Below are 230,686 nucleotides of genomic sequence, written 5' to 3'. Positions count from 1 at the left end.
GAGCAGGAAGCGCAGCAGGTCGCGCGAGGACTGGTCCGCCCAGTGGAGGTCTTCGAGGATCAGCAGGAGGGGGGTGATGTCGGCGGCGTCGGAGAGCAGGGAGGCTATGCCCTCGAAGAGGCGGAGGCGGTTTCCGGTGTCGTGGGTGCCGTCGCCTCCGGTGCCCAGGAGGGGGTTGACCGCGGGGTGGGCCGCGAGCGCCTCGGTGAACCGGTCGTCCGCGGCCAGTACGCCAAGGATCTCCGTGAACGGGAGGTACGGCAGGCCGACGTCGCCGAGGTCCACGCAGTGGCCGGTGAGGACGGTCATGCCGGTTGCGGCGGCGTGGGTGGCGGCTTCTGCCACTGTGCGGGTTTTGCCGACGCCGGCGTCGCCCGCTACCAGTACGGCGTGCGGGTCGCCGTTCTTGGCGCGGGTCAGCACGCCGGTGAGCCGGGCGAGTTCGTCTGCCCGGCCGATGAACGGCGTACCGAATGTCTGTGCCACGGGACCATCCTGGCATGGGGGACCGACAGGGGGCTGTTGGCTTTTTCTCGCCCCCTCCGCCCCTACCCGTCCCGTACCTGGGGGCTGCCGCCCCCAGACCCCCGCTGTCGGCCTGAACGGCCTCGTCCTCAATCGCCGGACGGGCTGAAAACCCCCCTGGGGACGGGAATGGGCGAAAACAACCGCCTCAGGCGAGCGCCTTCTCCGCCTCCGCATCCTCGGTCTCCCGTACCCGCACCCTCCGTAGTGTCGCCGCGGCCAGCGCCGCCGCCCCCAGCAGGAGGACCGCCCCCGCGATCGCCGCCGCCTGCATGCCGCTGGTGAACGCCTCTCGGGCGGCGGTCGCCAGGGCCTGGCCCGTGTCGCCCGGCAGTTGCTGGGCGACTGCCAGCGCGCCGCCCAAGGTCTCGTGGGCCGCGACCGGTGCGTCGGAGGGGATCTCGTTGCGGTAGACCGCGGTGCCGATGGAGCCGAGGACGGCCATGCCGAGCGCGCCGCCGAACTCCGTGCCGGTCTCCAGAAGGGAGGAGGCGGCGCCCGCGTTGCCGACGGGGACCGTGCCGAGAGCGAGGTCCATCATCTGGGACATCACGGTGACGATCCCGGCGCCCACGACACCGGCTCCGGCGAGCACCAGCCACATCGAGTCCGTCCCGGTGAGGGCAAGCAGACCGTAGCCGCCCGCGGCGACGACGAAGCCGGCGGTGACGACGTATGCGCGGTTCACGCCCTGCTGCACAAGGTGGGTCGTGACCGGTGCCGCGACACCGATGAGCACCGAGGGGAGCAGCGCCCAGAGCGCGGCCTCCAGCGCGCTCTTGTCGAGCACCGACTGGATGTACTGGGTTGTGAAGTACGCCGACCCCATCACCCCGAACGCCGAGACGAGGTTGAGGACGACAGCGGGTGCGAATCCGTGCCCGCGGAACAGGGCCGGCGAGATCAGCGGGGACTTCGCGGTGCGCTGGCGCTGTACGAAGAGGTAGGCGAAGAAGAGGCCGACGGTGACCGAGAGGACGTATTCGGTGTGCCAGCCCTCGGCCGTGAGTTCCTTGAGGCCGTAGATCACGGGCAGCACGGCGGCCATCGAGAGAGGGACGCCGATGAGGTCGAAGCGGCCTGGCTCCGGGTTTTTGGACTCGGGGAGCAGGATCGGGCCGAGGACCAGCAGCAGCGCCATCGCGGGGAGGTTGACCAGGAAGACCGAGCCCCACCAGAAGTACTCGACGAGGACACCGCTCATCACCGAGCCCAGCGCGATACCGCCGGTCATGACGCCGGACCACAGGCCGACCGCCTTGGCGCGCTGGCCGGGGTCCGTGAACATCGTGCGGGTCAGCGCCATCGTCGACGGCATCAGCGTCGCGCCGCCGATGCCGAGGACCGCGCGGGCCGCGATCAGGGTCTCGGCACTGTTGGCGTACGCGGCCACGAGCGAGGCCGTGCCGAAGGCGGCGGCGCCGAACAGGAGGAGCTTGCGGCTGCCGATGCGGTCGCCGAGCGAGCCCATCGTCATCAGCAGGCCGGCCAGCACGAACGCGTAGATGTCGAAGATCCACAGTTGCTGGGTGCCGCTCGGCTCCAGGTCCGCGCTGATCGAGGGGATCGCGAAGTAGAGGACCGAGACGTCCATCGAGACCAGGAGCAGCGGCAGCATCAGCACGCCGAGGGCGGTCCATTCGCGACGGCCGGCACGGGCGGAGGGGGTGCCTGACGTGTTCGTCGTGCACTTCGGGTTCGTCATGCCAGGGACTGTACGAGCGTCTTAAACGCTTGTCTAGTACGGACGTGTAAGACGATTGTCTGGTACGGTTGTCTGGATCGGGGGTACGCTGGCTCGCATGGGACACCGTGAGGATCTGCTCGAAGGCGCCAAGCGCTGCCTGCTGGAGAAGGGGTTCGTGCGCACGACCGCGCGCGACATCGTGAAGGAGTCGGGGACGAACCTCGCCTCGATCGGCTACCACTACGGGTCGAAGGACAAGCTCCTCGCAGAGGCGTACGTCTCCCTGGTGGAGGGTCTGTCCGACGCCTTCGACCCTGGTGAGGGCGTCAGCAGCGGCGCCGCGCCGGGCTCCCTGGAGCGGTTTCAGGAGGTCTGGTCGAACATCATCCGCACCATGCGTGAGCCCCACTCGATGTGGCGGCTGAGCATGGAGATCGTGGCCATGGGGGACCAACTGCCCGAAGTTCGCGACCACTTGGCGCGCGCCCAGCGTGAGGGGTCGCGGGGGTTCGTCCCGCTGTTCATGGGCGGCCGGGAGGAGGACGTCACGGAGGAGGAGGTCGACACGGTCGGGCAGTTCTATACGACCCTGATGATGGGGCTCATCGCGCAGTGGACCTTCGACCCCGAGACGGCCACCGACGCCGAGCGGCTCACCAAGGGGCTGCGTCGCGTCATCGAGGCGTCGGAGAAGTCCGCGGGCTGAGCGGGCCGCCGTCCCGCTTCTCGATCGTGCGGTGCGCGAAGTGACCTGGCGGGGTCCGGAAACGGGCGCGCGGGCGATGCCGGTGCACCGCCCGCCGCGGACCTCTGGATCACGAGGTCCAGATGCGCTCCGCGTAGTCCGTGAAGTTCTTGCCGAGGATCTTCTCGATCCGTTCCGAGCGGTAGCCGCGCTGCTCCAGCAGCCGGATCAGCTCGCGGAACTGGTCGACACCGCGCAGGTCGACGACGAACGGATAGGCGTCGTCGCCCTCGCCCGTCGCGCTCACTCCGGCCTCGCGGCGCCGGGCGATCTGCTCGGCGAGGTCGGCCCGGTAGGCGTCCAGGTCGTCGGCGGCGGTGACCGGACCGTCGGTGCCGATGCCGACGTGGTCCTCGCCGCAGACGCTGACCGCGTGGTCGATGTGCTCGACGACGTCGGCGGCGCGGGCGTGCCCCGACGGGTTGAGGAACGGCATGAAGTAGATGCCGACGAACCCGCCGCGCGAGGCGACCAGGCGCAGTTCCTCGTCCGTCTTGTTGCGCGGGAGGTCGGTGAGCGCGCGGCAACCGGTGTGGTTGACGGACACCGGCTGCCGGGAGATCCGGGCGGCCTCCAGGCAGGTCCGCTCACCGCTGTGGGAGAGGTCGACCATGAGGTGGCGGTCGTTCAGGCGCTCGACCACCTCGCGGCCGAAGTGCGTCAGGCCGCGGTTGCGCGGCTCCATCGAGCCGTCGCCGAGTGCGTTCGCCTGGTTGTACGTCAACTGGACCACACGTACGCCGAGTTGGTCGAAGGTGTCGACGCGGGTGATGTCGTCGCCGATCGCGACGGCGTTCTGGAAGCCGTAGATGACGCCGATCCGGCCGTCCCGCCGGGCCTGGCGGAGGTCGGCCGCGCTGCGCACCTTGACGAGGTCGGCCGCGTTGTCCCGCAGGATCGTGTCCCAGACCGCTATCTCGTGCAGCGTGTGCTCGTAGGGCTCCATCTCGCCCATCACATAGCCGAGCGTGATGTTCACCGCGGTCAGTCCGGAGGCGCGGGCCTCGGCCAGTGTGCGCGCGTCGACGGTGAGGTCCTCGCTGGTCTGGCTGAGCTTGCCGGCCGCCGCGGCGGAATGGGGCGCGTTGGGGTTGTCGAGTACGCCCAGCGCGTTGACGATCATGTAGTCGTGGGTGGGAGTCGCACTGGTCATCGGCCGTCGTGTCCCTTCGGGGTGCCTGTCCCCTGATCGGCGTCGGGCGGCTGGTGGTAGTCGCTCCGGTCGTAGCGGTGACCGCGTTTGACGACGAACTCGATACTGCCGAGATGAGTCATGTCGTCGAGCGGATTCGCCGACAGGACGGCGAAGTTGGCGAGCTTGTCCGCCGCGACCGTTCCCATGACGTCCTGTGCGCCCATGCTCATCGCGCCGACCAGGGTGGCCGAGCGGATGACCTGCGCCGCGGGGATGCCGCACTCCCGTGCAAGGAAGGCCATTTCGTCGTGCAGTGCGGGGAAGGGGCGGTCGGGATCGGTCTCGTAGTCGGTGCCCGCGGAGATGGGGACGCCGGCACGGTAGGCGTGGGCCGTGATCGTGGCCGCCAGGCGGGAGTTGGCCCGGGCGAGTGCCAGGGAATCGGCGTCCGTCTCCTCGGGCGCGAAGTAGTGCGTCCACAGGCCGGCGGTCGCGTCGAGAATCGTGCCCTGCCGCAGCATGCGCTCGAACAGGGCCTGGAGGTGCGGGTCTTCGCCGTCGGTGAACCGGTCGTACTCGATCGGCGGCTTGTCCTTGTACGTGGTCAAGGGCTGCTTGGTGCCCTCCTGGGCGAGCGCGGTGGCGTGCGAGACCGAGTCGACGCCGGCGGCGACGACTTCACCAGGGCTCGCGGGATAGACCGTGCCGTGCGCCCAGGCGGCGAGTCCCTGCCGGTGAGCCTCGGCCGTGAGCGCGGCGACCGTCCCGGCGGGCAGGTCGGCGTAGATCTTGACCGCGTGTGCGCCGGTGCCGCGGGCCATGGCCACCGCCAGGGGCAGGTCGGTCTCGTCGGTGATCGCCTGCATCCACGGCACGGCGCCGGGCGTGGCGCCCTGTGCCGCCTCGTGGGTGCGCGGGTCGTCGAAGAAGCTCGGGCCGGCCATGAGCGCGGCGTAGCGGATGTCCGGACCGGGGATCTCGCCGACCAGCGCGGCGCGGGCGAGTTCGGCCACCTGACGGAGGTCGTCGGCCATGTCCCGGATCGCCGTGACACCGCCGTAGACCTGTCGGCGCAGCGCGGCCTCGGCGGTGGCGCGGTCGGGCGGTGTCGCGATGTGCTGGTGCGAGTCGATGAGGCCGGGGATGACGAAGCGGCCCGCGAGGTCGACGACCGGCGCGGCGGCATCGGCGATCTCGTCGGTGATCTCGGCGTCGGGAACGACCGCACGGATCATGGTGCCGTCGGTGACGATCGTCGTCGCCTGCCGTGCCGGGCCGCCCGTTCCGTCGATCAGCGTCGCGCCTCGGTAGACCACGACCGAGCCCGCTGTGGGCGCGGCGAAGGGAGTCGGCGTGCCGGGAATCTCATGACCCATCGAAATGACCCATCGAATCGGCCCCTCAGTGATGGGGGCGCAGGCGAGGTTGTTACAGTAGATGTAACATCTGTATCGTCATTGGTAACGTGGGAAATGTAGCACCGGGGTACCGGGGTACGGGAAGAGGGAGCCGCGCATGCCGAAGTCGTCGAGCTCCGCTGTCGACAAGGCACTGGATCTGATCGAGGCCCTCGCCCGGTCCGACCGCCCACAGCGGCTCAGTGAACTCGCGGACGAGGTCGGCCTGCACCGCGCGACCGCGTACCGCGTCCTGCTCGACCTGGTCCGCCGCGGCTGGGTGCTGCGCACCGACGACCACTACCTCCTCGGCGCCGCCGCGCTCCAGCTGTCGCACTCGGCGGCGCGCAACTCCCTGGTCGCGGTGGGCCGTCCGGTGCTGGAGGCCCTCTCGGAGCGCACGGACATGATGGTCAACCTCCAGGTGCTGGAAGCCGACCGCTCGCGGGTGATCGATGTCGTACGTCCGCGGCGGCTTGAGATGATCAATCACCTGCGGGACGAGATGCTGCCCGTGCACAGGTTCGCCGGTCCGGTGGCCCTGGTCGCCCAGCTCGACGAGGACACCCGGCGCCCCTATCTGCGCCCGGCCGAGGAGGCCGGTCATCCGCTCGCCGGTCCCGGCGGCCTGCTGGCGGACATCGAGCGGGCCGAGCGGACCGGTTACGCCTTCGAGCGCGGGCGGGCCGAGCAGCTCGTCGCCTCCGTGAGCCGCGCCGTGCTCTCCGCGAAGGGGTGGCCGGTCTGCGCGCTCACCCTGGTCGGACTCGACGCCGAGTTCGACGAACCTCAACTGGGCGATCTGAAGCGGCAGTTGCGCGACGCAACGGACGCGTTGCAGGACGCGCTGACGAGTCTGTCGGCCACCCCGGCACGGGCGGACTCCGCGTGACCGGCGGCGTACTGGTCCTCGACCGCTCGCAGACCCGGGCCGCGCTGGACCCGGGGAGGGTACTCGCGGCGGTCACGCGGGCGCTGGTCTCGATCAGCCGGGGTGAGGCGTCGGCCCCTCCCCGGATCGCCGCGCGGGCGCCCGCCGGACTCCTCGGCGCGATGCCGGGTTACGTTCCCGGCCTCGGCCTGGCCGCCAAGCTGGTGTCGGTCTTCGCCGTGCCCGGCCGGTCCGGCGGCAGCGCACACCGCGGTGTCGTGGCGCTGTTCGACGAACACGACGGCCGCCCGCTCGCGCTCATGGACGCCGAACCGCTCACCGCCGTGCGCACCGCCGCCGTTGCCACGATCGGCATGCGCGCGCTGGCCCGCCCCCGGCCCGCCCGGATCGCCGTACTGGGCACCGGAGTTCAGGCCCGAGCCCAGGTCGAGCTGCTCGCGACGCTCGACCCCGGCACGCCTGTCGTGGTGGGTGGGCGCGATCCCGGGCGTGCCCGGCAGCTCGCGGATCTGCATCCGAACGCCTCAGCGGGCTCCGTCGAGGCGGCGGCGCGGGGAGCCGACGTGGTGTTCTGCTGCACCGGCACCCGCGAACCGGTGCTCGACCCGTCGTGGCCGGCCGAGGGCGCCCACATCAGTTCCGTCGGCGGTTCGCACGGACCCGAACTCGACCCCCGCACGGTCCGCGCCGGATCCCTGTTCGCCGAATGGCCGGGTGCCGCGTCCTCGGCGCCGCCGGCCGGCGCCCATGAACTCCAGGGAATCCCGCCGCACCGGATCACCCTGCTCGGTTCGGTTCTCGACGGCCGCAGTCCCGGCCGTCGCGAACCGAACGAGCTGACGGTGTTCAAGTCGACGGGCCACGCCGCGCTGGACGTCGCCGCGGCGGCGGTGGTCCACGAGGTCGCCCGCGCCCACGGGATGGGCACGACCCTGGAGATGTGACGGCCGACCCGACAGGGCCTGGACGCTCCGCCGGAAGTGCCGCGTTGTGCCGCCGATCGTCTGCGGCACCCTCGTGATTGGTCGCTCCCACTTTCGGCTTCGCCCGAGCGGGGGACCCCCATCGCGGCGGAGCCGCAAGATGTCACAGCCCCGCGCCCATCGAGGGCGTCGGCGAACCGCAGCGGACTTCGCCGGACCTGCTCAGGCCGGGAACAGCTCCTCTTCGGCGACCGCGTCGAGTTCCGACCACGCGGCGGCCGTCAGGTCGTCGCCCGCCCACCGTGCGGCCGACACGACCTCCGCGGCGGAACGGAATCCCGCCACCACACCGGCCACGACGGGGTCGCGGAGCGGGAAGCGGACCGCGGCGTGCGGGAGGACCGTGTCGTGGCGGGCGCAGACCTGGGCGAGGCGCCGGGCGCGGCGCAGTATCGCCTCCGGGGCGGGGCCGTAGTCGAAGAAGGCGTCGTCGGGCGGGCTGGGGCGGCTGAGCAGGCCGGAGTTGAACGGCGCCGCGGCGACCACCGAGACCCCGCGCTCCGCGCACGCGTCCAGCAGCGGGCGGGCGGTGCGGTCGACCAGCGTCCACCGGCCGGCCACCATCACGGCGTCCACGTCCGCCTCGGCGACGACCCGCAGCAGCGGGGCGACCGCGTTCATGCCGACGCCGACCGCGCCGATGACGCCTTGGTCGCGCAGGGCGGACAAGGCGGGCAGCGCCTGGCCGAGGGCGGCGTCCAAGTGGTCGTCGGGGTCGTGGACGTACACGATGTCCACCCGGTCGAGGCCGAGCCGGCTCAGGCTGCCCTCCAGGCTTCGCAGCACGCCGTCGCGCGAGTAGTCGGGGCGGCGGATCAGCGTGTCCGGTACGGCGAAGCCCCCGGCGGTCAGGTCGGACCCGGTGGGCGCGGGGTGCGGTTCCAGGAGGCGGCCGACCTTGGTGGAGACCGTGAACTCCGTGCGCGGTCGGTGAGCGAGAGCCGCGCCGAGCCGTCGTTCGGAGAGGCCGAGGCCGTAGTGCGGGGCGGTGTCGTAGTAGCGCACACCGGCGTCCCAGGCGGCGTCGACCGCGGCCAGGGCCTGGTTCTCGTCGAGTGGGGTGTAGAGGTTGCCGATGGGGGCGGCGCCGAAACCCAGCGGGCTGATGCGGACACTCCTGCGACCGAGTCGGCCGGCGGCCGTCATGCGGTGGCCCCGGTCGCGGTTCCGGTACCGGCCGCGGTCTCGATTCCGTACCAGCGCGCCGCCGTCGTGCCGAAGACCGACTCCCGCTCGGCTGAGCTCAGTTGGTCAGTGAGTGTCTCGGCGACGGCCAGGACGTCGTCGTAGCCGGCCGCGAGCAGGCAGACCGGCCAGTCCGAGCCGTACATCAGGTGGTCGGGGCCGATGGTGTCGAGCAGGACGTCCGCGTACGGGCGCAGATCGCGGGCGGGGTCGGGGCCGGTACGGGTGACCAGGCCCGACAGTTTCACGGCCACATTGGGGCAGTCGGCCAGCTCGGTCAGCAGGGCGCTCCACGGCTCCAGGGTGTCCGCGGCGACGACCGGGTTGCCGGCGTGGTCCAGGACGAAGCGGACGTCCGGCAGTTCGCGTACGGTCCGGACGGCCGCGGCGAGTTGGTCCGGGCGTACGAGCAGGTCGTACACCAGGCCCGCGGCGCCGACCGCCTCGATGCCGCGACGGACCTCGGGACGCGCCGCCCAGTCCGGGTCGGCCTCGTCCTGGATGCCGTACCGGATGCCGACGAGCGCCGGGCCGCCGGGCCCCTCGCGCAGTTCCGCGAGACGGTCGGCGATCCCCGGGTCGGTGAGGCTCGTCCAGCCGACGACCGCCCGGACGTGCGGGTCCTGCGAGGCCAGGGCGAGGAGTTCCGGTGTCTCCTCCGGTACGGCGATGGTCTGTACGACGACGGTGGCGTCGATGGCGTTCCGGTCGAGCGCCGGGCGCAGGTCTGCGGCGGTGAAGGTCCGGCGCAGGGTGAGCAGGTCGCGGGTCCAGGGCTGGTCGCGTACCGCGAGGTCCCACAGGTGGTGATGGGCGTCGATGCGCACCGTTCGGTTCCTTGGGTCGGTGGACGGACGGAGGTGACGTGGGCCGAGGCCCTCAGTCGAGGTGGAAGATCTCCTCGGCGGGGGCCCACAACTGCCCCTCGGCCGCGCTGTCCAGCGGCTGTTGGCACGGGTCGGTGAACGTCCACCACTCGCGGGTGACCGGGTCGGCGGCGATCAGTGCGGTGTCGGCGGCGTAGTCGGTCCCCGTGTACTCCAGGTAGCTGAACAGCAGGCCGTCCCGCAGGAAGATGGAGTAGTTGCCGATGTTGGCCTCTTTGATGGCCGCGAGTACGGCCGGCCACGCGGCGGCGTGCAGGGCGCGGTACTCCGACTCCTTCTCGGGCCGCAGCCGGACCACGGCGGCGAAGCGCTGCATGGCGATCAGTCCTCCTTACGCGGCCGAAGCCGCAGTCCGTCCATACCGCCGTCCACGGCCAGCGAGGTGCCCGTGGTGGAGGCCGCTGCCGGGGAGGCCAAGTAGGCCACCGCGGCGGCGACTTCGTCGGCGCTGACCAGGCGGCCGTGCGGCTGCCTGGCCGCGAGCGCCGCGTGTTCCGCCGCCGGGTCGTCCGCCCGGTCCAGCAGGCGGTTGACCCAGGGTGTGTCGGCGGTGCCGGGGTTGACGGCGTTGACCCGGATGCCCTCCGGCAGCAGGTCGGCGGCCATCGCCCGGGTCAGCGAGAGCACCGCGCCCTTGCTCGCCGTGTACAGGGCCCGCTGGGGCAGGCCGGCCGTCGCCGCGATCGAGCTGACGTTGACGATCGCCGCGTGGGCTGAGGTGCGCAGCGCGGGCAGCGCGGCCCGGGTGACCCGCACCAGCCCGAGGACGTTGATGTTCAGCACGCGGTGCCACTCGTCGTCGGTGTTGTCCTCGATGCCGCCCTGCGCGCCGATCCCGGCGTTGTTGACCAGCACGTCCAGACCGCCGAGGACCGAAACGGCCTCCTCGACGGCGGCCACGACCGACGCGTCGTCGCCGATGTCGGCCCGGACGTGGGCGGCGAAGCGGGGTGCCGCCTCGGTCAGGTCGAGTACGGCCACCCGCGCGCCCTCGGCGGCGAGCAGGCGGGCGGTGGCCAGCCCGATACCGGAGGCACCGCCGGTGACCAGGGCACCGAGTCCGTGGAAAGCGCCCAATCTCATCGCGACCTCTCGTGCTGTCTTTAAAGAGCGATCCCAGCAAGGAAGGATCTGCTTCATCTGGCATCCAGGACCATAAGGATCTGATCCCTTGTTACGCAATAGTTCCAAAGAGATGCGGCAATTGATGCGTTAAGTCCGCTTTGTTTAGGACGATTGAACGAACTTCTTCCTCGCTCTTCTCAACACGTAACACCGATGTCATAGTTGCCCCCACCGATGAACCTGATTAATCAGAGCAGTGATCCGGCCTTGCATGAGGGGGACAACGCAGTGGGAGTTCCAACGCAGTTGCCTGGCGAAGGGAATGACGATTCGTCAGGCCGTTACCGGCCCGGTTACGAACTGGTCGCCGAGCAGCTGCTGAACTACATCGCCGAGCAGAACCTTCGCTCGGGGGACCGGCTGCCCACCGAACAGGGCCTGGCACAGATCCTGGGTGCCACCCGCAATGTCACCCGCGAGGCGGTGAAGGTCCTGGCCGCCATCGGCCGGCTGAGTGTGCGGCGTGGCGCGGGAATCTTCGTCGCCGACTCGGGCGGCGGGCTGGTGGACGACCAGCTCTCGCACTTCCGGCCGACGAGCATGGAAGACGTCCTGATGCTCCTGGACTACCGGACGGTGATCGAGTCGGAGACGGCGCGCCGTGCCGCCTCCCTCGCCACGCCGATCGAGGTCCGGACCATCCGGGAGTGCGCCGAGCAGTCGATGGTGGCGGGCAAGGCCGCCGACGGCTACGCCTTCGCCGAGGCCGACACCGCGTTCCACGACGCGGTGGGCGCCGCCGCGCACAACGTGTTCCTGAGATCGAGCGTCGCCGGCGTACGGCGCCTCGCCTCACAGTCCGACGTCCTGCTGTTCCACGGTGACGCACCAGGGTCGCTGGAAGTGGCAGCAGGACAGCACCTCGCCATAACTGAGGCGGTCGCCGCGGGGGAGGCCGATCTCGCGGCGGAGCTGATGGTGGCGCACATCGCCACCACGCAGAGCCAGTTCGAAAGAAAGATCCGCGACCGGCTGTTCAACCTGGACAGTCGAGGCGCTTCCGGCACGCCGGTGCAGCCGTCGAGGAGTACCGGTACCGCGGACGAACCGCGGTCGCCGGACGCGTCCGCGTCGTAAGGCCGCATCACGCCGTCACGGCTCGTGAACCAGGCGATGAGCCCTCGCGAGCCGCCAACGCCGGAGGAACCCGGAGGACGACCGGGCCCCCAGATGTCATGTCATTCAGGCGATTGGATTTCCGTGTCTGCACCGTCTGCACTGCCCGGGCAGCCTTCACCGGCTGCCCGCGGAAGAATAATTGTGCCGCTCCGAAGAGTGCTGGTAGCCGCCCTGTCCCTGGCCACGATCACGGCGCCGCTGGCCGCCGGGTCGGCCCAGGCAGCCCCTTCGAAGGGCCTGAACGTCTATGTCTCGCCGACCGGCAAGAACTCCGGCACCGGCACCTCCGCGCATCCGTTCAAGACGCTGGAATACGCGCGGGACTATGTGCGTGAGGCCAAGAAGAAGGTCAGCGGCGACGTCCATGTGCTGCTGAAGTCCGGCACGTACCAACTGAGCCGCACCTTCAGCCTCACCGCCCAGGACTCGGGCAAGGACGGCTCCCGGATCATCTACGAGGCCGCCCCCGGCGCCAAGCCCGTGATCAGCGGAGGCAAGCAGATCACCGGCTGGACCCCGGCCGACTCGACGGGCAAGGTCTACAAGGCCAAGGTGGGCGACCTCGACACCCGCCAGCTGTATGTGAACGGCGAGCTGGAGACCCGGGCGCGCAGCACGAAGGACCCCTCCGGCTTCAGCAAGACGTCCACCGGCTACACGTTCACCGACAGCGCCATCAGCGCCTACAAGCAGCCCAAGGACCTGGAGGTCGTGAGCAGCTGGGGCTGGAAGCTGCAGCGCTGCGGTGTGGAGTCGATCTCCGGCAACGCGATGACGATGGAGCAGCCCTGCTGGCACAACGCCAACCTTCAGCAAGGCCAGGAGATCCAGACCCCCACCTGGCTGGAGAACGCCCGCGAGCTGCTGGACACCCCGGGTGAGTGGTACCTGGACCAGAGCCAGGACGAGATCTACTACATGCCCAAGGACGGCCAGAACCTGAAGACGGCGGCCGTCACGGTGCCGGTCGTCCAGGACCTGGTCGACCTGAACGGCACCAGGGCCAAGCCCGTCAAGAACGTGTCCTTCGAGGGCATCACCTTCTCCTACTCCACCTGGCTCGCCCCCAGTTCCTCCGACGGCCTGATCGAGGGCCAGGCGGGCTTCCGGATGGTCGGTGAGGGCAACCCCGACTTCAACTCCACCCGTCTGAAGTGGCAGAAGACGCCCGGAGCCGTCAACGTGAGCTACGGCCACGACGTCAGCTTCGAGGGCAACACCTTCACCCACCTCGGCGCCGTCGGCCTGAACCTGAACACCGGCACCCAGGGCACCGACATCACCGGCAACGTCTTCCGCCAGATCGCCGCCACCGGCATCCAGATCGGCGGCGTCGAGGTGATCGACGCCCACCCCGACGACTCGCGGGACATCACCAAGAACACCCTGGTGGACAACAACGTCGTCACCAAGGTCGCCGACCAGTACAACGGCTCCCTCGGCATCCTGGCCGGCTACACCGACCACACGGTGATCACCCACAACAAGGTCTACGACCTGCCCTACAGCGGAATCTCCGTGGGCTGGGGCTGGGGCCTGACCGACGCGGGCGGCGACACCAACTACCCGGACGACAACCTGGGCGTACCGGTCTGGGACACCCCGACGACCAGCCGGGACAACATCGTCACCGACAACGAGATCTACGACATCATGAAGTCGCAGGCCGACGGTGGCGCCATCTACACCCTCAGCGCCAACCCCGGCGGCACGGTGTCCGGCAACTACATCCACGGCGTTCCGACGCACGCCTACGGTGCCGTCTACCACGACGAGGGCAGCCGCTACTGGCAGAACACGGGCAACGCCTTCTGTGACGTGTCGTACCAGTGGCTGTTGTTGAACCACGGCATCGACATCAACGCCACCGGCAACTTCACCACCCAGCCCAACTACAGCGCCCAGTTCAACAGCACGAACAGCAACATCAGCGGCAATGTCACCGTCGACTCCTGCGCCCAGCTCCCGGCCTCGATCGTGAACAACGCCGGTCTCCAGCCGGCCTACCGTCACCTCGACCCGGACCCGGCCGTCACCGACACCAAGGCGCCCACCGCCCCCGGCACCCCGGCCGCGACGACCGACTTCCCGACGGTTGCGGACCTCAGCTGGACGGCCTCCACCGACAACACGGGCGTCACGGGCTACTCCGTCTACCGCGACGGCAAGCTCGTCAGCGCCACCGGCAAGACCACGGTGCGGCTCTCCGGCCTGACCGCGGGACAGACCTACAAGTTCAAGATCACCGCCCGTGACGCGGCCGGCAACGAGTCCGCGACGAGCACGGAACTGACTGTCACCATGCCCTCCGGCAGCGACCTGGCGCTGAAGAAGCCGGTCACCGCTTCGTCGGACTCGGAGCAGAACTTCCCCGCGAAGGCGGTGGACGGCGACCTGTCCACCCGCTGGGCGCAGGGTCTCGGCCTGCCCGACCCGTCCTGGATCCAGGTGGACCTGGGCGCCCAGTACAACGTGAACGGCGCGATCACCACCTTCGAGAAGGCCAGCGGCTACAAGTACCGCATCGAGGTCTCCTCGGACGAGGTCAACTGGAAGACGCTGGAGGACCACACCTCCGCGAACACCACGGCGTCGACCAACTACTCCCACACCAACGAGCCGGTCACCGGTCGCTTCGTGCGGCTGACGGTCACCGGGACCAGCGGTAACGGCGGCAGCGTCTACGACTTCCAGGTCTACGGCACGCCCGCGTCCAGCTCGGACCACACGGCCCCCGCCGCCCCCGGACAGCCCGACGTCACGCCGGTGCTGCCCACCGTGGTGGACCTCAACTGGCCGACCGCGACCGATGACACCGGCGTGACCAGCTATGTCGTCTACCAGGACGGCCAGCGGATCGCCGTCACCGGTGACACCGGCCTGCGGGTCTCCGGCCTGACCGCGGAGAAGGAGTACTCCTTCACCGTGGTGGCCCGTGACGCCGTACTCAACGCCTCGGAGCCCAGTGAGGCGGCCGTCTTCACCACTCCGGCCGCAAACAATCTGGCGCTGAACAAGGCGGTCACCGCTTCGTCGGACTCGGAGCAGAACTTCCCCGCGAAGGCGGTGGACGGCGACCTGTCCACCCGCTGGGCGCAGGGTCTCGGCCTGCCCGACCCGTCCTGGATCCAGGTGGACCTGGGCAAGGACACCAGCGTCTCCGGCGTGGTGACCACCTTCGAGTTGCCCCGTGGCTACAAGTACCGCCTGGAGTACTCGACCGACGGCACCACGTGGTCGACGCTCGACGACCACACCTCCGAGAACACCGTCTCGGCGACCAACTACTCGCTCCCCGACCAGCCCGTCACCGCCCGCTACCTGCGGCTGACCGTCACCGGATCCAGCGGTAACGGCGGCTCCATCTACGAGATCCAGGCGTTCGGCGAGTTCTGACCGCACGCGTCCTCCCCGGGCCTGGCACGGTCCCACAGAAAACGAAAGCCACGATGAAGATCACCCATGTCGAAGTACACCGGATCGACGTTCCGGCGGCCAGCCCTCCATTCAAATGGCGGGACGGACTGAGCGGAAGCGCTCCGGTGGGCGACGGCGCGGTCCTGCACATCGGCACCGACGAGGGAGCCGAGGGGGTGGCCGTGTTCCAACGACCCGGCGCCTTCAACACCCTGCGGGACCTGGTCGATCTGGTCTTCCGCGACGAACTGGTCGGAGCCGACCCGTTCCAGCGGGAGTGGCTGTGGCACCGGGTGTGGGAGCTGGACCGTATCCACGAACTCCCGCTCCCCACCCTGGGCCTCATCGACACCGCTCTGTGGGACCTGGCCGGCCGGTACTACGGTCAGCCGGTCTGGCAACTGCTCGGCGGCTTCCGGGAGGCGATCCCCGCGTACGCCTCCACCTCGACGTTCGCCAGCATCGCGGAGTTCCTCGACGTGGCGGACCAGTGCCTGGAACTGGGTTACGTCGGCATCAAACTGCACGCCTGGGGCGACGCCCGCCGTGACGCCGAGCTGTGCCTGGCGCTGCGCGACCACGTCGGTCCTTCGATCCCCCTCATGTACGACGGGTCGGCCGGATTCGACCTGCCCGACGCGATCCGCCTGGGGCGGGCGCTCTCGGAAGCCGACTACCTCTGGTACGAGGAGCCGATGCGCGAGTTCAGCATCTCCGCGTACCAGGCGCTGGCGGCGGCCGTGGACGTACCGCTGCTGGTCGCCGAGACCTCCGACGGAGCGCATATGAACTCCGCGGACTTCATCAAGGCCGGTGCCGCCACCTTCGGCGTACGGGCCGGTACCACCCTCCGGGGCGGTATCACCGGTGCCATGCGCACCGCGCACCTCGCCGACGCCTACCGGCTGCGGGCCGAGGTGCACGGTTCGGACATCCCGAACCACCACCTGTGCATGGCCATCTCCAACACCACCTATTACGAGTCCCTGGTGACCGCGACGACAGTCGTCCGCGAGCGCCATGTGGATGATCAGGGCCTGGTGCACGCCCCCACGGGGCCCGGCATAGCCCTCCCGCTCGACTTCGGCTACGGCAGCGAACTACTGCCCTTCGTCGAGCAGCCGCGCTGACCGGGAGGTGGCGGTCCGTAAGACCGCCACCGCACCCGGCGCCCCCCATGAGGCGCGTTACCTGACCCACGCAAGAAACCAGAAAGGCAAGACAATGAGGTCTTCCGGATCTCCGAGAGTCGGCTCTTCGACAGCCGTCCCTTCGGTAGTCGGCTCGTCGACAGTCGGCCGACGCCGCACCGTGCTGCGCACCGCCGCCGCCGTGCTCTCCCTGGCCACCGCGGCCGTCCTGACCGGCTGCGCCAGCGCCGACACGTCCACCGGGTCCACCCCTTCGTCGGCCTCGGCCTTCAAGCCGGCCACCCAGAAGGAGGGCTCGCAGATCACGGTGTGGGCCGACTCGACCCGGCTGCCGTCGGTGGAGGCGTACCAGAAGGCGCACCCGGACGTGAAGATGGACATCGTCACGTACGACGGCGGCGCCGACGGCTCCACGTATCTCCAGTCGAAGGTGCAGCTCTTCGACCGGACCGGCAGCGGCTGGCCGGACGTGGTGTTCGGCTCACCCACCGACGTGACCTGGGCCTCCGAGCCCACGACGGCCGACGCGCAGCCGTTCGCCGCGCCCCTGGACAGCGACCTCGTCCCGCAGACCACGCTGGACGGCTTCGCCAAGGGCTCCCTCTCGCCCTGCCAGTTCAACGACCACACCTACTGCCTGCGCAACGACATCGCGCAGGTCGTCCTCTGGTACAACCAGGACCTCATGAACAAGTGGGGATACGACGTCCCCACCACCTGGGAGCAGTACGAGGCCCTCGGCAAGCAGGTCGCCAAGGACCACCCGGGCTACCTCATCGGCTCGGTCGGCGACACCAACTCCCATGAGTCGTACTTCTGGTCCGGCCAGTGCCCGGCGTTCGAGCTGACGAAGCCGGACACCCTGCGCACCGACCTCCAGGACCCGAACTGCACCAAGATGGCGAGCCTGCTCGACGGGCTGATCGACGCGAAGGCCGTCACGACCAAGGGCTTCTTCAGCCAGGGCTTCGCGAAGGACAGTGGCAGCAAGGTCCTGATGGCGTACGGACCGTCCTGGTACGGCCAGTACCTGTTCAAGACCGCTTTCGAGACCCCGGCCAAGCAGATCGCCGCGGCGGCTCCGCTGAAGTGGGAAGGCGAGACCACGGCCGCGACCGGCAATGTCGGCGGCGGCGTGTGGATGGTGTCCTCGCACAGCGGCAACCTCAAGGCGTCCACGGACCTGGTCACCTGGCTGACCACCTCCGACGAGAACCAGGCCGCCGCGCCCACCTACCCGGCCTACACCAAGGCCGCCGAAGCGTGGCTGGCCAACCCGACCAACAGTGACTACTTCGCCAACGACGTGAGCGGACCCTTCAAGGAGGCCGCGAACGAGGTGTGGACCGGCTGGTCGAACACCAAGTTCTCGGACGCCACCGCCTGGTCCAGCGTCGTCCTGCCGGCCCTGACCGCCGGCAAGAGCCTGACCTCGACGCTGGCGGCCTGGCAGAAGGAGATCAGTAACGAGGCGAAGGCCCAGGGATACAAGGTGACCAACCAATGACCTTGCTGGAGACCGAGCGTGTAGCCGTCTCCCCCCTCCGCCGCGGCGCCAAGCCGCGGCGGAGGGGCCCCGGCCTCACGGGTTACTTCTTCGTCGCCGGGTACGCGGTGCTGCTGCTCGCGTTCGGGGTCTTCCCGACCGGCTACTCGTTCTACCTGGCGCTCACCAACGACAAGGGCCAGTTCACCGGAATCAACCAGTTCGTGAAGGTCGCCCAGGACTACCGTTTCGTCCCGGCCTTCACGCACATGCTGATCTACCTGGTGATGTGGCTGGTGGTCCTCGTCGTCCTGGTCGTGCTGGTCGCGCTGATGCTGCGCAGCCGGGTGCGGCCGGGTACGTCGGCGCTCTTCCGCTTCCTCTACTACATCCCCGGCGCCCTCGCCGGGGTCGCCAGTGTCCTGGTCTGGCTGTTCATGCTGGACCCGGACGTCAGCCCGGTGTCCTGGCTGCTCAACAGCATGGGAATGCACAGCTTCGCGGCCGTGCTCACACCCGGCAACCTGCCGCTGATCCTCATGCTGATCGCCTTCTGGACCGGCGCCGGCGGCTGGATGGTCGTGATGTACGGGGCGCTCAACAACATCCCCGACGAGGTGCTGGAAGCCGCCCGGATGGACGGCGCGGGGCCCTGGCGCACCGCCTGGCACATCCAGATCCCGATGATCCGGCAGTGGATCGTCTACATGACCATCATGGCGTTCGCGACCGGCACCCAGCTGTTCGTCGAGCCCCAGCTGCTCCAGACCGCCAGCCTCGGCAGGGTGAGCCCGACCTGGTCGCCCAACCAACTGGCCTACGTCTACGCCTTCCAGCAGGGCGACTTCAACGGCGCCGCCGCTATCTCCGTCTTCCTGCTGGCGCTGGGACTCGTGGCCGCCGGACTGCTGGTCGCCCGCTCGAACCTGTTCAAGTTGGATGAGAAATGACGCAATCCACTCTCACCTCGCCGACAGCGGCGGGCCGACGCCTTCAGCCCTCCCGGATCCTCTCTTTCCTGATCGTGGGCGTCCTGCTGGCCCTGCTGCTGGTGTTCTTCGTGCTGCCGGTGATCTGGCTGCTGCTCGCTCCGTCGAAGACCGCCGGACAGGTGGTGCAGGACAACCCGCTCTCCTTCGGGTCGTTCCAGCAGATCGGCGAGGCCTGGCAGCACCTGTTCGCCTTCCAGGACGGCGCGATGCTCACCTGGCTGCGCAACTCGGCGATCTACTCCGGGGGTTCGCTGATCCTGACGCTGGCCGTCAGTATCCCGGCCGGCTACGCGCTGGCCCTGACGAACTTCCGGGGACGCAAGGCACTGCTGACCATCACCCTGGTCACGATGATCATGCCGCAGGCCACCCTGGTACTGCCGGTCTTCCTGGAGCTCAACAAGTTCCATCTGATCGGCACCATCTGGTCGGTGATCCTGCCCTTCTCCTTCTACCCGTTCGGCGTGTACCTGGTCTACATCTACTTCGGCAGCAGCCTGCCCAGGGACCTCCTGTCGGCCGCGCGCATCGACGGCTGCAACGAATGGCAGCTGTTCACCCGCATCGCGCTGCCGCTGGCGAAGCCGGTGGTCGGACTGGTCGCGTTCTTCAGCTTCGTGGGAAACTGGAACAACTTCTTCCTGCCGTACCTCGTGCTGCCGAAGAGCGAGCAGTTCCCGATCCAGGTCGGCCTGAACCAACTGCTCACCTCCACACCGTCGTTCAACCCGGTGGCCGGTGCGGGTCTGAACATCACCATCCCGGAACTGGCCCTGGCGATCGTGGTCGCGATCCTGCCCGTTCTGGTGCTGTTCCTCTTCTCCCAGCGCACGCTGGTCTCCGGGATGCTCGCCGGCTCGACCAAGGAATGACCGCCACGTGTCCTTGACGTGGGAGGCCGCGCGTCTGCTGCACGGTCACGAGGCGTCCTCCTCAGTCGGATCCCCCCTACGCGGGGAGATCGCGCCGCGTCAAGCACCGCCCGTCAGCAGCAGACCGGCGACCGTCAGGGCCGCGCCGAAGGCGAAGAAGAAGACGAGCAGCAGCAAGCCGCCGGCCACCAGCAGGCGGTCGCCGAGGAGGTCGAGCGCGAAGACGGAGGGGTCGGTCCGGGCGTAGTGAAGGGAGACCTCGCGACCCGCCCAGTAGTAGCGACTGGAGCTGCCGACCGGGCAGACAGCGGTGACCTGATGGCCCTCATGGGTGGTGAAGGTGACTACCGGGGTGAAGAGGACAGCCGACTTGGGGGACTCCTCGGGGCCGTAGCGGGAGGTGAGGACCGCGACGATCCGACCGGTTGCGGGAGCCCGGGAGGCGAGCAGCACCCGACGGCGGACGATCTCCGCCAGTCTGAACGCCAGGACGACCGCGCTGACGGCCATCCACAGCACTCCGAAGCCGATCAGCTCCTTATGGAAGCCGTCGTTGTCGGTGAAGTGGCCGACCAGTACGAGGAGCAGTAAGGACGTGGCGGTGGCGGACGCCCCCAGATCGCGGTCCAGGCGGCGCGGCCCGGACGTCACGCGGAACCGTTCCGGCCGCCCCGCCGGATAGCGCACCTCGATCGCCCGTCCGGGCCAGGCCGCGTCCAGCCCCCGGTCCTCGGCGCTCAGCACCATCTCCCGCCCGCTGTCCGGCGCGACGAAGGTGATCTCCGCGGGAATGCCGGACGACCGCCGGGCCCCCTCCTTCGGCGGGTCCCACACCCGCACCACCCGTGCCCGCGCCCGTATCCGCCGCCGCCCGCCGCCGTCAGCCAGATACCGTCCACCCCGCCACAGCGCGATCCCGACGGCCCCCGCGCACATCGCGACCAGCAGCCCGTCGAATCTCATCCCCGCCCCATTCGTCAACCACGAGGACGACCCACCCGCTGACGCGGTTGCCAGGAGCAGGGCATCGACCGGACGAAGTTCAGCCGATCGCCGATCCCTGAAGGGAACTCGGTCAGAGCCGCGCGCCCTTCAACGCCATGTGCAGCAACAGCCGGTCCTCACCGTCGTCCAGGTCGAGTCCGGTGAGCTGTTCGACGCGGGACAGGCGGTAGTACAGCGTCTGCCGGTGGATTCCCAACTCCGCCGCCGTGCGCCCGGCTTGGCCCGCGCAGTCGAGGAAGACCTCTGCGGTGCGGGCGAGTTCGCGGTGGGCGGGTGCCAACAGGGTTCGTACGACGGGATCGTGGGCCGCGTCCGGAGGAAGGGACGTCAGGAGCCGGAAGGGTCCGATCGACGCCCACTCGGCGACCGGGCCGAGGCGGGGCTCGGCCAGTACGGCACGCGCGGCGGCCGATGCCTCCTGCCAGGCGGCTCCCAGCTCGGCCAGACCACTGCGGGCTCCGGCGACGCCCGCCGCCGCGTCCGCCGCGGCCTCCCGCACGAACCGCGCCGCCGCCGTCAGCGCCGGAGTCATCACCTCGGGCGACCGGAGACGCACGAGCAGCGCCAGACTCTGCCCCGTCGCACCCCACGGCACCGTGCACAGCGCGGTCGCCCCCGGCACCGTACGCACCGATGGGGCCTCGTCCGGGTCCGCGGAGGGCCAGGGGGCCACGCACACCACTGTGTGCAGGCCGTCGCCGCGTGTGCCGAGGCCCGTGCGCAGTTCGGCGACGGCCATGTCGCGCTGCCAGCCGCGTTCGGCGGTGAGGACGGCGCGGAGTTCGCGGGTGAGGTCGGCGCCGGCCTGCGCCTCGTCGGTGAGCAGGGCGCCGATGCGGGAGGCGACCTCCATGGCGGCGGTCAGCTGGTCCGCCGTCGGTCCCGGATCGTCGTCGAGCAGCCAGACGTAGCCACGGACGACGCCCCGATGGCGTACGGGGAGACAGATCCGGCCTCGGTACACCCCCGCCTCCGGGGTGATCGGAATGCGGACCGGAGCGGTGGCCCGGGTGATGCCGAAGCCCTCGAACCAGGTGCGGACCGCCGCTGTGGAGCGACGCGTGAGGATCGAGCGGGCGCGCACGGGGTCGAGGGCCGAGGGGTCCAGTTCGCCCTCGCTGTCGTACGCGGCGAAGGCGATCAGCTCGAAGTCCCGGTTCTCCAGGGTCGCGGGCATGCCGAGGAGCGCCGAGATCTCGTCGACCAGCTCTTGGTAGTCACCCCTGTATTCAGCCGTCACCCGGGCATTCTCCCGCATTTCCCCGAGGGCTTCATACATCTGTCTGAGATCCAGGGCACGGATGCGTGACAGCTGTCGATGGCAGACGATCGGAGGGATCCTTAGGTTTCACGGTGGTTCCCCGTGCCGTACCCGAATCGTCGGGATTCGGCCTCCTGCTGGCTTTGTTGTGGAGGTGCCCCGTGCTGGGTCCCGTGATTCTCGCCGCGTCGCGCAGCGACAGGATGCGCCGCTTCGTGTCGGCGGCCCCCGGCACCAAGCAGGTGGTCGCCCGTTTCATCGCAGGCGAGTCGGTCGACCAGGTCGTTCCGGTCGTACAGGACGCCTGCGCGAAGGGCCTCGCGGTCACCCTCGACGTCGTCGGCGAGGACATCACCACGCGCGAGCAGGCGTCCGCCGCCCGGGACGCGTACCTGGAGCTCGTCGAGCACCTCAAGGCGCTGGACCTCGGCACCCAGGCCGAGATGTCCGTCAAGCTGTCGATGTTCGGGCAGGCGCTGGAGGGCGGGCACGAGCTGGCCCTCGCCAACGTCCGCGCGGTCGTCGAGGCCGCCGCCGCCATCGGCACCACCGTCACGCTGGACGCCGAGGACCACACCACCCTCGACTCGATGTTCGCCATCCACGAGGAGCTGCGGAAGGACTTCCCGGGGACCGGCTGCGTCATCCAGGCCTACCTGTTCCGCACCGAGGCCGACGCGCACCGCCTCGCGGAGAGCGGCAGCCGGGTACGGCTCGTGAAGGGCGCCTACAAGGAGCCCGCCGAGGTCGCCTACCAGCAGAAGGCCGAGGTCGACAAGGCGTACGTCCGGGTCCTGCGCATCCTGATGGAGGGCGACGGGTACCCGATGATCGGGTCCCACGACCCGCGCCTCATCTCCATCGCCCAGGAGCTGGCCCGCAAGGCCGGGCGCAAGCTCGACGAGTACGAGTTCCAGATGCTGTACGGCATCCGCGGCGAGGAGCACCTGCGGCTCGCCGCCGAGGGCCACCGCATGCGCGTGTACACCGCGTACGGCACCGACTGGTACGGCTACTTCATGCGGCGCCTCGCGGAGAAGCCGGCCAACCTCCTCTTCTTCGCCCGCAGCATTCTGACCAGGGGTTGAGAGATGACGACCACCCGCATTTTCGGCCGGGGGTCCGGCCCGCGGCGCAGCCGCAAGGGGACACCGTGTCCCCCGGGAAAGCACAGCGCTCGCTCGATCCTCACCAAGGGCTGACCCACCGCTCAGTTAAGGAGTCACGGAAACATGGACGCTGTAACCCAGGTCCCCACCCCCGTCAACGAGCCGGTGCACGGCTACGCCCCCGGTTCGCCCGAGCGCGTCCGCCTGGAGGCCAAGCTCAGGGAGCTGGCCGAGAACCCCATCGACCTCCCGATGACCATCGGCGGCGAGAAGCGCCTCGGCGGCGGCGAGGCCTTCCAGGTCGTCCAGCCGCACAACCACAAGGCCGTGCTCGGCACCGGCCGGGGCGCCACGCAGGCCGACGCCCAGGACGCGATCGACGCCGCCCTCGCCGCCGCCCCGGCCTGGCGCGCGATGTCCTTCGACGACCGCGCCGCGATCATCCTGCGCGCCGCCGAGCTGCTGTCGGGCCCCTGGCGCGAGACCCTCGCCGCCTCCACCATGCTCGGTCAGTCCAAGACCGCCCAGCAGGCCGAGATCGACTGTCCCTGCGAACTGGTCGACTTCTGGCGCTTCAACGTCAAGTACGCCCGTGACCTGCTCGCCGAGCAGCCCCCGGCGAACTCCCCGGGTGTCTGGAACCGCCTCGACCACCGCCCGCTCGAAGGCTTCGTCTACGCGATCACGCCGTTCAACTTCTCAGCGATCGCGGGCAACCTGCCCACCGCACCCGCGCTCATGGGCAATGTCGTGGTCTGGAAGCCGTCGCCGACCCAGACGCACGCCGCCGTGCTGCTGATGCAGCTCCTGGAGGAGGCCGGTCTCCCCAAGGGCGTCATCAACCTCGTCACCGGTGACGGCATCGCGGTCTCCGAGGTCGCCCTCAACCACCGCGACCTCGCCGGCATCCACTTCACCGGCTCGACGAAGACCTTCCAGCACCTGTGGAAGACGGTCGGCGAGAACATCGCGAAGTACCGCACGTATCCGCGGCTGGTCGGTGAGACGGGCGGCAAGGACTTCCTGGTCGCGCACCCGTCGGCGGACCGAGGGGTGCTCAAGACCGCGCTGACCCGCGGTGCCTTCGAGTACCAGGGCCAGAAGTGCTCCGCGACCTCCCGCGCCTACATCCCGGCCTCCATCTGGAACTCCGGCTTCAAGGAGGAGTTCGCGGCCGAGGTCGACTATCTGACCATGGGTGACGTCACCGACCTGGCGAACTTCGTCGGCGCGGTCATCGACGAGCGTGCCTTCGCCAAGAACAAGGCGGCCATCGAGCGCGCCAAGGCGGACCCGACCTGCACGATCGTCGCGGGCGGTTCCTACGACGACTCCGTCGGCTACTTCGTGCGCCCGACCGTCGTCGAGTGCTCGGACCCCGAGAACGAGGTCTTCAAGACGGAGTACTTCGGCCCGTTCCTGGGCGTGTACGTCTACGAGGACGATAGTTACGAGGAGATGCTGACCCAGATGGAGTCGGCTTCCGACTACGCGCTCACCGGCGCGGTCGTCGCCAACGACCGCGAGGCCGCGGCGTACACGATGGAGAAGCTCCGCTACGCGGCCGGCAACTTCTACATCAACGACAAGTCGACCGGCGCCGTGGTCGGCCAGCAGCCCTTCGGCGGCGGCCGTGCCTCCGGCACCAACGACAAGGCCGGCGCACCGCAGAACCTCCAGCGCTGGACGCTGACCCGCGCCATCAAGGAGACGTTGGTCGCGCCGACCGACTACGCGTACCCGCACATGGGCTGACGCCCAAGGGCGCAGTTTCCGGGCCGGGCAGCCGCCGTTCGGGGCGGCCGTCCGGCCCGCATGCGTGCTGGGAATACTGAGCCCATGACCCCCAGACTGCGCACCGCCCACACCGCGGACCTCACGCCCGCCGAACTCGATGCCGTTCGCACGCTCCTGGACGACGCCTTCGAGGGGAACTTCAGCGACGAGGACTGGGATCACGGCCTCGGCGGCGTCCATGTGCTCGTGCGGGACGAGCGGGGACTCGCCGCACACGGCTCGGTGATCCAGCGCCGGGTGCTGCACCGGGGGCGCTCGCTGCGGGTCGGGTACGTGGAGGCCGTGGGGGTGCGCTCCGATGTCCGGCGTACGGGGCTGGGGGGCCGGGTGATGGCGGAGCTGGAGCGGGTGGTCGACGCGGCGTACGGGCTCGGCGCGCTGTCCGCGAGCGACGAGGGGGTGGCGCTCTACGTCGCCCGTGGCTGGCAGCGCTGGCCCGGTCGCATCTGTGCCCTCGGGCCGGACGGTGTCGTGCGCCTGCCGGACGAGGAGGGTTCGACCTTCCTGCGACCTGGCGCCGCCGGCCTCGATCCCGCGCACGAGCTGGTCTTCGACTGGCGTGACGGAGAAGTGCTCTGACGGTGCGTCAGGCGGCGCGCACGATCATCTTGCCGGTGTTGCCGCCCCGCAGCATCGACAGGAACGCGTCCACGATCCGCTCGAAGCCGTCGAGGACGGTCTCGTCCAGCGCGAGCCGGCCGCTGCGCAGATGCGGTACGGCGAACTCGTACAACTCCTCTTGTACGTCAACGTAGTCGCGCACCAGGAAGCCCTCGATGCGCAGGCTCCTCTCCACGACGTCGGCGTGGTTGAAGTGGGCGGGCGGTGCGACCGGGCTGTTGTACTGGCCGATCGTGCCGACCCGTACGACCCGGCCGCGTTCGCGCAGCGCGCCGATCGCGGCGCCGAGGTGGTCGCCGCCGACGTTGTCGACGAACACGTCGATGCCGTCCGGGGCGGCCTTGGCGAGGAGGTCGCTCACGGGTCCCGAGTGATAGTCGAACGCCTCGTCGTAGCCGACGTGTTCCTTCAGGTACGCCACCTTCGCAGCCGTTCCCGCGCTGCCCACCAGCCGTCCGGCGCCCAGCAGTTGAGCGAACCGTCCGGTGGCCGTGCCCACCCCGCCGGCGGCCCCGGAGACGAACAGGTCTTCGCCTTGCCGGAGTTGGGCGATCCGCGTGAGTCCGACGTACGCGGTCAGGCCGGTGCCGCCGAGGACGCTCAGGTGTGCGGAGAGCGGCACCCCCTCGTGGTGCGGGAGGCGTCTGGTCTCCTCGGGATCGACGACGGAGTGAGTGCGCCAGCCGCGCCGGTGCAAGACGATCTCGCCCTCGGGGAGAGCCGGGTCCCGGGAGTCGACCACGCGGCCGATGGTGCGGCCCTCCAGCGGGGAGTCGAGCTCGAAATCGCCGTCCATCATCTCGCGGTGGTAGGGGTCGACGGACCAGTAGAGGTTCTCGACGAGGGCTTTGCCGGGCGCGGGCTCGGGGACGGGCGACTCGGCGAAACGGAAGTGCTCCGGGGTGGGGAAACCGGTCGGGCGGGAGGTCTGCTGGACGGTCAGCGCGATGTCGTTCATGAAGGGAACCGTAGGGAGGAATGCGGCCATCGGGCAGAGGGTTGCGCTCATGGAACGGCCGCTTCCATGAGCCGTTCTCATGGAAGCAGGTGGGACCCCTGATGACCGGCGAAGACCTTGCCCCGCAGGAGCTGCGGACCCTCGTGGCCATCGCCCATGAGGGTGGCTTCTCGGCGGCGGCCGGCACGCTCGGCATGACACAGTCCGCGGTCTCGCACGCGGTGCGCGGCATCGAACGCAAGGTGGGCGTCGTGCTGTTCGAACGCGGGCGGCGCGGGGCGCGGCCCACGGCCGCGGGGGAGCGGGCGGTGGCGCACGCGCGGCGGGTGCTGCGGATGCTGGACACGCTGGTCGCGGAGGCGCGGGGCGCGGGCGCCGGGCCCGGCGGCGCCGACACCGTCGCCGGGCCGCTGCGCATCGCCGCCTTCCGTAGCGCGGCACTGCACCTGCTGCCGCCCGCGCTTGAGCGGCTGGCGGCCCGGCATCCCGGGATCGAGCCGACCGTGCGGGTGGTCAGGGAGGTGGGGCCGGGCACGGCGGGGGAGGTGGCCGCGGGCCGGGCGGACCTCGGGATCGCCACGCTCGGCACGAGCGCCCCTGTACCGTCGGAGCTGATCGGCGACGTACTCCTTGAGGAGCCGTACGCCCTGGTGCACCCGGCCGGTCATCCGGACCCGCGCTCGCTGCCGCTGGTCGACTGGACCGAGAACTGCTCCTCCTACACCCGGACCTGGTGGGCCGCGCAGGACTGGATCCCGTGTGCGACGGTGCACGCCGAGGATGACGGAGCAGTGCTCTCGATGGTGAGCAGTGGTCTCGGAATGGCCATCATGCCCGCGCTCTCGCTCACGAGTGCACCGCTCACAACCGAGATCACTGATCTCGGTCCGGAGCGCCCGATGCGTTCGATCGGGTACGTCACCACTCCGGAGCTCGCCGCGACGGTCGCCGTTCGTGCGTTGATCAGGGAGCTGCGGGGGTCGCATCTCCGGCGGGCGTGACCCCGGCCGGTCCGTTGTCCCAGGTCAGGGCGGTGTGATCCAATCCGCCGTCTCAGATAGTAGGAAGTCCGAGTAATTGTAGAGACAGACGCGCGCTCCTCGCCTAGCTTTGTAGGAGCCGAACGTCTCGCTCGACCAAGCGAATGGCGGTCGTGAGCCGGAGCCTTTGGCAGGCAACCCCTGCGGCACCGCTCCCCGTCTCTTCCGGCGTCTCGAAACCCCACACCGCACTTCCGGCCGCCCCGCGTCCGGAGGCAAGGAGTCGATTCATCATGGCCGAGACGACCGTCCGCCGAGTCCGTCGTGTGTCTCGTACGAGTGCCTCTCGTACGAGCGAGTCCGACCGCAAGAACGCCGCCGCAGCCCTCCAGCGTGCCCTCGACCGCAGGGACAACGGCGGCGAGACGGGCCACTGAGGCCCGCCACTCGTACGACGGGCCACTGAGGCCCGCCACTCGTACCGGGAGCCGCGCCCGCACGGGGTGCGGTGCGGGGCCTGTGCCCCGCGCCGCATCCCGGAGTAGTCACGCCCCGCACCTTGGAGCACTCACACCCCGCGCCGCACCTCGAAGTAGTCGATGCGCTTGCCGCTCTGCGCCAGCGCCGACACCTTGAGCCGGGGCGCCGCACCCGACTCCGCCTCCACCGAGAGGAAGGAGTAGCCGGTGTAGCGCACGCGCGACCACTCCACGGTCTCGGCCTGCTGGTCCTGCGACTTCGTCCACTGGAAGGTGTCCACGGACTCGCGGTCGGCGACCTTCCCCTCGTAGCTGTCCTTGACCCCGACGGGGAAGCTGTAGAGGCTCCTGCCCGCCCCGCCCGCCGTGACGTACACGATCCCGTCCCGCGTCGGATCCGTCGACGCGCCGACCGGCACCGGCCTGCCCACCTTGCCGCCCTTGATGGCGTCGGTCCGCTCGTACACGTGGTTGTGCCCGTTGATCACCAGGTCCACCTGGTGCTTGGTGAACAGCGTCAGCCAGGCGTCCCGTACGCCCCCGTCGGAGGCGTGGGACGACGTCGAGTACGTGCAGTGGTGGAAGAAGACCACGACGAAGTCGACGCTCCTGCGCAGTTCACCGAGCCGCTTGTCGAGCCAGGCGGTCTGCCTGCCGGCGGTGTAGCCCTTGTTGGCGGGGATCTCGTACGAGACGTCGTTCGCGTCCAGCGCGACGATCCCGACGTTGCCGTAGGTGAAGGAGTAGGCGCCCGGCGCGTTCCGTGCGTCGAAGCCGTTGCCGGGGAGCGTCCAGCGGGCCGACTGTCCGCCGTAGCCGTTCGGTGAGTACCAGGCCTCCATGTCGTGGTTGCCGGTCGTCACCATCCACGGCACCGACTTCGCCACCGACTCGGTCTGCTTGAGGAACAGGTCCCAGGCGCCCGGGTCGTAGGAGTCCGACTTCTCGCCGTGGCCGGTGACATCCGCGTAGCAGATGTCACCCGCGTGCAGATGGAATGCCGGGTGGCGGCCGAGGATCAGCTTGTCGTTGGCGAGCGCGTCCGGGGTGACGCCCTGGTCGCCGAAGGCGGTGAACACGAACTTCGCAGGGGCGGTGGCAGGCGCCGTACGGAAGGAGCCGACCTTGGAACGGCGCTCCTTGGACGCGGGGTCGAGCCCCTCGTGACCCACGCCGTAGTAGTACGTCGTGCCGGGGCGCAGGCCGTCGAGCGCCGCGTGCAGGTAGTACTGGTCCAGCGCGAGCCGTACGCCGGTCAGTCCTGGTGTGTGCAGGTCGCGGAGCTCGGCGTCGATCTTCCTGCTCAGGTCCCAGGGCGCCGGACCCACCCGGATGTACGGCTTCTTGACCGCGAGCGGCACCTGCCACGAGATCCGCATCTGCGTCTTCGGGTCCGCGCCGAAGGCGAGATGACGGCCGAAGGGGGTGATGGCGGAACCGTGCACCAGCCCGGTGGCCGTGGCCGAGGGGCTCTTGGCGTCCGACGTGGTGCCGGACGCGCAGCCGGCCAGCAGCCCGCCGCCCGCCAGCGCGCCCGCGGTCACCAGCGCGCGGCGCCGCGTGAGCTTCGTCCGCAGGTACTCGTGCTGCTCCGCCATGCTCATCCGGCGGGCGAGCCGCGGCGGAATGCCGAAGTCGGGAAGGTGCGCGTCGGAGTCCATGCCGGGGTCCATGGTGGGGTCCATGATGCTGAACTTCCCATCACACCCCAACACCCGCCAAACATGCGGGTGAACGGAGGTCGACGGGTCGGTGCGGCACGGAGGCCGATGTCCGTATGGCGGACACGGCGTGTCATCCCATGGGACGAAGGAGTACGGTGCCGTCATGTCTCGCAGCATCAATCTCGCAGTGATTCCCGGTGACGGCATCGGCCAGGAGGTCGTGGTCCAGGGGCTCAAAGTCCTCTCTGCCGTCCTCCCGCAGGATGTGAAGCTGGAGACGAAGGAGTTCGACTTCGGCGCCAAGCGCTACCACGCCACCGGTGAGACCCTCACCGACGCCGATGCCGAGGCCCTCAAGCAGCACGACGCGATTCTGCTCGGCGCGATCGGCGACCCGTCGGTCCCTTCCGGCGTCCTGGAGCGCGGCTTCCTGCTGAAGCTCCGCTTCCTCTTCGACCACCACGTCAACCTGCGTCCGTCGAAGCTCCTTCCGGGTGTGGCCACCCCGCTCGCCGGCCAGCCGGAGATCGACTTCGTCGTGGTCCGTGAGGGCACCGAGGGCCCGTACACCGGCAATGGCGGCACCATCCGCAAGGGCACCCCGTACGAGGTCGCCACCGAGGTCTCCGTGAACACGGCCTTCGGCGTCGAGCGCGTCGTCCGCGACGCCTTCGCCCGCGCCCAGGCCCGCCCGCGCAAGAAGCTGACGCTGGTCCACAAGAACAACGTGCTGACCTTCGCGGGCCACCTCTGGACGAACGTCTTCAACAAGGTGGCCGAGGAGTTCCCCGAGGTCACCACGGACTACATCCACGTGGACGCCGCGACGATCTACCTCGTCACGGATCCCGCCCGCTTCGACGTGATCGTCACCGACAACCTCTTCGGCGACATCATCACCGACCTCGCCGCGGCCGTCTCCGGCGGCATCGGCGTCGCCGCCTCCGGCAACATCAACCCGAGCGGCGAGTTCCCCTCGATGTTCGAGCCCGTGCACGGCTCGGCACCCGACATCGCGGGCCAGGGCAAGGCCGACCCCAGCGCCACGGTCCTCTCCGTCGCCCTCCTGCTGCGCCACCTCGGCTACGAGTCCGAGGCCGCCCGCATCGAGGACGCCGTCGCCACCGACCTCGCCGAGCGCGTGGGCAAGCCCGCCCGCTCCACCGAGGAAATCGGCGACGCGCTCGCCGTACGAGTAGCCGGCTGACCCCGCCGCTCACTTACGTTTCGTAGTAGCCGCCGGGTCGCATCCGCACCCGGCGGCTTTCCCTATGCCCTCGCCGGGTGTCACCATCTATCCCTGGGCAATCCCCTGGGCCGCATTCACACCGTTTTCGTCCACGGCTCCACTCTTGCGATACTCGAACGCGGAGCCGCGGAATGAGGGAATGCTCGGACGTCCTAGCACTGGCCACTGGCAGTACTGGCGTGAGCGCGGCTCGTAAACACATCATCCGGTGAAGGACATCCACTCATGACGACGCCCACGATCGAGCTCAAGCCCTCTTCGCAGCCCCGCTCCGCTGCGGAGCGCGAGGCGATCCTCGCCAGCCCCGGGTTCGGCCGCTACTTCACCGATCACATGGTGACGATCAAGTGGACCGAGGGCCGCGGCTGGCACGACGGCCAGCTTGTCCCGTACGGCCCGCTCTCCCTCGACCCGGCGAACATGACCCTGCACTACGCGCAGGAGATCTTCGAGGGGCTCAAGGCGTACCGGCAGGCGGACGGCTCCGTCGCCACCTTCCGCCCCGACATGAACGCCAAGCGCTTCCAGTCCTCGGCCCGCCGCCTCGGCATGCCGGAGCTGCCGGTCGAGACGTTCATCGAGGCGTGCGACGTGCTCGTCCAGCAGGACAGGGCCTGGGTCCCGGCGCACGGTGGCGAGGAGTCCCTCTACCTCCGCCCGTTCATGATCGCGACCGAGGTCGGCCTGGGCGTGAAGCCCGCCAACGAGTACCTCTTCCTCGTCATCGCGTCTCCCGCGGGCGCCTACTTCCCGGGCGGCGTGCAGCCCGTGTCCATCTGGCTCTCCGAGGACCGCGTCCGCGCCGTCCCCGGCGGCGTGGGCGACGCCAAGACCGGCGGCAACTACGCCGCCTCCCTGCTCGCCCAGGCCGAGGCCGCCGCCAAGGGCTGCGCCCAGGTCGCCTACCTCGACGCCGTCGAGCACAAGTGGGTCGAGGAACTCGGCGGCATGAACCTGTACTTCGTGTACGGCGACAGGATCGTCACCCCCGAGCTGACCGGCTCGCTCCTCGCCGGCGTCACCCGCGATTCGCTTCTCACCGTCGCCCGCGACCTCGGCCACGAGTCCGAAGAGGGCCGCATCTCCATCGAACAGTGGCAGCGCGACTCCGAGAACGGCACCCTCACCGAGGTCTTCGCCTGCGGCACCGCCGCCGTCATCACCCCCGTCGGCACGGTCAAGCGCACCGGCGTCGAGTGGCAGCAGTCGGGCGGCGAGCCCGGCCCGGTCACGCTGAAGCTGCGCGAGGCGCTCCTCGACATCCAGCGCGGTGTCAGTGAGGACGCGCACGGCTGGATGCACCGGCTCGGCTGACGGTGTTGTCCTGAACCCCGGCCCCCTTGAAGAATGGGGGGCCGGAGAGCGCCCCAAAGAGGCGCGGGGAACTGCGCGACCGGCCACGACGGACCCGCAGGCAACGCACCGGCCTTCCAGCGGAGCGCATACGCGGAGCGCATACGCGGAGCGCATACGCGGAGCGCTCAGCGCCCGCCTTCGGCGCGGGCCAGTTCCTGCCCGGCCGTCCCCCGGTGCGCCGCCCGCTTCGGCGGCAGCGCCAGGTGCACAACACCGCCGACGCCCCCGACAGTAGGAAGCTACAGTCCACCCCTCCCGTCAGCGAGAGCAGCGGCCCCTCGTACGAGGGAAGCGACACCGCCAGGAGTCCGACGACCGTGCCGAGCGTCCACGCCAGCACGGCCTGGATGTTCCAGCCGCCCCGGTACCAGTAGATCCCGCCCCGCGAGCGGCGGTTGAAGACCTGGAGGGCGTCCGGGTCGTACACACCGCGGCAGTGGGCGAAGCCGATGAGGGTGATGACGGCCCACGGGGTGCCGATGGCGGTGAGGAGGAGGACGAAGGAGGTCATCGCGTCCTGCGCGCTGGAGGCGATGGGGGTCCCCCCGGCGCGAGCGAAGCCGACTGCTGGGGGAGCCCGACGAAGACACACACCGTGTCAGCGCGGTGTAGCCGAGCGCGAGCAGCAGGCCGACGACCGAGCCGACCAGCCGTCCGCGCACCCCGAACTGGGCGCCGGAGGAGGTGGACAGGTTTGTCGCCGTGCGCAGGGAGACCAGGGCGAGCGGAGCCGCGATCGCAGTGCCGGCCACCGTGCCCGCCACGATCGAGCCGACCGAGGCCCACCAGCCGAGCCCGAAGGACGCGGGCAGCCAGCCGACGATGATCACGCCGAGACAGAGGTTGGAGCCGAGCAGGATCGACACGAGGTCACACGGTCCGCTGGTGCGCTCCTCGTCGGGGATGGTGTCGACGCCGCGCTGATCTATCGGCACGGCTGGTCTCCTTCACCTTCGACGGCCGCCTGAAATTTGAGTGACGCTCAATGTGGCGTGTTCCAAGCCCACACGTCAATGTTTCCGTTTTATGAATCTCGCGGTTACAGTGATTTAGAGTGATGCTCTAAATCGTGCAAGGCAAGGAGGTGTCGGTTCGTGAGACTGACCCCCACCGAACGTGACCGGTTGCTGCTCTTCGGGGCCGCCGAACTGGCCCGCGCCCGGCGGTCCCGGGGCCTGCGGCTGAACGTGCCGGAGGCGACCGCGCTCATCGCCGACACCGTGTGCGAGGCGGCCCGCGACGGTCGGCGGCTCTCGGAGGCCATCGAAGCGGCCCGGTCGGTGCTCGGCCCGGACGACGTGCTGCCGGGCGTCGCCGACGTCGTCACCGAGGTGCACGTCGAGGCGGTCTTCGACGACGGTTCGCGGCTTGCGGTCGTCAGCGACCCCATCGGCGGCGGCCTCGGGGACCAGGCGCCGGGCGCGCTGCTGCCGGGGCCGTCGCACGCCGAGCCCGAGGCCGTCGTACGGCTCCTCGTCACGAACACCGCGACCGTGCCCGTCTCCGTCACCTCCCACTTCCACTTCTTCGAGGCCAACCCGCGGCTCGACTTCGAGCGGGCGGCGGCCTACGGGATGCGGCTGTCCGTCCCGGCCGGATCGTCCGTGCGTTTCGGGCCCGGCGAGAGCGTCGAGGTCGGGCTGTTGCCCATCGGCGGCGAGCGGATCGCGATCGGGTTCGCCGGTCTGGTCGACGGGCCGCTGGACGCGCCGGGGGCGCGGGAAGAGGCGCTGCGCAGGGCCGCCGCCTGCGGGTATCTCGGAACCGGGGGAGCTGGGCAACGATGAATCCGTACGAGTACGCCGCCACCCACGGCCCGCGTGCGGGCGACCGCGTTCGTCTGGGCGACTCGGGGCTCACGATCCGCGTCGAGTCCGACGCTCAGAAGTACGGCGACGAGTTCCTCGCCGGCTTCGGCAAGACCGCCCGCGACGGACTGCACCTCAAGGCCGCCGCCGTCCGCGACACCTGCGACGTCGTGATCAGCAACGTGGTGGTCATCGACGCGGTGCAGGGCATCCGGAAGGTCTCCATCGGCATCCGCGAGGGACGGATCTGCTCCATCGGACGGGCCGGGAACCCCGACACCCTCGACGGCGTCGACGTCGTGGTCGGTACGGGGACGTCCATCGTGTCCGGGGAGGGGCTCATCGCCACCGCCGGGGCCGTCGACACGCACGTCCACCTGCTGTCGCCGCGCATCATGGAGGCCTCGCTCGCCTCCGGGGTGACCACCATCATCGGCCAGGAGTTCGGCCCGGTGTGGGGCGTCGGTGTCAACTCGCCCTGGGCGCTGCGTCACGCCTTCAACGCCTTCGACGCCTGGCCGGTCAACATCGGCTTCCTGGGCCGGGGCTCGTCGTCCTGTGACGCGCCCCTCATCGAGGCGCTCGCCGAGGGCGGTGCGTCCGGCTTCAAGGTCCACGAGGACATGGGCGCCCACACCCGCGCGCTGGACACCGCGCTGCGCGTCGCCGAGGAGTACGACGTCCAAGTCGCTCTGCACAGCGACGGGCTGAACGAATGCCTGTCGGTAGAGGACACGCTGCGGGTGCTCGAAGGGCGCACCATCCACGCCTTCCACATCGAAGGGTGCGGTGGCGGGCATGTGCCAAATGTCTTGAAAATGGCGGGAGTTCCGAACGTCATCGGCTCATCCACCAACCCCACCCTGCCCTTCGGCCGGGACGCGGTCGCCGAGCACTACGGGATGATCGTCTCCGTCCACGACCTGAAGACCGACCTGCCCGGCGACGCGGCCATGGCCCGCGACCGGATCCGGGCGGGCACGATGGGCGCCGAGGACGTCCTGCACGACCTGGGCGCGATCGGCATCACGTCCTCGGACGCGCAGGGCATGGGCCGTGCGGGCGAGACCGTACGCCGGACGTTCGCCATGGCCGGGAAGATGAAGGCCGAGTTCGGCGCGCTCGACGGTTCTCCGGAGACGGACCACGACAACGAACGCGTCCTGCGCTACCTGGCCAAGCTCACCATCAATCCCGCCATCGCCCACGGTCTCGCACACGAGGTCGGCTCCATCGAGGTCGGCAAGCTCGCCGACATCGTGCTGTGGCGGCCCGAGTACTTCGGCGCCAAGCCGCAGCTGGTCCTGAAGTCCGGCTTCCCGGCGTACGGCGTCGTCGGCGACCCGAACGCGGCGACCGACACCTGTGAACCCCTCGTCCTGGGACCGCAGTTCGGGGCACACGGCTCGACCCCCGCCGACATCTCGGTGGCCTTCGTCGCACAGGCGGCTCTCGACCAGGGCAACGACCTGATGCCCACGCGCCGTCGGCGGGTCGCCGTCCGTGGCACGCGCGGCATCGGCCCCGCCGACCTGCGCCTCAACTCCCGTACCGGAGCGGTCGATGTCGACCAGCGCACCGGCCTGGTCACCCTCGACGGCGACCCGATCCGCTCGGAGCCCGCCGACTCGGTCTCCCTCAACCGCCTGTACTTCCTGTGAGGACCCCCGCTGTGAACACACCTGCCGCCGACGGTTTCCGGATGCCCGCCGAGTGGACCCCGCACGAGCGCACCTGGATGGCGTGGCCGGGCCCCAACCCCACCTTCGAGGACCCGGACGACCTCGCCGAGTCGCGTGCGGCGTGGGCGGCGGTGGCCCGTGCGATCCGCCGCTTCGAACCCGTGACCGTGGTGTGCGGTCCGGGGCAGTCCGCGGCGGCCCGGGAGCTTCTCGGCCCGGACATCGACACCGTCGAGCGCGACCTCGACGACGCCTGGATGCGCGACATCGGTCCCACCTTCCTCACCAACGGGAAGGGCGAACTCGCCGCCGTGGACTGGGCGTTCAACGGCTGGGGCGCCCAGCACTGGGCCCGCTGGGAGCACGATGCGAAGATCGGCGCGTACGTCTCGGACCTCGCGGGGGCACGGACGTACGCCTCGAAACTCGTCAACGAGGGCGGCGCGATCCATGTCGACGGCGAGGGGACCGTCCTGCTCACCGAGACCGTGCAGCTCGGTCCCGAGCGGAACCCGGACTGGACCCGCGCGCAGGTCGAGGCGGAGATCCACGCCCATCTCGGCACCCGCAAGGCGATCTGGCTGCCGCGCGGGCTGACCGGCGACTATCCTCCGCACGGTTTCGGCACGCTCGGCCATGTCGACATCGTCGCCGCGTTCGCGCGCCCGGGTGTCGTCGTCGCGCACTCCCAGCCGGACCCGGCGCACCCCGACCATGAGCTGAGCAAGGAGATCATCGGCCTGCTCCGGGCGGGGACCGACGCGCGGGGCCGGGGGCTGGAGGTCATCGAGATCCCCGCCCCGACGGTCCTGGAAGTGGGCGGACACTGGGCCGACTACTCCTATATCAACCACTACCTCTGCAACGACGGCGTGGTCCTCTGCGGCTTCGACGACCCGCGTGACGAGACCGCGGCCGGGATCTTCCGCAAGCTGTTCCCCGAGCGGACGGTCACGCTGGTGGACGCACGTACGATCTTTGCCGGGGGCGGAGGCATCCACTGCATCACCCAGCAGCAGCCGAAGATCTAGGGAGGCGGGCGATGGCCGGTGCGCGCAGGAACGCGCCCCCGCGTGAGGACGTACTCGCCGCTGCCATGGACATGATCGCCGAGCGCGGTCTGGAGAAGCTCACCATGGCGGCGCTCGGCCGCGAGGTCGGCATGAGCAGCGGCCATCTCCTCTACTACTTCCACTCCAAGGACGAGCTGCTGCTGCGGACCCTGGAGTGGAGCGAGGGCCGCCTCGGGGCCGAGCGGAGTCGACTGCTGACCCAGCCGGCCACGGCACGCGAACGTCTCGACGCATACGTCGACCTGTATGTCCCCGGCGGTCACCGCGACCCGCACTGGACCCTCTGGCTGGAGGTCTGGAACCGCTCACAGAACGCCGACGACGATGCCCGCGAACGGCAGGTCGCCATCGAGGGCGCCTGGCACCGGGACCTGGTGGCCCTGCTCGCCGAAGGCGTCTCGCACGGCGAGTTCTGCGCCGTCGACCCGGACCGCTTCGCCGCCCGGCTGCGGGCCCTCCTCGACGGGTTCTCCATCCATGTGGCGATCGGACTGCGCGGTACGGACCGAGGGCAGATTCTCGGCCACGTACGGGAGTTCCTGGACGAGGGACTCCTCCCGGACGACTGATCAACCGCCCGGGTTGTACGCAATACGGCGGATTGACCCTGTAGTGGGTGGTGCGTTTGCATCCAGGTGTGCCCTTGGCACGGGGCCGGGGGGCGACACGATTCCAGGGGGAAATCATGTTGAGAGCCGCAGGTGTGTCGGGCGTTGGCTTAGGGGTGACGCTGCTACTCGCACTCACCGCGCCGACCGCGTCCGCCACACCGCATGCACCGCATACGCCCACGGTGGAGAGGGTGAGCACGACCGCCGACGGTAGCCAGGCCGACGGAGAGTCGAACGGCGCCGCGATCAGCGCCGACGGTCGCCACATCGCGTTCACGTCCACCGCGCCGAGCTTCGGCTGCGCGAATTTCTCCATGTGCCTGCTCACGAAGGACCTGACCGACGGCGAGGTCACCACGATCGACATCGGCAGCGGCTACACATATGGCTCGCCCGTGCCGAGCGCCGACGGGAGCCGTATCGGCTACACCGCGGGCACTCGGTTCCTGGCCCCGTACCTGTACGACCGAGCCACCGGCAGTTCGGAGAAGCTGTGGCCCGAGAACCCGCCCGGTTTCAACGAGTTGGGTCGCGTGCAGTCGATCAGTCCGGACGGCACGCACGTCGCGTACACCATCGGCAACCGCAACGGCTCGGAGAACTTCAGGCTGTTGTACGTCCGCGACACGGCCACCGGCGCCGACGAGCTGATCTCACCGGCCGAGGAAGGCGACAAGGCCGGGGCCTCGGTGAGTGGCGACGGCGAGCGTGTCGCGTACGCCGTCCGCAGCGACTCCGAGGAGGACCCGGTCGACGTCTTCGTCGAGGACCGGGCGACGGGCGAGCGGACCCAGGTCGACAAGGACCTCGGCGTCGCCGGCCTGGTCCGCATCACCGCAGACGGCCGCCGTGTTCTCCTCAACGCCGAGGGCGGTGTGTACATCCACGACCTCCGCACGGGCGAGTCGCGGCGCGTTGCCGAGGGGACCGGCTTCTCGGCCACGGCGGACGGCCGGTACGCCGTAGTCGCGGGCGAGGACGGCGAGCGGGTGCGGGACCTGCGGACGGGGCTGCGCGGGGCCGCCCTCCCGCCGAGCGCCCAGTCAACAGACGACGTGCTGACCGCCAACGGGCGTGCGGTGGCGTTCAGTTCGACGGCGTCCCACTTGGTGCCGGGTGACACCAACAGGGAGTGGGACGTGTTCGTCTTCTCGGGCGCGCTCCGGGAGAACCCGGAACCGATGCCCTCAGTCACCGAACGGATCAGTGTGACGCCGGACGGGCAGCAGCTGCCCGGGGCGTCCTACGACCCGGCGATGGGGGAGGGCAAGGTCGTCGCCTTCACCTCGCAGCGGGCCGACGACCCGAAGGACACGAACGTGTTCGTCGTGGCGGGTGGCGCGGTCTCCTTGGTCAACTCCAGTGCACAGGGCCCGTCGCACGAGGGCACGCCCTGCTACAGCGGACGCATGGTCGGCTACGTGGCCCCGCTCGAATCCGACGGCGCCCCCGGCGTCCACATACGCAACCGCTCGGTCGGCAAGCTGACCAGCCTGGGCTCCTACCAGGGCGTCCGCTTCACCTGGATGGGACAGCCCAGCGTGGACCCCAGCTGCCAGTGGATCACCTACGCCGCCACGCTGCCCGCCACCGACGCCGACCCGCACCCGCAACCCCGCGTCTACCGTTTCAGGTTCAACGGCGGCACCACCGACGTGGTCAGCGCGTCCACGGGCGAGGCGGCGGGCAACCCGTCGATCAACGAAGGCGGCCGGTACATCGCCTTCGAGCAGGGCGGCGGCAGCTACGTCCGCGACCTGGACACCGGTGACTTGGAGAAGGTCAGCAACAGCTCCTCGGCTCCCTCGATCAGCGCGGACGGACGCAAGGTCGCCTTCCAGCAGGGCCGGAACGTCTACGTCCGTGACCTCGAAGCCGGGACCACGACCGGGGTCAAAGGCGCGGAGCCCTCGCTTTCCGGGGACGGCGCGCAGGTCGCGTACACCTCGGGCCGTTCCGTGTATCTGCTCGAACTCGCCACCGGTAAAAGTCAGTTGATCAGTGTCGACCGTTGGGGCGGCCGCAACGACCTACCGGCAAGGCACCCATCCGTCAACGCCGAAGGCACCGTCGTCGCGTTCGAGTCGGCGTCACCCGATCTGGTGGAAGGGGACACCAACGGGGTGCCGGACGTCTTCCTGAGGACAGTGCAGTGACAACGACCAACCACGGGGGAATGACCATGCACAGCAGCACAACTCACCGCCGCGTCGCTCTGGCGGCCACCGTTGTCGCGCTCGCCGCCACAACGGCGCTCACCGGACCCACGGCGAGCGCCGCACCCGGCGCTCCGCGCACCGAGAAGGCGAGCGTGGCCCCGGACGGCACGGACGGCAACGCCCCCTCCGGTGGGGGGAGCATCAGCGCGGACGGCCGCTACCTGGCCTTCGTCTCCTCCGCCGACAACCTTGTCGCGGGCGACACCAACGGGCTGGCCGACGCCTTCGTACGCGACCTGAAGACCGGCACCACCCGCCTGGCGAGCAACAGGGCGGACGGCAGCCCTGGGGACGGCCACGTCCTGGACGTCTCTTTGAGCGCCGACGGCCGGTATCTGGCGTTCACCTCCAATCCCACCTACGACACCGCCGACAACCATGTCTGGGTGAAGGACCTGAAGACCGGCGCCCTCCAGCGGGTCGACGACACCGTCGCCCCGGGCTACAGCGCGGCGAGCAGCCCCGCCCTCAGCGCCGATGGCCGCTATCTCGCCTTCCTCGCCCTGAACACGGGTGAGGCGCCGGCGGGAGACAACACCAACCGGGCCTACCGCGTCGACCTCGTCACCGGCAAGACCGTCCGGATCAGCCAGGTGCCCGGTGTGGGCGTCTGGAAGTCCGCTGCCGCCTATCCCTCCATCAGCGCGGACGGCAGCCGGGTCGGCTACATGTTCTTTGTCCCGCACCCCTTCCCGGGCGACTGGAGCGACGCCTACGTCCGTGATGTGCGAAGCGGCGAGCTGTTCCAGATCGACAAGGCGCCGGACGGCAAGGTGTCCGACGCGCAGACCGAGTCACCGCAGGTCAGCGCCGACGGGCGGTACGCGGTGTTCAACTCGCTGGACTCGCAGCTGACGCCGGGCGACACCAACAACGCCCACAACGTCTTCATCCGAGACCTGAAGACGGGGGAACTGCGCAGCATCGACGCCGCCGACCCGGCCGCCAGCTCCGGCGCCCCGTCGCTCAGTGCCGACAGCCGGTACCTCGCCTACCTTTCCGCCGACCTGCGTGATCCCGACCGCACCGGGCAGGTGTACGTGCGCGATCTGCGGACCGGGCACACGGTTGTGGTGAACCCCAACACCCAAGGCGGAAACAGCCAGGCGGCGGTGTTCGACCTGGCGATCGACCGGCACGGCCGCCAGGTGGCCTTCAGCAGCTGGGGCACCGACCTCGTGCCCGGTGACACCTACGACACCACCCACGTCTACGTCCGTCACCTGAGGTGATCGACCGCATCCTGAGACAACGGTGAGCGAGGCGCGGGGGCTGTGCCAGACTGCCCCCGTGCTCTCGTTCGCCACGATTATTGGCAGCAGGCGCGCCGGTCCGCAGTGACCGCCACGTACCACCACGTACGGGCGGGCACCGTCGTCTTCGACCCGCGCGCAGACCTCTCGCACCCGCGAGGGGTTTTTCGTTTTCCTGGCCCACCTCAAGCCGGGAAAGGAGCGCGAGGGATCATTGGAGGACGGTGGAGCCGGTCATTCCGGTACAGACCGAGATCCAAACCTCAGGAGCCAGACACATGACGGACACCAGCGAACTCGACGATTCGTTCCACGTCTTCGACACGACCCTGCGTGACGGCGCGCAGCGCGAGGGCATCAACCTCACCGTGGCGGACAAGCTGGCCATCACTCGGCACCTGGACGACTTCGGGGTGGGCTTCATCGAGGGCGGCTGGCCCGGTGCCAACCCGCGTGACACCGAGTTCTTCGCCCGCGCCCAGCAGGAGATCGACTTCAAGCACGCCCAGCTGGTCGCCTTCGGCGCGACGCGCCGCGCCGGTGCCAAGGCTTCGGAGGACCCGCAGGTCAAGGCGCTCCTCGACTCCGGCGCCCAGGTGATCACCCTGGTCGCGAAGTCCCACGACCGCCATGTCGAGCTCGCGCTCCGCACCACCCTCGACGAGAACCTGGAGATGGTCCGCGACACGGTCTCCTACCTCTGTTCCCAGGGCCGCCGGGTCTTCGTCGACTGCGAGCACTTCTTCGACGGCTACCGCGCGAACCCCGAGTACGCCAAGGCCGTCGTCCGCGCCGCCTCCGAGGCGGGCGCCGACGTGGTCGTCCTCTGCGACACCAACGGCGGCATGCTCCCGGCCCAGGTCCAGGCGGTCGTCGCCACCGTCCTCGCCGACACCGGCGCCCGGCTCGGCATGCACGCCCAGGACGACACGGGCTGCGCGGTCGCCAACACGCTGGCCGCCGTCGACGCGGGGGCCACGCACGTCCAGTGCACGGCGAACGGCTACGGCGAGCGGGTCGGCAACTCGAACCTGTTCCCGGTCGTGGCCGCCCTGGAGCTGAAGTACGGCATGAAGGTCCTCCCCGAAGGCGCCCTGCGTGAGATGACGCGCATCTCCCACGCCATCGCCGAGGTGGTGAACCTGACCCCCTCCACCCACCAGCCGTACGTCGGTGTCTCCGCGTTCGCCCACAAGGCCGGCCTGCACGCCTCCGCGATCAAGGTCGACCCGGACCTGTACCAGCACATCGACCCCGAACTGGTCGGCAACACCATGCGGATGCTGGTCTCCGACATGGCGGGGCGCGCCTCCATCGAGCTCAAGGGCAAGGAGCTCGGCGTCGACATCAGCGGTGACCGCGAACTGGTCGGCCGGGTCGTCGCCCGCGTCAAGGAGCGCGAGCTCCAGGGCTACACCTACGAGGCGGCTGACGCGTCCTTCGAGCTGCTGCTCCGCGAGGAGGCCGAGGGCCGTGCCCGCAAGTACTTCCGCGTCGAGTCCTGGCGAGCCATCGTCGAGGACCGCCCCGACGGCAGTCACGCCAACGAAGCCACCGTCAAGCTCTTCGCCAAGGGCGAGCGCATCGTCGCCACCGCGGAGGGCAACGGCCCGGTCAACGCCCTCGACCGCGCCCTGCGCGTAGCCCTCGAAAAGCTCTACCCCCAGCTCGCCAAGCTGGAGCTCGTCGACTACAAGGTCCGCATCCTGGAGGGCAAACACGGCACCCAGTCCACCACCCGCGTCCTCATCTCCACCTCCGACGGCGCGGGCGAGTGGTCGACGGTAGGAGTCGGCGAGAACGTGATCGCGGCCTCTTGGCAGGCACTGGAGGACGCATGCACCTACGGTCTGCTGCGGGCTGGGGTGGAGCCGGCGGAGTAGGTGACGGGGGATTTTTCTCGCCCCCTCCGCCCCTTCCCATTCCCGTCACTTGGGGGCTCCGCCCTCAAACCCCCGCTCCTCAAACGCCGGAGGGGCTGAAATTCTTCAGCCCCTCCGGCGTTTGAGGACGAGCGCGTTCAGCGCGATACGGGGGTCTGGGGGCGGAGCCCCCAGAAGCAAGGGACGGGTAGGGGCGGAGGGGGCGAAAAACCCCACCTCCACACCCGCCCGCCCCGCACCCCCTACTGCAGATGCCACTTCTGGTTGGCAGCCCCCGTGCAGGTCCAGATCTGCGCCCGAGCTCCGTTCGCCGACGAATTCCCGGTCACATCAAGGCACTTGTTGGCCCCGGTATTGACGACATCCCCGGTGGTGGAGTTGTACGTCCACCGCTGAGCCCCCGTCCCGTTGCAGTCGTAGAGCTGAAGCTGTGCCCCATCGGCAGTGGACGCCGACGTCACGTCAAGGCACTTCCCGAGGGCCTGAACCGACCCGTCAGCCTTGACCGTCCAGGTCTGCGCGGTCGAGCCGTTGCAGTCGTAGAGCTGCACGGCGGCCCCGTTGGCCGACGAACCCCCGGCCACATCAAGGCACTTACCGGCAAGCCCCACAAGGGCCCCGCTCTGGTCGCCGCCACCGGCCTGCGTCCCGGACCAGGTGAAGGTCGCAGAGGTCTTGCCGGGCAGCGAGTAAGTCGCGTGCTGCGAACCCCAGTTGATTGTCACCGTCTTCGCGGTGGACGCGTCGTTGTACGCGATCAGCGCCTTCGACCCGTCCGGGTTCCGCCACGCGACATTGGGCACGGACGTACTCGCCGTGGAGGCGATCCGCTGCGCGCCCGGCTTCACGAACTTCGTGAGGTGCCCCATCGTGTAGTACTCGATGGTGTAGTCGACCTGTCCGCTCTGCGCGTCACCGTTGTGGACGGTGACGAGCCCGGTGCAGGTGCCGCAACCACCGTTGTGCGGTCCCATGTTCTGGTCCACGGCCAGCGACCACTTCGTGATCGACTTCGCCCAGTTCCGGGTGTAGTCGACGATGTTGAGCATGTCCTCACGCTGCTGGTTGGCGATCCAGGTGCCACCGGAGTGCTCGGTTCCGAAGGCGTCGAGCGTGGGGTACTGGTTGTGGACGGTGGTCTGCTTGGTGACGTCGCCGCCGTAGCCGTGCCACGCGATCCCGCCGAAGTTCGGGTGCGTGCGGACCGCCGCGTCGTCGACCGTCGAGGCGGCGTACGAGTCGTACACGTCCCAGTTCCAGTCATGCGCGAGCACCTTGGTCGACAGCCCCGCCGCCTGGAGCTTCGGCAGCAGCTCGCTCTTGGTGAAGTAGGCGAGCCCGGAGGCGTTCCAGCTCATCGAGGGGTACCCGGAACAACACGTCGGCTCGTTCTGCACGGTGACGTACGAGACGGGCACACCCTGAGCCTGGTACGCCTGCAGGTACTTCACGAAGTACGAGGCGTACGCCCCGTAGTTCTCCGACTTCAGCCAGCCGCCGTTGAGCGACCCGCTGTCCTTCATCCAGGCGGGCGCCGTCCACGGCGAGGCCATCACGGTCAGTGAGGGATTGAGAGTGCGCGCCTGCTTGGTCAGCGGTACGACATCCGCCAGGTCGTGTGCGATGGAGAACTGGGCGAGGTTCGGATCTGTCTGGCCGGCCGGCACGTCGTCGTAGGAGTACCCGTACCGCGCGAGGTCCGACGCACCCATCGGATTGCGTACGAACGACAGCCCGATCCCGTCCGTCGGCGAGAACAGTTTCGTCATCGCGGCGTCGCGCTGGGCCTGCGTCAGTGCCCCGCTGCTGTTCATCAGCCAGGCGGCGGTGTCGGTGAAGGAGGCGCCGCCGCCGGTGAACGTCTGGTAACGGGTGTTCTCGTCCACGGTGATGTTGTCGCCGGTTCCGCCGCTGCCGGCCTGGAAGGCGAAGGGGGTTTGCGGCTGCAATCCACGGGTGACATGGCGGCCGCCGGTGTCGTCCGTCGTGGTCAGGTAGGCGGTGACCTGCTCGCCCGCCGCGTGGGCGGGAACGGTGCCCACGGCGCCGAGTCCGGCCGTCGTCAGCAGCCCGGCGACAAGCAGCCGGGCCGCCCGGCGGGTTCTTTTCGGGCTCCTCGGGGGTCTTGCCGTGCTCGTGGTGCTCATCGGTGCGCAGCCCTTCTGGGGGTGGGGGATGGGGGCGTGCGAGGCGTGAGTAAATGACGGCTGCGGGCGCGAGTCAAGGGGTCGCGCGTTCAGAGGCTGAAGGAACAACTCTCCTGATCCAGTGGGTTATTGCGCGTGTACCGGTTCTGACGTGAAGTCTTGACTGCTTGCCGGGACGCCAGTTAACTCACGGCGTGATCTAAGTCGTAAGAGTACTGAAGAGCACTTATGAGTACTCAGGAACACCGAAGAGGATTTGAAACACGAACCAAGAGGATCAACGAGAGTCGAGGGAAGGTCCATGCGAAGAACCGCCCTGCTCGTTTCCGCCGCCTTGCTCACCGGGCTGCTGCCCCTGGCCTCCGCGTCAGCCGCCGCGCAGGCCGACGACCCGCCTCCTGCCCCCGTCGACACCTTCGAGGGCGAGGTCCCGTTCGCGAATCCGCCCGCCGAAGGCATCTTCACATGGGGCGGCGACACCGACGATCCGCCCCAACTGGCCCTGACCGCCCGCGCGGACGCCCCCGAGGGTGCCAAGGTCCTCACCGGCACCTACGACATCAGCGGCTATGGCGGCTACAGTCACGACTTCGCCTCCGGCCAGCCGGCCCATGACTGGTCCGCGCACAAGGGCATCCGCTTCTGGTGGGACGGCCAGAACAACGGCAAGCAGATCCCCTTCGAGATCAAGGACGGCGGCGCGAACGGCGGGGCCTCCGAATTGTGGACGACGTCCTTCACGGACGACTTCACCGGCTGGAAACAGATCGAGATCCCTTTCGCCGACTTCATCTACCGCACGGACTACCAGCCCGTGGGCGGCATCGACCACGTCCTCGGCCTCACTGAGATGTGGGGCTACTCCCTCACGCTCCCCGTCGGCCTCAAGGCCCAGTTCGCCATCGACGGCGTGGAGTTGTACGGCACCGCCGACCAGTCACTGCGTGCGAGCGTCCTCACCAACTCCACGGTGTATCCGGTCAAGGAGGGCGGCAAGGCCAACGTCAAGGTCTCCGTCGCCACCACCGGTGCGATCCCGCTCGACGAGCCGGTGACCGTCGCGTACGAGACGGCCGGCGGCACCGCCGACTCCGGCAAGGACTACAAGCCCGTCACGGGCTCGATCACCTTCCCGGCGGGCACGGCCTCCGGCGCCTCGCGCACCGTCTCCGTGACCACCCTCAAGGACAGGTCCGGGGAATCCGCCGAGACGATCCCGCTGAAGCTGACGGTCACGGGAGCCAAGGCCCCGGTCGAGACCCCGCAGGTTGTCATCGACGCCCACGGACTCCCGTACCTGGACCCGAAGTTGTCGGTGAAGAAGCGCGTCGCCGACCTCGTGTCCCGGCTCTCCCTGGAGGAGAAGGCCGGTCAGATGACGCAGGCCGAGCGCAACGCGATCAGCTCGCAGAGCGACATCGCGACGTACGACCTCGGCTCGCTGCTCTCCGGCGGCGGCTCGACCCCCACGCCCAACACCGCCGAGGCGTGGGCGAAGATGATCGACTCCTTCCAACTCCAGGCGCAGGCAACGCGGTTCCAGATCCCGCTGATCTACGGCGTGGACGCGGTACACGGCCACAACAACCTCGTCGGCGCGACGGTCATGCCGCACAACATCGGCATCGGCGCCACTCGTGATCCCCAACTCGCCGAGGAGACCGGTGAGGTGACCGCCGCCGAGGTCCGCGCCACCGGCGTTCCGTGGACCTTCGCGCCCTGCCTGTGCGTGACCCGCGACGAACGCTGGGGCCGTAGTTACGAGTCCTTCGGTGAGGACCCGGCCCTCGTCGAGTCACTGGAGACGATCATCCAGGGTCTCCAAGGCCGCCCCAACGGCAAGGACTTGAGCGACAGCGACAAGGTCCTCGCCACCGCCAAGCACTTCGTCGGCGACGGCGGCACCGAGTACGGCTCGTCCACCTCGGGCTCGTACACCATCGACCAGGGCATCACCAAGGTCACGGAGCAGGAGCTGGAGGCGGTGCACCTGGCGCCGTACCAGGACGCCGTGGACCGCGGCGTGGGCTCGGTCATGCCTTCCTACTCGTCGGTCGACATCCTCGGCGACGACGCCGGCCCCGTGAAGATGCATGCCAACGCGGCGCTCATCAACGGGGTGTTGAAGGACGAGATGGACTTCGACGGCTTCGTCATCAGTGACTGGGACGGCATCAACCAGATCCCCGGTGACTACGCCTCCGACGTCCGTACGTCCATCAACGCGGGCCTCGACATGATCATGGTCCCGTACGCGTACAAGGACTTCCACACCACGCTCATCAGCGAGGTGAACGCGGGCCGGGTCAGCGAGGAGCGCGTGGACGACGCCGTATCGCGCATCCTCACGCAGAAGTTCAAGCTCGGCCTCTTCGAGGAGCCGTACGCCGACACCAGCGGCGCGTCCGACATCGGCTCGCCCGAACACCGGGCCGTGGCCCGCGAGGCGGCGGCCGAGTCGCAGGTCCTCCTCAAGAACGCGGGCAGCGTACTGCCGCTCAAGAAGTCCCAGAAGGTGTACGTCGCCGGGTCCAACGCCGACGACATCGGCAACCAGACCGGCGGCTGGACCATCACCTGGCAGGGTTCCTCCGGCGCGATCACGGAGGGCACGACGATCCTGGAGGGACTGCGGAAGGCCGGGGGCGGGGGCAACGTCACCTATTCCAAGGACGCGTCGGCTTCGACCGCCGGCTACGACGTGGGTGTGGTCGTGGTCGGTGAGACCCCGTACGCCGAGGGCGTCGGTGACGTGGGCAACGGCAACGACCTCGAACTGACCGCCGCGGACAAGGCCGCCGTCGACAAGGTCTGCGGCGCCATCAAGTGCGTGGTCCTGACCGTCTCCGGACGGCCGCAGCTCGTAGGCGACCGGCTCGGCGACATCGACGCCCTCGTAGCCTCCTGGCTGCCGGGCACCGAGGGCTCCGGCGTCGCGGACGTCCTCTACGGCAAGCGTCCCTTCACCGGCCAACTCCCCGTCACCTGGCCCAAGTCCGAGTCCCAGCTGCCGATCAACGTCGGCGACACGTCGTACGATCCGCAGTTCCCGTTCGGCTGGGGTCTGACGACGCTCACCAAGACACCGGAGGGTGGCACGGCGACCTTGAAGGCCCTCGCCCTGGCCGCCAAGGCCGCCGAAAGGACGGGATCGACCAAGGCAGGCAAAGCCGCCGTCACCAAGGCCCGCCTCCTGGTCCAACAGAAGATCGGCACCAACATCACAGCAGCCGTCTCCAAGCCCTTCGCCGACGCCGACCACCTGCTACTGACGGGGCGGTACGCGGACGCGGTGGCGAAACTCAAGGAGGCGTACGCGGCGACGTAAGCACTGCCAAACGCCGGACGGGCCGGAGATCTTTCAGCCCGTCCGGCGTTTGAGGACGAGCGCGTTCAGCGCGATACGGGGGTCTGGGGGAGGTCTGGGGGGCGGAGCCCCCAGGAACAAGGGACGGGTAGGGGCGGAGGGGCGAAAAACCCACCTCACCCAACCCCACCCGCACAGCCACATTCAGCCACCGTCAGGTACCGTCGAAGACATGAGGGCCGCACGCACCAGAGTGCTCCCCGGACTGCTGAGCGCACTGACGCTCGCCGCCCTGGCACTCCTCACCGCCCAGGCACCCACGGCCCACGCGGCCACCGACATAGGCACGGTAGCCGCAGCCCTCCGCGAGTCCCCGGTATACGTGGACCCCGCAGCCACCGCCCAGCTCTCCACCGCGGACGCCGACGCCCTCACCAAGAAGATCAAGACCGCGGACAAGCCCGTCTTCGTAGCGGTACTCCCCGCGGACTTCCCCACCCAGAACCTCTTCCAGAACCTCCGCACCTCCACCGGCATCACCGGCCTGTACGCGATCAGGCTCGGTGACCAGTTCGACGCCCGAGCCGACTCCGCGGTGATGTCCACCACCGCCGTGCAGAACCTCGTCACCAGCGTCCAGAACGAGGACACCAACACCCAGCTGAACGACTTCGCGGACCGCGCGCTAGCCAACATCGGCGGCGCGGCCCCCGCGAGCTGGGACTCCGGCGGCACCGACGGCGGCGTCTCCACAACCGCCCTGATCACGGTCGGCGCGGTGGCGGTACTCGGCGGTGCGGGCGCCTACACACTCGTACGACGGAACAAGCGCCGCAAGGCGGAGGAACAGCGCGCGGCCCTCGACAAGCTCCGCGTGGTGGTGGACGAGGACATCACGGCGTTCGGCGAGGAACTGGACCGTCTCGACTTCCACCCCGCGGAAGCGGGCGCGGACGACGCGATGCGCGCGGACTACGAGCGCGCGCTCGACGCGTACGAACAGGCGAAGTCGTCCATGGCCGCCGCCCAGCACCCAGAAGACGTACGCGTCGTCACCAAGGCCCTGGAGGACGGCCGCTTCTCCCTCGCCGAACTCGCCGCCCGCCGCGAGGGCCGCCCGGTCCCGGAGCGCCGCGCGCCGTGCTTCTTCGACCCGCGGCACGGCCCCTCGGTCGCCGACGCGACCTGGACCCCGGCCGGCGGCGCGACCCGCGAGGTCCCGGTCTGCGCGGCGGACCGGGCCCGCCTGGCGGACGGCGCCGACCCGGCGATCCGCGAGGTGGACACCGAGTACGGCCGCCGCCCCTACTGGGACGCGGGCCCGGCCTACGGCCCCTGGGCGGGCGGCTACTTCGGCGGCGGCCTGCTGCCCGGCCTCCTCGTCGGCACGATGCTCGGCAGCATGATGGCCAGTCCCGCGTACGCGGCCGACTACGGCTCCGGATACGGCGACTTCGGCTCCGGCGGATACGACGGCGGCGACGTCTCGGGCGCCGACTTCGACTCCGGCGACTTCAGCGGCGGGTTCGGCGGCGGAGGCGGCGACTTCGGTGGCGGGGGAGGGGACTTCGGCGGCGGCTTCTGACGATGGGGCGGCCGCCGAAGGACCTCAGGCCGCTCCCGTCACTTGAACGCGGCGACGTTGCGCTCCGCCCACTGAGCGAACGTACGCCCCGGACGCCCGAGAATCCGCTCCACATCCGGGCTGACCCGCTGTTCCTCGGCCGTGGGCGTCCCCAGGATCCCGAGCGTGCTCTCCACGACCAGCTCGGGCATGAACCCCAGCATCTGCTCCCGTGCTTCGTCGCGCGTCTGCTCGACGAACCGCACCGGCTCGCCCAGCACGTCCGCGATCGCCGCGACCTGCTGCTTGGGCGAGACGGGCGCAGGCCCGGTCAGTGTGTACGTGCTGCCGCCGTGACCGGACTCCCGCAGCGTGACGGCCGCGACCTCGGCGATGTCGGCCGGGTCGATGGTCGGCAGCGCGACGTCACCGAACGGCGCGGCGGCCACCCGCCGCGCGCGAACCGTCTCGGCCCACGGATACGCGTTGGAGTCGAAACCCCCCGGCCGGAGCACGGTCCACTCCAGCCCCGACCGCTTGACAGCCTCCTCCAGCTCCGGCGGATGCCGTAGCGTCCCGACGCCCTGCGACGAAAGAAGGACGATCCGTCGTACACCCCCGGCCCGAGCAGCGTCGAGGATCCCGCTCGGATCCCCGACGGTCGCGAACCATTCGCCGGAGATCAGTAGGAACAGCGCCTCGGCCCCGTCGAGCGCGGGCTCAAGGCCCTTGGGTTCACTCAGATCGGCCTGGACGTGATGCACCCCCGTGGGCACGTCCTCCGCTGAAGCCCCGCGCGAGACGGCTGTCACCTGTTCACCCGCTGCGGCCAGCGCCCGCACGAGCGGCCGCCCGACATTGCCCGTCGCTCCCGTTACCACGATCATGTTCGCTCCCCTGAGACCTGCTGAGGCCTGTTGTGACCTGTTGGCCGGGCCCTCTGTGGGCCTGATAGGAAGCTACTAGCGGTGGCATAGTAGGTACCTAGAGGAAAGTAATGGAGAGAGGGGGAGATTGTGACCGAAAGCACATCGCGGGCGATGGTGACGGACGTGCCGATCGACCCGGCAGTGGCCTGCCCCATCACCCCGGTCGTCGACATCGTCTTCAGCCGCTGGACGACCCCGATCCTGTGGTCGCTCAACGAGTACGGGCGGCAGCGCTTCGTGGAGCTGGAACGCGGCATCACCAAGATCACGCCCAAGGTGCTGACCCAGCGCCTGCGCCAACTGGAACGAGACGGTCTCGTCGTGCGCACCTATCACCCCGAGGTCCCGCCACGCGTCGAGTACGAGATCAGCCAACTGGGCCGCAGCCTGGCCCCGCTCTTCGCCACCCTCGCCGACTGGGCCACGGTCAACCTCGACAAGGTCGAGGACGCTCGCCAGGACTACGACGCCCGCTGAGTCCACGCGGTCCTCGCCGGACACTTGGCGGAACCTCTGCCACCGGCCCACGATGAGAGCGTGACGAGTCTCTACGAACACGCGGGCGGCGATGAAGCCCTGCACCGCCTGGAGGAGATCTTCTACGCGAAGGCGCTCGCGGACCCCGTCCTGCGCGAGGTCTTCCCACGCCGCGAACCGCACCACGTCGACCATCTGACCTGGTTCACCGCCGAGTCGTTCGGCGGCTCCGACCGCTTCACCCGGGAACTCGGCTTCGCGCACATCATCAAGGTGCACCGGGGCCTGCGGATCACCGACGAACAGCGCGACCGCTTCGTACAGGTCTATCTGGAGTCGCTCGACGAGGCGGACCTGCCGGACGACGAACCCTTCCGCGCCGCCGTCCGCTCCCACGTCGAGTTCGGCTCGCGCGTCGCCCAGCAGAACTCCCTCGCCGAGACGGACGAAGAACTCCACCCACTCCGCGAAGTCCCGCACTGGGACTGGTAGTTCACCAAGGTCCTGTGCGGCGGATCAGGTCGGAGGAGACAGCTGCACTGATCGGCCGGCCAGGCCGCCCTAGGGGGAGCTCGGGGGAGCTAGGGCGGGCCCAACGGCTCGGTGGCCGCACGCGGCACGACCAGCCCACTCTCGTACGCCGTCACGACTGCCTGCGTACGGTCGCGCAGGCCGAGCTTGGACAGAACGCGGCTGACGTGCGTCTTCACGGTCTCCTCGCCGACGTGCAGCCGCAGGGCGATCTCGGGGTTGGACAGGCCCTCCGCGATCAGCCGCAGCACCTCCGTCTCACGCGGCGTCAGCGCGCCGAGCGTCTTCCGCGCGGGCATCCGGGGCTTCAGCCGGGCGAACTCGGCGATCAGCCGGCGCGTGATGGCGGGCGCGAGCAGCGCCTCCCCGGCGGCGACGACCCGCACCGCCTCGAAGAGCCGCTCCGCGGTGACGTCCTTGAGGAGGAACCCGCTCGCCCCGGCAGCGAGAGCGTCGTACACATGCTCGTCGAGGTCGAAGGTGGTGAGGATGAGCACGCGTGGAGTGCTCTGAGCGGCGGCTTCGCCAAGGCCCCGGAACTCGCCCCGGCCCCGGAGTTCGCCCCTGCCCGTGACCTCGCCCCGGCGCGTGAGCTCGTGCTGGCCCGTGGCCTCGCCCCTGCCCGTGGGTTCGTGCTGGCTCGTGAGCTCGCCCCGGCCTGTCCGTTCGTCAGGGCCCGCGCGCTCGGCGGTCATCGCCTGCCCGGCCACTGCCTGCCCGGCCATTGCTTGTGCGGCCGTTGCTGCGGGCGCCATCAGTTCGGCAGTCGCCTGGATCCCGTCCATCACCGGCATACGGACGTCCATGAGGACCACGTCGGGTTGCTCCGCCCGGCAGATCCGCACCGCCTCGGCGCCGTCGCGCGCGGTGCCGACGACCGTGAAGTCCGCCTGGGTGGCGAGGAGCCCGGCGTATCCGGCACGCACGACCTCATGGTCGTCGGCGACGACGATACGGACCGGGGCGGTCGCTTCGGCATGGGTGTCGGTGCCCGTATGGGTCTCGGTCATACAAGGGCCTCCGCCCGTACGGGAAGCCGCGCCTCGACGAGAAACCCGCCGCCGGGTGCCGGGCCGGTGCGGAGGGTGCCGCCGACCGTGGCGGCGCGCTCCCGCATGCCGAGGAGCCCGTGGCCGGCGTCTGAGACTTGCGAGACGTCCGAGGCATCCGAGTTGCCTGTACTGGTGGGAGGCCCCGGGCCGTTGTCGCGGACGCGGATCGCCAAGTCATCCTCCGAATAACGGAGTTCGACATCGACGGCGGCCCCCCGCGCATGCCGACGGGCGTTCGTGAGGGCCTCCTGGACGATGCGGAACGCGGTGACCTCGATGCCCGGGTCGAGCGCGGCGACAGGGCCCGTGACGATCAACCGGGTGCGGCAGCCGGAGGCGTCCCGGGAGTCGTCGACCAGCTCCATCAGCTGGCGCAGCCCAGGCTGCGGGCGCCGTGTGACACCCACGTCGGCGTCCTCCCGCAGTACCCCCAGCAGTCGCCGCATCTCCGTCAGCGCGCTCCGCGCGGTGTCCCCGATGGCGAGCAGCCGGGTGGCGCCGTCCGCGGGGAGCCCTGCCGTGGTCAGCCGGGCGGTCTCGGCCTGGACGGCGATCATCGAGATGTGGTGGGCGACGACGTCATGCAACTCCCGCGCGATCCGCGCCCGTTCGCCGCGTGCGGCATGCGCGAGCAGTGTGTCCGCGAAGGCCCGCTCCGTCACGCTGTGCGCGAGTGCGGCACTGCGGACGTGATGCGCGATGCCGGTCGCGGCTGCGGCGGACGCGAGCGTGGTCACGAGCACGGCCATCACCCGGGTGGTGACGTCGTCCTGGCTGGCGAGGGCCAGGACGACGTACGGCAGGACGAGCGCGCCGCTGAGCCGGGGCGCCCCTGCTCTCCCGAGCCAGTACACAGAAGCCAGTTGGGCCACGACCCCCGCCAGGGTGAGCGCCCGGAACGGCGTCAGCGCCAGCACTCCCGCCGAGGTCACCGCGACAGCTGCCCCGGCCCGCACGGCCACGGCACGGTCGGCCCCGAGCACGAAGGTGAGCGGAAGGGTGGTGCAGACACCGAGCAGCAGGGCGAGCGCCAGATTCTCACGCAGGCTTCCGACCCGGAGGATGACCTCCGCGCAGGCGAGGAGAGCAAGGGCAACCGGGTACGTCACGGGGGCCGGGAAGCGCCGTACTCGCCCCCACACCCCCGCGACCCCATCGTCGCGTCGCGCAGTGTCCTCGCTCATGCACGCCATTGTGCCGTCGGCGGCGACGCAGCGCGTCACCCTGGGGTTTCTCCCCCGCGTGGGGGACTCGCCAGGCGATCCGTCCCTCATGCCAGGGGTGCCGAAGACGGCTCTCTGGCGGGACGACTCGAAGCCCGCCGATCCCTAATCTCGCTGAGCATGAGTGACGCAACGATCGAAGTCCAAGACCTGCGCAAGCGGTTCGGCCGGACCACCGCGGTGGACGGGCTGTCCTTCACGGTCGAGCCGGGCCAGATCACCGGATTCGTAGGGCCGAACGGGGCGGGCAAGTCCACCACGATGCGGGCCGTGCTCGGCCTGGACGCTCCCGACGAGGGGCGCGCGCTCATCGGCGGCCGCCCGTACCACGCCCTGCGCTCCCCTCTGTTGGAGGTCGGCGCCCTGCTCGACGCGGCCGCGCTGCACCCGAGCCGTCGCGGCCGCGACCACCTGCGCTGGCTCGCGCACTCGCACGGCCTGTCCCTGCGCCGCGTGGACGAGGTCCTCGAACAGGTCGGAATGGCCCAGGCCGCCCGACGCCGCGCGGGCGGCTACTCGCTCGGTATGCGTCAACGTCTGGGCATAGCGGCCGCGTTGCTCGGCGACCCCCCGGTTCTTCTTCTCGACGAACCGGTGAACGGGCTCGATCCCGAGGGCATCCAGTGGATCCGCGGCTTCCTGCGCCGGCTGGCCGCCGAGGGCCGAGCCGTCCTTGTCTCCAGCCATCTCATGAGCGAGTTGGAGGACACCGCCGACCACCTGGTCGTCATCGGCCGCGGCCGCCTCATCGCCGACACCGCCGTCGCCACCCTGCTCGCGGCCGCGTCCGGCGACCGGGTCGCTTTGCGCACGACCGCGCGCACGGAGGCGATGGAGCTGCTCGCCCGAGCGGGCGGCACGGTCGCCGTCACCGGCGCCGACACACTGACGGTCACCGACCTCCCCGCGGAGCGGATCGTGGAACTGCTCGGCGCGGCCCGGATCCCCTTCGCCGAAGTAGGCGCCCACCGGGCGACGTTGGAAGAGGCGTACATGGAGCTCACGCGACACGCGACCGAGTTCACCTCGACCTCCGAGGGAGAGGTCGCCCGATGACCTCCCCATCCCCCTCTCCGACAGTGACCCCCTACCGCTCACAACTCCCGGCCGGCCGGGACGGCTTCGCACGGCTGCTGCGCGCGGAGTGGACCAAGTTCTGGACCGTGCGTGTCTGGGTGCTGGTACTCGTCGTCGCGGCGGCGGTCACGGTCCTGATCTCGCAGCTCGCCGCGAGCGGCTCGTCCACCAGTTCCGGCGGGGCACCCGTCACCCTCGCCCCGGACGGCGCCCAGGTCACCGACACCTTCCGCTTCGTCCACCAGCCTTTGACCGGCGACGGCAGCGTTACGGTCCGGGTGTCCGACCTGAAGGGGCTCGGCGGCCGCGACCCGGAGCCCTGGGCGAAGGCCGGGATCATCATCAAGGCGAGCACGGAGGTCGGCAGTCAGTACGCGGCCCTGATGGTCACCCCGGACCACGGCGTCCGTCTGCAGTGGAACTTCACACAGGACAAGGCAGGCAGCGGCGCGTCCGGCGACCCGCGCTGGCTCCGTCTGACGCGGACGGGCGCACAGCTGACGGGCTATGAGTCGGCGGACGGCTCCGACTGGACGAAGGTGGGCTCGGTCACGCTGCCGGAGCTGGCGAAGTCGACCCAGGCGGGCCCGTTCGTCGCCACTCCTCAGCACAACGAACTGCGCCGCTCGTTCGGCGGCACCTCGGAAACGGCCGGCAGTACGAACATCACGGCGAGCTTCGACCACCTCGCCGTCATCGGCGGTGCCAAGGGAGCGCCCTGGACCAGTACGGACGTGGGCGCCCCCGATCCGAACGCCCCCGGCGCCCCGCAGTCCGGCCCGGCGCACCGGGAACCCGGCACCACTCAAGTATCTGGCGCCGGCGTCTACACCGTCACAGGCCAGGGCGACATCGCCCCGGACCAGACCGGTCCCGATGTCATCCAGATGAGCTTCCAAGGCGTCTTCGTGGCCGTGGTGTTCATGGTGGCGCTGGGAGCCCTCTTCATCACCACCGAGTACAAGCGCGGCATGATCCGTACGACGTTCGCGGCGACCCCGCGCCGCACCCGCGTCCTGACGGCCAAGGCCTTGGTGATCGGCGGCGTCACATTCGCCGTCGGCCTGGTGGCAACGGCCATCACCTTCCCCCTGGCCCAGAGCACCATGCGCTCCAACGGGTTCAAGCCCCCTGTGTATCCGGACCTCTCCCTCCTGGACACCACGGCCCTGCGAGCGGTCGTAGGCAGCGCGGCACTCCTGTCCCTGGTAGCGGTCCTCGCGCTCGCCACCGGGGCGATACTCCGCAACAGCGCGGCCGCGATCACCGTGGTCGTGGTCCTCGTGATACTCCCGCAGATCCTCGCCTTCGCCCTCCCGCTCCCGGTCGGGCAATGGCTGCTCAAGCTGACCCCGGCGGCAGCGTTCGCGGTCCAGCAGGGAGTGACGTATTACCCCCAGGTGGATCACAACTGCCTCCCGGAGAGCGGCTGTTACCCCCTCGCTCCCTGGAACGGCTTCGGGGTCCTGTGCGCATATGTGGCCGTGGCCCTGGCGCTGGCCGCCTGGCGCCTGCGCAGGAGGGACGTATGACGTGGTCGTTCCACGCGGAGTGGACGAAACTCCGCACGCTGCCGAGCAGTTGGCTTCTCCTGGCCGCGACCGTGGTCCTGACGATCGCGGTGGGCACGGCCTCGGTGTCGGCGGTCACCACCCGGGACTGCCTCACGGCGGCCGCATGCCACGAGGACACCGTGAAGCTCAGCCTCACGGGCGTCTGGCTCGGCCAGGCGACGATCCTGATCCTCGGAGCCCTGTCGATGGGAGCGGAGTACGGCACGGGCACGATCCGCACCACGCTCACGGCGATCCCTCGCCGTTCGCGAGTCCTGGCGTCAAAGGCGGCCGTACTGGCCACGGCCACAGCAGCGGCCGGCACCCTGGCGATCACCGCTTCCCTCTACGCGGCCCGCGTGATCCTCCCGGGCAACGGCTTCACTCCCGCCGAGGGCTACCCCCTCCTCACCCTCACCGACCCGACCACCCTCCGCGCGGCCCTAGGCTCAGTCCTCTGCCTGATCCTCATAGCCGTCCTGGGCCTGGGCCTGGCAGTCCTCCTACGGGACACCGCGGGCGCGATCACCCTGGGCCTCGGGCTCCTGTACGTCGTCCCACTCCTGGCCGACCTGCTCGGCTCCGCAACCTGGAAGGACCGCATTGAGCGCTGGGCCCCCATGCCGGCCGGCATGGCCATCCAGGCAACCCGAGACCTCGCCCGACTCCCTATAGGCCCGTGGCCAGGGTTGGGGGTACTGGCGGCGTACGTGCTGGGTCTGCTGCTGGTCGGTGCCGCGGTGTTCAGGTGGCGCGACGCTTAGGACTTGTCCTTGCCGATCAAGCCGGCAAGGCACCGCCGCTTTCCTTCGACTCGACCGGCCGGACAGGTCCCAGGTGGTGCCCCGGAGAGTCAGCCGGCGTCCGGCAGAGCCAGCCACTCCTGCCACGACAGATCCCGCCCGATGAACCGGGGCCGCTCGAAGGGCCAGTCCTCGGCGATCCACCGGGGTACGAGCGAGTCCAGGTCCCGCTCCAACTCGCTGCCCACGCGCTCGTCCACGACCCACCAGGAGACCTCGGCATCAGCACCGGCCTTCTCCGGAGGATCGATGTAGACACACCCGAACTCCTCGGTACCCGCGTCATTGAACAACACGTAGTTGAAGGACTCATGGGCCTCGATCTCGGCCGCGTGACGCTCCAGGTCCTTCTTGTTCGCGTCGTACGACATGGTCTCGGCGGGCCACCCCCACGCCTCACCGAAGATCGACCACAGCCGCTCGCGCGAACCCATCACGGTGGAGTAGTCGATGTCCGCGTCCGCCCCGGTGATCGGACGCAGGTGATACCCGCCCGGCAACTCGATGCGAAGGGGATGTACGAAGCCAGCGGGCAACCAAGTCATGGGCGGAGGTTAACTGCCATTTCCGGTTGACCGCACCGGGTTATTTCCTGGCACCGAGGCACCGAGGCACCGAGGCACCGAGGCACCGAGGCACCGGAGTTGCGGGGGAGCGGGACCCCTGCAAGTTGGCGATACGGTCGGAATTGTGTCTTCGCGTCCCGGCGTCGCTGCCGGACATGGCGAAGCGCCTGTCCTCTGGTTACCGGGGTATCAGAGGACAGGCGCTTTGAATGGTGTCGCGAGTGCCGGAGGCGCTGCCGCAGACTCAGGCGGCGTTCTTGATCGCCGAGATGTCGAAGACCAGCTTGATCTTGTCGGAGACGAGGACGCCGCCGGTCTCCAGGGCCGCGTTCCAGCTGAGGCCCCACTCGGAGCGCAGGATCTCGGCCTTGCCCTCGAAGCCGACGCGCTGGTTGCCGAACGGGTCCGTCGCGGCACCGTTGAACTCCAGGTCGATGGTGAGGGGCTTGGTGGTGCCCAGGAGCGACAGGTCGCCGGTGATCCGGTAGTCGTCGCCGCCCAGGGCCTCCGCCTTGGTGGAGCGGAAAGTCATCGTCGGGTACTCGTCGATCTTGAAGAAGTCGGCGCTCTTCAGGTGGCCGTCACGGTCCGGGGAACCGGTCTCGACGCTGTCCATCTTGACGTCGATCGAGGCGGTGGACTTGGACGGGTCCGCGCCGTCCAGGTGCAGGGTGCCCTCGGCGTCCTTGAAGCTCCCCTTGACGTTCGTCACCATCGCGTGACGGGCGACGAAGCCGATCGTCGAGTGCGCCGGGTCGATCGTGTAGTCGCCGGTCAGCGCGGCCAGGTCGGGGTTCACCTCGCCAGAGGTGGTGTCCGTGCCGGTGGCGGAGGTGTCTGTGCTGTCTGTCTTGCGGCCGAAGATGCCCATGATGTGCTCCTTGGGGGGACGGGTCGCGGTTTCGTCCGGAAGCCGCGACGTGAGGCTGTTGATCGAGGCTGTTTAAGTTTCAACGATGCCAACAAGAGGGAACGTAGACCTATTCCGTTCAAGTTTCAACATCATCCGCTACGTGTTCACGACGTTACGTTGCGTCCCGTCGCTCCGCTCTGCAAGTGGGGTCCCGAGGTGGGGTCCCGGCGCGGGGTCTCGACGCGGCGTCCCAAGGTGACCTTCCGGGCGGCCGTTCACTCCAGGGATGGCATGTGCTCCTCATGAATGTGAGGTGACTCTCAGTTGACGAGTTTGTCCGACTCCTACAAGCCAGGGGCCCCCTGAGCAGTCAGATCGCCTGCCTGAAGCTGTGGTTCTGTTCAGGGCTACCAGGAAAACGGCCCGGAGACTGTACGGAGTCGACGGCCCCCTTTCGGCGGTGGGCTTCGTAAGGTCGCTACATGACCGTTTTGGATGAGGCCGAATCCTCAGGATCCTCAGGCGAACCCACGGACGCGCGCGGGCGTGTGGCCGAGCTGCACGCGATCCGTGCGGAGGCGCTGCGGGGCCCCAGCGAGAAGGCGACCGCCGCACAGCATGCCAAGGGCAAGCTGACGGCGCGGGAGCGCATCGAGCTGCTGGTCGACGCGGGTTCGTTCCAGGAGGTCGAGCAGCTGCGCCGGCACCGGGCGACCGGGTTCGGCCTGGAGGCCAAGAAGCCGTACACGGACGGTGTGATCACCGGCTGGGGCACGGTCGAGGGCCGCACGGTCTTCGTGTACGCGCACGACTTCCGGATCTTCGGCGGCGCGCTGGGCGAGGCTCACGCCACGAAGATCCACAAGATCATGGACATGGCCATCGCGGCCGGGGCGCCGCTGGTCTCCCTCAACGACGGCGCGGGAGCCCGTATCCAGGAGGGCGTGTCCGCGCTCGCCGGGTACGGCGGCATCTTCCAGCGCAACACGAAAGCCTCCGGCGTCATCCCGCAGATCAGCGTGATGCTCGGCCCCTGCGCGGGCGGCGCGGCCTACAGCCCCGCCCTCACCGACTTCGTGTTCATGGTCCGCGAGACCTCGCAGATGTTCATCACCGGCCCGGACGTCGTCAAGGCGGTGACCGGTGAGGAGATCACTCAGAACGGCCTGGGCGGCGCCGACGTACACGCCGAGACCTCCGGCGTCGCGCACTTCGCCTACGACGACGAGGAGACCTGCATCGCCGAGGTCCGCTACCTCCTGTCGATGCTGCCGCAGAACAACCGCGAGAACCCGCCGCGCGTCGCGTCCGAGGACCCCTCGGACCGGCGCTCGGAGGTCCTGCTCGATCTGGTCCCCGCGGACGGCAACCGCCCGTACGACATGACGAAGGTGATCGAGGAGCTCGTCGACGACGGCGACTACCTTGAGGTGCACGAGCGTTGGGCCCGCAACATCATCTGCGCGATGGCCCGCCTCGACGGCCAGGTCGTCGGCATCGTGGCCAACCAGCCGCAGTCGCTCGCGGGTGTGCTGGACATCGAGGCCTCCGAAAAAGCTGCGCGCTTTGTCCAGATGTGTGACGCTTTTAACATTCCGATCGTCACTCTCCTGGATGTCCCCGGGTTCCTTCCCGGTGTCGACCAGGAGCACGGCGGAATCATTCGGCACGGCGCGAAGCTGTTGTACGCGTACTGCAACGCGACGGTGCCGAGGATCTCGCTGATCCTGCGCAAGGCGTACGGAGGTGCGTACATCGTCATGGACAGCCAGTCCATCGGCGCGGACCTCACGTTCGCCTGGCCGACGAACGAGATCGCCGTGATGGGTGCGGAAGGCGCGGCCAACGTCATCTTCCGCCGCCAGATCGCGGAGGCGGAAGACCCCGAGGCCATGCGCGTACGCATGGTCAAGGAGTACAAGGCCGAGCTGATGCACCCCTACTACGCGGCCGAGCGGGGCCTTGTCGACGATGTCATCGACCCCGCCGAGACCCGGGAAGTGCTCATCAGGTCCCTCGCGATGCTGCACACCAAGCACGCGGACCTGCCCTCCCGCAAGCACGGCAACCCCCCGCAGTAACCCTGCGGATCCTCCGCGGCAGCGCTGCGGAAACCTCTCTCACGGAGACTTGAACCTATGAACAACGCTGACATCCGCGTCGAGAAGGGCCACGCCGAGCCCGAGGAAGTCGCCGCCATCACGGCCATCCTGCTGGCTCGCGCGGCGGCTGCGCCCGCTTCCGCCACGTCCCACAACGCCGCCCGCCCCAAGGCCGGCTGGCGCCGCCTGGAGCGCGAGCCCGGCTTCCGGGCACCGCACAGCTGGCACTGACTCTTTCAGCGCGCACACGGCCCCGCTCTCCCTCCGGAGAGCGGGGCCGTGGCTGTTGTGTCGGTTCAGGCCGCCGGGGGAGTCCACGACAACGGCCCCCGCTCCTCCGTACGGAGAAGCGGGGGCCGTTGGGCGAAGAGTCGGGTCCCGGGGTAGACCGCTAGCGCAGCCGCGCCATCAGCGCGTGCTCCACGAGCGTGATCAGCGCCGACTTGGCGTCCGCGCGGTGGCGGGCGTCCGTCGTGATGATCGGAGCGTCCGGCCCGATCTGCAGGGCCTCGCGGACCTCTTCCGGGTTGTACGGCTGGTTGCCGTCGAAGCCGTTCAGCGCGATGACGAACGGGAGACCCGAGTTCTCGAAGTAGTCGACCGCGGGGAAGCAGTCGGCGAGTCGGCGGGTGTCGACCAAAACGATCGCTCCGATGGCGCCGCGGACCAGGTCGTCCCACATGAACCAGAAACGGTCCTGGCCGGGAGTGCCGAACAGGTACAGGATCAGGTCCTGGTCCAAGGTGATGCGTCCGAAGTCCATGGCGACGGTGGTCGTCGTCTTGTCTCCGGTGTGCGTGAGGTCGTCGATACCCGCGGACGCGGACGTCATGACGGCCTCGGTACGCAGCGGGTTGATCTCCGAGACGGCCCCGACGAACGTGGTCTTGCCCACGCCGAAGCCGCCCGCCACCACGATCTTCGCGGACGTGGTGGAGCGGGAAGGCCCTCCGCTAGAGCTTGCGAAGTCCACTGAGCACCCTTTCGAGCAATGTCACGGCTGGCTGGCCGCCGGCGCTCTCGTCGCCGCCGGGCTGATGAATGGCGACCAGGCCCGCTTCCGCCAAGTCGGCGACGAGAATCCTGGCCACACCGAGAGGGATCGTCAGCAGTGCCGAGATTTCGGCCACCGACTTGATCTCCCGGCAGAGGTTGCAGATCCGCTGATGCTCGGGCAACTGCCCCTGCATCTGGTGCGGTTGTGCGGTCGTGTGCACCAGCGCCTCGATGGCGAGCTGGTAGCGGGGCCTGGTACGGCCGCCCGTCATGGCGTACGGGCGTACCAGAGGGTTGTGCGTGGACCCGGCCGGTGACGGCTCGGGGTTGCGGCGCTGCGGCTGTACGGGCTGGATGCGCGGCGCCGACGGCTGGTCGTACGGAGAAGGCCCGGGACCCTGGGGTGCGTACGGCTGCTGACGCCGAGGGGTCGGCGCGGAGGGGAAGTTGTACCGGTTCGGGTTCTGTGAACCGTCACCCTGGTCGCCCTGCCCCTGGCCGGGGCCGTACGACCAGTTGCCCGAAGACGAACCGCCTGGGGGTGTTGCCACTTTCTCCTCCTCCGACCGTGCCGGGCACCCATCAATGTGGGACCGCGTCCCGAAACCTTATGGCCTCGGGACACCAAGACGCACCGTCTGTCTGTTAGTTGAGAAGGCTCCCCTGGAGCTCTGCTCGAAGGTCCGGGGTCAGGACCGTACCGGCACGATCCACCAGAAGCGCCATCTCGTACCCGACGAGGCCGATGTCTGCCTCCGGATGTGCGAGTACGGCGAGGGATGAACCATCGGAAACGGACATGATGAAGAGGAATCCCCGCTCCATCTCCACAACCGTCTGGTTCACATGGCCGCCCTCGAAGATGCGGGAGGCTCCCGCGGTCAACGAGGTCAGACCGGATGCGACGGCTGCCAACTGGTCGGCGCGGTCACGGGGAAAGCCTTCGGACATCGCCAGAAGGAGTCCGTCGGCGGAGACCACCACCGTGTGGGACACCCCAGGGGTGTTGTCCACGAAGTTGGTGATCAACCAGTTCAGGTTCTGCGCCGCCTGGCTCATCGGGCTCACACTAACGCTCCTGGTTGTAGGTGCTGTCAGGACCGAAGCCCTGGCCGTTCGTGTCACTACCTGCGTTGCGTCCCTGCTGCACGCCGCGGCGCAGGTTGCTCAGCCTGCCCCGGATGTCCTCAGGGGCGCGGGAGACCTGGGGGCCGCCCTGCGGGGTCGATTCCGCGGTTCCCTCGACCAGGTTGGCCTTGGGTACCCGCCGTGGCAGACCGGAGGGGGTGACCCCGCCTGCCTTGGGCTTCTTGAGCTGCTCGGCGCGCTGCCACCGGTCGTCGTTGGACGAGCGCCAGTCGTCGGGGCCCTTTGTGGTCGCCGGCGGAGTCTGGTCCCTCTGCTCCACGGACCGCTGGCCGTTGCCTGTCGCGGTGGCGCCGCGACGGGGGAGACCGGCGTCGGTCAGGGTGTGGGGGGCGGAGGGGGCAGGCCCCGGTCGGCCAAAGCCTACGCGGTCCGGCTCACCCGCGTCAGCGGTCTTCGCGGATTCCGCTTCCGGAGCGTACTCGGACCGGTACGGGTTCTGGCTCGCGTCCTGCTGCGGCCAGTCATCCTGGTGGGACGGCTGGGCGAAGGCCGAGAACGTCTCCGGGGCGGCGCTCCGGTTGCCCGTGTGCTCGTCCTGGACCGGCTCCGCATACGCGGGCTCCGGGTAGCCGCCGTTCGTCGGGAAGTACGTCTCGTCGTACGACCCCTGCTGCGGCTCCTCGTACGTCGTCTGCTGGTCGTACGTCGCCTGCTGCTCCTCGTACGGGGCCTGGCCGTTGTCGTACGGGGCCTGCCCGTTGTCGTAGGGCGCTTGTCCGCTGTCGTACGGGGCCTGTCCGTTGGCGTACGCGCCCGGCTGGGCCTCGAAGCCCTCCTGGTAGCTCTGAGCCTCCAGAGCCTCCGGCTGGCCCCCTGCCTGGGCCTCCAGGGCCGCACGGCGCTCCTCGCGCATCAGCGAGCGGCCCACGGGGTCCAACTCGCGTATGTCGTCCGGCACTTCGTAGCGGCTGTCGTCGAAGCCGAGCTCGGCGGCCGTAAGCAGCGGCTGCTGGCCGCCCTGGAACGGCTCGCCCTGGAAGGACGGCTGCGGCTGCTCCGGCATGATCTGCGAAACCGTGAACTCGTCGCGCTGGAGCTGCTGCTCGCCGCCGCCACCACCGTGGGTGATCGCGTCGGGGAGCATGACCAGGGAGGTCGTACCGGCCTGCTCGCCCGAGGGGCGGAGCTGGACGCGGATGCCGTGCCGGTCGGACAGCCGGCCGACCACGAACAGGCCCATGCGCTGCGAGATCGCGGCGTCCACGGTCGGCGGGTTGGCCAGCTTGTGGTTGATGTCCGCGAAGTCCTCGGCGGTGAGGCCGATGCCCTTGTCGTGGATCTCGACCATGATGCGGCCGTCCGGGAGACGCGTCGCGGTGACGCGGACCTTGGTCTGCGGGGAGGAGAACGTCGTCGCGTTCTCCAGGAGCTCGGCGAGCAGGTGCACGAGGTCGGTCACGGCGCGGCCGTGGATCTCGGCCTCCGGGACGCCGGAGAGCTCGACGCGCTCGTACTGCTCCACCTCGGAGGAGGCGGCGCGCAGCACGTCCACCAGCGGGACCGGCTGGTCCCAGCGGCGGCCCGGCTCCTCGCCGGCGAGGACCAGGAGGTTCTCGCCGTTGCGGCGCATACGGGTCGCGAGGTGGTCCAGGCGGAAGAGGTTCTCCAGCTGGTCCGGGTCGGCCTCGTTGTTCTCCAGGTCGGTGATCAGGGTCAGCTGGCCCTCGATCAGGGACTGGTTGCGGCGCGACAGGTTGGTGAAGATCGCGTTGATGTTGCCTCGCAGGAGGGCCTGCTCGGCGGCCAGTCGTACGGCCTCGCGGTGGACCTGGTCGAAGGCGCGGGCGACTTCGCCGATCTCGTCCGTGGTGGTGATCGGGATGGGCTGTACGCGGGTGTCGACGCGACCCGGGTCGGTGCGCGAGAGCTGGTCGACCAGCATCGGCAGGCGCTGCTCGGCCACGTTGAAGGCCGCGTTGCGCAGTTGGCGCATCGCGCGGCTCATCTGGCGGGCGACCATGCCGGCCAGGATGAACGCGGCGAGCAGGGCGATCACGACGGCGGCACCGGTGATGATGGCGTCGCGCTTGGCGCTGTCGGAGATGTCGGAGGCCTCGGCCACGGCCTTGTCGGTCAGATCCGACTCGAGCGTGCGGTAGGCGTTGTACTTGGCGGTGTTGACCGCCCAGTAGTTGTCCGCGGTGATGCCCTGCGAGGCGAGCGCGTCGCGGGCGCTCTGGTCCGTGGACGAGAGCGTCGCGAGGGCCGAGACCATCGCGGTGTCCCCGGACGGCGGGGGCACATAGGTCTGGCCCTGGGCCGCCGCGGCCTCGGCGGCGGCCTTGGCCTGGGCCTCGCCGTCGGACTTGAGTTTCTTCTGGGCGTCCTCGAGCTTGGCCGCGTCGGCCTCGGTGCCACCACCGATGTACTCCTCGACGGCGATGCCCTCGAGGTAGGCGTACGAGGAGAGGGCGACGCGCTGGCTGCCGAGGTCCTGGGCGGTGGGGCCGGGCTTGAGCAGCAGGTGCATGCCGATGGACCGCTGCAGTGACGCGGCGGCCTTGGAGAGCGAGACCGCGTAGACGGTACGGCCGTAGCTGGTGATGTTTCCGGTGCCCAGACCGAGTTCGTTGGAGAACTCCATCAGCGGGTGCTGGATCTGGGTGTAGCCCTCTTCGGTCTGCACGCCGGTGAGGGCGGAGGTGTAAGCGGCCTTGCGCAGCGTGGCGAGGCCGGGCTCGACCTTGCGGAAGATCTCCAGACGGCGTTGCAGGCCGGCCGTCTGCGGCATGTTCTGAGCGGCCTCGTCGAAGGCGTCGGCCGCCGCGTCCGTGTCCGCACGGGCCTTTACTACGGTCGCGTCCTTCTCGCCCTTGCCGGTCAGCAGCGGCGCGGCGGAGACGTCGCGCTCGACGTACAGCCTGTCGCCGTAGGTCAGCGCGGCCTGCACCAGACGTGCCGTCTTCTCGGCGTTCTCGGCCTCCTGCCAGGTGTCGATCGAACTCCTCACCTGGAAGCCGCCCATGACCAGGCCGACCACCACGGGGATGAGCAGAATCGCGTTCAGCCTGGTCGGCACGCGCCAGTTGCGCGGGGAGAAACGACTGCCGCTCGGTGCGGGTACCGGCGTGGGCTCCGGGGAGCCGGGCATCTGTGCGGTCGCCGCGACACGCGGCGGCGGGGTGAAGTTGCCCCGTGCCGACGGCTCGGGACCGTTCTTGCTTCGCCTCACTCGACCAAAACCTCTCGGCGTCGGCACCTACGTTGTGCCGCGGTGTCTCCGGCGCCCTTGACTACTGGGCAGGTCAGCGCATTCCAGCACGTCACTCGGCGCCCTTCCAAACACTCGGAACCCATGATTCCAGGTGAGGTAAGCCCCAGATAAAACGGTCATAAAGAACGAGCCCCGCCAAAAGGCGGGGCCTTTGTGAGCACAGCGGTACCGGGTGAACGCGATGCGTGTCGGTGCCCGTGAAATTCTCTGTCGAAACGTTATGAACACTGTTGCCGACCGTGTCAAACGACACAGCCGGCTCCAGGGTGTCTACGACAACTGCCTTATGGAACTGTCGACTTGTGGACCGGGATAAACGCACCATCCGTTGCCCCCGGCCCTGCCGCCCGCTACCGCAGACGGGCCATGAGCGCGTGCTCGACGAGCGTGATCAGTGCGCTCTTCGCGTCCGCGCGGTGCCGGGCGTCCGTGGTGATGATCGGAGCGTCCGGCCCGATCTGGAGGGCCTCACGGACCTCCTCGGGGTTGTACGGCTGGTGCCCGTCGAAGCCGTTGAGGGCGATGACGAACGGCAGCCCGGAGTTCTCGAAGTAGTCGACCGCGGGGAAGCAGTCGGCGAGCCGGCGGGTGTCGACCAGGACCACCGCGCCGATGGCGCCGCGGACCAGGTCGTCCCACATGAACCAGAAACGGTCCTGACCCGGCGTACCGAACAGGTACAGGATCAGGTCCTGGTCCAGGGTGATGCGTCCGAAGTCCATGGCCACCGTGGTGGTGGTCTTGTCCCCGGTGTGGGTGAGGTCGTCGATGCCCGCGGACGCGGACGTCATGACGGCCTCCGTGCGCAGCGGGTTGATCTCCGAGACGGCCCCCACGAACGTGGTTTTGCCGACGCCGAAGCCGCCCGCCACCACGATCTTCGCGGAGGTGGTCGCCCGGCCTCCGTCAGAGCTTGCGAAGTCCACTGAGCACCCTTTCGAGCAAAGTCACGTCCGGCGCGCCGCCGTTGCTCTCGTCGCCGCCCGGCTGATGGATGGCGACGAGTCCGGCCTCGGCGAGGTCCGCGACAAGGATCCGTGCCACACCCAGTGGCATGGACAGAAGTGCCGATACCTCGGCGACGGACTTCACCTCACGGCACAGGTGGCAGATCCGCTGGTGCTCAGGGAGCAGCCCCATCAGCTGCGCCGGGTCGGCCGTGGTGCTGATCAGTGCCTCGATGGCGAGCTGGTAGCGCGGCCGGGTCCGGCCGCCGGTCATCGCGTACGGACGTACCAGCGGCTGGTCGCCCTCTTCCTCGTACGTATGTGCGTACGGATCATGAGAGGCGTTGGGCGGGGTCATGAATCCTCCGGGCGGGACAGCAAGTGAGTCAGTCGTGCCGTCTGTTGAGGCCGGTGGGGGGAGATTGTGTCGGCCGGACGGTGATTTCGTGCTGTGGGTAGAACCCAGGGCCGTTAGTGGAGCAGACTTCCCTGTAGTTCGGCGCGCAAGTCCGGCGTGAGCACTGCGCCCGCGCGGTCGACGAGCAGCGCCATCTCGTAGCCGACAAGGCCGATGTCGCAGTCCGGGTGTGAGAGGACCGCCAGGGACGATCCGTCCGAGACGGACATCAGGAAAAGAAACCCGCGCTCCATCTCCACGACTGTCTGAGCCACCGTGCCGCCCTCGAAGATCCGGGATGCCCCGGCCGTCAGCGAGGTGAGCCCGGACGCGACCGCCGCGAGCTGGTCGGCGCGGTCGCGCGGAAAGCCTTCGGACATCGCCAGAAGGAGACCGTCGGAGGACACGACGACGGTGTGGGACACCCCCGGGGTGTTGTCCACGAAGTTGGTGATCAACCAGTTCAGGTTCTGTGCGGCCTGGCTCATCTGACTCAACTAGTGCTCCTGCTGGTGAGTGGGGCTGGGGAAGCTGCCGGTCTGGCCGGTGCCGGCCTGGCGACCCTGCTGAATGCCCCGACGGAGATTGGTCAGCCGGCCGCGTACGTCATCGGGCGCACGCGAGACCTGCGGACCGGTTTGGTGCGTTTGCTGCTGTGCCGTGCCCGCGACGAGGTTGGCTCGCGGTACGCGGCGCGGCAGGCCTGAGGTGGTGACCCCGCCCGCCGACGGCTGACGGACGCGTTCTGCCTGCCGGACGAGATCGTCGTTCGGCGAGGTGCGCCAGGACGCCTGGGGGGCGGCGGGCGCAGGTGCGGTGGCGGGCCGCGGGGGAACCGCGGGCGCCTGCGGCTGCGGGGTCTGGGGGGAGACCTGCGAGCCGTTGGTCTGATTCTGGGCTGCTGCTGCCGCCGCGGCCTGCTGACCGTGGAACCAGTTGGTCTCCAGCGTGTCGTACAGCGGCGTACGTCCGTCACCGGGGCCCGCCGGCGGCAGGGCCTCGGGCTCCGGCGGAGGCACGGGCCGCTGCGGTGCCTGTGGAGGCCCCGACGGCCGCTGCGGTACCTGCGGCCGCTCGAACTGGCCGGTGGAAGACGGGCCCTGGCCGTTGCCGTACCCGGAAGTCGAGAACTGGCCGGTGGACGACGGGTCCTGGGAGGCGCCGTAGCCCGGGGTGGCGAACTGGCCCGTGGTGGACGGGTTCTGGCCCGGGCCCGAGGAACCGAAGACATCCGGGCGGACGAACTGACCGGAGTTCTGACCGGGGTTCTGACCCGAGTACTGCCCCGTGCCCTGACCGGAGTACTGCCCGGGGTTCTGCTGCGGGACGGCACCGGGGCGCGGGGCGTCGTAGTCGGGGCGGGCGAACTCGGAGGTGGCGGCGGGACCTTGACGGTCGTCGATCCGCGGGAACTCAGAGGTGGCAGCGGTGGCAGCGGTGGCGGCCGGGCCCTGACGGTCGTCGAAGCGCGGCATGCGCGAGGTGGAGTCGGGCTCCTCGTGGCCACGCGGGGTGTCGAGGGACGCGCGCGGCACGGGCGGCTGGGCGTTGTCGTCGCTCCAGCTCGGCCGCGACTGCGCGCTGCCACCGGGGAGTTCGGCGCGTGCGCCACCACGGCCCGGAAGCTGCGGCCTGCGACGGCTGCCCTTGCCGGTCGGCGGCTGCTGCGGAGGTGCGGCCGCGGGGCCGCCCTGTCGCGCACCGGGTGCGTCGCCGAAACCGCCCTGCCGGTTGCCGGACGTGTCACCGAACCCGCCCTGACGGGCACCGGATCCGTCGCCGAAGCCCTGCACACCGGTTCCCGCGGCCTGGAGGCCCTGCGGGGCACCCGGCGCGCTCGCCCCGAAGGCGTTGGTACCGGCACCGGCCGGAGCCGGCCTGCCCTGCGGCGGATTGCCCGGACCCTGCGGTCCACGCGAACCACCCGGCGAACCCGGGCGACCGCCCTGGCTGCCGGGGAGCGCCGCACGCGGGCCCTGGCCCGCACCGACCTGGCCACGCTGCGGCGGGGCACCGACACGTCCGGGGTTACCGCCGCCACCGAGGGCCGGACCGCCCTGACCGTTGCCGCGGCGAGCCGCGGCGACACCGGCGGAGGCCTGCGAGGCGGCCGGACCGGCGCCCTGACCCGGCTTGTTCGGAACCTTCTTGCCGCCCTGGGCGACATCGACGGGAAGCATGACGAGCGCGGTAGTGCCACCCGAGTCGGACGGGCGCAGCTGGATCCGGATGCCGTGGCGCTGCGACAGACGGCCGACCACGAACAGACCCATGCGGCGCGACACCGAGACGTCCACGGTGGGCGGCGAGGCGAGCCGCTCGTTGATCGCCGCGAGGTCCTCGGGGGAGAGGCCGATACCGGTGTCGTGGATCTCGATCAGCACGCGGCCGTCGGGCAGCGCGTGACCGGTGACCTTGACCTTGGTCTGCGGCGAGGAGAAGGAGGTCGCGTTCTCCAGCAGCTCGGCGAGCAGGTGCACGAGGTCGTTGACCACACGGCCGGCCACTTCGGTGGTCGGCACGGAGGACAGCTCGATGCGCTCGTACTGCTCCACCTCGGAGGCGGCGGCGCGGAGCACGTCGACCAGCGGGACCGGGCGGGTCCAGCGTCGGCCGGGCTCTTCACCGGCGAGAACGAGGAGGTTCTCACCGTTACGGCGCATGCGGGTCGCGAGGTGGTCGAGCTTGAACAGCGAGGACAACTGGTCCGGGTCGGCCTCGCGGGACTCCAGTTCGGAGATGAGCGAGAGCTGACGCTGGATGAGGCCCTGGGAACGGCGCGAGAGGTTGGTGAACATCGCGTTGACGTTGCCTCGAAGGAGGGCCTGCTCGGCGGCCAGTCGTACGGCCTCGCGGTGCACGTCGTCGAAGGCCGCGGCCACCTTGCCGATCTCGTCCCGGGAGTGCACACCGACCGACTCGACGGAGGTGTCGACGTCCTGCGGGTCGGACTCGGAGAGCTGCTTGACCAGCTCGGGCAGCCGTTCCTGGGCGACCTTGGTCGCGGTGTCCTGGAGTCGGCGCAGCGAGCGGATCATGGAGCGGGCCACGACGAAGGCGCCGACCAGCGAGACACCGAGGACCAGGAGGATCAGCGCACCCGAGATGATCGCTTCACTCTCGGCCTCGTTGCGCAGCTCACGGGCCTTCTGCTCCATCTCGCCGAGCAGGGTGGTCTCGATGTTGGACATCTGCCCGATCTTGGTCGAGTCGTCGTCGACCCAGTCCAGATACGAGCGCTTGTCCCGCGTTGCCAGACCGTTCTTGCTGGCCAGCACACGCTTGGCGTAGTCGTCGGCCGCCTCGATGGTCGGGTTGCCGCTCTCGATGGGCTTGAGGAGCTCCGCGGAGCCTTCCCCGTAGATGCTCTCGAAGCTGCTGAGGTCGGACTCCTGGCTCTGCTGCGCCGAGAGCGCGTACTGCCGGTCGTTCTCGGACAGCGAGCCGAAGGTCGTGTTGCTCTCGGGCAGCGCGGCGGCGATGACCGCGCGCTGGACGGAGGCGTACTCCTTGGCCGAGGAGAAGGCGGCCAGCGCACGCGTGCGCTGGATCATCTCCGGGTTGCTGGTGGCCTCGGCCATGTCCTGCGAGAGGTCGAGGAGCTGGGTGATGACGCGGTGGTACGCCTCGACCGTCTGGGTGGAGTTCTCGGGCTCGTCGTAGGCGTCGCTGCGGATGCTGTTGAGCTTCTGCAACTCGCGGGTGAGGCCGACGAGGCTGTCCCGTACGCCGGTGAGCTGTCCGTCCGTGCTGGAGTCGTCGATCTCCTGGACGCCCTCGAGGAAGTTCTTCTTCGAGATGTCCGTGGCGTCGCGGGCGCCCTTGACCGTGGGGGAGGTGGCCGCGGCGCCGTGCACCAGTGGCCCCGCCGTCGTGTCGCGCTCCTTCTGGAGCGCGGCCGAGAGCTCGGTCGCCTGCTTGGTGATGTCGGTGAGCAGCTTCATGTTGTCGAGCTGCTGGATGTCGTCCATCGACTGGTTGATGCGGAGCGCGCCGAGTGAGGTCGCGGCGACCACGGGGAGCGCGAGCAGCGAGACCAGGCGCGTGGAGATGCGCCAGTTGCGCAGGGCTATTCGCGAGCCGGGGTGCGTTGCGCCCTTCGGAGTCCTCGCGGCCGGTTTGGCGGGAGCCGTCGCGCCGGGGCGCGCGGAACGTTCACCGCTGCCGCCGACCTCTGCCGGTCCCGGGTTCTGGGCGTGCTGGGGCGAGGAACCGCGGTCGGTCCCGCCGTGCGGCTCCGGCTCGGCCGGAGCGCTGCCATCCCTCTTGAAACGTCCCTGCACTAGCGTCGCAACCTCTGGACCAGGCGCCCCTCCGCAAAACGGTGGGACGGTGTCGGCGTCGTTCAGGAGCGCAGATGCGCCCCCTGGTGGTCGTCAGTGACCGGCGCTGGATCCCCCTTCCCGCCGCTGCTCGGCGCTGCGTTGCGCCCCCTGCGCGCCGGTTCGATCCCGCGGCGGTCCGTGGAATTCCAGCACAGTGCCGGATCTCCAACAAGGGCCGAGTACCAGGCTGTGACCTCCGTGACAGCTTGTGAGGGCTGCGTCACGAGACGTAGAAAGTGATCTCGTACATAACGGACTTATGCCTACGAGGTGTTGGGGTGCTCGGGGTGTCCCAGTCGCCATGATCAGGAGCGGAATGTCGGCTTCCGTGGCGCAATGTCGGTTTCGCCAGGTCGAGCCCGCGGCCTGAATTGACCGCTTTGCCTGCTAGTAAGTGAGGAAACTCACACCACGATCATGGCGTCTTCGCGGCTTCGCCCGGGAATTGCATGTTTAGCCTGACGCTTTACAGGGATGGCGAATCCGACAACCTGCGCCCGCGCGGGGGCCCTTGAGCCCGCCCGGCGCCCACGAGGACAAGGTCGAGTACAACAGTGAAGACGACGATGATGTTCCGCAACATAGCCAACCCGCGACGCACCACGCTGGCCCACCTCAAGGACGCCGACGAGCTGCAGACGCCGGAGCAGCCGGAGCACTCGGTCGACCTCCCCGCCCAGACCGCCAACCCCCGCCGCACCATTCTCATGGAAGCGCCGGTCGCCGCCGCTGTCCCGGAGTAGTCCGCCCGCCGGCGGCCCGTTGCCCGAGCCGCCGGCGTACGGATGCCGGGGCGCCCGCCGATATGCGCGAGGCGCCCGGCCCTTCCCGCGTTAGCCTGGAGCGTCCTACTCCAGCCAGCTCAGTGAGGGGCGCAACGATCCCGTGCGCATCGCCAGGTTCTCCATCGACGGCAACGTCGCCTTCGGCGCGGTCGAGGGCGACAAGCCGGACGAACTCGTCCTCGACATCATCAAGGGCATCCCGTTCGCGGACTTCGAGCTCTCCGGCACCAAGGTCCCGCTGAACAAGGTGCGGCTGCTGCCCCCGGTGCTCCCCAACAAGGTCGTGGCCTTCGGCCGCAACTACGCCGAGCACGCGCGAGAACTCGGCAACGAGGTGCCCGACGCCCCGTTCGCCTTCTTCAAGCCCTCGACCTCCGTGATCGGCTCCGGCGACGAGATCCAGTACCCGTCCTTCTCGAACGAGCTGCACTACGAGGCCGAGCTGGCCGTGGTCATCGGCCGCATGTGCCGCGAGGTCCCGCGCGAGCGCGTCAAGGACGTCATCCTCGGCTACACCTGCGCCAACGACGTCACCGCTCGCGACGTCCAGAAGCGCGAGAAGCAGTGGGCCCGGGCCAAGGGCTTCGACGGCGCCTGCCCGCTCGGCCCCTGGGTGGAGACGGACGTGGACCCCTCCGACCTCACCATCCAGTGCACGGTCAACGGGCAGCAACGCCAGCTCGGCCGCACCAGCGAGATGATCCACTCCATCGAGGATCTGATCGTGAACATCACCGAGGCCATGACGCTGCTCCCCGGCGACGTGATCCTCACGGGCACCCCCGCGGGGGTCGGCCCCCTGAACGTCGGCGACGAGGTCGCCGTCACCATCGAAGGCATCGGCACTCTCACCAACAAGGTGATCAAGCGTGGCTAACGGATCCGTCCGCGTACGTTTCTGTCCCTCCCCGACCGGCAACCCTCACGTGGGCCTGGTCCGCACCGCCCTGTTCAACTGGGCGTTCGCCCGGCACAACGAAGGCACCCTGGTCTTCCGCATCGAGGACACCGACGCGGCCCGCGACTCCGAGGAGTCGTACGACCAGCTGCTCGACTCGATGCGCTGGCTGGGCTTCGACTGGGACGAGGGCCCCGAGATCGGCGGCCCCCACGCGCCGTACCGCCAGTCGCAGCGGATGGACCTCTACAAGGACGTCGCCCAGAAGCTCCTGGCCGCGGGTCACGCGTACCACTGCTACTGCTCGACCGAGGAACTGGACGCCCGCCGCGACGCCGCCCGCGCCGCCGGCAAGCCGTCCGGCTACGACGGCCACTGCCGTGACCTCACCGCCGAGCAGACCGAGGCCTACCAGGCGGAGGGCCGCACGCCCATCGTCCGCTTCCGGATGCCCGACGAGACGATCACCTTCACGGACCTGGTCCGCGGCGAGATCACCTACCTCGCGGAGAACGTCCCGGACTTCGGGATCGTACGAGCCAACGGCGCGCCCCTGTACACGCTCGTCAACCCGGTCGACGACGCCCTGATGGAGATCACGCACGTCCTGCGCGGCGAGGACCTGCTCTCCTCCACCCCGCGCCAGATCGCCCTCTACAAGGCGCTGACCGAGCTGGGCATCGCCAAGGAGACCCCGGCCTTCGGCCACCTCCCGTACGTCATGGGCGAGGGCAACAAGAAGCTCTCCAAGCGCGACCCGGAGTCGTCGCTGAACCTCTACAGGGAGCGCGGTTTCCTCCCCGAGGGGCTGCTCAACTACCTCTCCCTGCTCGGCTGGTCGCTGTCGGCGGACCGCGACATCTTCTCGATCGAGGAGATGGTCGCCGCCTTCGACATCGCGGACGTGAACCCCAACCCGGCCCGCTTCGACCTCAAGAAGTGCGAAGCCATCAACGGCGACCACATCCGCCTGCTCGACGTGAAGGACTTCACGGAGCGCTGCGCCCCCTGGCTGAAGGCCCCGTTCGCCCCGTGGGCGCCGGAGGACTTCGACGAGGCGAAGTGGCAGGCGATCGCCCCGCACGCCCAGACCCGCCTCAAGGTCCTCTCCGAGATCACGGACAACGTCGACTTCCTGTTCCTTCCGGAGCCGGCCTTCGACGAGGCGTCCTGGACGAAGGCCATGAAGGAGGGCAGCGACGCGTTGCTGCGTACGGCGCGGGAGAAGCTGGACGCGGCCGACTGGTCCTCGCCGGACTCCCTCAAGGAGGCCGTCCTGGCCGCCGGCGAGGAGCACGGCCTCAAGCTCGGCAAGGCCCAGGCCCCGGTCCGCGTCGCCGTCACCGGCCGCACCATCGGCCTGCCGCTCTTCGAGTCCCTGGAAATCCTCGGCAAGGAGAAGGCGCTGGCACGCGTCGACGCGGCGCTGGCGAAGCTGTAGCCACAACTGCGCATGCACAGGGGGGCGGCGTCCGGTCCGGGCGCCGCCCCCTTTGTGCGCTGAGCGACAGACATGCGCCCCCACCCGGAGTTACCGTCGGATCATGAGCATCAAGGCCTTGGTCTGGGACGTGGACGACACGCTCTTCGACTACACGGGCGCGGACCGGGCCGGAATGCGCGGGCACTTGGCGGCCGAGGGCCTGCTCGACGCGTACGAGACCGTCGAGCAGGCCCTCGCGCGCTGGCGGGAGATCACCGACGCGCAGTGGGCGAGATTCGCGGCGGGGGAGTCGGACTGGCAGGGCCAGCGCCGGGACCGGGTCAGGGCGTTCCTGGGTGAGCCCCTCGGCGACGCCGAGGCCGACGGCTGGTTCGAGCGGTACGCCGGCCACTACGAAGCCGCCTGGGCCCTCTTCCCGGACACACTGCCCGCCCTGGACGCCCTCGCCGCCAGCCACCGGCACGCGATCCTGTCCAACTCCAGCTTCCACAACCAGGACCGCAAGCTCCGCGTCCTGGGCGTACGCGACCGCTTCGAGACCGTCCTGTGCGCGGCCGAACTGGGTGTCTCCAAGCCCGCCGTGGCGGCCTTCCACGCCGCCTGCGACGCCCTCGGCCTGCCTCCGCACCAGGTCGCGTACGTCGGCGACCACCCGGAGATCGACGGACTCGGCGCCGCCGACGCCGGGATGCTCTCGATCTGGATCGACCGTGGCGGTGCTCACGCCGCCCCCGAGAGCGGTCCGAGAGGCCCGCACCGGATCGCTTCGCTGGCCGAACTCCCCGTGATCCTCGGCGCGGATACCCGTTTTGGAGCGCCGTCCACCTTCAGGTAATGTTCTTCCTGCGCCGCCGGAGAGCGGGCCGAAAGGTCTGAAAACCGGAGGCGCTAGCTAGAACGGAATCCCCGTCGGGGGTTGTGTTTCAGTGGCCTATGGTGTAATTGGCAGCACGACGGTTTCTGGTTCCGTTAGTCTAGGTTCGAGTCCTGGTAGGCCAGCTCGCAGAGCTTATCTGCAACAGCAGAGATCAACTCTGCAAGGCCCCCGTTGTGTAGCGGCCTAGCACGCTGCCCTCTCACGGCAGTAGCGCCGGTTCGAATCCGGTCGGGGGTACAGATCCTTCTCAGGGAGACAGTCCGGGTCGCACCCGCTGGCTCTCATGCAGGATCGCTAGGGCCCCCGTTGTGTAGCGGCCTAGCACGCTGCCCTCTCACGGCAGTAGCGCCGGTTCGAATCCGGTCGGGGGTACTTGGACGGTCTGGTCTAGACCATTCATTGGGCTATGGTGTAATTGGCAACACGACGGTTTCTGGTTCCGTTGTTCTAGGTTCGAGTCCTGGTAGCCCAGCTGGATCACTTGTGGTCCTTGCCCCCGTTGTGTAGCGGCCTAGCACGCTGCCCTCTCACGGCAGTAGCGCCGGTTCGAATCCGGTCGGGGGTACTCGATTCGATGGCCCCCCACTTCGGTGGGGGGCCATCGGCGTTCTGTGCTTCAACTCCGCGTACGGCGCTGTGAGTTCGGCGCCCTGTTGCCGGTACTCCGTTGTCCGTCGTCCGGGGGGCCTGCCGCGGCGTTGAGGCCGGCCCTGTCCCGGGGTGCGGATCAGCCGGTGCGGCGCAGGGCCTCGGAGAGGCGGCCGGCGGCGTCGATGACGGCCTGGGCGTGCATGCGGCCCGGGTGGCGGGTCAGGCGCTCGATCGGCCCGGAGACCGAGACTGCGGCGACCACGCGGTTCGAGGGTCCGCGTACGGGAGCGGAGACGGACGCGACGCCCGGCTCGCGCTCGCCGATCGACTGGGCCCAGCCCCGGCGGCGTACGCCGGAAAGAGCCGTCGCGGTGAAGCGGGCGCCCTGTAGCCCCCGGTGCAGGCGCTCCGGCTCCTCCCAGGCCATCAGGATCTGGGCCGAGGAGCCCGCCTTCATGGTGAGCGTGGAGCCGACCGGAACGGTGTCCCTGAGGCCGGAGAGGCGCTCGGCCGCGGCGACGCAGATGCGCATGTCGCCCTGGCGGCGGTAGAGCTGCGCGCTCTCGCCGGTGAGGTCCCGCAGGTGCGTGAGCACCGGGCCCGCCGTCGCGAGGAGGCGGTCCTCGCCGGCGGCCGCGGCCAGCTCGGCGAGGCGGGGGCCGAGAATGAAGCGGCCCTGCATGTCGCGCGCCACCATGCGGTGGTGTTCAAGTGCCACGGCGAGGCGATGTGCCGTGGGTCGTGCCAGTCCGGTCGCCGCGACCAGTCCCGCGAGGGTGGCCGGACCGGACTCCAGAGCGCTCAGGACAAGGGCTGCCTTGTCCAGAACGCCGACGCCGCTACTGTTGTCCATGAAACGATACTCGCGTCTCACTCTGTGAAACGCAAGTTCAATTTCTCGTGGAACGCGCCACCCTTGTAGGCATGCGGCCCGCGGACCAACGGGCCCGGCGGAAGACGTCCGATACGAGGGGTACGAGCGTCGCCGCACCGGAAATCTCTAGTTGGGCCGGCGCCACACAGGCCGGCCGGAGGGAAAGCGATGGGTAGGACACTCGCGGAGAAGGTCTGGGACGACCATGTCGTCCGGCGCGCCGAGGGCGAGCCCGACCTCCTCTTCATCGATCTGCACCTGCTGCACGAGGTGACCAGCCCGCAGGCCTTCGACGGGCTCCGCGGGGCCGGGCGCCCCGTGCGCCGCCTCGACCTCACCATCGCCACCGAGGATCACAACACCCCGACCATCGACATCGACAAGCCCATCGCGGACCCGGTCTCCCGGATCCAGCTGGAGACGCTGCGGAAGAACGCCGCCGAGTTCGGCGTACGACTGCACTCGCTCGGTGACGTCGAGCAGGGCGTCGTCCATGTCGTGGGACCGCAGCTGGGCCTGACCCAGCCGGGCACCACCGTGGTCTGCGGCGACTCGCACACCTCCACGCACGGCGCCTTCGGCGCGCTGGCCTTCGGCATCGGCACCTCGCAGGTCGAGCATGTGCTGGCCACCCAGACACTGCCGCTGGCCCGCCCCAAGACCATGGCCATCACCGTCGACGGTGAACTGCCCGACGACGTCACGGCCAAGGACCTGATCCTGGCGATCATCACGAAGATCGGAACGGGTGGCGGCCAGGGCTACATCCTGGAGTACCGCGGCTCCGCCATCGAGAAGCTCTCGATGGAAGCCCGCATGACCATCTGCAACATGTCGATCGAGGCCGGCGCCCGCGCGGGCATGATCGCCCCCGACGAGACCACCTTCGCCTATCTCAAGGGCCGCGCCCACGCGCCCGAGGGCGAGGAGTGGGACGCCGCCGTCGCGTACTGGAAGACGCTGAAGACGGACGCGGACGCGGAATTCGACGAGGAGGTCGTCATCGACGCCGCCTCCCTCGCGCCGTTCGTCACCTGGGGCACCAACCCCGGCCAGGGAGCGCCGCTTTCGGCGGCCGTCCCCGATCCTGCTTCGTACGAAGACGCTTCGGAGCGCCTGGCCGCCGAAAAGGCCCTGGAATACATGGGGTTGACCGCCGGACAGCCGCTGCGCGACATCAAGGTCGACACCGTCTTCGTAGGTTCGTGCACCAACGGCCGTATCGAGGACCTGCGTGCGGCCGCCGCGCTCGTCGAGGGCCGCAAAGTCGCCGACGGCGTACGGATGCTGGTGGTCCCCGGCTCGGCGCGGGTCGGTCTGCAGGCCGTGTCCGAGGGTCTGGACGTGGTCTTCAAGGAGGCCGGCGCCGAATGGCGGCACGCGGGCTGCTCGATGTGTCTGGGCATGAACCCCGACCAGCTGGCCCCCGGTGAGCGCTCCGCGTCCACCTCCAACCGCAACTTCGAGGGCAGGCAGGGCAAGGGCGGCCGTACGCACCTGGTCTCGCCGCAGGTCGCCGCCGCCACCGCCGTGCTGGGCCACCTGGCCTCCCCGGCGGACCTGTCCGACGCCGACGTCCCTGCGCCCGCTGGAGTCTGAGAAGTCATGGAAGCATTCACCACGCACACCGGCCGGGCCGTCCCGCTGCGCCGCAGCAACGTCGACACGGACCAGATCATCCCTGCTCACTGGCTCAAGAAGGTGACCAGGGACGGTTTTGAGGACGGGCTCTTCGAGGCCTGGCGCAAGGACCCGTCCTTCATCCTCAACCAGCCCGAGCGGGTGGGCGCCACGGTCCTGGTCGCCGGTCCCGACTTCGGTACGGGCTCCTCGCGCGAGCACGCCGTCTGGGCGCTGCAGAACTACGGCTTCAAGGCCGTCATCTCCTCCCGCTTCGCCGATATCTTCCGCGGCAACTCGCTCAAGAACGGCCTGCTCACAGTGGTTCTGGAGCAGAAAATCGTGAACGCCCTGCAGGAGCTCACGGAGAACGACCCCGAGGCCGAGGTCACGGTCGACCTGGAGGCCCGCGAGGTGCGCGCCGAGGGCGTCACCGCCTCCTTCGACCTGGACGAGAACGCCCGCTGGCGGCTGCTGAACGGCCTGGACGACATCTCCATCACCCTCCAGAACGAGGGCGACATCACCGCGTACGAGGCCAAGCGGCCCTCGCACAAGCCGAAGACGGTTCAGGTCTGACCCGCGGGCCGGATCCACGGTCGGCTCACAGGCCGTTTCACCGCTGACGCAGGTCTGATTTCGGCCACCGCAACACCCCTCTGTACCCCCAATCGTGGACGGTTGGGGGTACAGCTGTGTCTGCCTCCAAAGTGCCTTCGGATGCGTTGGTGAAATGCCTCAACTCCCGTAGTTACAAAGGCGGTTGCCGGGGTAGCCGACCTATGGTGCCGGGTGCCGCTCGGGCGCTCAGGAACCCCTCTGGGGACGGCAGTTACCCCCTGCGCAGGCGACAACTCGCCCCAGATGGCACAATCTGTGCATGGGACACGACGGCCAACTCGAGCTCTATGCGGCAGTCGCGGCCCAACTCAAGGAAGCGCACACAAGAGTGCGTGCACTGCAAGTCCCGGAGGGCGTACGGATGGCGCTGACCCGGAAGCTGCTGGTCATTACGGCCGCGGCCAAGCACGATCTCGCCGATGCGACAAGGCGTCTGGAGCGGTTCACCACGGACCTCGACGAGGGCCGATTCCTCGAAGAGGAACGCTGAGTTACTCCACGACAGTCCGAGTTCGTTGCGGCACAAGGGTGATTAGCCCGTTTCGTGTTTGATTTGCGGTATATATCTGCCTAACGTGCGAAAAAGCTTGAACGCATTCGTTCGGGCTATGTCTCCGAAGGGGAAGACGTGAACAAGGCGCAGCTCGTAGAAGCGATTGCCGACAAGGTCGGCGGGCGTCAGCAGGCCGCCGACGCGGTCGACGCCGTACTGGACGCAGTCGTCCGCGCGGTTGTCGGCGGGGACCGGGTCTCGGTCACCGGCTTCGGTTCCTTCGAGAAGGTTGACCGTCCGGCCCGCTACGCCCGCAACCCGCAGACCGGGGAGCGCGTTCGGGTCAAGAAGACCTCTGTGCCGCGCTTCCGTGCGGGCCAGGGCTTCAAGGACCTGGTGAGCGGCTCGAAGAAGCTCCCGAAGAACGACGTCGCGGTCAAGAAGGCCCCGAAGGGCAGCCTCTCCGGCGGCGCTTCGGCCACGGTGAAGAAGGCCGCGGCCAAGAAGGCCACCACCGCCAAGAGGGCGACGGCCAAGAAGGTCACCGCCACCGCGAAGAAGGCGGTCGCCAAGAAGACCACCGCCACCGCCAAGAAGACCACGGCCAAGAAGGCGACCGCCAAGAAGACCACGGCGACCGCCAAGAAGGCCGCGGCCAAGAAGACCACCGCCAAGAAGGCGACGGCCAAGAAGGCCCCGGCGAAGAAGGCGACGGCCAAGAAGGCCCCCGCCAAGAAGTCGACGGCGCGCAAGACCACCGCCAAGAAGGCCACCGCCCGCTCGTAGCGAGGGCACGGAGGCAACTCACGCGCCGGGCCGGGCTCCCATCGGGAGCCCGGCCCGCGGCGTGTTCGGCCGCGCAGGTCCTGGGGCTCAGCCCCTAGAAGGTCTGCTTCTAGAAGGTCTGCAGGGTGATCAGTGTGATCCGGCGTTCCTCGCCGTCCCCCTCGGTCTCGACGCGCACGCGCTGACCGGGACGCAGCAGCCGCAGCCCGCCGGCGTCGAACGCCGGGCCGTCGAAGGGCACAGGGGTGCCGTCGTCGAGCAGCACCTGGCCGCTACGGGTCTCGGGGTCGTACGTGTACGCGGTCGCCTGCATGGCGGAAGCCTATCCAGCGCCGGGGTCCAAGTCGGCCGGTGCCGGGCGCGAGCTGGGCGGCGAATGGTGTCAGCCGCCCGGTTGGCCGGGGATGAGCAGGAGTGCGGCCAGTGCTGCCGTACGTGGGCCCACGCCAAGTGCCAGTGCCGCTCGCAGGTCGTCGCCGGTGTCCACGTCCTGACGTACGGAATCCACGCCGTGGAGGCGGAGTTCCACCGCGCCCGAGGCGTGATGACGGGCGCGGGAATCGGTGCCGAAAGTCGGGAGCAATTCCTGACCCGGCGCTGCGGCCAGCAGAGTGGTGCCGATTGCGGCCGCATCGGGGAGAAAAGCGCGGGGAAATTCGGCGGCAGCTTCGAGTACCCGCGCCAATTCCAGCGTCCGCAGCGCGGGCAGATCGGCGTTCAGGGCCGCCACGGCGCTTTCGGGAGTTCGGGAGCGTACGGCGGAGCTGCCGTGCGACAGGGCGGCGTTGAGGCCGCCTGCCGGCTCGCCGGTGACAATGCGGGCGCCCAGCGCGGCAAGCTCCCGCCCGGCCAGGGCGTCGTCCGTGACTACCGCCACATCGCGGACCGCTGCGCAGGCCAGCGCCGCTGCCACGGTGTCCTGCGCGAAGGCGAGGGCGAGCCCGGGGCGCAATCCGTCATCGGCGGTGTCCGCCAGCCTGCTCTTGGCCCGCGCCAGAGGTTTGAGCGGTATCACCAAGGTCCATTGCACGAGCGCTCCGTCTCTCCCTTGTCGGCCCCATTGTGACCCGGCCGCCCTGGCGGTTCGCACGCCGGGGCGTACGGTGTTCTCGACAGACAGGCGGCCTGGGGCGACACTTGTGCGGCCCCCCAGGCCCTGGAGGAAGGTGTTCGCGTGCCCCGCCGCAGAATCGGCTTCTGGTACCGCTTTGCAGCGGTCCTCTGCAAACCGCCGCTGATGGTTCTGATCAAGCGGGACTGGCGCGGGATCGAGAACATTCCGGCCGAGGGCGGATTTATCACCGCGGTGAACCACAATTCCCATGTGGATCCGTTCATGTATGGGCACTATCAGTACAACACCGGGCGTGTTCCGAGATTCCTGGCGAAGAGCAGCCTTTTCCGGAAGGGGTTCGTGGCCGCCGCGATGCGCGGCACCGGACAGATCCCGGTGTACCGCGAGACGACGGACGCGCTGAGCGCTTTCCGGGCCGCGATCGACGCTGTTGAGCGCGGCGAGTGCGTCGCGTTCTATCCCGAGGGCACCATCACCCGCGATCCCGGCCAGTGGCCGATGACCGGCAAGACGGGTGCCGCCCGCGTCGCCCTGCAGACCAAGTGCCCGGTGATTCCGGTCGCCCAGTGGGGCGCCAACGAACTCCTGCCGCCGTACGCCAAGAAGCTCCACGTTCTCCCGCGCAAGACCCACCACGTCCTCGCCGGCCCCCCGGTGGACCTCTCGCGCTTCTACGACAAGGAGATGTCCCCGGACGTCCTCAAGGAGGCGACCGAGGTCATCATGGCGGCCATCACCGCGCAGCTGGAGCAGATCCGCGGCGAGAAGGCACCCCGGACGCCCTACGACCCGCGCCAGGAGCGGATCGAACAGCGCCGGCGGAGCGCGGCCCAGGAAAGCGCCGCAAGGCAGATCGCCGCGCAGGAACAGGACCTCCACGAAAACGCGCAGGCGTTGCACAAGGCACAGGCGCGGCACAAAGCACAGCAGGAAGAGGGGCAGGGCACGTGAGCAAGCCGGTCAAGGCGGCTGTCTTCGGGACCGGATCGTGGGGTACGGCCTTCGGCATGGTGCTCGCCGACGCGGGATGCGACGTCACCCTGTGGGCGCGCCGCGCCGAACTCGCCGAAGCGGTCAACTCCACGCGCACGAACCCGGACTACCTGCCGGGCGTCGAACTCCCGGCGAACCTGCGGGCCACCACGGACGCCTCCGAGGCCGCGCACGAGGCCGACTTCACCGTGCTCGCCATTCCCTCGCAGACCCTGCGCAAGAACCTCGCGCAGTGGGTGCCGCTGCTCGCGCCCGACACCGTCCTCGTCTCGCTCATGAAGGGCGTCGAACTCGGCTCCACCATGCGGATGAGCGAGGTGATCGAGGACGTCGCCAAGGTCGGCCCGGACCGCGTCGCCGTGGTCACCGGACCCAACCTCGCACGGGAGATCGCCGCGCGGATGCCGGCCGCCGCCGTGGTCGCCTGCCGCTCCGAAGAGGTCGCCCAGCGCCTCCAGGCCGCGTGCCACACGCCGTACTTCCGCCCGTACACCAACACCGACGTGGTGGGCTGCGAACTCGGCGGCGCCGTCAAGAACGTGATCGGGCTCGCCGTCGGCATCGCGGACGGCATGGGACTCGGCGACAACGCCAAGGGCTCGCTCATCACGCGCGGGCTCGCCGAGACCTCGCGCCTCGGCCTCGCCATGGGCGCCGACCCGATGACGTTCGCCGGACTCGCGGGCCTGGGCGACCTGGTGGCCACCTGCTCCTCGCCGCTGTCCCGCAACCACACCTTCGGCATCAACCTCGGCAAGGGCATGACCCTTCAGGAGACGATCGCGATCACCAAGCAGACCGCCGAGGGCGTCAAGTCCTGTGAGTCGGTGCTGGATCTGGCCCGCGGGCACGGTGTCGACATGCCCATCACGGAAACGGTCGTCGGCATCGTCCACGAGGGCAAGTCGCCGGTGGTCGCCCTCAAAGAGATGATGTCGCGCAGCGCCAAGCCGGAACGACGCTGAGCGACAGGCGTCAACAGGCGCTGACTGAGGCGGGTACCAGCGGGTACGCTCAAGGCGATATGAGCACTGAGAACCTCCCCCAGAGCCCTGAGCAGCCGCCTCGCAAGCCGCGCGTGGCCGTCGTCTTCGGCGGCCGCAGCTCCGAACACGGGATCTCCGTGGTCACGGCCGGTGCGGTCCTGCGGGCGATCGACCGGACGAAGTACGACGTCCTGCCGATCGGCATCACCCAGGACGGCCGTTGGGCGCTCACCGCCGACGAGCCGGACCGCATGGCCATCGTCGACCGGCAGCAGCCGAGCGTGGACCGACTCGCCGAGTCCACCGAGGGCGGCGTGATCCTCTCCGTCGACCCGGCCAACCGTGAAGTCGTCTACAGCGAACCGGGTTCCGTCCCCAAGGCCCTTGGCGACGTCGACGTCGTCTTCCCCGTGCTGCACGGCCCGTACGGCGAGGACGGCACCCTGCAGGGCCTCCTGGAGCTCTCCGGAGTCCCGTATGTCGGTGCGGGTGTGCTCGCCTCGGCCGTCGGCCAGGACAAGGAGTACATGAAGCGGGTGTTCACCTCCTTCGGGCTGCCCGTCGGCCCGTATCTGGTGATCCGGCCGCGCGAGTGGACCGGCGACGAGCAGGGTGCCCGGCGGCGGATCGCCGACTTCGCGGGTGAGCACGGCTGGCCGCTGTTCATCAAGCCCGCGCGCGCGGGGTCCTCGATCGGCATCACCAAGGTCGACTCCTTCGAGGGACTCGACCAGGCGATCGCGGAGGCGCAGCGCCACGACCCGAAGATCATCGTGGAGGCGCTGCTGCGCGGCCGCGAGATCGAGTGCGGGGTCCTGGAGTTCGAGGACGGACCGCGCGCCAGCGTGCCCGCCGAGATCCCGCCCGTGCAGGCGCACGCCTACTACGACTTCGAGGCGAAGTACATCGACTCGACACCCGGCCTCGTACCGGCCCCGCTGACGCCCGAGCAGACCGCGGAGGTCCAGCGGCTCGCGGTCGAGGCATTCGAGGCGGCCTCCTGCGAGGGCCTGGTGCGCGCGGACTTCTTCCTCACCGAGGAGGGGGAGTTCGTGATCAACGAGATCAACACCATGCCGGGCTTCACGCCCATCTCGATGTACCCGAAGATGTGGGAGGCGAGCGGCGTGGGCTACCCGGAGCTGGTGGACCGCCTGGTGCAGGCGGCGCTGAACCGTCCGACAGGGCTCCGCTAGCAGCTTCCGTAGCACCCCGTACGTCAGCAGCTCCGACAGCACCCCGTACGTCAGTCAGCTCCGGATGGCACCTCAGTACGTCAGTCGGCGATCCCTTCGGGGATCGCCTTCTTGACGGGCGCGGCGAAGTCGGTGAGCGGCCCCGCGCCCAGGTCGGCACGCTCCTTGGGGAGCCTCACCTCGACGTATGCCGTGCGCAGGCTCGTGGTGAAGACGTACGACCCGTCGTCCTGCTTCTCGACCAGCCAGCCGACCCCGTTCACTTCGGCGCCGTCGGCGTTCGGGTCGTTCATCTTGGCGGGCCGTTCGACACCGCAGCGCAGTATGATCGCCGGGCTTCCCCAGCCCGCGGTCAGCGCGGACCGGGGCTCGGGATCGTTCCGGTCGAGGTCGTTCACTTTCTCCGGCAGCTCCTTGTCCAGGTTCTCGCACAGCTTCGTGACCTTCGCGTCCGGGCTGGGAACCACAGCCGAGGCGTCGTCGTCTGCCGAAGAGCAGCCCGTGGCGGCAATCAGCAGAACGAGAACGGGCAGCCCGAAGGCAGCGGTGTGCCGGTGACGGAAGAAGTTCACCGGCCAAGGGTAGACGGGGGCTACAGGTGCACGACCGGACAGGTCAGGGTGCGGGTGATGCCGTCCACTTGCTGGACTTTGGCGACCACCATGCGGCCGAGGTCGTCGACCGTGTCGGCCTGGGCACGCACGATCACGTCGTACGGTCCTGTCACGTCCTCGGCCTGGATCACCCCCGGGATCTTGCTGATCGTCTCGGCGACGGTCGACGCTTTGCCGACCTCCGTCTGGATCAGGATGTACGCCTGTACCACGGAACCTCCAGGGCGGCCACGAGGATCATGTGGGGAAAAGGAACGCCACGGTATCGCGTCGCCGCTCGCCGCGGGGAGACCCGCGGTGACTGGGGCTTGCGTGCCGGGGTGCACGGACTGCACAAGTTGACGGCCAATTCGACCGTACCGAGCACGGAGACGGCACGCGACCGCACCGAGGACGGTTCGCGTGGCGCGGCGCAGGCGGTACGCCACGCGGTTCGCACGAGACGTACCGTGGCGCAGACAGGAAGAGAAGGGGCAGTACGACTATGAAGGGCACCGTGGGCGAGTTGGGGGAGTTCGGGCTCATCAAGGAGCTCACCTCGCGTCTCACCACCACCCCGGCGGTCCGGGTCGGCCCCGGCGACGACGCCGCGGTGGTGGCCGCGCCCGACCGCAGGGTCGTGGCGAGCACCGACATCCTCCTGGAGGGGCGGCACTTCCGCCGTGACTGGTCGACGGCGTACGACGTCGGTCGCAAGGCCGCCGCGCAGAACCTCGCGGACATCGCCGCGATGGGCGCCGTACCGACCGCGCTGCTGCTCGGCCTGGTCGTACCGGCCGAACTCCCGGCCACCTGGCCGTCCGAGCTGATGGACGGGCTGCGCGACGAGTGCCAGGTCGCGGGCGCCTCCGTGGTCGGCGGCGATGTCGTACGCGGCGACACCATCATGGTCTCGATCACCGCGCTCGGCGATCTTCGCAACCACGAGCCGGTGACCCGGGGCGGGGCCCAGCCCGGTGACGTGGTCGCCGTGACGGGCTGGCTCGGCTGGTCGGCGGCCGGGTTCGCGGTGCTCTCCCGGGGCTTCCGCTCGCCCCGCGCCTTCGTGGAGGCGCACCGGCGCCCGGAGCCGCCGTATCACGCGGGTCCCGCGGCGGCCGGGCTCGGCGCGACCTCGATGACGGACGTCAGCGACGGGCTGATCGCCGACCTCGGGCACATCGCCGAGGCGAGCAAGGTGCGCATCGACATCCGTTCCGGCGCCATCGACATCCCGACCCAGATGAACGACATCGGGCAGGCCGTCGGCGTCGACCCCATCCAGTGGGTGCTCACCGGTGGCGAGGACCACGCGATCGTCGCCACCTTCCCGCCGGATGTGAAGCTGCCCGCCCGCTGGAAGATCATCGGCGAGGTGCTCAACCCGTCGGCGCTGCCGCAGGTCACGGTCGACGGGGCGCCGTGGACGAGCAAGGGCGGCTGGGACCACTTCGGGGACATCGAGTCGTGAGTGCCCCGCCGCGTGTGCTGACGGTCGCGGGCTCCGACTCCGGTGGCGGGGCAGGGATCCAGGCCGACCTGAAGACGATGCTCGCGCTCGGCGTGCACGGTATGAGCGTGATCACGGCCGTCACCGCGCAGAACTCCCTAGGCGTGCAAGGCACTTGGGAGTTGCCGGTGGAGGCCGTGCGCGCCCAGTACCGCAGCGTCGTCGACGACATCGGCGTCCAGGCGGTCAAGACCGGCATGCTCGCCTCCGCCGAACTCGTCGAAGCCGTCGCCGAGTTGATCGGCTCCACGGCCGCGCCGGCCGTCGTCGACCCGGTCGGCATCTCCAAGCACGGCGACTCGCTGCTCGCCGCTTCCGCGCTGGATTCCGTACGGACGAAGCTGCTGCCTGTCGCGACCGTGGCGACGCCGAACCTCGACGAGGTCGCCCAGCTGACGGGTGTGCGGGTCGATTCGGAGGAGGGGTTGCGCGAGGCCGCGGCGGCTGTGCTGACGTACGGCCCGAAGTGGGTGCTCATCAAAGGCGGCCATCTGCCGGGAGACGCCGTCGATCTGCTGACGGACGGAACGGAGGAGCACTGGCTGCGCGCCCCTCGTTACGACAACAGGCACACGCACGGCACCGGCTGCACGCTCGCCTCGGCCATCGCCTGCGGGCTGGCCAAAGGCGAGAGCGTGCCGGAGGCCGTCGCGGCGGCCAAGGAGTACGTCACGGGGGCGATCGCGGCCGGGTTCGCGCTGGGGGGCGGGATCGGGCCGGTGGATCATGGGTGGCGGTTCAGGGCGGGTGCGTAGGCGTCGTTCGTGGACGTGGTGCGTCGACGTCGTGCGTAAACGCTTACGTAAGCGTTTACGGTCGCTGTTTCGCTTCTCGCGCGGGCGCAGCAAAAAACCGGCCCACCGTGAGGTGGACCGGCTCAGTGCAAGCGAACCAGCAGTGGCCGCGCGCTAGCGGTTGTCAGCGCGTGACCTTGCCGGCCTTGATGCACGAGGTGCAAGCGTTCACGCGCTTCGGCGTCCCGCCCACCACGGTACGAACGCGCTGGATGTTGGGATTCCAGCGACGGGGCGTACGGCGGTGCGAGTGCGAGATGCTGTTGCCGAAGCCCGGCCCCTTGCCGCAGACGTCGCAGTTGGCAGCCACGGGCTCACTCCAAAAACTTCAGATGCACTTACGGTGGATCCCGGCATGCCGGGATCAAGATCTAGGATCTGAGTGGCGGTGCCAGGAGGAAGGCCCGATGAGATCGGGCAACCGGAGCAGCATACAACGACTGCGTCCAGACAACGAAACTACCATGGCTGCTCTGGGCCATGCCCCGGCCCTCCGTAGGCCCCCTACCGACAGTAACCCCTTCTGGGTCTACGCTGCGTCCACGTCCAGCAGCTCAAGGAGGCGCAGGTGCCGCAGGTGCCGCAGACGTTCGATGCTCTCGCGGTGCGCACCTGGTGTCGTCTCGCTCTGGAGGCGCTGGGGCGGGCGCGCGAGGAGATAGACGCGATCAACGTCTACCCGGTGGCCGACGGGGACACCGGCACCAACCTGTATCTGACGCTGGAGTCGGCGACCGCGGCGGTCGAGGCGGTCTTCGAGGGGCACGAGGTCGGCGCGGGGTACGGCGCCGGTGCGGGGTGGGAGGTCGGTGGGGGCAAGCCGACGCTCGCGGACGCGGTCCGGGCGATGGCGCACGGCGCGCTGATAGGCGCCCGGGGCAACTCCGGGACGATCCTCGCGCAGCTGTTGCGCGGCATGGCGCAGGTGCTCGCCGCCGACAGTGAGACCGCTCACACCGACGGGCCGGGCCTGCGGCTGGCCCTGCGGCGAGCAGCCGACTCCGCCCGCCAGGCCGTCGCCCACCCCGTCGAGGGCACGGTCCTCACGGTCGCCTCGGCCGCCGCAGACGCGGCCACCGGCGCCGAGGGGGACTGCGGCACGGTCGCGCGCGCGGCGTACGAGGGAGCGCGGGCAGCTCTCGCCGCGACGCCGGGGCAACTGGCCGCCCTGGAGCGCGCCGGCGTCGTCGACGCGGGCGGACGGGGGCTGGTGGCGGTGCTGGCGGCGCTGGTGGAGACGTTCACGGGGGAGGCGCCGAGGGCGTTCGCCGGACCTGCGGAGGTCCACGCGCGCGTGGCGGGTGTCTCGACTGACGTCGATGTCGACATCGTTGGCGTCGGCATCGGAGGAGTGCATCCCGACGTGTGCGGGGACCCGGTGCCGGAGGAGGGCGGGCCCGCCTTCGAGGTGATCTACCTCCTGGAAGCGGCGGACGCGGCCGTGGCCCGGTTGCGGGACCGGCTCGACCGGCTGGGCAACTCGCTCGTCGTCGTCGGCGGGGACGGGCTGTGGAACGTCCATGTGCACGTGGACGACGCGGGTGCCGCCGTGGAGGCGGGTGTCGAGGCCGGACGGCCGTACCGGATCAGGATCACGCATTTCGGGCTCGAAGACGTCCACACCGGGGGCCCGGGGCGGCCTCCCCGGGAGCGCGCACAGCGTGCCGTCGTGGCGGTCGTGCCTGGAGAGGGGCTGGCCGGGCTGTACGCGGAGGCCGGGGCGACCACTGTGCTCGCGCGGCCGGGGGAGCCGCCCGCGAGCGGAGAACTCGTCGAGGCCGTACGGCGTGCTCACGCGCGCGAGGTGGTGCTTCTGCCCAACGACGCCGAACTGCGCCACACCGCGGCTGCGGCCGCCGAGCAGGCGCGTGCGGAAGGTGTCCGGGTCGCGTTGATCCCGACCCGCTCCGCGGTCCAGGGCATCGCCGCGCTCGCCGTCCACGAGCCGGAACGCCGCTTCGACGAGGACGTCGTCGCCATGACCTCCGCGGCCGGTGCCACTCGCTACGCCGAGGTTGCCGTCGCCGAGCGCCAGTCCTGGACCATGGCCGGCATCTGCCAGGCCGGCGACGTCCTCGGCCTCATCGACGGCGATGTCGCCGTCATCGGCTCCGACATCGCCATCACGGCCGAAGCCGTCCTGGACCGCATGCTCTCCGCCGGCGGCGAGATGGTCACCCTCGTCCTGGGCGACGAGGCGCCCGACGCCATCGCGGACCGCCTTGAAACCCGGGTGCGGGAAGGGTATTTGGCGGTGGACACGGTGGTGTACCGGGGTGGGCGGCAGGGGGCGTTGTTGTTGATCGGGGTGGAGTAGGAGGGCGGGTGGGGGCGGGTTTTTCGCCCTCTCCGCCCCTACCCATCCCTGGGGTCTGCCGCCCCCAGACCCCCGTTCGGCCTGGACGGCCTCGTCCTCAAACGCCGGACGGGCTGAAACGGCGCGGAGGGGGCGGGAAAAGCCCACCCACCCCCCGTCAGCCCTCCGTATTCGCCGCCATCAGCTTCAGCATGTTCTCCGCCTCCGCGCGCCGCGCCTCCGCGGTCTCTCCATCCCACCCCGCGTACGCGGCAAGGACCGCACGCGCGCGTGCCGCGGCCGCGGCGGGCCGGCGGAGGTCGGCCTCTAGCCAGCCGGCGGCGAGTTCGGCGCCGGTACGGACGTCGAGGAGCTCGTCCCCGAGGGAAGCGAACGCGGAGATCGCTTGGGTGAGGTGGCCCAGGGCCTCCTCGAAGGAGGGCCTGGCCGAAGCCTCCTCCGCGTCGTCCGGCACGGAACGGGCCACCAGGTCACCGAACTGACGGTAGGTGTGCCCGAGTTCGGCGACGAGACGGAGACGCACGGCGTCGCTCTCGTCCCCGGCCGCATCCACGGCTGAGCCGGACGCGACCGGCGTGTCCTGGATCGCGGCCTCGCACTCCCGCACCGCCGCCGCCATCAACTCCCGCGCCCCGTCGAGCCCCGCGTCCGTACGGGCGGCCGCCCAGGCGCGGGCCCGCAGCGAGCGGACCAGCCCATGCACGTTGCCGAGGTCGCGCCAGAGATCGCCGGCGCGCGCGTACGCCTGGTCCGCCTGGGCATGCAGCCCGGCGTTTCCGAGGGCCTCGGCGGCGAGATGGGCGAGCATCGCGTGGTCGCGCTGCTCGGGCCAGTGGCGGGCGATGTCGGCGGCCTGCAACCAGCGTTCGGCGGCCTCGCGGTGATCGCCGAGTTCGGTGAGACAGTCGCCGAGCCACCAGTGGGTCTGCACGATCGCACCGTCGCCGTGCATGTCGGTGGTCAGATCGGGCAGCGCCGACTCCAGTATCTCTGCGGCCTCGGCCCACCGCCCCTGACGGACCAGGAAACCGCCGAGCTGATGCCGGGCCCAAGCGCCGAGCGTGGCACTCTGGCCCGCTTCGTCGGCCCAGTGCGCGGCCTCCAGGGCGTGTTCGGCAGCGGGCCCGAACTGGTGGGTGCCGCCGAGGATTTCAGCGAGCTGAAGGTGCAGCTGTGCATGGCCCGGCGCCTCCAGGTGGGGCCCGCCGTGCTCCAGTGCCGCGCGCGCCGCCCGCTCCGCCGCTTCCATGTCGCCGCGGTGCAGGGCGATCCCGGCGAGCCGCGCCTCATGCTCGACGGCGAACCACGGCAGCCCGGCCGACACATACGTCTCGACGGCCAGGCCGAGCAGCTCCGCGGCCTTCTCGGCGTCCTCCGCACGCGCGGCGAGCTCCCCGAGCATCGCCTGTGCCTCCGCGGCCCGTGAAGCCAGCCGCACGTCCTCGACGTGCGGCTCGGCAAGGGCCAGCAACTCCCGGGCCGCCACTTCGGCAGCGCCTGCGGCGTCACCTGGCTGCGGGCCCGCGCCCGCGTCGCCATCCAGCCGATGCATCAGAATCCGCGCCCGCCCCACCAGCACGGACGCCGCTTGAGACACCCCTGTGCCGCCCTCCGCGAAGAGCGCGAGCACCCGCTCGTACAGCTCCGATACGGCCGTCAGGGCCTCCTCGGTGTCGCCGGTCAGGGCGAGTACGTAGGCGGCGCGGGCGTGGGCGGCGAGGGCTTCGCCGGGGTCGTCGGCCTCGGCGTAGAGCTCGGCGGCGCGGTGGAAGAGTTCGATGCCCTCCGGGCCGCGCTCCATCGCCGCGTGGTCGGCGATCTCCGCGCGGTCGCGGACGTCCAGCTCGTGGCCCTCGGCGGCACGCGAGACCGCCGCCCAGGCCTCGACCGCGTCCGGGCTCCGGGAGTCCGACAGACGGCGGGCCTCGGTGAGCAGCGCGGGCAGGTCGGACTCGGCGGCCTGTTCCGCGCCGGTCTGCGGACGGGGGGCGTGCACCGTGGGTGCGGGGCGCGTGGAGCGCACGCCAAGCGGCAGGCGGTCGACAAGTGCCGGCTGGTTCATCCGCGCACGGGCACGCGTGCTGACGTACGACGTGCCGTTGCGCTCGTCGAAGCGCGCCGCCAGCGAAAGTGCCTCCCCGCGCGCGTGGGCGGCGAGATCGCTCGCTGTCCACACGCGGCCGACCGGCCCGGGAACCGTCTGGTCGCCGAGCCCGAGCGAGGCCAGGCGGTCCATCAGGAGGGCCACCACCGCCATGAAGTTCAGCTTGCTGCGCGGGTCCCCGGAGTCCGTGAAGTACGCGGGGCGCTCGGCGAGCAGCTCCAGGGCGCGCGCCTCGTTGCCGGAGAGCACGCAGAACTCCACATGGTCCGCGTATGCGCCACGCATGCTTTCCATGGCGCGGACGAGCCGGAAGCCCCGCAGATGATTGGCGCGCGCCTCGTCGACGCGCCCCAGGCGCAGCAAGGGGACCAGCGAGGACGCGAGGACGGTGTGCGGTTCGTGGGCGCAGGAGTACTCGCCCTCCAGGACCGGGCCCCACAGCCCCAGCGCCTCCGCGTCGGAGCCGCGCAGTGCCTGCCACCACCCCTGGCCGTGCAGCTCGCACGCGTGGCAGTCGGCCATGGTGTCCCGGTCGGCGGCCAGCCAGGCGGCGTACGCCCGCTCGGCGCGATCCAGGTCCCCGAGGTGGGCGGACACACTGAACTCGGCGCTGCGCACGGCCCGTTCGGAGTGGCCCGCCAGCCGGTAGCGGTGTTCCATCTCGCCGAGCCACTTCTCTATGGAGGCGAGCGGAATGTGCGGCTGGTCCAGCATTCCGGCCGACATCCACTTGAAGACCCAGTGCAGAGAGTGGATCTCGTACTCGTCGAAGTCCTCGGGGTGTTCGTCCCACATGCGCAGCAGGCGCGCGAAGGGGACGAACATCTTGGCCTTCTCGGAGCTGTAGTTGTAGACCTTCAGCTGGTGTGCGAGTGCCTCGATCACCGCGAGGGGGATGCCGAGCTTTTCGGCCTCGGCCAACAGCTGCTCCGCGCGCGCGTTGCGGGCGGGTCCCTCCGGCTGCTCGAAGTTTTCCGCCATCGCCTGGCGGAGAGCGTCGAAGTCCGTGATGGGGTCGATCCCGCTCATCGGTGGCCGTCCTCCCCGGAGTTGGTGTGTGTGGCCCACTCGAGAAGGCCGATGAAAGCGCGGTTCAGGAGCGCGGAGTCCGCCGGCCGCAGTGGGCGCTGGGCCATCAGCAGGGCCTGCCCGTAGAGGGACTCCGTGGCGGTGCCGATCAGCTCCGGGTCCTTGAGTGAACTGATCCTCCGGATCAGCGGGTTGAGGTGGTTGAGCACCAGACGCGCGCGTGGAGCGCTGCCGCGCAGCGAGCCTAGGATGCCCGCCCACAGGTCGTCGGCCTGGTCCTCGGCCTCCGCGCGGGCCTGTTCGTGACGGGCCGCCCGGTCGTCCAGATGCAGCGCCGGGACCGAGAGCGGGTGGAAGGCGCGCAGGACCACATCGCAACCCAGGGGGTCGAGTCTGGCCCGCGCGGCCCCCAGGAAGGCCGACAGCGCCAGTTCCTCGGCCGGGTCGACCGAGTCCAGGTGCGCCGTCACGGTGTCGGCGTCCAGCTCCGAGACGACCGTTCCGGGGCGCACCGACGGCAGCGCCTCGACCAGTTCGCTGTCGTACGTGTAGCCGCCGTTGACGACCCCGACGCCCTGTGCGGAGGCGATCGGCGCGACCTGGCGGTACTCCTCCACGGTCCGCGTGAAGTGCACCACGGGGTGCCGCTGGGCGAACTCCTCAAGGGAGAGCCGCCCGTCGGTCGTCTCGAAGGGCAGCCACGGCAGCATCGTGCGCAGCATCTCGGTGTCGTGCCGGGCCAGGGACTTCACGCCCAGGTAGTGGACCGAGAGGAAGGCCGCAAGCCGCTCCGGGTCGCCGGCCGCGAGCCCGGTCAGCCAGGACCGGATCCGCTCGCCGAGCGCCTCGCGTACGGCGGCGAGGGTCTCGTCCTCGTACAGCGACTCGCGCGACGCGGTGGGCCGCAGACTGTCCGTGTCCAGGACGCAGCGCACGAAGAACGCCCAGTCGGGCAGCAGTTGTTCGGCCCGCTCGGTGAGCAGCATGCCCTTCAGGTGCACCCGATGGCTCGCGCGCTGGGCCGGGCTGACCGAGGACGGCAGGACGTACGCGACGCCGCGGATACCGGCGAGCGGCACGGCCAGGTCGATCGAGTCCAGCGGCGTGAACCCGAACAGGTCGTGGCAGTGCCGCGCCAGGGCCACCCGTCGGGTGGCAGGGCTCGGGTACGCGCGGTCCCAGGGCGCCGGGAGATCGGTGATCGCCTCGTCGCCGACCCGCACGTCGTACGGCAGCAGCGCACCGAAGTCCCGTGCCAGCGACCGGACCTTCTCCTCCGTGAGCCACTCGCCGGCACCGGCGCGCGCCACCAGATGCACGGTGGTGCCCGGTTCGGTCCGCGCCTCGTGCGGCAGAGTGCGCACGGTGTACGAGCCGTCGTCGGCCGCCGTCCACTCCACGGGCGCCGCGTCGGGCGTACGCGCGCTTCGGCTGACGACCCGGATCCGCTCGGCGACCACGAAACACGCCAGCAACCCGATGCCGAACTGGCCCAGGAAGTCGGAACGCGCCGCCTCCAGACCGTCGTTCCGCTTGGAGCTGCGGCCGATGGTCGCAAGGAGGCTGTGCACATCGGACTCGGTGAGCCCGATGCCGGAGTCCTCCACGCGCAGAGTGCCGCCCTCGGCGTACAGGCGCACGGTGGCAGGAGCGTCCGGCTGTTCGGCGCGCCGGGCGGTGATCGCGTCCACGGCGTTCTGCAGCAGCTCGCGCAGATAGACCTTGGGACTGGAGTAGAGGTGATGGGAGAGCAGGTCCACCAAACCGCGCAGGTCGACCTGGAACGTATGAGGTGACTGGGATGCCGGGGAGGGCTGTGAGGTCTGGGATTCCATCGTCGCAGCGCCGGGTGGGGGGACGGGCGACGGCGCGGGGTCGGGCGGTCCCGGAAGACGGTGACCGCGAAGAGGGCCGGAGCGGGTCATCCTAGGCCCGGAACGACCCGCCTGACCAGCGGATTTCCAGGACGTATACGGCGATGTCAGTGCGGTGGTGTGCAATGGATCTCGTGTCCGTGCTCGAAGAACCACTGAAGAAGGTGCTCGGCCCCGCCACCGCGAAGGTGATGGCCGAGCATCTCGGCCTGCACACCGTGGGCGACCTGCTGCACCACTATCCCCGCAGATACGAGGAGCGTGGCCAGCTCACCCACCTCGCCGACCTGCCCATGGACGAGCACGTGACAGTGGTCGCCCAGGTCGCCGACGCCCGCCTGCACACGTTCTCCTCGTCGAAGGCCCCGCGCGGAAAAGGCCAGCGCCTCGAAGTCACCATCACGGACGGCAGCGGCCGCCTCCAGCTGGTCTTCTTCGGCCACGGCGTGCACAAGCCCCACAAGGACCTCCTGCCCGGCACGCGCGCGATGTTCTCCGGCAAGGTCTCCGTCTTCAACCACCGCCTCCAGCTGGCCCATCCGGCGTACGAGTTGCTGAGCGGCGACGACGACGAGGCGACCGAGACCGTCGGCTCCTGGGCCGGCGCCCTCATCCCGCTCTACCCGGCCACCGCCAAGCTGGAGTCCTGGAAGATCGCCAAGTCCGTGCAGACGGTGCTGCCGCACGCGCAGGAGGCCGTCGACCCGCTCCCGGACTCCCTGCGCGACGGCCGTGGTCTCCTCGCTCTCCCCGAGGCACTCCTGAAGATCCACCGCCCGCACACCAGGGCGGACGTCGACGACGCCCGCGCCCGCCTTAAGTGGGACGAGGCCTTCGTCCTCCAGGTCGCCCTGGCCCGCCGCCGGTACGCCGACGCCCAACTCCCCGCGGTGGCCCGCAAACCCAAGCCGGCCGGCCTCCTCACCGCCTTCGACGCCAAGCTCCCCTTCACCCTCACCGAAGGCCAGCAGAAGGTCTCCAAGGAGATCTTCGACGACCTCGCGACCGAGCATCCGATGCACCGACTGCTCCAGGGAGAAGTAGGTTCTGGGAAGGCTCAACCACTTGATTCGCTGGTGCTGACGCCCATGGGCTTCCGCCGGATGGGGGACCTGCAGAAGGGCGACGAAGTTGTCGTGCCCAACGCAGAAATTGCCCTGATCGATGGGGTCTTCCCCCAAGGAGAGCGTGATGTCTGGCGCGTTGTTCTCTCCGACGGCAGTTCCGTCGAGTGTGACGACGAGCACCTCTGGATCGTTGGTACGAGCTGCGGATGGCATCGGGGGCAGACGCCCAAGGTGATGACCGCTCGGGAGATTCGTCTCGACACGTTCAAGGCGAACGGATCGTCGAAGTGGTACATCCCCGCAGCAACGCCGGTCGACCTGGGAGGGGACACGGGGTTGCGACTCGATCCTTACCTCTTCGGGTTGCTGCTGGGTGACGGTTCGTTCCGACACAATCTGCGTCTGTCCACGGTCGATGACGAGATCCATGACGCTGCGGCGAGTGCTGTCGCGCCGGACTGTCGACTGGTACCGGTGACCGGTTCCCGCTGTGACTACACGATCCAGCTGACGCAGCGCTCCGGCGGTGTGCGGAATCCTGTCATCAAGGCTCTGCGCGCCCTGGACCTGTGGGGTAAGTCATCCCACAACAAGTTCATTCCCGAAGACTTCAAGAACACGTCGATCAAGAACCGACTCGCTCTCCTCCAGGGGCTCATGGACACTGACGGCACAGTCCACGCGGACGGGATGAGTGTCTCTTTCTGCTCGGCTTCGCTCAGGCTCGCTGAGGATGTCGCGTGGCTCGTGCGTTCGCTGGGTGGCCGGGCGCGAGTGCTGCCCAGGAGGGCCGCGTTCGACGTGTCGGTGGCACTCCCGGACGAGTACGCGCCCTTCAGGCTGTCCCGCAAGGCAGAACGAGTGTGCCCGCGCCCGAAATACAACACATTCCGACGAGGCATTCGGGCTGTGGAGTACGTGGGTCGTAAACCGGTCCAGTGCATCAGCGTCGCCCACCCGAGCCATGCTTACGTCACTGACAACTTCACAGTGACCCACAACACGATGGTGGCCCTGCGCGCCATGCTCGCCGTCGTCGACGCGGGAGGGCAGGCCGCGATGCTCGCGCCCACCGAAGTGCTTGCTCAGCAGCACCACCGTTCGATCACGGAGATGATGGGGGAGCTGGCCGAGGGCGGGATGCTCTCAGGGGTCGAGCACTCCACGAAGATCGTGCTGCTCACCGGGTCCATGGGGGCCGCCGCCCGGCGGCGGGCGCTGCTTGACCTCGTCACCGGTGAGGCCGGGATCGTCATCGGCACGCATGCGCTGATCGAGGACAAGGTGCAGTTCCACGACCTGGGCCTGGTCGTGGTCGACGAGCAGCACCGCTTCGGTGTCGAGCAGCGCGACGCCCTGCGCGGCAAGGGCAAGCAGCCCCCGCACCTGCTCGTCATGACCGCCACACCCATCCCGCGCACCGTCGCGATGACCGTCTTCGGTGATCTGGAGACCTCGGTCCTCGACCAACTCCCCGCCGGGCGCTCGCCGATCGCCAGCCATGTCGTCCCCGCCGCCGACAAGCCGCACTTCCTGTCGCGCGCGTGGGAGCGCGTGCGCGAGGAAGTGGAGAACGGCCATCAGGCGTACGTCGTCTGCCCCCGCATCGGCGACGACGAGGACGACCCGACCAAGGCCAAGAGCAAGAAGAAGTCGTCCGATGCCGACGCCGAGAAGCGGCCGCCGCTGGCCGTCCTCGACATCGCCGACCACATCGCCAACGGTCCTCTCCAGGGGCTCAAGGTCGAAGTCCTGCACGGCAGGATGCAGCCCGACGACAAGGACGCCGTCATGCGCCGCTTCTCCGCGGGCGAGACCGACGTCCTGGTCGCGACGACCGTGATCGAGGTCGGGGTGAACGTGCCGAACGCCACGGCGATGGTGATCATGGACGCCGACCGGTTCGGTGTGTCGCAGCTCCACCAGCTGCGCGGTCGCGTCGGCCGTGGCTCGGCCCCCGGCCTGTGTCTCCTGGTCACCGAGATGCCGGAGGCGAGCCCGGCCCGCCAGCGGCTGAACGCGGTGGCGTCCACCCTCGACGGCTTCGAGCTCTCCCGCATCGACCTCGAACAGCGCCGCGAGGGCGATGTCCTCGGCCAGGCCCAGTCCGGTGTCCGCTCCTCGCTGCGCATGCTGGCCGTCATCGAGGACGAGGAGATCATCGCCGAGGCCCGCGAGGAGGCCGCCGCGGTCGTCGCCGCAGACCCGGAGCTCGAGCGGCTCCCCGGCCTGCGTACGGCCCTGCAGGCGCTCCTGGACGAGGAGAGGGAGCAGTACTTGGACAAGGGGTGAGCGGAGGCCCCTGAACTTGGCCACGGGGTGGGCGGAGGTCCCTGAAAGGGGCGCGGGGAACCGCGCGAGCAACCACAGCGATGTCGCGGCCGTCCATCGCGCGAAGCACCCCCGACCTTCGCCTGCCAGACTGGATCCGTAACCGCCCCTCGAACAAGGACCCCAGATGACCCGCGTGATCGCCGGCGAAGCCGGCGGACGCCGCCTAGCCGTTCCGCCGGGCACCGGCACCCGGCCCACCTCCGACCGGGCGCGCGAGGGCCTCTTCTCCACCTGGCAGTCCCTGCTCGGCGGCCCCCTGGCGGGCGAGCGTGTCCTGGACCTGTACGCCGGGTCGGGCGCCGTCGGCCTGGAGGCGCTCAGCCGCGGCGCCGGACACGCCCTGCTCGTCGAGGCCGACGCCCGCGCGGCCCGCGTCATCCGCGAGAACGTGAAGGCACTGGGCCTGCCCGGCGCCGAGGTCAGGCCGGGCAAAGCGGAACAGATCACCCAGACATCGGCGCCCTCGGACCCGTACGACCTCGTCTTCCTGGACCCCCCGTACGCCGTCTCAGACGACGATCTTCGCGAGATTCTGCTCACACTCCGGACGGGGGGCTGGCTCGCGGCCGAAGCCCTCGTCACCGTGGAGCGCAGCACCAGAGGCGGTGAATTCGGGTGGCCGGTCGGTTTCGACGCGATCAGGGCCCGTCGTTACGGCGAGGGGACGTTTTGGTACGGTCGCGCCGCCGCTACGTGCGAAGACGCACGATGACCGGACTGGAGAGCGAGGGACCTCAGTTGCGCCGCGCCGTCTGTCCCGGGTCGTTCGACCCGATCACCAACGGACATCTCGACATCATCGCCAGAGCCTCCAAGCTGTACGACGTTGTGCACGTCGCGGTGATGATCAACCAGTCGAAGAAGGGCCTCTTCGAGATCGACGAGCGGATCGAGCTGATCCGCGAGGTCACCGCCGAGTTCGGCAACGTCGAGGTCGAGGCGTTCCACGGCCTCCTCGTCGACTTCTGCAAGCAGCGCGACATCCCCGCGATCGTCAAGGGTCTGCGCGCCGTCAGCGACTTCGACTACGAGCTGCAGATGGCCCAGATGAACATCGGCCTGTCGGGCGTGGAGACCCTCTTCGTTCCCACCAACCCCACCTACAGCTTCCTGTCCTCCTCGCTCGTCAAGGAGGTCGCGACCTGGGGCGGCGACGTCTCCCACCTGGTGCCGCCGGTCGTCCTGGAGGCGCTCAAGGAGCGCCTCGGCAAGGACTGAGCCCCCGACCCGAGAAACTGACAGTCCGTCACCCGGTGTCGGGCGAGGAGGCAGTGGTCGTACAGTCGACCCGTCCGTCTCCATAAACACCTTTAGAGAGTGGCGAGCACAGAGTGGACGTGCAGAAGAAGCTCGATGAGATCGTCGCGTCGGTCGGCAGCGCCCGTTCCATGCCCATGTCGGCCTCGTGCGTGGTCAACCGCGCCGAGCTGCTCGCCATGCTCGAAGAGGTGCGCCAGGCGCTGCCCGGCTCCCTCGCCCAGGCCGAGGAACTGATCGGCGGCCGCGAGCAGATGGTCGAGCACGCCCGCCAGGAGGCCGAGCGGATCATCGAGACCGCGCACGCCGAGCGCGGGTCGCTGATCTCCGACACGGAGGTCGCCCGGCGCTCCCAGGCCGAGGCTGAGCGCATCCTCGCCGAGGCCCGCCAGGAGGCCGAGGAGGTCCGCGCGGAGGCCGACGACTACGTCGACTCCAAGCTCGCCAACTTCGAGGTCGTCCTCACCAAGACCCTCGGCTCCGTCGGCCGTGGCCGCGAGAAGCTCCTCGGCACCGGCCCGGGCACCGACGAACAGGGGTACGAGGACGAGGACGCCCCCGAGCGCAGCCATGACCCTGAGACGCTGCGGCGGAGCGCCGACGAGTACGTCGACGTCAAGCTCGGCGCCTTCGAGGCCGTCCTCGCCAAGACCCTGGACGCCGTCGGCCGCGGCCGGCAGAAGCTGCACGGCCGCATCGCCAGCGACGACCTCGGCCTCCTCACGGACGAGGACGGGACGCCCGCGCACCACACGAACGACTCCGACTACCTGGCGGGCCTCGCGGGAATCACGGAGACCCCCGAGCAGCCCGTGGCGCCCCAGGCTCCGGACATCCCGGCCCAGCAGCAGGTGTACGCGCAGCAGGACGCGTACGCCTATCAGCAGCAAGCCCCCGATCCGTACGGATACCAGCAGCAGTACGCCCAGCAGGATCCGTACGCGTACCAGCAGCAGACCGCCGACCCGTACGCCGCCTACCCGCAGCAGCAGGGCTACGACCAGCAGCCGGCGTACGACCAGAGCCAGCAGCAGGCCTACGCGCAGCCCCAGGCGCACGCCATGGAGCCGCAGCAGCACGCCCTCGACGAGACCAGCCTCTTCGACACGAGCATGATCAGTGCGGAGCAGCTGCGGGCGTACGAACAGGGGCGCTGACACCGGATTGGGCCGAGAGCGAATGGTCCAGTATCCTGGCTCTTCGGTCGCGTGTACGTCCGCGATCACCGCTGCCCGGAACATCACGGGAAGCATCCTCTTGAGCTTCGAAGATCGAAAGCAGGAATGGCTCTGAACGCCCGCCTCGACCACCGCAACCCGCTCGTGTTCGACACACACGAGCTGGGGCGGCGTCCTGGCGCGCTCCAGCGGCTGTCCCGCACGATCGACGCTCCCAAGGATCTCGGGATCCAGGGAGTCATCGGAGTGCCGGAAGGCGCCCCGGTGGAGCTCGACCTCCGGCTTGAGTCGGTCATGGAAGGTGTGCTTGTCACAGGCACCGCCCGTGCACTGGCCAAGGGGGAGTGCGTAAGGTGTCTGGAGCCGCTCGAGCTGGAGCTCGAAGCGGAGTTCCAGGAGATGTTCTCGTACCCTGACGCCGACGACCGGGGCCGCCCCAAAGCGGAGCCGGCCGACGACGCCGAGGACGACGAGGACATGCTCCCTCTCGAGGACGGCTTGTTCGACCTCGAACCCGTGCTGCGTGATGCGGTGGTGCTCGCACTGCCGATGCAGCCGGTGTGCCAGGACGACTGCCCCGGCCTGTGCTCCGAATGTGGAGCGCGGCTGGCGGACGCCCCGGACCACCACCACGAGGCCGTCGACATCCGTTGGGCGGCACTGCAAGGACTCGCCGGTTCACTTGAAGATGGCGAGAAGGACGAGTTGGGCGACGGCGCGCTTCCATCAGCGCACGTCGACGAGAAGCAGGAGAAGTAGCCGTGGCTGTTCCGAAGCGGAAGATGTCGCGCAGCAACACGCGCCACCGCCGGTCGCAGTGGAAGGCTGCGGTCCCCAACCTGGTTGCGTGCGAGCGCTGCCACGAGCCCAAGCTGCAGCACATCGCGTGCCCCGCTTGCGGCACCTATAACAAGCGCCAGGTCCTCGAGGTCTGAGCGGCTGGTGAGAGGTCTGATGTCTGACGCCAAGGCGGAAGTAAGCGCCAAGAAAAAGGCGGACAACACAGCCTCGTCCCACACGCTTCTGGAAGGGCGGCTCGGCTACAAGCTCGAGTCCGCCCTTCTGGTGCGTGCACTGACCCACCGTTCGTACGCATACGAGAACGGCGGTCTGCCGACCAACGAACGCCTGGAGTTCCTCGGGGACTCCGTGCTCGGCCTCGTGGTCACGGACACGCTGTACACCACCCACCCCGACCTCCCAGAAGGCCAACTGGCCAAGCTGCGGGCCGCGGTGGTCAATTCTCGTGCGCTTGCGGAGGTGGGGCGTGGCCTCGAACTCGGCTCCTTCATCCGGCTCGGCCGGGGTGAAGAAGGCACGGGAGGCCGGGACAAGGCGTCCATCCTCGCCGACACCCTTGAAGCGGTGATCGGCGCTGTCTATCTCGACCAGGGTCTGGAAGCGGCGGGCGAACTAGTCCACCGGCTCTTCGACCCGCTGATCGAGAAGTCCTCGAATCTCGGTGCCGGCCTGGACTGGAAGACCAGTCTCCAGGAGCTCACCGCGACCGAAGGGCTCGGGGTTCCCGAGTACCTGGTCTCGGAGACCGGCCCGGACCATGAGAAGACCTTTACTGCTGCCGCCCGCGTCGGAGGCGTCTCGTACGGCACCGGCACCGGCCGCAGCAAGAAGGAGGCGGAACAGCAGGCCGCGGAATCCGCGTGGCGTGCTATCCGTTCCGACGCGGACGAACGCGCGAAGTCGGCCAGGGCGGCCGCCGCAGAACAAGCAGCACAAGCGGCAGCCCAGGTCACCGAGGGGAACGCCGACACCCCCTCGGCTCCGACGAGCGATTCGGCCACGGCTGATTCCTTCAAAACTGAAGCACCCGCAGTAACTGAGACACCTTCAGTAACTGAGACACCGCAGTAACTGAAACACCCGCAGTAACCGAAGCACCTGTAGCACCTGTAATAACGGAAGTGCCCGTAGTAACTGCCGTACCCGCAACACCCGCAGTATCCGAACCCCGTCGCAGCGCTCGCGCAGCGGCGGGGTTCGTATCGCATTCTCCAAAGGAGCGCCGTGCCCGAGTTGCCCGAGGTCGAAGTCGTGCGGCGCGGCCTGGAGCGCTGGGTCAGCGGACGGGTCGTGAAGACGGTGGAGGTCCGGCATCCACGAGCCGTACGGCGGCATCTCGCCGGGCCCGAGGGTTTCGCGAAGGCGCTCGCGGGCCACCGCGTGGGAGAAGCCAGGCGCCGGGGCAAGTACCTGTGGCTGCCCCTCGCCGACTCCCCGTTCTCCGTGCTCGCGCACCTCGGCATGAGCGGCCAGCTCCTGGTGCAGCCCGAGGACGCCACGGACGAGAAGCACCTGCGCGTCCGTATCCGCTTCGAGGACGGCCAAGGCACCGAGCTGCGCTTCGTCGACCAGCGCACCTTCGGCGGCCTCTCGCTGCACGAGAACACCGCGGACGGCCTCCCGGACGTCATCGCGCACATCGCCCGAGACCCGCTCGACCCCCTCTTCGACGACGCCGCGTTCCACACGGCGCTGCGCGCCCGCCGTACGACCATCAAGCGCGCCCTGCTCGACCAGTCGCTGATCAGCGGGGTCGGCAACATCTACGCGGACGAGGCGCTCTGGCGCTCCAAGCTGCACTACGAACGCCCCACCGGAACCTTCACCCGGCCGCGTACCACCGAGCTGCTCGGCCACATCCGCGACGTCATGAACGACGCCCTCGCAGCCGGCGGCACCAGCTTCGACAGCCTGTACGTCAACGTCAACGGGGAGTCGGGCTACTTCGACCGCTCGCTCGACGCGTACGGGCGTGAGGGCGAGCCCTGTGGGCGGTGCGGGACCCCGATGGCGCGCCGCGCGTGGATGAACCGGTCCAGCTACTTCTGCCCGCGCTGTCAGCGGCCGCCGCGCGCGGCCGCCTAGCCGCGGCGGGGGCGGTCTCGGCCGGCTAGCTCTTCTGGCGCGCCTCGTCGTAGCGCCCGCGGGACTCCAGCACGTCGTCCATGCGGCCCTCCATGAAGTGGATGAGGGTCAGGAGACGCTGGGTGACCTCGCGGCCGAGCGGTGTGAGCGTGTAGTCGACGCGTGGGGGATTGGTCGGCTGGGCGTCGCGGTGCACCAGGCCGTCGCGCTCCAGCGCCTGGAGGGTCTGGGAGAGCATCTTCTCGCTGACGCCGTCGACACGGCGGCGCAGCTCGTTGAAGCGGAACGTGCCGTCGTGCAGGGCTCCCAGGGTGAGCGCGCCCCAGCGTCCGGTGACATGCTCCAGCGTGCTCCGGGAGGGGCAGCTCCGGGCGAACACGCTGTACGCGTGGTCCTGACACTCACCGCTCGCGGCGGCGCTCTGCACAGCTGACTCCATGGTTTCAGCGTACGCCGACGCAGCGCCCACTGTGGGGTTGCGCTAACCTATTGACAGTGCACGCCCGCTCGGGTACCGGTCGACAACCGGTACCCGAATCCGGTCAGTAGCCGAAGTCCTGTGTCCACCAAGGGCCGCCCTCGCCGAGGTACACACCCACGCCCAGGGTCTTGAAGTCGCAGTTCAGGATGTTGGCGCGGTGGCCGGGGCTGTTCATCCAGGCTTCCATCACGGCCTCGGCGGTGGCCTGGCCGCGGGCTATGTTCTCGCCGCCCAGGTTGTCGATCCCGGCAGTCGCCGCGCGGTCCCAGGGGGTCGCGCCATCAGGGTCGGTGTGGTCGAAGAAGCCGCGCGCGGCCATGTCCGCGCTGAAGACGGAGGCCAGCTCGGAGAGCGAGCTGTTCGCCGCCACGGGGCTGCACCCCGCGGTGGCCCGCTCCGTGTTGACCAGTGCGAGCACCGCGTTCGCGGCCACGGTCTCGGCGGACACCGTCTCCGGGGCGGTGGCCTCCGGAGCCTTGGTGGGCTCCTCGGCGGGCTTCGTCGGCGTCTTCGTCTCGGTGGGTTCTGCCGTGGGCTTCTTCGCAGGTGCCGTCGTCGGAGCGGCCGAGGAGGTGGAGGGGGCGGCCGACGGCGTTGCGTCGCGCTCGGCGTCACGGCTCGTCCCGGTGTCGTCGCGGTCGTCCTCCGCGCTGCCCGAGGTGCCGCCCTGCTGGGTCTCGATGCTGGACGGGGAGCCGGCGGCCTGCACGTTGTCGGCGTTGCCGCCGCCGAGGGAGTAGTTCTCGGCGCCAGGCATGACACCGGCGGCGACGGCGACGGTGCCGAGGGCCACGGCGGCTGAGACGCCTAGCAGCCCCGTACGTACGGGGGTAGCGGCCTTCCTCTTACGGTGCGAGCGGGCGACGGCACCGCTCGGGAAGTCGGCGACAGCCGCGTAGCCATACAGGTTCTCCGGCCCGTAGGGACCGGTGGTGCCCGTGCGGTCCGTGCGGGTGTCCGTGCCCCCGGTGGCGCGACCTGTGGCGGCGCGGCCGGCGGCTGAGCGTCGGTGGCGTCCCATCTTTTGGCCTTCCTCGATCTTGCAGTCAGTGAACCTCACCCGAAAGAGTGAGTTTCATATGAGACTCATTGGGTCGGGACGGTACCGCATGGCGCAAGGGGAGGAAGTGCCCCGAGAGACATTGTCCGGTTAGCGTGCACCCATGAACGAGGTTGTACGGGTGGTCGTCTGGGTGCGTGGAAGGGTTCAGGGCGTGGGTTTCCGCTGGTTCACGCGGGCCAAGGCGCTGGAGATCGGAGAGCTGAGTGGTTTTGCTCTCAATCTGGACGACGGACGGGTCCAAGTGGTCGCGGAGGGCCCTCGGACCGGGTGCCAGAGTCTGCTCGACTGGCTCCACGGGGACGACACACCCGGGCGCGTGGACGGAGTCACTGAGATCTGGGACACGCCCCGCGGGATCTACGACGGCTTCGCCATCCGCTGACGGAGTCGGCGGATGGCGACCGACCGGAGCGGCTGGGCATGCCACCAGCACCTGCCGGAAGCGGAAAGGCCCAGGTGGTTGCCAAGAACGGTAGGTCGTGGCAGGCTCCGCGCAGACGGATGATCTCCACGCCCCCGGGCCCCGCAGGAGTCGCAGCGCCGCCCGGGAAGGGCCGCGCGCCCCAGCCTTGCCCGCCATTGCGAGCGTGATCGTGTTGACCGTCAAACTTTTTGGTGAGACGCTGAAAACCCCGCGCACCTTAGCTGTTTGGCATGTGGAACAGCAGCAAGAACTTAAAAGTGTCAAGCATCGCGGGTGCGATTCCCTCACGACCCATCGACCCACACCGTTTCGGTCGGTCACTCAGTGTGGAGGACCATCCATCATGGCAAAGGCGCTTCTCGGTTACGTCGGCGGTTCCGACCCGCGACTCATTGCCGAGATGCGACGGCTCCAGCAGCGCGTACAGGACCTCGAATCCGAGCTCGGACGGATCCAGGCCGAGAACGACGCGCTCGCGGCTGCCGCTTCTCACGACTCGCTTCTCGATCTCGACGTACCCCAGGCGGAGCCTGCGCTCACCTGATCACTGCATCGCACCACGACAGCAGTGGTTGGGAAGCTCACTTCAACCGCTAAGTTGTCAGAATTGCAAGGGACGCCTCTTCGGCGTCCCTTCTTCTTTCCCCCGCGTACTTTTCCCCTGTCTTCAACGTCTGGTGTGCCCTGCACGTTCATGGGTGAAACCGCGTGTTCGTGGAGTGAGACCGGCCCGAAAGGTAGAGTCCAGCGGCGTGCACCTCAAGGCCCTTACCCTGCGCGGGTTCAAATCGTTCGCCTCGGCGACCACGTTGCGGTTCGAGCCGGGCATCACCTGTGTCGTGGGCCCCAATGGTTCGGGCAAGTCCAATGTCGTGGACGCGCTGAGCTGGGTCATGGGCGAGCAGGGTGCCAAGTCGCTGCGCGGCGGCAAGATGGAGGACGTCATCTTCGCCGGCACCACCGGGCGTCCGCCGCTCGGCCGCGCCGAGGTGTCGCTCACCATCGACAACTCCGACGGCGCGCTGCCCATCGAGTACGCCGAAGTCACCATCACGCGGATCATGTTCCGCAACGGCGGCAGCGAGTACCAGCTCAATGGCGACACGTGTCGACTGCTGGACATCCAGGAGCTGCTGAGCGACTCCGGCATCGGCCGTGAGATGCACGTCATCGTCGGGCAGGGCCAGCTCGACTCCGTACTCCACGCCGATCCGATGGGCCGCCGCGCCTTCATCGAGGAGGCCGCGGGCGTTCTCAAGCACCGCAAGCGCAAGGAGAAGGCGCTGCGGAAACTGGACGCGATGCAGGCCAACCTGGCCCGCGTCCAGGACCTGACGGACGAACTGCGACGGCAGTTGAAGCCGCTGGGCCGGCAGGCCGCGGTCGCGCGCCGCGCCGCCGTCATCCAGGCCGATCTGCGCGACGCCCGGCTCCGCCTCCTCGCCGACGATCTCGTACGGCTGCGTCAGGCGCTCCAGAGCGAGATCGCCGACGAGGCCGCGCTGAAGGAACGCAAGGAGTCCGCCGAGGCCGAGCTGAAGAAGGCGCAGCAGCGGGAAGCGCTCCTGGAGGACGAGGTCCGCCGGCTCGCTCCGCGCCTGCAGCGCGCCCAGCAGACCTGGTACGAGCTGTCGCAGCTCGCGGAGCGGGTGCGCGGCACGATCTCGCTGGCCGACGCGCGCGTGAAGAGCGCGACTTCGGCACCTCCCGAGGAGCGGCGCGGGCGCGATCCCGAGGACATGGAGCGCGAGGCCGCGCGGATCCGCGAGCAGGAGGCCGAGCTCGAAGCGGCCCTGGAGGCCGCCGAGCACGCCCTTGAGGACACCGTCGCGCACCGAGCCGATCTGGAGCGCGAGCTCGCTGTCGAGGAACGCCGCCTCAAGGACGTCGCCCGTGCCATCGCCGACCGCCGTGAGGGCCTCGCGCGGCTGGGCGGCCAGGTCAACGCCGCCCGTTCCCGGGCCGCCTCCGCCCAGGCCGAGATCGACCGCCTCGCCGCATCCCGCGACGAGGCCCAGGAGCGCGCGGTCGTGGCCCAGGAGGAGTACGAGCAGCTGAAGGCCGAGGTCGACGGTCTCGACGAGGGCGACGCCACGCTCGCGGAGCAGCACGAGGCGGCCAAGCGTGCGCTGGCCGACGCGGAAGCCGCGCTGACAGTGGCCCGTGAAGCGGCCACGGCGGCGGAACGCAGGCGCGCCGCGACCCAGGCCCGTCGCGAGGCCCTCGCCCTCGGGCTGCGCCGCAAGGACGGCACAGGAGCGTTGCTCGGCGCGAAGGACCGCCTCACGGGCCTCCTCGGCCCCGCGGCCGAACTCCTCTCGGTCACCCCCGGCTTCGAGCTCCCGCTGGCCGCCGCCTTCGGCGCCGCGGCCGACGCCATCGCGGTCACCACCCCTGCCTCGGCGGCGGACGCCATCCGCATGCTCCGCAAGCAGGACGCGGGGCGGGCGGCGTTGCTGCTGGCGGGCGCGCCGGAGGAGCGGGGCACGAACGCGGTGGAGGGCGGCGTACCCCGTCAGGAGCGGAACGACGGGCCTCCGTACGCGGCCGAGCTGGTCCGCGGGCCCGCCGAGCTCATGCCTGCCGTACGGCGGCTGCTGCACGGGATCGTCGTGGTCGGCACCCTTGAGGACGCCGAGGAACTTGTCTACGGGCGGCCTGAGTTGACGGCCGTCACCGCTGAAGGGGACCTGCTGGGGGCGCACTTCGCGCACGGTGGGTCGGCCGGGGCGCCGAGCCTGCTGGAGGTGCAGGCGTCCGTCGACGAGGCGGCCGCGGAGCTCGAAGAACTGGCTGTGCGGTGTGAGGGGCTCGGCGAGGCTCAGCACGAGGCCACGGCGCGGCGGAAGGAATGTGCCGCGCTCGTCGAGGACCTGGGGGAGCGGCGGCGGGCCGCCGAGCGCGAGAAGTCGACTGTGGCACAGCAGTTGGGGCGGTTGGCCGGCCAGGCGCGGGGCGCGGCGGGGGAGGCGGAGCGGAGTACCGCCGCGGCGGCGCGGGCGCAGGACGCGCTCGACCGGTCCGTGGAGGAGGCGGAGGAGCTGGCCGAGCGGCTCGCCGTCGCCGAGGAGATGCCGGTGGAGGAGGAGCCCGATACCGGCGTACGGGATCGGCTGGCCGCCGACGGCGCCAACGCTCGGCAGACCGAGATGGAGGCCCGGCTCCAGGTGCGTACGCACGAGGAGCGGGTGAAGGGGCTCGCCGGGCGGGCCGACGGACTCGACCGGGCCGCGCGGGCCGAACGCGAGGCACGCGCGCGTGCCGAGCAGCGCCGGGCCCGGCTGCGGTACGAGGCCGAGGTCGCCGAGGCCGTCGCCTCCGGGGCGCGGCAGCTGCTCACGTACGTCGAGGTCTCGCTGACCAGGGCCGATGAGGAGCGGGCCGCCGCCGAGAGCGCCAAGGCCCACCGGGAGCAGGCTCTCGGCGTCGCCCGTGGCGAAGGACGTGACCTCAAGGGCGAGCTCGACAAGCTCACGGATTCGGTTCACCGCGGCGAGGTACTCGGCGCCGAGAAGCGGATGCGTATCGAGCAGCTGGAGTCGAAGGCGTTGGAGGAACTCGGTGTCGAACCGGCGGGGCTGGTGGCGGACTACGGCCCGCAGCAGCTCGTGCCGCCCTCGCTCGCCGCCGAGGGCGAGGAACTGCCCGAGGACCCGGAGCACCCGCGCAATCAGCCCCGCCCGTTCCACCGCGCCGAGCAGGAGAGGCGGCTCAAGTCAGCCGAACGGGCGTACCAGCAGCTCGGAAAGGTCAACCCGCTCGCGCTGGAGGAGTTCGCCGCGTTGGAGGAGCGCCACAAGTTCCTCAGTGAGCAGCTGGAGGACCTCAAGAAGACGCGTACCGACCTGCTTCAAGTGGTGAAGGAGGTCGACGAGCGCGTCGAGCAGGTGTTCACCGAGGCGTACCGGGACACGGCCCTGCAGTTCGAGGGCGTCTTCAGCCGGCTGTTCCCGGGAGGGGAGGGGCGGCTGATCCTGACCGATCCCGACAACATGCTCACCACGGGCGTGGACGTGGAGGCCCGCCCTCCGGGCAAGAGGGTCAAGCGGCTGAGTCTGCTCTCCGGCGGAGAGCGGTCCCTGACCGCCGTGGCGTTGCTCGTGTCGATCTTCAAAGCACGGCCCAGCCCGTTCTATGTGATGGACGAGGTCGAGGCCGCGCTCGACGACACCAACCTCCAGCGGCTGATCGGGATCATGCGGGAGCTGCAGGAGGCCTCGCAGCTGATCGTGATCACGCACCAGAAGCGCACGATGGAGGTCGCCGACGCGCTGTATGGAGTTTCCATGCAGGGTGACGGTGTGTCGAAGGTCATCAGCCAGCGGCTCCGCTAGATGCATGTAGCCCACACGGGTCGTGACCTGGGCTTCCGCTTGAGTTCAAGTGTTGAACATTTAGATGGCGTCTCGGTGCCGAAAATTCACAGCAGACCCGCCTGTTGACTTCGAAACTTGAAGGAATAGTCTCTGCAGCGTTGCTTTTGCCTTCAGGTGGTGGGTGACGTGATGTTGTGCGCCACTTGTATGACCACTTGAAGGGCTCGCCCCCACCCCCGGCAGTGAGGCCGGTGGCCCGAGGAGTTACACGTGACCAGCACAGTGCCCCCAACGTCAGGCGCCCGAGCGGCTCAACCCGAGCATCTCGGCCATGTCATCTTCATCGCGGCGGCGGCCGCGATGGGCGGGTTCCTCTTCGGCTACGACAGTGCCGTGATCAACGGCGCCGTCGAAGCCATCCGAAGCCGGTACGACATCGGCTCGGCGGCGCTGGCTCAGGTCATCGCCATCGCCCTGATCGGCTGTGCCATCGGCGCGGCGACCGCGGGACGCATAGCCGACCGCATCGGCCGCATCCGCTGCATGCAGATCTCGGCCGTCATGTTCACGGTCAGCGCCGTCGGTTCCGCGCTGCCCTTCTCCCTGTACGACCTGGCCTTCTGGCGCGTCATCGGCGGTTTCGCCATCGGTATGGCCTCCGTGATCGGCCCGGCCTACATCGCCGAGGTCGCCCCGCCCGCGTACCGCGGACGCCTCGGGTCCTTCCAGCAGGCCGCGATCGTCATCGGCATCGCCATCTCGCAGCTGGTCAACTGGGGCATCCTGAACGCCGCCGACGGCGACCAGCGCGGCAAGCTCATGGGCCTGGAGGCCTGGCAGGTCATGCTCGGCGTGATGGTCATCCCGGCCATCCTCTACGGTCTGCTCTCCTTCGCGATCCCCGAGTCGCCGCGCTTCCTGATCTCCGCGGGCCGGGACAAGCGCGCCCGTGAGGTGCTCAAGGAGGTCGAGGGCGACAAGATCGACCTCGACGTCCGCGTCGCCGAGATCGAGCACGCCATGAAGAGCGAGCACAAGTCGACCTTCAAGGACCTGCTGGGCAGCAGCTTCTTCTTCAAGCCGATCGTCTGGGTCGGTATCGGCCTCTCGGTCTTCCAGCAGTTCGTCGGCATCAACGTCGCGTTCTACTACTCCTCGACGCTGTGGCAGTCGGTCGGCGTCGACCCGTCGGAGTCGTTCTTCTACTCGTTCACGACGTCGATCGTCAACATCATCGGCACCGTGATCGCCATGATCTTCGTCGACCGCATCGGTCGTAGGCCGCTCGCCCTCATCGGTTCCGTGGGCATGGTCGTCGGTCTCGCCCTCGAAGCCTGGGCCTTCTCCTTCGACCTGGTGGACGGCAAGCTGCCGGCCGCGCAGGGCTGGGTCGCCCTGATCGCCGCCCACGTCTTCGTCCTCTTCTTCGCCCTCTCCTGGGGTGTCGTGGTCTGGGTCTTCCTCGGCGAGATGTTCCCGAACAGGATCCGCGCCGCCGCGCTCGGCGTCGCCGCCTCCGCGCAGTGGATCGCCAACTGGGCCATCACCGCGAGCTTCCCGTCCCTGGCCGACTGGAACCTCTCCGCGACCTACGTGATCTACACGGTCTTCGCCGCGCTCTCCATCCCCTTCGTGCTCAAGTACGTGAAGGAGACGAAGGGCAAGTCGCTGGAGGAGATGGGCTAGGCCTCTGCCTACGGCCCCCGAAACTCGGGGAGACGGGCCACATCCCCCGCTGCCCGTCTCCCCGTACTCGTCAGAAGACGACGTACGGCCCCCCGGCTCGGTCTTCGAGGTCTTGAGCCGGGGGGCCGTACGTCTTTCTCCGTCCCGTCAGTCGCTCTTCGCTGTCCCGTCAGTCCTTGAGGCGGGGCAGGACGTTTTCGCAGAACAGGTGCAGGCTGCGCCAGCCCTCGTCGAGGGGCATCCCGCCGGACAGCGGGTGCAGGACGTAGTTGTCGAGGCCGTGGGCCACGCACTCGTCGGGAGTGAGAATCCGGTAGACGCCCTCGGCACGCAGTTCGTCCACCGTCGTCGCCGCCGACTTCACCGCCGAGCGGATGTCGCCGGACTGCCAGGAGGCGTACGTCCGTGCCTCGTGCAGAAAGTGCGTGCCGTACTCGGCCCAGGCCCGGTCCGGGTCCTCGGCGATGTGCAGCAGCGGGGTTTCCGCCGACGGCATCATGGTCCAGCCCTCGGTGCCGTACTCGATGAGCCGCTCCTTGTAGTACGCCTCCAGGTCGGGAAGGTGGGCGCTGGGGAAGAACGGCAGGCCCAGGCGTGCCGCCCGCCGCGCCGCCGCCTTCGAGGAGCCGCCGACCAGCAGCAGGGGATGCGGGTCGGAGAACGGCCGCGGAGTGACCCGTACGGTCCTGCCCCGGTACTCGAACTCCTCGCCGGTCCACGCCTTCAGCACCGTTTCCAGCAGTTCGTCCTGGAGTTTGCCGCGCCGCTTCCAGTCGACGTCGAAGAGGGCGTACTCCTCGGGCCGGTAGCCGATCCCCGCGACGGTGATGAGGCGTCCGCCGCTGAGCAGATCGAGTACGGCGATGTCCTCGGCGAGGCGCAGCGGATCGTGCAGCGGGCCGATGACCGCCGACACGGTGACCGCGAGGTGCCTGGTCGCGCCGAACACCGCGCCCGCGAAGGCGAACGGCGACGGCAGCCAGTTGTTGGCGACGCCGTGGTGCTCCTCGGTCTGCACGGTGGTGATGCCGCGGTCGTCGGCGTACGCGGCCATCTCAACTGCCGCTTTGTAGCGGGCGCTCAGCGACGCGGGGGTGGCGTCGGGGTCAACGAGGTTGAAACGTACGACGGTTACGGGCATGGGGAGCCCCCTTCGTGTGTGGAGGGGGACGGTAGCTGACGGTGCATCAGGTCGCCAGAGCGGCGGAGAGCGGGTTGCGTCGATGTCGTACGTCAGTTCTATTTAGGCATGTGGGGTCCGGCTCCTCAGGGAGGAGGGGTGCCTGCCCGGGGAGGGATGGATACTGAGTGGGTTATGGAAATCATCCTTGCTGTAGTCATCGCCGTGATCGTGCTGGGCGCGTTCGGCGGGCTTGTCGTCGGCAGTCGCCGGAAGAGGCAGCTGCCCCCGCCGCCGCCCACGACGCCCGACATCACCGCCCCTCCGGCCGAACCGCACGTCGGCGACGAGGCCGAGACGCCGCGGGACGAACCGCGCCGCACGGTAGAAGAGGTGGACCTCCCGGGGGCCCCCTCGGCTCCCGTCGCGGTCGAGGAACCCCCGGCCCTCCCCGAGATCGAGGTCCCGGAGCCCGCCGCAGGGCGCCTGGTGCGGCTGCGCGCCCGGCTCTCCCGCTCGCAGGGCGCGCTCGGCCAGGGCCTGCTCACGCTGCTCTCGCGCGAGCACCTCGACGAGGACACCTGGGAGGAGATCGAGGACACGCTGCTCACCGCCGACGTCGGTGTGCAGCCCACCCAGGAGCTGGTCGACCGGCTGCGTGAGCGCGTGAAGGTGCTCGGTACCCGTACGCCTGACGAGCTGCGCGCGCTCCTGCGCGAGGAGCTGCTCCAGCTGCTCGTGCCCGAGTTCGACCGAGAGGTCAAGACCGACTCGAACCTCGACACCCCGGGCATCGTGATGGTCGTCGGGGTCAACGGCACCGGCAAGACCACCACGACCGGAAAGCTCGCGCGTGTGCTGGTCGCCGACGGCAAGCACGTCCTCCTGGGCGCCGCGGACACCTTCCGTGCCGCCGCCGCCGACCAGCTGCAGACCTGGGGCGAGCGCGTGGGCGCTCGCACCGTGCGCGGCCCCGAGGGCGGTGACCCCGCCTCGATCGCGTTCGACGCGGTCAAGGAGGGCATCGCGGAGGGCGCCGACGTCGTCCTCATCGACACCGCGGGCCGGCTGCACACCAAGACCGGGCTCATGGACGAACTCGGCAAGGTCAAGCGCGTCGTCGAGAAGCACGCCCCGCTGGACGAGATCCTGCTCGTCCTCGACGCCACCACCGGGCAGAACGGTCTGGTCCAGGCCCGGGTCTTCGCCGAGGTCGTCGACATCACCGGCATCGTGCTCACGAAGCTCGACGGCACGGCCAAGGGCGGCATCGTGATCGCGGTGCAGCGCGAGCTGGGGGTGCCGGTCAAGCTGGTGGGTCTGGGGGAGGGGGCGGACGATCTGGCGCCGTTCGAGCCGGAGGCGTTCGTGGATGCTCTTATCGGAGAGTAGGCGCACACCGGATTCAGGCAGAGTCACCAGGCGCTCGGAGAAGCGCCCGCCCCCAAGGTGCAGTCGGGAGCGGGCGCTTTGGCATGTGAGCCCTCGGTTCGCGAACGGTTACGCGCGCGACCGATGTGCCACATACGCCAGCGTCCCCAACAGCAGTCGCGCCTGCGGTGGTTTCGTCGCCGAGTCCAGTGCGGGGGAGCGCAGCCAGCGGACCGGGCCGAGGCCCGCGCGGTCGGAGGGCGGGGCCGTGATGTGCGTGCCCGAGCCCAGGCCGTGCAGGTCGAGGGAGGCGTCGTCCCAGCCCATCCGGTAGAGCAGCTCGGGCAGTTCGGGCGCGGAGCCGGGCGTGACGAAGAACTGGGCGCGGCCGTCCGGGGTCGCCGTCACGGGTCCCAAAGGGAGCCCCATGCGTTCGAGTCGGACGAGAGCGCGGCGTCCGGCAGCCTCGGCGACCTCGATCACGTCGAACGCGCGGCCGACCGGCAGCATCATGGCGGCACCCGGGAACTCGGCCCAGGCCTCGGTCACTTCGTCGAGCGTGGCGCCGGCCGGGATCGTCGGTGCGAAGTCCAGTGGATGCGTACCCGGCGCGGGACAGTCGGCGCTGCCGCACGAGCACGCCCCCGCGGCGGCCCGGGCGCCGGGGACCACGTCCCAGCTCCACAGTCCGGTGAACTCCGCCACCGCTGTGCACTCCGACGAGCGGCCGCGGCGCCGTGAGCCGGGCCGGAGTTCGCGCGTCCCCCGACTACTGCCGATCGTGAAGCCCATGCCCCCTCCAACGGGTCCGATCCACCGGTGGTTACGTGACGGAATGGGAACGTGACCCTGTGTTCCCGACTTCCCTTGTGTCGCCCGGTCCAGACGGCGCTCAGTGGTGCCCCGGGTGGTGCGCTCGGCATCGTGCGCCCCGGCGTACACCGCTCCGCCCACTCCCGGCCATGCTGTGTCAAGTGAATCGCGCGTGGGCGATGCGGAGTTCATTCGAAGGGGTGGCGAATGGTGGCGTTTCCGGGATCGCCATGGCTGGAGGGGTGATCGTAGGATTACTTTGAGTACACGAGTCCTGGGGACGTGTGCACTCGTGGGTATGCCAAGGGCAAGTCGACTTCCCGTTCGAAGGGTGAGAACTACCGGACGGGCGGCCTATTTACCGGCATTCTGATAGGGCTTGGCGCACGCAGCGTACAAGTGGTCTCAGGGATGGGGGCGTTCCAGTGGGCGGCAACGGCGGAAGCGGGACGAACGCTGAGAAGCGCCCCAACGAGCTGCTCGGCTCGTGGTTCGTGCGCAGCGGCTGGTCCAAGGGTGAGCTCGCACGTCAAGTGAACCGCAGGGCCCGCCAGTTGGGGGCCAGCCACATCTCCACGGACACCTCGCGGGTGCGTCGCTGGCTGGACGGGGAGAGTCCGCGCGAGCCGATCCCGCGCATCCTGTCCGAGCTGTTCTCCGAGCGGTTCGGCTGTGTCGTCGCCGTCGAGGACCTCGGTCTGCGCGCCGCCCACCAGTCACCGTCCGTGTCCGGCGTCGACCTGCCCTGGACTGGCCCGCAGACCGTGGCGCTGATCAGCGAGTATTCCCGCAGCGACCTGATGCTGGCGCGGCGCGGCTTCCTCGGCAGCTCGCTCGCCCTCTCCGCGGGCCCCGCACTCATCGAACCCATGCAGCGCTGGCTCGTGCCCTCGCCCACGTCGCCGCGTGAGGAGCCCGAGCCCTCCTCCGCGGTGCGCCGCGGGCGGCTCTCCAAGCCGGAGCTGGACCTCCTGGAGTCCACCACCGTGATGTTCCGGCAGTGGGACGCCCAGTGCGGCGGCGGCCTGCGTCGCAAAGCGGTTGTCGGGCAGCTGCACGAGGTGACCGACCTGCTCCAGGAGCCCCAGCCCGCCGCCACGAACAGGCGCCTGTTCAAGGTTGCCGCCGAACTGGCCGAGCTGGCCGGCTGGATGAGCTACGACGTGGGGCTCCAGCCCACCGCGCAGAAGTACTTCGTCCTCGCCCTGCACGCCGCCAAGGAAGCGGGCGACAAACCGCTCGGCTCGTACGTCCTCTCCAGCATGAGCCGCCAGATGATCCACCTGGGCCGGCCCGATGACGCGCTGGAACTGATCCACCTCGCGCAGTACGGAAGCCGTGACTGCGCCAGCCCGCGCACCCAGTCCATGCTGTATGCGATGGAGGCCCGCGCGTACGCCAACATGGGTCAGCCCGGAAAATGCAAGCGCGCCGTCCGGATGGCCGAGGACACCTTCGCCGACGTCCATGAGTGGGACGACCCGGACCCCGACTGGATCCGCTTCTTCTCCAAGGCCGAGCTGTACGGCGAGAACTCGCACTCCTACCGCGACCTCGCCTATGTCGCCGGACGCAGCCCCACCTACGCCTCCATGGCCGAGCCCGTGATGCAAATGGCCGTAGACCTCTTCGCCAAGGACACCGAACACCAGCGTTCGTACGCACTGAACCTCATCGGTATGGCCACCGTGCACCTCCTCCAGAAGGAGCCCGAGCAGAGTGCGGTCCGGGCCAAGGAAGCGATGTCGTACGCGAAGAAAGTGCGCTCGGAGCGCGTCAACACTCGTATCCGAAAGACGGTCGACACGGCGGCCCGGGACTTCGGGGACCTCGCCGAGGTCGTCGACCTGACAGCCCAGCTCGCCGTCGACCTGCCCGAGACCGCCGAGGCGGTCTGACCGAGGCCGCGAAAGCGGCTACTCCCCAGTACCCCGGCCGCGGCCGGCCGTCCCGAACTGCCCGACTCGGCTCCCCCATGCCAGGTCATCGGACGGCCCGCCGCGGCCGGCTTGTCTCCCCTCGGGGAAGGTTGCGCCACGATAACGATCGCGCGGCCCGGTCTCAGTCAGTTCATCGAGGCGTAACACGCGAGACGCCTTCGTCACTCCGGTGAAACATCGAGGGGCGCCGACCGAAACCGCGCTGCGCCAATCTCAGGGCGCATAACCGGCCCACCCCTCACGCCCACTTCAGGCTTCGCCCGCACGGGGCCGTACCAATCGACGAGGAGACGCCGATGGCACCAGCCATCACCCTGGCCGCAGATCCCACGCTGTCTGCCGCCAACACAGGGTTCATGCTCATCTGTTCCGCCCTGGTGCTGATCATGACGCCCGGCCTGGCCTTCTTCTACGGAGGCATGGTCCGCGTCAAGAGCACCTTGAACATGCTGATGATGAGCTTCATCAGCATGGGCATCGTCACCATCCTGTGGGTGGTGTACGGCTTCTCCCTCGCCTTCGGTACGGACAAGGGCTCGCTCATCGGCTGGACCTCCGACTACGTCGGGTTCGGCGGTGTAGGCATCACGGATCTGTGGGACGGCTACACCATCCCGATCACCGTCTTCGCCGCGTTCCAGCTGATGTTCGCCATCATCACGCCCGCCCTGATCAGCGGCGCGCTCGCGGACCGCGTGAAGTTCACCGCCTGGTCCCTCTTCATCGCCCTGTGGGTCACGGTCGTGTACTTCCCGGTCGCGCACTGGGTGTGGGGCACCGGCGGCTGGGCGTTCGAACTCGGCGTGATCGACTTCGCGGGTGGTACGGCGGTCCACATCAACGCCGGTGCGGCGGCGCTCGGCGTGATCCTCGTCATCGGCAAGCGCGTGGGCTTCAAGAAGGACCCGATGCGCCCGCACAGCCTCCCGCTGGTCATGCTCGGCGCCGGTCTCCTGTGGTTCGGCTGGTTCGGATTCAACGCGGGCTCGTGGCTCGGCAACGACGACGGTGTCGGCGCGCTGATGTTCCTCAACACGCAGATCGCCACCGCCGCTGCGATGCTCGCCTGGCTCGCCTACGAGAAGATCCGGCACGGCGCGTTCACCACGCTCGGTGCCGCCTCCGGTGCGGTCGCCGGTCTGGTCGCGATCACCCCGTCCGGCGGTGCGGTCTCCCCGCTCGGCGCGATCGCCGTCGGCGTCATCGCCGGTGTGCTGTGCGCCATGGCCGTCGGCCTGAAGTACAAGTTCGGCTACGACGACTCGCTCGACGTCGTCGGTGTCCACCTCGTCGGCGGTGTCGCCGGCTCCCTGCTCATCGGCTTCTTCGCCTCCGGCAAGGGCCAGTCCGATGTCGAGGGCCTCTTCTACGGCGGCGGCCTGACCCAGTTCTGGAAGCAGTGCGCTGGTGTCGGCGCCGTCCTCGCCTACTCCCTCATCGCCTCCGCGATCCTCGCCTTCCTGATCGACAAGACGATCGGGATGCGGGTCAGCGAGGACGAAGAGGTCGCGGGCATCGACCAGGCCGAGCACGCCGAGACCGCATACGACTTCAGCGGCACCGGCGGTGGTGCGGGCTTCACTTCCACCCCGACCCCCGCTGAGGGCACTGCCAAGAAGGTGGACGCATGAAGCTCATCACTGCCGTCGTGAAGCCTCACCGGCTCGACGAGATCAAGGAGGCCCTGCAGGCCTTCGGGGTACACGGTCTGACGGTCACCGAGGCCAGCGGCTACGGTCGGCAGCGGGGACACACCGAGGTCTACCGTGGTGCCGAGTACACGGTCGACCTGGTTCCCAAGATCCGCATCGAGGTGCTGGCCGAGGACGACGACGCCGAAGGCCTGATCGACGTCATCGTCAAGGCGGCTCGCACCGGCAAGATCGGTGACGGCAAGGTCTGGTCGATCCCGGTCGAGACCGCCGTCCGGGTCAGGACCGGCGAGCGCGGCCCGGACGCGCTCTAAAGAGACAAAGAAAGACAGGAGTCGCTGGGTGACGAGTACGGACACGCGTTCCGAAGCAGAGGACTCGGGACCCAGCGGCTATGCGGCGGCCCGGCTGCGCCTCCTCCAGGGGGAGGCACAGTCCGGGCCGCCGCGTCGTGCAGCCCTGGCCGAACTCACCGACGACTGGCTCACCGGCCTCTTCGACGCCGGCTCCGAGGCGCTGCGCGGCGTCTCGCTCGTCGCCGTCGGCGGCTACGGCAGAGGCGAGCTCTCCCCACGCAGCGACCTCGACCTGCTCCTCCTGCACGACGGCAGCGACTCCGGCGCCGTGGCCGCCCTGGCCGACCGCATCTGGTACCCCGTCTGGGACCTCGGCCTCGCCCTCGACCACTCCGTCCGTACGCCCACCGAGGCCCGCAAGACCGCGAGTGAGGACCTCAAGGTCCAGCTGGGCCTGCTCGACGCCCGGCACATCGCGGGCGACCTCGGCCTCACCGCCTCACTGCGTACGGCCGTCCTCGCCGACTGGCGCAACCAGGCACCGAAACGTCTCCCCGAACTCCAGGAGCTGTGCGCCGAACGGGCCGAGCGCCAGGGCGAACTCCAGTACCTCCTCGAACCGGACCTGAAGGAGGCGCGCGGCGGGCTGCGTGACGCGACCGCGCTGCGCGCCGTAGCCGCCTCCTGGCTCGCGGACGCACCCCGCGAAGGCCTCAGCGACGCACGCAGGCGCCTCCTGGACGTCCGCGACGCACTGCACCTCACCACCGGACGCGCCACCGACCGCCTCGCGCTCCAGGAACAGGACCAGGTCGCCGCGGAACTGGGCCTCCTTGACGCCGACACACTGCTGCGCCAGGTGTACGAGGCGGCGCGCGTCGTTTCGTATGCGAGCGATGTGACGTGGCGCGAAGTGGGGCGTGTACTGCGGTCGCGTGCCGTGCGTCCACGCCTGCGCGCCATGCTCAGCGGCGGCGCCAAGCCCGCCGCGGAGCGCTCACCGCTCGCCGAGGGCGTGGTCGAGCAGGACGGCGAGGTGGTGCTCGCACGCGCCGCGCGCCCCGAGCGCGACCCCGTGCTCCCGCTGCGCGCCGCCGCTGCGGCGGCGCAGTCAGGACTTCCGCTCTCCCTGCACGCCGTAAGGCGCATGGCCGCCGCCGCGCGCCCGTTGCCCACGCCCTGGCCCGCCGAGGCCCGCGAACAACTCGTCACGCTCCTCGGCTCCGGCCGCCCCACCATCGAGGTCTGGGAGGCGCTGGAGGCGGAGGGCCTGATCACCCGGCTGCTGCCCGACTGGGAGCGCGTGCGCTGCCGGCCGCAGCGCAACGCCGTCCACATCTGGACCGTCGACCGCCACCTCATCGAGACGGCCGTACGCGCCTCCGAACTGGCCCGCCGCGTGGGCCGCCCCGACCTGCTCCTCGTCGCCTCCCTGCTGCACGACATCGGCAAGGGCTGGCCCGGCGACCACTCCGTGGCGGGCGAGATCATCGCGCGGGACGTGGCCGCCCGGATCGGCTTCGACCGCGCGGACGTTGCCGTGCTCGCCACCCTCGTACGCCATCATCTGCTGCTCATCGACACCGCGACCCGGCGCGATCTGGAGGACCCGGCCACCGTCCGCTCGGTCGCCGAGGCGGTCGGCTCGCAGGGCACGCTCGAACTGCTGCACGCGCTCACCGAGGCGGACGCACTGGCCACTGGGCCCGCCGCCTGGTCCTCGTGGCGCAGCTCCCTGGTCACCGACCTGGTGAAGCGGGTCTCGGCGTCGCTCTCCGGGGACGCCCCCGAGGAGCCTGAGGCCGCGGCCCCCACGGCCGAACAGGAACGGCTCTCGATCGAGTCGTTCCGCACGGGCGGGCCCGTACTGTCGCTGCGCGCCCAGACCGAACCGGTCGACTCCGAGGCCGTCGCCACGTCCGCGTCGCACGACCCGGAGCCGCTGGGCGTGGAGCTCCTCATCGCCGTACCCGACCAGCCCGGTGTGCTCCCCGCCGTCGCGGGCGTCCTCGCCATGCACCGGCTGACCGTCCGCACGGCCGGACTCCGCGCCCTCGACCTGCCCGACGGCGTCGAGGGCTCGGTCCTGCTGCTCAACTGGCGGGTCGCCGCCGAGTACGGCTCGCTGCCCCAGGCCGCCCGCCTGCGCGCCGATCTCGTACGCGCCCTGGACGGCTCCCTCGACATCGCGGCCCGGCTCGCCGAGCGGGACGCCGCCTACCCCCGGCGCCGGGGCACGATCGCGCCGCCGCCCCGGGTGACGGTCGCCCCGGCGGCATCACGCCATGCCACCGTCATCGAGGTCCGCGCCCATGACGCCCCCGGCCTGCTGCACCGCATCGGGCGGGCTTTCGAGGAGGCGAACGTACGGGTGCGGAGCATGCATGTGTCGACGCTGGGCGCCAACGCCGTGGACGCCTTCTATGTGACGGGGGCGAAGGGCGCGCCCCTGCCGGGGGAGGAGGCGGCTTCGGTAGCCCGTGCGCTGGAGGAGATGCTGCGGGGGTGAGCCCGCGTGCGGTCGTCCGAGCGCGAGGTGAGCCCGGGTACGGGGGATGCCTCCGGCGTCGTACGAACGCGGTGTGAGTCCGAATACGAGGGGTGCCCGAGCCTCGTACGAACGCGGTGGAGTCCCTTCCGCGCGCGGCCAGATACCCTGGAGGGCGATTCCCATCGCCCCCGACCCCTGAGGACAGACGAGCGCCGTGTTCGATACTCTCTCCGATCGCCTCTCAGCGACGTTCAAGAACCTGCGGGGCAAGGGCCGGCTGTCCGAAGCTGACATCGACGCCACCGCACGCGAGATCCGTATCGCGCTCCTCGAAGCCGACGTGGCGCTGCCGGTCGTGCGGACCTTCATCAAGAACGTCAAGGAACGCGCCCTCGGCGCCGAGGTCTCCAAGGCGCTGAACCCGGCCCAGCAGGTCCTGAAGGTCGTGAACGAGGAGCTCGTCACGATCCTCGGCGGCGAGACCCGCCGTCTCCGGTTCGCCAAGAACCCGCCCACCGTGATCATGCTGGCGGGTCTCCAGGGTGCCGGTAAGACCACGCTCGCGGGCAAGCTCGGCAAGTGGCTGAAGGACCAGGGCCACTCCCCGATCCTCGTCGCCGCCGACCTCCAGCGCCCGAACGCCGTGACCCAGCTCAGCGTCGTCGCCGAGCGCGCGGGCGTCGCCGTCTACGCGCCCGAGCCGGGCAACGGCGTCGGTGACCCGGTCAAGGTCGCCAAGGACTCCATCGAGTTCGCCAAGACGAAGGTCCACGACATCGTGATCGTGGACACCGCGGGCCGCCTGGGTATCGACCAGGAGCTGATGCGGCAGGCAGCGGACATCAGGGACGCCGTCAGCCCGGACGAGATCCTCTTCGTCGTCGACGCGATGATCGGTCAGGACGCGGTCAACACCGCGGAGTCCTTCCGTGACGGCGTTGGCTTCGACGGTGTGGTGCTCTCGAAGCTCGACGGCGACGCCCGAGGCGGCGCGGCCCTCTCCATCGCGTCGGTCACCGGCAAGCCGATCATGTTCGCGTCGAACGGCGAGAAGCTCGACGACTTCGACGCGTTCCACCCGGACCGGATGGCCTCCCGCATCCTCGACATGGGTGACCTGCTCACCCTGATCGAGCAGGCGGAGAAGACGTTCAGCCAAGAAGAGGCCCAGGAAATGGCCTCCAAGCTGGCGTCGAAGAAGGGCCAGGACTTCACGCTCGACGACTTCCTGGCCCAGATGGAACAGGTCCGGAAGATGGGCAGCATCAGCAAGCTGCTCGGCATGCTCCCGGGCATGGGCCAGATCAAGGACCAGATCGCCAACCTCGACGAGCGCGATGTCGACCGCACGGCCGCGATCATCAAATCGATGACCCCGGGCGAGCGCCACGAGCCGACGATCATCAACGGCTCGCGCCGCGCCCGTATCGCCAAGGGCTCCGGCGTCGACGTCAGCGCGGTCAAGGGCCTGGTCGAGCGCTTCTTCGAGGCGCGCAAGATGATGTCCCGCATGGCCCAGGGCGGCGGAATGCCGGGTATGCCAGGTGTGCCGGGTATGGGCGGCGGTCCGGGCCGCACCAAGAAGAAGCAGAAGCAGGCCAAGGGCAAGCAGCGCTCCGGAAACCCGATGAAGCGCAAGCAGGAGGAGGCGGAGGCCGCGGCCCGCCGCGAGGCCGGCGCCCAGCCGGGCGGCGCCCTCGGACTGCCCCAGCAGGCGCCCCAGGACTTCGAGCTGCCGGACGAGTTCAAGAAGTTCATGGGCTGACGGTTCGTCGCGTACGGGGTTCTTTCTCGTACGAGGCTGGGGGCGCCCTCCTGTTCGGGGGCGCCCCCGGTGCGTTCTCTGCGGGTGCTGGCGCTCTTTTCCTGTCGTAACGTCCGGATATGAGCAACCCTGTGCCGCCACGCAAGACCCATGACCAGCCGTGGCGTACCGAGGGCACTCCGCCCGAGCCGACGCCGCCGCCTTCCGGCAGGAAGAAGATGCCGGGCGGCTGGGGCGGTCTGATCCTCACCGCCCTGGTCGTGTACCTGATCGCCAACCTGGTGCTGTCCTTCTTCAACGACGGTGACGAGCCGACGATCTCGTACACGGAGTTCAGCAAGCAGGTCGACGGCGGCAACGTCACCAAGATCTACGCCACGGGTGACGCGATCCAGGGCCAGCTGAAGAACGCCCTGGACAACCCGGAGGGCGACGGGAAGTACACCAAGTTCAAGACCCAGCGGCCGTCCTTCGCGGACGACCAGCTCTGGGAGAACCTGGAGAAGCACAACGTCACGGTGACCGCCGAGCCGGTGGTCCAGCAGCGCAGTTTCCTGTCCAACCTGCTGATCTCGCTCGCGCCGATGCTGCTGCTCGTCGTCCTGTGGATCTTCATCGCCCGGCGGATGAGAGCGGGCATGGGCGGCGCGGGCGGCATGCTCGGCCGCAAGGCGCCGCCGAAACCGGTCGAGCTGCAGCCCGGCGCCCAGCGCACGACGTTCGCCGACGTGGCCGGGATCGACGAGGTCGAGGGCGAACTGAACGACGTCGTGGACTTCCTCAAGAACCCCGACGAGTACCGGAAGATGGGCGCCAAGATGCCCCGCGGGGTGCTGCTGGCCGGCCCTCCCGGCACCGGCAAGACGCTGCTCGCGCGGGCGGTCGCGGGGGAGGCGGGTGTGCCGTTCTTCTCGGCCTCGGCGTCCGAGTTCATCGAGATGATCGTGGGCGTGGGTGCGTCCCGGGTCCGCGAACTGTTCGGGGAGGCCCGCAAGGTGGCCCCCTCCATCATCTTCATCGACGAGATCGACACGATCGGGCGGGCGCGGGCCGGCGGTTCGGGCATGGGCGGCCACGACGAGCGCGAGCAGACACTGAACCAGATCCTGACCGAGATGGACGGCTTCTCGGGCTCGGAGGGGGTCATCGTCATCGCGGCGACGAACCGTGCGGACATCCTGGACCCTGCACTCACCCGCCCCGGTCGCTTCGACCGCGTCGTCAACGTCTCGCCACCCGACCGTGGCGGCCGCGAGGCGATCCTGGAGATCCACACCCGGGGGATTCCGCTGGCCCCGGACGTGGATCTGGCCCAGGTGGCCCGTTCGACTCCGGGCATGACCGGCGCTGATCTGGCCAACCTCGCCAACGAGGCGGCGCTCCTCGCGGTCAAGCGCAAGCAGGACCAGGTGACGCAGCCGGACCTTTCCGAAGCGCTCGAAAAGGTGCAACTGGGCGCCGAACGGCCCTTGGTGATGCCCGACGAGGAACGTCGTCGCACCGCCTACCACGAGAGCGGCCACGCCCTTCTCGGCATGCTCCAGCCCGGCGCCGACCCGGTTCGCAAGATCACCATCGTCCCGCGCGGGCGTGCCCTGGGCGTCACGCTCTCCACCCCGGACGCGGACCGTTACGCGTACACGGAGGAGTACCTGCGCGGTCGCATCATCGGTGCCCTGGGAGGCATGGCCGCCGAACACGTCGTCTACGGAGTCGTCACGACGGGTTCGGAGAACGACCTGGAGCAGGTCACGAACCTCGCGCGCGGCATGGTCGCCCGCTGGGGCATGAGCGAACGGGTGGGCCGGCTCTCCGCCCTCCCGAACGACGCCCAGCAGGCCTACGGCCTCTCCGCCGCTCCGGCGACCCTCGACGTGATCGATCACGAGATGCGCCGCATCGTCGACGAATGCTACGAGGAGGCGTGCCAGAAGCTCCGCGATCACCGGGGGCAGTTGAACGCCCTGGCCGAGGCGTTGCTGGCGAACGAGACGCTGGAGGAGGCGGACGCGTATCGGATCGCGGGGGTGAAGCGGCTGGCGTAGGTGGGGTTTGTTCGCACCCTCCGCCCATTCCCGTTCCGTATTCCCGGGGCTACGCCCCGTTCCAGCCCGTCCGGCGTTTGAGGACGAGGCCGTCCAGGCCGAAGGGGGGTCTGGGGGCGCAGCCCCCAGGTACGGGACGGGAAGGGGCGGAGGGGGCGAAAAACGCCTGTCACCTCACCCCGTACGGGCGATCAGGTACCGGAAGACGTTCGGCATCCACACCGCGCCGTCCCGCCGCCGGTGGGGATGCAGCGCCTCCCGGAGCTCCTTGTCGACCTGTGCCTCGTCCGTCGCACCGACCGCCGCGTCGAACAGCCCGGTCGACAACAGCCCCCGCACCGCACTGTCCACATCGGCATACCCGAACGGACAGGCGACCCGCCCCGACCCGTCCGGCCTGAGCCCGGCACGCTGGGCGACGTCCTCGAGGTCGTCACGACGGGCGGCCCGCCAACTGCCCGCCCTCCGCAGGGGCTCGGCCAGCTTGGTGGCGACCCGCAACACGGACGAGGTGGCGCACCGCTCCGGCGGCCCCCACCCGGCGAGCACCACGGTCGCCCCCCGTTCGGCGAGCGGAGTCGCCGAGTCCAGGAGCTCGGCGAGCCCTTCGGAGTCGCCGGCCACACATCCGATGGGCTCGAACGCGGTGATCAGGTTGAACGGAGGTGCCGCCGCGTCGGCCACGTCTTCAGGGATGCCGTCGACGAGACGGGTGCCAGCACGCACGCGCGTGCCACACGTCTGGGGCAGGAACCGCTCCCGCGCGAGGGCCACTCGTTCGGGCGACCTGGAGTCGACACCGGTGACCGCGGCGCCCCGCGAGGCCGCCATCAGGAGGGATAGCCCGGAGCCGCAGCGCAGGCCGAGCAGCCGTGTTCCGGCGCCCACTTCAAGTCGCTCGTAGACGGCCTCGTGGAGCGGTACCAGCATCCGCTCCTGGATCTCGGCCCAGTCACGCGCGCGTGCACACGGGTCCACCCGGGGCGTCGGCCCCGCGTGAGGTAGGTGCTGCCGCACGAGCGTAGGTGTCATCGAAAGCTCCCCAATCCGCCGAGAGTTGTCGCTGCGCCCCGTCTCCCCTGGCCCCCGTAGCAGTGCGCCGCACTTCCCCCGTAAGCCAGGTAACTCCGCGCTCGACGTGTCGTCCAGGGGTTGCGGCGCCCGGTTTGTGCGCCGGCTGTGCCCTCGATAAGAATTCACGTCCCGGCAACATGTGCCCGTACCATCGCGCCATGGCTAAGGCACCTGTTCTCACGCCCCAGGCGGATGATTTCCCGCGCTGGTACCAGGACCTGATCAACAAGGCCGAGTTGGCAGACAACGGTCCGGTGCGCGGCACCATGGTCATCCGACCGTACGGGTACGGGCTGTGGGAGCGGATGCAGCAGGAGATGGACGCCCGGATCAAGGAAGCGGGTGCCCAGAACGCGTACTTCCCGCTCTTCATCCCGCAGTCGTACCTGACGAGGGAGGCCGAGCACGTCGAGGGCTTCGCCCCGGAGCTCGCGGTCGTCACGCACGGCGGCGGCAAGGAGCTGGAGGAGCCGATCGTCGTCCGACCCACCTCCGAGACGATCATCAACGACTACTTCTCCAAGTGGGTACAGAGCTACCGCGACCTGCCGCTGCTGATCAACCAGTGGGCGAACGTGGTCCGTTGGGAGATGCGCCCGCGGGTGTTCCTCCGTACGACCGAGTTCCTGTGGCAGGAAGGGCACACCGCCCACGCCACGTACGAGGAGGCCAGGGACTACGCCGCGTACATCCACGACAAGGTGTACGCCGACTTCATGGTCAACGTCCTCGGGATCGATGTCGTACTCGGGCGCAAGACGGCGAGCGAGCGGTTCGCCGGAGCCATCAACACCCTCACTCTCGAAGCCATGATGGGCGATGGCAAGGCCCTGCAGATGGGCACCAGTCACGAGCTCGGGCAGAACTTCGCGAAGGCCTTCCACACCCAGTTCCTGTCCAGGGACGGCAAGCAGGAGCTCGTCTGGCAGACCTCCTGGGGGTCGTCGACCCGCATGGTGGGTGGCCTGATCATGTCGCACGGTGACGACAACGGGTTGCGCGTGCCGCCGCGGCTCGCCGCCGTGCAGGCCGTCGTCCTCGCCATCAAGGGCGACGATGCGGTTCTGGCCAAGGTCCGCGAAATCGGCGATCAGTTGAAGGCGGCGGGTGTGCGGGTGCACGTGGACGACCGCACGGACACGCCTTTCGGGCGCCGCGCCGTCGACTGGGAGCTCAAGGGTGTGCCCGTACGTATCGAGGTCGGACCCCGTGACCTGGAGAACGGCACCGCGATGCTGGTCCGTCGTATCCGCGGCGGCAAGGAGCCGGTGGCGATCGACAGCCTCGTAAGCCTGCTTCCCGCCGCCCTCGAAGAGGACCAGGCGCTGCTTCTCGAGCAGTCGCGCGCGCGGCGTGAGTCCCGGACGGCGGAGGTCTCGACGGTCGAGGAGGCCGTCGAGGCGGCTGTGGCCGGCGGCTGGGCGCGTATTCCGTGGGCTGACCTCGGCGAAGAAGGCGAGGCCAGACTGGCCGAGCACTCCGTGACCGTACGGTGCCTGATCGCTGCGGACGGGTCGGTGCCCGACTCCGACGATTCACCCGGTAACGTCGCTCTCGTGGCGCGCGCGTACTAGGTTTGTCCAAGTGCGACCGAAACGCCTCTTGCGCATCTGATGACCGCAGGTGCCCCGGAGCGCGGACCTCGTCTACGCGCAGGGGCGTACGGGTGTCTACGTACCGGCTAGGTATGAACTGTGAGGCTTCTCCGCAGATCAGCGCACCCGCCCTCGTCCGGACGCATCAGCGGCAACTGACGGGTACGTGCAAATTATTTGGGATGCCCCGGAATAGGAACACTGGGGCACCCAGGCTCGTTGTGATTACGTGAGCACGACACCACCTGTTCTCGCCGCAGAGCTGGCAGAGGCGTGGGCCGATATTCAGCGGTACCACACCGAACTGCCCGATCTTGCCGCGCCAGAGTCCCTGATCGGAGAGTCGTCGTCCGCCTGCGGACACGAGCTCTCCTTCGAGCGACTGCTTCATGAGGCAGTCCATGGCATCGCAGCCGCGCGCGGAGTCCGCGACACCTCCCGCGCCGGCCGCTACCACAACCGCAGATTCCTCGCGATCGCCGAGGAGTTGGGCCTGGACCACCCCGAGGAGCCACACCCCAGTAGTGGCTTCTCGCTGGTCATGCTCAACCCCGAGGCGAAGCGACGCTACCGCCCGACCATCGAGCGGTTGCAGCGCTCCCTCAAGGCACACACCGTCGCGACCGCCGCGGACACGGCCCGCAGCTTCCGGGGACCGGCCGCCAGGCACGGCTCCTCCGGAGGAGGCGTACGCGTGAAGGCGGTGTGCGACTGCGGCCGCAACGTACGGGTCGTTCCGTCGGTGCTGGCGCAGGCGCCGATCGTGTGCGGGGGGTGCGGCAAACCGTTCCGGATTCCTGAGGTGGTCGGCGCGGCGGCGGGCTGAGGCGGGAGCCCGTATGCGCCGGGTCGCGGGGTGGGCCCGGTCGGCTTGAGTCGGTCTCGACGGTGAGATGCGGCACCTCGTGGGTGCCGGAACACGCGGTCGAGGCCCGGCTCGTCCGGGCGTCGGAGTCGTCGTGCCCAGGTAAGGGCGCCACCGAGGTCCTGCCGCACATCAGGGTGTGGCAGAATGGTCAGCTGTACTCGACAGTCGCATAGGACCCCTCTCTCCTCCGACTGACGCGTCCATCGGGCACTCGGGTACCGCAACCCCACGCGGCCATCTCGCCGTGCCCAACCACGTCAAGACCAGGAGAGACCACTTCCGTGGCAGTCAAGATCAAGCTGAAGCGTCTGGGCAAGATCCGTTCGCCGCACTACCGCATCGTCGTCGCCGACTCCCGTACCCGCCGTGACGGCAGGGCCATCGAGGAGATCGGCCTGTACCACCCGGTGCAGAACCCCTCGCGCATCGAGGTCGACGCCGAGCGTGCGCAGTACTGGCTGGGTGTCGGCGCGCAGCCGACCGAGCCGGTTCTCGCCATCCTCAAGCTGACCGGCGACTGGCAGAAGTTCAAGGGCCTGCCCGCCCCGGCTCCGCTGCTCGTGGCCGAGCCGAAGGCCGCGCGCCCGCTCTTCGACGCCCTCGGTGGCGAAGACGCGAGCAAGGGTGAGGCCATCACCCAGAAGAAGAAGGCTGAGAAGAAGGACGAGGCCTCCGCCGAGTCCGCGTCGACCGAGGCCTGAGCATGCTCGAGGAGGCTCTCGAGCACCTCGTGAAGGGCATTGTCGACAACCCCGACGATGTGCAGGTCGCCTCGCGCGACCTGCGCCGCGGACGCGTTCTCGAGGTCCGGGTCCATCCCGACGACCTCGGTAAGGTGATCGGCCGCAATGGCCGCACCGCGCGCGCTCTGCGTACCGTCGTGGGTGCCATCGGCGGCCGCGGGGTTCGCGTCGACCTTGTCGACGTGGATCACGTCCGCTGACGTACACGCAGCACCGGCTACGGGCCGGGGAGGGCCTGTCGGCCGTCCCCGGCCCGTAGTCGTACCGACAGGAGATCAAGCACAGTGCAGCTGGTAGTCGCTCGCGTCGGCCGTGCCCATGGCATCAAGGGCGAGGTCACCGTTGAGGTACGTACGGACGAGCCGGAACTCAGGCTCGGGCCCGGCGCCGTCCTGCTCACCGACCCGGCCTCCGCCGGACCGCTGACCATCGAGACGGGCCATGTCCACAGCGGCCGTCTCCTGCTGCGCTTCGAGGGGGTCCGCGACCGGAACGCCGCCGAGGCGCTGCGCAACACCCTGCTCATCGCCGAGGTCGACCCGGAGGACAAGCCCGAGGACCCGGACGAGTACTACGACCATCAGCTGATGGACCTGGATGTCGTCACGGTCGACGGCACCGAGATCGGGCGGATCACCGAGATCTCCCATCTGCCGTCACAGGACCTCTTCGTGGTCGAGCGGCCGGACGGGACCGAGGTGCTGATCCCGTTCGTCGAGGAGATCGTCACCGAGATCGACCTGGAGGAGCAGCGGGCGGTCATCGACCCGCCGCCGGGTCTCATCGACGAACACGCCGAGATCGTTGTTTCGTCGGAGGACGAGAACGGATGAGGCTCGACGTCGTCACGATCTTCCCCGAGTACCTGGAACCCCTGAACGTCTCGCTGGTCGGCAAGGCACGCGCGCGTGGACTGTTGAATGTGTACGTGCATGATCTTCGGGAGTGGGCGTACGACCGCCACAACACGGTCGACGACACCCCGTACGGCGGCGGCCCCGGCATGGTCATGAAGACCGATCCGTGGGGCGACGCCTTGGACTCCGTACTCGCGGACGGCTACGAGTCGGGCTCGCACGGGCCCGTGCTGGTGGTGCCCACCCCCAGCGGACGCCCCTTCACCCAGGAACTCGCCGTCGAGCTCTCCGAGCGCCCGTGGCTGGTCTTCACGCCCGCCCGCTACGAGGGCATCGACCGCCGGGTCATCGACGAGTACGCGACGCGGATGCCCGTCTACGAGGTGTCCATCGGGGACTATGTACTGGCCGGCGGTGAGGCGGCCGTACTCGTCGTCACGGAGGCAGTGGCCCGGCTGCTGCCGGGTGTCCTCGGCAACGCGGAGTCGCACCGGGACGACTCCTTCGCACCCGGGGCCATGGCCAACCTCCTGGAGGGGCCGATCTACACCAAGCCCCCTGAGTGGCGCGGCCGCGACATCCCCGGGGTGCTCCTCAGCGGTCACCACGGGAAGATCGCCCGCTGGCGCCGGGACGAGGCGCTGCGGCGTACGACGGCGAACCGGCCCGACCTCATCGAGCGCTGCGATCCATCGGCCTTCGACAAGAAGGACCGCGAAATGCTCTCGATCCTGGGCTGGCAGCCCGGGCCCGACGGCCGATTTTGGCGCAGGCCAGAGGCCGTGGAACAATAGGCAGCTGTTGTGCGTCGTCCGGCGTGCGCCCCTGCCACAGGGGGACACGACGCCCGCCCCGACGAAGACAGCACCTCTTCTGGGAAATCAACTTCCGTTGATGACCTGTGGCATCAACGAAGAAAGCAGACAAAATGACTCACCTGCTCGACTCCGTCGACGGCGCGTCGCTGCGCACCGACATCCCGGCCTTCCGCCCGGGTGACACCGTCAACGTCCACGTCCGCGTCATCGAGGGCAACCGCTCCCGTGTGCAGCAGTTCAAGGGCGTAGTCATCCGCCGCCAGGGCGCCGGTGTCCGTGAGACCTTCACGGTCCGCAAGGTCTCCTTCTCCGTGGGCGTCGAGCGCACCTTCCCGGTGCACACTCCGATCGTCGAGAAGATCGAGCTCGTCACCCGCGGTGACGTGCGTCGCGCCAAGCTCTACTACCTGCGCGACCTGCGCGGCAAGGCCGCGAAGATCAAGGAGAAGCGCTACAACTGAGCTCGCCCCACCGCGGTGAGCCGCAGGCGATCGAGCCAGTAGGAAGGTGTCACATGGGGGCCGGATAACATCTGGCTCCGATGAACACCGAAGCACAGCACACGGAGCGCGACCGCTCCTCCCGTCCTGGTGTGTCCGAGGAGATCTCGGACACAGAGGGGCGTGAGGGACGGTCGCGTTTCGCTTTGGTGGCCCGCGCAGCGGACTGGCTCCCGGGTGGGCGGATCACTCTCACCGCGTTGGTCTGCCTGCTCTTTCTGCTCCTTGTCAGCAGCTTCGTGATGCAGCCCTTTCAGATTCCCAGCGGCTCCATGGAGTTGGGATTGAGGGTTGGCGACCGCGTTCTCGTAAATAAGTTGGCGTACCGTTTCGGTGCTGAGCCGCAGCGAGGTGACGTCGTTGTGTTCGACGGAACCGGGTACTTCGGAAACGCCGACTACATCAAGCGCGTGGTCGGTGTGGGGGGAGACCATGTGGTCTGCTGCGACAAGGAGGGGAAGGTCGAGGTGAACGGGCGGTCGGTCGACGAGTCGACGTTTCTGTACCCGGGTGACAGCCCGTCCGACGTGCCCTTCGACGTCGTCGTGCCCGACGGCACCCTCTTCCTCCTCGGCGATCATCGCAGTGACTCCAGGGACTCCCGTGACCATCTGGGCTCACCCGGAGGCGGCATGATCCCCGTCGGCGAAGTCATCGGCAGGGCGGACTGGATCGCCTGGCCCTCGGACCACTGGACCCGGCTGACGCGCCCAGGCGCATACGCGCGCGTGCCCGCCGCGGACGGTGCCCATGGGTAACCGCGGTAAACAGCGCGGAGTTTCCAGTCATCCCGCCGACAATCTGCTGCCGACCGGGACCCGGCGCGCGTCCGGTGGCGCGGCCCGTCCCAGCCGTGTCGAACGGCGCAAGCTGGCCCGCAAGATCAAGCGGCGCAGGCGGCGTTCGTCGGTCAAGGAGATACCCCTCCTCGTCGGCGTCGCGGTGCTCATAGCCCTGGTCCTGAAGACCTTCCTCGTCCAGGCGTTCGTGATCCCGTCGGGCTCCATGGAGAGCACGATCCAGATCGGTGACCGAGTCCTGGTCGACAAGTTCACCCCGTGGTTCGGCTCCAAGCCCCAGCGCGGCGATGTCGTCGTCTTCCAGGACCCGGGCGGCTGGCTCACCGCGGAGGAGACCAAGAAGGCGGACGACCCCATCGTCGTCAAGCAGTTCAAGCAAGGCCTCACCTTCATCGGCCTGCTGCCTTCCGACAACGAGAAGGACCTCATCAAGCGGGTCGTCGGGGTCGGCGGCGACACGGTCAAGTGCTGTGACGCGCAAGGGCGGGTGACCGTCAACGGAACGCCGCTGAGTGAGCCGTACATCCTCGCCGGCGACAAGCCCTCCGACTTCGCGTTCGAAGTGAAGGTGCCCGAGGGGCGCCTGTGGGTCATGGGCGATCACCGGTCCAATTCCGCCGACTCCCGTTACCACCGCACCGACCAGTACAGCGGCACCGTCTCCGAGGACTCCGTCGTCGGCCGGGCCATGATCATCGCCTGGCCCATCGGGAACTGGACGCGGCTGGAGGAGCCAGGGACCTACGCGTCGGTGGCCGACGCGCCTGGAGCGGCGACTTCCGCTCTTCTCACGTCGCATATGGTGGCCCCTGCGGATCCAGACGGATTGATCCCGCTCCCGAGCCCTGCGGAACTCCCGCTCGTTATGGGAGTGGTGGGCCTGCGGCGAATCCGACGCAGGCTGCGGCACGGAGTGAGGAGTGGATGTGGGGGATGTGGCGGTCGGCGCACGGTCCGGACACGAAGGTCCCGAAGGGCGGCCGGAGCGGCCCGACGACTCGGCTGCCCCAGCTGTAGACGCCGAAGTCTCCGAGAGCGGATCCGCGGACGACAGCGCCGAGCAGGAGCGCGCCGAGCAGGACGAGCAGTCGAGGAAACAGAAGCAGCGCTCCTTCTGGAAGGAGCTGCCGATCCTGATCGGCATCGCCCTGGTACTCGCGCTGCTCATCAAGACCTTCCTGGTCCAGGCGTTCTCGATCCCCTCGGACTCGATGCAGAACACCCTCCAGCAGGGTGACCGTGTCCTCGTCGACAAGCTGACCCCGTGGTTCGGTTCCGAGCCGGAGCGCGGCGAGGTCGTCGTCTTCCACGATCCCGACGCCTGGCTGGCCGGCGAGCCCGCGGCCGATCCGAACGCCCTGCAGACGGTCCTCAGCTGGATCGGTCTCATGCCGTCCGCCCAGGAGAAGGACCTCATCAAGCGGGTCATCGGGGTCGGCGGCGACACCATCGAGTGCAAGGGCACCGGACCGCTGACGGTCAACGGCAAGGCGTTGAACGAGCCGTACGTGTACCCCGGGAACACCCCGTGCAGCGTCGACGAGGAGGGCGGCCAGTTCAAGGTCACCGTTCCCACCGGCAAAATCTGGGTAATGGGTGACCACCGCCAGAACTCGCGGGACTCGCGGTACAACCAGACGGACAAGAACCACGGCATGGTCCCGGTGAACGAGGTCGTCGGGCGCGCCATCGTGAAGGCGTGGCCCATCAACCGCTGGGACACCCTCCCGGTTCCGGACACCTTCGACCAGTCGGGCATCAACACCAAGGCGGCGGCCGCGATCACCTCGCCGGGCGCCTTGGCGCTCGTAGGGGCTGTGCCGCTGGTACTGGTGCGGCGGCGGCGCAAGACGTCCGAGTAACGCACTGCAGCGTCCTCCTGGGGCCGGTGCGCTCGGATTCGTCCGGGCGCACCGGCCCCAGCGGGTTGTACGGGTGTCCCGCGGCGCGGTGAGGAGTCGGTGAGGCCCGTGTGCGTGATCCCAACCATGGGCTGACCTCCGCCCGTACCCCCGGGTAAGGTGCCGATCCATGGGTGGCGAGAGCTCGACAAGTACGGCCGCGCGCGGCGGCACACGCAACACCCCGGCGGGCGGCCGGACCGGAGAGGTGCTGTCCGGGGTCGCTGTCGCACTGGGCCTTGTGCTGTTCCTCGGAGGGTTCGTCTGGGGGGCGGTGATCTACCGGCCGTACACCGTGCCCACCACTTCGATGACGCCGACGATCGACGGCGGGGATCGCGTGCTGGCACAGCGCGTCGACGGCGACGCCGTCCGGCGCGGCGATGTCGTCGTCTTCAAAGAGGCCAGCTGGGGCGATGTGCCGATGGTCAAGCGCGTGGTCGCCGTCGGCGGCGACGAGGTCGCCTGCTGCACGAACGGCAAGCTGACCGTCAACGGGAAGCAGATCGACGAACCATATCTCCCCAAGGGCTCGGCGGCCGAGAGCACGAGCATCCCGACCGTGACGGTCCCGGAAGGCAACCTGTTCCTGCTCGGTGACGAACGCAGCGGCTCCCTGGACTCCACCGCCCATCTGACGGACGCCGCCAGTGGAACCGTGCCGCGCAGCGCCGTCGAGGGGCGGGTCGACGCCGTCGTCTGGCCCGTGAACGGCATGCTCAAGCGGCCGACCGGCTTCGAGACGCTCGGCGGCCTCTCCGAGCCGGGACCGCTGCGCCTGATCGTCGGCGGGGTGGTGGCCGGCGCGGTGCTCGTCCTGGGCGGTGCGGCGTACGGTCCGGTCGCCAAGCGCGCGGGTCGACGCGGCCGGGCCCGGACGGAGCTCGCCGGTGCCCGCTGAGGTGTCGTACGACGGAGGTCCCTACGAGGGGAGTCCGCACGACGGGGCGACGGCGGCTCCGGACGAGTACGAGGGCGGGCTGCGCAGGGTGGCCCGTGTGGTGCTGCTCGACCCGGACGAACGGATTCTGCTGCTGCACGGGCATGAGCCGGACGACCCCTCGGACGACTGGTGGTTCACGCCCGGCGGCGGCCTGGAGGGCGACGAGACACGCGAGGAGGCCGCACTGCGGGAACTTGCGGAGGAGACCGGTATCACCGAGGTCGAGCTGGGCCCGGTGCTGTGGCGGCGGGTGTGTTCTTTTCCGTTCGCGGGGCGCCGCTGGGACCAGGACGAGTGGTACTACCTGGCCCGTACGGCCAATACGGCCCAGATGACGCCGGTCGCCGCCGGACTGACGGAGCTGGAACGGCGCAGCGTCGCCGGAGCGCGTTGGTGGACGTGCCAGGAACTTAACCAGGCACATGAGACGGTGTATCCGACCAGACTCGCCGAGCTGCTGCGCAGGGTGCTCGACGAAGGTCCCCCGGCCACACCCGAGGTCCTCGACACCGAAATCGTCTAGGGGCTCGCGGGGCTGGCGCACAATAGGGGGACGCACGGCTGAAGGGGAACATGCCATGAGCGCCGAGGACCTCGAGAAGTACGAGACCGAGATGGAGCTCAAGCTCTATCGGGAGTATCGCGATGTCGTCGGTCTGTTCAAATATGTGATCGAGACCGAACGGCGCTTTTACCTCACCAATGACTACGAGATGCAGGTGCACTCGGTCCAGGGTGAGGTGTTTTTCGAGGTATCCATGGCAGATGCCTGGGTGTGGGACATGTACAGGCCCGCTCGCTTCGTGAAGCAGGTAAGGGTACTCACGTTCAAGGACGTGAATATCGAGGAGCTGAACAAGAGCGATCTGGAGCTGCCGGGCGGTTGATGACACGGGGTGACTGCTCGTCGGGCGTCCGCTCGTGGGGCGGGCGCCCGCCTGTGTGGGTGACAGGGTTTTCCACAAGCGACGGCCCGTCCACCAAGATCCAATAGCAGGCTGCAGTGGCCGCAATGTTGGCGCCGGAGGTGGTGCCGACATGAACACACGCAACGCACAACGCAACGCACTCGGCAGGTACGGCGAGGATCTGGCCGCGCGGCGGCTGACCGAGACCGGGATGACGGTCCTGGCGCGCAACTGGCGCTCCGGCAGGACCGGCGAGATCGACATCGTGGCCCGTGACGGTGACGCGCTGGTCGTCTGTGAGGTCAAGACCCGCAAGGCGGGAGCCTTCGAGCACCCGATGGCGGCCGTCACGACGGCCAAGGTGCAACGCCTGCGGAGCCTGGCCGAACGCTGGCTCCAGGAACACGGCGGGGCCCCACCTGGCGGCGTCCGCATCGACCTGATCGGCGTTGTCCTCCCCGACCGCGGCGCACCCGTGGTCGAGCACGCGCGGGGGGTGGCCTGATGGGGTTCGCGCGTACGTGCTCAGTGGCCCTGGTCGGTGTCGAGGGCGTCGTCGTCGAGGTCCAGGCGGGCCTGGAACCCGGTGTCGCGGCGTTCACCCTCGTAGGACTGCCGGACAAGAGCCTGACGGAGAGCAAGGACCGGGTTCGGGCGGCCGTCGTGAATTCCGGGGCGTTGTGGCCACAGAAGAAGCTGACGGTCGGGCTGAGCCCGGCGTCGGTGCCGAAGAGCGGCAGCGGGTTTGATCTTGCCGTGGCGTCGGCGGTGCTCGGGGCTTCCGAGCGGATCGACCCACGCGTGCTCTGCGACATCGTGATGATCGGGGAGCTCGGCCTGGACGGGCGGGTCCGGCCGGTACGCGGAGTCCTGCCGGCGGTCCTGGCCGCCGCGAATGCGGGATACGAACAGGTGGTGGTGCCGGAGTGCGCGGCAGCGGAAGCCTCATTGGTGCCGGGGATCTCCGTGCTCGGCGTCCGCAGCCTGCGGCAGTTGATCGCCGTGCTCACGGACGAACCGGTGCCCGAGGAGGATCCGGACGAGCAGGGGCGGCCGGATCCGCTGCTGGCGGGGCTTCGTATGCCGGGCACGGGAGAGGCGACCGGCCTGTGCGGCATGGCTCTGCCGGAACACGACCAGGGGCACGACCTCGCCGACGTGGTCGGCCAGATGTCGGCGCGAACCGCCATGGAGGTCGCGGCCGCCGGAGGACACCATGTCTTCCTCCAGGGGCCGCCCGGCGCGGGCAAGACCATGCTCGCCGAGCGGATGCCTTCGCTGCTGCCTCGCCTCAGCAGGCAGGAATCGCTGGAGGTGACGGCGATTCACTCCGTGGCGGGACTACTGCCACCGGGCAAGCCGATGGTGGACATTCCGCCGTACTGTGCGCCCCACCATTCGGCGACGATGCAGTCGCTCGTCGGCGGCGGCAAGGGGCTTGCCCGGCCCGGTGCGGTGTCTCTTTCGCATAGGGGTGTTCTTTTTCTGGATGAAGCTCCAGAGTTCAGTAGTTTTGTCCTCGATGCCCTACGGCAGCCTTTGGAGGCGGGGCATGTCGTGATCGCGCGCAGCGCCGGTGTCGTGCGGTTTCCGGCGAAGTTCCTGATGGTCCTCGCGGCCAACCCCTGCCCCTGTGGGCGCTTCAGCGTGGCGAACGACATCTGTGAGTGCCCGCCCTCCTCGGTCCGCCGGTACCAGTCCAGGCTCTCCGGCCCGCTGATCGACCGGATCGATCTGCGGGTCGAGGTGGAGCCCGTCACCCGGTCCGAACTGACGGCGGCCGGAGCACTGGGCGAGTCGACACGGACGGTGGCCGACCGGGTGAGTGCCGCTCGCGAGCGTTCCGCCGCGCGGTTGACCGGCACTACCTGGCACACGAACAGCGAGGTGCCGGGACGCGAACTGCGCAGCCGCTGGCAGGCACTGCCGGGAGCGATGGACGAGGCGGAGCGTGGACTGGAGCGAGGAGTGCTGACCGCGCGTGGTCTGGACCGGGTCCTCCGCGTCGCCTGGACCGTGGCCGACCTCGCGGGACACGACCGACCGGACGCCGGGGATGTGGCCCTGGCCCTGCAACTGCGCACCGGGGTCCCCCGAGGGGTGCCGATGATGATCGGTTCACGGTGATGACGTACGACGAACGGATGGCCCGCGTCGCCCTCACGCGGGTCTTCGAACCCGGCGACGAGCTCGGAGGGCGGTGGCTGCGGGAGCTCGGGGCGGTGGAGGTGGCGCGGCGGCTCGTGGAGGGACGGGAACCGTTGCCCGGGGCGAGTGTGAAGCGGTGGGAGGGGCTGCGGGGACGGGCCGCCCGGATGCAGCCCGAGCGGGATCTGGCCCAGGCGCAGGACGCCGGCGTGAGATTCATCTGCCCCGGAGAGCCGCAGTGGCCCGCCCAGCTCGACGATCTGGGCGACACCAGGCCCATCGGACTCTGGGTACGAGGGCAGCCCAGTCTGCGGATATGGGCACTGCGCTCCGTCGCCGTCGTCGGAGCGCGGGCGTGCACCGAGTACGGCGCGCATATGGCGGCCACGCTGGGCGCGGGGCTCGCGGAGCGGGGCTGGGTGGTGGTGTCGGGCGGCGCCTACGGCGTGGACGGCGCCGCGCACCGGGGAGCCCTTGGAGCGGGCGGCGCCACCGTCGCCGTGCTGGCCTGCGGCGTCGACCAGCCCTACCCGCGCGGGCACTCCCAGTTGATCACCCGAATCGCCGAACAGGGTCTGGTGGTGGGGGAGTTGCCGCCCGGTGACCACCCCACACCGAGCAGATTCATCCTGCGGAACAGGGTCATCGCGGCGCTCACCCGGGGGACCGTGGTCGTCGAGGCCGCGTACCGCAGTGGCGCGCTGGTCACTGCACGCGCGGCGGCGCGGCTCGGGCGGTTCACGATAGGGGTGCCGGGTCCCGTCACCAGCGGGTTGTCAGCCGGAGTACACGAACTGTTGCGCGGGGACGCGGTCCTGGTCTCCGACGCCGCGGAAGTCGCCGAGCTGGTGGGCGACATAGGAGAACTGGCCCCCGACCGGCGAGGGCCCGTGCTTCCGCGCGATCTGCTCGACCCGGGCGCCGGGCGGGTGCTGGCCGCGCTGCCGGCCCGTGGCCTGGTGAGGGTCGAGGAGGTCGCCCGCGGCGCGGGGACCACGACGGACGAGGCGGTCGGGAGACTGTACGAACTCCGAGCACTTGGTTTCGTCGAACGACACGGCGACGGCTGGAAGTTGACACGCCAGGCAATGATCTCCGTCCGCGGTCCTCGAAGCGGGTGTTGACCGAGCGTGTTCGGCCGTCCGGGCGAACGCCGACAGCCTTGGCAATTCCCGCAGTTGGCGTCTCCCGGTGATCACTCAGGGCGATCACCGGGACCCCGGGCGGTGCCCAGCGGAACGTACCTGCGCAGGGGTGATCCCCCGACCTTCGCGCACTGCGACGCTCCAGTCACGCTACGCTCACGGGGTTTCCGGCGCAGACAGGCAACTCGACATCAGACCGACAGCTCACCCAGGCATCCCCAGTTCACAGCAGAACGGCACAAGGCGACGAATGCCCCAGCACACCTCCGGGTCCGACCGGGCGGCGGTCCCCCCGGCGGCCCGTGACGGCCGCAGCGTGCGCCCGCCCGCTCCCTCGACGCTCGACGAGCTGTGGCGGTCGTACAAGTCGACGGGCGACGAGCGGCTGCGGGAGCAGTTGATCCTGCACTACTCGCCGCTGGTGAAGTACGTCGCCGGGCGGGTGAGTGTCGGCCTGCCGGCCAATGTCGAGCAGGCGGACTTCGTCTCCTCGGGGGTGTTCGGGCTGATCGACGCGATCGAGAAGTTCGACATCGAACGGGAGATCAAGTTCGAGACGTACGCGATCACGCGCATCCGGGGCGCGATGATCGACGAACTGCGCGCGCTGGACTGGATTCCGCGGTCCGTGCGGCAGAAGGCGCGCAATGTGGAGCGGGCCTACGCGACGCTGGAGGCGCGACTGCGGCGTACCCCGTCCGAGGGCGAGGTGGCCTCCGAGATGGGGATCGGCGTTGACGAACTCCACGCGGTCTTCAGTCAGTTGTCGCTGGCGAATGTGGTGGCTCTGGAGGAGCTGCTGCACGTCGGAGGCGAGGGCGGTGACCGGCTGAGTCTGATGGACACCCTTGAGGACACCGCGGCCGACAATCCGGTGGAGGTCGCGGAGGACCGGGAGCTGCGGAGGTTTCTCGCGCGGGCGATCAACACGCTGCCCGACCGGGAGAAGACCGTGGTCACGCTGTACTACTACGAGGGGCTCACGCTCGCCGAGATCGGCAATGTGCTCGGGGTGACCGAGAGCCGGGTGAGCCAGATCCACACGAAGTCGGTGCTTCAGCTGCGGGCGAAGCTGGCCAGTTTCGGGCGCTGACCTCGATGGGGGCGCGGCGCTGAATCGTCTCTGTCGCTCTTTGTCCCGTCCTGGGGCGCCCTGGGTTCCCATTGGTGTCCCGCCTTCGGCCGGCGTTTTTCCGCTCTTGCCTCGGCTGTGGCCGGCCGCCGTCTTGTCCCTGTTTGGTGCGGCTTCCAATCGTGGGGTGATCGGGGTGGGTGCCGTTCGGGGCGGTCCGTCCGTAAAGTGGTGGCCGTGCCAAGGATTCGAGCGGCCTCCGTGGCCGAGCACCGGTCGATGCAGCGAGCCGCCCTGCTGGACGCGGCGCGGTCGCTGCTGTCCGAGGGCGGGACGGAGGCGCTGACCTTCCCGGCTCTCGCCGAGCGCACCGGGCTTGCGCGGTCCTCCGTCTATGAGTACTTCCGGTCGCGGGCCGCCGTTGTCGAAGAGCTGTGCGAGGTGGACTTCCCGGTCTGGGCGACGGAGGTGTCTGACGCGATGCAGCGGGCGGAGACCTCGGAGGCCAAGGTCGAGGCCTATGTCCGACAGCAGCTGGCTCTTGTCGGGGACCGGCGGCACCGGGCCGTGGTGGCCATCTCCGCGAGCGAGCTCGATGCCGGGGCTCGGGAGAAGATCCGTGCGGCTCATGGCGGGCTTGTGGCAATGATCGTTGAGGCGCTCGGGGAGCTTGGGCATGCCGAGCCGCGGTTGGCGGCGATGCTTCTTCAGGGTGTGGTGGACGCCGCTGTGCGCCGGATTGAGCTGGGGGCGGCTGAGGATCCCACGTCCATCACCGACGCTGCGGTCGCGATGGCTCTGCGGGGCGTTCGGGGCTGAGGCTCTGTTGCAGGGGCTCGGCGTTGGGGCTGGGCCTCTGCTTCTGCGCACCCGGCGTGGGGCTGAGGTCTGGGTGGGCCGCCTGGCCCGGCGCTTGCGGGATGCCGCTTTCGTTGGGACGGGAGCCGCCCCTATCGGCACGCATGCCCACAGCGAGGCCGGTTACAGCGGCAGGCATGCCCATCGCTAGGGCGGACGGACGGACGGACTGGCTGCTGCGGCAGGCATGCCCATCGCTGGGACGGACGGACCGGTTGTAGCGGCACCCATGCCCACCGCAGGGGTGGCTATCGCTGAAGCCCGGTCACCGGTAGCAAGCGGGACGGGCCTCCGCTCAGCAGCCAAGGTGGGAGCAGGGACAGCGGGTTCAGGTATGTCTTTCCTCTGAGCAGGCCCCAGTGCAGGCATGACGTCGGGCAGTGGGGACTTCCTGGTTCCACGGTGTCCACGGTGCCCAGAACCTCGCCCGTCGCGACCTCGGCGCCCTTCTCCACCGACGCCCGTACCGGCCCGTACGTCGTGCGTAGTGGCGGCGTCCCTGTGCCCGTCAGTTCCACCGAGACCACTCCGCGCCCCGCGACCCGGCCGGCGAAAGACACCCGGCCCGGTGCGACCGCCCGTACCGGTGTGCCCGGGGCCGCCGCGAGGTCCACGCCCCGGTGACCGCGGCCGTATGTCGTCGCCGGGGGATCCCAGCCCCGTACGACCGAGGGACGTACGCCCAAGGGCCATGCGCGGGCGACGGTCGGTACCGTCGGATCGGCTGCCGCGGGCGGTCCCGGGGATCGGGGCGGACCCGGTGGTGCCAGGCCGGTCGTCCGGGCCAGGGCGGACGGGGTCAGGGATCCCAGGACGGTCACCGTCAGTCCCAGCAGCAAACCCAGCCACGTACGCAGACATCGTTTCGCTCGCATGCGAGAACCGTCCCGCATCGGGCCGATCATGGCCGGGATCTGTGGAGTACCGGCCGGTTGTGGAAAGCGGCGTCACCCGGTGCCTCTCGGGTCCCGTACACTTCTGGTGGCGATCCGGGCGACCGGGTCGACTTCGCACGCCCCGACTCCAGGCCATCAAACAGCCGGTGTCAGCGCCTCTCGGTCCCTAGTGGCAAGGCGCAAGCGGGCGTCAGGCGCGAGTGCCGTCCGGCACGCGCGGCACAACCGAGAACACCAAGGAGAACGGCCATGGCCGTCGTCACGATGCGGGAGCTGCTGGAAAGCGGCGTCCACTTCGGTCACCAGACCCGTCGTTGGAACCCGAAGATGAAGCGTTTCATCTTCACGGAGCGCAACGGCATCTACATCATCGACCTGCTCCAGTCGCTGTCGTACATCGACCGCGCCTACGAGTTCGTCAAGGAGACCGTCGCCCACGGCGGCACGGTCATGTTCGTCGGCACGAAGAAGCAGGCGCAGGAGGCCATCGCCGAGCAGGCCACCCGCGTCGGCATGCCCTACGTCAACCAGCGCTGGCTGGGCGGCATGCTCACCAACTTCTCGACCGTCTACAAGCGTCTGCAGCGCCTCAAGGAGCTTGAGCAGATCGACTTCGACGACGTCGCCGCGTCGGGTCTCACCAAGAAGGAGCTTCTCGTGCTCTCGCGCGAGAAGGCCAAGCTGGAGAAGACCCTCGGTGGTATCCGCGAGATGTCCAAGGTTCCCAGCGCCGTCTGGATCGTGGATACCAAGAAGGAGCACATCGCGGTCGGTGAGGCCCGGAAGCTCAACATCCCGGTCGTCGCCATCCTCGACACCAACTGCGACCCCGACGAGGTCGACTACAAGATCCCGGGCAACGACGACGCGATCCGCTCCGTCACCCTGCTCACCCGCGTGATCGCCGACGCCGTCGCCGAGGGCCTCATCTCCCGCTCCGGCGTGGGCAAGGCCGCCGAGGGTGACAAGGCCGCGGCCGAGCCGCTCGCCGCGTGGGAGCGCGACCTGCTCGAGGGCGAGAAGAAGGCCGACGACGCCGAGGCTCCGGCCGCCGAGGTCCAGACCTCCGCCGAGACCGAGAAGGTCGCCGACGCCGAAGAGGCCGAGGCTCCCGCCGAGGCCGCTGCCGCTGAGGCTCCTGCCGCTGAGGCTCCTGCCGAGGTTGCTCCCGCCGAGGTTGTTGCCGCTGAGGCGCCCGCCGCCGAGGCCCCCGCCACGGACGCCGAGCAGGCCTGACCCCTCACCCCTTCGGGTTCTGAACGGCGGGGGCACACCAAGCCCCCGCCGTTCGGCCCGTAGATCTTCAGACTTCGAGAGAGATTCCAGGAATCATGGCGAACTACACCGCCGCCGACGTCAAGAAGCTCCGTGAGCTCACCGGCGCCGGCATGATGGACTGTAAGAAGGCGCTGGACGAGTCCGACGGCAACGTCGACAAGGCCGTCGAGGCGCTGCGGATCAAGGGCCAGAAGGGCGTCGCCAAGCGCGAGGGCCGCTCCGCCGAGAACGGCGCTGTGGTCTCCATCATCGCCGACGACAACTCCTCCGGTGTCCTGGTCGAGCTGAAGTGCGAGACGGACTTCGTCGCCAAGGGTGAGAAGTTCCAGGCCGTCGCCAACCAGATCGCCGAGCACGTCGTCGCGTCCTCCCCGGCCGACCTCGACGCCCTCCTGGGCTCCGAGATCGAGGCCGGCAAGACGGTTCAGGCGTTCGTCGACGAGGCCAACGCGAACCTGGGCGAGAAGATCGTCCTGGACCGCTTCGCCCAGTTCTCCGGCGGCTACGTCGCCGCGTACATGCACCGCACCATGCCCGACCTGCCCCCGCAGATCGGTGTTCTGGTCGAGCTGGACAAGCCGAACGCCGAGCTTGCCAAGGGCATCGCGCAGCACATCGCCGCCTTCGCGCCGAAGTACCTCTCCCGCGAGGACGTTCCGGCCGAGGTCGTCGAGTCCGAGCGTCGCGTCGCCGAGGAGACCACGCGCGCGGAGGGCAAGCCGGAGGCCGCGCTTCCGAAGATCGTCGAGGGTCGCGTCAACGGCTTCTTCAAGGAGGCCACCCTCCTCGGTCAGCCGTACGCGCTCGACAACAAGAAGTCCGTCCAGAAGATTCTGGACGAGGCCGGTGTCACCCTGAAGCGCTTCGTGCGTATCAAGGTCGGCATCTGAGTCCGTACCGCGATCGACGCCCGACCCCGCTAGGGTCGACAGCAGTCGTCCGCGTACGTGGGCACGCGCGCGTGCGTGTCGGACGACAGCAGATCTGACGAGGAGGCCATTGCCGAGCATGGGATGCGAACAACACCCCGGCGGCAATGGCCTTCTTCGTATGTGTGACACGTAAAGAGGCGAGAGATCCATGACCACCACCCAGGCCGGCAAGGGCGAGAAGACCGACGAGGGCAAAGGCGCGGGACGCTTCATGCTGAAGCTTTCCGGCGAGGCGTTCGCCGGCGGCGGCGGACTGGGCGTCGATCCCGATGTGGTGCACAAGATCGCCCGTGAGATCGCGGCCGTCGTGCGCGGCGGCGCCCAGATCGCGGTTGTCATCGGCGGCGGCAACTTCTTCCGCGGCGCGGAACTCCAGCAGCGCGGCATGGACCGGGCGCGCTCCGACTACATGGGCATGCTCGGCACGGTCATGAACTGCCTGGCCCTCCAGGACTTCCTGGAGAAGGAAGGCATCGACAGCCGTGTCCAGACCGCCATCACCATGGGGCAGGTCGCCGAGCCGTACATCCCGCTTCGCGCCGTACGGCACCTGGAGAAGGGCCGTGTGGTCATCTTCGGCGCCGGTATGGGCATGCCGTACTTCTCCACCGACACCACTGCCGCCCAGCGCGCCCTGGAGATCGACGCCGAGGCTCTGCTGATGGGCAAGAACGGTGTCGACGGTGTGTACGACTCCGACCCGAAGACCAACCCCGAGGCGGTCAAGTTCGACTCGCTCAGCTACGGCGAGGTCATCACCCGCGACCTCAAGGTCGCCGACATGACCGCCATCACGCTGTGCCGGGACAACAAGCTGCCCATCCTGGTCTTCGAGCTCCTGGCGGAGGGCAATATCGCGCGGGCGGTCAAGGGTGAGAAGATCGGCACACTCGTGGGTGAACACAGCAGCCGGGCCTGACGGGACCGGCCCCGACCGGGGTCGAGCTCTGACCGGACACGGACCCCGACCGGGGGATGGACAATGTCCTGCCGGTCCGGAACCGTGCAGGAACAAGACGCGACGCAGCCGGCTGCCACCTCCACGAGGAACAGCTGCCGGGCCTACTCAAGACGCAGGAGCAAGTGGTGATCGAAGAGACCCTCCTCGAGGCCGAGGAGAAGATGGAGAAGGCCGTCGTGGTCGCCAAGGAGGACTTCGCCGCGATCCGCACCGGTCGTGCGCACCCGGCGATGTTCAACAAGATCGTGGCGGACTACTACGGCGCACTGACGCCGATCAACCAGCTGGCCTCGTTCTCGGTGCCCGAGCCGCGCATGGCGGTGGTGACCCCGTTCGACAAGAGCGCGATGCGCAACATCGAGCAGGCGATCCGCGACTCCGACCTGGGTGTCAACCCGAGCAACGACGGCAACATCATCCGGGTGGTGTTCCCCGAGCTGACCCAGGAGCGCCGCAAGGAGTTCATCAAGGTCGCCAAGACCAAGGGTGAGGACGCCAAGATCTCGATCCGCTCCGTTCGCCGCAAGGCGAAGGAGACCATCGACAAGCTGATCAAGGACGGCGAGGTCGGCGAGGACGAGGGCCGCCGTGCGGAGAAGGAACTCGACGACACCACGGCGAAGTACGCCGCCCAGGTGGACGAGCTCCTCAAGCACAAGGAAGCGGAGCTGCTCGAGGTCTGATGAACGACTCTTCCTGGGCGCCGCCGCCACAAGCCGGGTACTGGGGGCCGTCCGAGCAGGGGCCTGTCCAGGGGGCTGCCCCGGCGGGTCCCGCATACGATGCGTATGACGCGCAGCACACTCGGCCCATGCCCATCGTGCCCGACGTACCCGAACATGGCGGAGACCAGGATGACGACCGGGGGGCCGCTCGGCTGAGCGGTCCCCTGTTCCGCGACGACACACCGGCGACGGCGCCGCCCTACGGGGGCCCGTCGCAGAAGCCGCAGGAGCCCATGCCCAGCGCCCCACAGCCCGCCCCCGCACCGCAGAAGAAGAGCGCGGGACGGGACTTGGGCGCGGCCATAGGAGTGGCTGTCGGGCTCGGTGTGGTGATCGTCGCGTCCTTGCTCATCGTCAAGGCCGTCTTCATCGGCGTGATAGCGGTCGCCGTGGTGGTGGGGCTGTGGGAGCTCACCTCGCGGCTGGAGGAGCGCAAGGGCATCAAGGCGCCTCTCGTGCCGCTGGCGCTCGGCGGTGCGGCGATGGTCGTCTCCGGTTACGTCCGGGGCGCCGAGGGTGCGTGGGTGGCGATGGCACTCACCGCACTGGCCGTCCTGGTCTGGCGCATGACGGAGCCCCCCGAGGGCTATCTGAGGGACGTCACGGCCGGTGTCTTCGCGGCCTTCTACATCCCGTTCCTGGCCACGTTCGTCGCGCTGATGCTCGCGGCCGACGACGGCTCACGGCGGGTACTCACGTTCCTGCTGCTCGCCGTGGTCAGTGACACGGGCGCGTACGCGATCGGCTGGCGCTTCGGCAAGCACAAGCTGGCGCCGCGCATCAGCCCCGGCAAGACCCGCGAGGGCCTGGTCGGAGCGGTCACCTTCGCGATGGCGGCGGGTGCGCTGTTGATGGAGTTCCTGATCGACGACGGCACCTGGTGGCAGGGCCTGCTCCTGGGCCTCGCGGTCGCGGCCAGCGCCACGCTCGGCGACCTCGGCGAGTCCATGATCAAGCGTGACCTGGGCATCAAGGACATGGGCACGTTGCTGCCGGGGCACGGCGGAATCATGGACCGGCTGGACTCGCTGTTGCCCACGGCTCCGGTGGTGTGGTTGCTGCTGGTGATCTTCGTCGGGTCCGGCTGACCTGCTGTTGTGAATGCGTCTGTACGTCGCTGACGTGCGGGTTTGTCGGTGAGGGGTTCGTTGTCCACAGGGCGGCGAGCCCCTCTCCGTATGTCTGCGACACTGGTACAGCCATGCCTAAGCCCGGAGAACTTACATTCGTCGCCCCGCGCGGAGCCAAGAAGCCGCCGCGGCATCTTGCCGATCTCACGCCCGCTGAGCGTAAAGAAGCGGTTGCCGCGATCGGTGAGAAGCCGTTTCGTGCCAAGCAGCTGTCGCAGCACTACTTCGCGCGGTACGCGCACGACCCCGCGGAGTGGACGGACATCCCGGCCGCCTCGCGCGGGAAGCTTCAGGAGGCGTTGCTTCCTGAGCTGATGACGGTGGTTCGGCATATGTCGACCGACCAGGAGACCACCCGCAAGACCTTGTGGCGGCTCTTCGACGGCACGCTCGTCGAGTCCGTGCTGATGCGGTACCCGGACCGGGTGACCATGTGCATCAGCTCGCAGGCCGGATGCGGGATGAACTGCCCGTTCTGTGCGACCGGGCAGGCCGGGCTCGACCGGAACCTCTCCACCGGCGAGATCGTGCACCAGATCGTCGATGGCATGCGGGCGCTTCGGGACGGGGAGATCCCGGGTGGTCCGGCGCGGCTCAGCAACATCGTGTTCATGGGCATGGGCGAGCCGCTGGCCAACTACAAGAGGGTGGTCGGGGCGATCCGCGCGCTGACCGACCCCGAGCCCGACGGGCTCGGTCTCTCGCAGCGTGGCATCACCGTCTCGACCGTCGGGCTCGTCCCGGCGATCAACCGGCTGTCCGACGAGGGCTTCAAGTGCCGCCTCGCCATCTCTCTCCACGCACCCGACGACGAGCTGCGCGACACCCTCGTACCGGTGAACACACGATGGCAGGTGCGGGAGGTGCTGGACGCCGGCTGGGAGTACGCGGCCAAGTCGGGGCGCCGGCTCTCCATCGAGTACGCGCTGATCAGGGACATCAACGACCAGGCCTGGCGTGGTGACCGGCTCGGGCGGATGCTCAAGGGCAAGCCCGTGCATGTCAATCTCATCCCGCTGAACCCGACGCCGGGTTCGAAGTGGACCGCCTCGCGGCCCGAGGACGAGAAGGCGTTCGTCGAAGCGATCGCGGCGCACGGGGTGCCGGTCACCGTTCGGGACACCCGTGGTCAGGAGATCGACGGGGCGTGCGGTCAGCTCGCGGCCACCGAGCGGTAGCCTGGCCACCGTGGTTGCGTACGTGCATCCTTAGTTCCTACATCTTCATATTCCGACAGGGGAGCGCCACAGCGCTGAGAGTGCGGTAGCCGGGTCACCGGCGGGCCGCAGACCCTCAGAACCTTGCCCAGGTCATTCTGGGTAGGAAGTTCGGTCAATACTCAAGCTGTTGCGCCCTGCCCGGGAACTGTCAGAGGTTCCCGGGCAGGGCCGCGTCTCTTCCTGGTCATCCCAGGAGGAATTCAGTGAGCAAGAAGAAGACGATCACGGCCGTCGTTGTCGGTCTCGGGCTCGTCACGCTTTCCGCGTGCGGCTCGACCGACTCCGGTTCCGGGAGCGGCGCCGACTCCAAGACCGTGACTCTCGTCAGCCATGACTCCTTCGCCTACTCCAAGGACGTGCTGAGCGCCTTCGAGAAGGAGTCCGGGTACACGGTCAAGGTCCTCAAGGACGGCGACGCCGGGCAGGCCGTCAACAAGGCGATCCTCACCAAGGACAACCCGCAGGGCGACGTCTTCTTCGGCGTCGACAACACCCTGCTGTCCCGCGCGCTCGACAACGGGCTCTTCCAGTCCTACGAGGCCAAGGGCTCGGACGAGATCCTCCCGGAGTACCGGGTCGACGAGGACAAGCACCGAGTGACGCCCATCGACACGGGCGACATCTGTGTCAACTACGACAAGGCCTACTTCACCGAACACAAGCTGACGCCGCCGCAGTCCTTCGATGATCTGATCAAGCCCGAGTACAAGAACCTGCTCGTCACCGAGAACGCCTCGACGTCCTCGCCCGGCCTCGGCTTCCTGCTCGGGACCGCCGCCAAGTACGGGGACGACGGCTGGCAGGACTACTGGACGAAGCTCAAGGCCAATGGCGTCGAGGTCGTCGACGGCTGGGAGCAGGCGTACAACGAGGACTTCTCCGGCTCCGCGGGCGGCAAGAAGGCCAAGGCGGACCGGCCGCTCGTCGTCTCGTACGCCTCCTCGCCGCCCGCCGAGGTCATCTACGCGGACCCGAAGCCGAAGACCGCGCCGACCGGCGTCGCGACCGGCACCTGCTTCCGGCAGGTCGAGTACGCGGGGCTGCTGAGCAACGCGAAGAACACCAAGGGCGGCGAGGCGCTCATCGACTTCCTGATCACCAAGCAGTTCCAGGACGACATGCCGCTGAACATGTTCGTCTACCCGGTGGTGGAGGGCGCGAAGGTGCCGGCCGAGTTCACGGAGTTCGGGCCGCAGGCCAAGGACCCCGAGACCATGGCCCCCGACAAGATCGCCGAGAACCGTGACCAGTGGATCAAGTCGTGGACCTCGCTCGTACTGAAGTGACGCCCCGGGCGGGTAAGAAGTCCCGTGAGCAGTCCCGCCGGGGAGGCGCGGCGCGGCTCGGGCTCATGGCCCTGCCCGTCGCGTTCTTCGGCGTCTTCTTCGCCTACCCCGTGGCGGCGATCGTGGCCCGCGGCCTCAAGGTCGACGGGGTCTGGCAGCTCGGTCGGATCTGGGACGTCCTCGCGCAGTCCGACATCCGGCACGTGCTGTGGTTCACCACCTGGCAGGCGCTCGCCTCGACCGCGCTCACGCTGCTGATCGCACTCCCCGGCGCGTACGTCTTCGCGCGCTTCGATTTCAGGGGCAAGCAGGTGCTGCGGGCGGTGGTGACCGTGCCGTTCGTGCTGCCGACAGTCGTCGTCGGTACGGCGTTCCTCGCCCTCGTCGGCCGGGGCGGACTCCTGGACGAGCTGTGGGGCGTACGGCTCGACACCACGGTCTGGGCGATCCTGCTCGCGCATGTCTTCTTCAACTACGCGGTCGTCGTCCGCACGGTCGGCGGGCTCTGGTCACAGCTCGACCCGCGTCAGGAGGAGGCCGCCCGGATGCTCGGCGCCTCCCGGCTCGCGGCCTGGCGGAAGGTGACGTTGCCGGCCCTGAGCCCGGCCGTGGCCGCCGCCGCGCTGATGGTGTTCCTCTTCACCTTCACCTCCTTCGGTGTGGTGCAGATCCTCGGCGGCCCCACCTTCTCGACCCTCGAGGTCGAGATCTACCGGCAGACCTCGGAGATCTTCGACCTCTCCACGGCGGCGGTGCTGACGATCATCCAGTTCGTCGCGGTGGGCGCGATCCTCGCCGTGCACGCCTGGACCGTACGGCGCCGCGAGACCGCCCTGCGTCTGGTGGCCCCGGAGACGACCGCACGTCGGCCGCGTGGGGCCGGGCAGTGGGCGCTGCTGGCCGGGGTCCTCGCGACCATCGCCGTACTGCTCGTGCTGCCGCTGGCCGTGCTGGTCCAGCGGTCCCTGGACGCCCCCGACTTCGGGTACTACAGGGCATTGACGACCGACGACAGCGGCATCTTCCTCGTCGCGCCGATCGAGGCGATCGGCAACTCCCTGGAGTACGCGCTCGCCGCCACCGCCATCGCCGTACTGATCGGTGGTCTGGCGGCCGCGGCCCTGACGAGGCGTGCCGGACGTCTCGTACGAGGCTTCGACGCGTTGCTGATGCTGCCGCTGGGGGTGTCGGCGGTGACCGTCGGGTTCGGGTTCCTGATCGCGCTGGACGAGCCGCCGCTGAATCTCAGAAGCAGTTGGATCCTGGTGCCGCTCGCGCAGGCACTGGTCGGCGTCCCCTTCGTCGTACGGACGATGCTGCCCGTGCTGCGGGCGGTGGACGGGCGGCTGCGGGAGGCCGCGGCGGTGCTCGGGGCGTCGCCGTGGCGGGTGTGGCGCGAGGTCGATCTGCCGATGGTGCGGCGGGCGCTGCTGGTCGCGGCCGGGTTCGCCTTCGCGGTGTCGCTGGGCGAGTTCGGGGCGACCGTCTTCATCGCACGGCCCGACAACCCGACGCTGCCGGTCGCCGTGGCCCGGCTGCTCGGGCGGGCCGGTGACCTCAACTACGGCCAGGCGATGGCCCTTTCGACGATCTTGATGGTGGTGTGCGCGGTGGCCTTGCTGCTGTTGGAGCGGGTACGGACCGACCGGACCGGGGAGTTCTAGATGCTGCTGAGCCTTGAGACCGCGACCGTGCGCTTCGGCGGGCGGGCGGTGCTCGACGCCGTCGACCTCGCGGTCGCCGAGCACGATCTCGTGTGTGTGCTGGGGCCGAGCGGCAGCGGCAAGTCGACGCTGCTGCGGGCGGTGGCCGGGCTCCAGACGCTCGACGCGGGCCGGGTGCTCCTCGACGACCGCGACCAGGCGCAGGTGCCCGCGCACCGACGGGGCGTCGGCCTGATGTTCCAGGACCACCAGCTCTTCCCACAGCGGGACGTGGGCGGCAATGTCGCCTTCGGGCTGAGGATGCACGGGGCGGGCAAGACCGAACAGGCGGTACGCGTACGGGAGTTGCTGGAGCTTGTCGGCATGCCGGGCGCCGGACACCGGGCCGTCGCCGCGCTCTCCGGTGGTGAGCAGCAGCGGGTCGCGCTGGCCCGTGCCCTCGCTCCGCGCCCCCGGCTGCTGATGCTCGACGAACCGCTCGGCCAGCTCGACCGCTCGCTGCGCGAACGCCTCGTCGTCGAACTCCGCGAGCTCTTCACTGAGTTGGGTACGACCGTGCTGGCCGTCACGCACGACCAGGGCGAGGCCTTCGCGCTGGCCGACCGGGTCGTGGTGATGCGCGACGGACGAATCGCCCAGTCGGGTACGCCACTTGAGGTCTGGCAGCACCCCGCGGACGAGTTCGTGGCGCGCTTCCTCGGCTTCGACAACGTGGTCGACGCCACGGTGAGCGGGGAGGCCGCGGATACCCCGTGGGGGAAGGTCCCGGTGCCAGAAGGCGCCCCGCAGGGGCCGGGCACGCTGCTGGTGCGGCCCGCGGGCGTACGGCTGGTGGACGCGGCGGAGGGGCTGCGCTGCACCGTGGTCGCACGGACCTTCCGGGGCACCCATGTCGCCGTACAGCTGCAACCGGAGGACGCGCCCCGGCTCGAAGCGGCGTGCACGCTCAGGGATGCGCCGGTCCCGGGGGACCAGGTGGGGGTCGAGTTCGACGCCGCCGAGATCGTCGTCCTCGACTGAGGCCGACCGCACCGGCGCCGCCGAAATGGTCGTACGCGAGGAACTTCCCGCCGCATAAAGTGCGGGTCATGACGCTACTCGGACTGCTCGGACATGATCGCTACTGTGACGCCATCGACTTACAGGTACGGCAGTTGAGGGATGTGGTGACCTCGGACGGCGTCGAGCTCTCCGCCACCGTGCCCACTTGCCCGGACTGGTCGCTGGAGCAGCTCGTCCGGCATACGGGCGGGGCGCTGCGCTGGGTCGAACTCATCGTGCGGACCAGGGCGCAGGAGAACATCCCTGACGAGGATGTGCCGTTGGCCGAGGGGCCGGAGGCCGAGGGTGATCCCGCGGCCTTGGACGCCTGGCTCGCGGAGACCGGCGAGATGCTCGTGCGCACGCTGCGCGAGGCGGGGCCCGACGCGAAGGTCTGGGCGTGGGCCGGGGTCCTCAACTCCGGTTTCTGGGCGCGCCGGATGACGCATGAACTGGCGATCCACCGCGCCGACGCGACACTCGCCGCGGGGCTGCCGTACGAGGTCGATCCCGATGTGGCTGCCGACGCGATCGACGAATGGCTGGGGATCGTGGAGTTCGTGCAGCGGACGCAGCCGCACGACGCGGCGAGGGAACTGCGCGGACCCGGCCGCAGCATCCACCTCCACGCCACCGACACGACCCCCGAGTTGAACGCCGAGTGGGTCGTCGAACTCACCGAGGAGGGCGTCGTCTGGCGCCGCGGCCACGAGAAGGCGACCGTCGCGCTGCGGGGCCCGCTGACCGACGTACTGCTGGCCTTCTACCGTCGACTGCCGCTGGACGCCGGAAAGTTGGAGGTTCTGGGGGAGCGGGAGCTGCTGGAGTTCTGGCTGGAGCGGGCGACGTTCGGGTAGGTCCTGCGCCGAGGCTGCCCACCAGGGTCATGTCCCGCAGTACGGCTGCCCGCCAGGGTCACACAGGCGTGTGGCCCGCCTCCTCGATGAGGGGGCGGGCCACACGTTCGTACGGTGTGAGGATCAGGCCTTCGTCGCGCCACGGCGGCGCATACCGAAGAAGACCGCTCCGCCACCGACCAGGACGAACGCCCCGGCGATGCCGGCGATCACCGGGGTGTTGGAGTTCGCACCGGTCTCGGCGAGGTTGGACTCACCGGCCGCGGGGGACGGGGCGTTGCTGCCCGTCGTGGCGGGGGCGGTGGTGCTCTCGGCGGGCGACGGGGTCGCCGAGTCCGAAGGCGTCTCCGACGGGGCGGGCGTCTCCGAGGGCGGAGGCGTCGTGGCCGGCGGAGTGGTCTCCGTGGACGTGCACGCCTTGTCCGGCGTGATCAGGTTCGGGGAGATGTCCTCGTCGACAGCGTTGTTCTCAGCCTTGATGTGGACGCGGTACTCGGCCTTGGGGGCCCAGTTCTCCGAGAACGTGACGGTGGCGCCCTCGCGGGTGCCCACCACGGTCTCCTCGCCGACGAGCTTCGCGTCGGCGCCGTTCGACTCGAGGTAGACCGACACGGTGGCCTTTACGCCCGAGGCGTCCACGTCCTTGACGGTGATGATGCCCTTCCCGTTGTCGTCGCAGTCGGCGACGGCGGAGAAGTCCTTAATGTTGCAGGCCATTGCGTTGCCGGCGACACCGAGCGCGAGCGCGGCCGTCGCTGAAGCAACACCGAGGATTCGCACAGAACGTGCGGTACGGCGAGATATGGACACGATTGCCCTTCACGGGATGCGCAACTGCGGGGGGTGAGAGGGGCGTTCTGCTGCTCTGCTGCGACAACAGCGCCCCCAGTAGCCTCACTGGTTTATAAGCGCCAGCTAAGTGCTGTCAATGCATATGCCCTGCCGAGGGGGTTGGCTTTACCTCCTCATTAACCACCGAGACGTTTGAGCGCGTCCGGAGCGTCCTCGATACGGTCAACTAGGGCGATTCGGGACTCCATCGCTCGCCCGCGGGCGAGCGACTGCAGGAGCGGCCAGGTGGGGTGTCTTTCGGTCCAGTGGGCGCGGTTCACGAGAATCATGGGGGTCGGCTCGCCACGGGACTCGTAGTAGTTCGGGGTCGCGTTGTCGAAGATCTCCTGTACGGTCCCGGCGGCGCCCGGCAGGAAGACGACGCCCGCGTTCGAGCGGGCCAAGAGGCCGTCCTCGCGGGTCGCGTTGGCGAAGTACTTGGCGATGTGCGCGGCGAAGGCGTTCGGCGGCTCGTGGCCATAGAACCAGGTGGGGATGCCGACCGAGGCGCCGCCGGAGGGCCAGCGCTCGCGTATGTCGAAGGCGGCGCGCGCCCAGTCGGTGATCGAGGGGGTGAACGACGGCGCCCGCGCGAGGAGTTCGAGCGCCTCGGCGAGCATCTCGTCGTCGAAGGGCGCCGCGTACGCGCCGAGGTTCGCCGCCTCCATCGCGCCCGGGCCGCCGCCGGTGGCGACCGTGTAACCGGCGCGCGCCAGCTCACGTCCGAGGCGCGCCGCCCCCTCGTACGCCTTCGTGCCGCGTGCCATCGCGTGGCCGCCCATCACGCCCACCACCCGGGCGCCGACGAGGAGTTCGTCGAGTGCGTCCGAGACCGAGTCGTCGTGGACGGCGCGCAGCATCGAGGCGAATATGTCGCCGTCGGCCTTGGTCTGCTGGAACCAGGCGTACGCGAGGGCGTCCGGCGTCGCCTCGTAGCCCGCGTCGAGCCGCTCGAAGAGTTCGTCGGGGGAGTAGAGCAGGCCACGGTAGGGGTCGAAGGGCAGGCCGGGGACGGGCGGGAAGACCAGCGCGCCCGCCGCGCGGAGCGTCGCCGCCGCGTCGGGGTCCATCGGGCAGCCGAGGAAGACGGCGCCCGCGGAGTCCAGGGACAGCAGATCCGTCGTACGGCCCGTCAGATCGACTGCCTGAACACGGAACTGGGCGAGTGAACCGTGCTTGGAGACGACCTCGTCGAACTCGGCGAGGGACTCGATCTCACGGTCGTGGGAAGCGTGTCGGGGGGTCGGCTGCACGCGGCCATGCTAGGCGCACGGGCGGCGGGGCTCGGGGGCGGCCCGGAGCTGGGGCCGTCCTGGGGACGCAGTCGCCCTGGGTGGGGCGTTGAGGTACCCGGCTCCCTGGGGGCCGCCCGGGGCCGCCGCCCTGCGGTGAGGCGGCCCTACGACTGCGCGCGGGGTCAGCCCTGGACCGCCGCCGGGTCCATCCACATGACCTCCCAGCTGTGGCCGTCCGGGTCGTCGAAGGAGCGGCCGTACATGAAACCGTGGTCCTGGGGCTCGCCCGAGGCCGAACCGCCCGCCGCGATGGCGTTGTCGACGAGCTCGTCGACCTTCTCGCGGCTCTCGGCGCTCAGACACAGCAGCACCTCGCTGGTCTTGGTGGAGTCCGCGATCTGCTTCTTCGTGAAGTCGGCGTAGCGCTGCTTGCTCAGCATCATCGCGACGATCGTGTCGCTGATCACGACGCAGGCGCAGTCGTCCGTCGAGAACTGCGGGTTGATCGTGTACCCGAGCTCGGTGAAGAACTTCTTCGAGGTGTCCACGTCGGCGACGGCCAGGTTCACGAAGATCATCTGCTGGTACATGTCCAGGTCTCCCATCGGTGCGGTACGGCGCTGTGGTGTCGTTCGCAGGGATAGACCGGGGGTCCGCGCGGAACTCATCGCTCGGCGCGGACTTTTCTCCTTCGGGCGGTCAACGCACCAGGGGCAGCGCGGCGAGTTCGGCGACCGCCCAGGTCAGCGGGCCGAACACGGCGAGCAGCGCGCCGACGCGCAGGGCGGCGGCGCTCCGGAGCATGGTCGCGGGCGCGCCCAGCCGCAGCAATGCCGCCGTGGTGTCCGCGCGCGCCTGCTTGGCCTCCAGGGCGGCCGTCGCCAGGGTCAGGACGGTGCACCCCGCGACCACCAGGGCGCCGAGGGTGGTCAGCGGACCGAAGTCGGGGCGCGCGCCGGTGTACAGCGTTGCCACCGCGTACCCGCCCGACGCCACCGCGCACACCACGCCGAGCGGCTGCCCGATCCGCCGCGCCTCCGCCTGGAGCACCCGCCCGGCGAGCAGCCGCACCGCGCCCGGACGTACGGCTTGCAGCAGCCGCCCGCAGGCGTAGGTGATCGCCGGCCCGGCCAGCGCCAGGCCGACCGCGGTCAGCGCCCAGCCGACCAGCACCCCGGCGGGGCCGCCCGCGAAACCGCCGGGCAGCGCGAGACCGGGGGTCGGGCCGGAACGGCTCGCGTACGTCTCCACGGCGAGGCCCGCCGCGAGCACGGCGGCGCCCCAGGGGAGGCCGCTCGGGGTGGTCTGTGAGGTGGGAGGGAGCTCGGGGACTTCGAGGAGACGCGGGTCCCAGGAAGGGTCGTCTTGGGTGCTGGTGCTGGTGCTGGTGCTGGCGCTGCCGTCCGGGCCCGCGTCGCCGCGGGGGCTGCCGGAGCGGTCGTACGCGGGTGCGTCGTCCCCCGATGCGCCGGTGAGGTCGTACGTGTCCGCGTTCCCGGCGGCGCCGGTGATGTCGTACGCCTCGACGTTCCCGGTGGCGCCGGACTGATCGTGCGCCCGCGTGCCCTTTCCAGCCTGCGGAAGGTCGGACGCACGGCCGTTCCCCGCATGTCGAGGCGCGCGCCGGGATGTGCGCGCCGGGGCGTTGCCCATCGCGCCGGCGCGTGCCGCGAGCCAGGCGCCCCCGCGGCGTACCGTCGCGTCCCGCGGACGCAGCACCACCGCGCTCGCCGCCGAGGCCGCCATCGGCACCAGCGCGAGCAGTGTCAGCGCGGCGGGCAGCGGGAGCGGCTGGTCGGAGGCGAGGAACTCCGCCGCCGCGCCGTCGAAGGGCATGCCCGTCAGGTCACCGCGCAGGTGCAGGAAGAGGAGCAGGGCGAGCATCGAGCCGAGGGTGGAGGACAGGGCGGTGGTGACCGCCGCGATGGCCATCAGACGGCCGGGGCCGAGGCCGATCGCCGAGAGCCCGGGGCGCGGTCGGGTGCCCGGGTCGGTGCGGGCGACCGCGACCGCGAAGTACACGTTGGCGGCCAGCGGAGCGACGCACCAGGTCAGGCGGAGCACCGAGGCGGCCGAGTCGTCCGGATGCGCCATCGCGTACCCCAGCGTGCACAGCAGCAGGAAGCCGGTGCCCGCCGACGCGGCGGTGACCAGGAGCCGGCGCAGCTGGACGAGGGGGTCGGCCCCGCGGGCTAGACGGAGAGCGAGCACGCGGCCCGGCCTTCCGACTCGGTGACCGGAGGCAGGTGGACGGTGTTCACGCGCCGTCCGTCGAGGAGTGAGACCGTGCGGTCGGCGAGCGCCGCGGTCTCCGCGTCGTGCGTGGCAAGGACGACCGTGATGCCGTGCGACCGGGCCGCCGTGGTGAGCGTACGCAGCACATGGGCGCGGTCGGCGCGGTGCAGCGGGGCGGTCGGCTCGTCGGCGAAGAGCACGGTGGGGGAGGGGACGAGCGCGCGGGCGACGGCGACGCGCTGGCGCTCGGCCTGGAGCAGGGCGTGCGGGCGCTTGCGGGCGCAGCCGCCGATGTCGAGGCGCTCCAGCCACTCCAGGGCGGCGGTCTTGGCGGCCCGGCGTCCGCATCCGCGGAGCATCAGCGGCAGCGCGGCGTTCTCCCAGGCGTTCAGCTCGGGGACGAGGACCGGAGTCGGGTCGATCCAGCCGAAGCGTTCGCGGCGCAGCCGTTCGCGGGTGAGCGGGCCCATGGTGTGCACGGGCGTGCTGTTGAACCAGATCTCGCCCTGGTCCGGCAGGAGCTGGCCCGCCAGGCACCGCAGCAGCGTCGTCTTGCCGCTGCCGCGCGGGCCGCCGACGGCGAGGATCTCGCCCTCCCGGACGCCGAGCGAGACACCGCTGAGCGCGGGCGAGCCGTTGTGCTTGACGTGCAGGGCGCGTGCCCAGATCACGTCGTTGTCAGGCGGGGCCACCATCGCGTACACCTCGTTCAGATCTGATTTGCGCTGCCTGAGCGGCTTCGAAGGAGTGCGTCCGCACTTCCCCGAGCTCGCTCGGTCCCCCGGTCGGGGGAACGAAGGCAGGGCCGATCGGTCACTGGGCACGCTAGGTAGTCGGGGCCGGGAGGCCGGACAGCACGCGGCCCCGGGCGGCCCATTCTCACTCGAACGGGCGGCACCGGGGCCGGTGTTGATCACAGATTCAGCTCATCGGAGCCGCTCGGCTCAGAGCTTCGTCCACGCCTCCGTCAGCACCTGACGGACGATCCCCTCGATCTCGTCGAAGGTCGACTGGTCGGCGATCAGCGGCGGCGACAGCTGGATGACCGGGTCTCCGCGGTCGTCGGCGCGGCAGTACAGGCCGTACTCGAAGAGCTTCTTGGAGACGAAGCCGTAGAGCACGCGCTCCGACTCCTCGTCCGTGAAGGTCTCCTTGGTGGCCTTGTCCTTCACGAGCTCGATGCCGTAGAAGAAGCCGTTGCCGCGGACGTCGCCGACGATCGGCAGGTCGTGCAGCTTCTGCAGGGTCTGCAGGAAGTTCGCCTCGTTGTCCAGCACGTGCTGGTTGAGCCCCTCGCGCTCGAAGATGTCGAGGTTGGTGAGCGCCACCGCCGCGGAGACGGGGTGGCCGCCGAAGGTGTAGCCGTGCAGGAAGGTGTTGTCGCCCTTGTAGAACGGCTCGGCGATGCGGTCCGAGATGATGGTGGCGCCGATCGGGGAGTAGCCCGAGGTCATGCCCTTGGCGCAGGTGATGATGTCCGGGATGTAGTCGAACTTGTCGCAGGCGAACATCGTGCCGAGGCGGCCGAAGGCGCAGATGACCTCGTCGGAGACGAGCAGCACGTCGTACTTGTCGCAGATCTCGCGCACGCGCTGGAAGTAGCCGGGGGGCGGCGGGAAGCAGCCGCCCGCGTTCTGTACCGGCTCCAGGAAGACCGCGGCGACGGTCTCCGGGCCCTCGAAGAGGATCTCCTGCTCGATCTGGTCGGCGGCCCAGCGGCCGAAGGCGACCGGGTCGTCGCCGTGGATCGAGGCGCGGTAGATGTTGGTGTTCGGCACCTTGTGCGCGCCCGGGACGAGCGGCTCGAAGGGGGCCTTCAGGGCCGGCAGGCCGGTGATGGACAGGGCGCCCTGCGGGGTGCCGTGGTAGGCGACCGCGCGCGAGATGACCTTGTACTTCGTGTGGTTGCCGGTGAGCTTGTGGTACTGCTTCGCCAGCTTCCACGCGGTCTCGACGGCCTCGCCGCCGCCTGTGGAGAAGAACACCTTGTTCAGGTCGCCCGGCGCGTAGTGCGCGAGCCGCTCGGCGAGCTCGACGGCCTTGGGGTGGGCGTAGGACCAGATCGGGAAGAAGGCCAGCTGCTGCGCCTGCTTGAACGCCGTCTCCGCGAGTTCCGTGCGGCCGTGGCCCGCCTGGACCACGAACAGGCCCGCGAGACCGTCGAGGTAGCGCTTGCCCTTGTCGTCGTAGATGTAGGTGCCCTCACCACGCACGATGGTGGGAACGGGCGCGTTCTCGTACGAGGACATGCGGGTGAAGTGCATCCACAGGTGGTCGTACGCGGTCTTGCTGAGGTCCTTGGTGCTCACGGCTATCGGGTTCCCCACATGTAGGTCTGTTTCTTGAGCTTCAGGTAGACGAAGCTCTCGGTGGAGCGCACTCCGGGGAGGGCCCGGATGCGTTTGTTGATGACGTCCAGCAGGTGGTCGTCGTCCTCGCAGACGACTTCTACGAGGAGGTCGAACGAGCCGGCGGTCATCACCACGTACTCGACTTCCGGCATCGCGGTCAGGGCGTCGGCGACCGGCTCCAGATCACCCTCCACGTTGATGCCCACCATCGCCTGCCTGCGGAAACCCACGGTGAGCGGGTCCGTGACGGCGACGATCTGCATCACGCCCTGGTCGAGGAGCTTCTGGACGCGCTGACGCACGGCCGCCTCGGAGAGGCCGACGGCCTTGCCGATCGCGGCGTACGGGCGGCGTCCGTCCTGCTGGAGCTGCTCGATGATGGCGAGGGAGACGGTGTCCAACGAGGGACTGCCGTTCCTGGACTCGCGGGAGTCCCTGGGGTCTGCGCTTCGACTGGCCACGGCTTCACTCTGCACGACGTCTCGACGGATCCGCAAGGTTGTTGCGATGAAATTCGTTGTTTAGGGGCCCAAGTCTTGCGGATTTCGCAGCTCTGGGGCGATCGGGGGTGTTGAAAACGTGGGGGCACGGATTAGGGTGGGTGTCTCAGTGAATGGACATCGAAGTCACCTGAGGTCATGGATGTCCGCAGTCATCTGAAGTCAATGGACACCTGAACCTGGAGGGCCGGAAGTGAGCACCGAGCTGCGTCGTCTGCGCAACTACATCGATGGTGAGTTCCGGGACGCCGCCGACGGGCGGACCACCGAGGTCATCAACCCCGTGATCGGCGCGGCGTACGCGACGGCGCCGCTGTCCGGTCAGGCGGACGTGGACGCCGCGATGGCGGCCGCCGCCGCGGCCTTCCCGGCCTGGCGCGACCGGACCCCGTCCGAGCGCCAGCGCGCGCTCCTCAAGATCGCGGACGCTTTCGAGGAGCGCGCCGAGGAGCTGATCGCGGCCGAGGTGGAGAACACCGGCAAGCCGATCGGGCTGACCCGCTCCGAGGAAATCCCGCCGATGGTCGACCAGATCCGTTTCTTCGCGGGCGCCGCCCGGTTGCTGGAGGGGCGCAGCGCCGGCGAGTACATGGAGGGTCTGACCTCCATCGTGCGCCGTGAGCCCATCGGGGTCTGCGCGCAGGTCGCGCCGTGGAACTACCCGATGATGATGGCGGTGTGGAAGTTCGCCCCCGCGCTCGCGGCCGGCAACACCGTCGTCCTGAAGCCGTCTGACACGACCCCCGCCTCCACTGTCCTGATCGCCGAAATCATCGGCGCGATCCTGCCCAAGGGCGTTTTCAACGTCGTCACCGGCGACCGCGACACCGGCCGCCTGATGGTCGAGCACCACACCCCGGCGATGGCCTCCATCACGGGCTCCGTGCGCGCGGGCATGTCGGTCGCCGAGTCGGCGTCCAAGGACCTCAAGCGGGTCCACCTGGAGCTGGGCGGCAAGGCTCCTGTCGTCGTCTTCGAGGACACCGATATCGCCAAGGCCGTCGAGGACATCTCGGTGGCGGGCTTCTTCAACGCGGGCCAGGACTGTACGGCCGCCACGCGCGTGCTGGTCCAGGAGACCATCCACGACGAGTTCGTGGCCGCGCTCGCCAAGGCCGCCGCCGACACGAAGACCGGGCAGCCGGACGACGAGGACGTGCTGTACGGCCCGCTGAACAACCCGAACCAGCTCAAGCAGGTCAGCGGCTTCATCGAGCGGCTCCCCGCCCACGCCAAGGTCGAGGCGGGCGGCCACCGGGTCGGCGAGGTCGGCTACTTCTACGCGCCGACCGTCGTGTCGGGCCTGAAGCAGGACGACGAGATCATCCAGAACGAGGTCTTCGGCCCGGTCATCACCGTCCAGTCCTTCACGGACGAGGCGCAGGCCATCGAGTGGGCCAACGGCGTCGAGTTCGCCCTCGCCTCCTCGGTGTGGACGAAGAACCACGGGCGGGCGATGCGGCTGTCGAAGGCCCTCGACTTCGGCTGCGTGTGGATCAACACCCACATCCCGCTGGTCGCCGAGATGCCGCACGGCGGCTTCAAGAAGTCCGGCTACGGCAAGGACCTTTCGGCATACGGGTTCGAGGACTACACGCGGATCAAGCATGTGATGACGTCGCTGGACGCGTAGTCGTTTGAGGCGGTTGTACGTCGCCTTTTGAGGGGTGGGTACGTCAATGGCGCGGCCCCGGACGGGAGTTGATCCGTCCGGGGCCGCGCCCTTTCCCCTCCGTGATGGTCAGGCGTTTATGGTCAGGCGTTTTTGGAGGCGTGGTCGCGTCCCGAGGGCGGGCTGAGTGTGCAGGTCGGGTTTCCACCGGGTGTGCCCGCTGAGCCGGCGCCCGCTGCCCGCTGCCCGCCGTACGCCGTACGAAGTGATCGACAGGGTGTCGGTTCGGTGCGTGAGTGCTCGACGCAGCGTCCATTGTCCCGGCCGAGACGATCGCGGCATGCTGCCCGGGTGCCCGCGATCCGGAAGACCTCGCCCCTGCCCCGCCGGTCCCTGCTGCGCGCCCTGGGCGGTGGCGCGGCGCTCGGCGCCCTGGCGGGGTGCGGGGTGCCCGCCGCGTACGTGTCGCCGGGTGACCGGACCGGCGCCGACCTCTCCGCCCGCGACAAGCGGCTGACGTGGGCGAACTGGCCGCTCTACATCGACACGGACGACGAGGACACGACGAGGCGGCCGACACTGGACGCCTTCGAGAAGAGCACCGGGATCTCGGTCGACTACGTCGAGGAGATCAACGACAACGACGAGTTCTTCGGCAAGATCAGCCCGTCCCTGATGAACCATCAGCAGACCGGCCGCGACCTGATCGTCATCAGCGACTGGATGTGCGCACGCTTCGTCCGGCTCGGCTGGGTCCAGGAGATGGACCGGGCCAAGCAGCCGAACGTCACCAAGTACCTTGACCCGCTGCTGCGTTCGCCCGCCTTCGACCCCGGCCGCAAGTCCACCGTGCCGTGGCAGTCGGGGATCACCGGCATCGCGTACAACCGCCGCAAGGTCGGCCGCGAGATCAAGCACGTCTCCGACCTGTGGGCGGACGACCTCAAGGGCCGGGTCACCCTCCTCTCCGGCCTCGACGAGGCGTTCGCGCTGCTGATGCAGGGCAACGGCGTCGACATCACCAAGTGGACGCCGGACGACTTCCACCAGGTCTGTGACCAGGTCGAGAAGTACGTTCACAGCGGCCAGATCCGGCGCTTCACCGGCAACGACTACATCAAGGACCTCTCCAGCGGCGACGTCCTGGCCTGCCAGGCGTACTCCGGCGACGTGATCCAGCTCCAGGCCGACGATCCCGACATCCGCTTCGTCGTCCCCGAGGAGGGCGCCGAACTGTGGGCCGAGTCCCTGATGATCCCCAACCTGGCCCGTCACAAGGCCAACGCGGAGAAGCTCGTCGACTTCTACTACCAGCCCGAGGTCGCCGCCGAACTGGCCGCCTGGGTCAACTACGTCTGCCCCGTCCCCGCGGCCCAGGACGTCCTCGCCTCCTCCAAGGACGAGGACACCGCCGCCCTCGCCGAGGACCCGCTGATCTTCCCGGATGCCACCATGCGCAAGCGGCTCGCCATCGCGCGTGACATCGAGTCCTCGGAACGTACGGAGTTCGCGAAGCGGTGGAACGCGATCGCGGGGTTGTAGCGCGAGCGGGCAGCAGCGGCTTCTCGGACACCATTTAAAGTCACCTAGTCATTTACTCATCAGGCATCCCGCGTCTATGGTGACCGCAGAGAGAGCGCGACGTTTGTTCCATCTGCCGACAAACGGTGCACGGCGAGGTGGCCCGAACGGAGTTTTCGCGCGGACGACGTGCCCGTTGTAGCCGTGCCCGCACGGCTGGCTCTCACCTGAAGAACGAGGGAGCAGCTCAATGAAGAGACGTTACGTCGTTACCGCCGCCGTGGCCCTGACAGGCCTGGTGCTGGCGGGCTGTGGCTCCAGCGAGTCCGACAGCTCAGGGTCGGGGTCATCCACCGCGACGGGAAGTACAAAGGTCACCGTCGGCGTGGGACCGGGCGTTTCCTCGCTCGGAGTGACGAACGACGCCTTTGCCAAGAACGGCCTGGACATCGTCAAGAGTCCTACGACGAGCCCGGCCCAGGTCACGCCGCTGTTGCTCAACGGCCAGCTGGACATCGCCCTCGGGGACCCGGTCGGAAGCATCATCGCCATCTCCCAGAACGTCCCGCTCGTGATCATCGCGGTGGCCACATCGAGTGGCACCAGTGCCGCCAATGACACGACGGGTCTCCTGGTCAAGGACGACGGCGCGATCACCTCCGCCGCCGACCTCAACGGCAAGAAGATCGGCGTCACCTCGATCGGCGGCAGCGCGCAGATGACGGCGTCGGCAACGATCGACAAGCTCGGCGGTGACTCGAAGACGGTCGACTTCGTCGAGGTTCCGGCGCAGAGCATGAACTCCGAGGTCGACAAGGGAACCGTCGACGCCGTTGTCAGTCAGGAACCCACCATCGCCCAAGGGAAGTCGATCGGCCTGAAGGAGCTGTTCGCACCGGCTGCCGAATCGACGCCTTCCTCGCCACTGATCGTCTACGTCACCACTCAGACGTACCTGAAGGACCACCGCGACGTCGTCGATTCCTTCACCAAGGCCCTGACGGAGTCGAGTGCCGCTCTGAACGGGAATCCCGATCTGGTTCGTTCGACGGCCAAGAGCACCTACAAGCTCACCGATGCACAGACGGCGGCCATGGTCCTGCCGTACTTCGTGCCGACCACGGTGAGCAAGAGCAAGCTGGAGGACATCATGGATCTGATGATCAAGTACGGGCTCATCAAATCCCCCGTCGATCTGGACACCACGATCTACAACGCGCCATGAGTCCGATGCTTCGGCCGCCGACCGCCTTCAAACGCGTGGGCGCCCGCCTGGGGTTCCTCGTGGCGGTGCTCCTGGTCTGGCAGATCGTCACGGTCACGAACACCATCTCGTCGGACGCCCTTGCGTCGGTGACGTCCATCGCGGCGGCGATGGTGCGGGTGGTGCCGACCAACGAGTTCTGGCACAGCCTCGGCGGGACCTTGCTCAACTGGGGAACGGGTACGGCGATCGCGTTCGGGATCGCCGTACCGGCAGGGCTGATCCTCGGCTCGAGCGACCTGCTCTACCGGATGTTCCGCATTCCGATCGAGTTCATGCGGACGATCCCCTCCATCGCCCTGCTCCCGCTCGCCCTCCTGCTCTACGGCGCGACGAGCCGCATGGCCGTCACGCTCATCGTTCTCGGCGCGGTGTGGCCGCTGCTGCTGCAGAGCATGTACGGCATGCGTCAGCTGGATCCGGTGATGCGCGAGGTCGCGGCGTCCTACCAGCTGCGGCTGCGCGACCGGATCACCCGCGTGATCCTCCCCGACGCCTCCCCGTTCATCGCCACCGGCGTCCGGATCGCGCTGACGATCGGGCTGCTGCTGTCCGTCGGCGCGGAGATGCTCGGTGGCGCGCCCGGGCTCGGACGCGAGATCGCGCTCACCCAACAGACCATGGCCATCCCGGACATGTACGCCTACATCGTGGTCGTGGCCGCCCTCGGGACCCTGCTCAACCTGAGCATGCTCGCCTTGGAGAGGAGCCTCCTGTCATGGCACTCGTCGCACCGGCCCGCAAGCTGAGAGCGGTGAAACCGCTCCTTGGGACACACCCCGTTCTCCGCGTCCTCGTCAGTCTCGTCGTGCCCGTGGCCATGGTCGTGATCTGGTGGCAGGCGAGTGCGAACAGCACGTCGCTGTACTTTCCGCCACTGTCGAAGATCATGTCGTCGTTCTCCGACGTGTGGCTGTCCTCCATGTTCATGAGCGAGGCCGTGCCGAGCCTCCAGCGCTTCGCTCTTGGGCTGCTGATCGCCGCGGTCGCGGGAATCGGGGGCGGGGTCCTCCTGGGACTGTGGCGGGGCCTCGGAGACGCGGCCACGCCGGTCCTGGAGTTCGCCAGGGCAACGCCCGGTGTCGCGCTTGCGCCGCTCGCCATCGTGTTGTTCGGCATCGACTCCAAGACGCAGGTGGCGATCATCGCCTTCGCCGCTGTCTGGCCCATCCTGCTCAACACGATCGACGGGGTGCGCTCGGTCGATCCGGTACTCATCGACGTCGGACGTGCCTACCAGATCAGCAGGCGGGATCGGCTTCTGCGCGTCACACTGCCCTCGACCGGCCCGCAGATCATGGCCGGCCTGAACACGGCCGTCGCGATCGGGCTCATCATGATCGTCGTCAGCGAGTTGCAGGGAGCGACGAACGGCATCGGCTACACGCTGCTGCAGCAGCAACGCAGCTACAACACACCGGCCATGTGGGCAAGCATCGTCCTGCTGGGACTGCTCGGTTGCGTGCTCAACGTCGGGTTCCGGGCAGCGGAGCGAGTGATCCTTCGATGGCACCGGCTGATGCGCGAAACATCGAGTAAGTGAGGAAGGGCATGACTTCGGTCGAGACCATGACGAATGAAAAGCCGGCGATGCTGGCATCTCCAATTCTGTCTGTCCGGGGGCTGTCCAAGAGCTTCCGGACGGGATCGACGACCCGGCTCGTCCTGGACGGGATCGATCTCGACGTTCAGCGCGGGGAGTTCCTGTGCATCGTCGGCCCGTCCGGCGCGGGCAAGACCACCTTGCTGCGCTGCCTGTCCGGCCTCATGCAGCCGACCTCCGGCGAGGTCTGCCTCGACGGCGAGATCGTCACGGGTCCGCCCAGTCGGCTCGCCGTGGTGTTCCAGGACTACAGCCGATCGCTCATGCCGTGGATGTCGGTATCCGCGAACGTCGAACTGCCCCTGCGCTCGAAGAAGCTGCCGAAGCGGCAGCGGCGCGAGACGGCGCGCAGCGCCCTGGAGGCGGTCGGCCTGTCGGCCGGCGTCCACGGTCAGTACCCCTGGCAGCTGTCCGGCGGCATGCAGCAGCGGGTCGCCATCGCCCGCGCTCTCGCCTTCGAACCCGAGGCGTTGCTCATGGACGAGCCGTTCGCGTCCGTCGACGCGCAGACCCGCACCGATCTCGAGGACCTCATCCTCGGTGTCCGCGAGCAGTTCGGGGTCACTGTCGTACTGGTGACCCACGACATCGACGAAGCCGTCTACCTGGGCGACGAGGTCGTGGTGTTGTCCGGCTCGCCGACGCGCGTACGCGAACGGCTCCCGATTCCGCTCGGCGAGCATCGCGACCAGGTCGAGACGAAGTCCCTGCCCAAGTTCGCGGAACTGCGGGCACACGTGCTCAACCTGATCCAGCGGGAGAAGTCCAACACGCAGGCCGACGCACCGATACGCCAAGGCTGATGGGCGGAGCCACCATGATCCAGCTTCGCCGATACGAAATCGTCCCGGGTGAACTCGACGCCTTCGTCGACTGGTGGCGGGCCACGATGCCCGCTCTGCGCACCAAGGCCGGGTTCACCATCGAGTTCGCCTACGTCGACAAGGACGCGGGCGAGTTCGTATGGGCCGTCAGCGTTCCGGGCACGGTGGAGGACTTCGCACGCGTCGACGCCGCCTACCGGACCTCGGAGGATCGCCGGAGTGTCTTCGCCGGCCTCCCCGAGCGTGTCGCGAAGGCGCATGTCGGGTTCGTGTGGCCCGTGCTCGAAGACTGAAGGCCGACCGCAACTACGACAGAGAAAGCGCGAGGGTTGAGCGTGGGCGAGACCATTGAATTGCACGGCGACGACGGGGCGTTCGAGGCCTACCTCGTACGCCCCGCGAGCGGAACCCCGGTCAAGGGCGGGCTCATCGTCATCCACGAGATCTGGGGACTCGCCGATCACATCAAGGACGTGAGCGAGCGCTTCGCCGCCGAGGGGTATCTCGTCCTGGCCCCCGACCTGCTGTCCCGGGTCGGCATCACCGCACACCTCGGCGCCGAGCTGCAGGCGATCATGCACAGCCCGGACGACAAGGTGCGTTCCGACGGACAGCCGATGCTGCGTGAAGCGATGGCGCCGAGTCGCTCGCCGGAATTCGCCACGTGGGCGGTGTCCGCCCTCATCAGCTGCGTCGACCATCTCGCCGCCCAAGAGGGCGTGGACGGTCATCTGGGGGTCACCGGGTTCTGCTTCGGCGGCAGCTTCAGTTTCGCGCTGTCGGCGGCGGACACCCGGCTGCGCGTCGTCGTCCCGTTCTACGGAACCCCGCCGCCCCCGACCGACTTCAGCAAGATCTCAGCCCCGATCCTCGCCTTCTACGGTGACCAGGACGAGCGGCTGATGTCCGCGCTCCCTGATGTCGTCGAACGGATGGCTGCGGCCGATGTCGACTTCACCCCGATCGTCTACAAGGGCGCGGGGCACGCCTTCTTCAATGACGCCAACGTGCATGCCTACGAACCCGATGCCGCCGCCGACTCGTGGCGGCGCGCACTGGAGTTCCTCAAGACGAACATCTGACTCGAACGAACAATGCGCAGCGCGGCCCGCGGGCCGCGCTGCGCATTGTTCGTGAGCCAACCTGCTGATGTGGCTGCACCCGAGGTCACTCGTGCTCGCGCAGCCAGCGGTAGGTGTCCTCCAGGAACGCCTCGACGAGTTCGGGCCGGTCCTCCGCCACGATCTCGTCGCCCTGGGGGACCTCGAGTCCCTTGCGGGCGAGGCGGTATGCCAAGAGCTGGTAGGGCGGTCGCAGGCGGCTCATCTCCTCCCGGTCGATCGGGATGACGTCGCCAGGGAACACCGGCGTCATGACGTCCTTCTGATAGATGCCCTCAAAGCTCGCCAGGCGCCAGCCGTCGGCCGTACGTACGACACGGGAGACGAACCGGCAGTACTGGATGGTGTCGATCGGGATGCCTTCGAGCGTGTCCCGGTTGTGAATCTCGCCGACGCTCTCCACGACGGCCCGGTCGCCGGCGATGCGGATCTCGACGGGAGAGATCAGGTGCTTGCTGGGGCGTCCGCCGCCCTGCCGGGTCAGCGCGCGAGCGTGCTCCGCGAACTCGCGCGCTGTGCCTGAGAACCACGTCGTGCGGATATGGGAGTCCTCGATGTAGGAGCCCGCAAGCTTGTCCCACGCGCCCGTGTCACGCCGGTGTCGCTCCAGCCGGACGAGCTCGGCAATCTCGAGCTTGTCGAGGTGTTCGGCGAGTCTTGTCTGGTCGATCGTCACGGTGTGTTCCCTGGTTCCGATCCTTGGGCGATGGTTCTGCCGGGCGAAGGGTGCCGGCGCGGGCGGGGAACGGAGGTCAAGAATCCGGCCCGAGCGGAAGGGCGGCGACCGATGAGCCGACGAGCAGACAGGGTTCGCTCGACCTGTTGCTCCAGGCGTGGTTGGTCCCTCGGATCACAACGGTGTCACCCGGGGTGAGCTTGACCTCGTCGACATCGGTCACGAGGAAGACCTCACCCCGTACGCACGTGATGCAGTCGAGGGTATCGGTGCGGTGCATGCTCGGGTGGCGGCTGCGTTCCTCGTCGCCGGCCTTGATGGTCTGCCCGGCCTGCTCACTGAGCTCGTCGAAGACCTGCGCGGCTCGCGCGGCGTCCGGGTCGTCCGGCTGCAGTTCGAGCGCACGGCACAGCAGGCCGTTGGGCAGCGGTTCGCGGCGCGGGCCGACAAGCGACCTGTCGCCTTCGATCGAGTTGTCGGCAGGCGTCTCCGCGGTGGCCCACAAGGTCGCCCGCCAGAAGTAGCCTTCCCGCTCCTGGACGTTGCCCAGCTTGTCGTCCAGCACGGCCGAGCGCCCGTTCTCGTCGCTGCCGATGACGTAGCGATTGATACGCGACATCGATCTGCCTTTCTGTCGGTTGAGGCCCAGCGGTTCTGTCGGTTGAGGCTCAGCGGGCGGGGAATCCGCTCGGCGGCGGAGTCGGACGCGAGAGCTTGGATTTCTGCGACGCCGTATAGAGGTCGTTGACCATTCCCTCGCAGGCACGCCGGAAGGCCATGATGTCGAGCCCGAGGGTGAAGACCTTGACGCCCATCTCGAGTGCGTCGAGGCAGGTCTCCGGGGTCGGATCGAGGTTGGGCCCACCGATCACCGGGACGTCGTACTTGGCCGCGGCATCCATCACCCGGCGGTACGCGGCCTGCACCTTGGGGCTGCGCAGCTGCTCGACCCCCTCGCCCATGGCGAAGGAGAGGTCGCCCACGCCGAAGATCACCATGCTCACTTCGGGCAGTGCGCAGATCTCCTCGATGTTCTCGACCGCGTCGGGGTGCTCGATCAGCGGGACCAGGATGGTCGACTCGTTGTTGCGCCGGGCGTACTCGTTGAAGTCGCTGAACGCATAGCCGGTCGCCCGCACGGCCGGACAGATGCCGCGCTTTCCCAGTGGCGGGAAGAACGCGGCGTCAGCGGCCGTCTTGATGTCCGCCGCCGACTTGACCATCGGCAGAAAAATGCCCTCGGCGCCGGCTTCGAGGGCACGGCGGATGGAAGCCTCGTCGTCGAAACTGGGCACCCGGACGACCGGAACCATATTCACGTGGTTGGCCGCCCGGATGCTGTCCTCGAGCGCTCGCGGATTGTTCGGCGAATGCTCTGTGTCGAGCATGACGAAGTCGTAGCCGGTCAGCCCGAGAACCTCGATCAACGCTCCGTTTCCGGTGAAGCACTGCATTCCCAGCGGAACGATTCCCTGGTCGACCATTTCCAGCAGTCGATTGCGGTATGCGCTCACGTCATCCCCTTTTCGTTGGCCAGTGCGAGCGTAGACCAAGGGCAACAAGTCAGCAAGTGACTTGGGGATCTGAAGTCTGCTCGCCTGTGGTCACTCGATGAGAGCGCCCGGATCCGGGGCTGCCGAGTACCGCCGCGTCGGGCGGGACCAGGTGGAACTGATGGCCGCGCTCGGGCGTGGAGTTGGCGATCCGCCCGGCCTCGCGGTCGATGTCATGGGGTACCTGTCTTGCGGTACCATCCACCGATGGAGACGTTTAGTCACCTGATGAGTTCGCGGCTGGCGGGCTCACCCAGTGATGTGTCGAACAATGACGAGGAAGGGCAGACGGTGACGGCGTTTGTTGCAGACGGTGGCTTCGACCGAAACCGTGCGAGTGTCGCCGATCGAGTCCTGCGCGACCTGGAATCGAGCATCCTGTCGGGCCGTCTGAAGCGCGGCTCCAAGCTCCCCTCCGAGAAGGAGCTGGCCTCCTACTACGGCGTCAGCTCGCCGACGATCCGCGAAGCCATCCGGGCGCTCAGCGCGATGCGCCTCGTGGAGGTGCGGCACGGCTCGGGGATGACCGTGGTCGCGGACTCCTCCACCCTGATGGCCTCGGCGATGCGGTCGGTGGTCGAGTTGGAGAACATCGACCTGCCGAGCATCTTGAAGCTGGCCGAGACGCTGAATCTCCAGGCGGTCGATCTCGCGATCGCGACCGCCAGCCCCGAAGAGATCGACGCCGTACTCGAGATCGCGAAGTCGTTCAACGACTCGATGTCCAGCGAGGAGTTCATCCAGACCCTGGAGGGGTTCCTCAGGGGACTCATCGCCCTGTCCCACAACAAGCTGCTCGAAGTGGTGGCGTCTTTCGTCATCACGTCACACCTGTCGATGGCTCGCAGGGTTCGGCAGGGCCCGGAATCGGAGTGGGCATCGGACGTCGCGCGACTGCGTGGCGTGCGTATCGCCATCGTGGAGGCGGTCGCCGCGCATGACCGACTGGCGGCGTTCAAGGCTGTGCGGGAGTACACCACGCAGACGCTTGCGATCTCCGGGGAGACCGGTGGCGATCAACGCGTCGGAATCGAAGACCGGGGCTGAACGGGGAAACGGCGGGGCGGCGGAGACGGTGTGGGGTGCGGTGGAGGCGGACGTCTGCACGGGTCTTGCTACTAAGTCACCTAGTGACCTAGGGTGACAGTCGCGTTGAGGGGCTGAGAGCACCCGAACGCGCCGACCTCCCCGTATTTCCGCTCGCGGCCGCACAGAGCAGTGCGGCCGAGAACCGAGGATGCGCTCCATGCCGGATCACATATACAAAAGGCAGGATTTTCACAGGGTTGAGCGCGGCCGGGTCGCCGACCGCATTTTCGACGATCTGAGGAATCAGATCCTGCGCGGAGCGCTGCCCGACGGATCGCGCCTCCCGTCGGAGCGGGATCTCGCCGAGCGGTACGGCGTCAGCGGCGCCACGGTGCGCGAATCGGTGCGTGCCCTGACGGCCATGGGCCTGGTCAGCGTCCGGCACGGCAGCGGAACGTACGTCACTGCTTCGACCGACACCATGATCGCTGTGTCGATCGCCTCGGTGATCCAGTTGAAGGATGTCGGCGCAGTCGAATTCCTTGGCCTCCAGGGAGTGTTGAACGCCTACGCGGTCGAGTTGGCTGCGCGCTGCGCCTCCGACGAGGAGATCGCCTCACTCAGAGCGGCTGCCGAGAAACTGGCTGTCATCCGGAGTGTGGACCAGGCCGCGGCCGATCTCAGGGGCTACCTCCACCGGCTCTCCGAGATCTCCCACAGCGCGCTCCTGGCGGCGCTGTGCGGATTCTTCGCCGACGTCCAGGTGCAGCTCGCGTTCGACTTGTCCGGCGGCCCCAAGCTCGCCGACTGGCAACGCATCGCGGGCGCTCTCCATCCGGAGCGCATTGCCGTCGTGGAAGCTCTTGAGGCCCGGGACGGCGAGCGGGCCGCAAAAATGGTCAGAATCCACCATGCCGGCGCACTCGAACTCATCACTTCCTCGCCGCGCGGCGAGGAGATCCGGGCATCGAGCCCCCTCTATTCACAGCTGATCGCATCGCTCCTGAACACTCGGATCGACTCCAATCCGAGTGACGGAGGCCCCGAGTCGCATCGACGCATTCATGAAGCGCCACCAAGCCCGGACGCAGGGAATTGAGCCGAATTCAGCGGAACGGAAAGAGATGATCCATGAGTACTGGTGCGAGCGACGAGGTCGACTCGGTTCTTGACACAGGACGTATGTCACGCCCCACCCTGGCCGTCATCCTCCTGTGCGCGGCGGTCGCACTGTTCGACGGGCTCGATACCCAGTTGATCTCCCTCGCGGCCCCTGCCATGGGGCCCGACCTGCACCTGGAGCCCTCGGGGTTCGGCACCGTGTTCGGCATCGGACTCTTCGGCGGACTGATCGGAGCCACGGTGGCCGGAATGATCGGCGACCGCGTGGGCCGCAAGCCGTTGGTGATCTTCGGGGTCCTGGTGTTCGGTGTCGTCACCCTCGTGACACCGTTCGTCGGCTCGGTCGGCGCCCTGGAGACCGTTCGGTTCTTCACCGGAATCGGTCTCGGCGCCGCCCTGCCGGGCATCATCTCGCTCGCCTCGGAGTACGCACCTGCGAAGTCCCGGGCGACGATCGTGGGGCTGATGTTCTGCGGCTTCCCGATGGGCGCGGTGATCGGCGGAGTCCTGGCGAACTGGCTGATCCCCGACCACGGTTGGCACAGCGTTTTCTACGTCGGTGGTGTCGTCCCCCTGGTGTTGCTGCCGCTGCTGGTGTTCCGTCTGCCCGAGTCCGCCCGGTTCCTGGCCGCACGCGGCGACGGCGTGGCCGCGGCCAGGACCCTGGAACGGCTGGGGATCCCGGCAGGCGGTGCCGGTGCGAGGGACGAGGGTTCCGCAGCGACCCGTTCTCCCGTGGTGGCCCTGTTCAAGGAGGGCAGGGGCCCGGGCACGGTCCTGCTGTGGGCCGCGATGTTCCTGACCCTGCTCATGACGTACTTCCTGGTCACGTGGTTGCCCACCGTCGCGGTCGCGGCCGGGGCGGACAGCGGCCTGCTCGCCGTGTCCACGTTGAATCTCGGAGGCATACTCGGGTGCCTGGTGATCGGCAGGCTCGCGGACCGGCGCCGCCCGCCCCTCGTGATCGGCGCCGCGTACACCCTGGGCGCCGTCGCCGTCGCTCTCATCGGCTGGGCCACCACGTCCGACAGCATGCTGCTCGTCGTCACCTTCGTTGCCGGTCTGCTCAGCGTGGGAGCGCAGATGTGCACGATTCCCTTGATCCCCCAGTTCTACGACACGGCACAGCGCGCCACCGGCGTCGGCTGGTCCATGGGCTGGGGGCGACTCGGCGGCATCACAGGGCCGGTGGTGGGCGGGTGGCTGATCGCCGCGAAGCTCAGCACCTCCTCGATCTTCGTCCTCGCCGGCGGCGTCTCCCTCTGCGCTGCAGCGGTGCTGTTCGGGTTCGGCATGCTCAAGCGGGGCGCCGCGGGTTCCGCCACGGTCGACGCTCCGCTCAAGGACGCCGCCAGCCCGGCCTGACCGGGGTTCACCTGCCCGACCGTCACCACATCAAGGAACGGAACCATGGAAGTTCTCCTGCTCAAGAGCGCATCGCGGATGGTCGACAGCGCACTGGAACACGGACGCGCCCTCGAGTGCCATCCGCTGACCGTCGCCGTCCTCGACCCAGGGGGTCACCTGCTCGCCCTCAAACGAGAGGACGACAGCGGGATCCTGCGGCCGGACATCGCACAGGCCAAGGCATGGGGAGCGCTTGGCATGGGCGCCGGAGGCCGCGATCTGGCGAGGCGGGCCGCCACGGCACCCGCCTTCTTCGAGGCCCTGAGCGCCATCTCCGGTGGACGTATCGCTCCGGTGCCCGGCGGCGTACTGATCCGCGACGCGGAGGGCCACGTCATCGGCGCGGTGGGGATCAGCGGGGATCACCCCGACAAGGACGAGGCGTGCGCGGTGTACGCCATCGAGAGCGCCGGCTTCACGGCCGACGGCGGCTGAGCGTGGCCGTCCGGCGGCCGGTCCACCACGAAGACGACACGATGCGCCCACGAACGCGAGCACAGCAGTCCAGGAATCAGGAGGCCCTCATGCGGACGGTGCGTACCGAGCAGGGATCGGTGAGAGGCAAGGAGAGCGGCGCGGTGCACGGCTTCCTGGGCCTGCCTTACGCGGCCCCACCGGTCGGCGCGCTGCGGTGGAGGCAGCCGGCCCCGCCCGTGCCGTGGTCCGGGGAGCGTGACGCGACGGAGTTCAGCGCGGCCGCGATCCAGACGACGGGTAACGGGCAAGGCGCCGGCCTGGGGGCCGAGCAGAGTGAGGACTGCCTGTACCTGAACGTCTGGACCCCCGAACCGGACGGCGCCGCACGCCTTCCCGTCATGGTGTGGATCCACGGCGGCGGATTCCTGGGCGGTTCGGCATCCGACCCGTCGTACGCGGGGGAGGCCCTGGCCCGGCGCGGCGTGGTCGTCGTTTCGATCAACTACCGGCTCGGTGCCTTCGGCTTCCTGACCCATCCGGAGATCGGCACCAATTTCGCGGTGGGCGACTGGGTTGCGGCCTTGACGTGGGTGGCGAACAACATCACCGCGTTCGGGGGCGACCCGGGCAACGTGACGGTCTTCGGCCAGTCCGCCGGCGCCCAAGCGGTACGCACTTTGCTGTCCACGCCCTCGGCGCGGGGCTTGTTCCACCGGGGAATCATCCAGAGCGCGGGCTTCGAGGACTACGCCGTGGTCGACTCGCCCTCCTACGAGCGTGCCGTGCGGGGGACCGAAGAAGTCTTCGGCATGCTGGGCAGCCGGGATCTCGACGAGCTGCGCCAGTTGCCGGCGGAGCGGGTGCGCGCGGCGTCCTGGGCGATGGCCGGCACCACGCCGCCTCCCGGCCAGGTACACACACCCGCGAATCTCGTCTGGTACCCGACAGTCGACGGCGACATCGTGACGCGGGACTTCTCCAACTGGCCCGCGGACATGCCCGCGATGTTCGGCTGCACCCAGGACGAGGCGCGGTTCTTCCACCGGCCGAACGGCCCGCTCGGCCGCCCTGGCGTTGATCCGGCCGAGATCTACACACCGCGTACGCTCGCCGCGATGGCCGGGAGGCTGGGCGGCCCTCGCGCCGACGACATTCTCACCCACTTCGCCGACAGCGGGCTGACGACGTACGAGGAACTGGCCGAACTGTCCACCAGCGCCATCTGGCACGAGCCGGAGAGGGCCACGTACGAGCGCTTCACCGCCCTGGGCCGACGCTGCTACTCGTACCGCTTCGCACGCGTGTCACCGTCCGCTCGCCGCTCGGGCATGCTCGCCTTCCACATGGCTGAGCTTCCGTACCTCTTCCGCTCGATCACTCCCGGCGAGGACTACGACGAGATCGATGCTGAGATCAGCGAGGTGATGCGGCACGCCTGGACGGAGTTCGCCCGCACCGGTGTTCCGCGCGGCCCGGACGGCGCGGCGTGGCCGGCCTGCGACTCGTCGGCTCCGCGGCGGATGCTGATCGCGGACTCCGCACACAGCGAGACGCTGAACGTCGGACCCGTCACCGAGATGATCCACTCGCTGCGGGCCACACCCGGCGAAACCATCTCCGCCGACTCCCTGGACGCGCATTCCGCTCCATGATCGATCGGCCGGTACAGCCAATGGGGCGCTGACCGCCGAACGCGGTCAGCGCCCCAAAGTGTGTGGCTCGGCAGGCCCACCCGCCTGTGCTCAGCCCAGGCCGTCCGCGCCGACGTGGACAGCGGACTCGTCGAGCAGCGTGTCGGTGACCGGCTGTGGTGAGCCGTCGAGGCCGAGGACGGGGCTGGCCTCCTTGTACCAGGACTCGATGACCGCGCTTCCCCAGAAGTCGCGGCGGCGGTCGTCGTGGACGTTCCACCGGTATGTCTCGTGGTCGGGGTCGCCGGTGTAGTAGTCGGAGGTGTAGATCTCGACCCGGTGCCCGTCGGGGTCGCGCAGGTAGAGATAGAAGGCGTTGGAGACGCCGTGGCGGCCGGGTCCGCGTTCGATGTGGTGCTCCTTGCGGAGCGCGCCGAAGATGTCCGCGGTGTGCAGCACCTGGTGGGACTCGTGCGTGGCCACGCCCACGTGGTGCAGGCGCGGACCGGCGCCACCGGTGAAGGCGACGTCGTGGACGGTCTGTTTGCGGTACATCCAGGCGGCGTACAGCTCGTGCTCGTCGCCCTCGATGGTCTCCGAGCAGCCGAAGCCGAGCGCGGTGTAGTGGGCGTACGCGGCCGGTATGTCGGGGGTGCAGATGTTGAAGTGGTCCAGACGCGCGACCTGGGCGCCGCGGTGCAGGTCGTAGCGCTGGATGAGCCGTTCCGCCTGCTCGATGTCGTGGAAGAACTCCACCGGGAAGCCCAGCGGGTCGATGACCCGCACGGCGTCGCCGACGCCCTGGGTTCCGGCGCCTTTGGGGACGCGGCGCACCGGGCAGCCGAGGCCGCTGAAGTACCTCTCGGCCTTGTCGACGTCCTCGGGGGTGCGGACGCGGTAGGAGAGGTGATCGAGTGCGGCGACCTCGCCCTGGCGCAGTACGAGTGAATGGTGGGTCAGTTCGTCCGTGCCGCGCAGGCAGAGGCTCTCGGCGTCCTCGTACTGCACGTGGAAGCCGAGCATGTCCACCCAGAACCAGCGGGATCGGGCGAGGTCGGTGACCACGAGCTGGGCGTAGGCGGAACGGACGACATCAGGCGCCGGGGTGTTCATGAGAGGGCTCCGAAGCGGGGGGTGTGCACCTCTCCGAGTGCCACGTGCACGATCTTCGACTCGGTGTAGAAGTCGATGCTGTGCGCGCCGCCCTCCCGGCCGAGACCGCTGGACTTGACGCCGCCGAAGGGGGTACGCAGGTCGCGTACGTTGTGGGAGTTGATCCACACCATGCCGGACTCGACGGCGTGCGCGATGCGGTGACCGCGTTTCAGGTCGGACGTCCAGATGTACGCGGCGAGGCCGTACTGCGTGGCGTTGGCCAGCTCGACCGCCTCGGCCTCGTTGTCGAAGGGGGCGACCGCGACGACCGGGCCGAAGATCTCCTCCTGGAAGATCCGGGCGTCCCGGGAGACGTCGGCGAAGACCGTCGGCTGAAGGTAGTTGCCCTCCGGGAGGTGATCCGGGCGCCGTCCGCCGGCGATCAGGCGGGCCTCCTTCTCACCGACCTCCACGTAGTCCAGCACCCGGGCGTAGTGCTCGGGGTGGACGAGGGCGCCGACCTCGGTGGCGGGATCCGACGGCAGGCCGACGGTCACGTTCGCGGCGCGTTCGGCGAGGCGGCGGGTGAACTCCTCGTACACCGGCCGTTCCACCAGCACCCGCGAACCGGCCGTGCAGCGCTCTCCGTTGAGGGAGAAGACGCCGAAGACCACCGAGTCCAGGGCGGCTTCCAGATCCGCGTCGGCGAACACGATCGCCGGGGACTTGCCGCCCAGCTCCATCGAGGTGGTCTTCAGATGCTGGGCGGAGCTGCGGACGATGTGCCGGCCGGTCTCGGTGGAGCCGGTGAAGGAGATCAGCGGTACGTCGGGGTGGTCGACCAGCGCCTGGCCGGCCTCTTCGCCGATGCCGTGCACGATGTTGACGACCCCGGCCGGAAGTCCTGCGGCGGTGAGGATCTGCGGCCACAGGCCGGCCGACAGCGGTGTCCACTCGGCCGGTTTGAGGACCAGGGTGCAGCCCGCGGCCAGCGCCGGGGCGAGCTTCCAGCTCTCCAGCATGAACGGCGTGTTCCACGGCGTGATCAGCCCGGCGACGCCGACCGGGGCACGCACCACATAACTGAACTGCTCCTCGCCCTGCCGGAACGCCTCCTCGCCGAGCCCCACGATCACGTCCGCGAAGTAGCGGAAGTTCTCGGCGGCGCGCCGGGCCTGGCCACGCGCCTGCGTGATCGGCAGCCCGGAGTCGTACGACTCGAACTGTGCCAGCTGCTCATGGCATGTCTCCACCTCGTCCGCGATGCGGTGGAGTGTGGTGGCCCGGGCCCGGTTCGACAGCCTGGACCAGGCGGGGAACGCCGACTTGGCAGCGGCCACCGCGCGGTCGACGTCCGGTGGGCCGCCCGCGGCGGCCTGGGCGTACACGGTGTTCGAGACGGGGTCGGACACGTCGAAGGTACGGCCGTCGGCGCTGTCGACGGCTTCGCCACCGATCCAGTGCCGGATGGTGCCGGGCAGTCCGGCCGGGCGCGTGCTGGGCATGGCTCCTCCGTTAGTTGTCGGACGGCTCAGACGTGCTGGAGCAGGTCGGTGCCCTCGGCGAGATACGCCCGGATGCGGGCCAGGCCGGGCTCGGTCGGGGTGATGAGCGGTGGCCGTACATGCGCGGAGGCGATGCGCCCCTGCTGGTGCAGCACCCACTTGGCCGGAGCCGGATTGGTCTCGACGAAGAGCAGGTCGACCAGCGGATGCAGACGGAAGTGCAGCTCGCGGGCGGCTGCCTGGCTCTCCGGGTCTCCCGTTTCCCACAACTCGTACATCCGCGCCACGGCGGCCGGTGCCAGGTTGGCCACGGCGCTGACGAAGCCCGCCCCGCCCAGTGCCATCAGCGGCAGGCACAGCAGCTCGATGCCCGACCACACCAGCAGTTCAGGGCCGCAGGTGTGCAGCACTCGCGAGAAGTGCTCGAAGTCCTTGGTGGTCTCCTTGACGCCGACGATGTTGTCGAAGTCGGCGAAGAGCCGCCCGACGGTTTCCGGCGCGATGTCGACCGCTGTGCGGGACGGCACGTTGTAGATGACCAGCGGCAGGTCGGGGAACTCCCGGGCCACCGTGGCGTACCACTGGTACAGCGCCTCCTGCGTCGGACGGGCGTAATAGGGGGTGATGATCAGGGCCGCGTCGGCGCCCAGGTCTTGGGCCGCGGCGGTGATTTCCAGGGTCTCGTCCAGCTTGTGCGATCCGGTGCCGGGCAGGAAGGGCACCCGGTCGGCGATCTCCTCCGTCGCGGTGCGCATGGCGGCGATCCGCTCTGCGGCACTCTGAGCGCTGGGTTCACCGGTGGAGCCGCCCAGCGAGATGCCGTGCGAGCCCGACTCCAGCTGCCAGCGGACCAGGCCGCGCAGGCTGTCGTGGTCGACGGCTCCGGCGTCGGTGAACGGGGTGACGACGGGGGCGATGGAACCCCGGATCGAGGCCGGGTCGCTGCGGAACTTCATGCGGTCTCTCCCTGCTGTGCGTGCCTGACACGCCACTGCTCGTACGGTCCCTGCCAGTCCGGGCCGAGCGGATACAGCCCGTCGATCGACTGGCCGGCCTGCACCTGCTCGGTGATGTAGCGCTCCTGCAACTCCTGCTCGGCGCTGTCGGCGATCAGTTCCGCGGCGAGCGAGGGATCGATGACGACCACACCGTCGGCGTCGCCGACCAGCAGGTCGCCGGGCTGAACGAGGGCTCCGCCGCAGGCGATCGGGATGCCGGTGTCCCAGGGGACGTGGCGGCGGCCCAGCACGGAGGGGTGCGTGCCGCCGCAGTACACCGGCAGTTCGAGCTCGGTGACCGCCGCGCTGTCGCGCAGCGCCCCGTCAGTGACGACCCCGGCCGCTCCGCGCCGCAGGGCGCGCAGGGCGAGGATGTCGCCGAGGGTGCCCGCGGTGGTGTCCCGGCGGGCGTCCATGACCAGGATCTGACCGGGCCGCAGTTCCTCGATGGCCCGCTTCTGGGCGTTCATGCCGTTGCCGTAGCGCGTGAACAGGTCCTCGCGCAGCGGCAGATAGCGCAGCGTGTGGGCGACGCCGACCATCTTGTCGCCGGGCCGGGTGGGGCGTACGCCGTCGATGCTGCTCTGTACCAGGCCGCGCTTGCGCAACTGTGCGCTGAGCGTGGCCACGGCGATGCCCCGCAGTCCCTGCTCGATCCGCTTGTCCAGCACCGGTTCGGGTTCGTACGCCGAACCCCAGGCCGCGGCGCGCTCGGCCTGACCGGCCCGTGGCATCGCGCCCCAGGCCTCCAGGTCGTGATCGGCCCCGGCGATCCGGTTGCGCAGCCGTCCGGTACTGACGGTGCCGTCGCCGACCTCCACCTCCACCGTGTCGCCGGGCGAGACGACGGACGCGCCGGCCGGGGTGCCGGTGAGGATGACGTCCCCTGGCTCCAGAGTGACCAGCCGCGACAGGTCGGCGATCAGATCCCCGAACGGGAACAGCAGGGTGTCGGTGGTGTCGTCCTGGACGAGCTCGTCATTGACCCACGTCCGCAACCGGAGTGCGGACGGGTCGAGTCGGCCTGCGTCCAGCAGTCGCGGGCCGATCGGGGTGAACCCGTCGGCGCCCTTGGACCGCAGGTTGGAGCCGCGGTCGGCCTGGCGCAGGTCGTACACTCCGGCGTCGTTGGCCGCGGTCACATAAGCCACGTGCTGCCAGCCGTCCTGCGGGGCGACCCGGTGCGCGCGACGGCCGATCACGAGGGCGATCTCGCCCTCGAATGCCATCAGTTCGCAGCCGCGCGGCCGGTGGACGGGGTCGCCGCTGCCGGACAGCGACGACGGTGGCTTGAGGAAGTACGACGGCTGGTCGGGCACGCGCCCGCGTTCCGCGGCCCTGCTGCGGTAGTTGAGGTGGACGGCGATGATCTTCGACGGTGTCGCGCCGAGCGGGTGGGCCATCAGCCGTGCTCCTGCCCGTGGTCCGGGTGGCGGACGCGTTCGCGCAGGGACAGCAGACCGCCGACCGCGTCCATGGCCGGGCTGGATACGCCGGTGCGCCGCGCGAGTTCCCGTACGGCGCCGAGAATGGCGTCCGTCTCCAGGGGTCGGCCGTGGTCGGAGTCCTGAAGCATCGAGGTGCGGAAGTTGCCGAGCCGGGCGGCGATGTCGAGCCGCTCCTGCGCCGACATCGCGGTGGGGATGCCCAGCCTTGTGCCGATGTCGGCCGCTTCGGTGAAGATGGCGGCGCACAGCTGCCGCAGATCGGGGCTCTCCAGGATCTCGAGCACCGTCCCGCCGGTCAGCGCGCTGACCGGGTTGAGATTCACGTTCCCGAGCAGCTTCTCCCAGATCGCCGTACGGATGTCCGCGCTGACCTCGGCATGGACCGGGCCTGCGGACAGCGCCTTGGCGCACCGGTCGACGCGGGCCGAGACCCCGCCGAGCGGGTCGCCGACGATCAGGCAGTCGCCGCCGGAATGCGTCACCTGGCCGGGCCCCGGGACAGAACTGCTGAAGTGCGCGACGCCGGCCATCACCCGGTTCGGCGGCAGCAGGTCCAGCAGGCCGCCGTCCGGGTCCACGGTCCTGATCACCGGCTCCCCGCCGCCGCCCGTGGCGGCCAACAACCACCATGGGACGCCGTTGGCCACGACCAGGACATCGGCACCGGCCTCGATCCACGGCCGTACGCGCGCGACAGCGGCGGCCAGGTCCTGGCCCTTCACGCAGATGACCACCAGCTCCGGCGCCGGGAGCCGCGCCGGGTCGTGGGAGGCGGCAAGGCGGTACGTGGCGGTGCCGTTGGCGCTGTTCACCAGCAGCCCGTGTTCGACGATGGCGTCCAGATGGGCGCCCGGCCTGCCCAGCAGGGACACCTGCGCGCCGGAGGCGGTGAAAGACGCGGCCAGGGTCGCCCCCACGGCACCCGGTCCGACAACCGTGATCTTCAAGGCGGTCCCCTCAGCTCTGGTAGGACGGATCGATACGGTCGATCTTGCGTCGCAGCGCCTCGAAGAGGGTCCGGCCCGCGTCGGTGCGGTCCCCGAGCTGGAAGGACTCCCTCGTCGACTGGACCGCGGCGGCGTGGCTGACCTTGGCCGACGGCCGGCCGGTGGATCCCGCGGCGAGCTGGATCTCGCAGGCCCGCTGAAGAGTCCACAGGGCGGAGAACGCCGCGGGCAGGGTCGGCCCCAGCGCCAGCAGGCCGTGGTTGCGCAGGATCATCAGATTGCGGTCGCCCAGGTCCTCGACCAGCCGTGACTGCTCCGCCGGATTGACGGTGATGCCCTCGAAGTCGTGGTAGGCGACCATCTCGAACAGCTGGGCCGAGTAGAAGTTGTCCGGGTCCAGACCGTCGGCGATGCAGGCGACACCGGTGCCGGCCGTGGTGTGGGTGTGCATGATGCAGTGGGCGTCGGAGCGGCTCGCGTGCAGGGTCGTGTGGATCAGCATCCCCGCCTCGTTCACCGGCCAGGGCGAGTCGGAGAGGATGTTCCCTCGGGTGTCGATCTTCACCAGGTTCGACGCGGTGACCTCGTGGTACATCAGGCCGAACGGGTTGATCAGCAGGCTGCCCTCTTCACCGGGCACCCGGAGGGTGATGTGGTTGAAGATCATTTCGACCCAGCCGAGATGATCGAAGATCCGGTAGCAGGCGGCCAGTTCGAGCCTCGCCTGCCACTCGGCATCGCTCATGGACGCCGGAGTCTGCTCGGTCGAGGGGTGCGTCAGAACGGTCATCGCCGGCTCCTTCGTATCGAGGCGGTCGAGGTGCCCTGAGCACGAGCATGGGACGCCGGACCATCGAGGGCAATGTCGAAACGTACACTCGGTGGCAGATGTGGATGTCGGATCGCACATCACCTGGGCGTCCGTGGACGTGTCGCCCGGGTGTCCGCGGATGTGTCGGTGTCCCGGGCGTCCGTGGATGCGTGGATGTGAGGAGGGCGAATGACGTCGCTGCCGTTGACACAGCTGGTCAGCGCGATGCCCGAGAGCGTGGTGACCGTGCTCGTGCACAGCGGAGACCAGGCACAGGCCATCGCAGGGGTCGAACTCCTCGACTGCCCGGAGGCCGACGGTGACCTGCCACCCGCGCAGTTGCTGCTCGCCGTCGGGCTCGATCCGGCCGATGAAACGGCAGGCGACGCCGCGCTGCGCACCGCGGCGGAGCACCGATGCGTTCTCGCCGTGAAGTGCCCGCTCCCGGCGCCCGCCCGGTTCGTGGAACGGGCCGCGGCGCAGGGAGTCACCGTGCTGGCAGTGGACCCGCGGGTGCCGTGGACCCGTATCCAGGACATGGTGGCCACGCTGCTCGCCGCACGCGCGGCCGGCCGGGGGGCCGACGGTCGCCGGTTCCCCGGGGGTGATCTGTTCGCCCTGGCGAACGCGGTCGCCGCGATCGTCGGCGGTGCCGTCGCGATCATGGACACCCGCCAGGCCCTCGTGGCCTACTCCAACCTGCCGGACCAGCCCATCGACGACACCCGCAGGCGCGGAATCCTGGGCAGGCAGGTGCCGAAGGACGCCGTCGCCGACCACTTGGACAAGGAACTGTGGAGCAGCGAAGGGGTGGTCCGGCGCAACAGGCCCGGCGACCTGCCGCGCCTGGCGGTGGTGATCAGGGTGGGCCAGGACGTACTGGGCTCGCTGTGGGTGGCGTTCGCCGACGCCGACGGGCGGGCGGTCGGCGACCACGAGGCGACGTTGCGCGAAGCGGCCGGGGTCGCGGCGCTGCACATGCTCGCACTGCGCAGGCTGGTCGACGACGACCAGGACAGCCGCAACCGCGCACTGCGGTCCGCCCTCGACACAGGCGAGGCGCCGGACCGCCGGACCGGTATCCGGCTCCCAGCCGTGCTGCTCGGCCTGAGCGAATCACCCCGGCCCCTGGACCGGGCAACCGCCGGCGAAGTGGACGACGACATGCGGCTGCGCGCCGACCAGCTGAGGATGCTCGACCTCATCCTGCTGGACGGAAGGTCGTTGGGGCACAAACCGGTCGCCACCGTCATCGGCGACCGCCTCTACACCCTGCTGCCGACCGGTTCCCCCGCCGCGGTACCGGTGGACCACCTGCTCGACCACCTCATGGACCGCGCACGCCGGTCGCTGGGCCGGGCGTACCTGCTGGTGCGCTCCGGCGACATCACCTCGCCGGCCGGACTGCACGAGGCACGCCGTGACATCGACGCCGCGCTCGACCATCTCCACGACGAACGCGCGGAATCCGGTACCTACCGCACCCAGGAGCTGCACGCCGACGTGGTGCTGCGACGCCTCCTCGCCACCGTGCGCGACAACGCCGACCTGCGCACCGGGACAGCCGAACGCATCGCGGCGCACGACGCGGAGCACGGCACCGACCACCTCGTCACACTCGGCGCGTACCTACGGCACTTCGGCGATGTCGGAGCGGCCAGCGCGGCGCTGCACATCCACCAGAACACCCTGCGGCAGCGGTTGCGCAGGGCCGAGCAGACCTTCGGGCTCTCGTTCCGCGACCCGGCACGGCGTCTCCTGCTGTCCGTGGAGATCGCCGCCCTGGGAAAGGGGCAGGGTAGGCAGGGCTCCGGGGAGCGCCGCTGAGGCGGATACTCGGCCGCCCGCCATGCGCGCGCCTCCTCACAGTGCTGTGAGAGCCCTTGCGCAGTAGGTCGGGCCGCCCAGCCCGGCGACGTTCAGGATGGAGTCCTCCGTCAACTGAATGTCGTCCTCACGCGGGCAGTTGTCGTCCAGGTCCGGTTGGCCGACGATCTTGACGTCGGGCAACTTCTCCCCTTCGCAGGGGACTTCCTCGTACCGGTCGACCGCCCGAAGTCCACAGGCAGTCACCGACGCGGATCTCCATACCGCCTCCGCCCGGGTCGCCGGGGTGCGGGGCCCTGAGGTTGCGTACACAGGCGTAACCGACACCGTTCACGTAGTCGAGGTGGTCACGCAAGCCGGCGATCTCCGGTCCGAGATCGCCGCGGATGCCCAGCACGTCGTCCGTGGAGTCGGGGCAGCACCGGCCCCGTACGTCCACGTGTACTCGGTCGACACCGAACGCGTACCGGAGCTGACGGTCCGCCAGGCCATCGCCACCGCGTACCCGGCAGTGGACGTCCTGGCTGCGAGCGGCGAGGACGGCGTCCCACGCACCACCTGATGCCGCTGGGCATCCGCGGTTCGCGCGACTTCGACCTGTACGGGGCCGGGGCGCACGGCGACCCCGACGGCGCCCGCGCGCTGCTCGCCGAGGCCGGCGAGACGGGCTACCCGCTCACCCTCGCCTATGCGACGACAGCCGACGAAGCACGGGGGAAAGCCGTGAAGAAGGCCCTGGACGGGGCCGGATTCCGGGTGATGCTGAAGAACGTCGACATCTCCGACCTCTACGAGAACGTCGGGGAGGGCGAGTACGACCTGGTCCGCCTGCCGATGAACACCAGCAGGCTCCCGCTGGCCTCGGCGTACCTGCCGGACTCCTTCGACGGCCGCTACACCTACCCGACCACCTCCAACTTCTCCCGGCTCAACGGCAATGCGGTCAACCCCGCGATCGACGAGGCCAACGCGACGGCCGACCTGTCGGCCGCGGGCGAGAAGTGGTCCACGGTCGACCGCCGGGTGATGGAGCAGGCGGCGGCCATTCCGGTGTACGTGCCGGTACGCACGTTCCTGTACAGCTCCAGGCTGAAGGGCGTCCAGGTGGACTTGGACGGGCTGTCGCCGGTCAACGCGTATGTGGCCGAGTGACGGCAATGCCCCCCACGGACGTCCGTAGGGGGCATTGCTCACCTTGTCCGTTTACGGCGCGTCCACCACCGTGCCCGTGACCACCGGGCGGCCGGGAAGTGGCACGCCGTCGTAGTCGGTCAGCGCGAGGCGTACCGACTCGGCCGGCTCGGCCACCTGGTCCTTCACCGTCGGCACGGTGAAGTCGGTGCTGGTGGTGCCGGCCGTGATGGTCGCCTCCACCCACAGGGCCTGGGAGAGGGGGCGCTCCGGGTCGGGGAGTTCACCGGCAAGATCCATCAGCCACTGCGGGTCCACGTCCTTGGTGGACAGCTCGGCGCCCTCGGTGACCGGGAACAGCCGGACCGGCTGCCAGATGTCCACATCGGCGGGCGCGGAGAGGGTGAGCCGCCAGGCCAGTGTGTCTCCCTCGGTCCCCTGGTCCTTGACCGGAGTCAGGCTGACCGTGGGCTCGGGGTCGTCGTTCTCCGCGTTGACCCCGCCCCGGTACGAGCCGATGACGGCGCCGCGCACGGCCTTCGCGAGGATGTCGTAATGCTCGCCGTAGCTGAAGCGCGTGTCGCCCTCCACCTCGATGGGCACGTCGATGGCGTTGCCGGGCACCACCGTGACCAGTTTGCTCGTGGACTCCCGGGTGTCGAGGTCGACGACAGCGATGCGGACCTTGCCGCTGCCGTGCCCGGAGACCTGCACCGGGACGTGGTAGGTCCGGGTGCCCGAGTCGCCCTCCTTGACGGTGAGCCGGCCGATGTCGACGCGCGGCAGCTCCGCCGCCTTGACCGCGGGGGTGCCTGGGGCCCAGCCCCAGGCGTCCATCAGCCAGGCCTGTCCGGACCCTGAACGCGGTGTCAGCTCAAGGGACTTGACGTGCTTCAGGTCCATTCCGGCGCGGGTGGCCGCGGTCAGCGGGACGCGCAGTTCGCGCGCCCAGTAGGAGGCGGTGCGTGCGCTGCCCGGCAGTCCGTCGACCCGGGCCTGGCCGAGTTCGGCACGGCGGCCGGAGGAGTCGGTGACGGTCACGTCCAGCTTGGTGCCGGTCGTGTTGGGCGGTACGAACACGCGCAGCGCCAGACTCTTGGCGCCGGAGAGGGACACCGGAGCGGCGGGGCGGATCTTGGTCGCGGTGCCCGGCGCCGACCACTTCAGCGCGACCGCGCCGCGGCCGGCCTCCTTGGTCGTGAACCACCACGGGAAGTGCGGCGACGAACCCTCGGCGTCCGGGGGCAGACAGGCCACGGCCGGGTCGGGGTCGAGCGCCGCGCACAGCCTGCCGCCGGTCACCTTCACTGGGGCGTCGGGCAGGAAGCCGCCCGTACGGCGGGCGCCGACCGCGTGGGTCAGCACGCGGGCCGGGTCGGCGGACGGGGCGCGTCGGCCCGTTCCGTCGAGCAGCGGGCGCACGCGGTCGTCGCCGGCGACGAACAGCCGGGCCGCGGCGGCGATGTAGGTGGAGCCCGCCCGGTGCTGCTGGTCGGCGGTCAGGCGGGTGGGGGCGCCCGTGGAGCACACCGGGTCGGGCTCGTCCTCCGGGAACTCCCAGAAGTCGTCCCAGGAGGGTGCCGCGGCCTTGCCCGGCGTCCACTCGGTGTTGAAGAAGTTGTGGTTGGCGCCGACCACGTAGACGGCGCTGTGCAGGGCGGTGCCCTGGCTGACCCCGCGCGTCCCGTCGACGTACACCTCGCCCTGGAGGTCGGAGACGTCGCCGTCGCAGCCGGGGAGGATCGTCGTGGACGGCACGTCGGCGACCGGATTCTGGCCGAAGATCGTCGGTCCGATGAGGACGGTCCCGCGAATGTTCCAGCTCACCGGGCCCCGGTAGCCGTCCTGCGCGGCGGGTGGCGGGTAGAGGCTGTCCAGGGCGGCCCGGTTGACGCCCTCGCCGCCGCGCGAGTGGCCGACGAGCAGGACCTGGGACAGGTCGGCCTTGGCCGCGTCGGGCACGGCCGCCGGGGCGGTGTCCGGGTGGGCGGCCCAGTCGGCCCACTTGGCGAGGTGCTGCCGCACCAGCGAGGAGCGCGCCTGCGCACCGCCGTCCTCGGCCTCCCCGTCCTGGGCGTTGATGCCGTTCGCGGAGATCGACACCGTCACATAGCCCTGGGAGGCCAGCAGCTCCTGGTCCTCCAGATAGCCCTTGTGGCTCGGGATCGGCTGCATGCCGGCCGAGCAGGGCCACTCAACGTCCCAGTCGTCCTCGGTCCCGCCCGGCTTGAAGCAGGTGGGGTGGCGGCCGTGCAGGAACAGCGCGAGGGGCCGCTTTCCGGTGGCACCCTCGGGCGCGACGACGACGGCCTGCATCTCGACCGGCTCGGCGAGGCCGGGCAGCTCCACCGGGTCGAGGTCGTACTCGCCGGTGACCGTGCCGTACGCGCCCGGCTTGCCGGGGTCCACGGAATTCGCCGGGAGTTGGGCCGGGGGCTGGGCGGCCGCCAGAGAATTCGTCGACTTCTTCTCGGTGTTGGCGGCGGGCGCGTCCAACCGGCGTCCGCTCGCCAGGACTTGGAGGTCATTGAGCGGGGTGGCCCGGTCGAGGGCGAGCCTGAATGTGCGGCCGTCTTTGGCCGGTTTCGGCACTCCGAGCAGTCGGCCGTCCGCGTGGAACTCGACACGGGCGTCACCCGCGGGCACGGGCCTGTCCGACCGCCAGACCAGCTCACGCGTGACACCCTCCCCGGTGACGCGCCAGCCCGGCGGCAGTCCGCTGTCGGCGTTCGCCATCAACGGCGTTGCCTGGGACGGCTGTTGGGCCTGAGCAAGTCCCGGTAAGCCCGCCAGGGCCGCGAGCGCGGCCACGGCGGTGACACCTATTCGCCGGGTACGGTTCAAGGGTCCCTCCTCACACTTGGAGCGCGGGAGTCCCGTCGGTCCCGGAAGCCCCTCGTGCCTCGTAAGGAAGGGAAACGGGGCCTGTGGGTTGCCTATGCCGGGGAAGTGGGTCGGGGCAGGGCAGGAATCCGGTCACCGAGACCGCCTGGTCGTCGGGCAGGAATCCGGTCACCGGAAGTTCCTAGCCTTCGAAGCGGTCGCCACCTCCGAATCCGCCGCCGTGTCCGTGTTCCTCGGATTCGGTGGGTGCCGTGGTGGGGGCGGTGGAGCCGTCGGCGGCGGTGAACCCGGCCTTGTCGAGGGCGGATTGGAGGGATGCGGCATAGCTCTGGCTGGTGATCGTCGCACCGCTGACCGAGTCGATCGCGGCGCTCTGCTTGGACAGCGCGCTCTCCCGCAGGGTCGGCACCGCGCCGTTGCTGATCTGCACGGACTGGGGTTCGTTTCCCGGGAGTTGGAGCGTTTCTACGTCGGTGATCTTCCCGCCCTTGATGGTGACCTGAACCTGGGTGTTGCCGAACTGGGTGCTGATGGCGGCGCCGGTGGCGGTGGTGGTGGAGCCGCTCTTCGAGACGGTCGCGTCCTGACTCGCCGTCGAGGAGGACGAGGAGGATGACGCGACGGTCGGGACGACCTCGTGGGGCTTGAACATCAGCACGCCGGTGGTGCCGACAACGGTCGCGACCAGGATGATCGGGGCACGTCGCATGGGGTTCTCCAGAGATGGCCGAGGCTGCCGCCGATGCGGGCGGTCAGTACGTCAGAACGCGAAGTCCTCGTGGTGGATGTGGAGGGCGGGCACCCCGGCGCCACGGGCGGCGGCGATGACCGTACGGGTGAACTCGTCGGGGCCGCAGACGAAGACGTCCCGGCCGGCGATGTCGGGGACGAGGGTGTGCAGGGCCGATGCGTCGAGATGAACGGCCTCTCGCGGCCCGGTCAACGCGTGCAGCAGGCCACGACGTTTGGCGACCAGACGCTCGAACTCGTCCAAGTGGGCGATGCCTTCGGAGTCCCTGCCTCGCAGCAGGACGACGACGTGGGTGTCCCGGGGCAGGTCGTCGAGGAGGGCGCGGATGGGCGTCGTACCCACACCGGCGCCGACGAGCAGGACGTTCCGGGACCGCCGTGCGTCAGCGGTGAACACCCCGTAGGGGCCCTCGAACGCCACCCTCGTGCCTGGGACAAGCCGGGACAGGGCGCTGCTGTGGTCGCCCAACTCCTTGACCGTGATGCGGAGATGACCGCCCTGGGGGGTGGCCGACAGTGAGTAGGGGTGGGCCTGCCACCACAGCTCACGGCGCAGGAAGCGCCACATCATGAACTGTCCGCCGGCCGTGGGCAGCCGCTCCAGATGCCGCCCGCTGAGCACGATGGACCAGGTGTTCGGCCCCACGGGAGACACCTGGGCGACACGCAGGTCGTGCCGGACGGATCGCCACAGCGGGAGCCCCACCCGGAAGACGAGTACGACGGTCAGCGCACCCACCCACAACGAGGTCCACCAGGCCGTGGCCAGGGAGTGCCCCACGAACGGCGCACCGGTGTCGACCTGGTGGACGAACGAGAGGCCCAGGCCCAGGTAGGTGTAGAGGTGGACGGCCCACCAGGTCTCGTACTTCATCCGGCGTCGCGCCCGCCGGTAGGAGGTGACCCCGGCGGCCAGCAGCAGGGCGCTGCCGATGGTGGCCGACAGGATGCCCGAGTAGGTCCACAGCAGTTGGCCGATCTCCGCCAGGATTCCCGTCTTCGCCGCGCGCGCGTATCCGACGGTGATCAGCACGGCGTGCGCCAGCAGCAGGTACAGACCCCAGGGAGCGATGCGCCGGTGCCAGACGATCAACCGGTCCTGGCCCAGGGCGCGTTCCAGCGGTGGGATGCGTGCGGAGAGCAGCACGGTGATGACCATCGCGTATCCGCTGAGCATCCCGGTGACGCGGCCGAGCGCGGTGGCGACGCCGCCCGGAGCGTGCACCGCGCTGATGGTCTGGGCGCCGACGCCCAGCGCGAATGAGATGCCGAGGCCGAGACCGGTGGCCGCGGCCAGCGCGTCGACGACGAACGGGCGGCGGGGAGCGGGCAGCTTGCGGCGCACCCGCCCGGCGCGCCGTGACGACGGAGGAACGGAAGGCGGGGGCCAGTTGCGCGGGCGGACGGGAGGCTTGGGAGGGGACGGTTGAGAGGTGCGGGGCGTGGTCATGGAGACTCCTCGGCTCTGTCGGCCAGGGGGAAGCCCGGAGTGAGATAAACGCGTTCGTCGTCCAGCACCGTCATGGCCTCGTATCCGTCGAGGCTCAGCGTCCAGTCGGCGGCCTTGCGTCCCATGGCGAAGGCCGCGGTCGCGTACGCGTCGGCGGTGCCCAGGTCGGGGCCGCACACGGTGACGGACAGCACCCCCGCGGGGTGGGCGCGGGTGTGCGGGTCGATGATGTGTTCGCCGCGCTCGTAGGTTCCCGAGGTCGCCACCGCGAGGTCGGTCGCGTGCACCACCCCGGCCAGGGAGCCGCGGTCGCCCGGGTGCTGTATCCCTATCCGCCAGGGCAGACCGGCCCCGCGGCCGCCCCGGCTCACGACATCGCCGCCGGCTGTCAGACAGAAGTCGGTGATGCCCCAGGCCACCAACGCGTCGGCGGCCCGCTGCACCGACCAGCCCTTCACCAGGGCGGACGGGTCCAAGGAACCCGTTGCCCATACGTCGAAGTACCCGGCGGTGTCCCGGCGCAGTTCCTCGCATCTCTCCAGTACCCACGCCACCTCGGCGCTCGCGTGCGTGGGCGTCAACTCCCCGCGGCCGATACGGGAGATGGCGCTGTCCGGCCGGTAGGTACTGAAGAGAGCGTCGACTTCATGCAGCCAGCGCACCACCCTGGCGGTACCCGAAGCGGCGTCCTCCTTGCCGCAGTTGCGCAGGTCGATGGAGATCACGGTGCCCATGACGTGTTCCACATGGACGTGCCGAGCAGGCGCGCGCTGAGCAGGTACCTGCTCAGCAGGCAGGTCGGTCGCAATGTCTGTATGGCTTTGAAGTCTGCTCATGGGGCTCCTCGGGAGCTGACGGTGGTCTGCTCTCACCTTCCCGAGCGGACCTCTCAGTTCTCTCTCAGTCAGGGCCGGAGAGCGGCCCTGCGGCGGGTTTTAAAGGGGAATCTCAGGCAGCAGCACGGTGAACACCGTCGAACCCGGGGTGCTCTCGAAGGTCAGAGAGCCCTCGTGGGCCTCCACGATGGCCGCCGCGATGGACAGACCGAGACCGGCTCCGGCACCGCCGGTCCCGGAGCCGGGGCCGTTCCCGGGGCCGTTCCGGGTGTCCGGGTGACGGCGGTCGGCGCGGGTGAAGCGCTCGAAGAGCGTCTGCCGGAGCTCCGGGGTGATTCCGGGGCCGTTGTCCGTGACGGACAAAGTGCAGGACAAGGTGCCCTGGTCCAGGCCGTGTTGCTCCAGCCGGACGGTCACCAGGGTGCCGGCCGGGGTGTGCAGGCGGGCGTTGGCCAGGAGGTTCGTCAGTACCTGTGCCAGGCGGTCGGCGTCGCCGGTGACGGTGACCGGCGTCTCGGGCAGGTCCAGGACCCAGCTGTGGCCGGGGCTCGCCGCCCGGGCATCGTCCGTGCAGTCGATGACCAGGCGGGTCACGTCGACCGGTTCACGCTGCAGTGGGCGACCGGCGTCGAGGCGGGCGAGCAGCAACAGGTCGTCGACCATGGCACTCATGCGTACCGCCTCGGCGGCCACCCGGTCGAGGGCCCGCTCGACCTTGGCGGGAACCGGGCCCGGGTGGCGCAGGGCGAGTTCGGCGTGGCCGCGGATCGAAGCGACCGGGGTGCGCAGTTCATGGCTGGCGTCGGCGGCGAAACTGCGTAGCCGCTCCTCACTGGTGTGGCGTTTGGCCAGGGCCTCCTGGACGTGGCCGAGCATGTGGTCGAGGGCCGCGGCCACCTGGCCGGCCTCGCTGTGCGGGTCGCCCGCCGCCGTCGGGCCCGGCAGGGTGACCGCGCCGCTGTCCAGTTTCAGGGCGGCGACGGCTGCCGCGGTGTCCGCCACTCGGCGCAGCGGGCGCAGTGAACGGCGTACCCACAGGGCACCGGCGACTCCGGTGATCACCAGCGCTCCGCCGAAGACCACGGACGAGGCCATGGCAAGGCGCTTCACCGTCTCCTGGAGCGGCGCCAGCGGCAGGCCGCTGACCAGGATGTCGTCGTCCTTTCCCGCGCAGGCGTAGACGCGGTAGTCGCCGAGGGTCGACAGGGTGACGCTGTGGGCGCTTCCGTCGGTGGGGATGCCGTTGAGCGTGGCTTCGTCGGCCGCGTCGAGGGTGACCCAGGTGCGCCGGTTGGCCCGGACGACGGCCGCGTCACTGATCTTCGCGTCGGTCAGTCGTGCGCCGAAGGTGCCGATCGCCTGCCCACGTGTGTCGGCGCGCCTGTCGACCATCGTGTGTTCCTGGTCGCTGTCCCCCACCGTCTGCTGCTGGGTGTCCGCGAGTTGTCGCAGCGAGGAGGGGAAGAGGCAGCCGGAGTCGGCGAGTTGATGGTCGAGTTGGCCGGTGAGGTAGCTGCGCAGAGCGAACACGCTCGTCAGACCGACGGTCGCGCAGCTCAGCGCGAGCAGGACGACCAGGCCCCAGGTGAGCTTGGCGCGCAGCGTGCGGGGGCGCAGTGCGCGAAGCCGCAACGTGCGTGGGCGCAGCCGGTTCAGCCGGGAGCGCGTCGTCGCCTTCATGACGTGGTGGGCTTGAGGACGTAGCCGACGCCGCGCACGGTATGGATCATCGGCGGTCGACCGGCGTCCACCTTCTTGCGCAGATACGAGATGTACAGCTCGACGACGTGTGCGTGGTGGCCGTAGTCGTACGACCAGATCCGCTCAAGGATCAGTGTCTTGCTGAGCACCTGGCGTGGATGGTGCATCAGCAGCCTCAGGAGCGCGTACTCGGTGGGGGAGAGGGCGATGACCTCGCCGTCCCGGGTGACTTCGTGGGCGTCCTCGTCGAGTACCAGATCGCCGACAGTCAGCGCCGTCTCTCCCGCACTCCGGCGTGCCATACCGGCCCGCCGCAGCAGGCCGTGCAGCCGGGCGGTGACCTCGTCGAGGCTGAACGGCTTGGTGACGTAGTCGTCGCCGCCCGCCCGGATCCCGGCGACCCGGTCCTCGACCGCGTCCCGCGCGGTGAGGAACAGCACGCAGACCACGGGGAGTTCGGCGCGGATCTCGCGCAGCACCGTGAATCCGTCGGCGTCGGGGAGCATCACGTCGAGGATCACCGCGTCCGGCCGGAACTCGGCCGTTGCCCGCACCGCCGTCGCCCGGTCCGCGGCGGGGCGTGCGTCGTAGCCCTCGTAGGCCAAGGCGCCGCACAACACCTCGGTGAGGTCCGGCTCGTCGTCGACCACCAGCACGCGGACACGGGTGCCGTCGGGGCGGACCAGCGGCGGCGCCGTGGCCGCGGGGTCGGCAGGGCTTGGAGTCACCGTGACATCACTACCGCCCGATTCTGAGATTCGCCTGAGATGTACGCGCCCGGGCCGCGGGTGCCGAGCAGGGCTCCGAGCCTCCGGTTCCACCGGTGACGCGCTCTCCTTCCTGGTCAGCGGTACTCCACGGCCCTGGCAGGACGTACTCGGGCGGCCGACTCGGCTCGGGCGCTGAGAGCGGGCTGAGAGGTCTGCCGTGCAGGGTGACGGCCAGGTCAAGGAGGCACTCCACGTTCAGGCCAAGGAGGCACTCCACGGCCGGGCCAAGACGGGACTCCACGGCCGGCCAAGGAGGCAGTCCAGGGCCGGGCCAAGACGGGACTCCACGGCCAGGCCCAACCAGGCATTCCACGGCCGGGCCAAGCAGGCACTCCTACATCCCGACGATCCCGACGATCCCCACGGTCACCCCCCACAAGGAGACACATGACCACGCTCAACCCCTCTGTTCTTGAGGGACCAGTGCCACCTCAGGCGGCTGAGGACGTCGGCCGCGCGGCCGGTCCCGCATGGGAACGGCCGGCCTTCTGGGCGCTGTTGTGTATCGCGGCGGTGGCCTTCTTCTGGGACCTGGGCGCGTCGGGCTTCGGGAACGAGTTCTACGCGGCGGCCGCTCAAGCGGGCGGCGAGAACTGGAAGGCCGCGTTCTTCGGGGCATCGGACGCGGGGAACTCCATCACCGTGGACAAGCCACCGGTCGCGCTGTGGCCCATGGACGTCTCCGTGCGCCTCTTCGGACTCGGGTCCTGGCAGATCCTCGCTCCCGAGGCGCTGATGGGCGTCGCCACCGTCGGAGTGCTGTACGCGGCCGTACGGCGACTGCACGGACCGGCCGCAGGGCTGCTGGCCGGCGCGCTGCTGGCACTGACCCCGGTCGCGGCCCTGATGTTCCGCTTCAACAATCCCGACGCGCTGCTGACCCTGCTCATGGTGTGCGCGCTGTACTGCTTCCAGCGCGCCCTGGAAGGGGACCGGGCTGTCCGCTGGATGGTGCTCACCGGGGTGTGTTTCGGTCTCGCGTTCCTGGTCAAGACCCTGCAGGCGTGGCTGATCCTGCCGGCGCTGACGCTGGTCTACCTGGTCTGCGCGGCCCTGCCGCTGACCAAGCGGATCGGCCATGTCCTGCTGGCCGGGGCCGCGATCGTGGTCAGCAGTGGCTGGTGGGTGGCCCTCGTCGAACTGTGGCCCGCGGACTCCCGCCCGTACGTGGGAGGGTCCACCAACAACAGCTTTCTCGACCTGACTCTCGGCTACAACGGGCTGGGGCGCATCACCGGTGAGGAGAGGGGCGGCGGCGTAGGAGGCGGCTCCTCATCGAGCAGCATGCCCGGCGGCGGGGGCGGCGCCGGAGGTGGGGACGAGGCGGGCGGCATCACCCGCATGTTCGACAGCGCGGTGGGCGGCCAGATCTCCTGGCTCCTGCCCGCTGCGCTGATCCTTCTGCTGGCCGCGTTGGTGGTCACCCGCAGGGCGGCCCGAACCGACCTGCATCGTGCGGGCTTTCTGGCCTGGGGCGGCGCCCTGGTGTGCACCGCGGTGACCTTCAGCTTCATGTCGGGGATCTTCCACGAGTACTACACCGTCGCGCTGGCTCCTTACGCCGCCGCGCTTGTCGCCATGGGCGCGATCTTCCTCTGGCGCCTGCGAGGCCGCGCCGCGGCGGCGGCCCTGGCGGCGACGGTCGCGGCAACGGCGGTGTGGGCGTTCGTTCTGCTCGGACGCGCGGAGGGCTGGTCCTCTCAACTGCGCTGGCCGGTAGTCGTCGTAGGGGTGCTGGCGGCATCCGGATTGGCGCTCGCGCACCTACTCCCGCGGCGCCTGGCCCTCGGGGCGACGGGGCTCGCGCTGGCAGCCGTACTGGCCGGACCGGCCTCCTACACGTGGGCCACGGTCACCACGGCACACACCGGCCAGGTCCCACTCGCCGGCCCCGCTTCGGGAGCCGACGCACAGGGACACGGCGGGCCCACTGGAGGAGGTACTGGCGGAGGCTCACCGAAGGGCGGCGGCAGCAACAGGCTGGGTGGCGTCGACGCGGTCACGCCTCAACTGCGAACCACGCTGGCCGAGGATGCCCAGGCCTACACCTGGGTGGCCGCGACCGTCGCCTCGGACAACCAGACCTGGCTGCAACTCGCCGTCGGCGAACCGGTCATGCCCATCGGCGGCTTCAGCGGCGGAGACCCGTCGCCGACCTTGGCCCAGTTCAAGCAGTACGTCGCCGACGGGAAGATCCACTACTTCGTGGCCCAGGGCGACGAAGGCGGCGGGTTCGCCCGCGACGGTGCCGACACCACCGGATCACAGATCTCCTCCTGGGTGACAACGACCTTCACCCCGCAGACCGTGGGCTCGACGACGCTGTACGACCTCACGGCCGCCACCGGCTGATCTCACCTCAACCGCCGAACCCGGAGCCCACGTTGCTCGCCGTGCCTACGGCGAGCAACGTGGGCTCCCGTTCGGCAGGCCGGCACCCGCCTTTGCCATCTCTTTACAACGCGCACCGCCGCTGCCTCGTCTCTCCTCCCGATCCGTACCCCAGCCCGCCGGTCAAGAGCGCGGGCGGACCGATGAAAGAGAGCGATTCATGCGCCGAACTGTCCTGAGCGCCATGGCACTCGCGTGCACCGCCGTGCTGGCGAGCACGGTGCCCGCGTTCGCCGACGGGACCTCCCCGAGCCCGGTCCCGACCCGCGTGGCCGAGAGCGTGTCCCCGACCCCGGTGCCGAGCGACGAACCGAGCAAGGCGCCTGCCCAGAGTGCCGAACCGACCAAGGCGCCTGCCCCGGGCGAGGTCGCCGAGGTACCGAAGGGAGCGCCCGACACCGGTGTGGCGCCGACGGCGGCACAGTCCGGAACGGACGGCGCGCTGATCGGCGGGGGTGCCGCCGCGGTGTTCGCCGCGGGCGGTGTGGCCTTCTATCTCGTACGGCGTCGGCAGGCGACCGGGGCATGACCTCGCCCTCCAGGCGCGCGTTCACCACCGCGGCGGTGGCCTCGTTGCTCGTGAGCTGCGGTGGCGGTGGCGGTGGTGGCCGGGCCGGGGGACAGCCCGCGACCGCACGCCCCAGCACGAGTGCGAGTACGGATGCGAGTACGCCACCGTCCTCGCGGTCCTCCGCGAAGGCGACGCATGCCCTCGGGCGTTCCGTTCCGGTCAGCTTGCAGATCCCGGCCATCCAGGTCGACACCCGGGTCATGCAGTTGGGGTTGGCCTCGGACGGCACCGTGCAGGTCCCCCCGATCACGGCGAACGACGAGGCGGGCTGGTACCGGCACTCGCCGACGCCGGGACAGACCGGCCCGTCGGTGATCCTCGGCCATGTCACGGTCGGCGACTACGGGGACGGGGTCTTCCGCCATCTCGCGGGGCTGCACCGGGGCGACAGGATCGTGGCGCGCCTGGAGAACGGCACAGCGGCGGTGTTCGGCGTCACCTCCGTACGTACGGTCGCGAAATCGGATTTCCCGACGGACGACGTCTACGGTGACGTGGGCCGGCCGGAGCTGCGGCTCATCACGTGCGGCGGAACGCTCACCGATGACGGGTACCTCGACAACGTGATCGTCTTCGCCGCCCTGAGCGCCGAAAGTCCCTGACCCACCCCCTCCGAACACGGATCCTGGGCCGTTGCACCGTACAACTGCGGCCCGGGATCCTTCCCCCACGAGTGCATCACGACCATGGAGAGCGTTGAAACGGTCCCGCGAGAAGGCAGCGTCCGAACTGTTCGCCGCCCTCTATCCGCGCCTCGCCGGCTGGTGCCGTCGCCTGGTCGACGACGACGAGACGGCCCATGAGATCGCCTCGGAGGCGTTCACCCGGCTCTGGGCCCGCTGGACGTCGGTGGAGGAGCCCCGCGGGTTCCTCTACGTCACCGCGGCCAACCTCGTCCGGGACCACTGGCGCAAGATCGAGCGCGAACGCAGAGCCGTGCACCGTGCGACGGTCGAGGCCGCTGTCCGCCCGGGGATCGAACAGGCCGACCCCTCGGTACGCCTGCTCGTGCAGTCGCTGCCGGAAAGACTGCGCGTCCCGATCCTGCTGCACTACTACGCTGACATGCCGATCCGGGAGGTTTCCGTGCTGACCGGGCGCAAGGAAGGAACTGTCAAGGCCGACCTCCACGCGGCCCGAGAACTGCTGCGCGCCCACCTGAGGAGAAGCCTTGATCACACACTCTGACCACGGTCCGGACTCCGACCCCGACGACCCACTCGCCGTCATCCTGCGGCCCGCCTCCGAGTACCTCGGCCCACCCGCGGGCCGGTACGAAGCGATCCGCCGCGGTGCGGCCCGCCGCCGGCTGCTCCGCGCCGCGGCCGGGGTCGGCCTGTCGTGCGCGGTCGCCGCCGTCATCTCGCTGCCCGTTCTCCTGGCGTCGCCCGAGACGCCCGTGTCCCCGACGGTCCCTCTCGCGCCGCCGCCCGCCGGCAGTCCTCCGGCCACGAGCAGTCCTCCGGTCACCGCTCCTCCGCCCAAGAGCAGCCCTTCGAGCGCGCCCACCCCGTCGGCTAAGCCCGATCCCGTCGACACCCGCCCCAGCAAGGGTGCCTTCACCAGCAGCCCCAGCACCCCGACCCGTGCGCCGTCGGAGGCACCGCCCTCGCCGGCCACCGAGGTGTCGACGGTTCCGAGCACGGACGAGCCCACACAAGCGGCCTCGAAGCGGTGACTACGGTCGCGTCGTCGCACGCGGTGGCGCGTCGAGTGCACGGCCGACAGCGGCCGCTGCCTCGCGTACGGCGGGGACGAGCCGGAGCCGCGGGGTGCCGGTTCCGCTGGTCACGGTGACTGCGGCAACCATGAGTCCGGCGCGTGACACCGGGGCGGCCAGGGAGAGTTCACCGAGCCGGTACTCCTCGTGGGCTTCGGCCAGGCCGGTCTCGCGGATCCGCGCCAGCTGGGCGCCTAGGGTGCCGCTTGCGGTCAGGGTGTACGGGGTGTGGCGTACGACGCCGGCGGGTGGGCCGTGTCCGTACGCCAGCAGTACCTTTCCCGCTGCCGTCGCGTGCAGCGGCAGCCGTTCGCCGGTCACCAGGCACAGTGCGGTGCCGTCCGCCGGGACGGCGACATCCGCGTGGCCGCCCGTACGGGCCGTCAGCGCGCGCAGCGCCGGGAGCGCGGCGTCGAGGAGCCCGCGCGGACAGGGAGCCGCGGCGCCGAGCGCCCGGATCCGTGTACCGAGCCGGTACGAGCCGTCGGTGGCGCGCTCCAGGCCGCCCCAGGCGACCAGTTCGCGGACCATGCGCAGCGCGGTCGGCAGCGGCAGCCCGGTGCGGCGCGCGATGTCAGTCAACCTCAGGGTGTCCGGCCCGCCTTGGAAGGCGTCCAGCACCGAGAAGACCCGCCCCGCGACGCTCTCACCCATGACGCTCACTCATGCCGCGTACCGCCTTTCGTCCGCTGTATCCCGACCGCCGTATCCCGCCGCCGAGTCCCGACCGTCACGTCACGTCTCAACCATCCATGAGGTCTCGACCGTTCACGCTTTCACTCACTGAAAGCGGTGCGTTGCCGGTTCACCGCGCCGCCCCCGATGGTCAACACATGAGCCTCGACCTCTCTTCCGACGAACTGCTCTCCACCACCCGCGCGGTACGCCACCGCCTCGACCTCACCCGCCCCGTACCCCGTGAACTCCTTGAAGAATGCGTGGACTTGGCCGTCCAGGCGCCCTCCGGACGCAACCGCCAGCGCTGGCACTTCGTGATCGTCACGGACGAGGAACGGCGGGCCGCGCTCGCCGAGGTCTGGCGCGCGGGTGTGTCCACGCCCGGCGTCTCCGACCCCGTCCCGACCCGCGACGTACGGCGGGCGAATGTCGCCCCGGGGGTCATGAACCGCGTCTTCTCCGGCGCGACGCACCTCTACGAGCACCTCCACGAGGTCCCGGCACTCGTGATCCCCTGCGTCGAGGGCCGCACGGACGACGCGCCGGTCATCCGCCAGGCCGGTACCTGGGGTTCGATCCTCCCGGCCGTGTGGAGCTTCATGCTGGCGGCCCGGGCCCGCGGCCTCGGCACCTGCTGGACGACCGGCAACCTCGTCCACGAGAAGGAGGCCGCCCGCATCCTCGGCATCCCCTACGGGGAGGTCATGCAGGCGGCCCTCATCCCGGTCGCGTACACCCTCGGAGCCGGCTTCCGCCCGGCCCGCCGGGTGCCCCGCGAGGAGGTGCTGCACTGGGACGCGTGGTGAGCCATGACCCGAGGGGGGCGGTTTTGAACGTGTTCAACTCTAGGCGTACGCTCCTGTCATGAGCGAGAGATCCGCCCTCCTGAAGGGCATTCGCGCGTGGTTGGTCCTCTTTATCGTCTGCCTGGTGCTGAGCGGCGCCACGGCCTTCCCCCTGGTGCACGAACTGCGCTGGACCGAGGACGTGTTGAGGGCGCTGTCCGTGCCCGAACACCTTCCCGGGCTGACGGACTGGATCGAGCGGGTGGGCCGGGGGCTCGACGCCACCGACGCCGAGTACCCCTTCGTGCTGTACGGCACGGACTGGCTGGCGTTCGCGCATCTGGTGATCGCGGTCGCCTTCTACGGGCCCTACCGCGACCCCGTACGCAACATCTGGGTCATCGAGTTCGGCATGATCGCCTGCGCCGGGATCATCCCGCTCGCGCTGATCTGCGGGCCGATCCGGGGAATCCCCTTCTGGTGGACGGTTATCGACATGTCGTTCGGGATCTTCGGGGTGATCCCGCTGTATGCCGTACGCAGGAAGATCAAGCGGTTGGAGGCGCTCACCGCCGCCGCGCCTGTGACGGCGGCCGCCGTCACAGCGTGAACGCCGCCCGTACGACCCGCTCGGCGACGGGATTCAACCCCTGCCCCTTCGCGTCGGTCGAGTTGACGGAGTAGACGAGAGTCCGGGACAGATCGCGGGTGCCGCCGAGGAACGTGTTGTAGCCCCAACGGCCTCCCGACTTCAGCCACAACACCGTGCCGTCGTCGGTGACATACCGCTGGAGACCCGCACTCATGGTGGCCCCGGGGACACCGGCCGCAACCGTGAACATCTCCTCCAACTGCCTTTGCGGTACCACCTGTCCACGGAAGAGGGCCTTCAGGAGCCGCTCCATGTCCACCGTCGTGGAGATCATGTCGCCCGCCGCCCAGGCGTCCGTCGCGCCCCACACGGTGACATCACGCAGCTCGGTCGTGCCGTCCGCGTGCGCGACGCTCTGGTAGCCGTGGTTGTGCGGCCCGTTGATGGTCGGGTCAGTGCCGGGGAAGTACGTGTGCCGCATCCCCAGCGGGTCGAAGATCCGGCGTGCCGCCTCCTGCTCGTACGAGTGGCCGGTGAGCCGTTCGACCAGCAGCCCGAGCACGGTGTAGTTGATGTTGAGGTAGTGCTGCTGGGTGCCCGGCCTGAACTCGCGCTCCTTCGCGGTGGCCGAGGCGAGCATCTCCTGGGGTGTGTGGAGGTCGAAGCGGTGCGCGTACACCTCCTCGAAGGTGTCGCCGGGGAGGTCGGCGGCCGGGATACCGCTGGTGTGGTTCAGCAACTGCCGGACGGTGACCTTCTTGTACGCCGCCGGGATCAGGTCCGGAAGGTAGTCCCGGACGGGCCGGCCGAGGTCCGCCTTTCCTTCCGCCGCGAGCTGGAGCACGAGCGCCGCCGTGACCACCTTCGTCGTCGAACCGGCCCGGAACAGCGCGTTCGGGTCCGCCGCCCGGCCGCTTTCGAGATCGTGCACCCCGGCACTCCCGCGCCAGCTCCCGTCGGTGCCTCCGACCCGTACGAGCGCGGCCGTCGCGTCGGAATCCGGCAGCCCGGCGAGCGCGGCGGTCAGGGCGTCCGAGTCCGGGCCCGCGACGGTGGACCGGGCGGCGACCCCGGCGGGGGACGCGAAGGCGGGGGCGGCCAGTGGACCGGCCGCCAAGCCCAGGACGAGGGTGGCGGCGATAGCCGTGACAGCGCGTGTGCGCATGGGCTGCTCCTGGTGGGCGGAGGTATTTGAGATCATCCTCCGGCCGTACGCACCCACCCGGATCCTCTCCGGGGAGGGTCCTGTCCCTGGTGTAAACCCTGAGCAACTCCCTTACTGGACAAGGGTGTTGTCAGGGATCACCCCTACGGCACCACAGCCGCTGGGTCGCGGGGGCCGGGTCATGCTGACGCGGGCCATCGGCCCCTTCGCCCGGTGTGAGTGAAAGGGCCGTGGGCGTCGCGCGGTCAGCGGGCGGACTGCGTGTCGTGGAGCAGAGCGGTGCCGCGCTCGCCGGGGAGGACGAGGTTTCCGTCCGTGATGATGGCGAAGCGCTCCATGCCGGGCACAAAGAGGTTCACCACGGCAAGGTCGTCGGTCACGTACTGCTCCCGGCGGTAGGCAGCGCAGCCTCGCTGGGTCAGTACGTCCAACAGGTGGTCCAGGTGCCCTTGCGGTGAGCCGGGAGCCTCGGTGTCCTGGAACGCGACGTACTCGGCCCGTTCCTTCAGCGGCTCGGCGAAGTCCGCGAGGTAGCAGGCGTGCAGCCGGGGATGGTCGCCTGTCTTGATTCGCCGTGTGGGCAACTGGTCGGCGAGGCGGTCCCTCAGGGGCGCGCCCAGGTACTGCTGGATCAGTTCGGTGAGCGACCGTTCGATCGCGTAACTGCGGGACAGGGACGCGCCGCAGCCCCGGACGTGGGAGGGCTCGCCCGGTGTGGGCTGTACGTAGGCCGTGTACGCGGGTACTTCCACATCCGTCGTCATGTCGATGATCCAGACGCGCTGTCCGGTCATCGCCTCCGCGGCTGCCAGCAGCTCGGCCAGATCCTGCGGCAGCGTGGCGGGGTCGACCACGTGCAGGGGCCCGGGCCGACGGGAGAGGAACTGGTCCACCAACAAGAGGGAGAGGGCGTCGCGTTCGATGATCTCGTTCAGTCCGTGGACGGATGCTTCCGTGACGTCGGAGCCTCCTGCCCACCCGCTGTTCACGGAGTACCGCCCCACTGACACATAGGGGTAGTCGTCGCCGACCGCGGTGCGCAGAGCGGCGGAGTGATCCTCCAGGTAGTCGGGTACCGAGAGGAACAGCGGTATCCAGATGCTCGGGCCGCCTGTCAGGGCGTCGTACGACAGGCATGCCAGCGGCTCGTCCGGCCCTTCGGTCAGCAGGGCGACCGCCTTGTCCCGCGCCGCTTCTCCGGTCGCCACTTCGTACGCCGAGCGCAGCGTCAGGTCGTCGACCGTCAGTCGGTCGACTCCGCTGAGGTGGTGTTCCAGCGCCTCGAAGACGGCGCCCACGCGTGACGCTTCGGTGTGGCCCTTGCCCATGCCCATGGCGCCGCGCGCGATGTCCTGTCCGCGGTGCAGTGTGCAGAGCCACGCCCCCGGATCCGCGTTGGTGACGGCCTCAAGGCGAGCGGTCAGGCCCAGGCCGGAGACGGCGCGCATGCCGGCGTCGAAAGCCTCGGCAAGGGCGAGGCCGCGTTCGCCGCACTGTCGCTCAGCAGCAGAAATGGAAGAGCTCTTTCCCATGTGGATTTCTCTCCTCGTTCGGAAACGGAGACGAAACCGCGGCCCGGAAGAATTGTCCCGGGCCGCGGCGTTCATTCGACTGCTACCGGGCGGAGGCGTCAGGCGTTCTCGACGTCCTCCACTCCGTCCGGCGTCTCGTCGGCGAGCTCGGCAAGAGCCTTGGTCTCGCTGGCGGCCAGAACGGTCTCCTCCGGGCTGAATCCGTACTTTTCACCGATGAAGCCCATGATGTTCTCCATTCTTTTGGCAGCTCACCGGCCCACAGGCCGGCGCGCCGATCTCGGGTGCCTCGCAGTGAGTGGCGATAAGTCGCTCGCTGCGATGAATGAAGTCTTGCCGACCCGTCACCGCTTCGCCGCCTGAATGCCGGCCAACTCCCCTTTTCATTAAAGGAGTTGCTCCGCACATGGTCCGCCCATGCGAAAGGAATGGTTGCACCAAGTTCCTTTCGGCGTGCCCCGATTTGCGCCCGCGTCGACTCGGGCGGATGAGACTGGGCTCATCCGTTCATTAATTCTGATTCATCGATTCGTGTCCGAAATTGGCCCTACCTCCTGCGGATGGCCGGATCGCTGCCGGGAACAGTGGCGGGTTGGATCGGTGCGGGCATGCCGGAGGCAGCGGCGCGCTGCTGATCGGGCTGTGCGTGGGGGAGGAGCGGACGTTCAGGAGATCGCACCGCTAAGGGAGTTGGGCGGAGAGCAGGGGCGGTGCTCTACACCTTGCGCAGGGCGCACAACGTGTCGATCCGGTTCGTAGTGATCGAGTCGACGCCGAGGTCGAGGAGCCGGCGCATGGAGCGCCGGGTGTCGGGCGTCCAGACCGACAGCAGATACCCGTCGCGGTGGACACGGGCGGCGAGGCCGCGGTCGACCAGACTGAAGCGGTAGTTGAGCCAGCGGGGACGCACCGCTTCGAGGAGCGCCGGCCGCGGCGGCGCCAACGTCGTCCAGGTCATCGCGATCTCCGCGCCGGAGTCGGCGGCACGCACGGCAAGCATCGCCGCGGCGCCCGCGCAGTAGTACACCCGCTCCTCCGCTCCGCAGTCACGGATGACGCCCACGATCCGGCGTACGGCCTCGGCGTCGGACGCGCCGGGCAGGTCGACCATCATCCGGCCGTCCCCGGTCGCGGCCAGCGCGTCCGCCAGCGTCGGCACCCCGCCATCCGTGAGCCCGCGCACCTCGTCCGAGGAGAGCGAGCCGAGCGGCCGGTCATGGCCCCACAGCCGCTTCAGCGTCGAATCGTGCAGGAGGACGGGGACGCCGTCACGGGTGAGCCGTACGTCGATCTCGACCGCGTCCGCGCCCAGCCGGAGCGCGGAACGCAGCGAGCCGATCGTGTTCTCGCGGACGCGATAGGGGTCGCCACGATGGGCCACGGCAGTCACGGTGCGCATGGCCCCATTGTGGTGGTCGGTCAGGGCGCGAGCCACGCCGAGGCGTACGTGTCGATCTCCTCGGCGAGCTTCGCCTTGCCGGGCGCGTCGAGGAACGACGCCTCGACGGCGTTCTTGGCGAGTGCTGCGAGGCCGAGTTCGTCGAGGTCGAGGAGGCGGGCGGCGACCGCGTACTCGTTGTTGAGGTCGGTGCCGAACATCGGCGGGTCGTCGGAGTTGATGGTCACCAGGACCCCGGCCCGGGTGAACTCCTTGATGGGGTGCTCGTCGAGGGTGCGGACCGCGCGGGTCGCGATGTTGGAGGTCGGGCAGACCTCCAGGGCGACACGGTGCTCGGCGAGGTACGCGAGCAGCTTCGGGTCCTGGACGGAGCTGGTGCCGTGTCCGATGCGTTCGGCGCGCAGGTCGTGCAGCGCGTCCCAGACCGTCTCCGGGCCGGTCGTCTCGCCGGCGTGCGGCACGGAGTGCAGGCCGGCCGCGATCGCACGGTCGAAGTACGGCTTGAACTGCGGTCGCGGTACGCCGATCTCCGGCCCGCCGAGCCCGAAGGAGACAAGCCCCTCGGGGCGCAGCCGGTCATCGGTGGCGAGCCGTACCGTCTCCTCGGCGGCTTCGAGCCCCGCCTCACCGGGAATGTCGAAGCACCAGCGCAGTACGACGCCGAGCTCGGCCTCCGCCGCCTTACGGGCGTCCTCGATCGCGTCCATGAAGGCGCGCTCGTCGATGCCACGGTGGGTGGAGGAGAACGGGGTGATGGTCAGCTCGGCGTAACGGACCTGCTGCCGGGCCATGTCCCGCGCGACCTCGTACGTCAGCAGCCGTACGTCCTCCGGGGTGCGGATGAGGTCGACGACGGACAGGTACACCTCGATGAAGTGGGCGAAGTCCGTGAAGGTGAAGTAGTCCGCGAGGGCCTCGGGGTCGGTCGGCACCCTGGAGTCGGGATGGCGGGCGGCCAGCGTGGACACGATACGGGGGGAGGCTGAGCCGACGTGGTGCACGTGCAGTTCGGCCTTGGGAAGTCCGGCGATGAAGGCGTGCGGATGGTGGGCGGCATCGCGAGGGGTGTGGTGGTCGGTCAAGGTTCCTCCCCGGAACGGCGTCCCCGCAACGCGGTCGGTGGGACGCGGGTGATCGGCTGATCGGTGGCTCATGGATCATCGTAGGCGGCGGCCCCTGCGACGCAGGCTCGGGCCGTAGCATGACGGAACGTACAACAGAGGGGGGCTCGTGCATGTCCGACGACGCGCAGACGCCGAGAGCACCGCAGGACGCGGGCGCATGGGCTTCTGGGGGAGAGACAACCCCGCCGCCGCGATCCGACGCGACATCACCGGCAGACCAGCCAACGGCTTCCGCGCCTGAGCCTGCCGCCCCTGCCCCGAAGGCCTCGTCGGTCGGGTCGGCGGAGGAGACCCGTCTGCTGTCCGACGCGACACCGCCGGGGGACGGCGCGCCCGGTTCCGCGCCTGAGGCTGCGGCCCCTGCGTCGGGGGTCCCGTCGGTCGGGTCGGCGGAGGTGACTCCACTGTTGTCCGACGCGACACCGCCGGGGGACGGCGCGCCCGGTTCCGCGCCCGAGCCTGCCGCCCCTGCCCCGAAGGCCCCGTCGGTCGGGTCGGCGGAGGAGACCCGTCTGCTGTCCGATGCGACACCGCCGGGGGACGGCGCGCCCGGTTCCGCGCCTGAGTCTGCCGCTCCCGCGCCGAAGGTCCCCTTGGGCAAACCCGCCGCCGACCCGCGCCCCGAGCCGAACCCCTGGGCAGCCCCGGAGGAAAAGGCTGCTTCCCCGGGGAACAGTGCCACGGCCGGGCCCGTGTACGACCAGCGGACCGTCACGTCGTTCCCCGGCGCGGGCACACCGGGTACACCGGGCACGCCCACCCCGCCCGGCGCGGGCACACCGATCCCCCCGTCCTGGGACAACCCCTTCGCGCCCCCCGCCGCTTACACCCCCTATCCCTACCCGCACCCCCAGCCCGCCCCCGGACAGCCCGTCCCCCCGCCGCCCTTCGCTCCCGGAGGCCCCGGTCAGCCGCCTCCGTACGCGTACGGCTACCCGACCCACCCGCCGCAGCAGGCCTTCTACCCGGGCGCCCCCGGCTATGGCGGCTGGCCCGGGATGCCCATGGCGCCCAGCAACGGCATGGGTACCGCCGCCCTGATACTCGGCATCGCCTCGGCGGCCCTGTTCTGCCTGTGGCCGGTGACCGTCGTGATGGGGATCCTCGGCGTGGTCTTCGGCGCGATCGGCCGCCGCAAAGCGAGCCGTGGCGAGGCGACGAACCCGGGTCAGGCGCTGGCCGGGATCATCTGCGGAGCGGTCGGCATCGTCCTGGCCATCGCGCTGGTCGTGCTCGTCATCGTCTTCGCGGACGAAAGCTCGTCCGAAGTCGACTCGGGCACGGACGGCGACGGCTTCTCCACGTCACTTGTCGTGGAGCACCTCCGCTAGCGGACCAACACCTTCCGCCGACAGTTCGCCGCTGACCTCGACCGCCCGGCGGAGCCGCCCCCGCGCCTCCATCAACGCGAACCCCAGCAGGTTCGGCCCCCGCCACCGCCCCGGATCCGCCGCACGCTCGTCGCCCGCCGCCAGTCCGATCCCCCACACCCGGTCCATCGGGCTGGTCTCGACCAGCACCCGGTCACCCGTGCCCAGCAGAAACGCCCGCAGCTCGGGATGCGCGGCGAACTTGTGGATGTTGCCTTCGACCACGATCGCGAACCGCTCGTGCTCCCATATGCCGTCGTCGAAACCGCGCACGAGCCGCCCCGCCTTCTTGGCCAGCGCGGGGTTGGGCGCGTCGACAGCGCGCCGCTCGGCCTCCGCGTCCCCGAAGAGCCGCGCTTTCCGCGCCATCATCCAGTGCTCGGCCGTCGCGTAGGCCACGCCGTCCACGGTGAACGGCGACGGCCACCACTGACTCAGGCAGCTCGCGCCGACCCGACCGTCCGGCCGCGGTCGGTGCCCCCAGAAGTGCAGGTACTTGATCCTCGCCCCCGAGGCGACCACGCTGACCAGCGTTTCCCAAGAATCGATCTTCCCCATGCACGCGAGTCTGGCATCCACCACTGACAATCCGTCCCGCCTTTTCCATGCCGACTCGACACCTGGTCGACAGATTCCGTCGCGTAACCAAAAGGCAACAACGGAATCACTTGTTGGAGTCCCTTTGCTCTGTCAGGATCGGCACTCAAATCGAGCTGGAGCTACGCCGACCCCCGCAGGACGGGGAGGGTGGCGGAGGAGAGCGAAATGCACAATCCGGGCCATCGCTTCCAGGCGCAGGACCGCTTCGCGGACGGCGCGCAGTACATCGCGGGCCGGCTGACCAAGGGCACCTCCGGCCATGCCCACGCGGTCGTCGACCCGTCCACGGGCGAGGAGGTCTACACGTACGAACTCGCGGGCACCGCCGACGTGGACGCCGCTGTAGCGGCCGCCCGCGCGGCGTTCCCCGGCTGGTCCGGTGCCACCCCCGGCGAGCGCTCCGACGCGCTGCACCGCTTCGCGGCCGTGCTCGCCGACCGCGCCGGGGAGCTCGCGGATGCCGAGTCCCTGCAGTGCGGCAAGCCGCTCAAGCTCACCCGGGAGTTCGATGTCCCGGGGACCATCGACAACACCGCGTTCTTCGCGGGCGCGGCCCGCCACCTTCAGGGCCAGTCCGCGGGCGAGTACTCCGGCGACCACACCTCGTACGTACGCCGTGAACCCATCGGTGTCGTCGGCTCCATCGCACCCTGGAACTACCCCCTCCAGATGGCGGCCTGGAAGATCCTCCCGGCGATCGCGGCCGGGAACACGATCGTCCTGAAGCCCGCCGAGCTCACCCCGCTCACGTCCCTCCTCTTCGCCGAGGCGGCCACGGCGGCGGGCATCCCCGACGGTGTCATCAACATCATCACGGGGGCGGGAAAAGACGCCGGTGAGCATCTCGTCGGCCACCCCGACGTCGCCATGACCTCCTTCACCGGTTCCACCGCCGTCGGGAAGCGGGTCGCGGAGATCGCCACCTCGACCGTCAAGCGGCTCCACCTGGAGCTGGGCGGCAAGGCGCCCTTCCTGGTCTTCGAAGACGCGGATCTCGAAGCCGCCGTCAACGGCGCGGTCGCCGGGTCGCTCATCAACACCGGGCAGGACTGCACGGCCGCCACGCGCGCGTACGTGCAAAGGCCCCTCTACGAAGCGTTCGTATCCAAAACAGCCGACCTCATGGCGAGTGTCCGGGTAGGTGACCCCTTCGCCCCGGACACCGATCTCGGACCGTTGATCTCGCACGCCCAGCGCGACCGCGTCGCCGGGTTCGTCGACCGGGCGCGCTCCTACGCGCGCGTGGTCACCGGCGGAACCGTCCCGCAGGGCGACCTCAAGAGTGGCGCCTACTACACGCCCACCCTCGTCACCGACGCCGCCCAGGACAGCGAGATCGTGCAGTCCGAGATCTTCGGGCCCGTACTCGTCGTGCTGCCCTTCGACACCGACGACGAGGGCATCGCGCTGGCCAACGACACCCCGTACGGACTCGCCGCCTCCGCCTGGAGCCGTGACGTCTACCGCGCGAACCGCGCGACCCGGGAGATCAAGGCGGGTTGCGTCTGGATCAACGACCACATTCCGATCATCAGCGAGATGCCGCACGGCGGATACAAGGCGTCCGGCTTCGGCAAGGACATGTCCGCGTACTCGTTCGAGGAGTACACACAGATCAAGCACGTCATGTTCGACAACACTGGGGTTGCCGAGAAGGACTGGCACCGCACGATCTTCGGGGACCGGAGCTAACCGATACGTCGGCCCGCGCCGAGTGGCATATCAGGCCGCGACCACGGCCGCGACCCTTCCGAAAGGGCACCAGGATCATGGAGCAGTACGAGCCCGAACGCCTGTCCCCGGTCCAACTGGCCGCCATGCGGCGCAGCCTCAGGAACGGCAGGGCCTCCCTCGGCCGCCGTTCGCTGCTGCGCGCCTCGGCGGGCGGTGCGCTCGCCATCGGCGGACTCGGGGCGCTCAGCGCCTGCGGGATCCCCGCGGCCGGCAAGACCCAGGGTGGCGTCTCCGCCGACGACCTCTCGGCCAAGGAGAAGACGATCAACTTCTCCAACTGGACCGAGTATATGGACGTCGACGAGAGCGAGAAGCACCACCCCACGCTGGACGCCTTCACCAAGCAGACCGGCATCACGGTCAAGTACACCGAGGACATCAACGACAACGCCGAGTTCTTCGGCAAGATCAAGCCCCAGCTCGCCGCGGGCCAGGACACCGGCCGCGACATCATCGTCCTCACCGACTGGCTGGCGGGCCGACTGATCAACCTCGGGTGGGTCCAGAAACTGGACCCGTCCAACCTGCCGCACGCCTACACCAACCTGTCGCAGCAGTTCCGCAACCCCGACTGGGACCCCGGCCGCGCCTACTCCTACCCCTGGCAGGGCATCTCGACCGTCATCGCCTACAACAAGAAGGCGCTCGACGGCATCGAGGTGAAGTCGGTCTCCGACATGCTCGACAACCCCAAGCTCAAGGGGCGCATCGGTTTCCTGACGGAGATGCGCGACAGCATCGGCATGACGCTGCTCGACCTGGGCAAGGACCCGTCCAATTTCACGGACGACGACTTCGACGCGGCGATCGCCCGTCTCCAGAAGGCCGTCGACAAGGGCCAGATCCGCCGCTTCACCGGCAACGACTACACGTCCGACATCACCAGCGGCAACTTCGCGGCCTGTATCGCCTGGGCCGGTGACGTCGTACAGCTCAAGGCGGACAGCCCGGACGTCGACTTCATCATTCCGGACAGCGGCTACATCACCTCGTCCGACAACATGCTGATCCCCAACAAGGCGCGCCACAAGACGAACGCCGAGCGGCTCATGGACTACTACTACGAGCCCGAGCCGGCCGCCGAGCTCGCCGCCTACATCAACTACGTCTGTCCGGTCGACGGAGTGAAGCCGTACCTGGAGAAGATCGACAAGGACGCGGCGAACAACCCGCTGATCATTCCCGACCAGGCCATGGCCGCCAAGTCTCACGCCTTCCGCTTGCTCAGCAGCAAGGAAGAGACGGCCTACGAAGAGAAGTTCGCGAAGCTCACAGGGGCGTGACCATGATGACGACAGACAACAGCGGCGACGTCCGCCTCTCCGGGATCAGCAAGACGTACGGCGCCTTCGCGGCCGTGCACCCGCTCGACCTGACCGTGCCGCAAGGATCGTTCTTCGCCCTCCTGGGGGCATCGGGTTGCGGCAAGACGACCACCCTCCGCATGATCGCCGGCCTGGAGGAGCCCTCTTCGGGGACCGTCCACCTGGGGGAGCAGGACGTGACGAACCTGCCGCCCTACAAGCGCCCCGTGAACACCGTCTTCCAGTCCTACGCGCTCTTCCCGCACCTCGACATCTTCGAGAACGTCGCCTTCGGGCTGCGCCGGCGCGGCATCAAGTCGGTGAAGAAGCAGGTCGAGGACATGCTGGAGCTCGTACAGCTCGGTGAGCAGGCCCGCAAGAAGCCGCACCAGCTCTCCGGCGGCCAGCAGCAGCGTGTCGCCGTGGCCCGCGCGCTGATCAACACCCCCAAGGTGCTGCTCCTCGACGAGCCGCTCGGCGCCCTCGACCTCAAGCTGCGCCGCCAGATGCAGCTGGAGCTCAAGCGCATCCAGACCGAGGTCGGCATCACGTTCGTGCACGTCACACACGACCAGGAGGAGGCCATGACCATGGCCGACACGGTCGCCGTGATGAACGCGGGCCGCGTCGAGCAACTCGGCTCGCCCGCCGACCTCTACGAGAACCCGAACACCACGTTCGTCGCCAACTTCCTCGGCACCTCCAACCTCATCGAGGCCGAGGTCGACTCCAGGAGCGGCGACGAGATCATCCTCAAGGCGGGCGGCGGCAAGCTCCTGCTGCCCGCGGCGCGATGTTCCGCGCCCACGACGACCGGCGGCAAGGTCCTGGTCGGCGTGCGCCCGGAGAAGATCACCCTCACGCACGCCGACGACGCGGGCGAGATCCCGACCGGACGCAACCGGATCACCGGCAAGATCGCCGACTCCAGCTTCATCGGCGTCTCCACGCAGTACGTCATCGACAGCGCCGTCTGCCCCGAGTTCGAGGTCTACGCCCAGAACATCGACCGCGACCCCCGGCTCAGGCCCGGCACCGACGTCGTCCTGCACTGGAGCCCGGCGCACACCTTCGGCCTGGATGCCGCCCAGGACATCGATGCAGGGGTCGAGACGGTAGACCCAGAAGAGGGGGTGGCCGCCTGATGGCCACCGTCACCGAGGCGCCGCCCCTGGCGCCGCAACCCACCGAGAAGCCGCCCCGCAGGCGCGCCCGTCTCACCCCGTACTGGCTGCTGCTGCCCGGCATCCTCTGGCTGCTGGTCTTCTTCGCGCTGCCGATGGTCTACCAGGCCTCCACGTCCGTACAGACGGGCTCCCTGGAGGACGGCTACAAAGTCACCTGGCACTTCGCGACCTACTGGGACGCGCTTGCGGACTACTGGCCGCAGTTCCTGCGCTCGGTGCTCTACGCGGGCTCCGCGACGATCCTGTGCCTGATCCTCGGCTATCCGCTCGCCTACCTGATCGCCTTCCGCGCGGGCCGCTGGCGCAACGTCGTCCTCATCCTGGTCATCGCGCCGTTCTTCACCAGCTTCCTGATCCGCACGCTCGCCTGGAAGACGATCCTCGCGGACGGCGGCCCGGTCGTCGGCGCCCTCAACTCGCTGCACATCCTGGACGTCACCAGCTGGCTCGGCATCACGGCCGGCGACCGCGTCCTGGCCACGCCCCTCGCGGTGATCTGCGGTCTCACGTACAACTTCCTGCCGTTCATGATCCTGCCGCTCTACACCTCGCTGGAACGCATCGACGGACGCCTCCACGAGGCGGCAGGCGACCTGTACGCGAAGCCGTTCACGACCTTCCGCAAGGTCACCTTCCCGCTGTCGATGCCCGGTGTCGTCTCCGGGACACTGCTGACCTTCATCCCGGCCAGCGGTGACTACGTGAACGCCGATCTACTCGGCTCCACGGACACCCGGATGGTCGGCAACGTCATCCAGACGCAGTTCCTGAGGATTCTCGACTATCCGACGGCCGCGGCACTTTCCTTCATTCTCATGGCCGCGATCCTCATCATGGTCACGCTCTACATTCGCAAGTCCGGGACGGAGGATCTGGTTTAAATGGCCTTCGTGCGCTGGTTCAAGCGGCATCTCGTCGTCATCGGGGGACTGCTGACCCTCGGATATCTGCTCCTGCCGAACGTCGTCGTCACGGTGTTCTCCTTCAACAAACCGAAGGGGCGCTTCAATTACGAGTGGCAGAACTTCTCCACGGACGCCTGGACCGACCCGTGCGGCGTCGCCGACATGTGCGGCTCGCTCTCTCTCAGCCTCCAGATCGCCGTGTGGGCGACGCTCGGCGCCACCGTCCTCGGCACCATGATCGCCTTCGCCCTGGTCCGCTACCGCTTCCGCGCGCGCGGCGCCATCAACTCGCTGATCTTCCTGCCGATGGCGATGCCCGAGGTCGTGATGGCCGCCTCACTGCTCACCCTCTTCCTCAACATGGGTGCACAGTTGGGTTTCTGGACGATCCTGATCGCCCACATCATGTTCTGCCTCAGCTTCGTCGTGACGGCCGTCAAGGCACGCGTCATGTCGATGGACCCGCGCCTGGAGCAGGCGGCGCAGGACCTGTACGCGGGACCGGTGCAGACCTTCGTCCGCGTCACCCTGCCCATCGCGGCCCCCGGAATCGCCGCGGGCGCGCTGCTCGCCTTCGCGCTGTCCTTCGACGATTTCATCATCACCAATTTCAACGCGGGCTCGACCGTCACCTTCCCCATGTTCGTCTGGGGCTCGGCGCAGCGCGGAACACCCGTTCAGATCAATGTCATCGGCACGGCCATGTTCATCATCGCCGTACTCTTCGTCCTGTCCGGAATGGTCATCAGCAACCGCCGCAACAAGCAAAAGGCATAAACGCGCAATCGCAAGTTCCTGTAGGGAGTTGAAATCATGGCCCCAAGCGCCATGACTCGTTGGACCACGTCTCTTTCCGACGCACAGCCGGTGTCCTACTGGCTGGACGACCCCGGCAAACCCCGCCCCGAACCCGCTCTCACCACCACCGAGACCTGCGACCTGCTCGTTGTCGGCGGCGGCTACAGCGGACTGTGGACCGCGCTTCTCGCCAAGGAGCGCGACCCGCGGCGCGAGGTGGTCCTGGTGGAAGGCCGCGAGGTGGGCTGGGCCGCCTCCGGCCGCAACGGCGGCTTCTGTGCCGCCTCCCTCACCCACGGTCTGGCCAACGGCCTCACCCGCTGGCCGGACGAGATCAGGAAACTGGAGGAGCTGGGAGCCCGCAACCTCGACGAGATCGAGGCGGCCGTCGCCCGCTACTCCCTCGACTGCGACTTCGAGCGCAGCGGCGAGATCGACGTCGCCACCGAGCCGCACCAGGCGGCCGAACTGCGCGATTGGCACGAGGAGTTGCGGCGCGAGGGCCTGGCGGACGGCACCGAGTTCCTGGACGCCGAAGCAGTACGGGAACAAGTCGACTCACCGATATTCCTGGCCGGCCTGTACGACCGCCGGGGCGTCGCCATGCTCCACCCCGCCAAACTCGCCTGGGGCCTCAAAAGGGCGTGCCAGGAACTCGGCGTCCGCGTGTACGAGCACACCCCGGCGCTCGAACTGAAGCCGCACGGCGCCGCGATGGCCGTACGCACCCCGTACGGCTCGATCCGTGCGCGTCGCGTGGCCCTCGGCACGAACATCTTCCCGAACCTGGTCAAGCGCGTCCGCGCGTACACCGTCCCCGTCTACGACTACGCCCTGATGACTGAGCCGCTGACCGCCGACCAGTTGGCGTCCATCGGCTGGAAGAACCGCCAGGGCCTCGGTGATTCGGCGAACCAGTTCCACTACTTCCGGCTGTCCGCCGACAACCGGATCCTGTGGGGCGGCTACGACGCGATCTACCCGTACGGCGGCCGGGTGCGCGCCGAGTACGACCACCGCCCCGAGACGTACGCGAAGCTCGCCGGCCACTTCTTCACCTGCTTCCCGCAGCTGGCGGGCGTCCGCTTCACGCACGCCTGGGGCGGCGCGATCGATACCTGCTCGCGCTTCTCCGCCTTCTTCGGCACGGCGCACCAGGGCAAGGTCGCCTATGCGGCCGGCTACACCGGGCTCGGCGTGGGCGCCACCCGGTTCGGCGCGGACGTGATGCTCGACCTGCTCGCGGGGGAGCGTACGGAGCGCACCGAGCTGGAGATGGTCCGCAGGAAGCCGCTGCCGTTCCCGCCCGAGCCTTTCGCCTGGACGGGCATCGCGCTCACCAAGTGGTCACTGGCGCGGGCCGATTCGCACGGCGGGCGACGCAATCTGTGGCTGAAGACCATGGACAAGCTCGGGCTCGGCTTCGACAGCTGAACCGAACAGCGGGACGCGGGGCGCGGAACCACGGCGTACGCCCTGCTCAGCACTGTGACCCGGCTCACTATCAACAATTATTCAGAACCCGCGTAATGATCGGCCCGAACCTCGCTCTCCCCTGTGACGCGACCAGCGTCGACACGAGAGAGGGAGGTTCCGCCATGACAGGGGCTAAGACGGCGGTCGACTGGCTGGCATCCGTAGCTCCGGATCCCGAGGCCTGCCGGTGGGAATGGGAGCGCAATCCGCTGGGGGTCGCGCTGCTGCCCGCGGGCAAGGCCTGGGACGTACTCATCCTGCCGGGCGAACTCGGCTACCCCACGCTCGACGTGCTGACCCGGGTGATCGACCAACTGGGTCCCGTACTCGTCGACTTCGGGGACGCCCGGATGGGCTTCTTCGTTCCCGCGGGCACCGCGGCCCGGTGGCTCGGCACGGGGGTGCGCACAGCGGGCCGCGGTACGTGGATCGTGGTGCCGTACCCGGGAAGGACGACCGGCGGCGGCGTCCGCTGGCTGATCCCGCCGGACGGCTCCGGCACCCTCACCGACCCGGCGCTGCTGGAACTGGCAATGCATGAGGCGGCGGCGGGTCGCGCAGGTCGCGCCGGAAACGAGGACCGATAGCCGTGCCGGGGCCGGACCCCGGAAACAGCCACAGGACCCGACGAGACGTTTTGAGGTTCTTGACGTCTTGAGGTCCTGATCCTGAGCTCCTGAGATTCCTGAGGTCTTGACAACAGGATTGGTCTGGACCAAATTGGGCGCGCTTCACCCTCCAATTCCCCCATGCCCGGAGGCAGTCGTGGATCGCACCCGACGCAACGGATCAGTCACGCGTCACAGACTTCTCGCCGTGTGCACGGCCATCGTCCTGGCCGTTCCCGGTATGACCGCGCTCTCGTCGGCCGCCCGTGCGGCCGACGCGGACATCGCGAAGAACGGCGGTTTCGAGGCGGGACTCGACAACTGGACCTGTACGGCGGGCATCACCGTCAACTCACCCGTACGGAGCGGCAGTTCCGCGCTCCAGGCGACCCCGGCCGGCAGCGACTACGCACAGTGCTCCCAGTCAGTGACCGTTCAGCCCAACTCCCAGTACTCCCTCGCCGGTTACGTCCGCGGCAGCTACGTCTACCTCGGCGCGAGCGGCACCGGCACCACCGACGTCTCCACCTGGACCCAGTCCGCGACCGCCTGGCAGCAGCTCACCACGACCTTCCGTACCGGCGCCGCCACCACCAGGGTGACCATCTACACGCACGGCTGGTACGGCACCGGCGCCTACAACGTCGACGACGTCTCCCTCGTCGGTCCCTCAGTCGACCCGGGCCAGCCCCCGGCCGCACCCACCGGCCTGACGGCAGGCACGGTCACCTCATCGAGCGTCGCCCTGTCCTGGTCCCCGGTGACAGGCGCGACCGGATACGCCATCTACCGCAACGGAGTGAAAGTCCAGACGGCGACCGGGACTTCGGCCACGGTCAGCGGACTCACGGCCTCGACGGCGTACACCTTCCAGGTCGCGGCGGTGAACGACGCGGGCGAGTCGCCGAAGTCGGCGACGGTGAACGCGACGACGAGTGCCGGCGGCGGCGGAGGCTCGACCGAGCACGCCCTCGTCGGCTACCTCCACGCCAGCTTCGCGAACGGCGCCGGGTACACGCGCCTGGCCGACGTCCCCGACAGCTGGGACATCATCGACCTGGCCTTCGGTGAACCGACCACCACCACCTCCGGTGACATCCGCTTCACCCGCTGCCCGGTCACCGAGTGCCCGACCGTCGAGAGCGAGGCCGACTTCAAGGCGGCGATCAAGGCCAAGCAGGCGGCCGGCAAGAAGGTCCTGATCTCCATCGGCGGCGCGAACGGCCAGGTGCAGCTGACGACGACAGCGGCCCGCGACACCTTCGTCACCTCGGTGTCGAAGATCATCGACACCTACGGTCTGAACGGCCTGGACATCGACTTCGAGGGCCACTCCCTCTCGCTGGACGCGGCCGACACCAACTTCAAGAGCCCGACCACACCCGTGATCGTGAACCTCATCTCGGCCCTGAAGACCCTGAAGGCCAAGTACGGGACCGGCTTCGTTCTGACGATGGCCCCGGAGACCTTCTTCGTCCAGCTCGGCTACCAGTACTACGGCACCGGCCCGTGGGGCGGCCAGGACCCCCGCGCCGGCGCCTACCTCCCGGTCATCTACGCCATGCGCGACGACCTGACCCTCCTGCACGTCCAGGACTACAACTCCGGTTCGATCATGGGCCTCGACAACCAGTACCACTCCATGGGCGGCGCCGACTTCCACATCGCGATGACCGACATGCTTCTGACGGGCTTCCCGGTCGCAGGCAACGCGAGCAACGTCTTCCCGGCTCTGCGCCCCGACCAGATAGCCATCGGCATGCCGGCGACGACGAACGCGGGCAACGGCTATGTGGCGCCTTCCGAGGTCAACAAGGCCCTCGACTGCCTCACCAAGAAGACCAACTGCGGCACGTACGCCACCCACGGCATCTGGCCGGGACTCCGCGGCCTGATGACATGGTCGATCAACTGGGACCGGTACGGGAGCTGGGAGTTCCAGAAGAACTTCGACAGCTATTTCGGCTGAGCAGCAGCCACAGGCAGAACAGCAGCACCGTGCACAGACACCAGCTCGCCACCACGTCCAGCGGCCAGTGGAAGCCGCGAAGGACCAGCCCGAAGGGCACCGCGAGGTTCAGGACGGCACAGGCGGTGACCAGCGCGCGGCGGGCGCGGGCGGTGCGGAGCCAGGGGAGGAGTACGAGGGTCGTGGCGCCGTACGCGATGGCGGCGGTCGCCGTGTGCCCCGAGGGATAGAAACCCGTGCCCGGGCCCATGATCGGTGGGCCCGGGCGGGCGATCAGCTCTTTCATCGGCACGATCAATGCCGGTACGGCGGCCATCAGCACCGCCGCGGCGACGGAGGGCAGCCACCAGCGGTCCCGCCCGGCTCGGCGGCCGCGCAGAGCGACGTACACGAGCACGACGGCGAGGACGGGAACGGCGACCGCGATATTGCCGAGGTCGGCGAGAAGTTCGTAGATCCGGGCCGGGTGTACGAGATGGCCGCTGAGGCGTTCGTCCGCGCGGGCGAGGGGGCCGTGGGCCGCGACCTGCCAGGTGATCAGCGCGAAGAGGAGGGCCGGAAGGCCGAGAAAGAAGGAGAAGGTCGGCCACCCCGGAACAGGGGGGGTAGTTCCGGAGTGGCCGTCCGGATCGGATCGTCGCACGCCCCGGGGGGTTTGGGACGCGCGACTGTCCGATCGGTGAGGAGATTCGGAGCTGGAAGCTCCGGGTGTGTGCGCGAGGGCACGACCAGGGCGAAGCTGGGGAGGCCCCGACCCGGTGCCGTCCACAGTCCCCTGTGGACGGGGTGTATCTCTCATCTGGGTAGAACCTACGACAGGGAATCCAGGTCCGACAGACGGAATCGCGTCCCGTCATGCACCTCGCACACGTTCTTCACACCGTCTGACGACCGCCGACTCATGCCGACGGCCAAACGGAATCCGGTGCGAGGGCTGCCGGATTCCGCTGGTGGGGCGCCTGGGGCGGGTCAGATACGGGTGAAGGCCTGCTCGATGATGTCGAGGCCCTCGTTCAGGAGGTCCTCGCCGATGACCAGCGGGGGCAGGAAGCGGAGGACGTTGCCGTAGGTGCCACAGGTCAGGACCAGTAGGCCCTCCTGGTGGCAGGCCTTGGCGAGCGCGGCGGTCGCCTCGGCGTTCGGCTCCTTGGAGTCGCGGTCCTTGACCAGCTCGATGGCGATCATGGCGCCGCGGCCGCGGACCTCGCCGATGATGTCGAACTTTTCCGCCATCGCGCCCAGGCGGACCTTCATGACCGCCTCGATGTGCTTCGCCCTGGCGTTGAGGTCGAGCTCCTTCATCGTCTCGATCGCGCCGAGGGCGCCGGCGCAGGCCACCGGGTTGCCGCCGTAGGTGCCGCCCAGGCCGCCCGAGTGTGCGGCGTCCATGATCTCGGCGCGGCCGGTGACGGCGGCGAGCGGGAGACCGCCCGCGATGCCCTTGGCGGTGGTGATCAGGTCCGGGACGATGCCCTCGTCCTCGCAGGCGAACCACTGGCCGGTGCGGCAGAAGCCGGACTGGATCTCGTCGGCGACGAAGACGATGCCGTTGTCGGTGGCGAACTTGCTGATGGCGGGCAGGAAGCCCTTGGCGGGCTCGATGAAGCCGCCCTCGCCGAGCACCGGCTCGATGATGATCGCGGCGACGTTCTCGGCACCGATCTGCTTGCTGATCATGTCGATGGCCTGGGCGGACGCCTCGGCGCCCGCGTTCTCCGGGCCGGTCAGCCAGCGGTAGCCGTACGCCACCGGCACGCGGTAGACCTCGGGGGCGAACGGGCCGAAGCCGTGCTTGTACGGCATGTTCTTGGCGGTCAGCGCCATCGTGAGGTTGGTACGGCCGTGGTAGCCGTGGTCGAAGACGACCACCGCCTGCCGCTTGGTGTAGGCACGCGCGATCTTGACGGCGTTCTCGACGGCTTCGGCGCCCGAGTTGAACAGGGCCGACTTCTTGGCGTGGTCGCCCGGCGTCAGCTCCGCCAGCGCCTCGGCGACGGCGACGTACCCCTCGTACGGTGTGACCATGAAACAGGTGTGGGTGAAGTCCTGGAGCTGGGCGGAGGCCCGGCGCACGACGGCCTCGGCGCTCGCGCCCACACTGGTCACGGCGATACCGGAGCCGAAGTCGATCAGACGGTTTCCGTCGACGTCCTCGATGATGCCGCCGCCGGCGCGCGTGGTGAACACGGGAAGCACCGAGCCCACACCGGCCGCCACCGCGGCGAGGCGTCGGGCCTGCAGCTCCTGTGACTTCGGGCCGGGGATGGCGGTGACGACGCGGCGCTCCTGCGGAAGTGCGGTCATGAGGGGCTCCCTGATGATCTTGCGAACCGGACGGTCCCCGGCGGACGGGGCGTGCCGGGCGGGGGGATTTCGGACGCTTGACTGCTTTCTTCGCAGGTTATGGCCGGGGGAGGGGGGTGGGCATGCTCCATGGGGGAGATGTTCGGGGCGCCGGTTGTCCGTGGTGGACATAGTGGGCCGGGTGCCCAGCGACGGTGTCTCCCCGCAGGTCCGGCCGTGTATGCGGTGAACTCCCCCTGTGGGGGCACTAGATTGGCTCGCGGACGAGGTACGGAGCGGCTGGTCAGGGGGCAAAGGCGATGGACAGCGACGGGACGCGGGACGCGCGGGGCACGCACGCCAACCCTGTGCCGCGTCCGGCGGGGCCCCCGGACGTGCCGGCGACACCACCCCGGCCCGCACGGGCACCGGGGATGCCGCCGTTGCCTGACGGGTCCGACTTCCTGGCGTGGGTTCGGGCGCCCAGGCCGGAGGCGGCGCCCGGGGTGTGGCAGTTCGGATACCGGCAGCGGCCGGACGAGGAACCGGAGCAGATCCCGGCGCGCCAGCTCCTGAGCGGCGCCGTGATCGCGTTTCTGGTGGGGTGGCTGATCTGGTCGCTGCTCTGGAACGGCTACCTGGGCGGCTGGTGGTTCCTGCCCGTAGACGCGATGATTCCGGACTCCTGGGCGGCGCCCAACTCGTATGGCCGCCTGGTTGTGGGCTACGCGTGGTACGTCATTGTCGCGCTGGTGATCATGATCAGCGTCGGCCGCCTCGGCCGCTGGGGCGAGGTCTGGCGGCGCTACGGGCCGCCCGCGTGGCGCCGCGCCGCTCCGGTGAACGAACGGCCGCCCGCGCCCGAGGAAGACCCCGCCCAGTGGAACCAGCTCCGCGCCGCCGGTGCGGCCGACGCCGCCGACCGGCTCGCCGCCGAGGCCCGCTCGGGGCTGATGCGCGATGTCGACCACGCCCGCATCGCCCGCGCCTGGCAGGGCGTACGGAGCGGGCGGCACAGCCTCGCCACCTTCACCGGGGCGGTCCTGAAGGACGGGTCCGCAGCCTGTCTGCATCCCTCCGGTGCGCGTGACCTGCCCGGACGGCACGCGCTGCACGACCTGGTGACCGGACAGGTGCGGCTGGGCACGACCGCTGACGACGCCCGCAACCCGTACGCCTATCGCGGCACCGGCATCGCGCTCGGCCCCGACCTCCTCGGCACCTCGTTGCTCGCCGTCGGTCCCCCCGGATCCGGCAAGACGGGCGGCATCGTCTGGCCGCTCGCCGAGTCGCTGTGCCTGCACGCGCTCGCCGGGCGGGCCGCCGTGGTCGTGGTCGGCGCCGCGGGTGCCGGGCTCGGGGCCGCCGACGCGTACGACGTCGTCGTACGGATCGGGAATCCCGAGTCCGTGTACGACCTCGACCTGTACGGCGGGACCACCGACCCCGACGAGGCCGCCGCCGTACTGGCGGAGGCGCTCGTCGGAGACCTGGCCGATCCGCATCCCGGCGGCGACAGCCGTCGGTCGACCACCGTCCTCGCCCAGCTCCTCGGACCGTTCCGGGCGGTCCATGGCCGTTTCCCGTCCGTGCCCGAGCTGCGGCAGCTCCTCGACGGTTCGCCCGGCCCGCTCGGGGCGCTGCGCAAGGCCCTGGAAGACAGCGGCAAGGAGTCGCTGCTGCGTGAACTCGACGCGCGGGAGCGACAGTTGGGGCACCCGGGAGACGTGGGGAGTGTCCTCGCGGACCGGGTCGCGCTGCTCGACCGGCCCGCGTTCGCCGGGTTCTTCGATACGTCAGGGCAGTCGCGCCCCTTCTCGCTGCGGGCCCTCGACCATCCCGTACGGGTGCGGATCGATCTGCCCGCGCGCGGTCACGCCGACGCTTCGCGGATCCTGGCGCGGCTGGTGCTCGCGCAGTTCACGGCGAGTGTCGCGGTACGGGAGGACCGGTCGCTGTTCGCCTGCCTGGTGCTCGACGACGCGACCGGGGTCGTCACGCCCGAGGCCGTACGAGGTATTCAGCGGCTGCGGTCCGGCAACGCGGGCGCCGTGCTGACGCTCCGGACGCTCGACGACGCGCCGCGGACCCTGCGGACTCCGCTGCTCGGCGCCATCGGGTGCCGGATGGCGCTCTCCGGGCTCACGCCCTGGGACGGGCAGGACTTCGCCGAGGTCTGGGGCAAGGAGTGGATCGAGGCGCGTGACGTCACCGACCGGCAGATCATCGCGGAGACCCCGGCGGGCAAGGCGCTGCACATGGTGCGGCGGGTGATCACCGGGCACGCGCCGACCGCCCGGGCCGTCACCGTGCGCCAGGTCGAGCGGGAGCGCTGGTCCGCGTCCGAACTGGCGCACGGGGTGCCGCCGGGGCACGCGGTGCTGTCTCTCACGAGCGTGCGGGGTGAGCACGCGCCGCCGCTGCTGGTGGATCTGCGCGGCTGATGCCGGGAGATCCGTAAGGGCGGGTGCTCGTGGGTCTACGGCGCTGACCTGTACGTCTGGACATACGGTCACGGCCGTACCGTACGGTGAGGCAGAATCGACATAGGTCGTTCATACGCTGCGGCCAAAAGATCACATCGCCAGTGACTGTCGAAGAACCAGTGACTGGCGAAGACCCACTGACCGTCGAAAACCCTGTGAAGACCTGAGAATCCGAAGGCCTGAAGGTCCCATGCCTCCCACGCTCGCCTCGCTCGTCCACCACTCCGCGCTCAAGCTCACCGTGCGCGCTGGCGAGGAACGGCTGGACGTGCCCGTCCGCTGGGTGCACGCCAGCGAGCTCGCCGACCCCGTGCCGTACATGGAGGGCGGGGAACTCCTGCTGATCACCGCGCTCAAGCTGGACGCGGACGATCCCGAGGTCATGCGGCGCTATGTGAAGCGGCTGGTGGGGGCCGGGGTGGCCGGGCTCGGATTCGCCGTCGGGGTCCACTACGAGGAGATCCCGAAGGCTCTCGTCGACGCGGCGGAGGAAGAGGGGCTGCCGCTCCTCGAAGTGCCCCGGCGTACGCCGTTCCTGGCCATCAGCAAGGCCGTCTCCGCCGCCATCGCCGCCGATCAGTACCGCGCCGTGACCGCGGGGTTCGCCGCGCAGCGCGAGCTGACCAAGCAGGCGCTGAACGACGGGCCCGAAGGGCTGCTGTCCTCGCTCGCCGGACAGGTCGACGGATGGGCGGCGCTGTACGACGCGTCAGGTGCCGTCGTCGCCACCGCGCCGGAGTGGGCGGGGCGGCGGGCCGCGCGGCTGACACCGGACGTGGAGCGGCTGCGGGACCGGCCGGCGCCCGCGAGTTCGGTGGTCGGCGGCGAGGACCGGGTGGAACTGCACTCGCTGGGCACGGGACGACGGCCGCGCGCCGCGCTCGCCGTCGGCACCGCCGCCGCCCTCGGCACCGCCGAGCGGTACGCCCTGCACTCGGCGATCGCCCTGCTGACGCTCACCACGGAACGCTCACGCTCCTTGCAGGCGGCCGAGCAGCGGATCGGCGCGGCGGTGCTGCGCATGCTGCTCGCCGGGGAGTCCGACCACGCCCGGGCCGTCGCCGGGGACCTGTTCGGCGCGCTCCTCGACGCGCCCTTCCGGCTGATCCTCGCCGAGTCGGCGTCCGCGTCGGCCGCCCGGGCGCACGCCGACGGCCACGCGCGCGTGGCCGCTGCCGCCGTCTCCTCCGCCGCCGTCGCGGTGCCCGACACCGGGGGTGATCCGCTCGGCGCGCTCGCCGAGGTCGTGGAGTCCGCGGCCGCCCGTTCAGGCGAGGCCGTACTCGTCGTACCCGACGGGGAGCGGCTCGTCGTCCTTGCCGTCGACGGGGGCGCGGCGGTCGCCGCCTGCGGGGAGCACGCGACGGCGCTGGAGGCCTTGCGGGTGTCCGTGCGGGAGCAGTCCGGTGGTGACGAGGTCGAGCTGGTGGTCGGGCTGTCGGCGCCCGCCGGGCCGATCGCCGCCGGCGCCGCGTACAAGCAGGCCGAGCAGGCGCTGTCCGTCGCCCGGCGGCGCGGGCGGTTCCTCGTCGAGCACGAGGAGCTGGCCGCGGGGTCCGTGCTGCCGTTGCTCGCGGATGACGCCGTGCGGGCGTTCGCGGACGGGCTGCTGCGGGCGTTGCACGAGCATGACGCGACCGGGCGGGGGGATCTGGTCGCCTCGCTGCGGGCGTGGCTGTCCCGGCACGGGCAGTGGGACGCGGCGGCCGCCGATCTGGGGGTGCATCGACACACGCTGCGGTACCGGATGCGGCGGGTCGAGGAGATCCTTGGCCGGTCGCTGGATGACGCCGACGTGCGGATGGAGCTTTGGCTGGCGTTGAAGACTACGGCTGCGGCGGGGGAGTAGGGGGTGGGTTTTTCGCCCCCTCCGCCCCTACCCGTCCCGTTTCTGGGAGCTCCGCCCCCAGACCCCCTTGTCGCGCTGAACGCGCTCGTCCTCAAACGCCGGACGGGCTGAAACGGGGCGTAGCCCCGGAAGTACGGGAATGAGCAGGGGCGGAGGGGGCGAAAAACCCTCACAGCCGCACCACCCACAACCGTGCCAAAGCGGCGCACCCATCACCCCGACTGCTACGACTCGGACAAACGACCCCCGGTCGCCCCACCCCTACCGTTGACGATGAGAGCCACGCCACCCCCAACCTCGGAAGGGCCGGGACTCACACATGCCAAAGGAAAATGTGGCAGCCACCTACGACTTCTGGCTCGCCGGCCGCCAGGCCACCGGTGAGACCACGTTCGACGTCACCTCCCCGTGGGACGGCCGGCTCGTCGGCCAGGTCGGCGTGCCGACCGAGGCCCAGGTCGAGGAGGCCGTGGCCGCCGCCTACGCCGTACGCGACGAGTTCGCCGCGACCCCGGCGCACGTCAGGGCCGCCGCCCTCGACCACGTGTCGAAGCGCCTGGTCGAGCGGACCGAGGAGATCGCCCGGCTCATCTCCGCCGAGAACGGCAAGCCGATCAAGTGGGCGCGCGGCGAGGTCGGCCGCGCGGTGTCGGTGTTCCGGTTCGCGGCAGAGGAGGCCCGCCGGTTCAACGGAGGCGAGGCGCAGCGCCTCGACACGGACCTCGGCGGTCAGGGCCGGCTCGCGCTGACCCGGCGGTTCCCGAAGGGCGTCGTGCTGGGTATCGCACCCTTCAACTTCCCGCTCAACCTGTGCGCCCACAAGATCGCCCCGGCCATCGCCGCCGGCGCGCCGATCATCCTGAAGCCGGCGCCCGCGACCCCGCTGTCGGGCCTCATCATCGGCGACCTGCTGGCCGAGACCGAGCTGCCCGCCGGTTCGTGGAGCATCCTGCCGGTGTCGAACGAGCGGATGCCCGCACTGGTGCAGGACGAGCGGCTGCCCGTCATCTCCTTCACCGGGTCCGAGAAGGTCGGTTACGCGATCATGGACAGCGTGCCGCGCAAGCACTGCACGCTGGAACTCGGCGGCAACGGCGCGGCCGTGGTGCTGGCCGACTGGGCGAGCGACGAGGACCTGGACTGGGCCGCCACCCGTATCGCCACCTTCTCCAATTACCAGGGCGGCCAGTCCTGCATCTCCGTGCAGCGGGTGATCGCGGACGCGTCCGTGTACGACCGGCTGCTGCCGCGCATCGTCGCCGCTGTCGAGTCGCAGGTCACCGGGGACCCGTCGGACGACAAGACCGATGTGGGTCCACTCGTCAGCGAGGACGCGGCCAAGCGCGTCGAGGCGTGGGTGGAGGAGGCCGCCAGGGCCGGTGCCCGCGTGCTCACCGGCGGCAAGCGCGACGGCGCCGCGTACGCGCCGACCGTGCTCGCCGACGTACCGCCGGACACCACCATCTCCTGCGAGGAGGTCTTCGGGCCGGTCCTGACCGTACGGCGGGTGGAGGGGGAGGCCGCCGCCTTCGCCGCCGCCAACGACTCCAAGTACGGTCTCCAGGCAGGTGTGTTCACGCACAACCTCCAGACCGCGTTCCGCGCCCACCGCGCGCTGGAGGTGGGTGGGGTCGTGATCGGTGACGTGCCGTCCTACCGTGCCGACCAGATGCCGTACGGCGGTGTGAAGCAGTCCGGTGTGGGCCGTGAGGGCGTGAAGTTCGCGATGGACGACTACACCTACGAGCGGGTGCTGGTGCTGACGGGTCTCGCCCTCTGACTCTCACCACTCCACAACTAGCTCATGGGAACCATTTTCATATAGGCTCCCGATGAAGGGCCCGGCGCCGATGCCTTCCGGCGCCGGGCCCTGCTGTGTCGGCCTGCTCCGACCCTCAGCAGGAGAAGCCCGCATGCGCGACCCGGACGGAAGGTGTCGATGCTGCGGGGTAACTGGGCTCAGCCCGCGCTCGGCGCCGGCCCTGTGCTCGCCCGTACCGTCAACTCCGGTGTGATCAGCACGACTTCGTCCTTGCCGCGTCCGTCGAGCTTGGCGACCAGATGTTCCACGGCGTGCCGACCCAACTCCTGCGCGGGGATGGCGACCGAGGTCAGCCGTACCGAGGCCTGGGTGGCGACCTGGTCCGGGCAGATCGCGATCACCGACACATCCTCGGGGACGGCGCGGCCCTGCCGGCGCAGCAGCGCGAGCAGCGGCTCGACCGCGGACTCGTTCTGTACGACGAAGCCGGTGGTGCCCGGGCGCTCGTCGAAGATCCGGGCGAGGGTCAGGGACATCGCGTCGTAGCCGCCCTCGCAGGGGCGGTGCAGTACGCGCAGGCCCAACTCCCTCGACCGGGACCGAAGTCCGTCGAGCGTGCGCTCGGCGAACCCCGTGTGCCGTTCGTAGACGGCGGGCGCCTCGCCGATGACGGCGATGTCACGGTGGCCGAGGATCGCCAGGTGTTCGGCACACAGCGCGCCCGTCGCGCCGAAGTCGAGGTCGACGCAGGTCAGTCCGGAGGTGTCGGCGGGGAGTCCGATGAGTACGGAGGGCTGGTCCGTCTCGCGCAGCAACGGCATCCGCTCGTCGTCGAGTTCGACGTTCATCAGGATCATCGCGTCGGCGAGCCCGCTGCCGGTGACCCGGCGTACCGCGTCGGGACCCTCCTCGCCGGTGAGCAGCAGGACGTCGTACCCGTGGGTGCGGGCGTTGGTCGCCACCGCGATGGCGATCTCCATCATCACCGGCACGTACATGTCCCTGCGGAGCGGGATCATCAGCGCGATGATGTTGGACCGGCTGCTCGCCAGGGCGCGGGCTCCCGCGTTCGGGTGGTAGCCCAGCTCCTGGATGCTCTGCTCGACCCGTTGCCGAGTGCCCAGGGAGATGGACCGCTTGCCGCTGAGGACATAGCTCACCGTGCTCGCCGAGACTCCGGCGTGCCGGGCGACCTCGGCGAGGGTGACCATCCAGCTCTCCAAGTTTGTGTGAAGCGCTTCGACAGTACGCGTTGCGGACAACGGCGTGTGAGGGTAGATCGACAGTAGCCCGATGGATGGTGGGTGTCCATGGATTATCGAAGCGCTTCGACGCATTTTCGGTGCCGCACTTGATCCAACCGTCCGTCCGCCCCCGGTGAGGATCCCCAATGCGATACCACCGCGAGCGCGTTGGGCCGAACGCTGCGCGAGGACTGGTGGGGTCACCCGGAATCAGGTAAATACGATCGAGTAGAACCGATCAGTAACGTGCGCCCCAAGATCGGTGAAATGGGCGCGCAAGATCGGGGTACCGGAGAGTACGAGACCGGTGCACGAACCCCTGTTCCCGATGCGCGGCGAGGTGACCCTCATGACCGCAACACCCCACCAGCCCACCGTCACCGAACGTGAGGCCCGGCAGGTCGCCGAGGCGGCGCGCGAACAGGACTGGCGCAGGCCGAGCTTCGCCAAGGAGCTGTTCCTCGGCCGCTTCCGGCTCGACCTGATCCACCCGCATCCGCTGCCGGCCGACGAGGACGCGCGGCGCGGCGAGGAGTTCCTCGCCAAGTTGCGCGACTTCTGCGAGACGAAGATCGACCCGGCGCTCATCGAGCGCGAGGCACTGATCCCCGACGAGGTCATCAATGGCCTCAAGGAACTCGGCGCCTTCGGTATGAAGATCGACACGAAGTACGGCGGTCTGGGCCTCACCCAGGTCTACTACAACAAGTCGCTCGCCCTGGTCGGCTCGGCGAACCCGGCGCTCGGCGCGCTGCTCTCCGCGCACCAGTCGATCGGCGTACCGCAGCCGCTGAAGCTCTTCGGCACCCAGGAGCAGAAGGACACCTTCCTGCCGCGCTGCGCCCGCACCGACATCTCGGCGTTCCTGCTGACCGAGCCGGACGTGGGTTCCGACCCCGCCCGCCTCGCGACGAGCGCCGTGCCGGACGGCGACGACTACCTCCTGGACGGCGTGAAGCTCTGGACGACCAACGGCGTCGTCGCCGACCTCCTCGTCGTGATGGCACGCGTGCCGAAGTCGGAGGGCCACAAGGGCGGCATCACGGCGTTCGTCGTCGAGGCGGACTCGGAGGGCATCACCGTCGAGAACCGCAACGCCTTCATGGGCCTGCGCGGCCTGGAGAACGGCGTCACGCGCTTCCACCAGGTCCGGGTGCCCGCCGCGAACCGGATCGGCCCGGAGGGCTCGGGCCTGAAGATCGCCCTGACCACCCTGAACACCGGCCGGCTCTCGCTCCCCGCGATGTGCGTGGGCGCGGGCAAGTGGTGTCTGAAGATCGCCCGCGAGTGGTCGGCGGCGCGCGAACAGTGGGGAAAGCCGGTCGCCTTCCACGAGGCGGTCGGCGCGAAGATCTCCTTCATCGCGGCGACGACGTTCGCACTGGAGGCCGTCCTCGACCTGTCCTCCCAGATGGCCGACGAGGACCGCAACGACATCCGCATCGAGGCCGCCCTCGCCAAGCTGTACGGCTCCGAGATGGCCTGCCTGATGGCCGACGAACTGGTCCAGATCCGCGGCGGCCGCGGCTTCGAGACAGCGGAGTCGCTGGCGGCGCGCGGGGAGCGGGCGGTACCGGCCGAGCAGGTCCTGCGCGACCTCCGTATCAACCGCATCTTCGAGGGCTCGACGGAGATCATGCACCTGCTGATCGCCCGCGAGGCCGTGGACGCCCATCTCTCGGTCGCCGGTGACCTCATCGACCCCGACAAGTCCTTCTCGGACAAGGCGAAGGCGGGCGCGAACGCCGGTGTCTTCTACGCCAAGTGGCTGCCGAAGCTGGTCGCGGGCCAGGGCCAACTCCCTCGCGCGTACGCCGAGTTCAACCAGGACATCGACCTCTCCCCGCATCTCCGCTTCGTCGAACGCAGCGCCCGCAAACTCGCCCGCTCCACCTTCTACGCCATGTCCCGCTGGCAGGGCCGTATGGAGACCAAGCAGGGCTTCCTGGGCCGGATCGTCGACATCGGCGCCGAACTCTTCGCGATGAGCGCGGCCTGTGTACGCGCCGAACTCCTGCGCACCACCGAGGAGCACGGCCGCGAGGCCTACCAACTCGCCGACGCCTTCTGCCGCCAGTCCCGCATCCGCGTCGATGAACTCTTCGGCCGGCTGTGGACCAACACCGACGACCTCGACCGCAAGGTGGTCAAGAACGTCCTGGCGGGCAGGTACGAGTGGCTGGAGCAGGGCGTCATCGACCCTTCGGGGGAAGGCCCTTGGATCGCCGACGCGACGCCCGGCCCAAGTAAGAAGGAAAACGTCCACCGCCCCATTCGCTGACCTTTTCCCCACGAACACACGGCAGCCCCATACGTCATTTCGCCGCTTGCCGCACCGATGCTGTGCGCCAACAATGAGTGGAATGGCGAACGAGCGTCCGCATTCTCCAGTGGGCCGACCGCTGGACAGGGATGCTCATGGACGC

General features: G+C 69.4%; 198 protein-coding genes, 5 tRNA genes, 6 pseudogenes and 1 riboswitch (1 of these 210 running past the window's edge). Of the genes and pseudogenes, 134 read left to right on the top strand and 75 right to left on the bottom strand.

All coding sequences use genetic code 11. From position 1 onward, the window contains the following. Both AB0N66_RS05640 and AB0N66_RS05635 read right to left on the bottom strand, forming a co-directional pair. On the bottom strand, positions 1–486 hold the 5' end (the start) of the coding sequence (locus AB0N66_RS05640) for an AAA family ATPase (protein WP_365429155.1). Its footprint begins 2,490 nt before the window's first position; 486 of the gene's 2,976 nt are visible here — the first part of the coding sequence; the start codon lies at positions 484–486; its stop codon lies off the left edge, out of view. 187 nt (positions 487–673) lie between these two features. Continuing rightward, positions 674–2,230, bottom strand: a complete 1,557-nt coding sequence (locus tag AB0N66_RS05635) for an MFS transporter (RefSeq protein WP_365429152.1) — start codon at positions 2,228–2,230, stop codon at positions 674–676. A gap of 97 nt (positions 2,231–2,327) precedes the next feature. Between AB0N66_RS05635 and AB0N66_RS05630 the strand changes: the two genes are divergently transcribed. Further along, positions 2,328–2,918 carry a TetR/AcrR family transcriptional regulator gene (locus tag AB0N66_RS05630; protein ID WP_365429149.1) on the top strand — a complete coding sequence of 197 codons (591 nt, stop codon included), beginning with the start codon at positions 2,328–2,330 and terminating at the stop codon, positions 2,916–2,918. 109 nt (positions 2,919–3,027) lie between these two features. Here the strand turns inward: AB0N66_RS05630 and AB0N66_RS05625 are convergent, their stop codons facing one another. Both AB0N66_RS05625 and AB0N66_RS05620 read right to left on the bottom strand, forming a co-directional pair. Continuing rightward, positions 3,028–4,110: a membrane dipeptidase gene (locus AB0N66_RS05625; RefSeq protein WP_365429146.1), complete on the bottom strand. Its 1,083-nt coding sequence runs from the start codon at positions 4,108–4,110 to the stop codon at positions 3,028–3,030. Next, positions 4,107–5,468 (bottom strand): amidohydrolase family protein, encoded by a 1,362-nt coding sequence (locus AB0N66_RS05620; protein ID WP_365429143.1) that lies wholly within the window; start codon positions 5,466–5,468, stop codon positions 4,107–4,109. Before AB0N66_RS05620 ends, AB0N66_RS05625 begins: the two co-directional genes overlap by 4 nt. 139 nt (positions 5,469–5,607) lie before the next feature. On the opposite strand from AB0N66_RS05620, the gene AB0N66_RS05615 reads away from it, so the two are divergent. Next, positions 5,608–6,381 (top strand): IclR family transcriptional regulator, encoded by a 774-nt coding sequence (locus AB0N66_RS05615; RefSeq protein ID WP_365429140.1) that lies wholly within the window; start codon positions 5,608–5,610, stop codon positions 6,379–6,381. After that, positions 6,378–7,325 (top strand): NAD(P)-binding domain-containing protein, encoded by a 948-nt coding sequence (locus tag AB0N66_RS05610; protein WP_365429137.1) that lies wholly within the window; start codon positions 6,378–6,380, stop codon positions 7,323–7,325. Before AB0N66_RS05615 ends, AB0N66_RS05610 begins: the two co-directional genes overlap by 4 nt. Positions 7,326–7,526: 201 nt before the next feature. On the opposite strand, the gene AB0N66_RS05605 is transcribed toward AB0N66_RS05610, so the two are convergent. From AB0N66_RS05605 to AB0N66_RS05590, 4 genes are read right to left on the bottom strand one after another with little or no spacing between them, the layout of a single operon-like run. Next, the gene (locus AB0N66_RS05605) at positions 7,527–8,510 is read right to left on the bottom strand and encodes an aldo/keto reductase (RefSeq protein WP_365429134.1); all 984 of its coding nucleotides are present in this window, start codon (positions 8,508–8,510) and stop codon (positions 7,527–7,529) included. Continuing rightward, positions 8,507–9,376, bottom strand: a complete 870-nt coding sequence (locus tag AB0N66_RS05600) for an amidohydrolase family protein (RefSeq protein ID WP_365429131.1) — start codon at positions 9,374–9,376, stop codon at positions 8,507–8,509. Before AB0N66_RS05600 ends, AB0N66_RS05605 begins: the two co-directional genes overlap by 4 nt. Positions 9,377–9,428: 52 nt before the next feature. Beyond that, positions 9,429–9,752 (bottom strand): L-rhamnose mutarotase, encoded by a 324-nt coding sequence (locus AB0N66_RS05595; protein WP_365429128.1) that lies wholly within the window; start codon positions 9,750–9,752, stop codon positions 9,429–9,431. Between the two features lie 5 nt (positions 9,753–9,757). Continuing rightward, the gene (locus tag AB0N66_RS05590; RefSeq protein WP_365429125.1) at positions 9,758–10,519 is read right to left on the bottom strand and encodes an SDR family oxidoreductase; all 762 of its coding nucleotides are present in this window, start codon (positions 10,517–10,519) and stop codon (positions 9,758–9,760) included. A 270-nt stretch (positions 10,520–10,789) separates the two neighbouring features. Between AB0N66_RS05590 and AB0N66_RS05585 the strand changes: the two genes are divergently transcribed. From AB0N66_RS05585 to AB0N66_RS05560, 6 genes are all read left to right on the top strand, one after another. Then, the gene (locus tag AB0N66_RS05585) at positions 10,790–11,638 is read left to right on the top strand and encodes an FCD domain-containing protein (protein ID WP_365429123.1); all 849 of its coding nucleotides are present in this window, start codon (positions 10,790–10,792) and stop codon (positions 11,636–11,638) included. 36 nt (positions 11,639–11,674) lie between these two features. Then, the gene (locus AB0N66_RS05580) at positions 11,675–15,076 is read left to right on the top strand and encodes a discoidin domain-containing protein (protein ID WP_365429120.1); all 3,402 of its coding nucleotides are present in this window, start codon (positions 11,675–11,677) and stop codon (positions 15,074–15,076) included. Between the two features lie 53 nt (positions 15,077–15,129). After that, on the top strand, positions 15,130–16,227 hold the full coding sequence (locus AB0N66_RS05575; RefSeq protein WP_365429117.1) for an enolase C-terminal domain-like protein: 1,098 nt from the start codon (positions 15,130–15,132) through the stop codon (positions 16,225–16,227). Positions 16,228–16,408: 181 nt separating this feature from the next. Next, the gene (locus tag AB0N66_RS05570) at positions 16,409–17,755 is read left to right on the top strand and encodes an ABC transporter substrate-binding protein (protein WP_365429114.1); all 1,347 of its coding nucleotides are present in this window, start codon (positions 16,409–16,411) and stop codon (positions 17,753–17,755) included. Next, complete coding sequence (locus AB0N66_RS05565) at positions 17,752–18,684, top strand: sugar ABC transporter permease (protein WP_365429111.1); 933 nt, start codon at positions 17,752–17,754, stop codon at positions 18,682–18,684. Before AB0N66_RS05570 ends, AB0N66_RS05565 begins: the two co-directional genes overlap by 4 nt. Then, a complete protein-coding gene (locus AB0N66_RS05560) occupies positions 18,681–19,598 on the top strand; it encodes a carbohydrate ABC transporter permease (protein WP_365429108.1) in 918 nt (305 codons plus the stop codon). The genes AB0N66_RS05565 and AB0N66_RS05560 overlap by 4 nt, the downstream gene beginning before the upstream one ends. Before the next feature lie 99 nt (positions 19,599–19,697). On the opposite strand, the gene AB0N66_RS05555 is transcribed toward AB0N66_RS05560, so the two are convergent. Next, on the bottom strand, positions 19,698–20,561 hold the full coding sequence (locus AB0N66_RS05555) for a DUF3592 domain-containing protein (RefSeq protein WP_365429105.1): 864 nt from the start codon (positions 20,559–20,561) through the stop codon (positions 19,698–19,700). A 112-nt stretch (positions 20,562–20,673) separates the two neighbouring features. Beyond that, positions 20,674–21,882 carry a helix-turn-helix domain-containing protein gene (locus tag AB0N66_RS05550; protein ID WP_365429102.1) on the bottom strand — a complete coding sequence of 403 codons (1,209 nt, stop codon included), beginning with the start codon at positions 21,880–21,882 and terminating at the stop codon, positions 20,674–20,676. A gap of 143 nt (positions 21,883–22,025) precedes the next feature. On the opposite strand from AB0N66_RS05550, the gene AB0N66_RS05545 reads away from it, so the two are divergent. The 3 genes from AB0N66_RS05545 (at position 22,026) to AB0N66_RS05535 (ending at position 25,349) form a co-directional block, all read left to right on the top strand. Beyond that, positions 22,026–22,952, top strand: a complete 927-nt coding sequence (locus AB0N66_RS05545; protein WP_365429099.1) for a proline dehydrogenase family protein — start codon at positions 22,026–22,028, stop codon at positions 22,950–22,952. A 144-nt stretch (positions 22,953–23,096) separates the two neighbouring features. Further along, a complete protein-coding gene (gene pruA, locus AB0N66_RS05540) occupies positions 23,097–24,728 on the top strand; it encodes an L-glutamate gamma-semialdehyde dehydrogenase (RefSeq protein WP_365429096.1) in 1,632 nt (543 codons plus the stop codon). Positions 24,729–24,812: 84 nt separating this feature from the next. Then, positions 24,813–25,349: a GNAT family N-acetyltransferase gene (locus AB0N66_RS05535; RefSeq protein WP_365429093.1), complete on the top strand. Its 537-nt coding sequence runs from the start codon at positions 24,813–24,815 to the stop codon at positions 25,347–25,349. A 7-nt stretch (positions 25,350–25,356) separates the two neighbouring features. Here AB0N66_RS05535 and AB0N66_RS05530 read toward each other — a convergent pair whose 3' ends face one another. Beyond that, positions 25,357–26,349, bottom strand: coding sequence for an NADP-dependent oxidoreductase (locus tag AB0N66_RS05530; RefSeq protein WP_365429090.1), 993 nt, complete (start codon positions 26,347–26,349; stop codon positions 25,357–25,359). Between the two features lie 101 nt (positions 26,350–26,450). On the opposite strand from AB0N66_RS05530, the gene AB0N66_RS05525 reads away from it, so the two are divergent. After that, a complete protein-coding gene (locus tag AB0N66_RS05525) occupies positions 26,451–27,350 on the top strand; it encodes a LysR family transcriptional regulator (RefSeq protein WP_365429087.1) in 900 nt (299 codons plus the stop codon). A gap of 272 nt (positions 27,351–27,622) precedes the next feature. Continuing rightward, on the top strand, positions 27,623–27,766 hold the full coding sequence (locus tag AB0N66_RS05520) for a hypothetical protein (protein ID WP_326720482.1): 144 nt from the start codon (positions 27,623–27,625) through the stop codon (positions 27,764–27,766). 131 nt (positions 27,767–27,897) lie between these two features. Here the strand turns inward: AB0N66_RS05520 and AB0N66_RS05515 are convergent, their stop codons facing one another. Next, positions 27,898–29,493, bottom strand: a complete 1,596-nt coding sequence (locus AB0N66_RS05515; protein WP_365429084.1) for a metallophosphoesterase family protein — start codon at positions 29,491–29,493, stop codon at positions 27,898–27,900. Between the two features lie 142 nt (positions 29,494–29,635). On the opposite strand from AB0N66_RS05515, the gene AB0N66_RS05510 reads away from it, so the two are divergent. Beyond that, positions 29,636–30,679 (top strand): 3-isopropylmalate dehydrogenase, encoded by a 1,044-nt coding sequence (locus AB0N66_RS05510; protein ID WP_365429081.1) that lies wholly within the window; start codon positions 29,636–29,638, stop codon positions 30,677–30,679. A gap of 267 nt (positions 30,680–30,946) precedes the next feature. Next, positions 30,947–32,035 (top strand): branched-chain amino acid aminotransferase, encoded by a 1,089-nt coding sequence (locus tag AB0N66_RS05505; protein ID WP_365429078.1) that lies wholly within the window; start codon positions 30,947–30,949, stop codon positions 32,033–32,035. Between the two features lie 265 nt (positions 32,036–32,300). Here AB0N66_RS05505 and AB0N66_RS05500 read toward each other — a convergent pair. After that, positions 32,301–33,012 (bottom strand): annotated as a pseudogene (locus tag AB0N66_RS05500) (cytosine permease); the annotation flags it as partial. A gap of 159 nt (positions 33,013–33,171) precedes the next feature. Here AB0N66_RS05500 and ureA point away from each other — a divergent pair. From ureA to cimA, 7 genes are all read left to right on the top strand, one after another. Further along, a complete protein-coding gene (ureA, locus tag AB0N66_RS05495) occupies positions 33,172–33,864 on the top strand; it encodes an urease subunit gamma (RefSeq protein ID WP_365429075.1) in 693 nt (230 codons plus the stop codon). Then, complete coding sequence (locus AB0N66_RS05490) at positions 33,861–35,546, top strand: urease subunit alpha (RefSeq protein WP_365429072.1); 1,686 nt, start codon at positions 33,861–33,863, stop codon at positions 35,544–35,546. Before ureA ends, AB0N66_RS05490 begins: the two co-directional genes overlap by 4 nt. 11 nt (positions 35,547–35,557) lie before the next feature. Further along, positions 35,558–36,598 carry an agmatine deiminase family protein gene (locus AB0N66_RS05485; protein ID WP_365429069.1) on the top strand — a complete coding sequence of 347 codons (1,041 nt, stop codon included), beginning with the start codon at positions 35,558–35,560 and terminating at the stop codon, positions 36,596–36,598. A gap of 11 nt (positions 36,599–36,609) precedes the next feature. Further along, a complete protein-coding gene (locus tag AB0N66_RS05480) occupies positions 36,610–37,209 on the top strand; it encodes a TetR/AcrR family transcriptional regulator (RefSeq protein WP_365429066.1) in 600 nt (199 codons plus the stop codon). Positions 37,210–37,442: 233 nt separating this feature from the next. Beyond that, a complete protein-coding gene (locus AB0N66_RS05475) occupies positions 37,443–39,407 on the top strand; it encodes a hypothetical protein (RefSeq protein WP_365429063.1) in 1,965 nt (654 codons plus the stop codon). Positions 39,408–39,433: 26 nt separating this feature from the next. After that, a complete protein-coding gene (locus AB0N66_RS05470) occupies positions 39,434–40,702 on the top strand; it encodes a hypothetical protein (RefSeq protein WP_365429060.1) in 1,269 nt (422 codons plus the stop codon). Positions 40,703–41,001: 299 nt separating this feature from the next. Beyond that, positions 41,002–42,606: a citramalate synthase gene (gene cimA / locus AB0N66_RS05465; protein ID WP_365429057.1), complete on the top strand. Its 1,605-nt coding sequence runs from the start codon at positions 41,002–41,004 to the stop codon at positions 42,604–42,606. Positions 42,607–42,848: 242 nt separating this feature from the next. Here the strand turns inward: cimA and AB0N66_RS05460 are convergent, their stop codons facing one another. Continuing rightward, positions 42,849–44,753, bottom strand: a complete 1,905-nt coding sequence (locus AB0N66_RS05460; RefSeq protein WP_365429054.1) for a ricin-type beta-trefoil lectin domain protein — start codon at positions 44,751–44,753, stop codon at positions 42,849–42,851. 301 nt (positions 44,754–45,054) lie between these two features. On the opposite strand from AB0N66_RS05460, the gene AB0N66_RS05455 reads away from it, so the two are divergent. After that, complete coding sequence (locus AB0N66_RS05455; RefSeq protein ID WP_365429051.1) at positions 45,055–48,081, top strand: glycoside hydrolase family 3 N-terminal domain-containing protein; 3,027 nt, start codon at positions 45,055–45,057, stop codon at positions 48,079–48,081. Positions 48,082–48,292: 211 nt separating this feature from the next. Beyond that, complete coding sequence (locus AB0N66_RS05450; RefSeq protein WP_365429048.1) at positions 48,293–49,645, top strand: hypothetical protein; 1,353 nt, start codon at positions 48,293–48,295, stop codon at positions 49,643–49,645. A gap of 38 nt (positions 49,646–49,683) precedes the next feature. Here the strand turns inward: AB0N66_RS05450 and AB0N66_RS05445 are convergent, their stop codons facing one another. Continuing rightward, positions 49,684–50,511, bottom strand: a complete 828-nt coding sequence (locus AB0N66_RS05445) for an NAD(P)H-binding protein (protein ID WP_365429045.1) — start codon at positions 50,509–50,511, stop codon at positions 49,684–49,686. A 153-nt stretch (positions 50,512–50,664) separates the two neighbouring features. Between AB0N66_RS05445 and AB0N66_RS05440 the strand changes: the two genes are divergently transcribed. Together AB0N66_RS05440 and AB0N66_RS05435 are read left to right on the top strand one after the other, a co-directional pair. Next, the gene (locus AB0N66_RS05440; protein WP_365429479.1) at positions 50,665–51,030 is read left to right on the top strand and encodes a helix-turn-helix domain-containing protein; all 366 of its coding nucleotides are present in this window, start codon (positions 50,665–50,667) and stop codon (positions 51,028–51,030) included. A 60-nt stretch (positions 51,031–51,090) separates the two neighbouring features. After that, complete coding sequence (locus AB0N66_RS05435; RefSeq protein ID WP_365429042.1) at positions 51,091–51,522, top strand: group II truncated hemoglobin; 432 nt, start codon at positions 51,091–51,093, stop codon at positions 51,520–51,522. Positions 51,523–51,611: 89 nt separating this feature from the next. Here AB0N66_RS05435 and AB0N66_RS05430 read toward each other — a convergent pair. The 3 genes and pseudogenes from AB0N66_RS05430 to AB0N66_RS05420 all read right to left on the bottom strand — a co-directional run. Further along, positions 51,612–52,064, bottom strand: a pseudogene (locus AB0N66_RS05430) (response regulator transcription factor); the annotation flags it as partial. A gap of 252 nt (positions 52,065–52,316) precedes the next feature. Further along, positions 52,317–52,571: pseudogene (locus AB0N66_RS05425) on the bottom strand (response regulator transcription factor); the annotation flags it as partial. After that, complete coding sequence (locus AB0N66_RS05420; protein WP_365429039.1) at positions 52,568–53,797, bottom strand: sensor histidine kinase; 1,230 nt, start codon at positions 53,795–53,797, stop codon at positions 52,568–52,570. The gene AB0N66_RS05420 and the pseudogene AB0N66_RS05425, both read right to left, overlap by 4 nt. Positions 53,798–53,956: 159 nt before the next feature. Here AB0N66_RS05420 and AB0N66_RS05415 point away from each other — a divergent pair, with 159 nt between their 5' ends. From AB0N66_RS05415 to AB0N66_RS05405, 3 genes are read left to right on the top strand one after another with little or no spacing between them, the layout of a single operon-like run. After that, positions 53,957–54,892 (top strand): ATP-binding cassette domain-containing protein, encoded by a 936-nt coding sequence (locus tag AB0N66_RS05415; RefSeq protein WP_365429037.1) that lies wholly within the window; start codon positions 53,957–53,959, stop codon positions 54,890–54,892. Further along, complete coding sequence (locus AB0N66_RS05410) at positions 54,889–56,445, top strand: ABC transporter permease subunit (protein ID WP_365429034.1); 1,557 nt, start codon at positions 54,889–54,891, stop codon at positions 56,443–56,445. The genes AB0N66_RS05415 and AB0N66_RS05410 overlap by 4 nt, the downstream gene beginning before the upstream one ends. Beyond that, on the top strand, positions 56,442–57,230 hold the full coding sequence (locus AB0N66_RS05405) for an ABC transporter permease (protein ID WP_365429031.1): 789 nt from the start codon (positions 56,442–56,444) through the stop codon (positions 57,228–57,230). The genes AB0N66_RS05410 and AB0N66_RS05405 overlap by 4 nt, the downstream gene beginning before the upstream one ends. Positions 57,231–57,319: 89 nt before the next feature. Here AB0N66_RS05405 and AB0N66_RS05400 read toward each other — a convergent pair whose 3' ends face one another. Together AB0N66_RS05400 and AB0N66_RS05395 are read right to left on the bottom strand one after the other, a co-directional pair. Continuing rightward, a complete protein-coding gene (locus tag AB0N66_RS05400) occupies positions 57,320–57,814 on the bottom strand; it encodes an N-acetyltransferase (protein ID WP_365429028.1) in 495 nt (164 codons plus the stop codon). A gap of 265 nt (positions 57,815–58,079) precedes the next feature. Further along, on the bottom strand, positions 58,080–58,706 hold the full coding sequence (locus AB0N66_RS05395) for a YceI family protein (protein ID WP_365429025.1): 627 nt from the start codon (positions 58,704–58,706) through the stop codon (positions 58,080–58,082). 464 nt (positions 58,707–59,170) lie between these two features. Here AB0N66_RS05395 and AB0N66_RS05390 point away from each other — a divergent pair, with 464 nt between their 5' ends. Together AB0N66_RS05390 and AB0N66_RS05385 are read left to right on the top strand one after the other, a co-directional pair. Further along, positions 59,171–60,769 carry an acyl-CoA carboxylase subunit beta gene (locus AB0N66_RS05390; protein ID WP_365429022.1) on the top strand — a complete coding sequence of 533 codons (1,599 nt, stop codon included), beginning with the start codon at positions 59,171–59,173 and terminating at the stop codon, positions 60,767–60,769. A gap of 57 nt (positions 60,770–60,826) precedes the next feature. Further along, a complete protein-coding gene (locus AB0N66_RS05385) occupies positions 60,827–61,021 on the top strand; it encodes an acyl-CoA carboxylase subunit epsilon (RefSeq protein ID WP_365429019.1) in 195 nt (64 codons plus the stop codon). Between the two features lie 160 nt (positions 61,022–61,181). Here the strand turns inward: AB0N66_RS05385 and AB0N66_RS05380 are convergent, their stop codons facing one another. The 8 genes from AB0N66_RS05380 to AB0N66_RS05345 all read right to left on the bottom strand — a co-directional run bounded on the left by AB0N66_RS05380 (position 61,182) and on the right by AB0N66_RS05345 (position 71,776). Further along, complete coding sequence (locus tag AB0N66_RS05380) at positions 61,182–61,763, bottom strand: ATP/GTP-binding protein (protein WP_103554950.1); 582 nt, start codon at positions 61,761–61,763, stop codon at positions 61,182–61,184. Continuing rightward, positions 61,744–62,337, bottom strand: a complete 594-nt coding sequence (locus AB0N66_RS05375; RefSeq protein WP_365429016.1) for a DUF742 domain-containing protein — start codon at positions 62,335–62,337, stop codon at positions 61,744–61,746. Before AB0N66_RS05375 ends, AB0N66_RS05380 begins: the two co-directional genes overlap by 20 nt. 94 nt (positions 62,338–62,431) lie before the next feature. Continuing rightward, positions 62,432–62,845, bottom strand: a complete 414-nt coding sequence (locus tag AB0N66_RS05370; protein WP_266836330.1) for a roadblock/LC7 domain-containing protein — start codon at positions 62,843–62,845, stop codon at positions 62,432–62,434. A gap of 10 nt (positions 62,846–62,855) precedes the next feature. After that, positions 62,856–66,107, bottom strand: a complete 3,252-nt coding sequence (locus AB0N66_RS05365) for a nitrate- and nitrite sensing domain-containing protein (protein WP_365429013.1) — start codon at positions 66,105–66,107, stop codon at positions 62,856–62,858. A gap of 392 nt (positions 66,108–66,499) precedes the next feature. Next, a complete protein-coding gene (locus AB0N66_RS05360) occupies positions 66,500–67,075 on the bottom strand; it encodes an ATP/GTP-binding protein (RefSeq protein WP_028802395.1) in 576 nt (191 codons plus the stop codon). Continuing rightward, the gene (locus AB0N66_RS05355) at positions 67,056–67,454 is read right to left on the bottom strand and encodes a DUF742 domain-containing protein (RefSeq protein WP_365429010.1); all 399 of its coding nucleotides are present in this window, start codon (positions 67,452–67,454) and stop codon (positions 67,056–67,058) included. The genes AB0N66_RS05360 and AB0N66_RS05355 overlap by 20 nt, the downstream gene beginning before the upstream one ends. Before the next feature lie 113 nt (positions 67,455–67,567). Beyond that, a complete protein-coding gene (locus tag AB0N66_RS05350) occupies positions 67,568–67,981 on the bottom strand; it encodes a roadblock/LC7 domain-containing protein (protein ID WP_365429476.1) in 414 nt (137 codons plus the stop codon). Between the two features lie 9 nt (positions 67,982–67,990). Continuing rightward, the gene (locus AB0N66_RS05345) at positions 67,991–71,776 is read right to left on the bottom strand and encodes a nitrate- and nitrite sensing domain-containing protein (protein WP_365429007.1); all 3,786 of its coding nucleotides are present in this window, start codon (positions 71,774–71,776) and stop codon (positions 67,991–67,993) included. A gap of 596 nt (positions 71,777–72,372) precedes the next feature. Between AB0N66_RS05345 and AB0N66_RS05340 the strand changes: the two genes are divergently transcribed. From AB0N66_RS05340 to AB0N66_RS05300, 9 genes are all read left to right on the top strand, one after another. After that, complete coding sequence (locus tag AB0N66_RS05340) at positions 72,373–72,561, top strand: hypothetical protein (protein WP_365429004.1); 189 nt, start codon at positions 72,373–72,375, stop codon at positions 72,559–72,561. A gap of 142 nt (positions 72,562–72,703) precedes the next feature. Next, positions 72,704–73,480, top strand: coding sequence for a fumarylacetoacetate hydrolase family protein (locus tag AB0N66_RS05335; protein ID WP_365429001.1), 777 nt, complete (start codon positions 72,704–72,706; stop codon positions 73,478–73,480). Further along, positions 73,473–74,942: a glutamate--tRNA ligase gene (gene gltX / locus AB0N66_RS05330; protein WP_365428998.1), complete on the top strand. Its 1,470-nt coding sequence runs from the start codon at positions 73,473–73,475 to the stop codon at positions 74,940–74,942. Before AB0N66_RS05335 ends, gltX begins: the two co-directional genes overlap by 8 nt. A gap of 103 nt (positions 74,943–75,045) precedes the next feature. Then, positions 75,046–75,780, top strand: coding sequence for an HAD family hydrolase (locus tag AB0N66_RS05325; protein WP_365428995.1), 735 nt, complete (start codon positions 75,046–75,048; stop codon positions 75,778–75,780). Positions 75,781–75,872: 92 nt separating this feature from the next. Next, a tRNA-Gln gene (locus AB0N66_RS05320) sits at positions 75,873–75,944 on the top strand. Positions 75,945–75,986: 42 nt separating this feature from the next. After that, a tRNA-Glu gene (locus AB0N66_RS05315) sits at positions 75,987–76,059 on the top strand. Between the two features lie 62 nt (positions 76,060–76,121). Next, positions 76,122–76,194 (top strand) — tRNA-Glu (locus AB0N66_RS05310). Positions 76,195–76,222: 28 nt separating this feature from the next. Next, positions 76,223–76,294: transfer RNA gene (locus AB0N66_RS05305), tRNA-Gln, on the top strand. Between the two features lie 20 nt (positions 76,295–76,314). Further along, positions 76,315–76,387: transfer RNA gene (locus tag AB0N66_RS05300), tRNA-Glu, on the top strand. 162 nt (positions 76,388–76,549) lie between these two features. Here AB0N66_RS05300 and ndgR read toward each other — a convergent pair. Next, positions 76,550–77,266 carry an IclR family transcriptional regulator NdgR gene (gene ndgR, locus AB0N66_RS05295; protein ID WP_006383662.1) on the bottom strand — a complete coding sequence of 239 codons (717 nt, stop codon included), beginning with the start codon at positions 77,264–77,266 and terminating at the stop codon, positions 76,550–76,552. A gap of 189 nt (positions 77,267–77,455) precedes the next feature. Between ndgR and leuC the strand changes: the two genes are divergently transcribed. The 4 genes from leuC (at position 77,456) to AB0N66_RS05275 (ending at position 80,807) form a co-directional block, all read left to right on the top strand. Beyond that, positions 77,456–78,886 carry a 3-isopropylmalate dehydratase large subunit gene (leuC, locus tag AB0N66_RS05290; RefSeq protein ID WP_365428992.1) on the top strand — a complete coding sequence of 477 codons (1,431 nt, stop codon included), beginning with the start codon at positions 77,456–77,458 and terminating at the stop codon, positions 78,884–78,886. Between the two features lie 6 nt (positions 78,887–78,892). Then, positions 78,893–79,486: a 3-isopropylmalate dehydratase small subunit gene (gene leuD / locus AB0N66_RS05285; RefSeq protein ID WP_365428989.1), complete on the top strand. Its 594-nt coding sequence runs from the start codon at positions 78,893–78,895 to the stop codon at positions 79,484–79,486. 301 nt (positions 79,487–79,787) lie between these two features. Then, positions 79,788–80,018: a hypothetical protein gene (locus AB0N66_RS05280; RefSeq protein WP_365428986.1), complete on the top strand. Its 231-nt coding sequence runs from the start codon at positions 79,788–79,790 to the stop codon at positions 80,016–80,018. Positions 80,019–80,156: 138 nt separating this feature from the next. After that, positions 80,157–80,807: an HU family DNA-binding protein gene (locus AB0N66_RS05275; protein WP_365428983.1), complete on the top strand. Its 651-nt coding sequence runs from the start codon at positions 80,157–80,159 to the stop codon at positions 80,805–80,807. A 109-nt stretch (positions 80,808–80,916) separates the two neighbouring features. On the opposite strand, the gene AB0N66_RS05270 is transcribed toward AB0N66_RS05275, so the two are convergent. After that, positions 80,917–81,120 (bottom strand): hypothetical protein, encoded by a 204-nt coding sequence (locus AB0N66_RS05270; RefSeq protein ID WP_365428980.1) that lies wholly within the window; start codon positions 81,118–81,120, stop codon positions 80,917–80,919. 69 nt (positions 81,121–81,189) lie between these two features. Continuing rightward, positions 81,190–81,837, bottom strand: coding sequence for a 2-phospho-L-lactate guanylyltransferase (cofC, locus tag AB0N66_RS05265; RefSeq protein ID WP_365428977.1), 648 nt, complete (start codon positions 81,835–81,837; stop codon positions 81,190–81,192). 144 nt (positions 81,838–81,981) lie between these two features. On the opposite strand from cofC, the gene AB0N66_RS05260 reads away from it, so the two are divergent. Genes AB0N66_RS05260 through AB0N66_RS05250 form a run of 3 tightly spaced genes read left to right on the top strand, consistent with a single transcriptional unit; the run spans position 81,982 to position 85,057 of the window. Continuing rightward, entirely contained in the window at positions 81,982–82,833 is an 852-nt protein-coding gene (locus AB0N66_RS05260) for a lysophospholipid acyltransferase family protein (RefSeq protein WP_365428974.1), read from the top strand. Beyond that, positions 82,830–83,840 (top strand): NAD(P)H-dependent glycerol-3-phosphate dehydrogenase, encoded by a 1,011-nt coding sequence (locus tag AB0N66_RS05255; protein ID WP_365428971.1) that lies wholly within the window; start codon positions 82,830–82,832, stop codon positions 83,838–83,840. The genes AB0N66_RS05260 and AB0N66_RS05255 overlap by 4 nt, the downstream gene beginning before the upstream one ends. Positions 83,841–83,899: 59 nt before the next feature. Beyond that, positions 83,900–85,057: a D-alanine--D-alanine ligase family protein gene (locus AB0N66_RS05250; RefSeq protein ID WP_365428968.1), complete on the top strand. Its 1,158-nt coding sequence runs from the start codon at positions 83,900–83,902 to the stop codon at positions 85,055–85,057. An 80-nt stretch (positions 85,058–85,137) separates the two neighbouring features. Here AB0N66_RS05250 and AB0N66_RS05245 read toward each other — a convergent pair whose 3' ends face one another. Further along, positions 85,138–85,629: a DUF3515 domain-containing protein gene (locus AB0N66_RS05245; protein WP_365428965.1), complete on the bottom strand. Its 492-nt coding sequence runs from the start codon at positions 85,627–85,629 to the stop codon at positions 85,138–85,140. 20 nt (positions 85,630–85,649) lie between these two features. Further along, positions 85,650–85,883, bottom strand: coding sequence for an Lrp/AsnC ligand binding domain-containing protein (locus tag AB0N66_RS05240; RefSeq protein WP_003997603.1), 234 nt, complete (start codon positions 85,881–85,883; stop codon positions 85,650–85,652). Between the two features lie 272 nt (positions 85,884–86,155). On the opposite strand from AB0N66_RS05240, the gene AB0N66_RS05235 reads away from it, so the two are divergent. Both AB0N66_RS05235 and thiD read left to right on the top strand, forming a co-directional pair. After that, positions 86,156–87,121, top strand: a complete 966-nt coding sequence (locus tag AB0N66_RS05235; protein ID WP_365428962.1) for a thiamine-phosphate kinase — start codon at positions 86,156–86,158, stop codon at positions 87,119–87,121. Next, a complete protein-coding gene (thiD, locus tag AB0N66_RS05230; protein WP_365428959.1) occupies positions 87,118–87,915 on the top strand; it encodes a bifunctional hydroxymethylpyrimidine kinase/phosphomethylpyrimidine kinase in 798 nt (265 codons plus the stop codon). Before AB0N66_RS05235 ends, thiD begins: the two co-directional genes overlap by 4 nt. Positions 87,916–88,078: 163 nt before the next feature. On the opposite strand, the gene rpmB is transcribed toward thiD, so the two are convergent. Beyond that, positions 88,079–88,264 carry a 50S ribosomal protein L28 gene (gene rpmB / locus AB0N66_RS05225; protein WP_266474652.1) on the bottom strand — a complete coding sequence of 62 codons (186 nt, stop codon included), beginning with the start codon at positions 88,262–88,264 and terminating at the stop codon, positions 88,079–88,081. 258 nt (positions 88,265–88,522) lie between these two features. On the opposite strand from rpmB, the gene AB0N66_RS05220 reads away from it, so the two are divergent. Beyond that, complete coding sequence (locus tag AB0N66_RS05220) at positions 88,523–90,271, top strand: DAK2 domain-containing protein (protein WP_365428956.1); 1,749 nt, start codon at positions 88,523–88,525, stop codon at positions 90,269–90,271. 157 nt (positions 90,272–90,428) lie between these two features. On the opposite strand, the gene AB0N66_RS05215 is transcribed toward AB0N66_RS05220, so the two are convergent. Beyond that, the gene (locus tag AB0N66_RS05215) at positions 90,429–93,404 is read right to left on the bottom strand and encodes a tetratricopeptide repeat protein (RefSeq protein WP_365428953.1); all 2,976 of its coding nucleotides are present in this window, start codon (positions 93,402–93,404) and stop codon (positions 90,429–90,431) included. Continuing rightward, positions 93,401–95,239 (bottom strand): HSP90 family protein, encoded by a 1,839-nt coding sequence (locus AB0N66_RS05210; protein ID WP_365428950.1) that lies wholly within the window; start codon positions 95,237–95,239, stop codon positions 93,401–93,403. Before AB0N66_RS05210 ends, AB0N66_RS05215 begins: the two co-directional genes overlap by 4 nt. 164 nt (positions 95,240–95,403) lie before the next feature. Here AB0N66_RS05210 and AB0N66_RS05205 point away from each other — a divergent pair, with 164 nt between their 5' ends. The 8 genes and pseudogenes from AB0N66_RS05205 to mutM all read left to right on the top strand — a co-directional run bounded on the left by AB0N66_RS05205 (position 95,404) and on the right by mutM (position 104,000). Continuing rightward, positions 95,404–98,637 carry a helicase-related protein gene (locus AB0N66_RS05205; RefSeq protein WP_365428947.1) on the top strand — a complete coding sequence of 1,078 codons (3,234 nt, stop codon included), beginning with the start codon at positions 95,404–95,406 and terminating at the stop codon, positions 98,635–98,637. Between the two features lie 160 nt (positions 98,638–98,797). Then, positions 98,798–99,391 (top strand): annotated as a pseudogene (gene rsmD, locus AB0N66_RS05200) (16S rRNA (guanine(966)-N(2))-methyltransferase RsmD); the annotation flags it as partial. Between the two features lie 26 nt (positions 99,392–99,417). Continuing rightward, positions 99,418–99,897 carry a pantetheine-phosphate adenylyltransferase gene (gene coaD / locus AB0N66_RS05195; protein ID WP_365429473.1) on the top strand — a complete coding sequence of 160 codons (480 nt, stop codon included), beginning with the start codon at positions 99,418–99,420 and terminating at the stop codon, positions 99,895–99,897. Positions 99,898–100,010: 113 nt separating this feature from the next. Continuing rightward, positions 100,011–101,093 carry an ATP synthase F0 subunit B gene (locus AB0N66_RS05190; protein ID WP_365428944.1) on the top strand — a complete coding sequence of 361 codons (1,083 nt, stop codon included), beginning with the start codon at positions 100,011–100,013 and terminating at the stop codon, positions 101,091–101,093. Between the two features lie 126 nt (positions 101,094–101,219). Continuing rightward, positions 101,220–101,873: a YceD family protein gene (locus AB0N66_RS05185; RefSeq protein WP_365428941.1), complete on the top strand. Its 654-nt coding sequence runs from the start codon at positions 101,220–101,222 to the stop codon at positions 101,871–101,873. A gap of 2 nt (positions 101,874–101,875) precedes the next feature. Then, on the top strand, positions 101,876–102,049 hold the full coding sequence (rpmF, locus tag AB0N66_RS05180) for a 50S ribosomal protein L32 (protein WP_033321093.1): 174 nt from the start codon (positions 101,876–101,878) through the stop codon (positions 102,047–102,049). A 19-nt stretch (positions 102,050–102,068) separates the two neighbouring features. Next, positions 102,069–102,986: a ribonuclease III gene (gene rnc / locus AB0N66_RS05175; protein WP_365428938.1), complete on the top strand. Its 918-nt coding sequence runs from the start codon at positions 102,069–102,071 to the stop codon at positions 102,984–102,986. Positions 102,987–103,139: 153 nt separating this feature from the next. Then, positions 103,140–104,000, top strand: coding sequence for a bifunctional DNA-formamidopyrimidine glycosylase/DNA-(apurinic or apyrimidinic site) lyase (gene mutM / locus AB0N66_RS05170; RefSeq protein ID WP_365428935.1), 861 nt, complete (start codon positions 103,140–103,142; stop codon positions 103,998–104,000). Between the two features lie 25 nt (positions 104,001–104,025). Here the strand turns inward: mutM and AB0N66_RS05165 are convergent, their stop codons facing one another. Then, positions 104,026–104,439: a helix-turn-helix domain-containing protein gene (locus tag AB0N66_RS05165; protein WP_365428932.1), complete on the bottom strand. Its 414-nt coding sequence runs from the start codon at positions 104,437–104,439 to the stop codon at positions 104,026–104,028. A gap of 103 nt (positions 104,440–104,542) precedes the next feature. Then, positions 104,543–105,502 (bottom strand): CAP domain-containing protein, encoded by a 960-nt coding sequence (locus tag AB0N66_RS05160; RefSeq protein WP_365428930.1) that lies wholly within the window; start codon positions 105,500–105,502, stop codon positions 104,543–104,545. Between the two features lie 142 nt (positions 105,503–105,644). On the opposite strand from AB0N66_RS05160, the gene AB0N66_RS05155 reads away from it, so the two are divergent. The 4 genes from AB0N66_RS05155 to AB0N66_RS05140 all read left to right on the top strand — a co-directional run bounded on the left by AB0N66_RS05155 (position 105,645) and on the right by AB0N66_RS05140 (position 111,970). After that, on the top strand, positions 105,645–105,926 hold the full coding sequence (locus tag AB0N66_RS05155) for an acylphosphatase (RefSeq protein ID WP_365428927.1): 282 nt from the start codon (positions 105,645–105,647) through the stop codon (positions 105,924–105,926). Positions 105,927–106,311: 385 nt separating this feature from the next. After that, on the top strand, positions 106,312–106,512 hold the full coding sequence (locus AB0N66_RS05150) for a hypothetical protein (RefSeq protein ID WP_365428924.1): 201 nt from the start codon (positions 106,312–106,314) through the stop codon (positions 106,510–106,512). A gap of 208 nt (positions 106,513–106,720) precedes the next feature. After that, positions 106,721–110,302: a chromosome segregation protein SMC gene (smc, locus tag AB0N66_RS05145; protein ID WP_365428921.1), complete on the top strand. Its 3,582-nt coding sequence runs from the start codon at positions 106,721–106,723 to the stop codon at positions 110,300–110,302. A gap of 252 nt (positions 110,303–110,554) precedes the next feature. After that, the gene (locus AB0N66_RS05140) at positions 110,555–111,970 is read left to right on the top strand and encodes a sugar porter family MFS transporter (RefSeq protein WP_365428918.1); all 1,416 of its coding nucleotides are present in this window, start codon (positions 110,555–110,557) and stop codon (positions 111,968–111,970) included. A 169-nt stretch (positions 111,971–112,139) separates the two neighbouring features. Here the strand turns inward: AB0N66_RS05140 and AB0N66_RS05135 are convergent, their stop codons facing one another. Then, the gene (locus AB0N66_RS05135) at positions 112,140–113,111 is read right to left on the bottom strand and encodes an LLM class flavin-dependent oxidoreductase (RefSeq protein WP_365428915.1); all 972 of its coding nucleotides are present in this window, start codon (positions 113,109–113,111) and stop codon (positions 112,140–112,142) included. A 174-nt stretch (positions 113,112–113,285) separates the two neighbouring features. On the opposite strand from AB0N66_RS05135, the gene ftsY reads away from it, so the two are divergent. Further along, positions 113,286–114,482 carry a signal recognition particle-docking protein FtsY gene (ftsY, locus tag AB0N66_RS05130; protein WP_365428912.1) on the top strand — a complete coding sequence of 399 codons (1,197 nt, stop codon included), beginning with the start codon at positions 113,286–113,288 and terminating at the stop codon, positions 114,480–114,482. 108 nt (positions 114,483–114,590) lie between these two features. Here ftsY and AB0N66_RS05125 read toward each other — a convergent pair whose 3' ends face one another. After that, on the bottom strand, positions 114,591–115,253 hold the full coding sequence (locus AB0N66_RS05125; RefSeq protein WP_365428909.1) for a bifunctional DNA primase/polymerase: 663 nt from the start codon (positions 115,251–115,253) through the stop codon (positions 114,591–114,593). 446 nt (positions 115,254–115,699) lie between these two features. On the opposite strand from AB0N66_RS05125, the gene AB0N66_RS05120 reads away from it, so the two are divergent. The 6 genes from AB0N66_RS05120 to ftsH all read left to right on the top strand — a co-directional run bounded on the left by AB0N66_RS05120 (position 115,700) and on the right by ftsH (position 125,463). Continuing rightward, positions 115,700–117,172 (top strand): hypothetical protein, encoded by a 1,473-nt coding sequence (locus AB0N66_RS05120; RefSeq protein ID WP_365428906.1) that lies wholly within the window; start codon positions 115,700–115,702, stop codon positions 117,170–117,172. 338 nt (positions 117,173–117,510) lie between these two features. Next, positions 117,511–118,845, top strand: coding sequence for an ammonium transporter (locus AB0N66_RS05115; RefSeq protein WP_365428903.1), 1,335 nt, complete (start codon positions 117,511–117,513; stop codon positions 118,843–118,845). Further along, positions 118,842–119,180 carry a P-II family nitrogen regulator gene (locus AB0N66_RS05110; protein WP_164411711.1) on the top strand — a complete coding sequence of 113 codons (339 nt, stop codon included), beginning with the start codon at positions 118,842–118,844 and terminating at the stop codon, positions 119,178–119,180. The genes AB0N66_RS05115 and AB0N66_RS05110 overlap by 4 nt, the downstream gene beginning before the upstream one ends. A 28-nt stretch (positions 119,181–119,208) precedes the next feature. Continuing rightward, positions 119,209–121,671: a [protein-PII] uridylyltransferase gene (locus tag AB0N66_RS05105; protein WP_365428900.1), complete on the top strand. Its 2,463-nt coding sequence runs from the start codon at positions 119,209–119,211 to the stop codon at positions 121,669–121,671. A 196-nt stretch (positions 121,672–121,867) separates the two neighbouring features. Then, positions 121,868–123,418, top strand: a complete 1,551-nt coding sequence (gene ffh / locus AB0N66_RS05100; protein ID WP_365428898.1) for a signal recognition particle protein — start codon at positions 121,868–121,870, stop codon at positions 123,416–123,418. A 119-nt stretch (positions 123,419–123,537) separates the two neighbouring features. Then, a complete protein-coding gene (gene ftsH / locus AB0N66_RS05095) occupies positions 123,538–125,463 on the top strand; it encodes an ATP-dependent zinc metalloprotease FtsH (RefSeq protein ID WP_365428895.1) in 1,926 nt (641 codons plus the stop codon). A 174-nt stretch (positions 125,464–125,637) separates the two neighbouring features. On the opposite strand, the gene AB0N66_RS05090 is transcribed toward ftsH, so the two are convergent. After that, positions 125,638–126,495: a class I SAM-dependent methyltransferase gene (locus AB0N66_RS05090; RefSeq protein ID WP_365428893.1), complete on the bottom strand. Its 858-nt coding sequence runs from the start codon at positions 126,493–126,495 to the stop codon at positions 125,638–125,640. A 200-nt stretch (positions 126,496–126,695) separates the two neighbouring features. Between AB0N66_RS05090 and proS the strand changes: the two genes are divergently transcribed. From proS to AB0N66_RS05000, 18 genes and pseudogenes are all read left to right on the top strand, one after another. Then, positions 126,696–128,111, top strand: coding sequence for a proline--tRNA ligase (proS, locus tag AB0N66_RS05085; RefSeq protein WP_365428889.1), 1,416 nt, complete (start codon positions 126,696–126,698; stop codon positions 128,109–128,111). Between the two features lie 250 nt (positions 128,112–128,361). Next, positions 128,362–128,958, top strand: a complete 597-nt coding sequence (locus AB0N66_RS05080) for a hypothetical protein (RefSeq protein WP_365428886.1) — start codon at positions 128,362–128,364, stop codon at positions 128,956–128,958. Between the two features lie 323 nt (positions 128,959–129,281). After that, positions 129,282–129,701: a 30S ribosomal protein S16 gene (rpsP, locus tag AB0N66_RS05075; RefSeq protein ID WP_365428883.1), complete on the top strand. Its 420-nt coding sequence runs from the start codon at positions 129,282–129,284 to the stop codon at positions 129,699–129,701. A gap of 2 nt (positions 129,702–129,703) precedes the next feature. Continuing rightward, the gene (locus AB0N66_RS05070; RefSeq protein ID WP_005479813.1) at positions 129,704–129,943 is read left to right on the top strand and encodes an RNA-binding protein; all 240 of its coding nucleotides are present in this window, start codon (positions 129,704–129,706) and stop codon (positions 129,941–129,943) included. A gap of 84 nt (positions 129,944–130,027) precedes the next feature. Next, on the top strand, positions 130,028–130,576 hold the full coding sequence (gene rimM, locus AB0N66_RS05065; protein WP_365428880.1) for a ribosome maturation factor RimM: 549 nt from the start codon (positions 130,028–130,030) through the stop codon (positions 130,574–130,576). Further along, positions 130,573–131,394, top strand: coding sequence for a tRNA (guanosine(37)-N1)-methyltransferase TrmD (gene trmD, locus AB0N66_RS05060; RefSeq protein WP_365428877.1), 822 nt, complete (start codon positions 130,573–130,575; stop codon positions 131,392–131,394). The genes rimM and trmD overlap by 4 nt, the downstream gene beginning before the upstream one ends. A 134-nt stretch (positions 131,395–131,528) precedes the next feature. Beyond that, the gene (gene rplS / locus AB0N66_RS05055) at positions 131,529–131,879 is read left to right on the top strand and encodes a 50S ribosomal protein L19 (protein ID WP_365428874.1); all 351 of its coding nucleotides are present in this window, start codon (positions 131,529–131,531) and stop codon (positions 131,877–131,879) included. An 80-nt stretch (positions 131,880–131,959) separates the two neighbouring features. Continuing rightward, on the top strand, positions 131,960–132,676 hold the full coding sequence (gene lepB, locus AB0N66_RS05050) for a signal peptidase I (protein ID WP_365428871.1): 717 nt from the start codon (positions 131,960–131,962) through the stop codon (positions 132,674–132,676). Further along, a pseudogene (lepB, locus tag AB0N66_RS05045) lies at positions 132,669–133,721 on the top strand (signal peptidase I); the annotation flags it as partial. The gene lepB (AB0N66_RS05050) and the pseudogene lepB (AB0N66_RS05045), both read left to right, overlap by 8 nt. Continuing rightward, on the top strand, positions 133,645–134,580 hold the full coding sequence (gene lepB, locus AB0N66_RS05040; protein WP_365428868.1) for a signal peptidase I: 936 nt from the start codon (positions 133,645–133,647) through the stop codon (positions 134,578–134,580). The pseudogene lepB (AB0N66_RS05045) and the gene lepB (AB0N66_RS05040), both read left to right, overlap by 77 nt. Before the next feature lie 169 nt (positions 134,581–134,749). Further along, the gene (gene lepB, locus AB0N66_RS05035) at positions 134,750–135,520 is read left to right on the top strand and encodes a signal peptidase I (RefSeq protein WP_365428865.1); all 771 of its coding nucleotides are present in this window, start codon (positions 134,750–134,752) and stop codon (positions 135,518–135,520) included. 79 nt (positions 135,521–135,599) lie between these two features. Beyond that, positions 135,600–136,085 carry an NUDIX hydrolase gene (locus AB0N66_RS05030; RefSeq protein WP_365429470.1) on the top strand — a complete coding sequence of 162 codons (486 nt, stop codon included), beginning with the start codon at positions 135,600–135,602 and terminating at the stop codon, positions 136,083–136,085. Between the two features lie 55 nt (positions 136,086–136,140). Continuing rightward, on the top strand, positions 136,141–136,449 hold the full coding sequence (locus AB0N66_RS05025; RefSeq protein WP_003965949.1) for a DUF2469 domain-containing protein: 309 nt from the start codon (positions 136,141–136,143) through the stop codon (positions 136,447–136,449). A gap of 151 nt (positions 136,450–136,600) precedes the next feature. Next, the gene (locus AB0N66_RS05020) at positions 136,601–136,975 is read left to right on the top strand and encodes a YraN family protein (RefSeq protein ID WP_365428862.1); all 375 of its coding nucleotides are present in this window, start codon (positions 136,601–136,603) and stop codon (positions 136,973–136,975) included. Further along, on the top strand, positions 136,975–138,597 hold the full coding sequence (locus AB0N66_RS05015; protein WP_365428859.1) for a YifB family Mg chelatase-like AAA ATPase: 1,623 nt from the start codon (positions 136,975–136,977) through the stop codon (positions 138,595–138,597). The genes AB0N66_RS05020 and AB0N66_RS05015 overlap by 1 nt, the downstream gene beginning before the upstream one ends. Then, complete coding sequence (gene dprA / locus AB0N66_RS05010; RefSeq protein ID WP_365428856.1) at positions 138,597–139,742, top strand: DNA-processing protein DprA; 1,146 nt, start codon at positions 138,597–138,599, stop codon at positions 139,740–139,742. The genes AB0N66_RS05015 and dprA overlap by 1 nt, the downstream gene beginning before the upstream one ends. A 271-nt stretch (positions 139,743–140,013) precedes the next feature. Further along, entirely contained in the window at positions 140,014–140,856 is an 843-nt protein-coding gene (gene whiG, locus AB0N66_RS05005) for an RNA polymerase sigma factor WhiG (RefSeq protein ID WP_365428854.1), read from the top strand. 240 nt (positions 140,857–141,096) lie between these two features. Next, positions 141,097–141,654 carry a helix-turn-helix domain-containing protein gene (locus AB0N66_RS05000; RefSeq protein ID WP_365429467.1) on the top strand — a complete coding sequence of 186 codons (558 nt, stop codon included), beginning with the start codon at positions 141,097–141,099 and terminating at the stop codon, positions 141,652–141,654. A 287-nt stretch (positions 141,655–141,941) separates the two neighbouring features. Here the strand turns inward: AB0N66_RS05000 and AB0N66_RS04995 are convergent, their stop codons facing one another. Then, positions 141,942–142,568: a M23 family metallopeptidase gene (locus tag AB0N66_RS04995; protein WP_365428851.1), complete on the bottom strand. Its 627-nt coding sequence runs from the start codon at positions 142,566–142,568 to the stop codon at positions 141,942–141,944. Between the two features lie 270 nt (positions 142,569–142,838). Here AB0N66_RS04995 and rpsB point away from each other — a divergent pair, with 270 nt between their 5' ends. From rpsB to AB0N66_RS04945, 10 genes are all read left to right on the top strand, one after another. After that, entirely contained in the window at positions 142,839–143,825 is a 987-nt protein-coding gene (gene rpsB, locus AB0N66_RS04990; protein WP_365428848.1) for a 30S ribosomal protein S2, read from the top strand. 95 nt (positions 143,826–143,920) lie between these two features. Continuing rightward, on the top strand, positions 143,921–144,757 hold the full coding sequence (gene tsf, locus AB0N66_RS04985) for a translation elongation factor Ts (protein ID WP_365428845.1): 837 nt from the start codon (positions 143,921–143,923) through the stop codon (positions 144,755–144,757). A 190-nt stretch (positions 144,758–144,947) separates the two neighbouring features. Then, positions 144,948–145,718, top strand: a complete 771-nt coding sequence (pyrH, locus tag AB0N66_RS04980; RefSeq protein WP_365428842.1) for a UMP kinase — start codon at positions 144,948–144,950, stop codon at positions 145,716–145,718. Positions 145,719–145,885: 167 nt separating this feature from the next. Beyond that, complete coding sequence (frr, locus tag AB0N66_RS04975; RefSeq protein WP_327432044.1) at positions 145,886–146,443, top strand: ribosome recycling factor; 558 nt, start codon at positions 145,886–145,888, stop codon at positions 146,441–146,443. Then, positions 146,443–147,573, top strand: coding sequence for a phosphatidate cytidylyltransferase (locus AB0N66_RS04970; protein WP_365428839.1), 1,131 nt, complete (start codon positions 146,443–146,445; stop codon positions 147,571–147,573). The genes frr and AB0N66_RS04970 overlap by 1 nt, the downstream gene beginning before the upstream one ends. 113 nt (positions 147,574–147,686) lie before the next feature. After that, the gene (rlmN, locus tag AB0N66_RS04965; protein ID WP_365428836.1) at positions 147,687–148,793 is read left to right on the top strand and encodes a 23S rRNA (adenine(2503)-C(2))-methyltransferase RlmN; all 1,107 of its coding nucleotides are present in this window, start codon (positions 147,687–147,689) and stop codon (positions 148,791–148,793) included. A 47-nt stretch (positions 148,794–148,840) separates the two neighbouring features. Further along, positions 148,841–148,959: riboswitch (TPP riboswitch) on the top strand. A 79-nt stretch (positions 148,960–149,038) separates the two neighbouring features. Continuing rightward, a complete protein-coding gene (locus AB0N66_RS04960; RefSeq protein ID WP_365428833.1) occupies positions 149,039–150,121 on the top strand; it encodes a thiamine ABC transporter substrate-binding protein in 1,083 nt (360 codons plus the stop codon). Between the two features lie 65 nt (positions 150,122–150,186). Next, a complete protein-coding gene (locus AB0N66_RS04955) occupies positions 150,187–151,785 on the top strand; it encodes an iron ABC transporter permease (protein ID WP_365429464.1) in 1,599 nt (532 codons plus the stop codon). Next, positions 151,786–152,805 (top strand): ABC transporter ATP-binding protein, encoded by a 1,020-nt coding sequence (locus AB0N66_RS04950; protein ID WP_365428830.1) that lies wholly within the window; start codon positions 151,786–151,788, stop codon positions 152,803–152,805. 68 nt (positions 152,806–152,873) lie between these two features. Next, positions 152,874–153,683: a maleylpyruvate isomerase family mycothiol-dependent enzyme gene (locus AB0N66_RS04945; protein ID WP_365428827.1), complete on the top strand. Its 810-nt coding sequence runs from the start codon at positions 152,874–152,876 to the stop codon at positions 153,681–153,683. Between the two features lie 123 nt (positions 153,684–153,806). Here AB0N66_RS04945 and AB0N66_RS04940 read toward each other — a convergent pair whose 3' ends face one another. The 7 genes from AB0N66_RS04940 to AB0N66_RS04910 form a co-directional block, all read right to left on the bottom strand. Beyond that, positions 153,807–154,463 (bottom strand): LAETG motif-containing sortase-dependent surface protein, encoded by a 657-nt coding sequence (locus AB0N66_RS04940; RefSeq protein WP_365428824.1) that lies wholly within the window; start codon positions 154,461–154,463, stop codon positions 153,807–153,809. Between the two features lie 188 nt (positions 154,464–154,651). Then, complete coding sequence (locus tag AB0N66_RS04935; RefSeq protein ID WP_365428821.1) at positions 154,652–155,767, bottom strand: Rossmann fold nucleotide-binding protein; 1,116 nt, start codon at positions 155,765–155,767, stop codon at positions 154,652–154,654. Positions 155,768–155,931: 164 nt separating this feature from the next. Next, on the bottom strand, positions 155,932–156,339 hold the full coding sequence (locus tag AB0N66_RS04930; protein WP_365428818.1) for a VOC family protein: 408 nt from the start codon (positions 156,337–156,339) through the stop codon (positions 155,932–155,934). Between the two features lie 109 nt (positions 156,340–156,448). Beyond that, on the bottom strand, positions 156,449–157,960 hold the full coding sequence (locus AB0N66_RS04925; protein ID WP_365428815.1) for a hypothetical protein: 1,512 nt from the start codon (positions 157,958–157,960) through the stop codon (positions 156,449–156,451). Continuing rightward, the gene (locus AB0N66_RS04920; protein ID WP_365428812.1) at positions 157,942–158,679 is read right to left on the bottom strand and encodes an ATP-binding cassette domain-containing protein; all 738 of its coding nucleotides are present in this window, start codon (positions 158,677–158,679) and stop codon (positions 157,942–157,944) included. The genes AB0N66_RS04925 and AB0N66_RS04920 overlap by 19 nt, the downstream gene beginning before the upstream one ends. A 249-nt stretch (positions 158,680–158,928) precedes the next feature. Beyond that, positions 158,929–160,311, bottom strand: coding sequence for an aspartate aminotransferase family protein (locus AB0N66_RS04915; RefSeq protein ID WP_365428809.1), 1,383 nt, complete (start codon positions 160,309–160,311; stop codon positions 158,929–158,931). Further along, positions 160,296–160,811: an Lrp/AsnC family transcriptional regulator gene (locus AB0N66_RS04910; RefSeq protein ID WP_365428805.1), complete on the bottom strand. Its 516-nt coding sequence runs from the start codon at positions 160,809–160,811 to the stop codon at positions 160,296–160,298. Before AB0N66_RS04910 ends, AB0N66_RS04915 begins: the two co-directional genes overlap by 16 nt. A 217-nt stretch (positions 160,812–161,028) precedes the next feature. On the opposite strand from AB0N66_RS04910, the gene AB0N66_RS04905 reads away from it, so the two are divergent. From AB0N66_RS04905 to AB0N66_RS04870, 8 genes are all read left to right on the top strand, one after another. Further along, on the top strand, positions 161,029–162,468 hold the full coding sequence (locus AB0N66_RS04905; RefSeq protein WP_365428802.1) for a gamma-aminobutyraldehyde dehydrogenase: 1,440 nt from the start codon (positions 161,029–161,031) through the stop codon (positions 162,466–162,468). A gap of 330 nt (positions 162,469–162,798) precedes the next feature. Next, positions 162,799–163,989: a spermidine/putrescine ABC transporter substrate-binding protein gene (locus AB0N66_RS04900; protein ID WP_365428799.1), complete on the top strand. Its 1,191-nt coding sequence runs from the start codon at positions 162,799–162,801 to the stop codon at positions 163,987–163,989. A gap of 229 nt (positions 163,990–164,218) precedes the next feature. After that, positions 164,219–165,193: an ABC transporter substrate-binding protein gene (locus tag AB0N66_RS04895; protein ID WP_365428796.1), complete on the top strand. Its 975-nt coding sequence runs from the start codon at positions 164,219–164,221 to the stop codon at positions 165,191–165,193. Further along, a complete protein-coding gene (locus tag AB0N66_RS04890) occupies positions 165,190–165,981 on the top strand; it encodes an ABC transporter permease (protein WP_365428793.1) in 792 nt (263 codons plus the stop codon). The genes AB0N66_RS04895 and AB0N66_RS04890 overlap by 4 nt, the downstream gene beginning before the upstream one ends. Then, positions 165,951–166,775 (top strand): ABC transporter permease subunit, encoded by an 825-nt coding sequence (locus AB0N66_RS04885; protein ID WP_365428790.1) that lies wholly within the window; start codon positions 165,951–165,953, stop codon positions 166,773–166,775. The genes AB0N66_RS04890 and AB0N66_RS04885 overlap by 31 nt, the downstream gene beginning before the upstream one ends. A gap of 26 nt (positions 166,776–166,801) precedes the next feature. After that, positions 166,802–167,638, top strand: a complete 837-nt coding sequence (locus AB0N66_RS04880) for an ABC transporter ATP-binding protein (protein WP_365428788.1) — start codon at positions 166,802–166,804, stop codon at positions 167,636–167,638. A 14-nt stretch (positions 167,639–167,652) separates the two neighbouring features. After that, positions 167,653–167,952 carry an NIPSNAP family containing protein gene (locus tag AB0N66_RS04875; RefSeq protein ID WP_365428785.1) on the top strand — a complete coding sequence of 100 codons (300 nt, stop codon included), beginning with the start codon at positions 167,653–167,655 and terminating at the stop codon, positions 167,950–167,952. A gap of 42 nt (positions 167,953–167,994) precedes the next feature. Next, the gene (locus AB0N66_RS04870; RefSeq protein WP_365428782.1) at positions 167,995–168,741 is read left to right on the top strand and encodes a dienelactone hydrolase family protein; all 747 of its coding nucleotides are present in this window, start codon (positions 167,995–167,997) and stop codon (positions 168,739–168,741) included. A gap of 85 nt (positions 168,742–168,826) precedes the next feature. On the opposite strand, the gene AB0N66_RS04865 is transcribed toward AB0N66_RS04870, so the two are convergent. From AB0N66_RS04865 to AB0N66_RS04855, 3 genes are all read right to left on the bottom strand, one after another. Continuing rightward, positions 168,827–169,456: a nuclear transport factor 2 family protein gene (locus tag AB0N66_RS04865; RefSeq protein WP_365428779.1), complete on the bottom strand. Its 630-nt coding sequence runs from the start codon at positions 169,454–169,456 to the stop codon at positions 168,827–168,829. Between the two features lie 76 nt (positions 169,457–169,532). Beyond that, entirely contained in the window at positions 169,533–170,075 is a 543-nt protein-coding gene (locus AB0N66_RS04860) for a cupin domain-containing protein (RefSeq protein ID WP_365428776.1), read from the bottom strand. Positions 170,076–170,124: 49 nt separating this feature from the next. Then, positions 170,125–170,970 carry an aldolase/citrate lyase family protein gene (locus tag AB0N66_RS04855; protein ID WP_365428773.1) on the bottom strand — a complete coding sequence of 282 codons (846 nt, stop codon included), beginning with the start codon at positions 170,968–170,970 and terminating at the stop codon, positions 170,125–170,127. Between the two features lie 246 nt (positions 170,971–171,216). On the opposite strand from AB0N66_RS04855, the gene AB0N66_RS04850 reads away from it, so the two are divergent. The 5 genes from AB0N66_RS04850 (at position 171,217) to AB0N66_RS04830 (ending at position 176,636) form a co-directional block, all read left to right on the top strand. Beyond that, a complete protein-coding gene (locus tag AB0N66_RS04850; protein WP_365428770.1) occupies positions 171,217–172,056 on the top strand; it encodes a GntR family transcriptional regulator in 840 nt (279 codons plus the stop codon). Between the two features lie 190 nt (positions 172,057–172,246). Further along, complete coding sequence (locus AB0N66_RS04845) at positions 172,247–173,137, top strand: GntR family transcriptional regulator (protein ID WP_365428767.1); 891 nt, start codon at positions 172,247–172,249, stop codon at positions 173,135–173,137. Between the two features lie 32 nt (positions 173,138–173,169). Further along, positions 173,170–174,525 carry an MFS transporter gene (locus AB0N66_RS04840; protein WP_365428764.1) on the top strand — a complete coding sequence of 452 codons (1,356 nt, stop codon included), beginning with the start codon at positions 173,170–173,172 and terminating at the stop codon, positions 174,523–174,525. Positions 174,526–174,570: 45 nt separating this feature from the next. Beyond that, positions 174,571–175,002, top strand: a complete 432-nt coding sequence (locus AB0N66_RS04835; RefSeq protein ID WP_365428761.1) for a heme-binding protein — start codon at positions 174,571–174,573, stop codon at positions 175,000–175,002. A gap of 89 nt (positions 175,003–175,091) precedes the next feature. Next, positions 175,092–176,636, top strand: coding sequence for a carboxylesterase family protein (locus tag AB0N66_RS04830; protein ID WP_365428758.1), 1,545 nt, complete (start codon positions 175,092–175,094; stop codon positions 176,634–176,636). Positions 176,637–176,726: 90 nt separating this feature from the next. Here the strand turns inward: AB0N66_RS04830 and hpaD are convergent, their stop codons facing one another. Genes hpaD through AB0N66_RS04800 form a run of 6 tightly spaced genes read right to left on the bottom strand, consistent with a single transcriptional unit; the run spans position 176,727 to position 183,398 of the window. Next, complete coding sequence (gene hpaD, locus AB0N66_RS04825; RefSeq protein WP_365428755.1) at positions 176,727–177,728, bottom strand: 3,4-dihydroxyphenylacetate 2,3-dioxygenase; 1,002 nt, start codon at positions 177,726–177,728, stop codon at positions 176,727–176,729. After that, positions 177,725–179,215: a 5-carboxymethyl-2-hydroxymuconate semialdehyde dehydrogenase gene (gene hpaE / locus AB0N66_RS04820; RefSeq protein ID WP_365428752.1), complete on the bottom strand. Its 1,491-nt coding sequence runs from the start codon at positions 179,213–179,215 to the stop codon at positions 177,725–177,727. Before hpaE ends, hpaD begins: the two co-directional genes overlap by 4 nt. Before the next feature lie 26 nt (positions 179,216–179,241). Beyond that, positions 179,242–180,171, bottom strand: a complete 930-nt coding sequence (dapA, locus tag AB0N66_RS04815) for a 4-hydroxy-tetrahydrodipicolinate synthase (protein WP_365428749.1) — start codon at positions 180,169–180,171, stop codon at positions 179,242–179,244. Further along, complete coding sequence (locus tag AB0N66_RS04810; RefSeq protein ID WP_365428746.1) at positions 180,168–181,616, bottom strand: fumarylacetoacetate hydrolase family protein; 1,449 nt, start codon at positions 181,614–181,616, stop codon at positions 180,168–180,170. Before AB0N66_RS04810 ends, dapA begins: the two co-directional genes overlap by 4 nt. Next, positions 181,616–182,608: a 2-dehydropantoate 2-reductase gene (locus AB0N66_RS04805; RefSeq protein ID WP_365428743.1), complete on the bottom strand. Its 993-nt coding sequence runs from the start codon at positions 182,606–182,608 to the stop codon at positions 181,616–181,618. Before AB0N66_RS04805 ends, AB0N66_RS04810 begins: the two co-directional genes overlap by 1 nt. A 10-nt stretch (positions 182,609–182,618) precedes the next feature. Next, complete coding sequence (locus AB0N66_RS04800) at positions 182,619–183,398, bottom strand: class II aldolase/adducin family protein (protein WP_365428740.1); 780 nt, start codon at positions 183,396–183,398, stop codon at positions 182,619–182,621. A 210-nt stretch (positions 183,399–183,608) separates the two neighbouring features. On the opposite strand from AB0N66_RS04800, the gene AB0N66_RS04795 reads away from it, so the two are divergent. Further along, positions 183,609–185,246 (top strand): helix-turn-helix domain-containing protein, encoded by a 1,638-nt coding sequence (locus tag AB0N66_RS04795; RefSeq protein WP_365428737.1) that lies wholly within the window; start codon positions 183,609–183,611, stop codon positions 185,244–185,246. Between the two features lie 36 nt (positions 185,247–185,282). On the opposite strand, the gene AB0N66_RS04790 is transcribed toward AB0N66_RS04795, so the two are convergent. After that, complete coding sequence (locus AB0N66_RS04790) at positions 185,283–185,492, bottom strand: hypothetical protein (protein ID WP_365428734.1); 210 nt, start codon at positions 185,490–185,492, stop codon at positions 185,283–185,285. 97 nt (positions 185,493–185,589) lie between these two features. Between AB0N66_RS04790 and AB0N66_RS04785 the strand changes: the two genes are divergently transcribed. Continuing rightward, on the top strand, positions 185,590–185,808 hold the full coding sequence (locus AB0N66_RS04785) for a hypothetical protein (RefSeq protein ID WP_365428732.1): 219 nt from the start codon (positions 185,590–185,592) through the stop codon (positions 185,806–185,808). Further along, a complete protein-coding gene (locus AB0N66_RS04780) occupies positions 185,808–186,398 on the top strand; it encodes a hypothetical protein (protein WP_365428729.1) in 591 nt (196 codons plus the stop codon). Before AB0N66_RS04785 ends, AB0N66_RS04780 begins: the two co-directional genes overlap by 1 nt. A gap of 51 nt (positions 186,399–186,449) precedes the next feature. Here AB0N66_RS04780 and AB0N66_RS04775 read toward each other — a convergent pair whose 3' ends face one another. From AB0N66_RS04775 to AB0N66_RS04750, 6 genes are all read right to left on the bottom strand, one after another. Continuing rightward, positions 186,450–189,221, bottom strand: coding sequence for a hypothetical protein (locus tag AB0N66_RS04775; protein WP_365428726.1), 2,772 nt, complete (start codon positions 189,219–189,221; stop codon positions 186,450–186,452). A 181-nt stretch (positions 189,222–189,402) separates the two neighbouring features. Continuing rightward, positions 189,403–189,930 carry an FMN-binding protein gene (locus AB0N66_RS04770; protein ID WP_365428723.1) on the bottom strand — a complete coding sequence of 176 codons (528 nt, stop codon included), beginning with the start codon at positions 189,928–189,930 and terminating at the stop codon, positions 189,403–189,405. Between the two features lie 51 nt (positions 189,931–189,981). Next, positions 189,982–191,421: a ferredoxin reductase family protein gene (locus AB0N66_RS04765; protein WP_365428720.1), complete on the bottom strand. Its 1,440-nt coding sequence runs from the start codon at positions 191,419–191,421 to the stop codon at positions 189,982–189,984. Further along, positions 191,418–192,155 (bottom strand): FAD:protein FMN transferase, encoded by a 738-nt coding sequence (locus tag AB0N66_RS04760; RefSeq protein ID WP_365428717.1) that lies wholly within the window; start codon positions 192,153–192,155, stop codon positions 191,418–191,420. Before AB0N66_RS04760 ends, AB0N66_RS04765 begins: the two co-directional genes overlap by 4 nt. A gap of 201 nt (positions 192,156–192,356) precedes the next feature. Beyond that, on the bottom strand, positions 192,357–193,937 hold the full coding sequence (locus AB0N66_RS04755) for a HAMP domain-containing sensor histidine kinase (RefSeq protein ID WP_365428714.1): 1,581 nt from the start codon (positions 193,935–193,937) through the stop codon (positions 192,357–192,359). Then, complete coding sequence (locus AB0N66_RS04750; protein ID WP_365428711.1) at positions 193,934–194,686, bottom strand: response regulator transcription factor; 753 nt, start codon at positions 194,684–194,686, stop codon at positions 193,934–193,936. The genes AB0N66_RS04755 and AB0N66_RS04750 overlap by 4 nt, the downstream gene beginning before the upstream one ends. Positions 194,687–195,115: 429 nt before the next feature. Here AB0N66_RS04750 and AB0N66_RS04745 point away from each other — a divergent pair, with 429 nt between their 5' ends. The 5 genes from AB0N66_RS04745 to AB0N66_RS04725 all read left to right on the top strand — a co-directional run bounded on the left by AB0N66_RS04745 (position 195,116) and on the right by AB0N66_RS04725 (position 199,368). Then, positions 195,116–197,080: a glycosyltransferase family 39 protein gene (locus AB0N66_RS04745; RefSeq protein WP_365428708.1), complete on the top strand. Its 1,965-nt coding sequence runs from the start codon at positions 195,116–195,118 to the stop codon at positions 197,078–197,080. Positions 197,081–197,279: 199 nt separating this feature from the next. After that, complete coding sequence (locus AB0N66_RS04740) at positions 197,280–197,648, top strand: sortase-dependent protein (protein ID WP_365428706.1); 369 nt, start codon at positions 197,280–197,282, stop codon at positions 197,646–197,648. Continuing rightward, entirely contained in the window at positions 197,645–198,292 is a 648-nt protein-coding gene (locus AB0N66_RS04735) for a class F sortase (protein WP_365428703.1), read from the top strand. Before AB0N66_RS04740 ends, AB0N66_RS04735 begins: the two co-directional genes overlap by 4 nt. Before the next feature lie 94 nt (positions 198,293–198,386). Then, positions 198,387–198,878 (top strand): RNA polymerase sigma factor, encoded by a 492-nt coding sequence (locus tag AB0N66_RS04730; RefSeq protein WP_365428700.1) that lies wholly within the window; start codon positions 198,387–198,389, stop codon positions 198,876–198,878. After that, positions 198,862–199,368 (top strand): hypothetical protein, encoded by a 507-nt coding sequence (locus tag AB0N66_RS04725; protein WP_365428697.1) that lies wholly within the window; start codon positions 198,862–198,864, stop codon positions 199,366–199,368. The genes AB0N66_RS04730 and AB0N66_RS04725 overlap by 17 nt, the downstream gene beginning before the upstream one ends. Here AB0N66_RS04725 and AB0N66_RS04720 read toward each other — a convergent pair whose 3' ends face one another. Further along, positions 199,369–200,064, bottom strand: coding sequence for an IclR family transcriptional regulator C-terminal domain-containing protein (locus AB0N66_RS04720; RefSeq protein ID WP_365428694.1), 696 nt, complete (start codon positions 200,062–200,064; stop codon positions 199,369–199,371). 179 nt (positions 200,065–200,243) lie between these two features. On the opposite strand from AB0N66_RS04720, the gene AB0N66_RS04715 reads away from it, so the two are divergent. After that, positions 200,244–200,894: a nitroreductase family protein gene (locus AB0N66_RS04715; protein ID WP_365428691.1), complete on the top strand. Its 651-nt coding sequence runs from the start codon at positions 200,244–200,246 to the stop codon at positions 200,892–200,894. A 58-nt stretch (positions 200,895–200,952) separates the two neighbouring features. After that, positions 200,953–201,483 (top strand): hypothetical protein, encoded by a 531-nt coding sequence (locus AB0N66_RS04710; protein WP_365428688.1) that lies wholly within the window; start codon positions 200,953–200,955, stop codon positions 201,481–201,483. On the opposite strand, the gene AB0N66_RS04705 is transcribed toward AB0N66_RS04710, so the two are convergent. The 5 genes and pseudogenes from AB0N66_RS04705 to AB0N66_RS04685 all read right to left on the bottom strand — a co-directional run bounded on the left by AB0N66_RS04705 (position 201,473) and on the right by AB0N66_RS04685 (position 206,696). Next, complete coding sequence (locus AB0N66_RS04705; RefSeq protein ID WP_365428685.1) at positions 201,473–202,630, bottom strand: serine hydrolase domain-containing protein; 1,158 nt, start codon at positions 202,628–202,630, stop codon at positions 201,473–201,475. The genes AB0N66_RS04710 and AB0N66_RS04705 overlap by 11 nt on opposite strands. Positions 202,631–202,875: 245 nt before the next feature. Next, entirely contained in the window at positions 202,876–204,162 is a 1,287-nt protein-coding gene (locus tag AB0N66_RS04700) for a YcaO-like family protein (protein WP_365428682.1), read from the bottom strand. Positions 204,163–204,260: 98 nt separating this feature from the next. Further along, entirely contained in the window at positions 204,261–204,389 is a 129-nt protein-coding gene (locus AB0N66_RS04695; protein WP_365428680.1) for a hypothetical protein, read from the bottom strand. Between the two features lie 488 nt (positions 204,390–204,877). Continuing rightward, positions 204,878–205,561: a glycerophosphodiester phosphodiesterase gene (locus AB0N66_RS04690; RefSeq protein ID WP_365428677.1), complete on the bottom strand. Its 684-nt coding sequence runs from the start codon at positions 205,559–205,561 to the stop codon at positions 204,878–204,880. Positions 205,562–205,581: 20 nt separating this feature from the next. Then, positions 205,582–206,696 (bottom strand): annotated as a pseudogene (locus AB0N66_RS04685) (adenosine deaminase). A 396-nt stretch (positions 206,697–207,092) separates the two neighbouring features. Here AB0N66_RS04685 and AB0N66_RS04680 point away from each other — a divergent pair. Then, positions 207,093–208,016, top strand: a complete 924-nt coding sequence (locus tag AB0N66_RS04680; RefSeq protein WP_365428674.1) for a DUF4190 domain-containing protein — start codon at positions 207,093–207,095, stop codon at positions 208,014–208,016. Here AB0N66_RS04680 and AB0N66_RS04675 read toward each other — a convergent pair. Then, positions 207,990–208,613 (bottom strand): NADAR family protein, encoded by a 624-nt coding sequence (locus AB0N66_RS04675; RefSeq protein WP_365428671.1) that lies wholly within the window; start codon positions 208,611–208,613, stop codon positions 207,990–207,992. The genes AB0N66_RS04680 and AB0N66_RS04675 overlap by 27 nt on opposite strands. Positions 208,614–208,820: 207 nt before the next feature. On the opposite strand from AB0N66_RS04675, the gene AB0N66_RS04670 reads away from it, so the two are divergent. The 8 genes from AB0N66_RS04670 (at position 208,821) to AB0N66_RS04635 (ending at position 218,636) form a co-directional block, all read left to right on the top strand. Beyond that, positions 208,821–210,347, top strand: a complete 1,527-nt coding sequence (locus AB0N66_RS04670; protein ID WP_365428668.1) for a gamma-aminobutyraldehyde dehydrogenase — start codon at positions 208,821–208,823, stop codon at positions 210,345–210,347. 77 nt (positions 210,348–210,424) lie between these two features. Next, complete coding sequence (locus tag AB0N66_RS04665; RefSeq protein WP_365428665.1) at positions 210,425–211,672, top strand: spermidine/putrescine ABC transporter substrate-binding protein; 1,248 nt, start codon at positions 210,425–210,427, stop codon at positions 211,670–211,672. 5 nt (positions 211,673–211,677) lie between these two features. Continuing rightward, complete coding sequence (locus AB0N66_RS04660; protein WP_365429461.1) at positions 211,678–212,838, top strand: ABC transporter ATP-binding protein; 1,161 nt, start codon at positions 211,678–211,680, stop codon at positions 212,836–212,838. Beyond that, a complete protein-coding gene (locus AB0N66_RS04655) occupies positions 212,838–213,761 on the top strand; it encodes an ABC transporter permease (protein WP_365428662.1) in 924 nt (307 codons plus the stop codon). The genes AB0N66_RS04660 and AB0N66_RS04655 overlap by 1 nt, the downstream gene beginning before the upstream one ends. Beyond that, on the top strand, positions 213,762–214,562 hold the full coding sequence (locus tag AB0N66_RS04650; RefSeq protein ID WP_365428659.1) for an ABC transporter permease: 801 nt from the start codon (positions 213,762–213,764) through the stop codon (positions 214,560–214,562). Positions 214,563–214,598: 36 nt separating this feature from the next. After that, the gene (locus AB0N66_RS04645) at positions 214,599–216,017 is read left to right on the top strand and encodes an FAD-dependent oxidoreductase (RefSeq protein ID WP_365428656.1); all 1,419 of its coding nucleotides are present in this window, start codon (positions 214,599–214,601) and stop codon (positions 216,015–216,017) included. A 164-nt stretch (positions 216,018–216,181) separates the two neighbouring features. Then, positions 216,182–216,646 (top strand): hypothetical protein, encoded by a 465-nt coding sequence (locus AB0N66_RS04640; RefSeq protein WP_365428653.1) that lies wholly within the window; start codon positions 216,182–216,184, stop codon positions 216,644–216,646. 178 nt (positions 216,647–216,824) lie between these two features. Then, the gene (locus tag AB0N66_RS04635; protein ID WP_365428651.1) at positions 216,825–218,636 is read left to right on the top strand and encodes a glycoside hydrolase family 18 protein; all 1,812 of its coding nucleotides are present in this window, start codon (positions 216,825–216,827) and stop codon (positions 218,634–218,636) included. Here the strand turns inward: AB0N66_RS04635 and AB0N66_RS04630 are convergent. Together AB0N66_RS04630 and gabT are read right to left on the bottom strand one after the other, a co-directional pair. Next, entirely contained in the window at positions 218,575–219,279 is a 705-nt protein-coding gene (locus AB0N66_RS04630; RefSeq protein ID WP_365428648.1) for a phosphatase PAP2 family protein, read from the bottom strand. The two genes, AB0N66_RS04635 and AB0N66_RS04630, sit on opposite strands and share 62 nt — an antisense overlap. A 326-nt stretch (positions 219,280–219,605) precedes the next feature. Continuing rightward, positions 219,606–220,940, bottom strand: coding sequence for a 4-aminobutyrate--2-oxoglutarate transaminase (gabT, locus tag AB0N66_RS04625; protein ID WP_365428645.1), 1,335 nt, complete (start codon positions 220,938–220,940; stop codon positions 219,606–219,608). A gap of 299 nt (positions 220,941–221,239) precedes the next feature. On the opposite strand from gabT, the gene AB0N66_RS04620 reads away from it, so the two are divergent. From AB0N66_RS04620 to AB0N66_RS04610, 3 genes are all read left to right on the top strand, one after another. Then, complete coding sequence (locus AB0N66_RS04620; RefSeq protein ID WP_365428642.1) at positions 221,240–223,363, top strand: ATP-binding protein; 2,124 nt, start codon at positions 221,240–221,242, stop codon at positions 223,361–223,363. Positions 223,364–223,595: 232 nt separating this feature from the next. Then, on the top strand, positions 223,596–225,254 hold the full coding sequence (locus AB0N66_RS04615; protein ID WP_365428639.1) for a PucR family transcriptional regulator: 1,659 nt from the start codon (positions 223,596–223,598) through the stop codon (positions 225,252–225,254). A gap of 334 nt (positions 225,255–225,588) precedes the next feature. Next, positions 225,589–227,034 (top strand): aldehyde dehydrogenase family protein, encoded by a 1,446-nt coding sequence (locus AB0N66_RS04610; protein ID WP_365429458.1) that lies wholly within the window; start codon positions 225,589–225,591, stop codon positions 227,032–227,034. Positions 227,035–227,213: 179 nt separating this feature from the next. On the opposite strand, the gene AB0N66_RS04605 is transcribed toward AB0N66_RS04610, so the two are convergent. Continuing rightward, positions 227,214–228,227, bottom strand: coding sequence for a LacI family DNA-binding transcriptional regulator (locus AB0N66_RS04605; protein ID WP_365428637.1), 1,014 nt, complete (start codon positions 228,225–228,227; stop codon positions 227,214–227,216). Positions 228,228–228,609: 382 nt separating this feature from the next. Here AB0N66_RS04605 and AB0N66_RS04600 point away from each other — a divergent pair, with 382 nt between their 5' ends. Further along, the gene (locus tag AB0N66_RS04600) at positions 228,610–230,541 is read left to right on the top strand and encodes an acyl-CoA dehydrogenase family protein (RefSeq protein ID WP_365428634.1); all 1,932 of its coding nucleotides are present in this window, start codon (positions 228,610–228,612) and stop codon (positions 230,539–230,541) included. Positions 230,542–230,686 lie beyond the last annotated feature (145 nt).

It is taken from the genome of Streptomyces sp. NPDC093544, assembly GCF_040683495.1.
Lineage (GTDB): Bacteria > Actinomycetota > Actinomycetes > Streptomycetales > Streptomycetaceae > Streptomyces.
The sequence above is the reverse complement of the archived record's forward strand: the minus strand, read 5'-3'. Positions and strand labels throughout refer to the sequence as shown.

Coding starts and splice junctions, on each gene's coding strand:
- AB0N66_RS05635 (WP_365429152.1), bottom strand. CDS start 2,230: ATGACGAACCCGAAGTGCACGACGAACACGTCAGGCACCCCCTCCGCC.
- AB0N66_RS05630 (WP_365429149.1), top strand. CDS start 2,328: ATGGGACACCGTGAGGATCTGCTCGAAGGCGCCAAGCGCTGCCTGCTG.
- AB0N66_RS05625 (WP_365429146.1), bottom strand. CDS start 4,110: ATGACCAGTGCGACTCCCACCCACGACTACATGATCGTCAACGCGCTG.
- AB0N66_RS05620 (WP_365429143.1), bottom strand. CDS start 5,468: ATGGGTCATGAGATTCCCGGCACGCCGACTCCCTTCGCCGCGCCCACA.
- AB0N66_RS05615 (WP_365429140.1), top strand. CDS start 5,608: ATGCCGAAGTCGTCGAGCTCCGCTGTCGACAAGGCACTGGATCTGATC.
- AB0N66_RS05605 (WP_365429134.1), bottom strand. CDS start 8,510: ATGACGGCCGCCGGCCGACTCGGTCGCAGGAGTGTCCGCATCAGCCCG.
- AB0N66_RS05595 (WP_365429128.1), bottom strand. CDS start 9,752: ATGCAGCGCTTCGCCGCCGTGGTCCGGCTGCGGCCCGAGAAGGAGTCG.
- AB0N66_RS05590 (WP_365429125.1), bottom strand. CDS start 10,519: ATGAGATTGGGCGCTTTCCACGGACTCGGTGCCCTGGTCACCGGCGGT.
- AB0N66_RS05580 (WP_365429120.1), top strand. CDS start 11,675: ATGAGCCCTCGCGAGCCGCCAACGCCGGAGGAACCCGGAGGACGACCG.
- AB0N66_RS05575 (WP_365429117.1), top strand. CDS start 15,130: ATGAAGATCACCCATGTCGAAGTACACCGGATCGACGTTCCGGCGGCC.
- AB0N66_RS05565 (WP_365429111.1), top strand. CDS start 17,752: ATGACCTTGCTGGAGACCGAGCGTGTAGCCGTCTCCCCCCTCCGCCGC.
- AB0N66_RS05560 (WP_365429108.1), top strand. CDS start 18,681: ATGACGCAATCCACTCTCACCTCGCCGACAGCGGCGGGCCGACGCCTT.
- AB0N66_RS05555 (WP_365429105.1), bottom strand. CDS start 20,561: ATGAGATTCGACGGGCTGCTGGTCGCGATGTGCGCGGGGGCCGTCGGG.
- AB0N66_RS05550 (WP_365429102.1), bottom strand. CDS start 21,882: ATGTATGAAGCCCTCGGGGAAATGCGGGAGAATGCCCGGGTGACGGCT.
- pruA (WP_365429096.1), top strand. CDS start 23,097: ATGGACGCTGTAACCCAGGTCCCCACCCCCGTCAACGAGCCGGTGCAC.
- AB0N66_RS05535 (WP_365429093.1), top strand. CDS start 24,813: ATGACCCCCAGACTGCGCACCGCCCACACCGCGGACCTCACGCCCGCC.
- AB0N66_RS05530 (WP_365429090.1), bottom strand. CDS start 26,349: ATGAACGACATCGCGCTGACCGTCCAGCAGACCTCCCGCCCGACCGGT.
- AB0N66_RS05525 (WP_365429087.1), top strand. CDS start 26,451: ATGACCGGCGAAGACCTTGCCCCGCAGGAGCTGCGGACCCTCGTGGCC.
- AB0N66_RS05520 (WP_326720482.1), top strand. CDS start 27,623: ATGGCCGAGACGACCGTCCGCCGAGTCCGTCGTGTGTCTCGTACGAGT.
- AB0N66_RS05515 (WP_365429084.1), bottom strand. CDS start 29,493: ATGGACCCCACCATGGACCCCGGCATGGACTCCGACGCGCACCTTCCC.
- AB0N66_RS05510 (WP_365429081.1), top strand. CDS start 29,636: ATGTCTCGCAGCATCAATCTCGCAGTGATTCCCGGTGACGGCATCGGC.
- AB0N66_RS05505 (WP_365429078.1), top strand. CDS start 30,947: ATGACGACGCCCACGATCGAGCTCAAGCCCTCTTCGCAGCCCCGCTCC.
- AB0N66_RS05490 (WP_365429072.1), top strand. CDS start 33,861: ATGAATCCGTACGAGTACGCCGCCACCCACGGCCCGCGTGCGGGCGAC.
- AB0N66_RS05480 (WP_365429066.1), top strand. CDS start 36,610: ATGGCCGGTGCGCGCAGGAACGCGCCCCCGCGTGAGGACGTACTCGCC.
- AB0N66_RS05470 (WP_365429060.1), top strand. CDS start 39,434: ATGCACAGCAGCACAACTCACCGCCGCGTCGCTCTGGCGGCCACCGTT.
- cimA (WP_365429057.1), top strand. CDS start 41,002: ATGACGGACACCAGCGAACTCGACGATTCGTTCCACGTCTTCGACACG.
- AB0N66_RS05460 (WP_365429054.1), bottom strand. CDS start 44,753: ATGAGCACCACGAGCACGGCAAGACCCCCGAGGAGCCCGAAAAGAACC.
- AB0N66_RS05455 (WP_365429051.1), top strand. CDS start 45,055: ATGCGAAGAACCGCCCTGCTCGTTTCCGCCGCCTTGCTCACCGGGCTG.
- AB0N66_RS05450 (WP_365429048.1), top strand. CDS start 48,293: ATGAGGGCCGCACGCACCAGAGTGCTCCCCGGACTGCTGAGCGCACTG.
- AB0N66_RS05445 (WP_365429045.1), bottom strand. CDS start 50,511: ATGATCGTGGTAACGGGAGCGACGGGCAATGTCGGGCGGCCGCTCGTG.
- AB0N66_RS05440 (WP_365429479.1), top strand. CDS start 50,665: ATGGTGACGGACGTGCCGATCGACCCGGCAGTGGCCTGCCCCATCACC.
- AB0N66_RS05420 (WP_365429039.1), bottom strand. CDS start 53,797: ATGAGCGAGGACACTGCGCGACGCGACGATGGGGTCGCGGGGGTGTGG.
- AB0N66_RS05415 (WP_365429037.1), top strand. CDS start 53,957: ATGAGTGACGCAACGATCGAAGTCCAAGACCTGCGCAAGCGGTTCGGC.
- AB0N66_RS05410 (WP_365429034.1), top strand. CDS start 54,889: ATGACCTCCCCATCCCCCTCTCCGACAGTGACCCCCTACCGCTCACAA.
- AB0N66_RS05405 (WP_365429031.1), top strand. CDS start 56,442: ATGACGTGGTCGTTCCACGCGGAGTGGACGAAACTCCGCACGCTGCCG.
- AB0N66_RS05400 (WP_365429028.1), bottom strand. CDS start 57,814: ATGACTTGGTTGCCCGCTGGCTTCGTACATCCCCTTCGCATCGAGTTG.
- AB0N66_RS05395 (WP_365429025.1), bottom strand. CDS start 58,706: ATGGGCATCTTCGGCCGCAAGACAGACAGCACAGACACCTCCGCCACC.
- AB0N66_RS05390 (WP_365429022.1), top strand. CDS start 59,171: ATGACCGTTTTGGATGAGGCCGAATCCTCAGGATCCTCAGGCGAACCC.
- AB0N66_RS05385 (WP_365429019.1), top strand. CDS start 60,827: ATGAACAACGCTGACATCCGCGTCGAGAAGGGCCACGCCGAGCCCGAG.
- AB0N66_RS05370 (WP_266836330.1), bottom strand. CDS start 62,845: ATGAGCCAGGCGGCGCAGAACCTGAACTGGTTGATCACCAACTTCGTG.
- AB0N66_RS05355 (WP_365429010.1), bottom strand. CDS start 67,454: ATGACCCCGCCCAACGCCTCTCATGATCCGTACGCACATACGTACGAG.
- AB0N66_RS05350 (WP_365429476.1), bottom strand. CDS start 67,981: ATGAGCCAGGCCGCACAGAACCTGAACTGGTTGATCACCAACTTCGTG.
- AB0N66_RS05325 (WP_365428995.1), top strand. CDS start 75,046: ATGAGCATCAAGGCCTTGGTCTGGGACGTGGACGACACGCTCTTCGAC.
- ndgR (WP_006383662.1), bottom strand. CDS start 77,266: ATGGACAACAGTAGCGGCGTCGGCGTTCTGGACAAGGCAGCCCTTGTC.
- leuC (WP_365428992.1), top strand. CDS start 77,456: ATGGGTAGGACACTCGCGGAGAAGGTCTGGGACGACCATGTCGTCCGG.
- leuD (WP_365428989.1), top strand. CDS start 78,893: ATGGAAGCATTCACCACGCACACCGGCCGGGCCGTCCCGCTGCGCCGC.
- AB0N66_RS05280 (WP_365428986.1), top strand. CDS start 79,788: ATGGGACACGACGGCCAACTCGAGCTCTATGCGGCAGTCGCGGCCCAA.
- AB0N66_RS05270 (WP_365428980.1), bottom strand. CDS start 81,120: ATGCAGGCGACCGCGTACACGTACGACCCCGAGACCCGTAGCGGCCAG.
- AB0N66_RS05250 (WP_365428968.1), top strand. CDS start 83,900: ATGAGCACTGAGAACCTCCCCCAGAGCCCTGAGCAGCCGCCTCGCAAG.
- AB0N66_RS05235 (WP_365428962.1), top strand. CDS start 86,156: ATGAAGGGCACCGTGGGCGAGTTGGGGGAGTTCGGGCTCATCAAGGAG.
- AB0N66_RS05215 (WP_365428953.1), bottom strand. CDS start 93,404: ATGAGCGGGATCGACCCCATCACGGACTTCGACGCTCTCCGCCAGGCG.
- AB0N66_RS05210 (WP_365428950.1), bottom strand. CDS start 95,239: ATGGAATCCCAGACCTCACAGCCCTCCCCGGCATCCCAGTCACCTCAT.
- AB0N66_RS05205 (WP_365428947.1), top strand. CDS start 95,404: ATGGATCTCGTGTCCGTGCTCGAAGAACCACTGAAGAAGGTGCTCGGC.
- AB0N66_RS05185 (WP_365428941.1), top strand. CDS start 101,220: ATGGCTCTGAACGCCCGCCTCGACCACCGCAACCCGCTCGTGTTCGAC.
- rnc (WP_365428938.1), top strand. CDS start 102,069: ATGTCTGACGCCAAGGCGGAAGTAAGCGCCAAGAAAAAGGCGGACAAC.
- AB0N66_RS05165 (WP_365428932.1), bottom strand. CDS start 104,439: ATGGAGTCAGCTGTGCAGAGCGCCGCCGCGAGCGGTGAGTGTCAGGAC.
- AB0N66_RS05160 (WP_365428930.1), bottom strand. CDS start 105,502: ATGGGACGCCACCGACGCTCAGCCGCCGGCCGCGCCGCCACAGGTCGC.
- AB0N66_RS05155 (WP_365428927.1), top strand. CDS start 105,645: ATGAACGAGGTTGTACGGGTGGTCGTCTGGGTGCGTGGAAGGGTTCAG.
- AB0N66_RS05150 (WP_365428924.1), top strand. CDS start 106,312: ATGGCAAAGGCGCTTCTCGGTTACGTCGGCGGTTCCGACCCGCGACTC.
- AB0N66_RS05135 (WP_365428915.1), bottom strand. CDS start 113,111: ATGCCCGTAACCGTCGTACGTTTCAACCTCGTTGACCCCGACGCCACC.
- ftsY (WP_365428912.1), top strand. CDS start 113,286: ATGGAAATCATCCTTGCTGTAGTCATCGCCGTGATCGTGCTGGGCGCG.
- AB0N66_RS05125 (WP_365428909.1), bottom strand. CDS start 115,253: ATGGGCTTCACGATCGGCAGTAGTCGGGGGACGCGCGAACTCCGGCCC.
- AB0N66_RS05115 (WP_365428903.1), top strand. CDS start 117,511: ATGGCACCAGCCATCACCCTGGCCGCAGATCCCACGCTGTCTGCCGCC.
- AB0N66_RS05110 (WP_164411711.1), top strand. CDS start 118,842: ATGAAGCTCATCACTGCCGTCGTGAAGCCTCACCGGCTCGACGAGATC.
- ftsH (WP_365428895.1), top strand. CDS start 123,538: ATGAGCAACCCTGTGCCGCCACGCAAGACCCATGACCAGCCGTGGCGT.
- AB0N66_RS05090 (WP_365428893.1), bottom strand. CDS start 126,495: ATGACACCTACGCTCGTGCGGCAGCACCTACCTCACGCGGGGCCGACG.
- proS (WP_365428889.1), top strand. CDS start 126,696: ATGGCTAAGGCACCTGTTCTCACGCCCCAGGCGGATGATTTCCCGCGC.
- AB0N66_RS05070 (WP_005479813.1), top strand. CDS start 129,704: ATGCTCGAGGAGGCTCTCGAGCACCTCGTGAAGGGCATTGTCGACAAC.
- trmD (WP_365428877.1), top strand. CDS start 130,573: ATGAGGCTCGACGTCGTCACGATCTTCCCCGAGTACCTGGAACCCCTG.
- rplS (WP_365428874.1), top strand. CDS start 131,529: ATGACTCACCTGCTCGACTCCGTCGACGGCGCGTCGCTGCGCACCGAC.
- lepB (WP_365428871.1), top strand. CDS start 131,960: ATGAACACCGAAGCACAGCACACGGAGCGCGACCGCTCCTCCCGTCCT.
- lepB (WP_365428865.1), top strand. CDS start 134,750: ATGGGTGGCGAGAGCTCGACAAGTACGGCCGCGCGCGGCGGCACACGC.
- AB0N66_RS05025 (WP_003965949.1), top strand. CDS start 136,141: ATGAGCGCCGAGGACCTCGAGAAGTACGAGACCGAGATGGAGCTCAAG.
- AB0N66_RS05020 (WP_365428862.1), top strand. CDS start 136,601: ATGAACACACGCAACGCACAACGCAACGCACTCGGCAGGTACGGCGAG.
- AB0N66_RS05015 (WP_365428859.1), top strand. CDS start 136,975: ATGGGGTTCGCGCGTACGTGCTCAGTGGCCCTGGTCGGTGTCGAGGGC.
- dprA (WP_365428856.1), top strand. CDS start 138,597: ATGACGTACGACGAACGGATGGCCCGCGTCGCCCTCACGCGGGTCTTC.
- whiG (WP_365428854.1), top strand. CDS start 140,014: ATGCCCCAGCACACCTCCGGGTCCGACCGGGCGGCGGTCCCCCCGGCG.
- AB0N66_RS04995 (WP_365428851.1), bottom strand. CDS start 142,568: ATGCGAGCGAAACGATGTCTGCGTACGTGGCTGGGTTTGCTGCTGGGA.
- rpsB (WP_365428848.1), top strand. CDS start 142,839: ATGGCCGTCGTCACGATGCGGGAGCTGCTGGAAAGCGGCGTCCACTTC.
- tsf (WP_365428845.1), top strand. CDS start 143,921: ATGGCGAACTACACCGCCGCCGACGTCAAGAAGCTCCGTGAGCTCACC.
- pyrH (WP_365428842.1), top strand. CDS start 144,948: ATGACCACCACCCAGGCCGGCAAGGGCGAGAAGACCGACGAGGGCAAA.
- AB0N66_RS04970 (WP_365428839.1), top strand. CDS start 146,443: ATGAACGACTCTTCCTGGGCGCCGCCGCCACAAGCCGGGTACTGGGGG.
- rlmN (WP_365428836.1), top strand. CDS start 147,687: ATGCCTAAGCCCGGAGAACTTACATTCGTCGCCCCGCGCGGAGCCAAG.
- AB0N66_RS04955 (WP_365429464.1), top strand. CDS start 150,187: ATGGCCCTGCCCGTCGCGTTCTTCGGCGTCTTCTTCGCCTACCCCGTG.
- AB0N66_RS04950 (WP_365428830.1), top strand. CDS start 151,786: ATGCTGCTGAGCCTTGAGACCGCGACCGTGCGCTTCGGCGGGCGGGCG.
- AB0N66_RS04945 (WP_365428827.1), top strand. CDS start 152,874: ATGACGCTACTCGGACTGCTCGGACATGATCGCTACTGTGACGCCATC.
- AB0N66_RS04930 (WP_365428818.1), bottom strand. CDS start 156,339: ATGTACCAGCAGATGATCTTCGTGAACCTGGCCGTCGCCGACGTGGAC.
- AB0N66_RS04920 (WP_365428812.1), bottom strand. CDS start 158,679: ATGGTGGCCCCGCCTGACAACGACGTGATCTGGGCACGCGCCCTGCAC.
- AB0N66_RS04895 (WP_365428796.1), top strand. CDS start 164,219: ATGAAGAGACGTTACGTCGTTACCGCCGCCGTGGCCCTGACAGGCCTG.
- AB0N66_RS04890 (WP_365428793.1), top strand. CDS start 165,190: ATGAGTCCGATGCTTCGGCCGCCGACCGCCTTCAAACGCGTGGGCGCC.
- AB0N66_RS04885 (WP_365428790.1), top strand. CDS start 165,951: ATGGCACTCGTCGCACCGGCCCGCAAGCTGAGAGCGGTGAAACCGCTC.
- AB0N66_RS04880 (WP_365428788.1), top strand. CDS start 166,802: ATGACGAATGAAAAGCCGGCGATGCTGGCATCTCCAATTCTGTCTGTC.
- AB0N66_RS04875 (WP_365428785.1), top strand. CDS start 167,653: ATGATCCAGCTTCGCCGATACGAAATCGTCCCGGGTGAACTCGACGCC.
- AB0N66_RS04860 (WP_365428776.1), bottom strand. CDS start 170,075: ATGTCGCGTATCAATCGCTACGTCATCGGCAGCGACGAGAACGGGCGC.
- AB0N66_RS04850 (WP_365428770.1), top strand. CDS start 171,217: ATGGAGACGTTTAGTCACCTGATGAGTTCGCGGCTGGCGGGCTCACCC.
- AB0N66_RS04845 (WP_365428767.1), top strand. CDS start 172,247: ATGCGCTCCATGCCGGATCACATATACAAAAGGCAGGATTTTCACAGG.
- AB0N66_RS04840 (WP_365428764.1), top strand. CDS start 173,170: ATGAGTACTGGTGCGAGCGACGAGGTCGACTCGGTTCTTGACACAGGA.
- AB0N66_RS04835 (WP_365428761.1), top strand. CDS start 174,571: ATGGAAGTTCTCCTGCTCAAGAGCGCATCGCGGATGGTCGACAGCGCA.
- AB0N66_RS04830 (WP_365428758.1), top strand. CDS start 175,092: ATGCGGACGGTGCGTACCGAGCAGGGATCGGTGAGAGGCAAGGAGAGC.
- hpaD (WP_365428755.1), bottom strand. CDS start 177,728: ATGAACACCCCGGCGCCTGATGTCGTCCGTTCCGCCTACGCCCAGCTC.
- hpaE (WP_365428752.1), bottom strand. CDS start 179,215: ATGCCCAGCACGCGCCCGGCCGGACTGCCCGGCACCATCCGGCACTGG.
- dapA (WP_365428749.1), bottom strand. CDS start 180,171: ATGAAGTTCCGCAGCGACCCGGCCTCGATCCGGGGTTCCATCGCCCCC.
- AB0N66_RS04810 (WP_365428746.1), bottom strand. CDS start 181,616: ATGGCCCACCCGCTCGGCGCGACACCGTCGAAGATCATCGCCGTCCAC.
- AB0N66_RS04800 (WP_365428740.1), bottom strand. CDS start 183,398: ATGACCGTTCTGACGCACCCCTCGACCGAGCAGACTCCGGCGTCCATG.
- AB0N66_RS04795 (WP_365428737.1), top strand. CDS start 183,609: ATGACGTCGCTGCCGTTGACACAGCTGGTCAGCGCGATGCCCGAGAGC.
- AB0N66_RS04780 (WP_365428729.1), top strand. CDS start 185,808: ATGCCGCTGGGCATCCGCGGTTCGCGCGACTTCGACCTGTACGGGGCC.
- AB0N66_RS04770 (WP_365428723.1), bottom strand. CDS start 189,930: ATGCGACGTGCCCCGATCATCCTGGTCGCGACCGTTGTCGGCACCACC.
- AB0N66_RS04765 (WP_365428720.1), bottom strand. CDS start 191,421: ATGACCACGCCCCGCACCTCTCAACCGTCCCCTCCCAAGCCTCCCGTC.
- AB0N66_RS04760 (WP_365428717.1), bottom strand. CDS start 192,155: ATGGGCACCGTGATCTCCATCGACCTGCGCAACTGCGGCAAGGAGGAC.
- AB0N66_RS04755 (WP_365428714.1), bottom strand. CDS start 193,937: ATGAAGGCGACGACGCGCTCCCGGCTGAACCGGCTGCGCCCACGCACG.
- AB0N66_RS04745 (WP_365428708.1), top strand. CDS start 195,116: ATGACCACGCTCAACCCCTCTGTTCTTGAGGGACCAGTGCCACCTCAG.
- AB0N66_RS04740 (WP_365428706.1), top strand. CDS start 197,280: ATGCGCCGAACTGTCCTGAGCGCCATGGCACTCGCGTGCACCGCCGTG.
- AB0N66_RS04735 (WP_365428703.1), top strand. CDS start 197,645: ATGACCTCGCCCTCCAGGCGCGCGTTCACCACCGCGGCGGTGGCCTCG.
- AB0N66_RS04720 (WP_365428694.1), bottom strand. CDS start 200,064: ATGGGTGAGAGCGTCGCGGGGCGGGTCTTCTCGGTGCTGGACGCCTTC.
- AB0N66_RS04715 (WP_365428691.1), top strand. CDS start 200,244: ATGAGCCTCGACCTCTCTTCCGACGAACTGCTCTCCACCACCCGCGCG.
- AB0N66_RS04710 (WP_365428688.1), top strand. CDS start 200,953: ATGAGCGAGAGATCCGCCCTCCTGAAGGGCATTCGCGCGTGGTTGGTC.
- AB0N66_RS04705 (WP_365428685.1), bottom strand. CDS start 202,630: ATGCGCACACGCGCTGTCACGGCTATCGCCGCCACCCTCGTCCTGGGC.
- AB0N66_RS04700 (WP_365428682.1), bottom strand. CDS start 204,162: ATGGGAAAGAGCTCTTCCATTTCTGCTGCTGAGCGACAGTGCGGCGAA.
- AB0N66_RS04695 (WP_365428680.1), bottom strand. CDS start 204,389: ATGGGCTTCATCGGTGAAAAGTACGGATTCAGCCCGGAGGAGACCGTT.
- AB0N66_RS04690 (WP_365428677.1), bottom strand. CDS start 205,561: ATGCGCACCGTGACTGCCGTGGCCCATCGTGGCGACCCCTATCGCGTC.
- AB0N66_RS04675 (WP_365428671.1), bottom strand. CDS start 208,613: ATGGGGAAGATCGATTCTTGGGAAACGCTGGTCAGCGTGGTCGCCTCG.
- AB0N66_RS04670 (WP_365428668.1), top strand. CDS start 208,821: ATGCACAATCCGGGCCATCGCTTCCAGGCGCAGGACCGCTTCGCGGAC.
- AB0N66_RS04665 (WP_365428665.1), top strand. CDS start 210,425: ATGGAGCAGTACGAGCCCGAACGCCTGTCCCCGGTCCAACTGGCCGCC.
- AB0N66_RS04660 (WP_365429461.1), top strand. CDS start 211,678: ATGACGACAGACAACAGCGGCGACGTCCGCCTCTCCGGGATCAGCAAG.
- AB0N66_RS04655 (WP_365428662.1), top strand. CDS start 212,838: ATGGCCACCGTCACCGAGGCGCCGCCCCTGGCGCCGCAACCCACCGAG.
- AB0N66_RS04650 (WP_365428659.1), top strand. CDS start 213,762: ATGGCCTTCGTGCGCTGGTTCAAGCGGCATCTCGTCGTCATCGGGGGA.
- AB0N66_RS04645 (WP_365428656.1), top strand. CDS start 214,599: ATGGCCCCAAGCGCCATGACTCGTTGGACCACGTCTCTTTCCGACGCA.
- AB0N66_RS04640 (WP_365428653.1), top strand. CDS start 216,182: ATGACAGGGGCTAAGACGGCGGTCGACTGGCTGGCATCCGTAGCTCCG.
- gabT (WP_365428645.1), bottom strand. CDS start 220,940: ATGACCGCACTTCCGCAGGAGCGCCGCGTCGTCACCGCCATCCCCGGC.
- AB0N66_RS04620 (WP_365428642.1), top strand. CDS start 221,240: ATGGACAGCGACGGGACGCGGGACGCGCGGGGCACGCACGCCAACCCT.
- AB0N66_RS04615 (WP_365428639.1), top strand. CDS start 223,596: ATGCCTCCCACGCTCGCCTCGCTCGTCCACCACTCCGCGCTCAAGCTC.
- AB0N66_RS04605 (WP_365428637.1), bottom strand. CDS start 228,227: ATGGTCACCCTCGCCGAGGTCGCCCGGCACGCCGGAGTCTCGGCGAGC.
- AB0N66_RS04600 (WP_365428634.1), top strand. CDS start 228,610: ATGACCGCAACACCCCACCAGCCCACCGTCACCGAACGTGAGGCCCGG.